This is a genomic window from Sporobacter termitidis DSM 10068, from assembly GCF_900130065.1.
GTDB classification, from domain to species: domain Bacteria; phylum Bacillota; class Clostridia; order Oscillospirales; family Oscillospiraceae; genus Sporobacter; species Sporobacter termitidis.
The window spans coordinates 56,084-250,213 of record NZ_FQXV01000006.1; the positions used below are offsets into that span (position 1 = coordinate 56,084).

At 55.9% G+C, this 194,130-nt stretch carries 170 protein-coding genes, 1 tRNA gene, 1 pseudogene and 3 riboswitches (1 of these 175 running past the window's edge); of the genes and pseudogenes, 58 read left to right on the plus strand and 114 right to left on the minus strand.

The window, feature by feature from the left end; all coding sequences use genetic code 11:
* A protein-coding gene (locus BUB60_RS09675; RefSeq protein WP_341444199.1) for an APC family permease crosses the window boundary here: on the plus strand, positions 1 to 710 show its 3' end. The gene continues 1,012 nt to the left of window position 1, outside the view; only the last 710 of its 1,722 coding nucleotides appear in the window; the start codon falls outside the window, past its left edge; the stop codon is at positions 708 to 710.
* Between the two features lie 105 nt (positions 711 to 815).
* On the opposite strand, the gene BUB60_RS09680 is transcribed toward BUB60_RS09675, so the two are convergent.
* The 10 genes from BUB60_RS09680 to BUB60_RS09730 all read right to left on the minus strand — a co-directional run bounded on the left by BUB60_RS09680 (position 816) and on the right by BUB60_RS09730 (position 12,250).
* Positions 816 to 1,370: a GNAT family N-acetyltransferase gene (locus tag BUB60_RS09680; protein WP_073078275.1), complete on the minus strand. Its 555-nt coding sequence runs from the start codon at positions 1,368 to 1,370 to the stop codon at positions 816 to 818.
* An 80-nt stretch (positions 1,371 to 1,450) separates the two neighbouring features.
* A complete protein-coding gene (locus BUB60_RS09685) occupies positions 1,451 to 2,464 on the minus strand; it encodes an ABC transporter ATP-binding protein (protein WP_073078278.1) in 1,014 nt (337 codons plus the stop codon).
* A 2-nt stretch (positions 2,465 to 2,466) separates the two neighbouring features.
* Positions 2,467 to 3,270 carry an ABC transporter permease gene (locus BUB60_RS09690; protein ID WP_073078280.1) on the minus strand — a complete coding sequence of 268 codons (804 nt, stop codon included), beginning with the start codon at positions 3,268 to 3,270 and terminating at the stop codon, positions 2,467 to 2,469.
* Complete coding sequence (locus BUB60_RS09695; RefSeq protein WP_084726409.1) at positions 3,267 to 4,028, minus strand: ABC transporter permease; 762 nt, start codon at positions 4,026 to 4,028, stop codon at positions 3,267 to 3,269. The genes BUB60_RS09690 and BUB60_RS09695 overlap by 4 nt, the downstream gene beginning before the upstream one ends.
* A gap of 229 nt (positions 4,029 to 4,257) precedes the next feature.
* A complete protein-coding gene (locus BUB60_RS09700) occupies positions 4,258 to 5,358 on the minus strand; it encodes an ABC transporter substrate-binding protein (RefSeq protein ID WP_073078284.1) in 1,101 nt (366 codons plus the stop codon).
* Positions 5,359 to 5,521: 163 nt separating this feature from the next.
* Positions 5,522 to 6,571, minus strand: a complete 1,050-nt coding sequence (locus BUB60_RS09705) for an FAD:protein FMN transferase (RefSeq protein ID WP_073078286.1) — start codon at positions 6,569 to 6,571, stop codon at positions 5,522 to 5,524.
* A 951-nt stretch (positions 6,572 to 7,522) separates the two neighbouring features.
* Complete coding sequence (locus BUB60_RS09715) at positions 7,523 to 8,617, minus strand: hypothetical protein (RefSeq protein ID WP_073078290.1); 1,095 nt, start codon at positions 8,615 to 8,617, stop codon at positions 7,523 to 7,525.
* 9 nt (positions 8,618 to 8,626) lie between these two features.
* A complete protein-coding gene (locus tag BUB60_RS09720) occupies positions 8,627 to 9,220 on the minus strand; it encodes a Gx transporter family protein (RefSeq protein WP_084726410.1) in 594 nt (197 codons plus the stop codon).
* Between the two features lie 62 nt (positions 9,221 to 9,282).
* Entirely contained in the window at positions 9,283 to 10,278 is a 996-nt protein-coding gene (locus BUB60_RS09725) for a polyprenyl synthetase family protein (protein ID WP_073078292.1), read from the minus strand.
* Complete coding sequence (locus BUB60_RS09730) at positions 10,271 to 12,250, minus strand: NAD(P)/FAD-dependent oxidoreductase (protein WP_073078294.1); 1,980 nt, start codon at positions 12,248 to 12,250, stop codon at positions 10,271 to 10,273. The genes BUB60_RS09725 and BUB60_RS09730 overlap by 8 nt, the downstream gene beginning before the upstream one ends.
* A gap of 253 nt (positions 12,251 to 12,503) precedes the next feature.
* Here BUB60_RS09730 and gap point away from each other — a divergent pair, with 253 nt between their 5' ends.
* Both gap and BUB60_RS09740 read left to right on the plus strand, forming a co-directional pair.
* A complete protein-coding gene (gene gap / locus BUB60_RS09735) occupies positions 12,504 to 13,556 on the plus strand; it encodes a type I glyceraldehyde-3-phosphate dehydrogenase (RefSeq protein ID WP_073078617.1) in 1,053 nt (350 codons plus the stop codon).
* Positions 13,557 to 14,254: 698 nt separating this feature from the next.
* The gene (locus tag BUB60_RS09740) at positions 14,255 to 15,346 is read left to right on the plus strand and encodes an S-layer homology domain-containing protein (protein ID WP_073078295.1); all 1,092 of its coding nucleotides are present in this window, start codon (positions 14,255 to 14,257) and stop codon (positions 15,344 to 15,346) included.
* A gap of 73 nt (positions 15,347 to 15,419) precedes the next feature.
* Here the strand turns inward: BUB60_RS09740 and BUB60_RS09745 are convergent, their stop codons facing one another.
* From BUB60_RS09745 to BUB60_RS09770, 6 genes are all read right to left on the minus strand, one after another.
* Complete coding sequence (locus tag BUB60_RS09745; RefSeq protein WP_073078297.1) at positions 15,420 to 15,653, minus strand: hypothetical protein; 234 nt, start codon at positions 15,651 to 15,653, stop codon at positions 15,420 to 15,422.
* 228 nt (positions 15,654 to 15,881) lie between these two features.
* On the minus strand, positions 15,882 to 17,393 hold the full coding sequence (locus BUB60_RS09750) for an HD domain-containing phosphohydrolase (protein ID WP_073078299.1): 1,512 nt from the start codon (positions 17,391 to 17,393) through the stop codon (positions 15,882 to 15,884).
* A gap of 13 nt (positions 17,394 to 17,406) precedes the next feature.
* Positions 17,407 to 19,227 carry a sensor histidine kinase gene (locus BUB60_RS09755; protein WP_073078302.1) on the minus strand — a complete coding sequence of 607 codons (1,821 nt, stop codon included), beginning with the start codon at positions 19,225 to 19,227 and terminating at the stop codon, positions 17,407 to 17,409.
* Between the two features lie 17 nt (positions 19,228 to 19,244).
* Positions 19,245 to 26,246, minus strand: a complete 7,002-nt coding sequence (locus BUB60_RS09760) for a non-ribosomal peptide synthetase (RefSeq protein WP_073078304.1) — start codon at positions 26,244 to 26,246, stop codon at positions 19,245 to 19,247.
* 33 nt (positions 26,247 to 26,279) lie between these two features.
* Positions 26,280 to 26,936 carry a 4'-phosphopantetheinyl transferase family protein gene (locus BUB60_RS09765; RefSeq protein ID WP_073078306.1) on the minus strand — a complete coding sequence of 219 codons (657 nt, stop codon included), beginning with the start codon at positions 26,934 to 26,936 and terminating at the stop codon, positions 26,280 to 26,282.
* 261 nt (positions 26,937 to 27,197) lie between these two features.
* On the minus strand, positions 27,198 to 27,458 hold the full coding sequence (locus BUB60_RS09770; RefSeq protein WP_073078308.1) for a thioredoxin family protein: 261 nt from the start codon (positions 27,456 to 27,458) through the stop codon (positions 27,198 to 27,200).
* Positions 27,459 to 27,649: 191 nt separating this feature from the next.
* Here BUB60_RS09770 and BUB60_RS09775 point away from each other — a divergent pair, with 191 nt between their 5' ends.
* The 7 genes from BUB60_RS09775 to BUB60_RS20800 all read left to right on the plus strand — a co-directional run bounded on the left by BUB60_RS09775 (position 27,650) and on the right by BUB60_RS20800 (position 33,587).
* Entirely contained in the window at positions 27,650 to 28,522 is an 873-nt protein-coding gene (locus tag BUB60_RS09775; protein WP_159435382.1) for a zinc ribbon domain-containing protein, read from the plus strand.
* A gap of 1 nt (position 28,523) precedes the next feature.
* Positions 28,524 to 28,946, plus strand: a complete 423-nt coding sequence (locus tag BUB60_RS09780) for a hypothetical protein (RefSeq protein ID WP_073078325.1) — start codon at positions 28,524 to 28,526, stop codon at positions 28,944 to 28,946.
* 71 nt (positions 28,947 to 29,017) lie between these two features.
* On the plus strand, positions 29,018 to 30,517 hold the full coding sequence (locus BUB60_RS09785; RefSeq protein WP_073078327.1) for a WG repeat-containing protein: 1,500 nt from the start codon (positions 29,018 to 29,020) through the stop codon (positions 30,515 to 30,517).
* A 181-nt stretch (positions 30,518 to 30,698) separates the two neighbouring features.
* Positions 30,699 to 30,833, plus strand: a complete 135-nt coding sequence (locus BUB60_RS20755; RefSeq protein ID WP_278277488.1) for a hypothetical protein — start codon at positions 30,699 to 30,701, stop codon at positions 30,831 to 30,833.
* A 119-nt stretch (positions 30,834 to 30,952) separates the two neighbouring features.
* On the plus strand, positions 30,953 to 31,375 hold the full coding sequence (locus BUB60_RS09795) for a CoA-binding protein (RefSeq protein ID WP_073078331.1): 423 nt from the start codon (positions 30,953 to 30,955) through the stop codon (positions 31,373 to 31,375).
* A 72-nt stretch (positions 31,376 to 31,447) separates the two neighbouring features.
* Positions 31,448 to 31,627: riboswitch (cobalamin riboswitch) on the plus strand.
* Between the two features lie 112 nt (positions 31,628 to 31,739).
* Complete coding sequence (locus BUB60_RS09800) at positions 31,740 to 32,600, plus strand: radical SAM protein (protein WP_073078333.1); 861 nt, start codon at positions 31,740 to 31,742, stop codon at positions 32,598 to 32,600.
* Positions 32,601 to 32,633: 33 nt separating this feature from the next.
* Positions 32,634 to 33,587 (plus strand): TIGR00730 family Rossman fold protein, encoded by a 954-nt coding sequence (locus BUB60_RS20800; RefSeq protein WP_073078335.1) that lies wholly within the window; start codon positions 32,634 to 32,636, stop codon positions 33,585 to 33,587.
* 71 nt (positions 33,588 to 33,658) lie between these two features.
* On the opposite strand, the gene BUB60_RS09810 is transcribed toward BUB60_RS20800, so the two are convergent.
* The 5 genes from BUB60_RS09810 to BUB60_RS09830 all read right to left on the minus strand — a co-directional run bounded on the left by BUB60_RS09810 (position 33,659) and on the right by BUB60_RS09830 (position 38,784).
* A complete protein-coding gene (locus BUB60_RS09810) occupies positions 33,659 to 34,246 on the minus strand; it encodes a histidine phosphatase family protein (protein WP_073078337.1) in 588 nt (195 codons plus the stop codon).
* A gap of 447 nt (positions 34,247 to 34,693) precedes the next feature.
* Complete coding sequence (locus BUB60_RS09815; RefSeq protein WP_207650767.1) at positions 34,694 to 35,770, minus strand: clostripain-related cysteine peptidase; 1,077 nt, start codon at positions 35,768 to 35,770, stop codon at positions 34,694 to 34,696.
* 241 nt (positions 35,771 to 36,011) lie between these two features.
* Complete coding sequence (locus BUB60_RS09820) at positions 36,012 to 36,665, minus strand: MBL fold metallo-hydrolase (protein ID WP_073078341.1); 654 nt, start codon at positions 36,663 to 36,665, stop codon at positions 36,012 to 36,014.
* Positions 36,655 to 37,878, minus strand: coding sequence for a multidrug efflux MFS transporter (locus BUB60_RS09825; protein ID WP_073078343.1), 1,224 nt, complete (start codon positions 37,876 to 37,878; stop codon positions 36,655 to 36,657). Before BUB60_RS09825 ends, BUB60_RS09820 begins: the two co-directional genes overlap by 11 nt.
* A gap of 81 nt (positions 37,879 to 37,959) precedes the next feature.
* Positions 37,960 to 38,784 (minus strand): helix-turn-helix transcriptional regulator, encoded by an 825-nt coding sequence (locus tag BUB60_RS09830; RefSeq protein ID WP_073078346.1) that lies wholly within the window; start codon positions 38,782 to 38,784, stop codon positions 37,960 to 37,962.
* 132 nt (positions 38,785 to 38,916) lie between these two features.
* Positions 38,917 to 39,033: riboswitch (FMN riboswitch) on the plus strand.
* A gap of 146 nt (positions 39,034 to 39,179) precedes the next feature.
* On the opposite strand from BUB60_RS09830, the gene ribD reads away from it, so the two are divergent.
* The 8 genes from ribD (at position 39,180) to BUB60_RS09870 (ending at position 47,929) form a co-directional block, all read left to right on the plus strand.
* Positions 39,180 to 40,265, plus strand: a complete 1,086-nt coding sequence (ribD, locus tag BUB60_RS09835; protein ID WP_143162315.1) for a bifunctional diaminohydroxyphosphoribosylaminopyrimidine deaminase/5-amino-6-(5-phosphoribosylamino)uracil reductase RibD — start codon at positions 39,180 to 39,182, stop codon at positions 40,263 to 40,265.
* 9 nt (positions 40,266 to 40,274) lie between these two features.
* Positions 40,275 to 40,925 carry a riboflavin synthase gene (locus tag BUB60_RS09840; RefSeq protein ID WP_073078348.1) on the plus strand — a complete coding sequence of 217 codons (651 nt, stop codon included), beginning with the start codon at positions 40,275 to 40,277 and terminating at the stop codon, positions 40,923 to 40,925.
* An 18-nt stretch (positions 40,926 to 40,943) separates the two neighbouring features.
* Positions 40,944 to 42,143, plus strand: coding sequence for a bifunctional 3,4-dihydroxy-2-butanone-4-phosphate synthase/GTP cyclohydrolase II (locus BUB60_RS09845; RefSeq protein WP_073078350.1), 1,200 nt, complete (start codon positions 40,944 to 40,946; stop codon positions 42,141 to 42,143).
* 19 nt (positions 42,144 to 42,162) lie between these two features.
* Positions 42,163 to 42,630, plus strand: coding sequence for a 6,7-dimethyl-8-ribityllumazine synthase (ribH, locus tag BUB60_RS09850; RefSeq protein WP_073078352.1), 468 nt, complete (start codon positions 42,163 to 42,165; stop codon positions 42,628 to 42,630).
* Positions 42,627 to 43,289, plus strand: coding sequence for an HAD family hydrolase (locus BUB60_RS09855; protein ID WP_073078355.1), 663 nt, complete (start codon positions 42,627 to 42,629; stop codon positions 43,287 to 43,289). Before ribH ends, BUB60_RS09855 begins: the two co-directional genes overlap by 4 nt.
* 549 nt (positions 43,290 to 43,838) lie before the next feature.
* On the plus strand, positions 43,839 to 44,330 hold the full coding sequence (locus BUB60_RS09860; RefSeq protein WP_084726385.1) for an NADH-quinone oxidoreductase subunit NuoE family protein: 492 nt from the start codon (positions 43,839 to 43,841) through the stop codon (positions 44,328 to 44,330).
* The gene (locus BUB60_RS09865; protein WP_278277489.1) at positions 44,323 to 46,212 is read left to right on the plus strand and encodes an NADH-ubiquinone oxidoreductase-F iron-sulfur binding region domain-containing protein; all 1,890 of its coding nucleotides are present in this window, start codon (positions 44,323 to 44,325) and stop codon (positions 46,210 to 46,212) included. The genes BUB60_RS09860 and BUB60_RS09865 overlap by 8 nt, the downstream gene beginning before the upstream one ends.
* A gap of 13 nt (positions 46,213 to 46,225) precedes the next feature.
* The gene (locus BUB60_RS09870) at positions 46,226 to 47,929 is read left to right on the plus strand and encodes a [FeFe] hydrogenase, group A (protein ID WP_073078359.1); all 1,704 of its coding nucleotides are present in this window, start codon (positions 46,226 to 46,228) and stop codon (positions 47,927 to 47,929) included.
* A 73-nt stretch (positions 47,930 to 48,002) separates the two neighbouring features.
* Here the strand turns inward: BUB60_RS09870 and BUB60_RS09875 are convergent, their stop codons facing one another.
* The 8 genes from BUB60_RS09875 to BUB60_RS09910 all read right to left on the minus strand — a co-directional run bounded on the left by BUB60_RS09875 (position 48,003) and on the right by BUB60_RS09910 (position 54,253).
* Entirely contained in the window at positions 48,003 to 49,013 is a 1,011-nt protein-coding gene (locus BUB60_RS09875) for an SDR family oxidoreductase (RefSeq protein ID WP_073078362.1), read from the minus strand.
* A 90-nt stretch (positions 49,014 to 49,103) separates the two neighbouring features.
* The gene (locus BUB60_RS09880; protein WP_073078365.1) at positions 49,104 to 49,886 is read right to left on the minus strand and encodes a type III pantothenate kinase; all 783 of its coding nucleotides are present in this window, start codon (positions 49,884 to 49,886) and stop codon (positions 49,104 to 49,106) included.
* 9 nt (positions 49,887 to 49,895) lie between these two features.
* Positions 49,896 to 50,426 (minus strand): flavoprotein, encoded by a 531-nt coding sequence (locus BUB60_RS09885; RefSeq protein WP_073078369.1) that lies wholly within the window; start codon positions 50,424 to 50,426, stop codon positions 49,896 to 49,898.
* Positions 50,423 to 51,253 (minus strand): phosphopantothenoylcysteine decarboxylase domain-containing protein, encoded by an 831-nt coding sequence (locus BUB60_RS09890; protein ID WP_073078372.1) that lies wholly within the window; start codon positions 51,251 to 51,253, stop codon positions 50,423 to 50,425. Before BUB60_RS09890 ends, BUB60_RS09885 begins: the two co-directional genes overlap by 4 nt.
* A gap of 12 nt (positions 51,254 to 51,265) precedes the next feature.
* Positions 51,266 to 51,649, minus strand: coding sequence for an aspartate 1-decarboxylase (panD, locus tag BUB60_RS09895; RefSeq protein WP_073078374.1), 384 nt, complete (start codon positions 51,647 to 51,649; stop codon positions 51,266 to 51,268).
* A 6-nt stretch (positions 51,650 to 51,655) separates the two neighbouring features.
* A complete protein-coding gene (gene panC / locus BUB60_RS09900; RefSeq protein ID WP_073078377.1) occupies positions 51,656 to 52,528 on the minus strand; it encodes a pantoate--beta-alanine ligase in 873 nt (290 codons plus the stop codon).
* A 17-nt stretch (positions 52,529 to 52,545) separates the two neighbouring features.
* The gene (gene panB, locus BUB60_RS09905; RefSeq protein WP_073078380.1) at positions 52,546 to 53,379 is read right to left on the minus strand and encodes a 3-methyl-2-oxobutanoate hydroxymethyltransferase; all 834 of its coding nucleotides are present in this window, start codon (positions 53,377 to 53,379) and stop codon (positions 52,546 to 52,548) included.
* Entirely contained in the window at positions 53,372 to 54,253 is an 882-nt protein-coding gene (locus tag BUB60_RS09910; RefSeq protein ID WP_073078382.1) for a Rossmann-like and DUF2520 domain-containing protein, read from the minus strand. Before BUB60_RS09910 ends, panB begins: the two co-directional genes overlap by 8 nt.
* A gap of 419 nt (positions 54,254 to 54,672) precedes the next feature.
* Between BUB60_RS09910 and BUB60_RS09915 the strand changes: the two genes are divergently transcribed.
* Positions 54,673 to 55,212 (plus strand): DUF2284 domain-containing protein, encoded by a 540-nt coding sequence (locus BUB60_RS09915; protein WP_073078386.1) that lies wholly within the window; start codon positions 54,673 to 54,675, stop codon positions 55,210 to 55,212.
* Positions 55,213 to 55,215: 3 nt separating this feature from the next.
* On the opposite strand, the gene BUB60_RS09920 is transcribed toward BUB60_RS09915, so the two are convergent.
* The gene (locus BUB60_RS09920; RefSeq protein WP_073078389.1) at positions 55,216 to 55,791 is read right to left on the minus strand and encodes a TetR/AcrR family transcriptional regulator; all 576 of its coding nucleotides are present in this window, start codon (positions 55,789 to 55,791) and stop codon (positions 55,216 to 55,218) included.
* A 211-nt stretch (positions 55,792 to 56,002) separates the two neighbouring features.
* Between BUB60_RS09920 and BUB60_RS09925 the strand changes: the two genes are divergently transcribed.
* The 3 genes from BUB60_RS09925 (at position 56,003) to BUB60_RS09935 (ending at position 59,045) form a co-directional block, all read left to right on the plus strand.
* Positions 56,003 to 57,196 (plus strand): aldo/keto reductase, encoded by a 1,194-nt coding sequence (locus tag BUB60_RS09925; protein ID WP_073078392.1) that lies wholly within the window; start codon positions 56,003 to 56,005, stop codon positions 57,194 to 57,196.
* Between the two features lie 200 nt (positions 57,197 to 57,396).
* A complete protein-coding gene (locus BUB60_RS09930) occupies positions 57,397 to 58,515 on the plus strand; it encodes a YhgE/Pip domain-containing protein (protein WP_073078395.1) in 1,119 nt (372 codons plus the stop codon).
* Between the two features lie 2 nt (positions 58,516 to 58,517).
* The gene (locus tag BUB60_RS09935) at positions 58,518 to 59,045 is read left to right on the plus strand and encodes a PadR family transcriptional regulator (protein WP_073078399.1); all 528 of its coding nucleotides are present in this window, start codon (positions 58,518 to 58,520) and stop codon (positions 59,043 to 59,045) included.
* Between the two features lie 98 nt (positions 59,046 to 59,143).
* Here the strand turns inward: BUB60_RS09935 and BUB60_RS20625 are convergent, their stop codons facing one another.
* The 6 genes from BUB60_RS20625 to BUB60_RS09965 all read right to left on the minus strand — a co-directional run bounded on the left by BUB60_RS20625 (position 59,144) and on the right by BUB60_RS09965 (position 65,991).
* Entirely contained in the window at positions 59,144 to 60,160 is a 1,017-nt protein-coding gene (locus BUB60_RS20625; protein ID WP_073078402.1) for an ABC transporter ATP-binding protein, read from the minus strand.
* Positions 60,161 to 61,135: an ABC transporter ATP-binding protein gene (locus BUB60_RS20630; protein WP_073078404.1), complete on the minus strand. Its 975-nt coding sequence runs from the start codon at positions 61,133 to 61,135 to the stop codon at positions 60,161 to 60,163.
* A 13-nt stretch (positions 61,136 to 61,148) separates the two neighbouring features.
* Complete coding sequence (locus tag BUB60_RS09950; RefSeq protein ID WP_084726389.1) at positions 61,149 to 62,075, minus strand: ABC transporter permease; 927 nt, start codon at positions 62,073 to 62,075, stop codon at positions 61,149 to 61,151.
* A gap of 14 nt (positions 62,076 to 62,089) precedes the next feature.
* On the minus strand, positions 62,090 to 63,052 hold the full coding sequence (locus BUB60_RS09955; RefSeq protein ID WP_073078406.1) for an ABC transporter permease: 963 nt from the start codon (positions 63,050 to 63,052) through the stop codon (positions 62,090 to 62,092).
* 141 nt (positions 63,053 to 63,193) lie between these two features.
* A complete protein-coding gene (locus tag BUB60_RS09960; protein ID WP_073078409.1) occupies positions 63,194 to 64,780 on the minus strand; it encodes an ABC transporter substrate-binding protein in 1,587 nt (528 codons plus the stop codon).
* 287 nt (positions 64,781 to 65,067) lie between these two features.
* Positions 65,068 to 65,991: a LysR family transcriptional regulator gene (locus BUB60_RS09965; RefSeq protein ID WP_073078411.1), complete on the minus strand. Its 924-nt coding sequence runs from the start codon at positions 65,989 to 65,991 to the stop codon at positions 65,068 to 65,070.
* Between the two features lie 163 nt (positions 65,992 to 66,154).
* On the opposite strand from BUB60_RS09965, the gene BUB60_RS09970 reads away from it, so the two are divergent.
* Genes BUB60_RS09970 through BUB60_RS09980 form a run of 3 tightly spaced genes read left to right on the plus strand, consistent with a single transcriptional unit; the run spans position 66,155 to position 68,995 of the window.
* Positions 66,155 to 66,592, plus strand: a complete 438-nt coding sequence (locus tag BUB60_RS09970; protein WP_073078413.1) for a MarR family winged helix-turn-helix transcriptional regulator — start codon at positions 66,155 to 66,157, stop codon at positions 66,590 to 66,592.
* Between the two features lie 29 nt (positions 66,593 to 66,621).
* Positions 66,622 to 68,016 carry an MFS transporter gene (locus BUB60_RS09975; RefSeq protein WP_073078415.1) on the plus strand — a complete coding sequence of 465 codons (1,395 nt, stop codon included), beginning with the start codon at positions 66,622 to 66,624 and terminating at the stop codon, positions 68,014 to 68,016.
* Between the two features lie 34 nt (positions 68,017 to 68,050).
* Entirely contained in the window at positions 68,051 to 68,995 is a 945-nt protein-coding gene (locus BUB60_RS09980; RefSeq protein WP_073078417.1) for an EFR1 family ferrodoxin, read from the plus strand.
* Between the two features lie 8 nt (positions 68,996 to 69,003).
* Here BUB60_RS09980 and BUB60_RS20855 read toward each other — a convergent pair.
* The 40 genes and pseudogenes from BUB60_RS20855 to BUB60_RS10175 form a co-directional block, all read right to left on the minus strand.
* A pseudogene (locus BUB60_RS20855) lies at positions 69,004 to 69,078 on the minus strand (hypothetical protein); the annotation flags it as partial.
* Between the two features lie 10 nt (positions 69,079 to 69,088).
* Positions 69,089 to 70,081: a uroporphyrinogen decarboxylase family protein gene (locus tag BUB60_RS09985; RefSeq protein ID WP_073078419.1), complete on the minus strand. Its 993-nt coding sequence runs from the start codon at positions 70,079 to 70,081 to the stop codon at positions 69,089 to 69,091.
* 188 nt (positions 70,082 to 70,269) lie between these two features.
* Positions 70,270 to 71,289, minus strand: a complete 1,020-nt coding sequence (locus BUB60_RS09990) for a DUF4179 domain-containing protein (protein WP_073078422.1) — start codon at positions 71,287 to 71,289, stop codon at positions 70,270 to 70,272.
* Complete coding sequence (locus tag BUB60_RS09995) at positions 71,282 to 71,782, minus strand: RNA polymerase sigma factor (protein ID WP_073078424.1); 501 nt, start codon at positions 71,780 to 71,782, stop codon at positions 71,282 to 71,284. Before BUB60_RS09995 ends, BUB60_RS09990 begins: the two co-directional genes overlap by 8 nt.
* 184 nt (positions 71,783 to 71,966) lie before the next feature.
* Positions 71,967 to 72,650 (minus strand): FadR/GntR family transcriptional regulator, encoded by a 684-nt coding sequence (locus BUB60_RS10000; protein WP_073078426.1) that lies wholly within the window; start codon positions 72,648 to 72,650, stop codon positions 71,967 to 71,969.
* Between the two features lie 133 nt (positions 72,651 to 72,783).
* Positions 72,784 to 74,181, minus strand: a complete 1,398-nt coding sequence (locus tag BUB60_RS10005; protein ID WP_073078429.1) for an MFS transporter — start codon at positions 74,179 to 74,181, stop codon at positions 72,784 to 72,786.
* A gap of 77 nt (positions 74,182 to 74,258) precedes the next feature.
* Positions 74,259 to 74,672 carry an aconitase X swivel domain-containing protein gene (locus BUB60_RS10010; RefSeq protein WP_073078431.1) on the minus strand — a complete coding sequence of 138 codons (414 nt, stop codon included), beginning with the start codon at positions 74,670 to 74,672 and terminating at the stop codon, positions 74,259 to 74,261.
* A complete protein-coding gene (locus BUB60_RS10015; RefSeq protein ID WP_073078434.1) occupies positions 74,669 to 75,940 on the minus strand; it encodes an aconitase X in 1,272 nt (423 codons plus the stop codon). Before BUB60_RS10015 ends, BUB60_RS10010 begins: the two co-directional genes overlap by 4 nt.
* 21 nt (positions 75,941 to 75,961) lie before the next feature.
* Positions 75,962 to 77,293: an FAD-dependent oxidoreductase gene (locus tag BUB60_RS10020; protein ID WP_073078436.1), complete on the minus strand. Its 1,332-nt coding sequence runs from the start codon at positions 77,291 to 77,293 to the stop codon at positions 75,962 to 75,964.
* A gap of 361 nt (positions 77,294 to 77,654) precedes the next feature.
* Positions 77,655 to 78,155, minus strand: coding sequence for an energy coupling factor transporter S component ThiW (thiW, locus tag BUB60_RS10025; protein WP_073078438.1), 501 nt, complete (start codon positions 78,153 to 78,155; stop codon positions 77,655 to 77,657).
* Positions 78,156 to 78,221: 66 nt separating this feature from the next.
* Positions 78,222 to 78,327, minus strand: a riboswitch (TPP riboswitch).
* A gap of 51 nt (positions 78,328 to 78,378) precedes the next feature.
* On the minus strand, positions 78,379 to 80,442 hold the full coding sequence (locus BUB60_RS10030; protein ID WP_073078441.1) for a Na+/H+ antiporter: 2,064 nt from the start codon (positions 80,440 to 80,442) through the stop codon (positions 78,379 to 78,381).
* A gap of 167 nt (positions 80,443 to 80,609) precedes the next feature.
* Positions 80,610 to 80,993, minus strand: coding sequence for a metal-dependent transcriptional regulator (locus BUB60_RS10035; protein ID WP_073078443.1), 384 nt, complete (start codon positions 80,991 to 80,993; stop codon positions 80,610 to 80,612).
* A gap of 58 nt (positions 80,994 to 81,051) precedes the next feature.
* Positions 81,052 to 81,720 (minus strand): ABC transporter ATP-binding protein, encoded by a 669-nt coding sequence (locus tag BUB60_RS10040; protein WP_341444211.1) that lies wholly within the window; start codon positions 81,718 to 81,720, stop codon positions 81,052 to 81,054.
* A complete protein-coding gene (locus BUB60_RS10045) occupies positions 81,717 to 82,928 on the minus strand; it encodes an ABC transporter permease (protein ID WP_073078448.1) in 1,212 nt (403 codons plus the stop codon). Before BUB60_RS10045 ends, BUB60_RS10040 begins: the two co-directional genes overlap by 4 nt.
* Positions 82,918 to 83,361 (minus strand): DUF4418 family protein, encoded by a 444-nt coding sequence (locus tag BUB60_RS10050; protein ID WP_073078451.1) that lies wholly within the window; start codon positions 83,359 to 83,361, stop codon positions 82,918 to 82,920. The genes BUB60_RS10045 and BUB60_RS10050 overlap by 11 nt, the downstream gene beginning before the upstream one ends.
* Before the next feature lie 42 nt (positions 83,362 to 83,403).
* Complete coding sequence (locus BUB60_RS10055; protein WP_073078454.1) at positions 83,404 to 83,835, minus strand: FMN-binding protein; 432 nt, start codon at positions 83,833 to 83,835, stop codon at positions 83,404 to 83,406.
* A gap of 16 nt (positions 83,836 to 83,851) precedes the next feature.
* Entirely contained in the window at positions 83,852 to 84,517 is a 666-nt protein-coding gene (locus BUB60_RS10060; RefSeq protein WP_073078457.1) for an ABC transporter ATP-binding protein, read from the minus strand.
* A gap of 15 nt (positions 84,518 to 84,532) precedes the next feature.
* Positions 84,533 to 85,669, minus strand: a complete 1,137-nt coding sequence (locus tag BUB60_RS10065) for an ABC transporter permease (RefSeq protein WP_073078460.1) — start codon at positions 85,667 to 85,669, stop codon at positions 84,533 to 84,535.
* 6 nt (positions 85,670 to 85,675) lie between these two features.
* Entirely contained in the window at positions 85,676 to 86,959 is a 1,284-nt protein-coding gene (locus BUB60_RS10070) for an ABC transporter permease (RefSeq protein ID WP_073078464.1), read from the minus strand.
* Between the two features lie 12 nt (positions 86,960 to 86,971).
* Positions 86,972 to 88,222 (minus strand): Fe-S-containing protein, encoded by a 1,251-nt coding sequence (locus BUB60_RS10075; RefSeq protein WP_084726390.1) that lies wholly within the window; start codon positions 88,220 to 88,222, stop codon positions 86,972 to 86,974.
* A 117-nt stretch (positions 88,223 to 88,339) separates the two neighbouring features.
* A complete protein-coding gene (locus BUB60_RS10080) occupies positions 88,340 to 89,002 on the minus strand; it encodes an iron transporter (protein WP_200796622.1) in 663 nt (220 codons plus the stop codon).
* 70 nt (positions 89,003 to 89,072) lie between these two features.
* Positions 89,073 to 90,326, minus strand: coding sequence for an FTR1 family iron permease (locus tag BUB60_RS10085; RefSeq protein WP_073078467.1), 1,254 nt, complete (start codon positions 90,324 to 90,326; stop codon positions 89,073 to 89,075).
* 221 nt (positions 90,327 to 90,547) lie between these two features.
* Positions 90,548 to 90,760: a FeoA family protein gene (locus BUB60_RS10090; RefSeq protein ID WP_073078470.1), complete on the minus strand. Its 213-nt coding sequence runs from the start codon at positions 90,758 to 90,760 to the stop codon at positions 90,548 to 90,550.
* 80 nt (positions 90,761 to 90,840) lie between these two features.
* Complete coding sequence (gene pdxR / locus BUB60_RS10095; protein WP_073078474.1) at positions 90,841 to 92,376, minus strand: MocR-like pyridoxine biosynthesis transcription factor PdxR; 1,536 nt, start codon at positions 92,374 to 92,376, stop codon at positions 90,841 to 90,843.
* A gap of 281 nt (positions 92,377 to 92,657) precedes the next feature.
* The gene (locus BUB60_RS10100) at positions 92,658 to 95,027 is read right to left on the minus strand and encodes a heavy metal translocating P-type ATPase (protein ID WP_073078478.1); all 2,370 of its coding nucleotides are present in this window, start codon (positions 95,025 to 95,027) and stop codon (positions 92,658 to 92,660) included.
* A 26-nt stretch (positions 95,028 to 95,053) separates the two neighbouring features.
* On the minus strand, positions 95,054 to 95,278 hold the full coding sequence (locus tag BUB60_RS10105; protein ID WP_073078481.1) for a heavy-metal-associated domain-containing protein: 225 nt from the start codon (positions 95,276 to 95,278) through the stop codon (positions 95,054 to 95,056).
* Positions 95,279 to 95,350: 72 nt separating this feature from the next.
* Positions 95,351 to 95,719, minus strand: coding sequence for an ArsR/SmtB family transcription factor (locus tag BUB60_RS10110; protein WP_073078484.1), 369 nt, complete (start codon positions 95,717 to 95,719; stop codon positions 95,351 to 95,353).
* Positions 95,720 to 95,864: 145 nt separating this feature from the next.
* Positions 95,865 to 96,203, minus strand: coding sequence for a YnfA family protein (locus BUB60_RS10115; protein ID WP_073078488.1), 339 nt, complete (start codon positions 96,201 to 96,203; stop codon positions 95,865 to 95,867).
* Between the two features lie 43 nt (positions 96,204 to 96,246).
* Positions 96,247 to 96,636, minus strand: coding sequence for a secondary thiamine-phosphate synthase enzyme YjbQ (locus tag BUB60_RS10120; RefSeq protein WP_073078492.1), 390 nt, complete (start codon positions 96,634 to 96,636; stop codon positions 96,247 to 96,249).
* 137 nt (positions 96,637 to 96,773) lie between these two features.
* Positions 96,774 to 97,139 (minus strand): MmcQ/YjbR family DNA-binding protein, encoded by a 366-nt coding sequence (locus BUB60_RS10125; RefSeq protein WP_073078494.1) that lies wholly within the window; start codon positions 97,137 to 97,139, stop codon positions 96,774 to 96,776.
* Between the two features lie 40 nt (positions 97,140 to 97,179).
* Positions 97,180 to 98,337 carry an iron-containing alcohol dehydrogenase gene (locus BUB60_RS10130; RefSeq protein WP_073078495.1) on the minus strand — a complete coding sequence of 386 codons (1,158 nt, stop codon included), beginning with the start codon at positions 98,335 to 98,337 and terminating at the stop codon, positions 97,180 to 97,182.
* 116 nt (positions 98,338 to 98,453) lie between these two features.
* A complete protein-coding gene (locus BUB60_RS10135; protein ID WP_073078496.1) occupies positions 98,454 to 99,218 on the minus strand; it encodes a helix-turn-helix domain-containing protein in 765 nt (254 codons plus the stop codon).
* 243 nt (positions 99,219 to 99,461) lie between these two features.
* On the minus strand, positions 99,462 to 99,662 hold the full coding sequence (locus BUB60_RS10140) for a DUF1858 domain-containing protein (RefSeq protein WP_073078497.1): 201 nt from the start codon (positions 99,660 to 99,662) through the stop codon (positions 99,462 to 99,464).
* 47 nt (positions 99,663 to 99,709) lie between these two features.
* On the minus strand, positions 99,710 to 102,088 hold the full coding sequence (gene lon / locus BUB60_RS10145) for an endopeptidase La (protein ID WP_073078499.1): 2,379 nt from the start codon (positions 102,086 to 102,088) through the stop codon (positions 99,710 to 99,712).
* Between the two features lie 117 nt (positions 102,089 to 102,205).
* A complete protein-coding gene (locus BUB60_RS10150) occupies positions 102,206 to 102,769 on the minus strand; it encodes a TetR/AcrR family transcriptional regulator (protein ID WP_073078501.1) in 564 nt (187 codons plus the stop codon).
* A 524-nt stretch (positions 102,770 to 103,293) separates the two neighbouring features.
* Positions 103,294 to 105,225, minus strand: a complete 1,932-nt coding sequence (locus tag BUB60_RS10155; RefSeq protein ID WP_073078503.1) for an FAD-dependent oxidoreductase — start codon at positions 105,223 to 105,225, stop codon at positions 103,294 to 103,296.
* A gap of 108 nt (positions 105,226 to 105,333) precedes the next feature.
* A complete protein-coding gene (locus BUB60_RS10160; protein ID WP_073078504.1) occupies positions 105,334 to 106,539 on the minus strand; it encodes a type 1 periplasmic-binding domain-containing protein in 1,206 nt (401 codons plus the stop codon).
* 290 nt (positions 106,540 to 106,829) lie between these two features.
* Positions 106,830 to 108,794 carry an NAD(P)/FAD-dependent oxidoreductase gene (locus BUB60_RS10165; RefSeq protein ID WP_073078505.1) on the minus strand — a complete coding sequence of 655 codons (1,965 nt, stop codon included), beginning with the start codon at positions 108,792 to 108,794 and terminating at the stop codon, positions 106,830 to 106,832.
* Positions 108,795 to 108,860: 66 nt separating this feature from the next.
* A complete protein-coding gene (locus tag BUB60_RS10170; RefSeq protein WP_073078506.1) occupies positions 108,861 to 110,012 on the minus strand; it encodes an aldo/keto reductase in 1,152 nt (383 codons plus the stop codon).
* Positions 110,013 to 110,044: 32 nt separating this feature from the next.
* Complete coding sequence (locus tag BUB60_RS10175; RefSeq protein WP_073078507.1) at positions 110,045 to 112,465, minus strand: glycyl radical protein; 2,421 nt, start codon at positions 112,463 to 112,465, stop codon at positions 110,045 to 110,047.
* A gap of 212 nt (positions 112,466 to 112,677) precedes the next feature.
* Between BUB60_RS10175 and BUB60_RS10180 the strand changes: the two genes are divergently transcribed.
* The 4 genes from BUB60_RS10180 (at position 112,678) to BUB60_RS10195 (ending at position 117,594) form a co-directional block, all read left to right on the plus strand.
* The gene (locus tag BUB60_RS10180) at positions 112,678 to 113,598 is read left to right on the plus strand and encodes a LysR family transcriptional regulator (RefSeq protein ID WP_073078508.1); all 921 of its coding nucleotides are present in this window, start codon (positions 112,678 to 112,680) and stop codon (positions 113,596 to 113,598) included.
* A 176-nt stretch (positions 113,599 to 113,774) separates the two neighbouring features.
* Complete coding sequence (locus BUB60_RS10185) at positions 113,775 to 114,959, plus strand: amidohydrolase family protein (protein WP_073078510.1); 1,185 nt, start codon at positions 113,775 to 113,777, stop codon at positions 114,957 to 114,959.
* A gap of 131 nt (positions 114,960 to 115,090) precedes the next feature.
* Entirely contained in the window at positions 115,091 to 116,116 is a 1,026-nt protein-coding gene (locus tag BUB60_RS10190) for a hypothetical protein (protein ID WP_073078513.1), read from the plus strand.
* A gap of 269 nt (positions 116,117 to 116,385) precedes the next feature.
* Positions 116,386 to 117,594, plus strand: a complete 1,209-nt coding sequence (locus BUB60_RS10195) for an amidohydrolase family protein (RefSeq protein WP_073078515.1) — start codon at positions 116,386 to 116,388, stop codon at positions 117,592 to 117,594.
* Between the two features lie 120 nt (positions 117,595 to 117,714).
* On the opposite strand, the gene BUB60_RS10200 is transcribed toward BUB60_RS10195, so the two are convergent.
* Positions 117,715 to 119,646 carry an oxidoreductase gene (locus BUB60_RS10200; protein ID WP_073078516.1) on the minus strand — a complete coding sequence of 644 codons (1,932 nt, stop codon included), beginning with the start codon at positions 119,644 to 119,646 and terminating at the stop codon, positions 117,715 to 117,717.
* Positions 119,647 to 119,854: 208 nt separating this feature from the next.
* On the opposite strand from BUB60_RS10200, the gene BUB60_RS10205 reads away from it, so the two are divergent.
* The 7 genes from BUB60_RS10205 to BUB60_RS10235 all read left to right on the plus strand — a co-directional run bounded on the left by BUB60_RS10205 (position 119,855) and on the right by BUB60_RS10235 (position 126,940).
* Positions 119,855 to 120,739 carry a LysR family transcriptional regulator gene (locus BUB60_RS10205; RefSeq protein WP_073078517.1) on the plus strand — a complete coding sequence of 295 codons (885 nt, stop codon included), beginning with the start codon at positions 119,855 to 119,857 and terminating at the stop codon, positions 120,737 to 120,739.
* Positions 120,740 to 121,039: 300 nt separating this feature from the next.
* Positions 121,040 to 122,545, plus strand: a complete 1,506-nt coding sequence (locus BUB60_RS10210) for an SLC13 family permease (RefSeq protein ID WP_073078518.1) — start codon at positions 121,040 to 121,042, stop codon at positions 122,543 to 122,545.
* Between the two features lie 76 nt (positions 122,546 to 122,621).
* Positions 122,622 to 123,197, plus strand: a complete 576-nt coding sequence (locus tag BUB60_RS10215; RefSeq protein ID WP_073078519.1) for a uroporphyrinogen decarboxylase/cobalamine-independent methonine synthase family protein — start codon at positions 122,622 to 122,624, stop codon at positions 123,195 to 123,197.
* Positions 123,198 to 123,241: 44 nt separating this feature from the next.
* On the plus strand, positions 123,242 to 123,865 hold the full coding sequence (locus BUB60_RS10220) for a uroporphyrinogen decarboxylase family protein (protein WP_341444222.1): 624 nt from the start codon (positions 123,242 to 123,244) through the stop codon (positions 123,863 to 123,865).
* 41 nt (positions 123,866 to 123,906) lie between these two features.
* Positions 123,907 to 124,902: a uroporphyrinogen decarboxylase family protein gene (locus BUB60_RS10225; RefSeq protein ID WP_073078521.1), complete on the plus strand. Its 996-nt coding sequence runs from the start codon at positions 123,907 to 123,909 to the stop codon at positions 124,900 to 124,902.
* A gap of 269 nt (positions 124,903 to 125,171) precedes the next feature.
* On the plus strand, positions 125,172 to 126,002 hold the full coding sequence (locus tag BUB60_RS10230; RefSeq protein ID WP_242941178.1) for a prenyltransferase: 831 nt from the start codon (positions 125,172 to 125,174) through the stop codon (positions 126,000 to 126,002).
* A gap of 53 nt (positions 126,003 to 126,055) precedes the next feature.
* Positions 126,056 to 126,940 (plus strand): DUF445 domain-containing protein, encoded by an 885-nt coding sequence (locus tag BUB60_RS10235; protein ID WP_073078523.1) that lies wholly within the window; start codon positions 126,056 to 126,058, stop codon positions 126,938 to 126,940.
* Between the two features lie 75 nt (positions 126,941 to 127,015).
* Here BUB60_RS10235 and BUB60_RS10240 read toward each other — a convergent pair whose 3' ends face one another.
* Both BUB60_RS10240 and BUB60_RS10245 read right to left on the minus strand, forming a co-directional pair.
* Positions 127,016 to 127,990 carry a uroporphyrinogen decarboxylase family protein gene (locus BUB60_RS10240; RefSeq protein WP_073078524.1) on the minus strand — a complete coding sequence of 325 codons (975 nt, stop codon included), beginning with the start codon at positions 127,988 to 127,990 and terminating at the stop codon, positions 127,016 to 127,018.
* Between the two features lie 135 nt (positions 127,991 to 128,125).
* Complete coding sequence (locus BUB60_RS10245; protein ID WP_073078525.1) at positions 128,126 to 129,325, minus strand: substrate-binding domain-containing protein; 1,200 nt, start codon at positions 129,323 to 129,325, stop codon at positions 128,126 to 128,128.
* A gap of 411 nt (positions 129,326 to 129,736) precedes the next feature.
* On the opposite strand from BUB60_RS10245, the gene BUB60_RS10250 reads away from it, so the two are divergent.
* The gene (locus BUB60_RS10250) at positions 129,737 to 131,377 is read left to right on the plus strand and encodes a PucR family transcriptional regulator (RefSeq protein WP_073078526.1); all 1,641 of its coding nucleotides are present in this window, start codon (positions 129,737 to 129,739) and stop codon (positions 131,375 to 131,377) included.
* Positions 131,378 to 131,463: 86 nt separating this feature from the next.
* Here the strand turns inward: BUB60_RS10250 and BUB60_RS10255 are convergent, their stop codons facing one another.
* The 9 genes from BUB60_RS10255 to BUB60_RS10295 form a co-directional block, all read right to left on the minus strand.
* Positions 131,464 to 132,465, minus strand: coding sequence for an electron transfer flavoprotein subunit alpha/FixB family protein (locus BUB60_RS10255; RefSeq protein WP_073078527.1), 1,002 nt, complete (start codon positions 132,463 to 132,465; stop codon positions 131,464 to 131,466).
* A gap of 11 nt (positions 132,466 to 132,476) precedes the next feature.
* On the minus strand, positions 132,477 to 133,280 hold the full coding sequence (locus BUB60_RS10260; RefSeq protein ID WP_073078528.1) for an electron transfer flavoprotein subunit beta/FixA family protein: 804 nt from the start codon (positions 133,278 to 133,280) through the stop codon (positions 132,477 to 132,479).
* A gap of 94 nt (positions 133,281 to 133,374) precedes the next feature.
* Complete coding sequence (locus tag BUB60_RS10265) at positions 133,375 to 133,614, minus strand: hypothetical protein (RefSeq protein WP_073078529.1); 240 nt, start codon at positions 133,612 to 133,614, stop codon at positions 133,375 to 133,377.
* A gap of 50 nt (positions 133,615 to 133,664) precedes the next feature.
* The gene (locus BUB60_RS10270) at positions 133,665 to 134,669 is read right to left on the minus strand and encodes a polyprenyl synthetase family protein (RefSeq protein WP_073078530.1); all 1,005 of its coding nucleotides are present in this window, start codon (positions 134,667 to 134,669) and stop codon (positions 133,665 to 133,667) included.
* Positions 134,666 to 135,067, minus strand: coding sequence for a hypothetical protein (locus BUB60_RS10275; protein WP_073078531.1), 402 nt, complete (start codon positions 135,065 to 135,067; stop codon positions 134,666 to 134,668). The genes BUB60_RS10270 and BUB60_RS10275 overlap by 4 nt, the downstream gene beginning before the upstream one ends.
* 15 nt (positions 135,068 to 135,082) lie before the next feature.
* Positions 135,083 to 135,928, minus strand: coding sequence for a 4Fe-4S dicluster domain-containing protein (locus BUB60_RS10280; RefSeq protein WP_073078532.1), 846 nt, complete (start codon positions 135,926 to 135,928; stop codon positions 135,083 to 135,085).
* Complete coding sequence (locus BUB60_RS10285; RefSeq protein ID WP_073078533.1) at positions 135,910 to 138,936, minus strand: molybdopterin-dependent oxidoreductase; 3,027 nt, start codon at positions 138,934 to 138,936, stop codon at positions 135,910 to 135,912. Before BUB60_RS10285 ends, BUB60_RS10280 begins: the two co-directional genes overlap by 19 nt.
* Positions 138,937 to 138,965: 29 nt before the next feature.
* Positions 138,966 to 139,250 carry a ferredoxin family protein gene (locus tag BUB60_RS10290; RefSeq protein WP_073078534.1) on the minus strand — a complete coding sequence of 95 codons (285 nt, stop codon included), beginning with the start codon at positions 139,248 to 139,250 and terminating at the stop codon, positions 138,966 to 138,968.
* A 38-nt stretch (positions 139,251 to 139,288) separates the two neighbouring features.
* A complete protein-coding gene (locus BUB60_RS10295) occupies positions 139,289 to 140,584 on the minus strand; it encodes an FAD-dependent oxidoreductase (RefSeq protein WP_073078535.1) in 1,296 nt (431 codons plus the stop codon).
* Positions 140,585 to 140,859: 275 nt separating this feature from the next.
* On the opposite strand from BUB60_RS10295, the gene BUB60_RS10300 reads away from it, so the two are divergent.
* From BUB60_RS10300 to BUB60_RS10310, 3 genes are read left to right on the plus strand one after another with little or no spacing between them, the layout of a single operon-like run.
* Positions 140,860 to 141,765: a LysR family transcriptional regulator gene (locus BUB60_RS10300; protein WP_073078536.1), complete on the plus strand. Its 906-nt coding sequence runs from the start codon at positions 140,860 to 140,862 to the stop codon at positions 141,763 to 141,765.
* Position 141,766: 1 nt separating this feature from the next.
* On the plus strand, positions 141,767 to 142,639 hold the full coding sequence (gene menA, locus BUB60_RS10305; protein WP_073078537.1) for a 1,4-dihydroxy-2-naphthoate octaprenyltransferase: 873 nt from the start codon (positions 141,767 to 141,769) through the stop codon (positions 142,637 to 142,639).
* Positions 142,640 to 142,649: 10 nt separating this feature from the next.
* Positions 142,650 to 143,267 (plus strand): CPBP family intramembrane glutamic endopeptidase, encoded by a 618-nt coding sequence (locus tag BUB60_RS10310; protein WP_073078539.1) that lies wholly within the window; start codon positions 142,650 to 142,652, stop codon positions 143,265 to 143,267.
* 273 nt (positions 143,268 to 143,540) lie between these two features.
* Here BUB60_RS10310 and BUB60_RS10315 read toward each other — a convergent pair whose 3' ends face one another.
* The 4 genes from BUB60_RS10315 to BUB60_RS10330 all read right to left on the minus strand — a co-directional run bounded on the left by BUB60_RS10315 (position 143,541) and on the right by BUB60_RS10330 (position 147,593).
* Positions 143,541 to 144,470, minus strand: a complete 930-nt coding sequence (locus BUB60_RS10315; protein ID WP_073078542.1) for a LysR family transcriptional regulator — start codon at positions 144,468 to 144,470, stop codon at positions 143,541 to 143,543.
* Positions 144,471 to 144,694: 224 nt separating this feature from the next.
* Positions 144,695 to 144,895 carry a hypothetical protein gene (locus tag BUB60_RS10320; protein ID WP_073078544.1) on the minus strand — a complete coding sequence of 67 codons (201 nt, stop codon included), beginning with the start codon at positions 144,893 to 144,895 and terminating at the stop codon, positions 144,695 to 144,697.
* A gap of 15 nt (positions 144,896 to 144,910) precedes the next feature.
* Positions 144,911 to 145,252 carry a 4Fe-4S dicluster domain-containing protein gene (locus tag BUB60_RS10325; protein WP_073078546.1) on the minus strand — a complete coding sequence of 114 codons (342 nt, stop codon included), beginning with the start codon at positions 145,250 to 145,252 and terminating at the stop codon, positions 144,911 to 144,913.
* 16 nt (positions 145,253 to 145,268) lie between these two features.
* Positions 145,269 to 147,593, minus strand: a complete 2,325-nt coding sequence (locus BUB60_RS10330) for a molybdopterin-containing oxidoreductase family protein (RefSeq protein ID WP_073078548.1) — start codon at positions 147,591 to 147,593, stop codon at positions 145,269 to 145,271.
* Between the two features lie 373 nt (positions 147,594 to 147,966).
* Between BUB60_RS10330 and BUB60_RS10335 the strand changes: the two genes are divergently transcribed.
* The 4 genes from BUB60_RS10335 (at position 147,967) to BUB60_RS10350 (ending at position 153,064) form a co-directional block, all read left to right on the plus strand.
* Positions 147,967 to 148,779, plus strand: coding sequence for a MerR family transcriptional regulator (locus BUB60_RS10335; RefSeq protein WP_073078549.1), 813 nt, complete (start codon positions 147,967 to 147,969; stop codon positions 148,777 to 148,779).
* A gap of 113 nt (positions 148,780 to 148,892) precedes the next feature.
* Positions 148,893 to 149,525, plus strand: a complete 633-nt coding sequence (locus BUB60_RS10340; protein WP_073078550.1) for a cyclase family protein — start codon at positions 148,893 to 148,895, stop codon at positions 149,523 to 149,525.
* Positions 149,526 to 149,552: 27 nt separating this feature from the next.
* Complete coding sequence (locus tag BUB60_RS10345) at positions 149,553 to 151,502, plus strand: oxidoreductase (protein ID WP_073078551.1); 1,950 nt, start codon at positions 149,553 to 149,555, stop codon at positions 151,500 to 151,502.
* 59 nt (positions 151,503 to 151,561) lie between these two features.
* Positions 151,562 to 153,064 (plus strand): SLC13 family permease, encoded by a 1,503-nt coding sequence (locus BUB60_RS10350; protein WP_073078552.1) that lies wholly within the window; start codon positions 151,562 to 151,564, stop codon positions 153,062 to 153,064.
* Positions 153,065 to 153,620: 556 nt separating this feature from the next.
* Here BUB60_RS10350 and glmS read toward each other — a convergent pair.
* The 9 genes from glmS to BUB60_RS10400 all read right to left on the minus strand — a co-directional run bounded on the left by glmS (position 153,621) and on the right by BUB60_RS10400 (position 163,701).
* A complete protein-coding gene (gene glmS / locus BUB60_RS10360) occupies positions 153,621 to 154,055 on the minus strand; it encodes a methylaspartate mutase subunit S (protein ID WP_073078553.1) in 435 nt (144 codons plus the stop codon).
* Between the two features lie 18 nt (positions 154,056 to 154,073).
* Positions 154,074 to 155,546 (minus strand): hypothetical protein, encoded by a 1,473-nt coding sequence (locus BUB60_RS10365; protein ID WP_073078554.1) that lies wholly within the window; start codon positions 155,544 to 155,546, stop codon positions 154,074 to 154,076.
* A gap of 62 nt (positions 155,547 to 155,608) precedes the next feature.
* Positions 155,609 to 157,024, minus strand: coding sequence for a methylaspartate mutase accessory protein GlmL (gene glmL / locus BUB60_RS10370; protein ID WP_073078555.1), 1,416 nt, complete (start codon positions 157,022 to 157,024; stop codon positions 155,609 to 155,611).
* Positions 157,025 to 157,167: 143 nt separating this feature from the next.
* A complete protein-coding gene (locus BUB60_RS19780; protein ID WP_073078557.1) occupies positions 157,168 to 158,070 on the minus strand; it encodes a DUF6282 family protein in 903 nt (300 codons plus the stop codon).
* Between the two features lie 83 nt (positions 158,071 to 158,153).
* On the minus strand, positions 158,154 to 159,170 hold the full coding sequence (locus BUB60_RS10380; protein WP_073078560.1) for an ABC transporter ATP-binding protein: 1,017 nt from the start codon (positions 159,168 to 159,170) through the stop codon (positions 158,154 to 158,156).
* A gap of 2 nt (positions 159,171 to 159,172) precedes the next feature.
* A complete protein-coding gene (locus BUB60_RS10385; protein WP_242941179.1) occupies positions 159,173 to 160,216 on the minus strand; it encodes an ABC transporter ATP-binding protein in 1,044 nt (347 codons plus the stop codon).
* On the minus strand, positions 160,192 to 161,100 hold the full coding sequence (locus tag BUB60_RS10390) for an ABC transporter permease (RefSeq protein ID WP_073078562.1): 909 nt from the start codon (positions 161,098 to 161,100) through the stop codon (positions 160,192 to 160,194). Before BUB60_RS10390 ends, BUB60_RS10385 begins: the two co-directional genes overlap by 25 nt.
* Positions 161,101 to 161,112: 12 nt before the next feature.
* The gene (locus BUB60_RS10395; RefSeq protein ID WP_073078565.1) at positions 161,113 to 162,036 is read right to left on the minus strand and encodes an ABC transporter permease; all 924 of its coding nucleotides are present in this window, start codon (positions 162,034 to 162,036) and stop codon (positions 161,113 to 161,115) included.
* 114 nt (positions 162,037 to 162,150) lie between these two features.
* Positions 162,151 to 163,701 (minus strand): ABC transporter substrate-binding protein, encoded by a 1,551-nt coding sequence (locus BUB60_RS10400; protein ID WP_073078567.1) that lies wholly within the window; start codon positions 163,699 to 163,701, stop codon positions 162,151 to 162,153.
* Positions 163,702 to 164,278: 577 nt separating this feature from the next.
* On the opposite strand from BUB60_RS10400, the gene BUB60_RS10405 reads away from it, so the two are divergent.
* The 5 genes from BUB60_RS10405 to BUB60_RS20865 all read left to right on the plus strand — a co-directional run bounded on the left by BUB60_RS10405 (position 164,279) and on the right by BUB60_RS20865 (position 168,181).
* On the plus strand, positions 164,279 to 165,277 hold the full coding sequence (locus tag BUB60_RS10405) for a dihydroxyacetone kinase subunit DhaK (protein ID WP_073078633.1): 999 nt from the start codon (positions 164,279 to 164,281) through the stop codon (positions 165,275 to 165,277).
* A gap of 82 nt (positions 165,278 to 165,359) precedes the next feature.
* Positions 165,360 to 165,989, plus strand: a complete 630-nt coding sequence (locus tag BUB60_RS10410) for a dihydroxyacetone kinase family protein (RefSeq protein WP_207650769.1) — start codon at positions 165,360 to 165,362, stop codon at positions 165,987 to 165,989.
* Between the two features lie 50 nt (positions 165,990 to 166,039).
* The gene (locus BUB60_RS10415) at positions 166,040 to 167,131 is read left to right on the plus strand and encodes a substrate-binding domain-containing protein (RefSeq protein WP_073078569.1); all 1,092 of its coding nucleotides are present in this window, start codon (positions 166,040 to 166,042) and stop codon (positions 167,129 to 167,131) included.
* Positions 167,132 to 167,474: 343 nt separating this feature from the next.
* On the plus strand, positions 167,475 to 167,897 hold the full coding sequence (locus BUB60_RS20860) for a replication-relaxation family protein (RefSeq protein WP_423242347.1): 423 nt from the start codon (positions 167,475 to 167,477) through the stop codon (positions 167,895 to 167,897).
* Positions 167,898 to 167,920: 23 nt separating this feature from the next.
* Positions 167,921 to 168,181: a recombinase family protein gene (locus tag BUB60_RS20865; RefSeq protein WP_073078574.1), complete on the plus strand. Its 261-nt coding sequence runs from the start codon at positions 167,921 to 167,923 to the stop codon at positions 168,179 to 168,181.
* 138 nt (positions 168,182 to 168,319) lie between these two features.
* Here the strand turns inward: BUB60_RS20865 and BUB60_RS10430 are convergent.
* From BUB60_RS10430 to BUB60_RS10475, 10 genes are all read right to left on the minus strand, one after another.
* Positions 168,320 to 168,395 (minus strand) — tRNA-Ala (locus BUB60_RS10430).
* 559 nt (positions 168,396 to 168,954) lie between these two features.
* Complete coding sequence (gene tsaD / locus BUB60_RS10435) at positions 168,955 to 169,980, minus strand: tRNA (adenosine(37)-N6)-threonylcarbamoyltransferase complex transferase subunit TsaD (RefSeq protein ID WP_073078576.1); 1,026 nt, start codon at positions 169,978 to 169,980, stop codon at positions 168,955 to 168,957.
* A 42-nt stretch (positions 169,981 to 170,022) separates the two neighbouring features.
* Positions 170,023 to 170,475, minus strand: coding sequence for a ribosomal protein S18-alanine N-acetyltransferase (gene rimI, locus BUB60_RS10440; RefSeq protein ID WP_073078578.1), 453 nt, complete (start codon positions 170,473 to 170,475; stop codon positions 170,023 to 170,025).
* The gene (gene polA, locus BUB60_RS10445) at positions 170,472 to 173,096 is read right to left on the minus strand and encodes a DNA polymerase I (protein WP_073078638.1); all 2,625 of its coding nucleotides are present in this window, start codon (positions 173,094 to 173,096) and stop codon (positions 170,472 to 170,474) included. The genes rimI and polA overlap by 4 nt, the downstream gene beginning before the upstream one ends.
* 262 nt (positions 173,097 to 173,358) lie before the next feature.
* Positions 173,359 to 174,768: a cysteine--tRNA ligase gene (cysS, locus tag BUB60_RS10450; RefSeq protein WP_073078580.1), complete on the minus strand. Its 1,410-nt coding sequence runs from the start codon at positions 174,766 to 174,768 to the stop codon at positions 173,359 to 173,361.
* Positions 174,769 to 174,824: 56 nt separating this feature from the next.
* On the minus strand, positions 174,825 to 175,484 hold the full coding sequence (gene epsC, locus BUB60_RS10455; RefSeq protein ID WP_073078582.1) for a serine O-acetyltransferase EpsC: 660 nt from the start codon (positions 175,482 to 175,484) through the stop codon (positions 174,825 to 174,827).
* 371 nt (positions 175,485 to 175,855) lie between these two features.
* On the minus strand, positions 175,856 to 176,980 hold the full coding sequence (locus tag BUB60_RS10460; RefSeq protein WP_073078585.1) for a polysaccharide deacetylase family protein: 1,125 nt from the start codon (positions 176,978 to 176,980) through the stop codon (positions 175,856 to 175,858).
* 169 nt (positions 176,981 to 177,149) lie between these two features.
* Positions 177,150 to 177,605: a DUF5067 domain-containing protein gene (locus BUB60_RS10465; protein WP_073078587.1), complete on the minus strand. Its 456-nt coding sequence runs from the start codon at positions 177,603 to 177,605 to the stop codon at positions 177,150 to 177,152.
* A 252-nt stretch (positions 177,606 to 177,857) separates the two neighbouring features.
* Entirely contained in the window at positions 177,858 to 178,691 is an 834-nt protein-coding gene (locus BUB60_RS10470; RefSeq protein ID WP_073078589.1) for a hypothetical protein, read from the minus strand.
* A 249-nt stretch (positions 178,692 to 178,940) separates the two neighbouring features.
* On the minus strand, positions 178,941 to 181,409 hold the full coding sequence (locus BUB60_RS10475; protein ID WP_073078592.1) for an S-layer homology domain-containing protein: 2,469 nt from the start codon (positions 181,407 to 181,409) through the stop codon (positions 178,941 to 178,943).
* Between the two features lie 714 nt (positions 181,410 to 182,123).
* Here BUB60_RS10475 and BUB60_RS10480 point away from each other — a divergent pair.
* From BUB60_RS10480 to BUB60_RS10520, 9 genes are all read left to right on the plus strand, one after another.
* A complete protein-coding gene (locus BUB60_RS10480) occupies positions 182,124 to 182,576 on the plus strand; it encodes a ribosome maturation factor RimP (RefSeq protein ID WP_073078641.1) in 453 nt (150 codons plus the stop codon).
* Positions 182,577 to 182,611: 35 nt separating this feature from the next.
* A complete protein-coding gene (gene nusA / locus BUB60_RS10485) occupies positions 182,612 to 183,664 on the plus strand; it encodes a transcription termination factor NusA (RefSeq protein WP_073078595.1) in 1,053 nt (350 codons plus the stop codon).
* A gap of 125 nt (positions 183,665 to 183,789) precedes the next feature.
* On the plus strand, positions 183,790 to 184,062 hold the full coding sequence (gene rnpM, locus BUB60_RS10490) for an RNase P modulator RnpM (RefSeq protein ID WP_073078598.1): 273 nt from the start codon (positions 183,790 to 183,792) through the stop codon (positions 184,060 to 184,062).
* On the plus strand, positions 184,052 to 184,474 hold the full coding sequence (locus BUB60_RS10495; protein WP_073078601.1) for a L7Ae/L30e/S12e/Gadd45 family ribosomal protein: 423 nt from the start codon (positions 184,052 to 184,054) through the stop codon (positions 184,472 to 184,474). Before rnpM ends, BUB60_RS10495 begins: the two co-directional genes overlap by 11 nt.
* Positions 184,474 to 186,876 (plus strand): translation initiation factor IF-2, encoded by a 2,403-nt coding sequence (gene infB / locus BUB60_RS10500; RefSeq protein ID WP_073078603.1) that lies wholly within the window; start codon positions 184,474 to 184,476, stop codon positions 186,874 to 186,876. The genes BUB60_RS10495 and infB overlap by 1 nt, the downstream gene beginning before the upstream one ends.
* A gap of 86 nt (positions 186,877 to 186,962) precedes the next feature.
* On the plus strand, positions 186,963 to 187,352 hold the full coding sequence (gene rbfA / locus BUB60_RS10505; RefSeq protein ID WP_073078605.1) for a 30S ribosome-binding factor RbfA: 390 nt from the start codon (positions 186,963 to 186,965) through the stop codon (positions 187,350 to 187,352).
* The gene (locus BUB60_RS10510) at positions 187,339 to 188,298 is read left to right on the plus strand and encodes a DHH family phosphoesterase (RefSeq protein WP_073078608.1); all 960 of its coding nucleotides are present in this window, start codon (positions 187,339 to 187,341) and stop codon (positions 188,296 to 188,298) included. The genes rbfA and BUB60_RS10510 overlap by 14 nt, the downstream gene beginning before the upstream one ends.
* The gene (gene truB, locus BUB60_RS10515) at positions 188,295 to 189,164 is read left to right on the plus strand and encodes a tRNA pseudouridine(55) synthase TruB (protein WP_073078609.1); all 870 of its coding nucleotides are present in this window, start codon (positions 188,295 to 188,297) and stop codon (positions 189,162 to 189,164) included. The genes BUB60_RS10510 and truB overlap by 4 nt, the downstream gene beginning before the upstream one ends.
* Positions 189,165 to 189,197: 33 nt before the next feature.
* Complete coding sequence (locus BUB60_RS10520; protein WP_073078610.1) at positions 189,198 to 190,106, plus strand: bifunctional riboflavin kinase/FAD synthetase; 909 nt, start codon at positions 189,198 to 189,200, stop codon at positions 190,104 to 190,106.
* A gap of 54 nt (positions 190,107 to 190,160) precedes the next feature.
* Here BUB60_RS10520 and BUB60_RS10525 read toward each other — a convergent pair whose 3' ends face one another.
* The 3 genes from BUB60_RS10525 to BUB60_RS10535 all read right to left on the minus strand — a co-directional run.
* Positions 190,161 to 191,699: a hypothetical protein gene (locus BUB60_RS10525; protein WP_143162321.1), complete on the minus strand. Its 1,539-nt coding sequence runs from the start codon at positions 191,697 to 191,699 to the stop codon at positions 190,161 to 190,163.
* 364 nt (positions 191,700 to 192,063) lie between these two features.
* Positions 192,064 to 193,065 carry an ABC transporter permease gene (locus BUB60_RS10530; protein WP_073078612.1) on the minus strand — a complete coding sequence of 334 codons (1,002 nt, stop codon included), beginning with the start codon at positions 193,063 to 193,065 and terminating at the stop codon, positions 192,064 to 192,066.
* Positions 193,066 to 193,077: 12 nt separating this feature from the next.
* Positions 193,078 to 194,130 (minus strand): sugar ABC transporter ATP-binding protein (locus BUB60_RS10535; protein ID WP_073081934.1); only part of this gene is annotated, 1,053 nt, incomplete at its 5' end.

A 194,130-nucleotide genomic window follows, 5' to 3' on the forward strand; every position in this document is an offset into this window, starting at 1 on the left:
ACGCCATCGGCGTGTTCATCTCCTTCACCCTGTCGCAGTCGGGGATGTTCGTCCACTGGGTCCGGTCCCATGAGCCCCGCTGGCGGCTGAAGGCGCTGGTAAACGGCTTCGGCGCGCTGGTGACGGCGGCCGTCGTCGTCATCATCGCTTTGACGAAGTTCCGCCAGGGTGCCTGGATCGTCGTCATTCTGGTCCCGATCCTCGTGCTGCTGATGCTGAAGGTCAAGAAGCATTACACCGAGGTCCACGACAAGCTGCGGCTGGAACCCGGCGACTACGAGAAAACGCTCAAGAGCGGCGCCATGAAGGTCCACGCCGTCGTGCCGCTGGACAGCGTCAACCGCGCCAGCGTCCGGGCGCTGCGCTACGCCAAGACCATCTCCGGCGACATCGTCGCCTTCAACGTGGCCTGCGACGAGGAAACGGCGCGGAAAACACGCCAGAAATACGCGCAGCTGGGGACGGACATTCCCCTCGTCACCCACCAGTCGAAGAACAGGGACATCGTCCGCTCCATCGTCGAGCTGATCGAGTCGGAGGAATATGCCCTGCCGAAGGAGGACATGGTGGCCGTCATCCTGCCGCAGTTCATCACCCGGGGCCCCCTGCAGAGGCTCCTCCACAACAGGACCCGCCAGCAGCTCCAGCGGCGGCTTTTGAAGCACCGGCAGGTGGTCATCTGCACGATCCCGCTGCAAATGAACACATAGCGCTGTAAGAGGCGAACACAGTTCGCCCCTACGGCGACGCATGCGTGGGGGCGAACTGTGTTCGCCTGTCGGTTTACGATATCCGCGGGGCACACCGCTCCGCCGTTACAGGTACAAATCCATCAGGTCGGCGTCGACAAACGCACCGCCGATGCGCATGGAGCGCTTCTCGTCGCCGATTTTCTGGAAGCCGTGCTTTTCGTAGAGGCGGATGGCCTTGTCGTTGCCGGAAACGACGCCCAGGTGGATGTTTATGATATCGCCGTGGGCCCTGGCATAATTGATGATGGCGCGGAGCATGGCGTCGCCGGCGCCGATGCCCCAGAATTTTTCCCGCACCGTGAGCGAGAAATCGGCGTTGTGCCTGTTGCGCAGGCGGCCCCGGCAATTGAGCGCGGAGACGCTGGCCAACTCCCCGCCGACGAAGCCGGCGAGCATGATGGAGCGGCCGTCCTTATGGAGGTCTGCGATAAACTCCGCTTCCTTTTCGGCGCTCATGTCGAACTCGCCGGCGCCGAACGTCAGGTTGTCGCTCTCGCCGCCGACGGCGCACATATATTCCACAATTGCCGCCGCGTCTTCCGGCACGGCGCTCCTGATGGCGAGCGTCCGCCCGTCTTTCAAAAGGGCTGTTTCAGATAGGGTATTGACTGCTTCCATTCCTGATCCCACCGTTATGTATTATTGGATATGTTTTTTATCGTACTTTAACGGCGGGCAGGTGTCAACAGTGAATATGCTTACGCAATGGACAGGCAGTTTTTCTTTTCAACCGACAGGTAAACCGTCTGCCCGGGCTCGAAGAGCAGGACGCTGCGGAACAAAACGTCCGCCTGCAGGTTCACGCTGCCGACACTCAATGTATAGCGGAGGATATTGCCGTGGGGCGTGAAGTCCTCGACGACGGCGGCGCTCCGGTAGGCGTCCTGCCGCTCCGGGAACGGCTGCGGCTGGACCTCCACGGTCTCGGGCCGGATGGCCACGTCACAGCCCCGGTTCTCGCCCGTAACGGCTTCAAACTGCGCGGGGCTCAAAATGTTGTAGTGGCCGATAAAGCCGGCGGCAAAGCGCGTTCTGGGCGCCGTATACATATCGATGGGCCGGCCGGACTGCTCGATCTTGCCGGTGGAGAACAGGTGGATGACGTCCGACATGAGCATGGCCTCATCCTGGTCGTGGGTGACGAAGATGGCGGTGATCCCCAGGCTCCGCTGTATCTCCTTGATGCGCAGTTGGAGCGCCTTTCTCAGCTTGGCGTCGATGGCCGACAGGGGCTCGTCAAACAGGAGGACCTTGGGCTCGGTGATGATGGACCGGGCCAGCGCCACGCGCTGCTGCTGGCCGCCGGAGAGCTGGGCGGGCAGCGATTTTTCCTTGCCGTGCAGCTCCACCATGTCGATCACACGGGCGATGCGCTCATTGATTTCTTCGGCCGGCAGCTTTTTCTGCATTTTCAGGCCGAAGGCGATATTCTCCCGGACCGTCATGTTCGGAAACAGGCTGTACTGCTGGAAGATCATGCCCACGTTGCGGCGCCGCGGGTCCTTGCCGGTGATATCCTCCCCGTCCAGGATGACGCGGCCGGAGTCGGGCGCCTCGAGGCCCGCCAGCGTTCTCAGGAGCGTCGACTTCCCGCAGCCGGACGGCCCCAGGAGCGTGACGAGCTGGCCCTTTTCTATCGTCAGGCTGATATCCCGCAGCACGTGATTCGCGCCGAAGCGCTTGTTGATTTTTTCAAACTGTATGTATGCCACCGTTAAACCTCCTCCCGGGCGTTTCGTTTCTTCGCCCGCCTGTTGTAGAGAAACAGCGCGCCGTTGGTCAGCAAAAGCGTTACGGCGAAGAGGATCACCACCACGGCGCTGCTCTTCTGGCCGGACTCGAACAGCTGCCTGTACAAAAATACCTGCGCCGTCTGATAATAGCTGCCGGCCACGATGTTGATGATTACGAAATCGCCGAACAGCAGCGAGATGGAAAGCATGACCGACACCGATATGCCGGAGACGATGTTCGGCACGATGATCCTGAAAAACGCCGTGAAGCTGCCGGCGCCCAGCAGCTGCGCCGCTTCCAGAAGCCGCGGGGCGTTGACGGTATTCAGGCTGTTTTTGATGCCCTGATACAGGTAGGGCAGCACCACGATGCAGTAGGTGAACACGAGCATGACGACCCTGTTGGACAAAAGACCCGGCAGGCCGGAATACAGCGACAGGACGCTGATGGCCAGAATGATCCCCTGGATGGCGTAGGGGATCGTGCAGACAAGCTGCATGACCCTGTCCAACCACGGCAGATGCACCACGACGACGTACATCGCCAGGAGGATGAATACAAGGCAAAGCGCCACGGGGGCGACGGAGATGATAAACGTCCTCAAAAACGGCAGGAGGAAGGATGAATCCGTCAAAAGCGCGGCGTAATACCGAAAGGTGACGCCGCCGGGCAGCACATGCTGCCACTCGGTGAAAATGGAGTAAAAAAAGGTCAGCACCAGCGGCAGGATCAGGTAGATGCAGATAACGACGATGACGGCCGAATTGAGCCGCGTCTTCTTCACGACCGCCCGCCTCCCCTCCGGCCCTTGAGGATCAGATTGCTGACGACGTTGGCCAGCACCATCAGCACCATCAAAACGACCGCCAGGGCCGAGCCGAATTCACGGTGCTGCGTCACCTCGCCGACAAACTGCTCGGAAATCCTTATCGGCAGCAGATTGAAGTTGTTCTGCAAAAGCGCGTAAGCCGTGGCGTAGGCGGCGATGGCGTTGGCGAACAGGATGCTGAGCGTGCCGAGAAGCGACGGCAGGAGATTCGGCACAGCCACGCGGAACCAGTACGTCAGGCTGCCGCCGCCCAGAAGGCTCACGGACTCCCGCCACTCCGGCCGGAGCCCGTCAAAGGCGGGAATCAGCAGCAGCGTCGCCAGCGGCACCTGAAAATAGACGTACGTCAGCAGCAGGCCGTTCAGCGAATAGAGATTGAAATCCGTCAGAAAGCCGATGCCCAGCTGTCTGCCCAGGATGACCAGCACGCCCACGTTTCCCATCAGGATGATAAACGAAAAGGCCAGGGGGATACCGGCAAAGTTGGAGCTCATGTTCAGCACGCTCATAAAGAAATTCCTGAGCGGCGTTTTTGCCCCGTGGGCCGCCTTCGCGCCCAGGAAGGCAATGACGATGCCGATCAGCGCGGAAAAGATGGAGACGAGCACGCTGTTCACCACGGCCTGCCGGTACAGCCGCTTGGTAAAGATATCGGCGAAGTTGTCAAGGGTCACGCCGCCGCCCGGCGCGGAAAAGCTCCGCAGGACCACCATTAGCAGCGGGACAAGCTCGTAAAACAAGACGAGCAGGAAAAACGGCAGCAGCGCCGCCAGATAAAGGCGCGGCCGGCGCCATTTTGCCGGTGTGAGGGCGGCGGCCGGCGGGTCTTTCAGCGCCAGGGCGCCGCCCGGGGTATGATTTTTCAGACAGATCAGCCTCCCGCATCTGCTAAATCAGGGGAGAGGACACGACGTTCCCCTCCCCGTTGAAGACGTTTCCGGCTCAGGACGCGTACGCGATGACGTCCTCCTGCCACTTGGCGCCGAGGCCTTCCACCGTTTTTGCCCAGGCGTTTTGGTCGCCGATCATTTTGGCGTTTTTGTACTGCTCGTTGGGGATCATCTTCGCGGCCACGTCGTCGGGCAGCGCGACGTCGCGCACGGGCTTGGCGTAGCCGCGGGCGAGGTTGATCTGGCCGGCGTCGCTGAAGATATATTCGCGGGTCAGCGCCGCAGCGTAGGGATGCTTGGCGTAGGGGTTGATGACCGTGCAGTAGCCGCTCTGGACGGACGCCTCGGACGGGACGCTGACGACGTAATCGGCGCTCGGGTTGTCCGCTTTGATCTGGTCGCGGTAGCCCAGGGCGTTATAGTCCCACAGAAAAGCCAGGGCGATCTCGCCCTTCTGGAGGCGGGCCAGCGAAAGCTCGCCCAGGTCCAGCCGGCCCTGCTTGGCGAGCTTCTGGAAATAATCGATGCCGGGCTGGATGTTGGTCTCGGAGCCGCCGTAAGCCATGGCGGCGGCCAGCACGGCGCACTGGGCCTGCGCGGCCTTGGTGACGTCGCCGACGGAGACTTTGTAGTCGCCGGCCAGAATATCGGCGAAGGAGGCGGGGACGGTCTTGACCAGGTCCTTGTTGACGACGACGGAGATCGTGCCGTAATAGGCGATGATCCAACTGCCGTCCTTATCCTTGGCCCAGTCGGGGATGCTGTCCCAGTACGTCGTTTTGTACGGCAGCGCCAGCCCCTGCGCCACGGCCGTCGGGCCGAAGGACTGCCCCACGTCGCCGATGTCCTTGGTGGCGTTGTTCTTCTCGGAGGCGAAAAGCGCCAGCTCTTCGGCGGAGGACATATCCACGTCGGTGTGCTTGATGCCGTATTTCTCGGTGATCTCGCTCCAGGTCTGACCCCAGTTGGCCCAGCTGTCGGGCATGCCGGCGGAATTGACCTCCCCGTCCTGCTTTGCTTTGGCGGTAAGCTCGTCCAGGGACAGGCTATTGAGATTGACGCTGCCGGCGGTGTTCGCCGTATTCGCGCAGCCGGCCAGCGCGATGGCCGCCGCCATCAGCAGGGCGGCGATTTTTGCCGTTCTGAGCTTCATATGTATCTCCTCTCGGTAAATGGATACTAAGAGGTTATAGGATTTTTATTAAAAGCGACATCAGAGGTTGGTAAAATATTCTTAAAGCGCGCCGGGGCTTTGTTAAATCCGGGAAAACAGCACTGTAGGGGCAATTCACGAATCGCCCGCCTGTATTCGTGCGTCATGCCGCGCGGTGGGCGTCAAAGCCGGAGGAGGTCACCAGCGTGCCGTCCTGGAGCACCCAGAGGGCCTCGACGCCGGCCAGGGAGTCGATGAGTGCCCGGCCTCTCGTGAGCGGCATGTTGAACACGGCGGTGGTGAGGCCGTCGGCAAAGCCGGAATCATGGCAGAGGATCGTCACGGCCTTAAAGCGCGCGGACGGCATCAGCGTTTCGGGATCGATGATGTGGTGGTACTGCCGGCCGCCCACGGTGAAGTAGCGCTCGTAGCCGCCGCTCGTCACCAGCGCCTCATTGGTGCAGCGGACGGACAAAAGCTCCGTTTGGCCGCTGTCCCTGTCGGGGTTGCGCACACCGACGACCCACGGAGTCTCGCGGTTATACTGGTCGAGCTTATTGCCGATGGCGCGGATGTTCCCGCCCACGCTGAGCAGCAGGCGCCGGACGCCCTTTTGTTCCAGGTACCGCGCCGTCTGCTCGGTGGCGTAGCCCTTGGCCACGGCGCCCACGTCCAGGCGCATCAGCGGGTCCCGGAGGAAGACGGAGGACGCGGCCCGGTCGATGACGACGCTGTTAATGTCCGTATGCCTTGCCGCCGCGCGGAGCGCGTCCATGTCCGGCAGGGCGGCGCTTTCGGGGTCCAGAATACCCGCCACGCGGCAGTCGTGCCAGAGCCGCAGCACCGAGCCCATGGCGATATTGACGGCGCCGTCCGTCAGCGCGTATTTCTCCCTGGCAAATTCGAGCAGGTCGATGATCCGGGCGTCCACCGCCACGGGCTTTATCCCCGCGTTGTCGTTGATGGTTTTGAGGTTATTGAGCCCGTCGTAATTATTGTAGACGTCGTACAGCCGGTGGTACTCCCAAAGCTTGGCCCGGACGTCCTCCGCCAGGGAAGTGAATTCCTCCTTGCTGCCGGCGTAGCCGACGACCGTGGTCACCGTGTCGAACAGGGAGAGGAACTCGGCCTGATAGCGCTTCGGCGCCGCCTCCGCGCTCCCCGACGTGAAGGTGATGAGCAGGCAGAGGAGCAATACGGTCAGTTTTTTCATCTGTTGCCCTCCGGTTTCAGCTTAAATGCCCGAATCGGCTTGCTTTTCACGAAAAATGCCTTGTATTCACCCGAAATGGCCTTGCATTTTCGCTTAAATATTACGAAAACATTAATTTTTTGGGGGCCTCGCGGGTGCCAAAGGCTTGCGGTTACTGGATAATCGATTTTTTAAAATCTCAATTTACGCTATATTATATATATTTTTTTGCCGCTGCCTTTTTTGTACGGATTTCCCGGATTCAGTATAGCATGGGCAGCCCTTATTTCGCGTTATACGACGACCCGCTGAACACCCTGCCGCGCGGACAGGTACGGACGGCCGACGGCCATCCGGAGCGACGACGGGGCGATGTGGGCATCGCCCCCTACGGGATAAACGCACTGTTGTCCTTTGCCGTATCATTCCAGCTCAGGCGGAAATGACAAACACGGCGCTTCCGTGGGGGCAGACCTTGTGTCCGCCCTGTAACGTTGCCGCGCTGCGCATCGGGGAGGGCAGACACGAGGTCTGCCCCTACGAGGGGGCGCGGGACGGCGGCCCGCGCGCAGAGCACGTCGGGGGGACGGGCCGAGGGCGTCGGCCCATCGTGGCGTGCCTTCGCCGGGTGGGACGGGCGATTGATAATCGCCCCTACAGGCATCGGCTTGGTTTTGCACCTTGGGAATGCCTCTATGCCATTCCTTTTCCCGCAGCACGGCGACGGAAACGAACGAAGCGTCAAGGGCCGCCGGCACCTCCGGCCCCCGCAATATACGCGGACACACCCCGTAGGGGCGATTATCAATCGCCCGACCCCCAATGTTGCAATATATCTGTTAGATATATATCTTATAGATATATCACACGCCATACCCTTCAGCCCTGTAACATTGCTGCACGGCGCATCGGGGAGGGCAGACACAAGGTCTGCCCCTACGAGGGGGAACGGCGGAAGACGCGGGTATGGCGTTATTCCGAGGAGGCGGCTTTGGTGACGGCTTCCTTGAAGTCGCCGATGCTGATGGTGACGGAGGACTTGATGTCCGAGGAGAGGGCGTAGCCCTTGTCGTCCACGGCGACGCCCCCGATTTCGGCGGCCGTTTTGCCGGTGCAGTATTTGGCGAAGGCCTGGGCCTCCTCTTTCCACTCTTTGCCGATGCCTGAGGCTTCCTTCATGCCGTAGGCCTCGCCGAGCTCGTTTTTCGTCTGGGGATTGACGGAGAGGTCGGTGGTGATTTTGCCGGCGCTGGTAAAGCTGATTTTGCTCTGGGTGCCGTCGATGACGCAGCTGGTGATCTTGCCGCCGGCGTCCCGGGTCAGGGCGAGGTAGGAGGAATCCACCTCCGCGAGCCCCGATTTGTCCGCCGTGGCGCTCGTCGAGCTGGCCATCTTCGTCACGACGCCGATACTCAGCTTGTCCGAGGCGGCGGTGCCGCCGTTCTGGGCGGACTTGACGGCCTTTTCGATCGCGTCCATAAAGCTGCCGACGGAGATGGTGACGGAGGCCTTGAGATCGGCCTGGGTGGGGTAATTGCTCTCGTCGACCTTGATGTTTTTGACCTCGTCGGCCGTCTTGCCCTCCACATATCTGGCAAAGGCCTGGGCCTGCTCGTACCATTCCTTGCCGATACCGGACGATTTCTTCATACCATAGGCGTCGCCGAGCTCGTTTTTCGTCTTGAACACGGTCGCCTCTGGCGTCAGGAGCGCGCCCTTAGCGTCAAAGTTGATCTTGGCCTGCACGGCGTCGATGATGCATTTCTGTATTTTGCCGTCCTTGTCGACGGTGACGGCCACCACCGTGGAATCCACCTCGGCAAGGCCGTCTTCCTTGCCGGCGTCCGCCGATTTGGACAGGGACGTCAGCACCGCCAGCCCCAGCTTGGCCGAGCCGGCCGACGAGGACGGCGAAGCGGAGGACGACGGCGAGGAAGAAGCGGAGGGAGAGGACGAGGACGACGGGGAGGACGACCCCGAAGGGGCGGGCACGGGGCTGGCCTTGCAGCCGGCCAGCAGCGCCGCGAGAAAAACGGCGGCTATAGCAAAGACCGATATTCTTTTCATACCAAACTCCTAATGTATTTTATTGATATTCAGCCGGGCGAGAGCCGGAAGGGAAAAACGAAGGAGCAGCGCGGTGGCGCAGCCCGCGGCGGCGCCGGAGAGCAGGAGCACCGGCAGATAGTACCACAGCGCCACGCCGAGGACGGCCGAGGCCACCGCCAGCTGCCCGAGATTGTGAAAAACGGCGCCGGCCACGCTGACCGGGAGCTGCTCGCTTTTCCGGCGGCACAGGAGGATAAAAAGCGTCATGACGCCGAGGGACGACAGCCCGCCCGCGAGGCTCAGGAGCCCGGCGACGGCGCCGCGGGTCAAAAGCACGAAGGCGGCCTTCAGCACCGCGATAACGAACGCGTCCCGCCGCCGGAGGAAGAACAGCGCGTACATGACGACAATGTTGGACAGCCCCAGGCGGACGCCGGGGAGCCCCGGCGGCACCGGAAGCGCCGATTCCACCAGCGCCAGGACGACGGACAGCGCGAAAAGCAGCGCCGTCAGCGCGAGGCCGCGGACGTCGGGGGTTTTTGGGGCGCGCGCTTTGCCGCCCGTAAATCGCGCCGGCCCGGGGTCCGGGCGGCGAAAAAGCTTTTTATTTTGCAGCCACATCGTAAAGTTTTCCTCTTTTGCCTGCTTTTTATGAAATAAGCGGAACAGGCGCCACGGTCCGGTCACGGCGCGGCGCCCCGCCCCGCCGCCTTGCCGAGGAGGGCGGAGAGCATGTCCTTTTTCTCCGGCGGCGACGGCAGGGCGGCGATGAAGTCCCTTGTCTTTTCAAAGTATTCGGCGATCCTATCGCGGGCATACTGAAGCCCGCCGGCCGAGGACACGGCTTTTTTCAGCGCCGCCGGCCCGAGGCCGGCTTTGATGCGCGCCAAAAGCCCGGCGTCCTTTTTCAGCGCGTAGATGAGCGGCAGCGTGACGACGCCCGTTTTGAAATCGGAAAGGACCGGCTTGCCCGCGGTCCGGTGCGAGGCCTCGTAGTCGGCGCAGTCGTCGGCCAGCTGAAAAATCAGACCGATATTCCGCCCGATTTCCTTAAAGCGCTCCCCGGCCTCGTCCGGCTCGTCCGACAAAAGGAAGCCGGCATAAAACGACGCCTCGAACATCGCCGCCGTTTTGCCGCCGATGATGGAAAAATACTGCCGCTCCGTCAGCGCGAAATTGCCGTTGTTCTGGTCCTGGCGCAGCTCTCCCAGCAGGATATCCGACATGTAATGCGACAGCGTCCTGTCGGCGGACACGCGGCGGTCTGCCGGGGGCTCCACGGCGGACGCCAGCTCCAGCGACAGGCAGAACAGGTAGTCCCCGCACAGGATGGCCGCCTTCTCGCCGAATTTTTTGTGGAGCGCCGCGATGCCCCGCCGCCTGGCGGCGCCGTCGATGACGTCGTCATGGACGAGGGTGGCCAGGTGCAGCAGCTCCACAGCGGCGGCAAGGCAGGCCGCGTCGCTGTGAATGAGGCCGTCGCGCCCCATCGCGCACGCCAGGAGCGATCTCGCGCGGATATTTTTACCGGCGGCCTTGGACAGGTGGACGGTCAGCCGCCGGATAATGGCGGGGGTGCCCTTGAGGCGGGCGTTCAGCTCCTCCGCCGTCCTGCCGGCGGCCGCGTCGAAGGACAATCTTTCCTTGCGCGGGGCGGGCGCGGCGCACGCGTCAGTCATGGTAGAGATACGACCGGCGCACCCAGCCGACGCGGCGCCAGTGCTTTTTGAGCAGCGGCGTGGTGTAGTAATCCAGGCCGAAAACCGAGCCCGCGCCCCAAAGGAAGGCGACCGCCGAGAACACCATCCAGAAATTCGTGAGGAACAGCCCCGTCGTGGTGGCGAACATGAACATCAATACAAGGGCAACGACGCTGGAGGGCGTTGTGAACAGGCCGCCCAGGAGCGACAGGCCGATGAGTATCTCCAGCAGCACGATCACGGTCTGCAGGAAAAGCTGCATGCCGTCGGACGACAGGACAAGCGAATTGACAAGCCAGCTCACGAAGGGGATGTCCAGCTTGAAGGCGTAGTCGGCAAAGGTGGCGTCCGCGGGCGGCTTGCCGCTGACAAAGAGCGCCCGGACAAGGCCGAGGATGTCGATATCGAACAGCACCCTGCCGGCGGCGGCGCCCGTGTCGGCAAGGCCGCCGGTGGCGCTGGTGACCGCGTCGCTGGCCGCCTGGGTGGGCTGGGGGCCGGCGCCGAGGATCGCGTTGAACCACTGGGTGGCGCTGCCGAAAAAGGCGCTCAGCTTGGGGGCGGAAAACCAGCCCTCCACGATCTTCATGATCCCCTCGAACAGCCAGGCAACGCCCAGCCAGAGCCGGAGCGGCACGGCGAGAAAGCTGGGCGTCCTGTTGGAAAAATGACCGCCGAGGAAGCTCCTTTTATTCCTTATGGTAAAGAACTCGTGCTTGAGATAGCTGGCGATCTTGTTCCAGCCGAGCACCTGGGCGAAATAGATGACATTGATGAAATGCTTGACGAACATCGCGAAAAAGGACGGGAGATTGACCATATGCCGGCGACCGCCCACCCGGGCCTGCCCGTACCGCCCGCCGACGCTGACCATGACGCCGTGGAACATGGGCTTGTACTCTTCCTGCTCCTCTTTGGCCTCCTCCCCGGTGACGTCGCACCAGATGTTGTGGGCGACCGTGTCGGCGCTCTGCTCGCAGTTTTCCACCATCTGGGGCACGGGGACCTTTTCTCCCTCGGGGACGTAGAAAATGTTGTCTCCGGCCACATAGACGGACGGGTCGTCCACGCTCCGGAGATATTTGTCGGTGACGAGGCGGCCCCGCTTCTGGCTCTCCAGGAGCGCGCCGGCCTGCTGGGTGATGGCGGACCCCTCGATGCCGGCGACCCAGATGACCGTGCCGGCGGTGTTTTTCGTCGTGACGCCGTCCCGCTCGTAGGAAATGGTGCCTTCGCCGACCTCGACGACCCTGGCGTTCAAAATCATGGTGACACCCATTTTTTCCAGCCGGCGCTGAATCTTTACCGACAGCTTTTCCGGCAGGTTCGGGACGACGCGGGAGAAGGAATCCACATTGCAGATCGTGACGAGCCTGGGGTCCAGCTCAAAGGTGCGGCAGAGAATGGGCGCGTACTCGGCCAGCTCCCCCACCATCTCAATGCCCGTAAAGCCGGCGCCGACGACGTAAAAGGTCAACAGACGCCGTTTCTCCTCCTCGTTCGTCTCCGAGGACGCCTTGCGGAAGCTGTTCTGGATGCGCTCCCGGAGGCTGATGGCGTCGTCGTAGGACCACAGGGGGCAGGCGTATTCCGCGGCGCCTGTGATGCCGAAAAACGTCGGGCGCGAGCCGGCGGCGATGACGAGGCAGTCGTACTCATAGTCGCCGTTTTTGCCGTACACCTTTTTTTCCTTGAAATCGCAGGACTCCGCCGTGTCGTGAATGAAATGAATCCGCCGGCCGGCAAAGACCTTTTTATAGCTGATGCGGACACTCTCCTCGTCCACGCGGCCGGCGGCGACCTCGTGGAGCTCCGTCAGCATCGTGTGAAACGGCTTTTTGTCGATGACGGAAACGGTGACGTCCGCCGGCCGCTTCCTGAATTTTTTGGCGAGCTTTTTCGCCGTCAGGATGCCCGCGTAGCCGCCGCCGATAATCACAATTTTTTTCATGTCCAACCTCTGATCATGGGAAATGGATCGTTTTGAATCTAAATAGTATATTTGAATAAATTTGACTAAATATACCTGACCGAGGCGCAAATTATCTTTCGGCGCGAAAACCGCGGCGAAAGCCGCCATCGCGGCTTTTGGACGCCGGCCGGCGCGCATTTATTGCCTTTCGAGGTTTTATTTAAATAATTCCGGCGGGTATTTCGGTTTTCATCGCGCGAAAAATATGAATGAGAAATTGGAGGGATTCAGCGTGACAATAAAAACTGGAATCAACGGCTTCGGACGAATCGGCAGGCTCGTGTTCAGGGCCGGTCTGGAACGCCGGGATATAGAATTTACCGCCATCAACGACCCGTTTATCGACAGCGACTATATGGCCTACATGCTGAGGCACGACTCGGCCCACGGCAACTTTGCCGGTCATGCCGAGTCCAGGGGCGGGCATCTGTACGTGGACGGGAAAAAATACCACGTTTTCGCCGAGAAGGAGCCGGGCAATATTCCCTGGTCCTCCGCCGGGGCGGAGTATATCGTCGAGTCCACGGGCGTCTTCACCCGGGCCGGCGCGGCGGAGCCGCACCTGAAGGGCGGCGTCAAAAAGGTCGTTATCACAGGGCCCTCGGTGGACGCGCCGATGTTCGTCATGGGCGTCAACCACCGGTCCTACAAAAGCGACATGGACATCGTTTCAAACGCTTCCTGCACCACGAACTGCCTGGCGCCGCTGGCCAAGGTCCTGAGCGACAAATACGGCATCGCCGAGGCGCTGATGACGACGATCCACGCCGCCACGGCCACGCAGAAGACCGTGGACGGTCCGTCGAAAAAGGACTGGCGGGCGGGGCGCTCCATCATCGGCAACATCATCCCCGCCACCACGGGCGCCGCCAAGGCCGTGGGCCAGGTCATCCCGGAGCTGAACGGGCTTCTCACCGGCATCTCCATGCGGGTGCCCATCATCGACGTCTCCGTTGTGGACCTGACGGCGCGGCTCAATTCGCCCGCCGGGTATGAGGATATCTGCGCGGAGCTCAAACGTGCTTCCACCGGCGAATACGAGGGCATCATCAAATACGTGGACGACGAGGTCGTGTCCACCGACTTTATCGGCGACACGCACACCTGCATCTTCGACGCCCGGGCGGGCCTGGCGCTCAACGACAGGTTCGTCAAACTCATCGCCTGGTACGACAACGAGATCGGCTATTCCAACAAGGTCCTGGACCTGATCACCCACATGTACAAGGCCGACCAGGACGGTGGGACAAAGCGCCGCGAGACGGCGGGCGCCATGGCGCAATAAATCTGGCATTTTAACGCAATGGTGGCGAATTCGCCACCATTTATTTTTCCCTTTATCGGTATCGCTCCGGGCGGATGGCCACTGGCCGTCCCTACGGTATGAATTGGTCTTCGTAGGGGCGAACTGTGTTCGCCCGCTCCTGTCGACGCGGCGGCACCCCGAGACAGAGGGACGGGGAACGTGGATTCCCGCCTTCGCGGGAATGACAAGGCTTTAGGATCATTGCAAGATACTTTGGGGGCATTGCAAGGCGGGGTTCCATCCGGCATGGCCGGGGTGATAACGGCGCGACAAAGGCGGGCGAACACAGTTCTCCCCTACGGTATGGATTGTCTTCATAGGGCGAACTGTGTTCGCCCGCTCCTGTCGGCGCGGCTGAGCCCCGAGACAGAGGGACGGGGAACGTGGATTCCCGCCTTCGCGGGAATGACAATGCTTTGGAGGCATCGCAAGATACTTTGGAGGCATTGCAAGGCGGGGTTCCATCCGGCATGGCCGGGGTGACAGCGGCAAGGGACAAAGGCGGGCGAACACAGTTCGCCCCTACGCAGATCATGCAAAACGCGCCGTAGGGACGATCTGTGTCATCCGCCCCCGTTTCGTTTTACATATTTTTCTTCAAATAAAGTCTATAACGCTGTAAAAAATATGAACGATATGTTGAATCAGGAATTCAGACCATAAAAAAGGAGATAGTTATGATGAAAAAGAAGATCGTTTCCGTACTCATTTGCGCGATACTGCTCATCTCCGCGGGCGGCCAGGCCCTGGCCGCTTTCTCGGACGTGCCGGATAATTACCCTTACAAGGCCGAGATCGATTTCTGCCAGTCGAAGGGCTTTCTCAAGGGGACAAGCGACACGACCTTTAACCCGGACGGTCATCTGACCCGCGCCCAGCTGGCCGTGGTATGGTGCCGTTTTCTGCAGCTCCGGGACGCGAACCCCGGCTTTACGGACATCACCGTTCTGAAAAACTACTATGACGCGGCGGCCATCGTCATGAACAGCCTGGGCATCCTGAGCGGCACCAGCGCCACGACGTTCTCTCCCGACGCGGAGATCACCCGGGAGCAGCTGGCGGTGATCGCGACGCGCACGTTTAATCTCGGCGTTGCGGACAGCGACGATTACAAAACGTACACGGACAGCGACGCGATATCGTCCTGGGCGAGGGACGGCGTTTCCGCGTGCGTCAACGCCAAGGTTTTCGAGGGCCTTTACGACGGCGGCAAGGCCTTCAGCCCGCAAACAGCCGTGACGCGGGGCGAGCTCAGCCGGCTGATCTACACGGTCTCGCTGCCCTCTTATACCGTGACGATCGGCCCGCTGTCCGGCGGCACGATCACGGCCATTCCGTCCGTGGCGCGCCAGGGAGCCATCGTCAATCTGCTTGTAAAGCCGGATACCGGCAAGCAGCTGAAGGCCGGCACGCTGATGTACAACGGCGGCCCCGTGACGGGCACCTCGTTTATCATGCCCGCCGCGGATGTGGTGGTAACGGCGGAATTCGAGGATGCCCCGGCGACGCTGTCTTCGATCGAGATCACCACGATGCCCTCCGTCACCTCGTATCTCGTGGGCGACACGCTGGACCTGACCGGCATGGTCGTGACGGCGATATACAGCGACAGCACGACGGCCGTCGTCGACACCTACACCACGACGCCGGAGGAGGGCACGCCCCTGGATGCGGAAGGCTCCCACACGGTCACGGTGAGCTATACGGAGGACGGCGTTACAAAGACGACAGACTTTAATATCCAGGTCAACGCCAATCCGAGCACTTAAAGGAAAAAATGACAAAGACGGCGGGCTGTGTTAAAGCCCGCCGTCTTTTATAGGCCGGTATCGTGGAAAGGGGTTAAGCGATATCTTCCTTCGGCTTGATAATGATGTTTTCCAGTTCTTTTGTCGTCAGGCCGGATTCCTTCAAAAGCTTGTTGAGGCTTTTCAATTCGGTCTGTTCCAGTTCGTCCTGCAGCGAAGACAGCTGCGCTTTCAGCGACTTTATCGCTGATTCGTGCTTTGCGATCTGCGCTTTGATGGATACGATTTCTTCAGGGATATTTCTTTCACGTTTAACTCCGCGCGGCATAGCCATACCTCCTTATCGTTGTAAGAAAGTATACCGCACAGTTATATAATTTCTTGTCGAAAGCTTGGTCCGGCGGGCTGTTAATAATAAATTTTGTGTTTTTATTTGAGCTCTGCCAGAAAGCCGGGGCCATGTTTCTCAGAGTCCGGGGATTCGCGGGCGGCAGGTCTTCTTCACGGCCTGCCCGATTGTCAGGCACATTCTCTTCTCCTTTGTCCCGAAGAACGGCTACGCCGGGCGCATAGTGCCGTCGAACTCTTCCATCACGGCCTGGAAATCGTCGACGATGACCTTTATGAAAACCTCGACGACCGATTCGTCAAACTGTGTGCCGGAACCCTTGATGAGCTGATCCTTGGCGTTGGCCAGGTTCAGCTTTGACCTGTAATGGCGGGTGGAGGTCATGGCGTCGAAAGCGTCGGCCACGGACAGTATCCGCCCCAGGAACGGAATCTCCTCGCCCTTCAGCCCGAAGGGGTAGCCAGAGCCGTCCACCCATTCATGGTGGCATTTGATGAGGGGCACGGCGTCCTCAAACATGGACATCGCCGCGAGGATATGCGCGCCCTTGAGCGGATGCTGCTTGATGATCTCGTACTCCGAACCGCTGAGCATATCGGCCTTTTGGAGGATTTCGTCCGACGTGCCGATCTTGCCGATGTCGTGGAAGATGCCGCCGATGCGCAGCGTTTCCAGATCATGCTCCGACAGGCGGAATGCCTTTCCTACCTTGCCGGCGAAGTACGCCACGCGGTCGGAGTGGCCGCGGGTATATTCGTCCTTGGCGTCCACGGTCAGGCGCAGGGCCTCCACCGTGTCGATATAGGTCTTGCGCAGCGCGTCGTACGTTTTGTTGAGCTCATCGTTTTTCGTATTCACCAGCGAGTGCAAAAACGCGTTGCTGATGGCCGACGCGGCCTGGGCGGCATAGATTTCCAGGAGCTTCTGCGCGTCCTCCGGCGTGTCGCTGTCGATATAGATGACGCCGATGGTCTGCTTGAACTCGTTGATGAGCGGCAGGATGATCCCGCTGTCGATGACGACGGTCTGCTGCGTCATCCTGGACGAACCGATGTGCTCCATCAGCGTGGGGTCCAGCATCGCCATGAAATCCTCGATCGTTTTGTTGTAGTCGCCCACGCCCCGGAAGATGCTTTTGTGGTCGCTGCTCAGGTCGTTGGTATTGTCCACGAGGACAAACGCGCTGGTGCCGCCCACCAGCGTCATCGCCTCGCTGAGAATCCCCTCGAGAATATAGCCGATGGGCTGGAGCTGATAAATCTTCGGCACGGCGTCAAGGATTTTGCTGAGGCCGTCCCGAAAGCGGGCGATCGTCTTTTTCTGGATGATGGACTTGATGGCGGATTCCACGAGCAGAATGAGCTGGTCGAACTTGTCGTTTTTCTCGCAGTAGCCCTGGATGTCCAGCGCCTTGATCGTCTCCAGGGGAGGCGCCATGTCCTTATGCCCGGTCAGCAGGAGGATATACAGCTCGCGGTCAAACTCGCGGATTCTCTCCACGACCTTGTCGCCGTTGATCGGCTGCATCATGTAATCGAGGATGAGCATGTCAAACCGGCCGGACCGTATAAGCTCAACCGCGTCGTTGGGCGACGTGACGCCCTCGAACCCGTAGCCGTTGCGCTTGAGCACAACGGAAAGCGAGTCCAGGATGCCGACCTCGTCGTCTAGGGCCAGAATGTTATACTCGGCAACGCTCTCAGATTTTCGTTTTCTCATTGCAGACCTCCAATTAAGCTGCCGGAATCATAATATAGAACGACGTTCCCATACCATGAACCGATCGGAACCACATCTTACCGCCGAAACGCCCGGTAATCGTGGAATAGGACATATACAAGCCGAGTCCGGTGCCGTTCTTGGCCTTTGTCGTGATCATCTCTTTGAACAGTTTTTCCTGGACCTCGTCGGTCATGCCGCTGCCGCTGTCCCTGACCTCGAACAGGACCATCTGAGAGTCCTGGCTGGTGCGGGATATGTTGAGCTCTATGACGCCCTCTTTCCCCTCGTAAGCCTCGATGGCGTTGATGATGAGGTTGTTGACCACCTGGATGAAGCTGTTGATCTCGCCCTTCATCAAAAAGTCCGGGTCCAGCGCGCAGCTGACATCCAGCCGGCAGCAATATCTCTTCAGCTCGTGGTTCATCAATATCTCCACACGCTTGATGAGCTCCCGGAGCGTGAAGCTGTCGGTGGTGGTCGAGGTCAGCTGGACCGCCTGGCCCTTGACCGCCGAGATGATATCCGACATGTAGGAGGCGTATTCCTTCATTTTGCGAATCCACACGCGCATGTCGCCGGCGATCTCATGGTGGTCCTCCGCCGTGATGCCGGGGTCTCCGACCGACTCGTCATATTCGTCGATGAGGTCCGTGAGCCCCTCGAGGCCGCCGGCAATGGACATGATCGGCGTTTTCAGGTTGTGCGCGATCCCGCCGACAAGCTGCCCCAGCGACGCCAGGTGCTCGCTCTCTATCAGGGCCACCTGGGTCCGCGCGATGAGCTCGGCGTCCCGCTTCTGCTCGGTGATATCCTTGAAGAGCACAATAGTGCAGATAACGGTCCCGCCCGACGCTACGGGCGTGATCTCTACAATGAAAAATTTATTGAATTTTTGTTCCTCAAAATGAACTTCGTAGCTTTCTAATTTTTGGTTTTTTATCGAATTATCTATTTTACATATAATTTCGGCAGATTTTTCCGAAAGTTTACCTTTGAACAGGGCGCCGAAGGGTTCTTTTCTCCGGATGGCCGTGACTGCGGAGAAGTTTTCGACAAACGTCCTGTTATAATCCGTTATCTCCATGCGTTCGTTCAGCACCAGATAGCTGTCCGAAATATGGTCGACAATCGTCTGCAGCGCCACGGGAACGATATTCAGGAAATCAAACCGGAATATCGCGATCGAGAAGCAGATGATGCCGAAGGAGAAGGAAATCGGCTCAAAGTAGATCGGCACCTTAAAGAGCCTGGCGACGATAACCACGTCGGCAAACACGGGGCCCAGCGTCCCGACGATGATGAGGATGGACTGCCTGGAAAAGAAACCGGAATTCTTAATGGTAAACGATACAAGAAAATACAGCCCCATGAGGACAACGGCGTAGCTGACAACCAGCTCCGCGTTAAAATACGGGCCCCTGATGATCTCGCTGCTGATTTCGGAGAACCTGGTAAAATACAGGTGATGGACGTTGTCGGTCCATATCATGGCGGCGTTGCAGACGGGAAATATGAACAGGGCATAATGCCTGGGCTTCAGGGTTTTATGCGAGTTTTTAAAAACAAAGCCAATGTAAAACAGGAAGAAAGAAACGAACCCCGCCGCCGAGAAATAGATGTTGGTCAAAAGCATCCCGGAGTAATTCAGCAGCGCCTTGGAATAAACCTGCAAAAGCGCGATGCCTGTCCAGACGAACGCGACGATGACGACGCCGATGAACAGATAATGCAGGGTCTTCTTATTCCGGATGGTCACGATATAAATCAGAAATACCAGTGTCGATAATACGGCGACATGCAGCAGGATAAACGGCAGATCATAAACAATCATCAGGGGCCTCTTTCACGCTAGACGCTCAGCAGATACTCCGCCAGCGCGTCGGCATGCGTGTTAATAAAGTAATGAAACGCGCCGGGAAGGACCGTCAGATCGACGCTTTCAAAAAACCTGCGCCACTGCCTGTATCTTTTTTGATAACGCCTCGTTGTGGTGTCCCTGTCGCCGACGATCAGATGCAAGGGAATCTCCAGCCGGCCGGCTTTCCCGGCAAGCCGCGCGTATATATAGCCTGTAAAGCACTTTGCGTCGTGCCGGAACGCCTTGATGATGTAATCGATATACGCGCTGTCCTCCAGGAGGTTTTGCGGCAGGCCGATTCTGTTCAGGTACCGGACGATATATTTATCGGAGCACAGGCTCCAGGGGTTCAGCACGCCGCCGTAAAGCCGGATAAGCTTCGGCACCAGCACGCCGCCGATAAAGGCGGCCCTGACCGGTACGCCGGCCTTTTGCAGCCCCGACGCCGTGGCCAGCAGCAGGGCGCTGCCCACGCAGTGCCCGTAAAGCACGATTTCCCCGGTCAGATTTTCCGATATCTCGCGGACCAGGTCGGCCGCGGTTTCTTCGATCGGCCGCAGCGCGAGGTCAACGCCGTAATCGTGGCCGGGCAGGTCGACCGCGTAGAGCTTCGCGTCGGGGTCCTTCTCCAGAATCGCGTTGCTGATATCTCTGTACGCCAGGGCGCTGCCGCCGCCGTACGGGAAGCAGACAATATTCCGGCCGGAATTGTTCCGCCTTCTTGTCATGTCCACCAAAAGGCCGCTGCCGGCATAGGCGCCGTTCAGCTTTTCCGTCAGCTGGCGGATCGTGGGATTGGTGTAGAAATCCACGATATTGATGCCGAGCTTCAGCATGGACACGACCCGGATGGCACTGAGGGAATCGCCGCCGAGCTCAAAGAAATTGTCGTTAACGCCGACCGTTTTCAGCTCAAGCACGTCGGCCCAGGCGTTTGCCATCAGCTCCTCCGTCACGCTGCGGGGCATGATGGTGTCGGCGCTGGAGATCAGCACCTCATTGGGCTTCGGCAGGGCCGGCCTGTCGATCTTGCCGTTGCGGTTGAGCGGGAAAGCCTCAAGCCTGATGAAATAGGACGGGATCATATACTCCGGCAGCACGCCCGACAAATAGGGCGCGAGCTCCTTTGCCGTGAGCTCGGTTTTCGACTTGAAATAGGCGCAGAGCCGCTTGTCTCCCCCGCCCGATTCATGCACGGTGACCACCGTCTCCTCGATATCGGGGTGACGCAGCAGCGCGCTCTCGAGCTCGCCCAGTTCGATCCTGTAGCCGCGGATCTTGACCTGGTCATCTATCCTGCCGAGATATTCGATGTCGCCGTTTTCCAAAAAGCGGCCCAGGTCGCCCGAGCGGTATATCCTGCCCGAGCCGCCGCCGAGCTCCACGAAGCGCTGCTCGGTCAGCGCCTTGTTATTGAGATATCCGCGCGCCACGCCGGCGCCGCCGACGCAGATCTCTCCCGGAACGCCCACGGGCAAAAGGTGCAGATGGCTGTCCAGCACGTAAACCTTCAGCGACGGGATCGGCGTGCCGACATTGCTGATATTCTTTTCCGTATCGGCCAGGGTTATTTCCTTGAACGTCACATGCACGGTGGTTTCGGTAATGCCGTACATGTTGACCAGCTTCGTTTGGGGGTATTTTTCCTTGAAGGTCCGCACCATCGGCGGCTTGAGCGCTTCGCCGCCGAAGATCACATACCGGAGGGCGGGGAGCTCCGACCCTGAAACGGCGTCCTCGCCGATGAGATTGTAGAACGCCGAGGGCGTCTGGTTCAAAACCGTGACCTTCCCGGCCTTCAGGATGCCGAGGAACCGCCTGGTGTCCACCGCGTCTTCCTTGGGAACGACGATCAGCCGGCCGCCGTAAAGCAGCGCGCCGTACATCTCCCAGACGGAAAAGTCAAAGCAGCAGGAGTGGAACAGGGTCCACGTGTCGTTTTTATCAAACGCAAACTGGAATTTGTCGTTGAACAGGAGGCGCACCACGTTGCGGTGCTCGATCATGACGCCCTTCGGCTTTCCGGTGGAGCCGGAGGTGTAAATGATATACGCCAGGTCCGAGGGCTTGCTGACGGAGACGAGGTTGGCGCCGTCGGGGGCGTAGAAGGCCTCGTCGTCAAGGCAGACGGTCATCCCCTCAAACGGCAGCTCCAGGCCTTTTTTCGTCAGCAGCACCTTCGCGCCGCTGTCCTTGAGCATATAGGCCTGCCGCTCGGCGGGGTACTCCGGGTCAATGGGCATATACGCGCCGCCGGCCTTCAGGATACCGAGAACGCCCACGACCATGTCCAGGGACCGGTCGGCCACAAGGCCGGCGATATCGTCCGGACCGACGCCGCGGGCCCGCAGCGTGCGGGCCAGGCGGTTCGCCCTCTCGTTGAGCGCGCCGTATGTCATCGCCTTGTCCCCCAGGACAAGCGCCGTGCTGCCGGGGGCCTCGGAGGCCCGCTCCTCGAAAATCCGGTGTATCGTCTTTTCCCGCGGGTATTCCGCATCCGTATCGTTAAACTCGCAGAGCAGCCGGTGCCGCTCGGCCTCGGACAGGATGCCGATATCGCAGAGCTTCTTGGAGGGGTCCTTGACAATATCGCCGAGCGTGTTGAGGAAATGGGACGACAGGCGCCGGATGGTGTCCTCGCCGAACAAATCGGTGCAGTACTCGATGCTGCACTCGATGATGCCGCCCATATCCGACGCTTCCAGCGACAGGTCGAACTTCGACGTGCCGTCGCCGAAGGCATAGGGCGCGGCGGTGAATTCCTCCGTGGACAGAACCGACAGGTCCATATTCTGCAGGATGAACGTCGTGTCGAACAGGGGGTTGCGGCTGGTGTCCCGCCGCGCAACCACCTTGCCCACCAGCTCTTCAAACGGATACTCCTGATTCTCGTAGGCGTTTAAGAGGTCCTCCTTGACCTCGCTGAGGAACGCCGTAAAGGTCTTGTGCCCCGCCGGCCTGCTGCGGATGGCCAGCGTATTGACAAACATTCCGACCAGCTCGCGCAGGTCGGCGTGCAGCCGGCCTTCCACCGGGGTCCCGACAACGATATCCTCCTGCCCGCTGTATTTTGACAGCAGCACATTATACGCCGACAGCAGCAGCATGAAAAGCGTCGTCCCCGTTTTTGCCATCAGTTTTTTCAGCTCCGCCGTCAGCGCCTCGTCAATGATGAAATACAGCTTGTTCCCGTGGAAGCTCTGGAACGACGGGCGCGCATAATCCAGCGGCAGGTTCAGCACCGGAACCTCCCCTGAAAACCGCTCCAGCCAGTAGGCCTCCTGCGCTATGAGCTTGTCGGACCGCAGCCGCGCGTTGTGCCAAGCCGCATAATCCCTGTACTGTATTTTCAGCTCGGGCAGCGTGCCGCCGGCGTACAGCGCCAGGAATTCCCTGATGATGATATTGATCGACGCGCCGTCGGAGACGATATGGTGCATATCGAACATGAGGACATGGCGGCTGTCCGCCAGCTTCACCAGCCGGACCCGGAGCAGCGGCGCGGCGCTCAGGTCAAACGGGCGGATAAAGCCTTCCATCAGCCTTTCGTAATCCGTCTCCGCCGTTTCGGCGTACTCCACGGCAAACGCCACGTCCTGATGGACGACCTGTACCGGCTCGCCGTCCCGCAGCTCAAAGCTCGTCCGCAGCGTTTCGTGGCGCGCAACGATTTTTTTGAAAACGTCATTGACCCTTCCGGCGTCTATTTTCCCCGTGATTTCCATGCCGCCCGGCAGGTTGTAGCTGACGCCGCCGTCGATACTGTTCAGGATGAACTGCCGCTTTTGCGCGGACGAGGCCGGATACCACGCGCTTTCGGCCACCCGGGGTATTTGGGCGGCTTCCGCTTTCCGGCCCTGCAGCGTTTCCAGGCGGGCGGCGAGCCTTTTGACCGTCTGGAGCTGGAATATGAGCTTTGGCGATATCTCCACGCCGAAGCTTTTGTGGATATCGGTGATAATCCTGATGGCCGTCAGCGAGTCGCCGCCCAGCACCGAATATTCGTCCGACACGCCGACCTGCCCGAGCCCCAGGGCCCGGGCCCATATATCGCACAGGGCGGATTCCGCCCCGTTTGACGGCGGCGTGTATTCGGCGGCCGCGACGTGGTGGTTCTCCGGCGCCGGCAGGGCGTTTCTGTCCGTCTTCCCGTTGTTGTTCAGCGGCATTTTATCCAGAAACACGACGCAGCCGGGGATCATGTATTCCGGCAGCGTCTCGGCCAGATACTGACGGATATCCTCGGCGCCCACGGCCTTGCCGGCAACGACATAGGCGGCCAGATAGACGCCGCCCTCGTCGCGGAACGATTTGACCGCCGCTTCGAGAATGTCGGGGTGGGTGAGCAGCCTGGCCTCAATTTCCCCGGTCTCGATCCGGAAGCCCTTGACCTTGACCTGAAAGTCCATCCTGCCCAGAAATTCGATGTCGCCCTTCGGGTACCATCTGGCCTTGTCGCCGGTCCGGTATATCTTTTCCCCGTGGACGAACGGATTTTCCACAAACCGTTCCGCCGTCAGCGCGGGATTGTTCAGATATCCCCGGGCGACCCCGACGCCGCCGATATAAATTTCTCCCGGGATACCGACCGGCAGCAGATTTCTGTTTTTGTCCAATATGTAAATGCTGAAATTGTCGATCCGCTGCCCGATAGGCACGGAGGTGAGCTCTTCGCCGGGGGAGCAGTCGAAGCAGGCGACCTCCACCGTCGCCTCCGTCGGCCCGTACATATTGTAAAGCCTGGTGCCGTTTTGCTTATATAGAAGCTGATTAAAATACTCCACGGTATTGAGGCTGATGGCCTCGCCGCAGGAGAAAACCTGGCGCAGCGACGCCAGCCTCCCGTCGGAAGCGGTCGTGTCCACATAATTGAGAAACAGCCCCATCATGGACGGGACGAAATGCATGACCGTCACCTGGTATCTTTCGATGGCGGAAATGATGGCCTCGGGGTCCTTTTCGTCGCCCGAATCGATCAGGCAGACCTTTCCCCCCAGCATGAGCCACCAGAATATCTCCCAGACGGACGGGTCAAAGGTGGGCGCCGTCTTCTGCAGGATCACGCTGTCGCTCTTCAGGCCGAACTTCTTCACGCCCCAGCAGAAGCTGTTGACGACGCCGGCGTGCCGGAGCATGACGCCCTTCGGCTTCCCTGTCGAGCCGGAGGTGTAAATGACATAGGCCAAATCGCCCGAGCTGCTGACCGGCGGGAGATTGCGCCCGTCGCCCGTATAGCTCGAGGCGTCGTCCAGGTCAAGGACCTCTCCGGTGAAACCGGCCGTGTCTATCAGCGCGCGCTTTGTCAGCAGCAACGCCGCGCCGCTGTCGGCAAACATAAATTTCCGGCGTTCCTTCGGGTACTCCGGGTCTATGGGCAGGTAGGCCCCGCCGGCCTTCAGGATGCCCAGGATGCCGACGATCAGCTCAAAGCCGCGATAGGCCATGATGCCGACGACTTTATCCGGGCCCACGCCCTTTTCCCGCAGGGTGGCGGCAAGCCGGTTGGCCTGCCGGTTGAGCTCGGAATAAGTCATTTCTTTATCGCGGAGCAGGAGCGCGGCGCTGTCCGGCGACCTGTCGGCCTGCTCCTCAAACATCTGGCCGATCGTCTTGTCCATGGGGAAGTCGGCGTATGTATTATTAAATTCCCGGAGGAGCTTATGCTTTTCCTTCTCCGAGATCATCTCGAGCTTCGAGATGCTTTTTGCGGGGTTGTCCAGGGCGTGCCACAAAAGGCTGATGATATGCTGGTGGATGAACTCGATCTCCTTGATGTCGAAAACATCGCAGAGGAAATCGTAGTCGATGACGAGATTCCCGCCGTCCTCGCGGTCGTTGACGCTGATGATAAGCGACTCCACCTGGCAGCCGGAGAAAAGCCATTTGCCGGTATAATCCTCGTCGGTTTCGTCCTTGTGGAACTTCGAGTTCTGATAGCTCAGGACGATGTCGAACAGCCGGCCACCCAGCTTGTGCTTTTTCTTGAGATCGCGGAGCAGGTAGTTATACGGGTATTTCTGATGTCGGAGGACATCGGTGCTTTCCTTCAGCATCGACGCGGCAAACGTCCTGAAATCCTTGGTGTCGTCCACGGTGATGCGCAGCGGCGCGGCGACGCTGACGAACATCCCCGGGGTCTCCTTGTCTTTGGCGTTCGTCCTGTTCAATATGGTCGTCCCCAGGACGATGTCCTCAATGCCGGTCACGCGGTTGATGTAGACGGCCAGGGCCGACATGAACAGCGTGAAAATCGACAGCTTGCTGGCGCTGCAGAATTCCCGGATCTTGTTGGACAGCTTAAGGGGCGTGATCAGCGTTTTCCGCTTTGCCAGGATCGAAACGCCGCTGGACTTCTGGGGCTTTAAAACCGACATTTCGGGGAGCGTTTCAAATTTATGGAGCCAATACGCCTTGTCATTTTCAAACCTGGCGGACCTTTCGTACTCGGCTTCGTTCACCAGATGCTGGACGAAGGAGGGATTCGGGAAGTCGTCCACGGGCAGGCCTTTTTTTATTTTTGAATAAAAATCGATCACCTGCCTCGTCACAAGGCCCATCGTCCAGGCGTCGGAAATCAGGTGATGCATCTTCATATAAAAGCCGCCCTCATTCTCGCCGACCTTGAAGGTCGCGCAGTAAAAGAGCTGCTCGCTGGTGATATCAAAGGGTGTTCTTGTGGTGCTCTCGTCCCAGGCAAAGAGATTTTTCAGTCCGTCGCCCTGGCTGAAATCAAAGAAATCCACCGGGAATTCTTCGTAATCGGTGACGTACTGCGCCGCCACGCCGTCCGATTCATGGATGCGGATGCGCATGGCGTCGCTTTTCCTGACGAACAGGTTCAGCGCCTTCTGAAGGGCCGGATAGCTGATCTCGCCCCGCAGGCGCAGCGTCCCGGCCACGATATTGATGCTTGTCCCGGGATACGCCTTCTCCAGATACCAGATGGATTTTTGTGATTCGGATAATTGATGGAATATTTTCTCGGAGCTCATTCTTCATCGTTCTCCAATCAGAAATATGATATTTTACGACGCGTAATCCCGCCACAAACCGATCAGGTCCGCTTCCTCTATTTTCTTAAGATCGCTTTCGTCGAATTTCATTTTTGAACAAACGGAAATCACACAGCCGCCGGCCCGGAACGTGGCGAGCTCCTCGCCGGGCAGCGCGGCGGCGGCGTCCAGCGCACGCAGGTCGCCGGTCAGGCCTGTGCCGCGGCATTTTACCAGGGCCTCTTTTCTGGTCCAGAGCTCGAAAAAGCGCAAAACCCGGTCGTCGGCGGCTTCCAGAAGGCGCAGCTCATTGGACGAAAACGCCCGCCGGGCGACGGCGTCGTCCAGCGCACGGAGCCGCTCGATATCAACGCCCACCGGCGCGTCCGCCAACGCTGCGGCGACGGCGTTTTTTGTATGCGATATATTGAATTGGCAAAGGGGCCGGCCAGCCAGATACGGCTTGCCCGACGCGCCCTTCCTGATGTCGATATCCCTGTACCTGACGCCGGCGCTTTTGCAGACGAGGCACCGGAGGAGCACGTCTGAATAGAGGCCGGCCAGCCTGTCGCTCTCCCGGCGGCAGCGCAACAGCCGCTGCCTTTTGTCAGGAGGCAGCGACAGAAGCATCTCGTCATGGACGCCTGAGCTTTGCTGCGGATCAAATTCCATAAAGTACAGCTGTTTCATTCGACATCCCGGATAATTTACATTTTTTAGATAAATATCTATTAATTACCGAAAATTCCGCTGAGTTCATTCTATCATTGATTTTTTTTGTTTTCAAGCACAAAAACCGGATTTTTGCAAAATAATACAACATATTGTAGTAATACCGGAATATTATGCGCATTATTAGTGCCGTCCGGCGCACGCCCGGCCGCCCCGCGAAACGGCAGGGACGGGGCCCCCGCCCCGTCCCTGCCGAACGTGTTCAATATTGGCCGCTGCTTATCCGACAGCCAACTCGAAAACCTTGCGGATATTGTCGATGGTGGCCGCGCCTTCATGCACTTTTTCGCCGTCCACATAAAAGGTCGGCACGCGATAGTAATCGAACGTGTCGGCGTATTTGCGCTCCTTGTCCTCGTCGATCGTGACGATTTCCACGTCCTTATACGCCTCTTTTTCCCCGCGGACCTCGTCGATCATGGAGAACGCCTTTTTGCAGTAGGGGCACCAGCTTGTCATAAACATCAAAACGTCTTTCATCGGTAAAAACCTCTTTATCGTAAAATTCCTTTGGTTTGCGCCATTTTCCTATGGCCTTATTATACCATTATAGTCTGTATTTTGTCAAAATATGTGACCGGGTCACCGGGACCGCCGGCAAGGTTGACCAATTGCTGGTTATATTATACAATAACATCGTTATCCCATACGACGAAGACAGGGGGATTTTGATGTTATGCACCCGCTGCGGCCGCCAACTTGACGACGGCGCCGCCCTGTGCCCGCACTGCGGCCAGCCTCAGGACGCCGGCGGCGGTGCCTCGCGTTCACCCGATGGAGACGCCGCCGAGAGGCAGCGCAAACGGCGCGGCTGCCTGACGGCCTTTATCCTCGTCCTCCTGGCGCTGCTGCTGGCGGCGACGGGGGTGTATTTCCTGGTGCCGCGCATCGTCAAGCCCGACAATCTGGGCGTCAGCTCCTCGCGGGCGGCCTACGACAGCGCCATAGCAAAGCTGGGCATCGCGGAAGACGACGCGCCCCAGAGCGGCGCTGCCGGAGATTATACGGTGAAATACGGCGCCCCCCACGACGTGGACACGGGCCTGACCAGCGAGGAGCTCACGGCGTTTTTCAACGAAAACCGTCCGCCTTACGATGCGGTTAAAAACGCCCAGGTGCGCGTCAACGGCGACGGGACCCTCGAGGCCTCCGCGAATCTCGATACCGGCTACGTGTTCAGCGAGGTCCTCAACGGCCGGTACACGAAGCAGGACGCCCAGAAGGAGCTGCCGATGCTGGGGCTCATCCCCGACAACGTGAACATCTACTTCAAGGTCCGCGCCGGGGTGGAGGACAACAAGCTGACGGACCTGCACATCGTCGCCGTGCAGGTGATGGGCGTTACCATCCCGCCGTCGGTCATCGACTCGGCAGACGACTTTATCACCGAAACGCTGGACGGTTATATCTCCAGGACGTGCGCCCGGGCGGGCGCGGCTATCCGGCACGCCGGCATCAGCAGCGGCACCTTTAATATACGGGGCAGCCTGCCCTCCTCCGTCACCCGGGCGCCCGTCCACCCGCCGCGCAGCACGGGGGCTTGATATGAAAAGGATGATCGCCGCCGTTTTCTTTTGCGTTATTTTGCTGGCCGGCTGCGCAGACACCGACAAGGTCTCTCTGGTGAGCTGGATGCAAAACCTGGATGCCGAACAGACAAAGGTATACTTTTGGTCTATGGATACGCAGGAAGAAGAAACCGGGGAAACAGAGCTGACGCCGGAAGAAAGGCGGAAGCTGATTTCTATTTTAAGCAATTTGTCGGAAGACGACATCACGTGGAACAGGCGCCTTGCGGGGATCACCCCCGAATACGGCTTTCACCTGGTAGCCGGAGACGGCGACCGCTATATCAATCAGGCGGGTGCTCCTCACGGCCAGACCGAGATCAGCTTTGAGAAAAAGCAGTGGTGGATCGAAAGCTCCGAGCTGTTTGAATTCATGAAATCATTTCTTGAGGCTTCTTAAGGGCGGCGGCCCTCCAAGCGCCAATTCTGATATGCCGGGGCCGGAAATAAAAGAACGGTAAGGAGCGCCATATGAAACGATATGTATGCCTGACAGCCGCAGTTGCGATAACGCTCGCCCTCTCGTCCTCGTGCGCCGGGGAAAATGCGCCGGCGCCGGCTGCTACCGACTGGAAATCCGGCGTCAGGACGGACTGGTCGCAGCTGACGGCTTATAAGGCGCCGGAGGAGATATATTCGCGGCTTTCGGCGGAGCGGATGCCGGAGCTTGTCCCGTCCGGGGATTACGGGCCGCTGCTGCCGTATATCGGGGAGCGCACTTACGGATATGACGACGGCAACCTGTTTGGGTTTGTCACCATGGACGGCAAAATAGTCACCGACGCGGCGTATCCCCTCATCGGCCTGGCGGACCAGGGGCCGAAGCCTGTTTACAGGCTGATAAAGTCCCCCGGCGGCGATACGGAGGACGGATGGCGCCGGGCGGATACCTATGGGGTATGCGCCTATGACGGCAGCTGGGCAACGGCGTACATATATCAGGGCGTGCTTTGCCTTGACGAGGTGATCCTGCTTGTCCGCGACCGTAAGACCAATGATGCCGACGTGCTGGATTACGACGGGCAGCATCTGTACAGCCTGAAGGATACGGCGTATTTCGACAGGCTTCTGCCCGGGATGTTCGAGGAATTCTTTTACGGCTACGGAGACGGGCTCCTGACCGTTCCGCTGGCCGACGGGGCGTCGGGGATGATCGACGAGCGCTCCGGAGCGCTCGTCGACACCGGTTTTGCGCAAACCGGCTGGTTTTCCGAGGGACTGGCTCCCGTAAGCAGCGGGGACGACGGGACAGGGCCCTTCGGCTATATCGACAGGAGCTTCAAGGTGGTCATAGAGCCCCGCTTTTACGAACCGCAGGAATTTTTGGACGGGAAGGCGGTCGTCCGCGACAAAGACGGCGATTATCTGATCATCGACAGGACGGGCGCGGAGCTTTTACGCGCCAAGGGCCCGGTCACACGGTATGGCGCCGGTGTATTCCTCGTTGCGGACGGAAACGGCGAGCGCTGGCTGGACGGGGACTTGAAGGCGCTGGCTCTCAGGCCGGGCTTCAGCGGAGAGGTGCACGCGCTGGACAGCTGGTATTGGTATAACGACGCCGAAGAGACCATCCTGTCCGACGGCAGACATGAATACGCGCTGCCAGGCGCCGTCCGGGTCATATCCGTCACGGGGGCGTTTGTCGAATACCGCAGCAGCGACAATTGCGACGGGGTAATGACGCTGGACGGAACGGATATCGTCAAAGCGGACGATCGGTACACGGGTATCTGGACGGTGGAGACAAAAAGCGGCGATATCTTCTTTGCGACAAATCGTTCCGACAATTATTCGCGGGAGTACGCGCTTTTAGACACGGAAGGCCGCACCGTCACGAAGGGCCGGGGCAGTATCTGGTATGACGGGCGGGCCGGGCTCTTCCAGATTTCCGCCGACGACTTCTTCGGCTACTGCGACGGGACAGGCCGCTTCGTGTTCAGGATATCGCTGATGAAATGGATGCCGGACTGACGCACGCTAACGCCCCTGTTCCCATGGTCACCCCCCACCGCGGCGCCGATGGCCGCGCGCTGCCGCCAGGCACCGAAAAATCGCCGGAAAAATGCCCTAATGCGGCATAAACAGCGGCGCTCCGGGAAAAATGCTGATGCGGACATTTCAGCATCAGCTTGCGGGCGAAGGGGAAAGCGCGATGAAAAAAACGACGGCGCCAAAAAAGAACAGGAAAATTATCGGTATCCTGCTGATCATTCTGGGCATTATCGGCATACTCGTCCCGATCATGCCGGGCTGGATATTTATACTGGCGGGCATTTCCATGCTGTAGCCGGGTTTTCTCTTGACTCCGGGTGAAATTGGGCTATGATAATAATTGTCATCGTTCCGGCGGGACGCGCACGGCGCCCGGCCGGCGCGCAATTATGTCGAACAGACGGAGGTATGATAATGGCCAAGCTCACGAAAGATTTTTTCACCGACGGCGAGGTTTTGATCCTCGGCTATCCGCTGAAGGACGACCCTTCCATGAAAATGATCCTGCAGGCTTTCCAGCGCGGCAGCATTGCGGTTTACGCCATGAACCCGAACGCCGAGGGCGACCGGGAGGTCAAAATCTACAAGAGTTTTGCCGAGCTGCCCAAGGTGCCGAGATGCGCTTATATCTATCTTGAGAAGGAAGAAATCACGCCGTGGATCTCCCAGATGAAGGAAAACGGCGTGCAGCGGGTCCTCTTCCACAGCAAAAAGGACGTGGAGCCCTCCGACGTGGACGCCTGCCGGAAGACCGGGCTGGAAACGGCCATCGCCTGCCCGCTGATGCTGCTGGGCGGCGGCATACATAAGTTCCACAAGCTCCTGGCCGGCGTTTGACCGGGCGCGGCAGGGCCAAAGGCTCAAAAATCGCCTGTTGAAATTTTAAAAGAATTGTGCTAGATTAGCAGCAGTTGAATATCGGCGTCAGGTGCCCCCGCTTGGGGGAGAATAGGGAATCGGAGCATAACCGAGCGGTCCCGCCACTGTATCCGGAGAGCAGTTCTCGTTATCCACTGGCCTTGCGGCCGGGAAGGAGAGACTCTGCGTTGATCCGTTAGCCAGGAGACCTGCCTGACGCCACGATCACTTATTCCGGCTGAGAATAGGGTGTAGAGGACCATGGTAAAATCCTTGAAGCGAAAGCTTCGGGGATTTTTTGTTTTCTCCCCTGTGCCGGCCGGAAAACATGACGGAGGCACGCATGAAAATTCTCAATCAGATCGCCGGCGGCGACGGCGCGGCAAAGTTCCTCCTGGGGCTGGAGGATGCGCATACCGTGGAAACGCTGTATATGCACGACAAGGAGCTGTCCCTGACATATCACTCAACGGTCTGCGTCTCGTCGCAGGTGGGGTGCGCCGTGGGCTGCCGCTTCTGCGCCACCGGCGCGCAGGGCTTTATCCGCGATTTGAGCGCGGAGGAAATCTTCGGCCAGGTGGCGGTCTGCGACCGGTACAGGGCCGGCGCCGGCTGTCCGCCCATCGACGCCGTCGTTTTCGCCGGCATGGGCGAGCCGCTTTTCAACGACGGCAATGTGACGCGCGCCATCGAAAAAATCGCCGGCGAGACGGACATCCGGGGCTTTGAGCTGGCAACGGCCGGCATTGTGCCGAAAATCCGCGGGCTGACCGGCTTTGTCCGCGAAAAAAATATCCGCCTGCGGCTGAATCTTTCGCTGCACGCCACCACGGACGAACAGCGCGCCCTGTTGATCCCGATGACAAAAAAATACGGCGTAAAGGCCATTCTCGACGCAGCCTCGGACTTTGCCGAGGCGACCGGGACGACGGCGCGCGTCCGCTATATGCTGATCAAAGGCGTCAACGATTCCGACGCGGATATCGGCCGTTTGACCGGGCTTTTGAAGGGCCGGCCGCTGAAGCTGATTATTTCCTCGTACAATGACAACAATATGAATGGCCTCTCGCCCGTGGGCCCACTTGATGTTTTGGAATTTTATAGTAAAATAAGAGATAACGTCGACTGCGACATCTTCCACAACTTCGGCGGCGAGGTCCTGGGCGGCTGCGGCCAGCTCAGGCAGGCGAGAAAGATATCGTAGATATCGGCAAAAATTTTTCCGGGAGTCATCGCGATGAATAAAGTGATATGCGTCTACAGTTCCTCCAGCAACACCATCGACCCATCGTATTTCGGCGCGGCGGCCGAGCTGGGAAGGGAGATCGGCCGGCGGGGCCACGCCTTTCTCTACGGCGGCGGGCTGACGGGCCTCATGGGCGAAAGCGCCCGGGCCGCCCATGAAAACGGCGGCAGGGTCATCGGCGTCATCCCCGAGGCCCTCAACGAAAAGGGGATCGTTTACGAATCGTGCGACGAGCTCGTCGTCACGGAGAGCATGCGCGAGCGGAAGGCGAGGATGGACGCCCGGTCCGACGCGTTCATCGCGCTGCCCGGCGGCTTTGGGACCATCGAGGAGATCATGGAGATCATCACCCTCAAGCAGCTGCGCTATCACAACAAGCCCATCGTCATCTTAAACGTGAACGGCTACTACAGCCATCTTTTGAAGCAGATCGACGCCGTGGTCGACCAGCAGTTTGCCAAGCCCGCCTGCTTTGACCTCTATCTCGTCACCGAAAGCGTCACCGAGGCGCTGGAGTACATCGAGCGCTACGTCCCCACAGGCTATGAGGAGCGCTGGCTGACCGACGTGGAGCCGGCGGTGGAAACGGAAAGCCGCCCCAAAGGCGGCGGGCCGGCGGACTTTGAATACTGCAAAATCGAGGTCTATATCCCCAAAACCCATCTGGCGCTCTTAAAGGACGCTCTCAGAAGCGCGGACGCCGGGCATATCGGCAATTACGACTGCTGCCTGTCCTACAGCGATTCCACCGGCTGCTGGCGGGCGCTCCCCGGCAGCAGCCCGTATCAGGGCGACTTCAACGTCATCTGCGAGGCGGACGAGTACCGGGTGGAGGCCATCTGCCTGACAAGCAAGGTGGAGGAGACCATCCGGGCCGTTAAGGAAATCCACCCGTACGAGCAGCCCGTTATCAACGCTATACCTCTGTACAGAACGGGGTTTTAACATTCAAAATAAACGGGCGGCAAAGCCGCCCCGTGGGGGACGCCGTTCTCGGCGTCCTATTTTTATTGACGTTACCGCCCGCCCAGCCTTGTAAACTCCTCCGGGGTCAGGTTGTAGAATTCGACGGCGAAGGAATCTCCGGCACAGCGGAGCTTGCTGATGCAGACGTTTTTGAGGACTGTCTGCCCCGTGCCGAGCTCGCCGCCCGACAGCACCGATAAAAGCGCGTTGATGGACGCGCCGTGAGAGACCAGAAGGATGTTTTCAGCGCCGCCGCACGCCTTATAAGCGTTCAAAACCCGCAGGAGCCTGTCCGTGAGGACATCGAAGGGCTCCATGCCGGGGTCCTCCCCGCTGGCCAGGAGCGCCTCCCGCTCCGGGAGCGTGATGCCGGAGAGCCTGCCGAAATCGCGCTCGGTCAGCCCCTCCTCCACGATCACGGGCGGGCCGCCCGTATATTCGGAGATGATCTCCGCCGTCTTTACCGCCCGCTTCAAGGGGCTCGACAGGATGCGGCCGGCCTTGACGCCGCGCAGGGCCCTGGCACACTCGGCGGACTGGCGGATGCCCGTTTCGTTGAGCTCGATATCCTCGATCCCCTGCAGCCTGTTCTGCCTGTTCCAGTCCGTCTCGCCGTGTCTGATGAGGTAAAAGGTCATGAAGCAATATCCCCTGCGTTGTGTTTATTCTTGTATGAAAAGTATATCATACTCGGCGCGCAAGAAAAAGGGCTTCGATTTCCTCTATCGGACATAAGAGCGCGTCCTGGAACTTTAATCCGGCAGCCTGTCAAAAAAACTGCATACAAAGGGGAACGCCTCGCAGAGTTTGCCGCCGGAGCGGCAAATAAATTCAAAATTGTCACGCAGGAGGACATGCGCCTCCGGAGTGACACTTCTCATGCAGCGCGCGGCTGAGCGCGCTGTATGCAGCCCCTTGTCAATAAAGCCCGAAGGGCTTTATCGACAGCTTGAAGCGGCGCTGAACGTCTGTTCAGCGCCGCTTCCGGAAAAGGAGAAAAACTGAATGGGAATACAAGATATGCGCCGGGCGGGTGTCTTTTTTTGTCGAACGGGGGAATTTTTGCGCGATTGGCGCGCCGGGCTTCAGTGATCCGCCGAAGCGCCGGGCATATAGTCGCGCAGGCCGCCGTAGACGGCGGGTATCTCGCGGAGGGCGACGACGGACAGCGTCGCGTCCTTCCCGCTCCCGGGCGGGGCGTTCGGCGCCGGGAAGCTGTCGACGATGACTTTACCGAGCTCGACGGTGTCGATGGAGGTATTTGTGCCCAGGGCGCTGAGCCACGCGGTGTAATCCCAGCCGTACGCCGGCGCCATCTCCTCCGAGCCGATCAGGTAATCGGCGTATGGCTCCAGCATGTATGCCGTTTCGACGGAGCTCGTGAGGCAGGCGTCAAAGCCGACAAAATCGAATTTCATGCCGCTGTCCATGAGCGCGCGGGCGATATCCGGCAGGAAAAGGACGGTGTCCGGGTACAGCTCGTCGGCGCCGTAGCCGTAGAGCGAACCGCCGCTGTGGTCCCAGAAGACGAGCGCATACCGGTTGGCCGGGTAGCTCGCCGCGGCAAAGCTGATGAAATCGCCCAGCTGATCCGGGCTGAGCATGGCCGTGGAGCCCAGGTCGGACAGCTCCCGAAGGCGGCCGTCCTCGATCGACCAGCGCTGGACGGTGCCGCCGGAGATGGCCCCGGTGCTCCAGGACGTGCTGCCGCCCGTTTCGAGGACGACATTGACGTTGTCGCCCAGGTCGGCCTCAAGCATCTCCCTGATGTCCAGCGTGGCATAGCCGCCGCCAGACTCCAGGTCGGACCCGCAGACGTAGATCATAACGGTGGCCTTATCCCTGCCGCCGCCCAGAAGCTGCGTGTAATTCTTGCGGAACCCGTCCGCGGCCGTTCCGGCGGCGCCGGACGCGGACGCTCCGGCCGTTTGGCCGGCGCTGACGCCCAGAACCGGGCCTTCGTCCTTTGTGTCGTTAACCAGGGCCAACAGGATAACAGGCACGAGGACGGCGGCAAGCGCCAAAAGCAGAATCGCGGCGGTGCGGCCGGTATTCTTTTTTCCCGCCGGTATATCGCCGGCGTCCGGCGCCAGGTAAGCGCCGCAATTTTGGCAGAACATTGCTTCATCGGGGGTTATGCTGCCGCATCGAGCACAGTACATAAAGACCTCCAAAGCGCCGTGGCGCAGTTGCCGTAAATTTACTTTTAATAACATTTTACATGTTGTTTCGCCCGAATTCAAGCCTGGCGGCACACATTTGGTATCTTTTTGGCCGCTTCCCCCGGCATGGAGAAATCCCATTATATTATATTCGGCAAAATTATTTTTGTGCCTGCCCCGGCGGCCCTGACGGGCACCGGGGCAGGCACAGGCAGATCATGTCCATTGGACACCATTTACGTCAATCGTACCGGAGAACGGCGACGCCGGCATGCTCCCGGAGGTTTGACGGGCCGACATCGAGAATGTCGTACTTTGTTGCTTCCATGCCCGACGCCGCAATGAAATCGCCGACCTTGCCGAAAGCGAGCCCCAGGGGGCCCATCGCCTTTGTCCTGTAATGCATCGGCACGACCACCGCGGGGCGGAGCTGGCGCATGACCTCGGCGGCCCTGCGGGCGTCCAGCGTGAGCGCGCGCCCGCCGCCGACGGGCACCATCAGGATATCCGCTTTCCCGACCGCGGCAAGCTGTTCGGGGCTCAGAAGATGCCCCAGGTCGCCGCAGTGGCAGACGCGCAGGCCGTCGATGGTCAGGTTGTAGACAATATTCTTTCCCCGCTTCGCGCCCGAGACATTATCGTGAAAGGTCTCCACGCCGGTGAGCTCTATGCCGGCGGCAGTGAAATGCCCCGGGTCCCTGATGTGCTCGAAATCGCCGCACACCGCGCCGACGTGGTTGTGGTCCCGGTGATTGTGACTGGTGGTGACGAGCTCCGCCTCCAGCGGCACCGGCAGCTTGTAGCCGAGCATGTTCTCATAGGGGTCCGTCACGATTCTGGTGCCGTTTTCGGCCGTGATCAGAAAGCAGGACTGTCCGAACCATTTAATTTTCATGTACCTCGTCCTTTCGGATGATTTCATTGCCGCCGAGCCGGCGGTAAACCTTAAAATATACCCATACCGCGTTTAAAAGCAGCAGCGCGCTCGTCACAAAAAATACGTACCGGATGCCGAACCAGCCGGCGATCTGCCCGCCCAGGACGGCGCCGCCGAACACGCCCAGATACCCCGCCGAAATGGTGAACCCGAACACCCGGCCGGTGAGGGCGCCTGGCGTTATTTTCTTGACCAGGGTGTTGACGGAGGGGTTGAGCCCGCCCAGCGTCAGGCCCAGAAGAAAGCGGAGCGCCATGAGCTGCCAGGGGCTGGTGACGAACGCCTGCGGGATATAGAAGATGCCCGCGGCGATCAGCGCGAACAGCATGACCTTGTGCGCCCCGACCTTATCCGACAGCCGCCCCAGCTGCGGCGCGGCAATGATGTTGGCAAGCCCCGAGGCCGAGAACGCCAGCCCCGCGATCAGCGCCACGTGGCTGGCGTCCCGCGTGAGCTGGGCGACGTAGACGGTGATGATCGGCTCGATCGTATAAAGGCCCAGCGTGATGATAAGAAACGTCACCGACAGGGTCACTGTCAGGCTTTTTTCGGGGACGCTCCGCCAAACCTCCCGCATGCTCATCGCCTTTTTGTCCTCACGGACGAACGACTCCTTGACGAAAAGCAGCGTTGTGACAAAGGCCACGAACACCAGCGCGCCCGTGATGTAAAATACGGCCCGCAGGCCGCCCTGATCCTCGATAAGGCCGCCGATCGTGGGCCCCAGGAGAGACCCGGCGACGCTGGCTGTAGAAAGCGTGCCCAGGGCAAAGCCGGCATGCTCCTTGTCTGTCTGGGTGGCGATGAGCGTGGTGCAGGCGGTGGAGTAGCCGGTGATGGCGCCCTGCAGCAGGCGCAGCACGATGAGAACGTAGACGTTGGCCGCAAAGCCCATGCAAAAAATGACGACGGACATGCCGAGACTGGCCCGGAGCAGCATGGGCTTTCTCCCGATTCTGTCGGCCGCGTGGCCCCAGATGGGCGAGAAAACGGCGGAGACGATGTAGGTGATGCCGAACGCCAGGCCCGAAAGCTGCGCGACCAGCGAGGTACTGTCCACGCCGAGATGCTCTATGTACAGCGGCAGCACCGGCGCAATCTGGCTGAGCCCCACGCCGGTGACGAACATCCCGAACCAGCAGACGAATAAGTTGCGCTTCCAAAGCGGCATAAAAAAAGACCTCCTGCCGAAGACATGAATCATATTCCACGACATCATAGTCCATCGGCAGACCGTTTTCCATGCAAAATCTTATACTTCATGAACGATCCTGCTGTAAAATTCAGAAGGGCTCACCCCGACGAGTCTTTTGAACGTCCTGCTGAAATAAAACTCGTCGGCGAAGCCCAGAAGCTGCGATACCTCCCTGACCTTTTTGCCGCCCTCGGGAAGCAGCTCCTTGGCCTTGTCGATCTTCAGCTTCGTAAAATATTCGATGACGGTGCAGCCCGTGGCTTTCCGGAACACTCTGGACAGATACGCCGGCGACAGCTGCACGAGGCGGGACAGCCCATCCAGCGTCACCTTGCCGCCGAGGTTCTCCAGCATAAACGCGATGACCTTTTCCACCTTGCGCGCGGCGGCGTAATTCGGGCTTTCCTCCGTCTCGTTTTGCGTGATCTTTATCAGCAGCTGCTGGAGCTGCGTCTTGGCCTCAAACTCATACCGGGGCAGCTTGGCGTACCAGCCGTCCACCAGCTTTTTAAAAAGCTCTTCCACCCCGCGGGCGTCGCTCAGCGCCCGGGCGGGAGACAGCGGCAGCGCCCGCGCCTCATCCCGAACGTCCCACTTCCCGTCGCTGAGGCGCACACGCGCGCAGGAGAAATGGACGGTCAGGAGGCCGGCGGGCGCGTCGGCCCGCATCTCCAGCGCATGCGGCACATTCGGCGCGATATACAAAAGCATCCCGCTTTGAAACGGGTGCCTTTTCCCCCGGACCGTTATACTCCCCGTCCCGGCGGTGACGAGCAGAAGCTCGTGGTGGGACAGCATTTTCATCATGGTGGGCCGAAACTCCCCAGGCTCGCGCTTTCCACCGTTGCAGTAATGGATATGAAAAAACAGATCATTGACCATGGCTTTCTCCCGAATAAAGCTTTTTGAAAATATCGTAGCACAACGGTTCACCCTTATGCAACGGGCGGCGGCGACGAAAATTGCTGTTGCAATTTCCGGCAGCCTGCGTTATGATATTATTATAAGTTCATATTGTGTCTTCAGGGCAGGGTGTGATTCCCTACCGGTGGTATAGCCCACGAGCGCCAAGGCGCAGATTCGGTGAAATTCCGAGGCCGACAGTTATAGTCTGGATGAAAGAAGATGACATGCGCGCGATTTGCCGTGCCTTTGATTGCTCTGGAATGTAAATTCCGGAGTTTTTTTGTTTAAAGCATTTTCGCAGCGCTGCGCATAATAAACGCCATGAAGATTTTCATGGCGTTTTTTTGTTTGTTTAGAAAGGAGGCGCGCCATTGACACATGAGACGTATATGGCCCTGGCGCTGGAGGAGGCGGAAAAGGGCTGCGGCTGGGTGAATCCGAACCCGATGGTGGGCGCGGTGATCGTCCTGGACGGCGAGATCATCGGCAAGGGGCACCATGAAAGATACGGCGGGCCGCACGCCGAGCGCAACGCGCTGGCCGGCTGCAGCCGCGACCCGGCCGGCGGAACGCTTTATGTGACGCTGGAGCCCTGCTGCCATCACGGCAAGACGCCGCCCTGCACGGACGCGGTGACCGCCAGCGGCATCAAAACCGTCGTCATCGGCGCGTCCGACCCCAACCCCTGCGTGGCGGGGGGCGGCATACGGCTGCTGGAACAGCACGGGATCGAGGTGATAAGCGGCGTGCTGGAGGATGCGTGCTCAAGGCTCAACGACGTATTTTTCCACTACATCACGGAAGGCACGCCCTTCGTCGTGATGAAATACGCCATGACGCTGGACGGCAAAACAGCCACCGTGTCGGGCAAGTCGCGGTGGATCACCGGGGAGGCGGCCCGGGCCCACGTGCACCGGTCACGCCACCGGTACTCCGCCATCATGGCCGGCGTGGGCACGGTGCTGGCCGACGACCCGCTGCTCACCTGCCGCCTGCCGGGGTGCAAGAATCCGGTGCGGGTTATCTGCGATACGAATTTGAGGATTCCGGTCAGCTCTAAAATCGCGGAGACGGCCGGGGCGGTGCGGACAATCGCGGCGACGGCGGCGGCGGAGAGCGATAAATCGGCCGCGCTGCGGGAAAAGGGCGTGGAAATCCTCCCGGTCCCCCTGATGGGAGCGCACATCGATCTGGCGGCGCTGATGGGGGCGCTGGGGGAGATGAAAATCGACAGCGTCCTTTTGGAGGGCGGCGCCACGCTGAACGCGGCGGCGCTCCAAAGCGGCATTGTCCACAAGGTGCAGGCCTATATCGCGCCGAAGCTTTTCGGCGGCACGGCGGCGAAGTCCCCCGTCGGGGGCCCCGGCGCGGACAGCCCGGACGACGCCGTTTTGCTGAGGGACCGGCAGGTTAGAATTCTGGGCGAGGACATTTTACTGGAATACAGGCTGAAATGAGGCGAGAGCATGTTTACGGGGATCATTGAGGAAATCGGGGCGGTGATGTCCGTCCAAAAGGGCGCGAAATCAGCCAGGCTCGCCATCCGGGGCGCGCTGATCTTCGGCGATCTGAAGGTCGGCGACAGCGTGGCGGTAAACGGCGTGTGCCTGACGGCCACCGGCGTCGGGGACCGGACATTTACCGCCGACGTGATGGCCGAGACGCTCCGGCGCAGCAATCTGGGCGGGCTGGCGGCGGGCAGCAGGGTCAACCTGGAGCGGGCGATGGCGGCGGACGGCCGGTTCGGCGGGCACATCGTCTCGGGGCACATCGACGGCACGGGCCGCATCGTCCATACGGCGCGGGACGACAACGCCGTGTGGGTGACGGTGTCGGCGCCGCCGGACATTATGAGGCTCATCGTGGAGAAGGGCTCCGTGGCCATCGACGGCATCAGCCTGACGGTGGCGCGGGTGGACGGGGACAGCTTTGCCGTCTCCCTCATTCCGCACACGGGCGCGGCGACGACGCTGCTCGACAAGGCCGCCGGCGGCACCGTGAACCTGGAAAACGACATTATTGGCAAATACATTGAGCGGCTGGCCGGATTCGGCGGGCAGAAAGAGCGGGCAAAAAACACTATCACAATGGAATTCCTGGCAAACGCGGGATTCTAGAATACTGAGGTGAAGCAAATGTTTGAGTTCAGCACAATCGAAGAGGCTCTGGACGAGCTGAAAAAGGGAAAAATCATTCTCGTCACCGACGACGAGGACCGGGAGAACGAGGGCGACCTGATCTGCGCGGCGCAGTTTGCCACGACGGAAAACGTCAACTTTATGGCGACTCACGGCCGGGGCCTCATCTGCATGCCCATGGGAGAGAGCCTGGTGCACAGGCTGCGCATCCCGCAGATGGTGTCTCAGAATACGGACAGCCACGAGACGGCCTTTACGGTATCGATCGACCACGTGGACACGACGACGGGCATTTCCGCCTCCGAGCGCTCCCTGACGGCGCTCAAAGCTGTCAGCGATGAGGCAAGGCCCGAGGATTTCAGAAGGCCGGGCCACATGTTCCCGCTGCTTTCGCGGAAAAACGGCGTTTTGGAGCGGGCCGGACACACGGAGGCCACGGTGGACCTGATGCGTCTCAGCGGCCTGAAGGAATGCGGCCTGTGCTGCGAGATCATGCGGGAGGACGGCACGATGATGCGGACGCCGGAGCTTATGGCGCTGGCGCGGAAATTCAATCTGAAATTCATCACCATCAGCGCCCTGCAGGATTTTCGCAAGAAGCACGACAGGCTCGTGGAATGCGCGGCCGTGACGAAGATGCCGACGAAGTACGGCGAATTCAAAGCCCACGGCTACGTCAACCTGCTCAACGGCGAGCACCATGTGGCGCTCGTGAAGGGCGAGATCGGCGACGGACGGGATATCCTGTGCCGGGTCCACTCGGAATGTCTGACCGGCGACGCCTTCGGCTCCTGCCGGTGCGACTGCGGGGAGCAGTTTGCCGCGGCGATGACGCAGATCAATCGCGAAGGCCGGGGCGTTCTCCTCTACATGCGCCAGGAGGGCCGGGGCATCGGCCTCCTTAACAAGCTCCGGGCCTACGCGCTGCAGGACCAGGGGCTGGACACCGTCCAGGCAAATCTCGCCCTGGGCTTCCCCGAGGACCAGCGGGAGTATTTTATCGGCGCGCAGATACTGCGGGACCTGGGGGTCAAAACGCTGCGGCTGCTCACCAACAACCCGCAGAAGGTGTACGGCCTGACCGGCTTCGGCCTGGAGATCATCGAGCGCCTGCCCATCCAGATGGACGCCACGGAATACGACGCGTTCTACCTGAAAACGAAGCAGGAAAAGATGGGGCACATCCTGAGCTATTAATTTTAAAGGGGTTACAAATATGAAAGTCTACGAGGGAAAGCTTGTTTCGGAAAACATAAAGGTCGGCATCGTTGCCGCCCGATTCAATGAATTTATCGTGTCAAAGCTGCTGTCCGGCGCCCTGGACGCGCTGAGGCGCCACGACGTAAAGGACGACGACATTGAGGTGGCCTGGGTCCCCGGCGCGTTTGAGATCCCGCTCATCGCCTCAAAGATGGCGCACAGCGGAAAATACGACGCGGTGATCTGCCTGGGGGCGGTTATCCGGGGCTCCACATCCCACTACGAGCTGGTGTGCAGCGAGGTTTCAAAGGGGATCGCCAATGTGGCGCTGAAATCCGATATCCCCGTCATGTTCGGCGTTGTGACGACGGAAAGCATCGAGCAGGCCATCGAGCGCGCCGGCACGAAGGCCGGCAACAAGGGCTTTGACGCCGCGCTGGGGGCCGTGGAGATGGTCAACCTCATCCGTGAGCTGGGCCGGTGACAAATCTCCTCTTCGACTTTGACGGCACGCTCCACGACACGCTGCGCATCTATGCTCCGGCCTTTCGGGCGGCGTACACGTACCTGACCGGCAAAGGGCTGGCGGCGCCCCGCGCCTTCAGGGACGAGGCGCTCGGCGCCTGGCTGGGCTATAGCAGCCGGGATATGTGGAACACGTTTATGCCCGGGCTGCCGGACGCGGAAAAGGGGCATTGCAGCCGCCTGATCGGCGCGGAGATGCTGTCAGCGCTGCGCGCCGGCAAAGGGCGGCTCTACGACGGGGCGGAGGACGCGCTCCGGGCGCTGAAAAGCGACGGCTATAACCTCATATTTCTCAGCAACTGCAAGCTAAGCTATATGCAGGAAAGTATCCGGCAGTTTTCGCTGGCGCAGTATTTCACCTCGTTTTACTGTACGGAGCAATATGATTTCGCGCCCAAGCACGAGATTTTCCGGGACATCGCCGGAATAAACGCCGGGGACTTTATCGCCATCGGGGACCGCCTGTTCGACATTCAGCTGGCGCGGCAAAACGGCTTTCCGTCCATCGGCTGCCGATACGGCTACGGACAGGCGGACGAGCTGGCGGACGCCGACGCCGCCGTCGATTCCCCCCGCGATATCGCGGCCGCGGTGCGCCGGCTCAGCGCCGAAGCATAGCTTTCCGCCGGCAAGGCCCGCTGTTTCCTTTCGAAACGGCGGGCCTTCAGACTGTCGATAAAGCCCTTTGGGCTTTATCGACAAGAAGATGCATGCAGCCCGCTCAGCCGCGCGCTGCATGAGAAGTGTCACTCCGGAGGCGCATGTCCTCCTGCGTGACGTTTTTTTTGGATTTATTTGCCGCTCCGGCGGCAAACTCTGCGAGGCTTCCCCCTGAGGGTTGCTTAAATTGTTAATTTTTAAACTTCCCTCTGTTTCCCGATTTGCAGCAAACTTATATCAAATTATTCACAATATACTAAATGTAATTTTTGAATAATGTATCAGTTGTCTTTCAATGGCATATCAAATGATTTTTTAGAAATATATACATATTTTGAAATCATACGCCTTTAAACCTTGGCGATTAGAGATAAAATTATAATAAAATAAGATTTTACAAAAAGTATAATACAATTAATATACACACGGCAATCGTTATACTATAGTGGTCTCAGTAATAATATTTCCATTTATCGAAATATAGGGAACATGTATTGGAGGTTTTTTATGAGTACCACTGCAACAACGCTCAAGCCTGTCCATGTCATATTGGACAGGTATGACCGCAACCCAAGCAAGCTCATACCGATCCTGCAGGATATCCAGGCGGAATATCAGTATCTCCCCGAGGAAATCATGAGCCTGGTCGCCGCGGAGCTGGACATCTCTCCGTCGACGGTTTACGGCGTCTCGACCTTTTACTCGCACTTCACGCTGGAGCGGAAGGGCAAGCATATTTTAAAGGTCTGCGACGGGACGGCCTGCCACGTTAAAAAGTCGGAGGGCATCCTGAAGCTGCTGGAAAAGGAGCTGGGACTCGGCAAGGACGTCAAAACGACGGCGGACCGGCTCTTCACGCTGGAGACAGTGGCGTGCCTGGGCGCCTGCGGCCTGGCCCCGGTGGTCGTCGTCGACGACAAGGTGCACGGCCTCATGACGCCCGAGAAAACGCAGGAGCTCCTTGACAACATCAGGAAAGAGGAGACGGCAAATGGCTGAGCATATGACGCTGGAAGAGAGAAAGAAAGCATTTGACGACTGTATGGCGCAGTATAAGGCCAGAATCATCATCTGCGCCGGCACCGGCTGCATGGCCAACGGCTCCCTTGACGTCTACGACAGGTTTGTCGAGTACATAGAGAAAAAGGGCCTGTCCATCGCCGTCACGCTCCGAAAGGAAAAGGCGGACTACATCATCTCCCAGAGCGGCTGCCAGGGCTTTTGCCAGATGGGGCCGCTGGTGACGCTGTACCCCCAGGGCATCCTGTACACGAAGGTAACGCCCGGGGACGTCGAGGAGATCATCGACGAAACGCTGCTGAAAGGCCGGCCGATCACCCGGCTGCTCTATCACTCCCCGGTGACCGACGCGCCCGCCACCGACATCGCGCACATTCCCTTTTACAGCAAGCAGAACAGGACCGTTTTAAAGCTGTGCGGCTATATCGACGCGCAGGATATCGACGAATATATCGCCAACGACGGCTACGCGATGGCCAAGAAGGTTTTCCTTGAGATGACCGATGAGGACGTGTGCAGCGAGATGCTCAGGGCCGGCCTGCGCGGGCGCGGCGGCGCGGGCTTCCCCACGGGGCGCAAATGGGACCTGACGCGGATACAGAAAGCCGACGTGAAATACATCGTCTGCAACGGCGACGAGGGCGACCCAGGCGCCTTCATGGACCGCTGCGTCATGGAGGGCAATCCCCACAGCGTTCTGGAGGGCATGCTCATCGCGGCCAAAGCCGTCGGCGCGACGGAGGGGTATATTTACGTCAGGACGGAGTATCCCCTGGCCGTGGAGCGGCTGAAAATCGCCATTGCGGACGCGCGGCGCGCCGGCGTCCTGGGCGGCAACATCTTTGGCAGCGGAAAGAGCTTTGATATCCACGTGATGGAGGGCGCGGGCGCCTTCGTCTGCGGCGAGGAGACGGCGCTGCTGGCGTCCATCGAGGGCAAGCGCGGCATGCCCACCCCGAAGCCGCCCTTCCCGGCGGAATCGGGCCTCTTCGGCAAGCCGACGGTCATCAACAACGTGGAGACGCTGGCGTCCGTGCCCATCGTCATGAAGCTGGGCGCCGACGCCTACGCCGCCATCGGCACGGAAAAATCCAAGGGCACCAAAACCTTTGCCCTCACGGGGCACGTGGCCAACACCGGCCTTATCGAGGTCCCCTTCGGCGCCACCCTGCGGCAGATCGTGGGCGAGATCGGCGGCGGGGCGGTGAATGACGACGGCACGATCTGCGGCGTCGACTTCAAGGCCGTCCAGATCGGCGGCCCCTCCGGCGGCTGCCTGACGAAAGAGCACCTGGATATGCCGCTGGATTACGAAAACCTGGCTGCCGTGGGCGCCATGGTCGGCTCGGGCGGCCTCGTGGTCATGAACAACCAGACCTGCATCGTACAGATCGCCCGGTTTTTCATGCAGTTCACGCAGAACGAGTCCTGCGGCAAATGCGTCCCCTGCCGCGAGGGCACAAAGCAGATGCTGGCCCTTCTGGACGACATCATCGAGGGCCGGGCCACCGCCGAGACGCTGGAGCTTTTAGAGCAGCTGGCGCAGACCGTCAAGGTCGGCTCCCTCTGCGGCCTGGGCAAGACGGCGCCGAACCCCGTTTTATCCACGCTGCGGTATTTCCGCGACGAGTATAACGCCCACGTCTTTGAAAAGCGATGTCCCGCGGACCGGTGCGAGGCTTTCAAGAAGTATTCCATCGCCCCGGACAAGTGCAAGAGCTGCGGCGCCTGCGCACGCAAGTGCCCGATGGGCGCCATCACGGGCGAAAAAGCTGTGCCGTACGTGATCGATAAGGACAAATGCATCAAATGCGGCGCTTGTGTCGAGACCTGCAAATTCGGCGCAATCTCCATTCAATAACGAGGTGACTGGAATGACAAAACAGCAATATGCCGTTATAGATAATATCGAGGTCCAGATCGAGGGCGAGCGCAACCTGCTGGAGCTGATCCGGAAAGCGCACATCGAGCTGCCGACCTTCTGCTACCACTCGGAAATCAGCGTTTACGGCGCCTGCCGCATGTGCATGGTGGAGGTCCAGGGACGGGGCATCGTTCCGGCCTGCTCCACGCCCGCCAGCGACGGGATGGTGGTCAGCACCAGCACGAAGCAGATCCGCGACATGCGCAAGATCATTGTGGAGCTGATGCTGGCCAACCACGACCAGAGCTGCACCACCTGCCCCAAGAGCGGAGACTGCCGGCTGCAGAAAATCGCGCACCAGATGGGGATAAAAACCGTCCGGTTCAAAAAGCGCGAGCAGTTCCCCCCGCAGGACCTCTCCTCCGTCGCCATTTCCCGCGACCCGGCCAAATGCGTCCTGTGCGGGGACTGCGTACGCGTCTGCAAGGAAATCCAGTCCGTCGGCGTTCTGGACTTCGCGGGCCGCGGCGCCAAGGCCATCGTCACGCCGTTCTACAAAAAGGGGATCGGGGAGGTGGACTGCGTCAACTGCGGCCAGTGCGTTAAAATCTGCCCTGTGGGCGCCCTGACGCCGAACAACCAGGTAAGCGAGGCCTGGGACGCCATCCACGACAAGAGCAAGACGGTCGTCGTCCAGATCGCCCCGGCCGTCCGCGTGGCCATCGGCGAAAACTTCGGCTATCAGCCCGGCGAGGTCACTATCGGCCAGCTGGTGACGGCCCTGCGCATGATGGGCTTTGACAAAATCTACGACACGAGCTTTGCGGCCGACTTCACCGTCATCGAGGAGGGCAACGAATTCCTGGCCCGCCTCGAAAAGGGCGAGAAGCTCCCGCAGTTCACCTCCTGCTGTCCGGCCTGGGTCAAGTTTGCCGAGCAGTATTATCCGGAGCTTTTGCCGAACATCTCCACCTGCCGCTCCCCCCAGCAGATGTTTGGCGCGCTGTGCAAGGAAAAGCTCACGAAGGAGCTGAATATCTCCCGGGAGGACCTTGTGGTCGTATCCATCATGCCCTGCACCGCCAAAAAGTTCGAGGCCAGCAGGCCCGAATTCGCGGCGGACGGAAGCCGGGACGTCGATATCGTGCTGACGACGCAGGAGCTGGCCCTGATGATCAAAGAGCGCGGCATCGATTTCGGCCAGCTGGACGTGGGCGCCTTCGATATGCCCTTCGGCTTTAAATCCGGCGCCGCCGTCATCTTCGGCACGTCCGGCGGCGTCAGCGAGGCGGTGCTTCGGTACGCCTCGGACACCATCAACAAGGAGAAATTCACGGCGTACAAGGAGCTGCGCGTGGACGCCGGCCTGAAAATCGCCGAGGTCGCCGTCGGCGGGAAAACCCTGCGCCTGGCCATCGTCAGCGGCCTGGGCAACGCCAGGGAGCTGATCAAAAAGATACGCAGCGGCGAGGAGCACTTTGACCTGGTGGAGGTCATGGCCTGCTGCGGCGGCTGCGTCAACGGCGGCGGCCAGCCCCTGAACAACGAGCACATCACCGTACAGGCGCGCGCCAAGGGGCTTTACGACAACGACGTCATGCTCCAGGTGCACTCTTCCGAGGAAAATCCATACCTTCAGAAAATGTACAGCGACGATCTCGACGCGCACAAAGCCCACAAGCTTCTGCACACGCACTACACAAGCCGAAAATGACATAGCCGTTTTTGCTACGAAAAACTGGGCTGTCCTGTATCGGACAGCCCAGTTTGCATGTTATCTGCTGTAATTATTTGTTGAATTTCTTGCTGGAGTCGACCCAGTCGAGGTCCTTCTTGGCCTTGCCGAAGCCGACGTCAATGGAGGGGCCGGAGGAGCCAAGGGGCCGGGCGGTGACGTCGTAGCCCTCGCGCTCGGACATCATCTTGACCTCTTCCTCCGTGGGGGGCTGCTTCGCCTTCTCTTCCAGGCGCTTCATGCCCTCGGGGCTGGCGTAGTCGGCAAAGCGCTCCAGCGCCAGCTGCACCATGCGCGGTCCGCTGGGATACGGCGCAACGAGGAACTGCTCGTTTTCGACGCCCTTCTTGAGCCAGTCGGCCAGAACGCGCGGGTCCATGCCGTTGGCGTGGATGGAGGCCAGGAGCTTCTGTGTGTCCTCGGTGACGTTGTAGCCGGTGTTTTTGAACTGCTCGGGACGGCCCTGGATGGCCGCTTCATAGATTTTGGACCTGATGTTTGCCGGGCAGAGTGCCGTGACGCCGATGCCGTACGGCTTGAGGGCCACAAAATAGCTCTCCAGGAGGTTGAGGACGCCCGCCTTGGCGGCGGAATACGGGGCCGTCATCGGGCCGGCGCCGAAAGCGCCCCAGGAGACGGTGGAAGCGATGTGGCCGCCCTTGCCCTTTTTGATCATGCGCGGCACGAAAGTGACAAGGCCGTTGACGACGCCGCCGAAGCAGACGCCCACAACCCAATCGTAGTCGTCATATGTAGACGCTTCTGCCGGGCCGAACACATTGACGCCGGCTGTCAGCACGAGAAGGTCCGGCGTCTCACCGAAAACTTTCTCCACCTCGTCGGCCGCCGCGGCATACTGCTCGCGGTTCGTCACGTCCAGCTTGATGGCGTGCGCCGGGGCGCCCTTCTGCTTAAAATATGCCATGGCCTCGTCCAGGTGGTCCTGGCGGACGTCGGCGATAACGACCTTCATGCCGGCCTCGGAAAAGATCTGAGCCTGTCCGAATCCGGCGCCGGACGCGCCGCCCGTAATGAACGCGATTTTACCTGCAAAGTCTTTCATATTCATCGCTCCTTGAAGAATAAATTTTTCCTGGAGACAGAATACCACCTTCGGACGCCCCACGCAAGAGATTTTCGCGATTTTCGGTAATCAGCTACTTATTGTCGCGCCTGTCTGCTGCCTGTGCATCATACTGATATAATTCAGGCCCTTCAGCGTCAAATCCGGGTCAAAAACGTCGATCTCTGTCGTGGCTCCTTCAAAAAGGCGCGAAAGGCCGCCCGTGGCCACGACCTTAAAATCCGCCTCCAATTCCGCCTTCAGGCGGCGGATAAAATATTCAAGCTGACCCAGATAGCCGTAAAAAATGCCGGATTTCATGCTGCTTACCGTATTTGTTCCCAGGACGCTGCCGGGTTTTTCGACGGCGACCTTCGGGAGCTTTGCCGTCTTCTCCCACAGGGCCTCGGCGCAGATACCGACCCCAGGCGCGATGACGCCGCCCAAAAGCTCGCCTTTTTCCGTCACCACGTCGTAGGTGGTCGCCGTGCCGAAATCGACGGCAAGGACGGGGCCGCCGTAGTAATGGAACGCTGCCGCGGCGTTCACCAGCCGGTCGGCGCCGAGCTCGGCGGGGACGTCCGTTTTGATCCGAATCCCGGTTTTTGTGTCGCTGGTGACGACGAGCGGCGGGGCGATCCGCAGGTCCCGCGCGCTTTCCAGAAACGCTTGCCCGGCTTTGGGCACCACGGCGGAGACAGCGGCGGCGCCGATATCGCCGGGGCTTATTTTTTTCTCATGAAGAAAGCTTAAAAGCTCCCGCGTGAGCCCGCCCGGCGCGCCTGTCATGAGGCGGGCCGAGGCGAGCAGCCGCTCCCGCTCAAAAAGGCCGAGCTTTATATTCGTATTGCCCGCGTCGGCGACAAGTACCATGTCTGTACCCTACTCCTCCTTCAGTATGCTGTCGACGATCTGCTCCCAGGGCAGCAGCTTGCCCGCGCCGGTGTCCCCGCAGGCCAGGCGGCCCGAGGCCGTGCCCAGCACCTCGTAGCCGCAGTCCCGGAGCTTTTGCAGATTGTCCCGGACGACGGGGTTTTCCCACATGGCGGTGTTCATGGCGGGGGCGATGATTTTGCGGCATCTGGCGGCCATGATCGTCGTGGTCAGCATGTCGTCGGCAATGCCGGCGGCGATCTTCCCGATGACGTTTGCGGTGGCGGGCACGACGGCAAAAACGTCGGCCTTCCTGGCCAGGGAGACGTGCCTGACGTCCCAGTCGTCCACCGGCTCGAACATGCCGGTGATCACTCTGTTTTGGGACAGGGTCTGGAACGTCAGGGGCGTTACGAATTTCTGGGCGTTTTCGGTCATGATGACGTCCACATGGTGGCCCTTTTTGACCAGCGCGCCGACAACCTCCGCCGCCTTATAGCAGGCGATGCCGCCGGTAACTCCGAGCACAATCGATTTCATTGTCCGCCTCCCGTTTCTCCGCCGGCGTCGCTGCCGCCGAGCATGTGCCCGGCGATGCCCGCGGCGATCTCTTTTTTTGTACCGTAGCTGCCGACCACGCGGCGGCCTTTCAGCAGCAGGCCTTCGTGCCGGTCCGCCCCGATCCTGTCCATGTCGTTGGCCAGAACGAGGTCGCAGCCGCTTTTTTCCGACAGTCCGGCGGCGACGCGGACGAGCGCCTCCTCATCAACGCCCTTCAGCAGCTTGAAGCCCACCAGAAAGGACCCGGGACTCCACTGCTTTATCTTTTCGATCAGCTTCGGCGTCCTGACGAGGGAGAGCATCAGGTCCTCGGCGGACCGGACCTTTGACGGGCCGTCCAGCCGGCAGGCCGGACGCTCGAGAACGCCCCGGACGAGCGCCCGGAGCTTTTCGCCGGACATGCCTCCGCGGTCCCGGGACAGGGCCTCTTCCAGCGTCTCAGAAAGCTCTTCGGCCAGGGCCTCCCGCCCGGCCAGATAGCCTTTTGTAAAATCCGACACCGCCATGGCGTGGATCACATAGTCGGCTTTATATCCGGTAAGCAGCTGTTCAAGGACCGCTTCGACGCTTTTGACATCCGTGACGGGGTAAAACGTGACCGGCAGGTTCTCTTTGATTTCGGGCCGCGCCGCCGTTTCCGATACCACGTAGTGCACCGTGAACGCGCCGCTTTTATGCGCCGCGAGATGCTCGGACAATGCCTCGTAGATGCAGGCGGCGAGGCTCCCCGTGCTGGTATTGCCGATCCGCCGGACGCCGTCGATGGCCTCCGAGGTGCCGCCGGCCGTTATCACAATATGTTTCATGCCGTCCACGTCCTATTCCGTCGTGCCGTGGCGCTCTTCGCGCTTGAGCCGGACGGGCCTGTTGTTATCGTCCAGGACGAGCACCTTCGGCCGAAATGTCCTCGCCTCGTTTTCGTCCATCAGGGCGTAGGCGATGATGATGACCTTATCCCCCACCTGCACGAGCCTGGCGGCGGCGCCGTTTAAACAGACGATGCCGCTGCCGGCCGCGCCGACAATGGTATACGTCTCAAAGCGCTGGCCGTTGCTGACATTGACGATCTGCACCTTTTCCCCCGGCAGGATGCCGGACTTTTCGAGCAGCTCGCGGTCGATCGTCACGCTGCCGACGTAATTGATGTCGGCCTGCGTGACGGTGGCGCGGTGCAGCTTGCTTTTGAACATCGATAAAAGCATTGTCTTTCACCTCCGGCCGACCGGCAGCACCCTGTTGTCGACCAGTCTCGTCTTTCCGAATTTCACGGCCACGGCGGCCAGAGCCTTTTGCCCGGGAGCGATGGCGGCAATGTCCGCCAGCGTCTCGCTGTCCAGAACGCGGACGTAGTCGATGACGGCAAGGCTCCGGCTGTTGATGTGGCTTTCCATAATCTCCGTCAGCCTTGCCGCGCTGGTGCTGCTGGCCGCGCCGGAGGCGGCGTACTCCTCCGCCTTTCCGAGCGCCTCATTAAGGCATACGGCCTGCCGGCGCTCCTCGGGGCTCAGATAGACGTTTCTGGAGCTCATCGCCAGGCCGTCCGCCTCCCGGACGATGGGGCAGACGACCACCTCCACCGGCATGTGGAGGTCCCGGACCATTTTCTTGACGATCAGCGCCTGCTGGGCGTCCTTCTGGCCGAAATACGCCCTGTCCGGCCGGATCAGGTTGAACAGGATATTGACGACGGTGGTGACGCCTTTAAAATGCGTGGGCCGGGACGCGCCGCAGAGCTTTTTGGTGATCTCGCCCGTCACCTCCACGGCCGTGGAGGCGCCGGGGATGTAGATTTCCGCCGCCCGGGGATTGAAAACGGCGTCGGCGCCGGCCTCCCGGGCCAGCGCATAGTCGCGGCCGATATCCCGGGGGTAGTTTTCATAGTCCTCGCCGGGGGCAAACTGCGTCGGGTTGACGAAGACGCTCGCCACCACGAGGTCGTTTTGGGCCCTGGCCGCTTTGATAAGGGAAAGATGCCCCGCGTGCAGGCAGCCCATCGTCGGGACGAAGCCCAGCGTCCTGCCGTGGCGGCCCATCGTATCCAGCCAGGCCTCCAACTCGGGAATTGTTTTGATGAGGCTCATTTTTCACCCTCCCCCGATCAATAAAGTTTTTCCAGAACCTCGTCGCTCATCGAAAAGGTGTGCTGTTTTTCGGGGAACTTCTGCGCGCGGACGTCGCCGATGTAGCCGCCCACCGCCTCGGCGATGGTGCTTTTTAAATTGGCGTAGCGCCTGGCAAATTTCGGGGTGAAATCGGCGTACATGCCCAAAAGATCGTTGACCACCAGCACCTGGCCGTCGCAGTAGCGGCCCGCCCCGATGCCGATGGTCGGTATCTGCACCTTCTCGGTGATGAGGCGCGCCAGGGGCTCGGGCACGGCCTCCAGCACGACGGCGAAGGCGCCCGCTTCCTCCAGGGCCTGGGCGTCCTCGACCAAAGCTCTTGCCGCCCGCTCCTCCTTGCCCTGCACCTTAAAGCCGCCGAAGACGTTGACGGACTGGGGCGTCAGGCCGATATGGCCCATGACGGGGATCTGGGCCCGGACGATGGCCCGCACCGTGTCCGCCATGCTCCGGCCGCCCTCCAGCTTGACGGCGTTCATTTTCGCCTCCTGGATGAACCGCCCGGCGTTCCGGACAGCCTCCTCGGCGCTGACGTGATAGGTCAGAAAGGGCATGTCGCCCACCAGCAGGGCGTTTTTCGCGCCGCGCGCCACGCACTTGCAGTGGTAGAGCATTTCCTCGATGGTGACCTCCACCGTGGAGTCTTTGCCCTGCACCACCATGCCCAGCGAGTCGCCCACCAGGATAGCGTCGATGCCGCAGCCGTCCAGTATCTGGGCCATGGAATAGTCGTAGCCGGTGAGCATGGTGATTTTCCTGTTATTTTTCTTCGCGTCTAAAAACGACTGTGTTGTAAATTTATCAGACATGTGCTGTCTCCTCCAAAATCTGTCGGAATTTTTCGGTCTGGGCGCCCGTCAATCTGCTGCCCTCCAGAATTTCCGCCGTTTTCAGGGCCAGGGCTTTATAAAAGTCCAGCTCCGAGGGCAGCCGCGCCTCGATCGCTTTGAGATGGACGCCGACCGTGTTGTAATCCCCCCGGACGATGGGTCCGGTCAAGGCCTCGACCGGGCCCTTTTCCCGGATATTGGCCAGCGTGGCGTCAACGAGGGGCCCGATGGCCCGGAAAACGTCCTGCCGGTCCATGCCCGCCGCCTCAAAAAACCGGGCGCCGCTCTCCAGGAGCGTCACCAGAAAGTTGGAGACGACGCACGCGCCCGCGTGATAGACGGCCTTGCCGCCGGCCTCCATGAGGCTGTACCTCCCGCCCGTCTCGTCCAGAATCGCCCGGGCGGCGCGGACAGCCTCGTCCGTGCCCTCCAGCGTGAACCAGGCGCCGTTTAGGCGTCCGGCGCTGTCCTCCGGCGTGCCGAAGCTTAAAAGCGGGTGCATGCTGCCCACCGCGCCGCCGGCGGCCTTGATGCCCGCGAGGCAGTCCGACGGGTGCGCGCCGCTGAGATGCAGCCAGACCTTCCCGCCGCCGATGCGCCCGGCGCGCAGCAGGGCCGCGGCTTCGGCGTCGAGCTCCTCCAGCGCGTGGTCCGGGACGGCGATGAACACCACGCCGGCGGGCCCGGCCGCCTCCTCGACGGTACCAAAGGCCGCCGAGGCCGTCAGCGCCGCCGCCTCCCGCGCCGATTGGGCCGTTTTGCTGTAATAGCCCGACACCGTCAGGCCGTGGCTTTTGAAATAAAGCCCCAACGCTTTCCCGGCTTTACCGGCGCCAATGAATCCAATTTCCAAAGACATCACCTCTGTTATTATGTGCAGTTCCCGGCGCCGTACAAGCGTTTCGGACGTCTGAAGCCCGGCGCGCGGCGCGCCGGAAATATCCCGAAAAATGCAAAAAAGTCCCTTTCACCTGTGTGGCCGCTCATGGAAGAGCCGGCCTTCCTCGACAGACGAAAAAGACATCGTTTAAAAACAGAATATAACTGTCTCTGTCACTAAGGATCAAAGCAGGTTTTTTACATGCCGGAATAAGCCTCTTGCCGCGTGCAGCTCATAAAGATACCGCCGCTTGTACGGTTCGTAAAGATACCGCCACCATGGATTATACGTCACGGGTCGGTAAATTACAACATTTTATTGGTCTTGCCAAAGTCGTGTATATACACTATAATTATAATATATGATAATGACAGCAGCCGGGAGGCAGGAAAATGAGCGAAACGGAAAACAGGATCATACGGGAAATAGCGGGCCTTGGCGTGTACGACTATGCCTTTATCAAATCGGACCAAGTCGTTTTTACGGACGTCTTCCGGCGGCTCTGTGAGGAAAACTCGTGCGGGATGTACAACAAGTCCTGGGCCTGCCCACCCGCTGTCGGCACCGTGGAGGCATGCAAAGGTAAGTGTCTGGCGTTTGAAAACGCCTTTGTTTTCACTTCGGTGAGCGAGCTGGAGGACGTGTACGACGTGGAGGAGTGGCTGAAATTCCGCGTCATCCACGAGGCGATGACCGAAAAAGTCGTCGGAGTTTTCCGCAGGGAATTCGAAAATGTCCTGCCGCTCTCCACGGAGGGCTGCACCGTCTGCAAAACCTGCGCCTATCCCGATAAGCCGTGCCGTTTCCCAGACCGGATGTTCCCGGCCGTGGAGGGCTACGGCATCGCGGTCACGCAGCTGGCCAAGGCGGGCGGGCTGTCGTACAACAACGGCCCGGGCACCCTGACCTATTTCAGCGCCATATTTTTCTGAGTCTTATGTGAGCACGCCTTTCAAAAATATCCGGAAAGCCAGTACCAGCTGATCTCCCAGGCTGTCGTTTTCATCTCCGGTGCTCCAGCTGAGCAGGGTGCCGAGATATATCTGCAGCGCGGTCCGGGCCATGACGGCCGGCGGGACCCCGGGCGCAAATTCGCCCGATTGCTGTCCTCTTTCAAACAGCGGGATCATTGACTCCGCCTTCGCCATCAGGCCGTGCCCGCCCGGCGCCCCGGCACTCGTCGCCAGAAACCGCTGCAGCGCCAGCCGCATCTGAACGCGGTCATCGTTCATCGAATCGCCGAGCTCTTTGACGAGGTCCAGTATGCGCGGCGCGTACGGCCCCGGCTGGTCGTTAAGAATCCGGATTTCATTGAAAAACAGCGCCTTTTGAAATTTGACCAAAAGCTCTTCCTTGGCTTTAAAATAATTGAAAAACGTCCCCTTTGCCACGCCGGCCGCTTCCGTAATCTCCGCGACGGTGGTGGCCTCATACCCCTTCTCAGAAAAGAGGCGAAGCGCGGCGTCTATGATCCGGTTGACGGTCTCCCGCTTTTTTTCCTCTCTTTTCACCGTTCGTGCCCCCCCCCTCATCCATAATAGCCATATGTGCGCTCTCAAGCGATATAATGAATTCTTGGAATTCATTATATCATAGCTTTGCTGCATTTAGGAATTATAGAGGCGCAAATTATGACCATGGGTATAATATTTTATTGACCGGCGGTCATATTTGTATTATAATAGGCTCAAATGCAGGATATAACAACCAGGAGGAGCCGCCATGCAATACCGTTCAGATCCGAAATCGGGAAATGCGCTGTCCATCCTCGGCTTTGGCTGTATGCGCTTTCCGAGGAACCTGAGCCAGATAGATATGAACAAAACGGAAAAGCTCGTTTTGAAGGCCATTGAAAACGGCGTCAATTATTTTGACACCGCCTACATCTATGGCGGAAGCGAGGAAGCCCTCGGGACGATAGTACATAAAAACAACGTGCGCGACAGGATTTTCATCGCGACCAAGCTGCCGCATGCAAAATGCCAGCGCTACGAGGATTTTGACGCGCTGTTCAAAACGCAGCTTGAGCGGCTCCGGACCGATTATATAGACTATTACCTGATTCATAATCTGTCCGATACAAAGAGCTGGCAGCGGCTCCGGGAACTGGGCATAGAAAAATGGATCGCCGACAATAAGGCGTCCGGCAAAATCCGGCAGATCGGCTTTTCGTTTCACGGGATGTACGACGAGTTTTTGTCGCTGCTGGACGCGTACGACTGGGATTTCTGCCAGATACAATACAACTACGTCAATACCCATTACCAGGCCGGGACCGCCGGCCTGCAGAAGGCCGCGGAAAAGGGCATCCCCGTTATGATCATGGAGCCTCTTTTGGGCGGGAAGCTCGCCAACGGACTGCCGCAAAAGGCGATAAACCAGTTTAAGGCCGCAAATACCGCGCTTTCTCCCGCGGCGTGGGCGTTTCGATGGCTGTGGGATCAGAGAGAGGTTTTTGTCGTCTTATCCGGCATGAACGACGACGCGCAGCTCAGCGAGAACCTCGAGCTGGCCGACAGGTCCGTGTCAGGCATGCTGTCGGATGAGGAGCACAGGCTGTTCGAGTCGGTCACCGAGGCGTTCCGCGCCTCCTATAAAATTCCGTGCACCGGCTGCAATTACTGCATGCCGTGTCCCCAGGGCATCAACATTCCCGCGTGCTTTTCGGCGTATAACATGTCTTACACCGTGGGTTTTCTGTCGGGGCTCCAGCAGTACATCACAAGCACGGGCGCTTCAAACCCCAACGCCAATCACTCCCCAGGCCACTGCATCAAATGCGGCAAATGCGAAAAGCACTGCCCGCAGCATATTCAGATCAGGGCTTCGCTGACCGCCGTGACGAAGCGCATGGAACCCTTCTGGTTCAATCCCGCCATGAAGCTCTTTGTGCGCGTCAGGGAGAAAAGCAAATAGCCGCCTCTTTATGGCGGGACGTATAAAGTCACAAGGGCAAGCCCCGGTATGCAAATCGATGCATCCGGGGCTTTTCTTTCTTCGCCGCCTGCCGGGCCGGCGACGGATAGCTCATCCGTTATTGACTACTATATATTATAGTAGTAAAATAACTAGCGCTATACTATATAGTCCAATACTTTAACCGGGGAGCAATGTACATGTCGTTTAAGCAATTTGTTTTCAACAAGGGCACGCGCTTTGCCGTGATCATGGCGCTGTGTTATCAGGTTTTTATGCTGGGGATTTATTTTTACGGGTATCACGCGATCCCCGGCAACGTCAGCGCGCTGACTGTGGCGTTTTACAACGGCGACGGCGCGCAGGGGGAACCCTTGCTGGGCAGTCTGGCCGGGAGCCTGCCTTATCGCGTTACCTATGCCGATTCGCTGGACGAGGCAAAAGAGGAGCTGAACACGCGAAAAATCGCCATGATCATCGAGCTGCCGGAGGGCTTTTTTGAGGGCGGCGCCGTCAATTTTTATATCAACAAATCAAACCCCCAGATCACCGTTATGTCGATGCAGCAAACGGCCGAGTCGATCGTTTCGGCGCTGAACGAAAGGGCAAACCCGTCCTCGGCCGAAAAAATCAGGACAAACTATGTATTTTCAAATCCGATGCCGCAGCCGATGAGCGACCAGATGGCGCCGATGTTTTTGACCCTGGCGCTTTACTCCGGCGCGATGATCGCGTCGATCTCGATCGCCTCGGTATTCAAGTCCGCGTGCCAGAAGATGAATAAATGGCGCGCGTTTGCCTATTTTGAGGCGCTGGGCCTGATGATCTCCGTCATCGCGCCGCTCATCAACGTGGGCATGGCCTCTCTGTTCGTCCATCCGGCGTTTTCTCTCGTTCTGAAATTATTTGCGCAGGGCGTCCTGTTTCAGTTCTGCGCTTTTCAGCTCACGGCCATTTTTTCGCTGCTGCTGGGCAGCTACGGCTCGCTTGTCAACACGCCGCTTTTAATGGCGCAGGTCCTGGCCAGCGGCGCCACGATGAGCTACGCCATCATGCCGGTACCATTCAAGGCGCTGGCGACCATTTCTCCTATTTATTCAAATACGCAAATATGCTATAATATTTTATACGGCGGGGGCGGTACCGGCCGCCACGAGCTCCGGCTGGTTCTGGCGGGGATTGCCGCGGCGATGATCGATATGCTTATCGTTTACCTCATGCATAAAAAGAAAAATGAAAAAATCGATTTGGACAGGATCTCCGAGGAATCCGCCATGGCTGCCGCCGCGGGGACCGCTGTCGCAGAATCGGAGATTTAATAATGAAAGACACCATGCTGATCCGGCTGTATATTTTAAGCAGAATGCTCGACGCGCCAACGAATCCTTACCGCATCTTTAAGGAATATCAGGGCAGCCAGACGGGCAGGTTCCAGCCCATCGAGGAAGCGAAATTTTACTACAACATCGACCTGCTGCACAAACAGGATTACATCTCGCAGACGTCGATCGTGCCGGGCGACAACGCGCCCAGCAAAAAAATGTACGCCGTCACGCCAAAGGGCCGGGAATTCTTTGAGGACGCACTTTATAAACGATTCGCCGGCGCCTGTAGCGTGGACGATCTCTATTTGATCTTCCCCTTTCTCGAGTTCGTGGACACGGAAAAAGCCCGGAACATTCTTGGAAAAAGAATTGCGGAGCTGGAACGCGAGCTGGAAAACATTCTGCAGGCGGTATGCGAGAGCTTTATTGTGGAGTATGCCATTGAAAAAAGGCGGTTCCACCTGAAATATCTCAAAAAAGCGCAGGAATTTATAGGTCAGGCCCAAGGCGGGAAAAATAAGTAAGCAACGCGAAACAACGCGAAAGCCGGTAAACTCAGGTTTACCGGCTTTCTCTTATTGAGAAAAATCCGCCTTGGGGACCGGCGATGCGGGAGAACGGTTTAGACGCAGTGGCAGGCGACCAGGTGGTCGCCGCCGACGTCGCGCAGCTCCGGCCTGCTCTCGGCGCATGACTTTTTGGCCATGGGGCAGCGCGGATGGAAGGCGCAGCCGGACGGGGGGTTGAGCGGCGTGGGGACATCGCCCGTCAGGATGATCCTGCTGCGCCGCTCCTCCGCGGCAGGGTCCGGCAGCGGCTGGGCGGATAAAAGCGCCCGCGAATACGGATGCAGCGTATTTGAATACAGCTCCTGAGACGTCGAAAGCTCCACGATCCGCCCCAGATACATCACCGCCACCCTCTGGCTGATATACTGCACCGCCAGGAGGTCGTGGGAGATAAAAAGATAGCTCAGGCGGTCATTTTTGCTTTGCAGCTCCTGCAAAAGGTTCAGTATCTGGGCCTGCATCGACACGTCCAGCGCCGATATCGGCTCGTCGCACACGATCATGGACGGGGCTCCCGCCAGGGCGCGGGCGATGGACAGGCGCTGCCGCTGCCCGCCCGAATACTCGTGAGGGAACCGGTCCATCATGTCGGGCCTGAGCCCCGTCATCGTAAACAGCTCTGCCACCCTGTCCCTGTACTCGCCCCGGCTCCCGGCAAGGCCGTGGATTTTAAGCGGCTCCCCGACGATATCGCAGGAATTCATGCGCGGGTCCAGGGAGCTGTAAGGGTCCTGGAACACCAGCGCCATCCGCCGCCGGAACTGGCGCAGGTCCGACTCCGAAACCTTTGAAATGTCCGTCCCCTCGAACAGCAGGACGCCCTTTGTCGGCTTGTACAGCCGCAGGATGCACCGGCCCACCGTCGTCTTCCCGCAGCCGCTCTCGCCGACCAGCCCCAGCGTCTCGCCGGGCTTTATGGAAAACGACACGTCGTCCAGCGCCTTCACGTCCGCCACCTTTCTCTTCAGGAGGCCGCGCAGCACGGGAAAGTACATCTTTAAATTCACGACGTCGACCGTGTTCCCTTTTTCGACCTTTTCGGTTATGACTGCCTCAGCTCGTCCGCCCATTTAACGCTCCTCCAATCTTCTGTTGCAGGCCGTGGCGTGCTGCCCGCCCACATACGTCAGCTCCGCCGCCGGCTCCTTGAAGCACGCCGCCGTGCGAAACCGGCACCGGGGCAAAAACGGGCACGTGGCCGGCCGGTTAATCAGCGAGGGCGGCATCCCCTTGATCGGCTCCAGCTTCTCGCCGAGCTTCGGCACGCAGCTTAAAAGCCCCTCTGTGTACGGATGCAGCGGATCGGCCCAGATTTCCTTTACGGTCCCCGTTTCGATGATGCGCCCGGCATACATGACGTTGACGCGGTCCGCGTAGCGGGCCACGATCCCCAGATTATGCGTGACCATCACCAGGGCGGTGTGATACCTGCCGACCAGGTCGTACATCAGCTCCAGCAGCTGCGCCTGGATGGTGGCGTCCAGGGCCGTGGTCGCCTCGTCGGCGATGATCAGCTTCGGGCTGCACAGCATCGCCATCGCCACCATCACGCGCTGGCGCATCCCGCCGGAGAGCTGATGGGGATAATCGTCCGCGCGCTTGCCCGGATCGGGGATGCCCACCTGGGCCAGCATATCCGTCGACCGCTCCCGCGCCTCTTTCTTGTCGAGGTTCAAATGCAGCGTCAGGACCTCGGACATCTGCCGGGCAATCGTCATGGCCGGGTTCAGAGACGTCATCGGCTCCTGGAATATCATCGAAATCCTGTTTCCCCGGATGGCGCAGAGCTCCCTGCTCCGGCGGGTATATTTAAGCAAATCCACCCCCTCGAACTCGGCCGAGCCCGCCACGACCCGCCCGGGCGGATTCGGTATCAGCTGCATCAGCGACAGCTGGCTGACCGATTTCCCGCAGCCGCTCTCGCCGACGAGCCCGACAATCTCCCCCTCGTCGATGTTATACGATACGTTGTTGACGGCCCGGACGACGCCGCGCTCCGTTCTGAACTCGGTAGAAAGGCCGTTCACTGTCAATAAGCGTCCCATATATCCGCCCCCTTCATTTGAGCGCGCCACGCAGCTTTGGGTCCAGGGCGTCGCGCAGCCCGTCGCCCACCATATTGAACGCGAAAACCAGTATCATGATGGCAAGGCCGGGCGCGATGGACAGCAGCGGGCGCGTCATCAGGTACTGATATCCGTCGCGGCACATGCTCCCCCAGGCCGCCGCCGGCGGCAGTATGCCGAGGCCAAGAAAGCTCAGCCCCGCCTCGGCCATGATCGACATGCCCATCATGATCGTCATCATGACAATCAGCGGGGAAACGACGTTTCTGACCACGTGCCGCACGATGATTCTCGATTTTTTCGCGCCCATGGAGCGGCTGGCGCTGATGTAGTCGTTCTGCTTGACCGACAGCACCTGCCCGTTGATGAGGCGGATGTACGCCGGAAACAGCGTCAGGCCGATGGCAATCACGACCCCTGTAACGCCGGAGTTCAGCGCGCTGGCGATCAGCAGCTGCAGCACCAGCGACGGAACGGATATCAGGATATCCGTTATCCGCATGATCAGGGAATTCAGCCGGCTGTCCGAAAAGCCGGCGATGAGCCCGATGACCGTCCCGATGGATGCCGACACGAGCACCGTGCAGACCCCGACGGCGAGCGCGATCCGCGAACCGTGGATAATCCGGCTGAGCAGGTCCCGGCCCAGCGCGTCCGTCCCCAGCGGGTGCGACGGGCCGGGCGCCGCGAGCACCTGGTACAGGTCCTGCTCATAGGGATCGTAGGGCGCGATGACATCCGCCAGCGCCGCCGTCAGCAGGACCACGACCACAAGGATGAAGCCCACAACGACAATCTTCCGCCGGAAAAAGGCCCGGACAAAGCGCTTAAGCTCGTTGACGCCGGACAGCTGTTCTTCCTCCAGCACTTCAAATTCGTCGTCCGGTATCTGTTCCCGGACGATTTTAGTCCCATCCATATCGCAGCCCTCCTTTATTCGTACTGGATTCTCGGGTCGATCCACCCGTACAGCAGATCGACGATGAGATTGGCGATCACGACGACCACCGTCAAAATCAGCGTCACGGCCTGAATCGTCGGGTAGTCGTGAGACAGCATCGCGTCGATCATCAGCTTGCCCATCCCGGGGATGACGAAGATGGTCTCGACAATGAAAGACCCGCCGAAAATCTGCCGGATCATCTGGCCCTGCAGCGTGACCACGGGCATCAGGGAATTCTTCAAAGCGTGCCTGAAGATGACCTGCCGCTCGTTTAGCCCCTTGGCCCACGCGGTACGGATATAGTCCTCGCCCAGAACCTCCAGCATACTTGAGCGCGTCTGCCGCGCGGTGGAGGCGATAGGCCCCAGCGCCATGACAAACACGGGCATGATGCCCTGCCGCAGGCTGAGGCCGAAGTCCTTCCACGGCAGCGTGTACCCGTAAAGCGGCAGCCAGTGCAGGACGTATCCGAACAGGTACACGAGGAGGATGGCCACCCAGAAGGTCGGCGCCGTGATGCCGATATTGGCGATAAACGTGACAATATTGTCAATCAGCTTTCCCCGCCGGATCGCGCTGATGATGCCGAGCAGCGGCCCGATAATATTGCTCACAACAAAGGCCGTCAGGCCGAGCGTGATGGTGATGACCATGCGCTCGCCCATGCTCTGCATGATGTCGTCTCCCTTGATAATCGACTTTCCGAAATCGCCCTGGACCACCTTGGCAAACCAGTTGACGAACTGGATGGGGATGGGCTTGTCAAGGCCGAGCTCGTGCCGGAGCTCCTCGAAATACTCCGGGTCCGCCTGGGCATCCGCCAGCTCGGTGCGCGATACCAGTATCTCGATCGGGTCGCCGGGCAGCGCCCTGATAAGCCCGAAGACGAGCATGCTCACGCAGATGACGATCAGCACCGCGTAAAATAATCGCCGTATGATATAATTCACCATTTTTTTCACACCGCACTTTCAAACGATTCTTATCCAAAACACGTCCGGGGAGAGCGGCGCGGGCGGCGCCGGTTTCTCCCCGTGCATTTTTGCGTTCAGCCCTGCGGGAATCGGGTCGGAAAGCGGCCGCCGGCAGAAAGCTTACTTCTGTGACAGCCAGATTTCGAACAGGTTGCCCGAGCTTGAGCCGGTGTTTTTGAAATTCTGCACCGTCGGCTTATAAATATAGGTGTCATATGTAAAATACAGGGGTACAAACAGTGCGTTGTCCAGGATGTACTTCTGCAGGTCAAGCAGCTCGGCGTCGTTTTGGCCGAGTTTATTCGTGGCCTTTTCCACCAGCTCCTGCAGCTCCTGCGGATGCTGTATGGACTTGAAGTAATTGCGCTTATTATCGTAGAGCAGGGTGTACACCGTCTCCATAACGGGCAGGTTGCGGTTGGACTGAACAAGGATGCCGTCCCAGCCGTTTCCGCGCAAATCGGAATAGCCGCCCGAGTCGGGGAAGCTGACCTCCGCGGTAATGCCCACCGCGGCCAGCATGCTCTGCATTGCCACGACGGCGTCCTTATCCGCCATGCCAGGCTGTCCATACAGCGTTGTTTTAAAGCCGTCGGGATAGCCGGCCTGCGCAAGCAGCGCCTTCGCCTTCACAGGGTCATAGCGCGGCACGCCGAAGGCGGGGTCCTCGGAGTGGCCGCCATAGCCTTCCGCGTTGATCTGATAGGCCGGCTTCCACACGCCGAAGCCGCGGGCGTTGCAAATGGCGTCCCTGTCGATGGCGTAGGACAGCGCCTGGCGCACCTCGGGCTTGGCAAACGGGGAGGACGGATCGTCGCTGCTGGGGAGAAAGCCGATGGGCCCCAAGGGGATCGACTGGACCGCGAAGCCCTGATTTGTCAGGTTTTGAATCTGATCGCCGTTATTCGTGTTTAAAATGTCGATGCTCTGGTCCCCGGTGGATTGCAGGGCAATGTTCTGCGTCATGACGTCCTTGATCATGACCAGCTCCACGCTGTCCAGGTACGGATACTCCTTCTGCCAATAGCCGTCGAATTTCTCGCCCTTGACAGAGGCGCCCTTGACATACTCGATAAATTTAAACGGTCCGGTGCCGACAGGGTGCTCCGCCGTCCATTCCTCGCCGTTTTTCTTATAGGCCTCCATCGAAATCATGACGGAGCCGGTGGTGGCCCAGCCCGCCGAGGAGGAATTGTTGATGCCGTCCGGATAATGTATGGAAACCTCGTACGGGCTGACAACGGTGACATTGTCGTATGTGGGCTTGGAGGCCGAGTTGTCGTGGATCATATCGATATTCCACTTGGCGACCTCCGCGTTAAAGTCCGAGCCGTCATGGAACTTGACGCCCTGACGCAGCTTGAAGGTGATCGTATTGCCGGCGGTGTCGATGTCATAGGATTCCGCGAGCAGGGGCGTGCACGTGCCGTCCAGCTGCTGCTTGAGGAGCGTTTCCAGGAAGGGCCATGTCAGCCAGACATCGGACGGCGCGATCTTCCAGGGCAGTCCGATCGGGGCGGCGCCCTCCGCCGGCGTCACCATTCTCAGGGTCCCGCCGTACTGCGGCGCCGCCGGGACGGGTGTCTGGGCGCCGCCGGCGCTTGCGGAGGGCGAGGATTCGCCCGCGGCCGTATTCGTTTTCTGTCCGCAGGCAAGGAGCGAAAATGCCAGAGTCAACGCTAAGAGAATCGATACTGCTTTTTTCACCTTTCTACCTCCAAATTGTTTTTCGCCGGAACGCGGATATGACGTCTTTCCGGCAACATGGACTAAATTGCCCGGCGTTTTTAATGAATCGCTGTTAAATTTATACAGTCCACAGGCAAAACTCTACCGCAGCCCATACGAGAAATCAATACGCCCAGATTTGATATAAATTCGGCTGTTATGACATGCGCGGCAACCCTGAGCAAATCTCCCCATAACACCCGGGACCCGTCTTTCGACGGGTCCCGGGTGTTATGTTCAATGTTTGTCCGGCGGGTATGCCGGCGTCAGAGCTGGTCCTGCGCCAGGCCGCGGAGTATGCACAGGAAATCCCGCTTCTCGGCGGTGGTACGGTCGGGCAGCCACGCGGCCATGATATGGCTCTCGACAAAGCCCGGGTACTTTGGAATCGGATAATAGCGGATCGACACGTCGTACGCCGCGCTGTCGATCCGCCCGGATATCGACACGCCCTTGCCTATGCCGATGGTGCGAATAAGCGAGAGCATGTTCGGCACGAACCGCACGGCCTTTGGGGTAAAGCCCAGATTGGCGCAGACCTTGAACACATGCTTTTCCACAGCGTCTGAGCTGCCGATCAGGACCTCATAAAAGGTCAGGTCAGCCAATCTTTTCACATCCAGCGCATCCGCCTGCGCCAGGGGATGATTCGCGGAGACGGTAAAATACGCTTCAAGCAGGGCCAGCTTCATAGTGGAAGCGTCCTTGAGGTCGCGAATGACGAAGGACGGCCCGACCACAAGATCGACATCCGAAAAAATGAGCGCCGCCTTGAGCTGCTCGTGCTCATAGATCGTCTCGCTGACCTCCACATTGGGATACCGCTCCATAAAATTCGAAATCGCCATTTTGACGATATTGTATACGGGATTGCAGTTGTAGGTGTCGGGACAGCCGATACGGAGGCGCTGCCTGGGCTGCCGGTACATATCCTGGACCTCGCCGAAGGCGTTGACCACGACGTCAAAGGGCCTTCTCAGCCTGTCGTACAAATACTGACCTTCCTTCGTCAGCGCCACGCCGCGGTTTCCCCGCTCGAACAGCCTGACGCCGACGGCGCCTTCAAACCTCGTAATAGTTTTGCTGAGCGCCGACTGGGAGCTGTAAAGCATGTTCGCCGTATCGGCAATATTGAGATGTTCGGCAACAGCCAAAAACGCATCCACTTGCTGAAATGTGACATTGATCATCCTTAACCCGCACCTTTTTCTATATTATGGTATCTTATACATTAATTGTATTTCATTCGAGCCGCATATGTCAAGCGCGTTTACGTCCATGACACCCGATTGACAAGGCGGCCGTCTTTGTGTATATTAGTTTCAAAGGAAACTATAAAGGAGGGGCTATCCGATGGAAAGCATCGGCAGATACAGCGCCGCAATTTACAGGCTCACGCAAAGTATATTTACCAACAAGCTGAAGGCGCTGGACATCGGCAGCGGACAATACGACTTTTTTCTCATCATCGCCAAAAACGAGGGCATCAGCCAGAAGGAAATCTGCGATATGCTGTATGTGGAAAAGTCTACCACCGCCAAGGCCGTCAAATACCTGCTGTCCAGGGGCTATATCGTCAACAGGCAGGTCGAAAGCGACAAGCGGTATTCTTCTTTATATCTCACTGAGAAGGGGCGGGAGGCCTGGACCGCGGTCGAGGCGGTCTTTTCCGAAATGCTGGGCATTTTTTCAAAAAACATTCCGGAAAGCGCCATCGACGAGACGATCGCCGTATTGAAAAAAGTGATCGGCAACCTGCAGGAGGAGAAAAGCAGGTACGCCGGGGAATAATTTTTAAGGAGATCAGGAGGGACGTTATTATGGAGCGCAGCGACAGTCAGACAAAAATCACACTGGTGATCGTCATGATCACCTCGTTTATCACGCCGTTTATGAGCAACGCCATCAATCTGGCCATTCCTTCCATCGGCAAGGAATTCGGCGGCGGACAAAGCCTTTTGAACTGGGTCGTTTCCGGTTTCCTGCTTTCGTCGGCCGCGTTTTTGCTGCCCTTCGGCCGCTTTGCGGACCAGTTCGGGCGGAAAAGAATATTTTTGATCGGGATGATCCTGCTGGCCGTTTCATCCCTGGCCTGCGCCTTGGCATGGTCGCTCGTGTCCCTGGTGTGCTTCCGGGTGGTGCAGGGCTTTGCCAGCGCGATGATCTTTGGCAACTCCATGGCCATTTTAACGTCGGTCGTTCCGCCGCAGTCCAGAGGCAGGGCGCTGGGATTCAATTCCGCGGCCACGTATATCGGCCTGTCGTGCGGGCCTGTGCTGGGCGGCCTCATCTGCAGCGTGAGCAGTTGGCGCGGCGTGTTCTATTTTAACCTGCTGCTGGCATTGATTGTTATAGTCATCACCGTGTGGAAGCTCAAGGGTGAATGGACCGGCGCCGCGGCGAAGTTCGACAGCTGGGGCATCGTCCTGTGCATCCTGTCTCAGGCCCTGCTGCTGTTCGGGCTGACCAATCTGGCCGACGGCCTTCTCTATCAGATCAGCTTTGCCGCGGGGGTTTTCCTGCTGGTCGTATTTTTCCTCTATGAAAAGCGGCATGCCGACCCGCTCATTCCCATCGGGAGCATCGTCAGGAACAGGCCGTTTGCCTTTTCCAATCTGGCCACGCTCATCAACTACAGCGCGACCTTTGCCTTAAGCTATGCGCTGTCGCTGTACCTGCAGACCGCGCTGAACATCGACTCGGCCGCTTCAGGTCTTATTCTGCTGATACAGCCGGTCATGATGGCCGTACTTTCCCCTGTCACGGGCGCGTTGTCGGACAGGATGCGGCCTGCCGTCCTCGCTTCTGTGGGAATGGGTATTCTGGCGCTGGGGCTGTTCTTCTTCATCTTCCTCACCACGGAGACGCCCATCGCGCTGGTCATCCTCAATCTGGCGTTTATCGGCCTGGGCTTTGCCCTGTTCGCCTCGCCGAATACGAACGCCGTCATGAGCGCGGTGGACAGGACGCTGTACGGCGTGGCGTCCTCGGTCATGGGCAACATGCGGCTTTTGGGGCAGTCGATCAGTATGGCGATCGTCTCGCTCATCACCTCGGTTTTGATAGGAAACGTACCAATCGGCGCGCCGGGATATGTCGACAGGCTCATGCCCAGCCTGAGAACGGCGTTTATCATATTCGCCGTACTTTGCGTCCTCGGGGTATTTGCCTCGCTGGTCCGGGGCAGGACCGGCGGCGGGGCCGAGGAGAACTGAGCGCGCGTCGTCTGGCTGCTGTGAAAGGTTTTTTATGAAGAAGGCCATCATTTATGTTTTCACCGGGACGGGAAACACGCGCCGCGCCGCGGATTTTATCGCGCAAGCGCTGTCCGGGTTCCAAATCGACGCCGCCGTTTGGGAGGCGCGTGTCCCGCTGAATACGGCGCCGGACCCCAACGGCTTTGACTGCGCATTATTCGGCTATCCGATCCACGCGTTCAACACCCCGCGCTTTTTCCTCCAGTTTGTAAAGACGCTGCCGAGCGTCCGCCGCCTACCGGCGTTCATTTTCAGGACCTCCGGGGAGCCCTTTGGCGCCAACAGCGCCTCCAGCCGGTCCCTTGTCCGCATACTGAGGAAAAAAGGCTTTATTCCCATGCTGGACCGGCAGCTGCTCATGCCGTACAACATCGTTTTCCGCTATAACGACGCGCTGGCAAAGCAGATGTATCTGCACACGAGGGACATGGCGCTCGTCATCGCATACCGGATCGCCGCCGGGAAAAAGCAGGCGCTCCGTTACGCGCCCTGGGCTGTTTTGCTGACGTATCTGTTCCGGCTGCAGTGGCTGGGCGCCTGGATCAACGGGCCGCTCATCCACGCCGACAAGGGGTCCTGCATCGGCTGCGGCCATTGCGCGGCCATGTGCCCGCTGCAGAACATCCGTCTCACCGGCGGCTATCCGTGCTTTTCGCATCGCTGCGCGATGTGCATGGGCTGCGCGTTCCGCTGCCCGAAGGACGCCGTCCGCCTGGGTCTGCTGGACGGCTGGCGGGTCAACGGGGAATATCCGTTTGAAAAGCTGGCGGCGGACGACGGCGTCCCGCCAACGTACATCGACGAAAACACTGCCGGTTATTTTCGCCTCTTCCGGCCGTATTACGAGCGCACGTATCGGGAGATCGCCGCCGTAAAGACCGAGCTGGCAAAGGCGGCTCCCGCGGCCGCGGGACGCCGGACAGAAGCCCCGCGGTGAAGGCCGCTTTTTCCCCGAACGCACGATACCCCGGGATACGCGCCGCAGAAGCGGCACGGTATCCCGGGGTATGATTTATGTATGACAAATACCTTATTTGAACATGACCTTGCTCATATTGTCGATCTCTTTTGAAAGCGCCTCGTAGACGCCGGGATAGTTGCTCATGGGCAGGCCCTGGGACGCGCTGGGGATGAAGTTCAGCTTGCCGCACTCCTCGCAGGCGCGCCTGACCTCCCGGGCGACGATCTCCTGGGTCCAGCCGTTGAAATCGACGTCGGCGCTGTTGATGCCGCCCATAAAGGTGATCTGGTTTTTATACTTTTTAAGCAGCTCGGGGATATTGTTCGCCTTCATCACGCCCTGCCAGATGTCGATGCCCATATCGATCATGAACGGGACGAGCGTGGCGGCGTACGAGTCGGAGTGGTGCATGATGACCTTGACGCCGTGGGACTTATAATAGCCGTACAGCTTTTTATAGGAGGGCAGCAGGAATTCCTCGAACATGTCGGGGGAAATAAAGGTGGATATCTGGGTACCCCAGTCGTCGTGATGGAAGAACGCGTCCGGCTTGAGGTATTTGCACACCTGCTCGGCGTAGCGCAGCTCGAACTCCGTGATATAGTCGATGAGCTCCTGCATGGCCTCCGGCTCTTCATAAAATGCCACGAGGCATCTGGAAATCTCCATCAGGTAATGGGTCTCCTCAAAGATACCCGGCGCGTAAAACAGCGTGGCAAAATACTCGTTCCGGTCGATCTTCTCCATAGCGGCGATGCTCTGCTCCCACTCGGACGCGGGGAAATCCACCTTGGGCGCCTTGACGTAATCGCGCCATTTGGCAACATCCTTGACGACGATATGCGCCTCGTCGTGCACGGGGAACGCACCGGGGGTGCCTTCCGGCCAGGAGCGGGTGACGCCCCACGCGTCCAGCACATCGCGCTGCCCGTATGCCGGCATCAGGCTCTGCCGCGTGACCGGCGTATCGTACATGATCGCGAAGGGCTCGTACTGGTTGACGAAGCGGTCGGGCTTTCCCCCGGTGATCGTCTCCAGCAGGTTTTGTCTTTTTGTCAGCATAAACAACTTCCTTTCAAGGTATACGGCAGGCATGGCCCTCATTCCGCGGCTCTGCCATCGAGCTGCAGCGCTCTCCTGCCGATCTGTAATTAAGTTGATTATACCTCTGTTTCTCCCGTCCGCGCAACCTCGATTTCCCGGCGGGAAGTACCATAACGCGCTTGGCCGCCGCGTCCCTGTTTCACTGTTTAAACGGGTATTGTTACATCGCCTATTGTGACGCTCTCAACATCCTCCAGATTGATAATGCTCTTGAAGCGGTAAAAAAGCTGGTTTTCGTAAATCATGTTATCTTCATCTATCAGGTAATAACCGAACGACTTATTTCCCAATCCGACATCATCATACGTCAGTTGGCTGCCGTCTTTAAAGTTTACGACAGGCCGGGCACTCCCCACGATATCGTCGCCTCTGACAAGCACGCACAACGACATCGGCGATATCACAAGCCTTGTAACGGTGTCTTTGCTGCCGTTGATGCTCAAAGGCTTGTTCACTTCAATCGTTTTACTTGTATCTGCAAAGTTGAATTCCCATTTCAGATCCCATTTGCCTTCCACAAGCGGTACGAATTTTGTCCTTATTGTCCCGACGTTTTCTGTTGGCGGCTGGATGTCCGGATAATAGCCTAAATTTAAAAATTCAAGTTCAAGATATCCGTTTTCAGAAGGCGCTGTCCTCTGGAGATAAATCAGCGCCGTCCTTTTATTTGCGGTTTGCTCCAGAATTTCCGTTGACTGGGTACCAAAAGTATAACCCTTGTCCGGCTTCACCATTGGCGCATCAAGGTGGCTAAACTCCCATGTGACGCCGTCGTTCAATGTCATGTCCTTGGGGACGGTCATTTCATATAAGACATAGATACCGTAGCTGTCCGCCAGCGTCTGCTTAACCGTTATGGTTACGCTGTTCTTGGTAAGCGTTGCCTCCGGTGTGCCCACGGCGCCGCTGAGCGTCTCCATTTGTTTTTCGCTCGGCTTAAGATATTCGATGAGTTTTTCGTCCCATCCAAGGCTTATGGCAAGCGCAGTCGTCGCGGTGAGAACGCATACGGCGATAACTGCGGCTATTAAGGCGAATCTCTTGGTTGTGCGTTTTACAGGTGCTATTCTTTTTCTGCTTTCCAGGATTATCTTCAGCATTTTTTGCTTTTGTGCCTGGTTCGGAGTTATTTTATCAGCGCTGCTTTTTAAATCATTCTTATCCATTTTCAATATCCTCCTCAAGCAAAAGCTTCAATTTTTTTCTTGCCGTCCGCAAACGTGTCCGCAGCGTGGCATGGTTGACTTTGAGCATCTCAGCAATTTCATCCGTCTTATACCCTTCATAATAATGAAGATATATCGGCAATTTATATTTTTCCTCCAATGCAGTGATTCTGTCCCAAATATCATTTCCAAGGGCATCCGGCAAACAGGTCTGCTCTATAACAATTTCAGAATCCACTCGTTTTGAACGCCACCACCCTTTGAGCAAATTCCTGCAGGTGTTCTGTGCGGTCACGATAAGCCATGCCCTCATATGCTCCTCGCTCTCGAATTCAGAGCCGGAAGTCATCAGCTTGATAAAAACCGTCTGCGCCGCGTCCTCCGCTTCCGGAACATTTTTTAGTGTCATTAAAGCAATCCGGTAGACGGTGTCGATATATTTATTGTAGATATCCGTCATTTCTTCATCCGTACGCAACAAAGAAACGCTCATTCACTCACCTCCCAAATTGCTTGTTCAATAATAATACAATTTACGACGCTAAAATGTTTTGCCCGCATTGAAATATTATCATATTTCCGTAAAACAATAGACCACAGGGCGGCGCCCTGTGGTCTATTGTTCCGCCGGCTTCTCCGGCGGGAGGTTTTCAATTTTTCGTCTGCCCTCAGTACGCTTACATAAAAAACTGTTTTCCCTCATTCAAATGCAGCCTCATGTACTCCCTGGCTTTATCCGGCTGCTTATTGACGATGGCGGCGACAAGATCGTCCTGATACTTGCTCAAATACCGCGTCAGCAAAGACGCGTTCCAGTAGTAGGAATCAAGCAGGCCCTCGATAATCAGGGGTTCAAAGCGGGACAGGGTGTTGTTGTCGCAGCATTGGGCGATGGCCAGGTGAAAATCCGACGCGCTTTGAATCAGCTGGATGATCCCGATCAGTCCCTTATTGTAATCTTCAATCGACGCCGCCAGGTTTTTTGACGCATCTTTCAGTTTGGAAAGCAATACGGGGATCGCTTTCTCCGCGGCCAGCGCGGCGATCTCCGGCTCAAAAAGCAGACACATTTCATATAAGTCCCTGACCAGCTTGTGCTTGTCTAAAAAACGGTATCCCATCGGGTCTTTGATCATACCGGGGTTGCCGCAGACAAACGTACCGTTGCCGCGGCGTATTTCGACCACGTTAATCGCACAGAGCAATTTTATAGCTTCTCTGATCGTCGTCCTGCTGACCTGCAGGCTTTTAGCCAGCTCCATCTCGTTGGGTATCTTGTCACCGGCGCGGTATTCGCTGTTTATGATTTTTAAAATTTCATCAGCAGTTTGTTCAGATAAAGCTCTTTTAACGGTACTCATACAAAGATGTATTTACCTTTCTTTTTTTCTGGCGAACCAACCGCGTCTCCGTGCATTGAATTGCCGGCGTAATTTTCATCATTATAACCGAATTGCACCGGCAATTCAATTCATTCGTCCACCGTCAACAATTCTATGAATGCGGCGCCTCGGACGGCGTTTGTTCGCCGGAGGAATACAATTTGGAAAAATGCCTGTCGTACTGTACGCCGAGGACATAGCTGAAAACCGCGCAGAATATAAACGGGATTGAAACGAAATAGAATAATTTTGACATGGATATGCCGGTGGAGATGAGGATGCCGCCGATGACGGGGCCGATAATAGAGCCGATTTTTGCCAGGGCATTCGATATGCCGGAGCCCTTCGCCCTGATCCTGACCGGATACATGTTCGGAACGATGGAGGTGATCGACGTGTGCTCGCCGTTCATAAAGAAGGAATTGATGCACATCCAGACAAGTAAAATGCCGCCGGTCGCCCCGCCTGTCAGGGCGGTGAACAGTATCGCCAGGAGCGGCCATATGAAGCCCCACCTGAAGCCCATTTTATCCAGCCATACGCCGATGAGCGCGGTGCCGAGTATTCCGAACAGGCCGCTCGTGCCCATCAGGGAAGACGCGTGCGCGGCGGTCAGGCCTTTTAAAACAAGCACCTGAGGCATCCAGTTGCCGATAAAGAAAACAGCCAGCGAGCTGATGATGTAGTAGAGCCAGAGCATCGGAGACACCCACGCCAGCTTGCCGGCGAAGAGCTCCTTCGGGGAATATTTCTCTTTTTTCTTTTCGGTTTTTATGGCGACGAACTGCGTCGTGTCATCAATTTGAAGGTCCGGAGATATCCGTTTGACGATACGAATCAATGTCTCTCTTCTCTGGGGGGTATTCAAATTCAGCGACAGCCATCTCGCCGATTCCGGCAGGAAAATCGCCAGGCAGACGATAACGGGAATCGGAATAATGAACCCGAGCAGGAAGATGGAACGCCAGCCGTAGGCCGGCATCATGCCCGCGGCGATATACGAGCCCAGCGTACTGCCGACCATAAAGCCTGAAAACATGATCGACACAAATTTGGCCTTGGAATTTTGCGGGGCGTATTCACTTGTCATCGTCATGGCGACCGGTACGGCGCCGCCGACGCCAAAGCCGGTGATCAGGCGGATGATGACGAGCTGCGACAAGGTTCTGGAAAAATAAAGGCAGAGGGAAAGCACCGTAAAAATGGCCGCGCCGATAAGCAGGGTTCCTTTCCTGCCGATTCTGTCGGAGATGGCGCCGAACACCACCGCGCCGATCATCCAGCCGAAGGTCGCCACGGAGAACACGGGGCCGAACATGGCGGCCTCAATATTCCATTCTTTCATGATCAGCGGCGAGGCGTTGGAGATGATGCCGTAATCGTATCCATCCATCAAAAGAATGCAGAAGCACAAAATCATGACGATGACAGAGACCTTGCTGATTTTCGAGCCGAGAATATCTTCAATATTAAGGGCAGACGAACCGGGAGAATTTCCAGCTGTATTCATCGAATAACCTCCTAAAATTTAATATCTCTCGTACAAAGACGCAATACGGCGTACAAGCTTTTCAAGTCCCGGTAAAATTAATCCTTGCTTGTGATTTCAACAACGCCCTTGTCGGCATCCACCCTGACCCAATCTCCCGTTTTGATCAGCTGAAGCGGGTCCCGGTCGAAATCGGTCATTGCCGGGGCATGGACGACAACGGCGCCCACCGCGATCTTCGAATTCATGACGTTAAAGAGCATCGCCTTCGGGGCGCTGCCGTTCAATCTGGTCGACTGAAAAACGCCCGACCAGCCCGAGGAGCCCTTTGCCCCCGGAAAAACGAGCACCTTATCCTTAAAGCTCTGGCCGTGCAATTCATGCCGGAGCTCTATGACCGTTCCCGTCGCGGGGTCGACCCCGCCCCAGCCGGAAATCATCTCCGAGGTGACCAGGGCCTCTCCCTCGGCGCATCCGCCGACGACCATCCTGCCATGCAAAATCGTTTTCATTTCAACGCACCCTCCCAACGGCCGGTAACGGCGGCATTTACACATTCCTCCGTCGTGCCGTACCAGGACTCAATCCCCATCATCGACGGCAGATAGTGCGCCTGCTTGGCCGAGTTCGTGGCCAGGACGCGCGTCCCCTTCGGCATCAGATGGCCAAGCGCCGGGCATGTATCGCTCATCAAAACGCCGCCGGCGGACTCGATGACCTTGTCGTACCCGTTGCGCTTTGCCAAATCCTTGATCGCCCTTGGCACAAGGACCCACAGGCTCGAACCGCCCTTTATACGCTTGCCTTCCAGCAGGTCGCAGATCTCCTGAACCTGCTGAATGGAATTATGCGGACAGCCGAACATGACAAAATCGACGTCTGTGTTCTTCCCGATCATGTTTAACTGCTCGTAGGCGTATTTCCGCTCCTCGGGCCCGTATTTCAGGGTGAACGCGGGCGTCCTGCCGCCAAACGCTTCTTCCACCGTGTGGGCGTCCGCCGTTATCCCGGGGATGTGGTACATCTCCACGCCGCCGGAGGACGCGGTGGCAGCGCCGAACTGCTTCAATTCGTCCCGCGAGGGGACAATTTTTATGCCGTCCAGAACGGGCACCTTTTCACCCACCATTTTCCCTATGTAGTAGCCCAGCAGCCCCCATTCCATGAGCCCCTCGACCTTGAGCTCCACATTCACCAGATGCGAGCCGAGCCGGTGCTCGTCGGTATGGAAGCCCCAATATGGGATTTTGCCGGTCAGCATCGCGGCCGTCGTGCTGGTGTTGCCCTCGCAGTTTGTGCGGGCGCCCAGCACCGAATTGATATAGACGACGGCGGAGGATTCCATCCAGGCGCAGTGCTCTCCCTTGACGGGCACATTCCCCACCAGATACGGCGTGCACGTGCACATGAGCTGAACGCCTATTTTTGAAAGCCATTCCTCATTGGCTTTAAACCGCCTGTAATCCTCCTCGTCCTTCCCCTCAATATCACAGTACTCCGGGTCCATGTCCGTTTCAAACTGGCAGGAGAACGCCTTGACCTTTGGGAATTCGAGCGTCTCCTCGCTGTCGAGTCCGGTGAGCGAAAAGAGTGCGTCGAAGCTGCCGAATTTCCTGTAGCTGGCTCTGTCCGCGATCATATACCCGCCGACATTGTTGGTGTTGACGAGCCTTTCGGCGCCCAGCGCCGTGCCGTACTTGACAAGGAATTCAATTGCCTTTTGGCGTGTCTTTCCTTCCTTTCCGTCGAGCATCGCCTTTTCGTCGTCTGTTAAGATCATGAAATCAACCCCCTCAAAAATTTATGGCTTCGCCGCCTGGTCAATGTGGTCGGCACGATTGAGATTGTCCGACAAACGGTTCTCCAATTCTTCAATGCTGATGTCGTGGACACTGCCCTTGCCGGCAATATCCAGGGCGTTTGCGGCGGCCTTTCCCGTGGCGATGCAGGGCCCCATAACGCGGACGCTGGACAGGGCGGCCACGTCGCCGTCAATGCAGCGCCCAACCGCAAGCAGGTTATCCATATCCGGCGGGGTCATGCTGCCGTAGGGAATATAGTGCACATGGTCGCCGGGGAAGACCTCCCATACATAACCGCCCGGATGATCGTGCAGCTCGATCGGCCAGCTGGAGCGGGCCACCGCGTCGGGAAAACGTGTCCCGGCGCAGATATCGTCCACCGTGAGCTGCCGGCTGCCCATAATCCAGCGGGTCTGGCGGATGCCCAACAGCCCGTATTTTTGGACGACGGCGTCACCGAATTCTTTCGGAAATTCATTTTTGAGAAGCTCCACCACCCTGTCGGCCTGATCCTTCCCCTCCATGATTTTCGTCGACGCGCCAAGCGGATCGAGCGGCGTTTCTATGTGCGTCATGTTGACGAAGGCGACGCCTTCCTCCATGACGACCGGGAAGCTTAAAAATCCCGATTTTCGCATGAGGCCATACTGCGGCGCTTTTTCTTCCAGACACTTTGAGGTTTCCGCCTCCAGCTTTGCCTGATCGTCCCCCCGGTGGATATGCACGTTTGTGAGATACATCAGCTGCGAGCCGTAAAGCATGCCGACGTCGGATTCCCTGCAGGGCAGGCCCGCGTTCCAGGCGACCGCGGCATCGCCGCTGGCATCTATAAACCCATCGGCTTCCACGACGACGCTGCCGTACCGGGAGGTAAATTCGATGGACGTTATCCGCCTGCCGCTGACATTGACGCGGTGTATGTAAGAATTGAGGATGACGGTTATTCCGGCTTCCCTGACCTTGTTCTCGATCCAGCGCAAGAGCGCCACTTCATCGTAGACCGCGATCGGAGGCTTCAGGTACAGCCTGCCCGCCGCGCCAAGGTCCCGGAGTATTTCGCTTGCCACGCCGTAAGTCAGCTGAAAGGGCACGACGCCATGAGAAAAGAAGCCGCAGAAAAGGCCCATTGCCCCATTGGCCGCGTTCCCCCCGAGGTTCGGCAGTCCGTCGAGGAGCACCACCTTGTGGCCCAGCCGCGCCGCTTCAATTGCCGCAGAGACGCCGGCGATGCCGGCGCCGACGACGCAAATATCCGCTTTTACCTGCTGGTAAGGCGGCGCCTCACCTTTTTTTACAATCTTTGTCGCTCTGTTGACATGAATTGTTTTCATTGAATAATCACTCCCATTCTCGTCCGATAGACATCATACGTCTCGCCTAGGATTATATTACTATTTTATATAATGTCAATATAAAATAGCTGACATTATCAAGATATTATGTATTATATGATATATAAATATAGTTTTTATCATCATACGTATAATGTTTTGCAACTCAGTGATATTCCGCCGTCTTCAAGTAAATCTATTCTTCATTTGCCGGCCTGAGATAAAAAAACAGGTGCACTTTCTCTGTTAAAAGTACACCCGTTATTTTAAAAATAAGGTCAGATGGCTGGGCTAATTTTTATTCCGGGTCCAACCATTTCTGAACCCGCATGGTTCAGGTCCTTTTGCTTCCGCTCCGTCATTACCTTGTATACGCCTTTAATCTGTCCAATACTTTTGCCCGGCGCATGAGGGTGATCAACAGCACCGAAATGGCCGCGCCGCCGACCGCGCTGATGATAAAAGGGATAACATAAGTAAACAGCGCGGCTTGTTTTGCCAGGATCAGCGTAACAATCGGATACGCCGCGAGCGCACCCAGAATACCGGTGCCTATGACCTCGCCAAGACAGGCGGGAAGAAGCTTATGAGAATATTTATAAAGAAGCGCGCAGCATAACGCGCCGATCATGCTCCCCGGGTAGGCCAGGAGGCTCCCCGTGCCGAGCAGTATCCGCAGGGTTGACGTGACAAAGGCAATCCCCACCGCGTAAACCGGCCCAAGCATAACGCCCGCGATAATATTGACCATCGACTGGACCGGGAAACATTTTGCCGCGCCGACCGGGATGTAAAACGTGGAGGTGACGACGCCCAGCGCCGTCAGCAGTCCCGAAATCGCTATTTTTCTGGTCATTTGCATGGTGCTCTCTCCTTAATAAAATTGCAAAATAAAGCGGGATATGCCAATAAGGGCATATCCCGCGAAAATTCGTTCGTCTGCACTCCCTACGTTGGCATTATCCAAATCAGGTGAACGGGTCGAAGTTAAAAACTCCCTCTCAGCCTATCCATAAGCTCCCCGATGCGATATTAAATTGTCTAGACTATAGCACCTGCCAGCGATATTGTCAACACCTGGCTTCTTAATGAAATTCGCCGGCCACGTTTTCTTCCTCCAGGGTGTCCGCTTCGATCTGATTCATAAAGTGGCGGAGCTTTACGGCGTCCTGCCTGGACACCTGGCCGCTTTCGTAAAATGACTGGATGATATCGCGCCCTGTCTGTACGGCCTTGTATTGGACCATCCTCTTTTCTTTTTCCATATGCGCGATGGCCCTGGTGCTCCGGTCATAAAGCTTGAGCCTGTCGATCAATTCGGTATAGTGGACGATAACAGCGTAATAGCTGTCCTTATTTTCCTCGCTGACGCCGCCGCTCAGCGCCGCGATGGCCGCTTGGGAGGTTTGTATCTTGATATTTTTCATGGTTTGCAATTGGTTATGATTTGCAGTGAATTTGGGCTTTCCTCTCTTTTTGAAAAAATGACGCCGGGCGGCGGGACTTAATTTAGAAAAGAAAGCCATAACGGAAAATATAATACGCAATTTCAGCCGATTGGTGAGCAGCGCCTCCGTGTGGTCCAGCATTTCGCAGGCGCGGGCGGCAATATCGGCGGGGATTTCCCCCTGGTCCATTAAGCTCTGGAGCTTTTCCTTCTCGGCCCGGAGGCCCAGAAGACGGGCTTCCGATTCCGCCCGATAGGCGTTTTTGCCCGCGTTATGGTTATTGGAGAAATCCGTCGTCGTCATTAACAGGCGCCGATAGTCGGAAAGGACGGACATGGTAGCCTCCCTGTTCTCGTCCGTCTGTTCGTCCTTGACGGTATGAATGATGGCTTTGATCAATTTTGCCTTTAGTTCCTGCTCGGCGGCGGTATGATCGGCACTGATTTCGGCCGCTTTTTTCTCCCCGATAAACGGCAGCACAAAGCTTGCTATCAAGAGGGTCAGGAAAATGACACCGGCCGCGAGAAAAATTATGAGATCCCGTTCGGGAAAAGGGCTGCCGTTTTGGAGAACAAGCGGAATGGACAAAGCGCCGGCCAGCGTGACCGCACCGCGGACGCCGGCCAGGGATATCTGAGCGCAGGACCGCAGCGAAGGGTCAAAAACCTTTTTGTGTTTAAACAGTCGCTGGCCTTTCGAGAGGAGAAAAATCCAAGCAAACCGCAGGACGATCAGCGCCAGGGTGATCAAAACGATATATGTGATGACCTGGGCATTATTAAACTGCGCGTCCTTCCAGATGACTTTTATCACGTCCGGAATTTCGAACCCCAGCAGGACAAAGACCAGGCCGTTGAGTATATAAATGACCACCGACCAGGTGCTGTCGGAAACGATGCGCATGCGGGTGGAAAAAGCGGATTCCACATGCCGGCGCTCGATGGCCTGCACAATACCGGCCGCCACCACGGCCAAGATCCCCGACACTTCGAAGTGCTCGGCAATGAAATAGATGGCAAACGGCGTCAGCAGCTGCAGGAGCATGTGCATCGTAACGTCCTCCATGCCCAGCCGGCGAAGAAAAAGCTGAAACCAGATGACGGCAAAGGCCAGCACCGCGCCAAGCGCAAGACCGCCGAGCGCGATGACCAGAAAGCTGACGGATGCCTCGCCCAGAGAGAAGGTGCCTGTAACGGCGGCGGCAATGGCAAACTTAAAGGCGACGAGTCCGGAGGCATCATTCAGCAGGGCCTCCCCCTCCAGGAGATTGAGAACCGTTTTTGGCAAATGGACGCGCCCCGCGATGGAGCAGACGGCTACCGCGTCCGTCGGCGACAGGATTGCCGCGAGCGCGAAAGCGGCCGGCAGCGGGATGGAGGGGATCATCCAGTTGATCGCGTAGCCCAGACAAAGCACCGTAGCGAAAACAAGCCCCATGGCCAAGAGCAGCACCGGCCCGCGCAGCCGCCACAAGCTTTTCTTGGAGATCCGCTTCCCGTCGTTAAACAAAAGCGGCGCGATGAACAGCAGGAAAAACAGCTTTGGGTCCAGTACGATATGCAGGTGAGGGTACAGAACGGCGGCCAGAATCCCCAGCGCAATCTGAATCAGAGGAACGGGTATAAAAGGGAGAAAGTGATTGACGATATTGGAGATGCCAATCAAAATAAGGAGAACGAGTACAAGAAGCAGAGTTTCCATGAAGCGCCCTTTCCGTCTTTCCCGAATTTACGCTGATTTACCATAATTATGACACAGGAAAGGCGAGAAATCAATAAAACGTCGGTATTACATAGTTTATTGACGTGACGCTCAAATATCCGGCGTATAGCTGCCGATCTCAATTAGATTCTTTATGTAATGGACCTTTATTTGTTCTCTTTGCTTTTTTGGAGATAGCTGTGCATTGACTGGAGGCTTTCAAGGCTGATGCTGTGTTCAAAGCTGCAGGCGTCCCTCTCGGCAACAGCTGGGTCGATGTTCAGGACTTCGTTCAGAAACATTTGAATAATGTCGTACTTGTTGGATATAAGCGCGGCTTGCTCCAACCCCTCGTCCGTCAGAGAAATGCCGTCAAGCTTGCTTTTGGAAACCAGGCCTTTGTCTGCCAGCAAATCGGTTGCGCGGCAAACGCTCGCCTTGCTTAATTTCATATGCGCGGCGATATCACTCACACGCGTGGCAGGATTGTGACGGCTTAAGTTATAGATCGTCTTAAGATAGTTCTCCATGGCGGCAGAAAGCTTTTCCATTTACTCCATCACCCCTTATCAACACACCGCCTCCGTTCTTTAATTTTGTCTGCTATGGTCATTCTTCGGTCAACCGCCCCGCCGCCATGGTCAGCACCCTGTTCCCAAATTTCAGCGTGTCGAGCTCGTGCGTCACAAGCAGAACGGTCGTACCGTTTTTATTGATCCGGGCGAGGAGCTCCATGATTTCGCCCGTCGTCTCGATATCAAGGTCCGACGTGGGCTCATCCGCGATCAGGATATCCGGCTCGTTCATCAGCGCCCTCGCGATCAGCACACGGCGCAGCTCGCCGCCGGAAAGCTGGGAGGGCAGCATGCCGGCCAGGGGCGATATGCCCACCTCATCCAGCAGGAACGACGCCCGCCCAGATGCGTCCCCCTGCCGCCTGGAAAGAAAATACGGCAGCCTGATATTATCAAAAACGGTCAGGTTGGAGAGCGCGCCGGCTCCCTGCGGTATATACCCCAGCCGCGCGTTTCGCAGCGCCGAGATTTCTTTGTCCTTCAGGGCATAGAGGTCCGCGCCTTCCAGCTTGATGCTGCCCGAGGTGGGCGGCAGAAACCCGGCGATCATATTGAGCAGCGTGCTCTTGCCGCTCCCCGAGCGCCCGATGATGCTGACGAAATCGCCGCGGCCGACGGAGAGCTCCGCCCGCTCCACCGCCGGAAACGTTTTCCCGCCGCGGGTATATTCCTTGGTTAACCCTTCGATTTCCAGCAGCATCATTCGCCCTCCTTTATGGTGGAATAGATTTCAGAGCGCCCTATTTTAACCGCGGCATAGATGGACGCGAGCGGACCGACGGCAAAGGATATCAGGAGGCTCAGCCCCGCCACAGCGGACAAGGTCCCGTATGAGGGCTGCAAATAGGGCAGTCCCAGCAGCGCGCTGATGTATGTACTGAACGGAAAGATGACAAGGGCCGCCGCCAACATTCCGGCGACGGTGCCGATAATGCTGATCAGGCAGGACTCGCAAAGGATCAGCCTGACCAGCTTGCTCTTTGTGGCCCCCAGGACCCTGAATATGCTGAACTCTCTTTTCCGCCCGTTTAAGGCGACGGAGAAGACGATAATGAGCACGCCGACCGCCAGGGCCCATAAAACGCCCGCCAGTATGAAAATATAAGTTGTAAGCCCGCGCAGGTTGCCGGAGATATCGCTGATCATGTTTTTGGCGACCACCACATGCACGCCGTCCTTGGCGTATGCCTGAAGGATGCTGTTTGCCACGTCCTTGACATCATAGCCGTTTTTGATTTTGACCATGACGGATGAAATCAGGTCGGCATTTTCCGCCACGGGATGGGCTTTGAGCCTTTCGGATTCCCTCGCCACCTGTTTTGCCGTGGCGAGGTTCATGAATACGGAGGTATCGAAGCCCATGCCTGTTTTGTCCAGCTGCGCAGTTACTGAAAAGGTCTGATTGAAGAATATGAGCTTTTGCCCCACCTTGGCGCTGATGCTGCTGCCGATCACAATTTCTCCGTCGGCAAGGGGGTGATCCAGCGCGTTCAGCATCCACGGCTGAATGACAAAATCGGTTTCAGGGTCAAAGCCGATGAGCTGGAGTGGATAGGAGCAGCACCCGGCGCTGAGTGTCGCGATATAGAGCTGCGGCGACACATCCTCCACGCCTTCGACGCCCGCGACCTTCTCCGTCACACCGGCGTCAAAATAAAAGGTGCTGGGTTCTCCCCGGAGCATGGCGCTTTGGATATCCGCCTCATAGCCGTACGGCACGGCAAGAATATCGGCGCCCAGTCTTTTCGACAGGCTGTTCATGCCGTCTTCCAAACTCTTTGAAAGCACCGTGCCGCCGAAAAGCGTAAAGGCAAGCAGTGCCACAAGGACAATCAGGCCCGTTGTCCGAAAGGGCTTGCGCCGCAGGGTTTGAAAAGAAATGTTAACGGTGGTCAGCGGTTTAGCGTCCATCAGTCTTCACCGGCAGGTTTTTATTCTGCCGCCAGAGATAATGCGCGTTGGCGGCGCAGGCGGCGACTGTTAAAATGCTTAAAACGACAGCCGCGGGGAAGGTCGTCATCCTGCAGGCCATGGTGCTCATCTCGCATCCGCCGATCAAAAGCGTGGGGACGAGAAGCCCCAGGACGCCGGCCAGGGCAGTCATAACGCTGACACCGATCCTTGTCAGCGGCGATTTAAACACAATAAGCAGCACCCCGCCGCACAGGATGAGAAGACCCACGCCGATTTCAGCCTGGCCGGACCAAAAGCATTTCATCGGCACCGTGCCGCCCGCCGCGGTTTCAATGACCTTTGCGCAGGCTGGAAAAATACAGACAGGCACAAGCGCAAGCAAAAGTCCGAAAACGGCAACGGCGATGCCGGATAAAAGTCTGTTTTTCATAAGAGCTGCCTCCCTATAAATGTCTCGTATGTATGCGAGAACTCATTTTTTCGCCTCGTCCAGGGCGCTGTTCACGGCCTCTTTAAATTGGTTGTAGGAGATCGTGGCGCCGGATACGGCGTCCACATCCGCCGCCTTCTGGACCTCCACGAGCTTTTGGGCGTACTGCTGCATGGCTTCCACGGCGCGCTGCGCCTTGTCATAATAGTCCTGATTGGAAATCTCGCCGTTGACCTTCCCGTAATTTTCGTCCTTGACGGTCCCGTCCTTCTGCCAGGTAACATACTTGCAGTCTGTGATCTTATTGCCTTCGATGATGATCGTCGCCTCGCCGTAAGCGCCCTTGTCGTCCTCGCTGCTTTTGCCGGTATAGGTGCCGTCCTTGTATGCGGCATTGCCTGAACCGCCGCAGCCCGTCAGCAGCGGCAGGGCAAGCAGCAGGACAAGAAGGATGGAGAAAGCCTTTCTTTTCATGGAACACACCCCTTGTTCATTTTTCATTTTCCACGATTCTCGCGATCCGCCCATGCTCCAGCACAACGGTACGCTGGGCCTCCTCGGCAACCTCGGGGTCATGCGTGACAACAACGATCGTGCTGCCGTCCTTGTGGAGCTGCTTGAAAATATCGAGCACGATGCCCTCGTTCGCCTCGTCCAGGTTCCCGGTGGGCTCGTCGGCCAGGATCAGCATGGGGTAGTTGATCAGCGCGCGCGCGATGCAGACTCTTTGCTGTTCGCCGCCCGAGAGCTGACTGGGCAGGTGGCGGGCTCTGTCTCCCAGGCCGACGCGCTCCAGGGCCTGCAAGGCCTCCTTTTCGTCCGGCATGCTGTGATAATACTGCGCGACCATCACGTTTTCCAGGGCGGTCAGGTAGCTGATCAGATGGAATTGCTGAAAGATCAGCCCGATCTTGTCGCGCCGGATGCCGGTCAGGCTTTTCGCGCTTTCCTTTGAGATGTTCGTGCCGTCCAGGATAACGGCGCCGTTTGACGGCTTATCCATGCACCCGATGATATTCATCATCGTCGTTTTCCCGGAGCCGGACGGGCCCATGATCGCCAGCCATTCCCCCTGCCGGACGGTAAGGTCTATATTCTGCAGCGCCTTGACGTTGCCGTATATCTTTGATATATCCTGAAGTTCCAATAGATTCATTCTGTTTTTCCTCCTTTATTCACCGCGCAGAACGATTGCCGGGTCAACGTCCGTCGCGCTCCTGACGGGCAGCAGGCACGCCAGTCCGGTAATCGCGACCGAAACGATGAGTGTCGCCGGTATCAGCAGCGGCTGAAAGGATATGGAGCGGGCAAAAACATTGATGCTGACCGTTTGCGCAAACGCAAATCCAAGCGCCACGCCCAGCAAGCCGCCCAGCCCGCCCAAGAGCAGGCCCTCGCCCAGAAATTCCTTGATAATGCTTTTGTTGGCCGCCCCCAGCGCTTTCTTCAGGCCGATTTCGCGGCGCCGTTCCGCCACGACCGCCATCATCGTTGTTGCGACACAGATCATGGTGAGCAGCAACACCACGACCGTGACAAGATAAACAAGAGCCTGGAGCTTGGTTAAAACGGTCCCCTCGGACTGGGTGACGCGTTTGACGAGGCGGGGCGTGACGTCATCGACGTTCTCGCCGACCTGCCCGGCGATATCATTCAGTACCTGCTGCGTCGCGGAAATGCTGCATTCGACAACGTCCAGCACGCCGCTGTTCCCCATCAGGCCTTCCAAATCCGACAGGGGCATGAAGATAAACGCTTCCTCCGTGCCTCCGGTTTGAACGATGCCGGATACGGTAAAATCATGGCTGAAGCTCTTGCCGCCAATGTCCGTGCCCGACAGCGTAAAGGTGTCGCCCGGTGAAAGGCGGATGCGCTCCACCACCTCCTGCCCGATGAGTACCGACCCGCTGCCGGCGGGCCACTGTCCCGAGACAAACCAGTAGGGGCTGGTCTTTTTCACTTCATTCAAATCCGTCCCGGCCGCCATAAACGGCTGTTCGTTGATCTTGACCGTCTCATACCGGTAAGGAGCAATGCCGACAATATCCTCCGCCGGAATAAAGCCGGTTGCCTTTTTAACCTCGTCCGCGTTCAGCGCCGAATCGCCGCCGCCGGGAACAAATATGAGGTTTGCGCCGTAGGAGCGGAATTCCTCGCCCATCTGCCGGGGGATGTCGTAATAAATCGTGACGAGGCCGGACAGGATCGTCGCGCCGATGGCCACCGCCAAGAGCGCCACAAGCATTCTGGAACGGCGCCGGATGAGCGAGCTTGTGATCATTCTGAAATACATCGTTTGCCTTTTCATATACGATCACCTCCCATGTAAGACTTCCGCCGGCCGAAGCGACAGCAGAAGCCGGATAGACGGGATGCTCCCCGCCAGGGTGACCAGCGCGACCAGGACGGCTACAAGGGGAATGACCATCGGTTTGATGTCGATGGCGGAGCCGAAGACGGAATGCCCGATGATCTGGGCAAAACCGAGCCCGGCGAAGTATCCCACGACGCCGCCGACAACGGCGGTAATAAGGATCTCCGTTAAAACAAGCCATGTAATCGGGGAATTGCGGGCCCCGACCGCCTTTAGCAGCCCGATCTCGCGGCTGCGCTCCATCACGCTGGCCGTCACAAGATTGGAGATACCCAAGGCCGAGCCGACGAGGCTCAAAATAGTGATGAGCAGCATGAGAAGCTGCGTTTTTTCCAGGATCGCGCCCTCCGATTCCGCCACCTGGCGAATTGGCTTGGCGACGGCATCGGTGATGACTTCCTCGATCTGATAGCAGATTGAGCTGACATAGGCCGTACAGTACCATGTCTCCTGTTCTTTGATCGACAGGCTGTTGGGGTTCTGCGCCGCCCGGCGGGCGAGCTCGTTATCGGGCGTCGTCAACGCGCTGACCTCCACGCTGCTGACGAGCCCCGCCCGGTCCGCCAGCTCCTGCGCGGTCGGCAAGGGGACATAAATTTGTTCATCCTCGTCGCTTCCGGCATTAAAAATGCCCTTGACGGTGAGCTTTTTCGTTCGTTCTCCGCTCTCAAGGGTGATGGTATCCCCGACCTGAATATTGTTCCTGCCCGCGACAAGGCTGCCTACCATGGCGGAATTTTCGTCCTGATCGGCCAGCCACTGCCCGGAGACGTCCCACCAGCTTTTCATGCTTTCCATGCCCGTATCCAGAGATTCCCCCGTGGGAAGATCCAGGTGGTGGCTGAACCATGTTCCCACAAGCTTCACTTCGCTGTCCTGGGCGGCCAGCTTGACCTTTGCATTCAGGTAAGGCGTGAAATCCACGATATTATGAGCCCAGAAAATTGTCTTCATATTGCCGAGCTCCGACTCTTTCAAATATTGGTCCGACACGCCGGAGCCCTCCCCGACGCCGTAAAGGTCGTCAAGCAGGGACGCGCCCTTGGGCAGGACGTTTATATTGGCGCCGTATGTCTTCAGCTCCTGATTTACTTTATCTCCCACGTCCAGCATCACATTGAGCATGGCCGCGGCAAGGGAGGCTCCCAAGGCGATCGTAAACGCGATCATGAGCATTTTCCCTTTTTGCCGCAAAAACGCGCCCTTTACCATTCTCCAGAACATTCAGCCACCTCCCTATTCAAACCTTTTCTTTTCATTTTCCAGATTTTGCGTCTGTATCACCATATTGCCGCCGCTCAGAGTATAGGCCAGGGGCACAGGATTGCATCCGCCCTTGAAGCCTATGGTGGACGTGTTCATAACGACGTCGCACAGCTTGCAGACAACCTCATTGTTGCCGCGCTCATAGTACCCTGTCGGGCCGCAGATATCGCAGGCATCCAGCCCGACCCCATAAGCGTTCGACGCGTTCTTTTTGATGACGATAAACCGGACCTCGGTACCGTTTGAGGCTGTATAGATGAAGCGGTGCAAATGCCCGTCGCCGACGTTTTCAAGAGGTATCACGATCTCACTGCCGACAATATTCATCGGCTCGGCGGGGGAAAGAACAGCCTCCCGCTCATCGTAGGCCCTGACCACCGTCAGGCATAAAACCGAGAGGATGTATCCCACCAGAACAACAGTGCACCAGCGCCTCTGCCGGCGAGACGCCGCGCGGATTTTCCGGTGCTGCGCGGCGTTGGAAAACGCCTCTTTGGGGTGCAGGCTTTTTATCCATAACACGACCGGCAGAAGGAGTGTGGCCGCCATAATAACGTACAGAAAATAGTCGTTGTAGTTCACGGACAGCTTAATAAAGTCAAACAGCCCTTTTGACATGGGGATAATGCGCCTTGCCAGCAGGAACTGCGCAATGGTTGCAATCTGCTTTACCATATTGACGGCAAGCCCCGCGGTCAGCAAAATGCGTACCAGCTTAAACGGCAGGCCCATTCCGGCCTTGTACAGGGCAAGCCCCGAAAGCCCCACGACCAGCAGGCCGCCCAGATATCCGATCGCCCGGAAAAGAAAATCCGTACTGAAGACGCTTTCACCCGCCGTAAGAAAATCGGTAGGATACAGGAATATATCGGGTAGCGCGTAGAGCAGCAGCGCGGCTGCTGAAACGGCATAAACGGCGCTCCATATCCTTTCGTGAAAATTGGGCGCTTTCTTTTGCAGAACGCCCCAGGAAAATATATAGAACAGAATTTCCGCAAGGATCGCAACAGATAATATACCGATGTTAAAGTACTCTCTGTTGATCAGGACGGTTGTGGATTTGAGGACCGCCAGGGCGAGGGCGGACGCGGCGCCCGCGATAAATCCCCAGAACAGCCATTTTTTCTGTTTACCGCCGGGCCGCGCAAGCGCGAACAGCATCGCCAGGAGAATACCGGTGGTAAGCGAATTCTGCACAACCTGTATGAGATATTTCAGCACGATGTGATCCTCTCCCTGTGAGTATAAATGAACCGCGCCATGACAGCCTCGCGCCTACACGCGAACTGACCATGGCGCGTATCATCGTATCCCCGGATACTTAATTAATTGTGTGAATTACCAAACCCGAGGGACATAATCAAAATCCCATTGCGCTACAAGCGGCTCGGTCCAATAACGCCCGCTGACGCCCGTTTCTTTATCCACGTGCAGAAGGAAGCCCTGGGCCTCCGGATTTTCAATGGTGAACTTGACCTTATACGTTCCGGCCGGACCGAGCTTGATATTCGCGCCGTAATGGGGGCCGTCGCTGGCGTTCATGGGCATAAAGGTCCCTTCCACCTTCGTTTGTCCGTCCTCGCTGGTGATTTCATATTTCACCGTCAGCCAGGGTACAAAGTCGCCCACGCCATAGCCGAGGTCATTCTTCAGCGCGGAGATGTCCGCCTCGATATGCATGTCGGCCTCGGAAGCCGGAATACCCGCCCTGTCGGCCGGTTCCATATCCACCGGCTGGAAGTAAACGGCGCCGACGTTCAGCGGCCCAAGCTCCTGATCGTCGCCGATGGGGAATTCCTCGAAACCGGCGGCCTCGCCGGGCGCGGCCGCCTCGCCGCCGTCGTCACTCGCGTCATCGCTCGGGCTGGCACTCGGGCTATCCGAAGGCGTGCCGGAAGCGGTACCACCGGAAGAATTGCTGCTCGTCGAGCAACCGGCAAGCGCAAGCGACAGAATCATCGCCAGCGCGAGAACGAGAACCGATGCCTTTTTAAATTTCACTTTTTATTCCTCCCAGAAATATGTTATTTTTGCGCCATAAGCTTATAGATTTTATGGCTGCCAAATTTGATTACCTGGACTTATCCTCTTTCTGCTCCAAAACGGCCGGTCCGTCTGCGGAAGACGCCTTCAGCGCCCGCACTTTTCTCATCTTCCTGATCTGGAGCACAAACGTGAGGACTGTCAGCGCAAGCAGAAGAACCTGCGGGAGCAGCGTTTCCAGCGTGGGGTAAATACCCAGGATGTCAACCGAGCTGATCCCGGGGATCGGCGTGACTCCAACGAGATTTCCTTCCTGCAGCTCCTTGACGCCGGAACCCACAAAGGTGATGGACATAACAAACAGCAGGATGCTGGTGCCGAGGAAGAACGGCTTCAGCGGCAGCTTAATGCTCATAAAGCGGATCAGCAGATAGATGACCACAAGCGCCACACAGCCTATACCGAGGCCGAGCCAGACCATGTTGAAATACGTCTTTGTCCCGTCCAGCAGCGCCTGATAGAACAGGATTGTCTCGGCGCCTTCCCGGAAAACGGCGAGGAAAGCGGCGAACGCGAGGGAAAACACGCTCCCTTTCGTCACCGAGCTTTGAACCTTTCCTTCGATGTAACTCGTCCACGCCGCGGCCTCCGATTTGGAAACCATCCAGTTGCTGACATAAAACAGCACGGCAACGGCAACGAGCATGGTGAGCCCCTCGGTAATTTCCTGATTGGCACCGCTGGCGCCGGACAGGCTGTTTAAAATAAACGCCATCACAACGCTTGCGCCCAAGGCGATGAGCGCGCCCCAATAGACCGCCCGGGTTTTATCCTTATTGCCGCTTTTCACGAGATAAGCAATGATCGCGCCGACGACGATGATCGCCTCAAAGCCCTCTCTTGTGATGATCAGGAGCGCGGAAAGGAAAACGCCAACGGCGCTCTCTTTTTTTCCATCCAGCTGATCGGCATCCTCCCTGAGCAGCTTAATCAGCTCGTCCAGCGAGGCTCTGACTTCCTCCTTCGGTTTTCCGGCATTTATGGCCTTTTTTGCAGCGCTGAACTGATACTCCACCGTGGCCGCCCGGTTGCCCGAAATATGCGCCATTACCGTCTTTTCAAAGCCTAACTTCTCATAATACGAATAATAGGCCACATCAACCTGTTCCTTAGCGGCTTTCGCCTCTCCGGCTGTATATGTATCGTAAGACTCATCCAAAATGGATTCCATCTCGTCTACGACATCATTCCAGGTTTCATGCGCGGCGGCGGCAGACGCCGTAACAGAGAGCATACTGATGAAAACCAGCACCAGCGCAATCACAGCAAACAATTTACGCACCTTTTATACCTCCCTTCTCTCATTGATCGACAAGCTCCGGCGCATACCGCCTATGCCTACCGGTTTCGTAAAGCACCATACACATGTTAGAGGCTTCTAACCCGGATCACAAGGGCCAGTTTTGGAAATCCGGATGGCTCCAGACGCGATGGCTCCCCGAATAAAAAGATACCGGCCGCAGCCATTGCGAAGCTTCTGCTTTCAATGGCTGCGGCCGGTATTTATACTATGATTTTGCGCGCCAGCGCTCCGCTAATGGCGATGCGCTTATCCTTAACGCGGACAATAAGGCTGTCCTCACATGGCCTTAATACCACAACAAGCTCGCAATCGACGGTAATTCCGGCCTCTTCGAGGGCATTTTTTACTTTATCCCCGGCCCAAATTGCCTTGACCTGATGTACGTCACCAAGCGGCGCCAATGATAAAAGCATCACAGCCAATTCCTGATATGTTATTTGGCCGTCAGCGGCGAAAGGCCGCCATGCCGTCCATAAGCATATTTTAGAATTGTCTAACTCAAAGCAAAAGAACCAGTATCGACGTCTTTTATGGCTCCATGCTTATTTTCATGCCATGCCTCGTAAAGGCGTTCGACCGCATCGGGGATATCCTGATGCGCAATTCCCCCGTAGTTCAACAGCACCGTTCCGCTCCGGCCCCTATCGGGGCGGCTCCAATACCGGGACGTTGGATACACCCCGACGCCGGCCTCCCGGGCCCGGCCGACCAGTTCTTCCTCTTTTACAGGCCACTTGGCCTGAACGAGAAGATGCAGCCCGGCATGAAAGCCCGAAATATATATGCTGCTTCCGAATCTGTTCCTCAGCGCATTTACAAGCGTCTCACATTTCGCCTTATGGATTTTTCTCATTTTCCTCAAGTGGCTTTCCCAACGGCCTTCTTTCATAAAAAGCTCCAATGGTTTTTGCGTCAGAAACGATACGAAGGGCGCGTGGTTATCCAACCGCCTGTGTAATCTGTCCAGCATCGTCTGAGGAACGACCATGTACGAGACGCCGGCGCACGGAAACAGCAGGTCAGAAAAGCTGCCTATATAAAAAACCCTGTCCGCACAGAGGGACTGAACCGCGGGAAGCGGCCTGACACCATGCTGGAAATGACAGTTGCAATCATCCTCGATAATAAAGGCGTCCCTGTGTTCGGCCCACGCCGCAAATTCCTTCCGTCTGGACGCGGGCATGACGACCCCTGTGGGGAACTGATGGGAGGGGGTGACGTATGCCGCTGCTGTATTTGCCGCCGCGAGCGATTTTATATCGGCGCCGTGACGGTCAAGCGCCATGGGGCATATACGCAGGCCGTTATTCTGGAACGTCGTGCGCGACCGATCGTCGCCCGGCTCTTCCATGGCGATGGCCTGTCCCTTATCCGCCGATTTCAGAAGCTGACAGGCAATATCGAGGCAAAATTGCGTGCCTGTTGTCACCACGATCTGTTCAGGGGTGCAATTGACGTCCCGATAATTATGGATAAATTTCTGTATTTCTGTACGAAGCCCCGCTTCGCCGAAAACCGACTCCTGGTGGGCCAGGTCCTCTCTGTAGTCCTGAAAACACCTGCAGATCAGTCTTTGCCACTGACCGCAGGGAAGCTCGGAGGGAAGAATCCTGCCGCGCCGGAAATCGTAAGTAATATCCTCCCGCGCCGGCTCTTCGCCGGGCTTCTCGCAATTACATGTCTCACAGGTGCACACACCGGAACAATTGCAGACGCCGGAACAAACGCAGTCGCCGGAGCAATTACAGGTGTCAGCGCAATTACAGGCATCACATTGCCGAAACATTTCCATGTCCGAGGTTTCCACATAATAGCCTTTTCGCTGCACGCTTGTTATGAAGCCTTCGGCAAATAATTGGCCGTAAGCCAACTCGACCGTATTCCTGCTGATATGCAGCTCCATGGATACCGCCCGGCTCGACTTGAGCTTTGCCCCGGGCTTGAGCGTTCCGCTGAGTATGTCTGCCTTAAGCCTCTCGTACAATTGGGTATATAGCGGTACTTTGCTTTCCTCGTCAATCATCACCATATGCCCGCCCCTTTCTGCCTGCGCTTTATTGCGCAAAATAAGTTAGTCTATTCTAACTCTTGCGTATGATTTTACGACTGCCTTTACGCATGCCGGCCTGGTCCTTCTTTCTTGAATATACCCCTATGGGTATATCGTGTCAATGGCTATTTCAAATGCCAGGGGGCAGGCGATTAGTTAGGGGGCTCTAACTGTGATCCCGGACAAAGCAGCGCCGGGCCGCGCTGCTTGTCGCCGTATCATCGCCTGGGGGTATGTATTACCTTTTTATTTCCCGATCTTCACCGAGCGGAAATACCGGACGGCATCACCCGAAGGGCCCTCATAGCGTTTAAAATCGCTATGACCGCCACGCCGACGTCTCCAAATACCGCCGCCCACATCGTGGCTATCCCAGCGGCACCAAGGATAAGAATGACCGCTTTGACGCCAAGGGCGAAAATAATATTCTGCCAGACGATGCTGCGCGTCTTTTTCGCAATGCGGACTGCCGTGACGATCTTCGACGGTTCGTCTGTCATCAGGACCACGTCGGCGGCCTCGATGGCCGCGTCGGAACCCACGCCGCCCATGGCGATGCCCACGTCGGCCCTCGCCAGCACAGGCGCGTCGTTGATGCCGTCGCCGACGAAGACGAGCTTTCCTTTCGTCGTCTTGCCCTTCTCCAGCAGCTCCAGCTGCTCGACCTTTTGATGGGGCAGCAGCTCGGCGTATACGGTGTCGAGTCCGATTTCACGCCCGATCTGCTCGCCGACGATTCTGCTGTCGCCCGTCAGCATGGCGATGTTCCTGACCCCGGCGGCTTTCAGGTCTTTCACCGCCTTTTGGCTATCCGCTTTCACCTCGTCGGAAATCACGACGCAGCCCGCGTATAGACCGTCGACGGCCAGATAGACGACGGTGCCGATCGTATCGGGTTTGACAAAGTCGACCTGCCTCGAGTCCAGGAGCTTGCCGTTGCCGGCCAGCACCTCCCTGCCGTCCAGCCTGATGCGGACGCCCTGCCCCGCAATCTCCTCGTATTCCGAGATCCTGGAGGCGTTTATATCCTGCCCATAGGCTTTTATGACGGAAACGGCGATGGGATGGCTGGAATTGCTCTCGGCGTGGGCGGCGAAGGTAAGCAGCTCGTCTTCCGTCCAGTCGTTCACAGCCTCCACCCTGCTCACCTTGAAGATTCCCTTTGTCAATGTCCCGGTTTTATCAAATATCACTGTATCGACGTTGTTGAGGGCCTCCAGGTAGTTGCTCCCCTTGATCAGGATACCGTTTTTCGAGGCGCCGCCGATGCCGCCGAAAAAGCTCAGCGGGATGGAGATCACCAATGCGCAGGGGCAGGATACGACCAGGAATACCAGCGCGCGGCCCAGCCAATCGGCAAACAGCGCCCCCGGCACGATAAGCGGCGGAAGGAGGGCCAGTGCGACTGCCGCGAATACCACAACGGGTGTATAATACCGGGCAAATTTTGTGACGAAGTTCTCCATCGGGGATTTTTTGGAGCTGGCGTTCTGCACCAGGTCCAATATTTTCGAAACGGTGGATTCGCCGAATTCCTTGGACACCTCCACTGTCAACAGTCCGTTTTTATTGATCGAGCCGGAGAGTATCTCGCTGCCGGGCTCAACGTCCCTCGGCAGGGCCTCGCCGGTCAGCGCGGAGGTATCCAGGGCCGAGCGGCCTTCAACCACAACGCCGTCCAGCGGCACCTTTTCGCCGGGCCTTACAATGATATAATCCCCGGCGCCGACCTCTTCCGGCGATACCCGCTGTATCTCGTCCCCGACCTTCAGGTTGGCGAAGTCGGGCCGGATGTCCATCAGCGCCGATATGGATTTGCGGGAACGGTTGACGGCAAGGCGCTGGAACGCTTCGCCGATCTGGTAAAACAGCATGACCGCCACGCCCTCGGGATACTCGCCGATCACAAACGCGCCGATGGTCGCGATGCTCATCAGGAAATTTTCATCAAACACCTGCCCCCTGGAGATGTTCCTGGCGGCCCTGAAAACGACCTCTCCGCCTACCAGAAGGTAACTGACAAGGAACAGCGCCAGCCTTGCCGGCTGGGACAGAGGCAGGATTATTCCGACGGCGAAAAGCGCCGCGCCGGCACAGAGCCCTATGCGCAATAACCGCTGTCTTGAGAAAAACACTTCCTCTTTTTTATCCTGCTTTTCGGTGAAAGACACCTGAATTGCGGGCTCGACTTCCAGCGCGATTTTTGACGCCTGACGGATGATGGCCGGCAGCCTTGTTTTGTCCTCCGCCTCTATCAGCAGCTTCTGCGCGGCGAAGTCAACGCTTGCCGCCTTGACGCCTTCGAGCCGGGCGACACGGGCTTCTATCTTTCCAGCGCAGCTGGCGCAGCACAGGCCCAGGAGATAAATCGTCCTTTTACCGGGCGTGACGGCCGCGACCTCGGATATCTCGATCTCCGGCTCGTACTGCCTGACGATCCTGCTTGTCTGCTCCAGGATGCCGCCCAGCATATTGTCGCCGTACACCTCCATCGTGAGCTTCTGCGACGAAAAATCGATCGCGGCGCTGGTCACTCCTTCCAGCTTGAGGATGCGCTTCTGCATTTTTTCGGTGCACGTCGGGCAGCAGAGGCCGTTTAGTATATATTCCTTTCTGACGACAGCTTCCATATGATCCACGCTTTCTATCTATCTGGCTATACGGCCTTTACCACAATATCCTCATCGATCTCAGTGGAAATATCGGTTACAGCTTTTAAAATTCCGCTCTCGTCGCCGTCAAACTCAACGGTGATGGAGGTCGTCTCAAAATCCACCGCCGCTTTTTTGATCCCCGCAGCCTGGCCGACCTCCCGCTCGATGGCGGCGGCGCAGTTGGTGCAGCAAAGACCTTCAAGAATGTACTTTTTTGTTGTGGACATGATGTATCGCTCCTTTTTATTTTATGATTGAACAGTTGACAATGCGTTCAACTAACGCAGCAAATAAAATACTCAGCTTTCGCAGACATGCTCAAGTCCCTGCTGAAAAATGTTGCCCACGTGCTCGTCATCCAGAGAATAATACACAATTTTCCCATCCCGGCGATATTTGACCAGTCTGGTCTGGCGGAGGGCCCGAAGCTGATGCGAAATCGCGGATTTTGACATGCCCAGCAGCGCCGCAATATCGCACACGCACATTTCAGATTTCAATAACGCGCAAACGATCTTGACCCGGGTAGAATCACTGAATACTTTGAACAGATCAGCCAGATTCAGCAATATCTCATCCTCCGGCATCTGCGTCCGGACCTCGGCGACCACTTCTTCATGGATGATATTGCAGTCGCATCTATCAAAGTCGGCGGTATAGGCACACATCGCAAAGCCTCCACGATTGAACAGTTGAATATCCGTACAACTATTATGGTACGTATGGACGATGGAATTGTCAATAGACGTTTAAGTTAATTTTTCATAAATATTTCGTTCATTTTTTGAAGCTTAAACACAAATATCCGGCTTGCTAATGCCCTCTCGGCGCATACATGATAATGGCCGCACCGACAAGGGCTACAGCGCCGCCGATTAAGTCAAACTTGTCCGGTACAGCGTGGTCAACCTGCCAGCCCCAAAGAATGGACAGAATAATAAATATCCCGCCGTAAGCGGCGTACACCCTGCCAAAATTTGCGCCGGAGGGCTGCAGCGTTGGAATTATCCCATACAAAATCAGGACAACGGCCCCAATGACCCCGAACAATATACTCTTCTTTTCACGCAGCCAAAGCCAGACGAAATAGCCGCCGCCTATTTCAAATATTCCCGCCAGCACAAAATAAAAGATCGATTTCAAGGTTTCCATCTGTTGACTCCCATAGTTTCGGTTTTGAGGCTTTCCGAGCAGTTCAAACTATTTTTACATAGAACTTCCGTTTCCTCGGCGGGTCGAACTCACAGAAATATATGCCTTGCCAGGTGCCGAGGACGAGCTTGCCGTTTTCTATAATCACCGTCGCGCTCGAACCGATGCAGCTGGCCTTAAGATGCGCGGCGCTGTTCCCTTCAGCGTGGCGGAATTCTTCTCGGTCTGGAAACGTCTTGTCGAGCGCGAAAAGCAAGTCATGCACCACGTCCGGGTCGGCGTTCTCGTTTATCGTTATCCCCGCCGTAGTATGCGGGCAGTAAACCACGGCAATCCCCTCGGCGGCGGCGCTTTTGGCAACGGCTTCCCGGACTTGCGGCGTGATATTGTAAAAGCTCTGCTTCGGCGCTTCCAGATTAAATTCAAAGAGCATGGCTTTCTCCATTTCTCACGCTGAACGCGCCGTTGTAGGCGTACATTGTCTGTTCATCCTGAAGTATTGCGGCCAGCGCCGGGAAATCCTCTTGTGTCATCTCGCGCAGGATAAGGTGAGGGGTTGCGAGTCTGAACTCAGCCGTCATTTCTTCTTGCCCTCGTTTTCGGCTTAATAAGATCGTAACTGCGTTCCGTCAAAAGCTGCAGTTCCCCGTCCGGTACGTCGCCCTCAAGGATAACGGTGTTCCAGTGTACCTTGTTCATATGATAAGCAGGCGTGATATCCTGAAACGCCTGCCGCAGAAAATCGGCTTCAAGCGGCTCGCATTTGAGATTGACGCACAGTTTACCATTCCGCTCGTAAATCAGCGCAAAGCTCTTTTTATTGGCGCGGTGGCGCATGACCGTCCATGCCGAGGCGTCGGCGGCATCATCAAACGGATAGTCCTCATAAGCAAGCGGGAACGTCAGGCAGTATTCGATAAGCTCACGGCGCGTCATTTCTTCTACTTCCTCATATCGCTCTATACTCTGAGATTCTCTACTGATAATTGTCATATATTTGCTGGATAAGCACCTTTAAAGCCGGGGGATCGATGGGCTTCAGCGCACAATTGATAAAGGGGTTGTGCGCAATGGCACCTTCCGCGCAGTTCATGGCGGCTTCCAGTGATATTCCCTGCTCCTTCAGGGACTTGATTTCGAGCATTTTCATAAGGCTGCGCACTTTAGCAGCGGCAAGCTCACCCACCTCGGCTGCCGTTGCGGCAGCGGGGAAATCCACCCCGAGGGCTTTAGCGATCTTCTTTGTTCTTTCCGGCGCCACATCCGAAGAGAATCTGATCACTTCCGGAACGGTCAGCGCGCAGGCCATACCGTGGGGCATATGAAAGACGACCCCGAATTCATGGGCAATCGCATGGCCGAAATGCAAAAAAGCATCGTTAAACGCCATGCCGGCCAAATTACTGGCCAGACTCAGATTTGTTCGTGCTTCAAGATCGCCGCCGTTGTCACAGGCTCTGGCCAGATTATTCATAACAAGACGCATTACTTCAAGTGTCAATATATCCGCCTTGGGATTCGTGCAGTTTGTGGTATAAGCCTCGATCGCATGGGACAAGGCGTCAAAGCCGGTCATCGCTGTAATCCTTTTGGGGACTGTAAGCGTAAGCTCCGGGTCAACGATAGCCAAATCCGCCGCCCGTAAAACGGAGTCTTTCATGTGGGTTTCTTCATCATGTATAACTGCCATGATGGAAACCTCAGAACCGGTGCCCGAGGTCGTCGGAATCAGAATGAGCGGCATCGTTGTCTTAAATTTGCCGCCTTTGCTGACAAAATACTGTTTGATGGGCAGCGGGTTTTCCATCAGCACAGAAGCTGCCTTTGCCGTGTCAAGCGAGCTGCCGCCGCCGATACCGATAACGATATCGGCCTTCTCTTCCTGGGCCAGCTTCCCGGCGCGGTCGACCATTTTATCCGGGGCGTCCGGCAATACTTCATCGAAGGTAGCGACTGCGATCCCGGCATCGTATAAGGCTTTTGTGATCCTGTCTGAGATTCCGGCAGCTTTCACCCCATCATCAAAAATACATAAGGCTTTTGTGCCGGATAATTCCTTGACCTTATCGGCAAGCCGGCTGACTGCACCTGCCCCAAAAATTACCGGGCACAATTGGCTGTATGTACTGATCATCGTTTTCCTCCGCATCGATTGATAAATAGAAAATAACATACGCATCATAGCACATATTTTGCAATGAATCCACATCCCGATATTTTCTGTGCTGCACAAGACGTACAAGCCAAAGACTATTCATAGCGTTTTCCAGCAATCATCATTGGTATAAAAAAGCCAAGACAGGCAATCAAAACAAATGCTAATTCTCCCACCTCCCAGACCGCAGGGAAAAACCATCGAACCACAAAATACAACAGCGGAAACACAATAGGAACTATCAACAACCATGTGCGGCCCGCACGGAGAATATGCGGCCAGTTGCTGTTATTAAAGCGGATTCCCGCCATATTCATACGGAATATCCCATCACTGTAAGTACTGACTTTATTCTCATCATAATAGGTGGGCAAAGTTTCTTTGACAAACAGGCAGAACCACCCACCGAATCCAAGACACATTCCTTCGACCAGTGCAATATCCTGCCATACTTCGTCAAATGAAAATCCAAGAGCTACTAATCCTATAAATTCCAGTGCAGCTATGGCTACACAAGCAATATAAATCCATATCCTTCTCTTACGCCGTTGGTTTCGTTGCTGCTGTTCCTTTGCCGAAAGCTGAATTGTCCCGGCCACCAGTTTTTCAACTTCCTGTATGTTCAGAAGTTCAGGTTCATTGATACGCTGACCACTCAACAGTTCTGTTGTAGTTACGCCGAGCAGCTCGGCCAGCGGCATAAGCAATGCAATGTCCGGCATGCTTAATCCGCGCTCCCACTTGCTGACAGCCTTATCGGAAACAAATAACCTTTCTGCCAATTCCCTTTGCGTAAAGCCCTGCTGTTTTCGCAATTGGGCTAAAAAAGTACCCACTCTCTCGTTTTCAATCTCATACATAACATATAGCCTCCTGTTAAAAGTATAAGGTAAATGACGGATTGAAACAACCGACCAACAGTAGAGTCGGGTATTTACTTAGGTTTGACATCATTAATTTACCGTGAGCGGTAAGACAGCCCTGAACTCGCCGAAGCAATTCTCAAAAAAACAGAATCGCAAAACTTGCGTTCTGCGATTCTGCACATAGTCAGCTGCAAAAAGTGCGCGCTGCTCTATTCGATGTATTTCCGGGCTTCGCTGTTATGCCAGATGGTCATTTAGTTTGCTGATGAGCTCCTGCACGGGGACGCCGTGCACCATGCAGGCCTCTTCGAGACTTTCGCCGCTCGAGGAGGGGCAACCCAGGCAATGCATGCCCATATCGAGAAAGTACGGGGCGGTGGTCGGGTCGGCGTTTAAAACCTCGCCGATCAACGTGTCTTTTGTTACTGCAAGCTTCATTACAAATGCACTCTTTTCTATGAAATATTTTATTTATCAGACGCCTTTTATGACTCGAGAACCCGTTCGCCCACCCCCTTTTGCAGAAATACGTGCTCGATTCTCGGCAGGGAAATCCCGAGGGTCTCCCGCAGGACGTCTTCCACCGTTTCCACGGGGGTAACCGTCAGCTGGTTTTTCACCTCAAGCGGCACGTCCTTCAGGTCGGTGACGTTGTCCTTCGGGATGAGCACCCTGGTGATGCCGGCGCGCTGGGCCCCCAGCAGCTTTTCCTTCAAACCGCCGATGGGCAGGACGGCGCCTCTCAGCGTGATCTCGCCCGTCATGGCGATTTGCGGATTCACCTTGATCCCCGTGACCAGCGACGCCAACGCCGTAAACAGCGCGATGCCGGCGGAGGGCCCGTCCTTGGACACCGCCCCGGAGGGGACGTGGATATGCAGGTCCCGCTCCTTAAAATTCACCGTATTGAGCGGGAGCCTCGACTTTAAAAGGCTCAGGGAGATTCTGGCCGATTCCTTCATGACGTCGCCCAGCTTTCCCGTGAGCGTGACCTCGCCGCTCCCCGGCATATCGGTCGCCTCGATGAAGAGGATCTCTCCGCCGACGGGCGTCCAGGCAAGGCCCGTCACGACGCCGGGCGGATTGTCCTGCTGGGCCTTGTCATGCCGCGAAACCTGGCGCCCAAGCAGCTCCTCCAGCTCGTCGATTTTGACGGTATAGGGCAGCACCGTTTTATTGGAGACGATTTTCTCGGAGGTCACTCTGGCCAGCGTGGCCAGCTGCTTTTTAAGCCCGCGGACGCCGGCCTCCAGCGTATAATCGCCGATGATTTTCCGCAGCACGTCGTCCTCGATGATCAGCTGCTCCGCCGTCAGGCCGTGCTCCTGCAAAACCGACGGGATGAGATGCGTTTTGCCGATATGGAACTTTTCATCCGTTGTGTAGCTGGATATCTGGATGACCTCCATCCTGTCCAGCAGCGGGCCCGGAATCGTTTCCACCGAGTTGGCGGTGGCGATAAAGAACACGTCCGACAGATCGTAAGGCAGGTCGAGATAGTGGTCGGTAAAGCTGTTGTTCTGCTCGGGGTCTAGCACCTCCAAAAGCGCGCTGGCGGGGTCCCCGCTGTAACCGCCCGTCATCAGCTTGTCCACCTCATCGAGGACCATGACGGGATTCGTCGTCCCCGCTTTTTTAATGCTCTGGAGGATTCTCCCCGGCATTGCTCCCACGTATGTCCTTCTGTGCCCTCTGATCTCGGCCTCGTCCCTGATGCCGCCCAGGCTCAGCCGGATGTACTTCCTGTCCAGCGCCTCGGCGATGCTTTTGCCCAGGCTCGTCTTTCCCGTACCGGGCGGCCCCACCAGCAGCAGGATAGAGCCCTTTTTGTCATTTTTCAGCTGCATGACCGCCAGGTGCTGGATGATCCGCTCCTTGACCTTTTCAAGGCCATAGTGCTGCGCGTTCAGGATTCGCCGCGCCGCGTCCAGATCGACGGGTCTGGCCTCGGCCTTCTTCCACGGCAGCTGGACCAGGAGGTCCAGATAATTGCGGATGACATTCTGCTCGGAGCCGCCGGGGCCCTGGGCCTCCAGCTTGTCCAGCTCCTCGAGGGCGGCGTTTTTGATATCCTCCGGCATCTGGGCTTCTTCGATTTTGGTCAGGTAATCCCTGTCCTTTTTCGCGCCCTCGCGCTTGCCCTCATTCAGCTCCTCCTGAATGACTCTCAGCTGCTCCCGAAGCATCTGTTCCCTGTAGAATTTGTTGGCCTTTTCGGAAAACTTCTCGGATATCTGCATGTTCAGCTCTATGGATTCCTTCTGCTTGAGCAGGCAGTCCATAAAGCGCAGGCTCCGCTCCTTCAGGGAATCCATTTTGAGGAATTCATACTTCTCCTCGTTTGACAGCGGCATGAACTGGCTCAGATACGTGATCAGCGTGTTGACGTCCTTGAACTCGTCGACGATTTTGCTGTATTGTTCCCCGCCCTGGAATTTCCCGCTGATGTCACGGACGATCTTTTTCAGATAGCCCAGCATTTCCTCCCGGCTCTTCTCGTCCAAATCCACCGCATCCGGCAGCAGCGTATATTCGGCGTGCACCGCGCTGCTTTCAATGCGGAGCTCCCGGATCTCGACCCTGTCCGTAATCTTGATCGTCAGATGAACGCCCTTGTCGGTTTTCTCCACGCCGCTGACAAGAAAGGATACGCCGATCTTGAAAAAATCCTCTTCCGTTAACCCTTGCTGGCCGAAATTCTGCTTCAGCGGCAGGGCGATGTTTGCGGTATTCCCGCTTTCCAGATACCGCATCTGCAAATCGTCGGGCGCTGCCAAATGAATCATGGTAACCACGCCCGGCAATAAAACCGTATTTGATACGGGAATGACGATTCCCCTTTGAATGTTGTCTAAGTTTGCCATATTTGCATCCTTTCTGTGTACATCATTATAAGTGAATGTTCGTTTAATCAATTTTGAAATGATGGCGAGATTCCTCTGCGAAATTACTTTCACAAAATTATCCCGCTTGCAGCATCGTTATAGGAGCACCGCGTCCTGTATGATCCTGACCAGCTCCCCCAGCAGCTCCGCCCGCTCGGCCTCGCTTTTATGCGTATCGGCGGCGATGGCCTTGACCGGGTAGAAAATGATCGCCAGCAAATTGTCATTGTTGTAATTTTTTATGATCCGGTTCTGCTTCAGCTCCCCGATCAGGCTGTGAACGTTACAGATGCCCTTTTTCCCCGAACAGCTGTTGGCCAGGGACGGACAGTTTGAAAACTGCTCGACAAAACTGAAAACTTCTTTATGCTCCAGTATATAGTCATAATAGCTTCTGATGAGCACCTCGATCAGCTGAGGCCCTCCCATGCACCTGCTTACCTTACTTAATAAGTAATCAAAAATTTCCTCCGAATATTCGCTGTAGATGTCCTGCAGCATGTTCTCCTTGTTTTCAAAGTATATATAGACCGTTGCCGGCGAGACCCCCGCCATCTTGGCAATTTTTGAGATAGAGGCCCCGTGGAATCCCTCTTGAAGGATGAGCTTTATAACGGCTTCTTTGATACACCGCTCTTTTTCATCGTCTTTTCTTCTCATAAGGACACCTCATGGTTCTATAATAAACGATCATTCGCTTATTGTCAATGTGGTATTTATTGTTTGAATACATCGAAGCCGACGTATTAACGAGAAATTGTAGCTTCAGATTCATCTTCAATGAGCTTCACATCGACGCCGCAATCCTTATAGCTTCTCAAATACTTTTATCGCTAATGTATCCAATACTTGTTATATGCTTATATAATAGCATCAGCCGCTAAAGCGTACAGGGAAAACAGCGGTATACAAGAGCGCGAAAAAACAGCCCGTACCCATTACAGATACAGGCTGTTTTTGAAGTGGAGACGAAGAGGATCCAACTCTCGACCTTACGGATGCGGACCGTACGCTCGCGCGTACTGTGCGCTGCACGGGCCCTTAATTTCTCCGATGTGACTACTCCTTCCCGCGCCATCATTGTTCCTCTGTTTTATTGCCCCAATGGAAACGGGAACATCGCCAGCAGCCTTACCGCAGTTGACGCAGGAAAGTGGGATTAACATCCACCGCTATCCGGTTTATCAGGCATAGTATCCGGCTTTGCATCCGGATGCGGACGCCTCCAGCGCATTCCTTGCCTTTACGGCATCCCCTATAGTCACTAGTCGGTCTCCCAAAAACGCCAATTCATCCTTCAAGCTATTATTTGAATGATAGCCCTTGGCGATAACGACGCAGTCACACGGAAGAAGTCTTGTTTCTCCGCCCTTTTCAAGCAGCACGCCGTTTTCACATATTTCAACAAGATTTGTATTTGTAATAAACTCGATACCTCTGGTGGCCGCCATTTTCAGCGCCTCAACCCGTTTAACGCCATTAAGCTCCTTGGCGACCTTTTCAAGGCTTGTAACAACGCTGATGTCGCCCCGCTCGGACGCGGCCAAATACAAGGCGGTTTCCAGGCCGGTTTCCCCTCCGCCGGCGATAACAATACGGCCTTCCACAGTTTTTATACCAAGGAGGACTTGCTCGGCATAAACCACATTCGCCCTGTTAACGCCCGGCAATTTCGGTTCGTTCGGGACGGCGCCGGTGGCCAGGAGCACGCTGTCGGGACCGAACGCTTTGATGCTTTCCTCGGTAGCCTCCTTATTAAATTCAACACACACACCGGTCTCTTTTACATAATAATTCAGGCACCCGATATATGTAGCGAATTCACCCTTTCCGGGCGGATATGACGCAGAAATAAACTGGCCGCCGAGCCGGTCGCTTTTTTCCCATAAGGTGACCTTATGCCCACGGCGGGCCGCCGCTATGGCGGCTTCCATGCCGGCAACGCCGCCGCCGATGACGAGTACTTTTTTAGGCGTGACTTCGGCCGAGTAATCATACTCGAACTCATGACCGCACTCCGGGTTCACAAGGCACCGGCAGGGCGAGCCTGTGATGAGCGAGCCGACGCAGCCCTGCAGGCATCCGATGCAGGTGCGGATTGACTGAAACTGACCGTGCAATGCTTTCTGCGGTAAAAAAGGGTCTGCCAGCGAAGCCCGCGCCATCCCCACGAAATCACAGTAGCCCATAGACAGGAACTGATCGGCCATCAGCGGGTCTGTGATCCGATTGACGCCGAGTACCGGAATATTGACGACTTTTTTCAGTTCCGCCGCGTTTTTGATCGTCCAGCCGTGCGGCATATACATCGTTGAAATCTGGCTCAGGTTATAAGAGCCGTAAACGCCGTTGGAGCAGTTGATCATATCGACGCCCATCTCCTCAAGAAGCGCCGCAACCATACGCGCTTCGGCGAGATCGCGTCCGCCAAGCTCATGCTCTTCCGCAGCAAAGCGCACGGATACGGGAAAAACCGAGCCGACCCTCGATCGTACCTCCTCCAGAACTTCTCTCAGAAACCGCATCCTGTTTGTAAAACATCCGCCGTATTCATCCGTTCGCCTGTTTTCATAGCTGGACATAAAGCCGGCAATCAGGTAGCCGTTGCCGGCGTGCAGCTCCAGACCATCGAAGCCGGCTTTTTTGACGCGCTCCGCAGCGGTGCCAAAATCCGTGACCAGACCGTGGATTTCGTGGGTGGTGAGCTCCCGTGGCATTTCGCGGTTGACGGGACAGGCGATCGGCGATGGCGCGACAGGCTGGACGCCGCCGTTCACCAGTGAAAAGGTCTGTCTCCCGGCATGATAAAGCTGGCAGAAGATTTTAGTATTATAGCGATGGATTCGCTCCGTAAGCTGGCGGTGGCTGGCAACCTGCTCGTCGTTCCACATGCCCCCGATCCCCTGAAAAGCCATCGCGTGCTCATTCACAGCATAATTTTCGGTGATGATAAGGCCCCAGCCGCCTTTGGCCCGCTCTTCATGATACCTGATGTAACGCTCTGTGGCGAGCCCCTGATTGGTACAATAATTTGTCGCCATTGCCGTAACGACAAGACGGTTTGGGATTTCACACTTGCCGATTTTATAGGGCGTGAAGAGGTATTTAAAATTCATGGCATACTCCTTGTATTGCGGTTTTATTATGTTAACATTCTATCCGCGTCACTTAAAGGCCGCGGATAGAATGTTAACCCGGTATGATATGTATTTACTGTTGAGGAACTATTGTTGACCAACCTTATAGGGCGCGTACTTATCGACCTCGGCCAGATAAGCCTTATAGTTGTCCTTTGTCAGGACCTCAGTCAGGACCTTATTTTCGGCGTATTTGTTTCCTGCGGCCACATATTCAGGCCAGAGCGTCTCGGCCGTCACCCCGCCGTCCATCATCGATACAAGCGCGTTGATGATCGGGCCTGTAAACATCTTCATCGGAGAGCATACGGCCGCGACCCAGCAGCCGTCGTATCCTGTATCCCACGAAGTATAAAGAGAGTCGCCGTTGATGCTGATGGTTATCGCATTTTTGCTTGTATAGCCGAGCGCCTCTTGCGCACGGGCCGCTCCGGTACCGTACAGCTCATTATCCGCGGCGATCATCCAATACTTGATCTCGGAATGCGAGGACATGATCGGCGACACCTTGTTGTATGCCGCGTCTGCGGTAAACTGCTCACCCGCGAGGTCGGCGACAAAGAAATTACCGGGATAGATATCTTTGAAGAGCTCTTTGAATTTATTCTCCGCACCCACCTCGGACTCATGAAGGTTGGGTATCACGGAATAGTCCACATAGATATAGCCGAGCTGCTTGGTATCGATTTCTCCGAAGTATTCCGTATAATTATTATACAGCCATTGTGTCTGCTTTTCTCCGATAGCCTCGCTGTCCAGGGTAACGGCGGGCCACATCATGGTGCCGTCGTCATTTTTAAGCGCCGACGTTGCCGTCATCCAGTTTTTAATACCGAGCTCCTTTGTGAGATCAAGCGTCCGCGAGCCGGTTGTCGGGTCTCCGTCCAGAATATATCCGTCATAGCCCTGATCGGCGTATACCTGCAGTTGATTATAGAAATCGTCCATCGTCTGTGCGTCCATATGGGCATAGTCAAGATTGAGCAGCGTCGACCAGCCCTTAAAATTGTCGTCGATCGTTTGACCAAACGCGCCGGCCTGGTAGGAAAGGTAAACGACCTTATACGGTTCCCTTGAGCTATAGTCTTTGTCCGGGTCATAGATACCGATCGAGTCAGTCGGCGCGGAGGGCGTGGGACTTGCTGCCGATGCGCTCGGAGACGCCGCGCTTGGGGATGTGCTCGGAGAGGTCGGACTCGGCGACCCGGTATTGTCGCCAGCCACTTTGCCGGAGCATGCAAACAACGAGAAAATCAGAAGGATCGCAAAACACGCTGAAATAACCTTTTTCATTCTTTACCTCCTAAATGACTTTAATATATACTTCGCAACAGCCAAGCCGGGGCGGTAAGGGACGGCTGAGCAAAGCAACATCTCTATGTTGCCGGGTTGACATCCTGTGAATATTGACAGTTCGCGCTCTCATTTAGCGCTTTCGCTTAACCATCTTGACTAATATCATATAGGACTCGCAGCATTTAAGTCCAGAGTTATGTGCTCATCCTCTTATAGAAAAAACGAATCAACTTATAACTAATACTTACTTGGGAACGATTATGGAATTCACATGCCGAACGATGCGCCTAATAGCGGCCCAAATATGTTGCCGCGAAATAAGCGCTGCGCGTGGCCTCGGCAATATTCTTCGGCGTGATACAATCGCCGATCTGGCAGAATTCCGGGGCGCAGAAACGCAGGGCTTCCGCTTCCTGCAGCAACGGCTTCATCCCGACGGCGCAAACGACGGTGTCCGCTTCATAAAGCTTCCGCCCATCGGCGTTTTCCGCCAGCACACCGCTGTTATTGATCTCAACGGCTCTCGTGCTGAGCGCCAATCCGACACCAAGTTTTTTTAATTCAATGTCGATAGCCTGGCCCTGAAGAATATTCCCGCCGTCATTCAGTTTTGAGGACATTTCCATAATGGCGACGTCATGCCCTCTGTTTGCCATGAAGATCGCAAGCTCGCTGCCGACAAGCCCGCCGCCTAAAATGACGAGCTTTTTCCCGGCTTTTTCGGGCCGGCGGTACAGCTCCTCGGCATACAGGACATGGGGCATTTCTATCCCCGGGATTTTGAGCGTAAGAGGCCGCGCTCCCAAGGCCGCAATTAAAGCATCAGGCTCCCAGCGCTTAACGAGCTCAGGTGTCACCGCGGTCTCCAAATAAACTTTGATATCGCCGCGTTTGATCATTCGGGCCTGGTGCTCCAGATATTCGTGAAGATATTTCTTGAACGGGACTTTCTCCTCACAAAGCAAAACGCCCCCCAGCCTGTCTGTTTTCTCGCAGAGTATGACGCGATGGCCGCGGTCCGCCGCCGTCAGCGCCGCCTGCATGCCGGCGATGCCGCCCCCGGCAATTAAAACCGTTTTCTTTTCCGGTACGGAGCGCTCAAATTTGATTTCGGTCTCATTACTGATCTCAGGGTTCAGGGCACAGATCACATGGCCGTTTGTCATGAGATTGGAAAAGCAGGTAAAACATCGCATGCATTTGACGATCTCACCGTCTTTCCCAAGCCGGGCCTTGACAGGCAGATCGGGGTCGCAAATGAGCCCTCTTGCCAGCTCGACCACGTCCGCTTTGCCCGAGGCGATGATCTCCTCCAGCAAAGCCGGGTCGGAAAGAGCCCCGACTGTCGCGACCTTCGATTGTAAAACATGCTTCTTGATCTCAGCAGCGTATCCGACATTGACGCCGTCCTCCAGGAACATGCTCGGATGTGTTACGGTAAATACCCGCGGGTCTTCGTGACTGCCCGCCGAAACATGTATGAGGTCAACTTTGCCGTCCAGCGCTTTCGCAATCTCAATACCGTAATCGATACCGTATCCGCCCTCGGAGCATTCGGAGCCGCTGATGCGAATTTCGACAGGAAAACCCGGGCCGACCGCCTTGCGCACCGCGTCGATAACCTCGAGCGGGAAACGCATGCGGTTTTCAAAGCATCCCCCGTATGCATCGTCCCGGGTGTTTTGGGTTGGGGACATGAACTGATGCAGAAGCCATCCGTGCCCGCCGTGGAGCGTCACCATTCCGAAGCCGCAGCGCTTGGCAAACGCCGCGGCTCCGGCAAATTTTCTGATCGTCCGCGCCATGATTTCCAGGGGCATCTCATATGCGTGAATCCGCTCTCCCATATTGCCGGCCGTATCGCTCTCAACGGGGCCGTATATCTTATTTCCTCCGGAATAAGAGATACGGGCCGCGTTACCGCCGTGGGACAGCTCCATCGACGCCACGGCGCCATGCCTTGTTATGGCGTCGGATAACTTCGTCAAATGCGGCCGGACCCCCGGGTCATCCAGCAAAAGATGATTTCCGTTGGCAAGCGCCAGATCGGAATCTATCATGGCGTCGCCGATGCAGACGGACGCCGCCCCTCCTATGGCTTTCCGCTCGTAATAGGCAATGCCCTCCGTGATCGGGCGGTTTTTTGACGTTGTGTACTGCAAGCCGGTGGGTGAAGCGAAAAGTCTGCTTTTAAAAAGCCTGTTGCCGATAAAGATGGATGAGAATAAATTAGGGTATTTACATGAATACATTTTACAGTGCGTGGTTTTCCACGGCTCTCCTTTCGTCTGCAGCGATTTTCGGGTACAGCCTGTTGGTCATAGCGGCACAAACAGTTCAGCCGCCTTTGCGATAAGGTCAGTTAAGGGGAATTTCTTTGGGCAATTGCTCTGGCATATGCCGCAGCCGGTGCATTTCGACTTCTGATGGCCTTCGAGCCGGTAGACGAACCGCGGTATTTCGTGATTGTCGTACATCATCGCGTCGTTGTACAGCTCTATGATCCGGGGAGCGTCAATTCCGATAGGACAAGGCATACAGCATCTGCAGGCGGTACATTGTATGGCACGCCTGGAATTATAAAGGTCACGGAGCTTGCCTGCCCGGAGCAGTTCAAAGACGTCCAGCATATCGGGCGCGCAGTTTTCAGCAATGGATAAAAGCTGGCAAACCCGCTCCGGTGTGTCAAGCTCAAAGTTCACCGTGGATAGCCCGGCATGGTTATAAATCCAGCGCAGCGACCACTCCGCTGGGGTTCTCTTCTCATTCGCCTCATCCCAAACGGTTTGAACACTATCGGGGATATGCTGCAGAAGACGTCCGTCTTTTAAGCCGCCGGATATGATAACGCCAAGGCCGTTCTTTGCGGCTGTCTCGAGGCCGCTGATACCGGGATGATGCCTATAATCCACCATGCTGTACTCGAATTGGACGAATGTCCAGTTATTAAAGTCGTCAATGATTTGTTGAAGAATCTGACAGTCGTCATGAAACGAAAAGCCGACATACCGCGCCTTATTTAAGCCGAGTACCTTCTCAAGCCACGCTCTGATACCAAGTCTCCTCAGTTTTTCCCAGGTCAGGCGGTTTACGCCGTCGAGCATGAGAAACTCCGAATCAGGCAACCCATACCATTCAAGCTGATTTGCCAGATACCTGTCCAGCTCTTCTGTTTTGTCTACCCCGCAAACAGGGATACTGATTGCAGTCCTGATCCTTTCCCGATATCCGTCCGTCAGCGCTTCAGCGATATATGCGCAGCGTCCGGCCGGATTTTCCTGCAGGTACGGAAAGCCAAGGCCGATGAAATTTACACCGTGATCTATGGCGCTGCGAATGGCGGCAATGCGCCGCTTCGCATCATCTGCATCAATTGTCCCCGTTTGCGCTGTCAGCGCCGGTATTTGCATGGCGCCGAGACTGACGGCGGAGATTTCCCAGTCAAGGCGACCGAATTTTTGATATTTCATCTCTGTGTACCGCTGTCGTGTTTGCCGTTCATTTATATTGACAGCTCCGTCCTCCGTATCAAATCCTCCTGGCTGCCCGGCACGAGCTCTACAAAATACGCCGAAAAGCCGGCGACACGGACGACCAGATTCTTATACTTATCCGGTGCCTTCTGGGCATCGCGGAGAATCTCGCTGCTGATGACATTGATCTGCATTTCCATCCCGCCCATGTCAAAATATGTCTCTATCAGCGCCTTTAGCTTCTGTTTGCTATCCTCGGCGCTTAAGGCCGTGGGGTGGAATTTCATATTCAGAAGCGTACCGTCGGGATATTTGCTCTGGTCAAGCCGGGAGACTGAGGCCAATATTGCCGTCGGGCCGTTTTTGTCCATCTGCTGCATCGGGGAGATACCGTCCGACAGCGGTTCCCCGAGCTTGCGTCCGTCGGGTGTTGCCGCCGTGGACAAGCCGTACAGGACATTGAACGCCACCGGGAAGAGCCCCGCGCTGAAGCGGCCCCGCGGCCCGTATGCGGCATTCACAAATTCGGCGAACGTGTCGCCGACCCACGTCAGATATTTGTCGTTGTAGTCATTGGCATTGCCGTAGCGCGGCGCTTCATTGAGTATGTACTGTCGGAGCGCCTCCTTCCCGTCCCAGTTTGTCATCAACGCGTCGTACAGCTCTCGTGCCGTACAAATCTTACGGTCATAAACCAGATATTTGGTTACGGCCAGGCAGTCCACCAGATTACCTATGGCAATCCCGGGGAAACCTGTTGAGTTGTATCTCGCCCCGCCGTCCATGACGTCTTTTCCGGATTCCATACATCCGTCCATTGCCGCCGAGACAAGAGGCAGCGGGAGCTCTCTGTCCGTGATATATTCCTGAATATTGGTCATGCTGACCTGCCAGTCGACAAAGAACCTCATCTGCCTGCGGACGGCCTCAAGGACCTGATCGAAGGATTCCATTTCATAAAGATATCCCGTGGGCAGGCCTGTCTGCCGGGGTGCCGATCCATCCGGATTTGGGAATGGATTGTAACCGTTGTTGATGGCCTGGAGAAAGCAGTTGGCCATATTCCAGTACCCCTCCCAGCCGGAGGCGCCGCACATGGACCAGTGATCGCCGCAGCCGGCAGGCTCGACGCAGCCGATAAGGCAGTAGTTCCGGGCGCTTTCCAGCGATAAGCCGCGCCCCTGAAGTCCGGGGATGATGATCTCGTCATATTCAAACGTGGGGACACCGCCGGCAATCATTGTCGTGGCGATTGCGGCCTCCCAAAGTGCGTCGGGGGTCCCCCGATGAATCCGCAATGCCTGCGGGGGATCGTGCAGGACAAGCCGCCCCGCCGACTGGAGCATCATATATGTCACGTCGTTTGTCGCGTCATTGCCGTTCTTGTCAACGCCGCCGAGCGTCATCAGCATACCGCTCGTGTATCCGGATACGCCGCGCGCCGAGGTGGAGGGGCCCATTTTATTCATTTCCGCGACTTTCAGATAAAACAGATCGAGAATCTCCTGGCCCTCCTCGGGCGTCATGACGCCCGAGGCAAGGTCCGCCTTATAATAATCGCCCAGGTATTGATCGACGCGCCCGAAGCTGATGCCGTGCTGCTGGCCGTCCAGGCACATGCCGATGTGGTATAAATACAGGCACTGGACGGCGTCATGAAAATTGCGGCAGGGCTTTTCCATGATCCAGTCCAGGCTGTCAGCCATTTTTTTGAGCTCTTTTCTTCTTACAGGATCATTTTCAATCCGGGCCATATCCATGCATGCCGCCGCATACCGCTTGGATAATGTGATCATCGACTCGCTGACAATCACGACGGAGCGGTAAAAGGTATATTTTGCGGCGTCTTCTCCATAAAGACGGCCTTCTATCGACGCCATTTTAAAGCGCGCTTCATCTCTGATTGTACCGAACCCCCGGCGGATGACCTTGTCATAGTTTGAGCAGAAATGACCGATCGGCATGATGCATATTTTTTCGCCGAAGGCCGTCACGCCATTCCCGACACTTTTTAAATATCCCTCCGGAACGTATTCGCTCAATTTCGCGCTGTTATTTTCCTTTTCCCAGAAATCCACGACGCTGAGGACATAGTCGATATCCTCCTGATCGATCAGATAATTATCCGTCGGCCTGTTGAGCAGCGTGCCGTTCTCCCAGTCCCGCCTGAACCAGGCGATGCCTCCGAACTCTGGGTTCAGCGAGGAACCCCGGTACGTCGTTGCCTGGCTGCCCACGATAAGCTCATCCTCGTTGATGTGGATCGGCAGCTTTTCGCACAGGATTCTGAAGTTCTTCGCCCGCTTCAAAATACCTGTCAGCTGTGTGTTCTCCTGGTAAAACTCCGTAACTATCTTTAACCGAGCGGTGCAGAGCTTCGGCGTTGTGGAACGGTACCGCTCGCGAACGCGTTTGACACGATCGGTCATAGGCTTTAGCGTGTACATCATTGAAGGCCTCCCAGTTGCTTTTTATGTTGTCAATTGTACAGAAGGACGCCTCAATTGAGAAATAGCAATAACTTTGCTTCATATAAACAATTTCGATAAGCGTTAATGAAAAAAGCCTTCGGATGACGTAATAATCCATCTCTGTGTTGCTTTTTGGGCTTCAATTATAGTTTAATAATACTAAATACCGGATTTAAGGAGGATCACTTTTCGTGGATAACAACAAGCTTGAGTATTTTGTTTCAGCCGCCCAGTCCCTTAATTTCTCTGAAGTTGCGCGCACGCACTATATCTCCCAGCCCGCAGTCAGCCATCAGATCAATCTGCTTGAAGAGGAATTGGGGGTCCAGCTGTTTGTCCGCGTTGGGCGGCAGCTTTTACTGACAAGCGAAGGCGAGCTGTTTCTTCCCCACGCGATCCAGATCCTCCAGAATATGCACGAAACGGTACAGCTTGTACAGCGAAACAAGCAGGGAAAGTCGGGCAAGGTGTCGATCGTCGTCGCCAACACAAACAGCGCGACCTATAAAAAATGCCTTGCCATGTTTTCAAAGCGCTATCCGAACATACTTGTCGACACAACGATCGCCCTGGGCTATGAACAGACAAACGAGATATCGAAGGGAAACTTCGACTTTTGCTTTATTGCCGAGTACATGGTCGCGGACAATGCAAGCCTGGACTATACTGTAACCCAGCAGGACAGAATGTGCCTGGTGCTGCCAAAATCATTTCCGCCCGTTGCCGATTTGAACGACTTCTCTCAGCTGGAGGATTACCCGTTTATCGGCATCAGCTACGAAAGCTCGCCGCTTCTCAAGGAAGAGATACAGAACATCTGCCGGCAGAGAAGCTACACGCCCAAGGTCGTTCATCAGTACAACAGGACAGAGGCCGTTCTCTGGTCCGTTGACGCCGGCGTGGGCATCTCAATTGTCCCGATCTCCCTGATTTCACTTTACGCCACCGAGAACATCACCTGCATCCCCATCCCGGGAGACGACTGCGTCGTCAACTGTGTCGCAGGCTGGCAACGGGTGTCAAAAAACACCGCGGCCCTGAAGTTCAAAGAAGTGGTGCTGGAGCTATATCCGAAGGAGCCGGCCAACACGATGCCTGCAGACGGCGTTTAATACAAGGCTCAGACGGAATCCCGCAAAACCGTCTGAGCTTATTTCTTATCGAATTCTTTTATATGCAGATAAGCATTTTCTATCAGTGGAATAACGGTTATTTTATTGCTTTCACGAACAAATAACCCTACAATTGTCCTGCTGGATACGAAATCTTTTACGAGGGTTGGGCGGCCATGATCATACTTAAAAACGCGTTTCTTATCGACGGACTGCGCCGGGAGCCTGCTGCCGGTGCGGACGTGGTCATCGGCGGAAAGCATATTCTGCAGGTCGGCCGCGGCCTGCCCGTCCACCGGGACGACGCGGTTATCGATCTTCACGGGCTGACGCTCATGCCGGGTCTGGCCGACGCGCATCTCCATCTTGGCGGTCCCTTTCGTTTTGACGAGCCCCCGCTGCTCGGCGGCGAAGCCACCGACTGGTACGCGGACAAAAGAAAGCTGCTGCTGGATTACGGCATTACGAATGTCCGAAGCGGCGGCGATTTTGAGGCCGACATGCTTCGGCTTAGGGGCATGACCGACGCCGGAAACCTGGACGGGCCGAGAATATGGACATGCGGCAGGGCTTTTCAACCTGTGGGAGGTCATCCGGCCTACACGGTGTGGCAGTCGGCAGCGGACATCCTGGAAAAAGCCGTTGCATCGCCCGCATCTCCCATGGACGCCGCTGCCGAAGTCCGGCGCCAGGTCGCGGCCGGCGTAAATCATATCAAGTGTTTTCTGGCCGACGACAACTACATGGCCCCCGGGCATAAAGCGCCACGATTGGACCCGGCGATACTGCGGGCCGTCATGGCGGAAGCGCATCGATGCGGCCGCAGGACGATGGTCCACTGTCAGGACCCGGGGTTCGCGCTGGAAGCCCTGAACGCCGGCGCCGATTCCGTTGAGCATCTGGCCTGCAGCGGCCATGAGGGCAAGGCGCTGCCGGGCGGTCTCATCGGATCGTTTCTTAAACGAAACGCGTTTTGTGTGCCGACGATGTCCGCGGCTTTTTACTACGGGTACAGTCCAGATGCCCAGGCCGGGTTGTCTGGCCTTGTCAAAACGCTTTTTGACAACGGCGTCAATATCGCCGCCGGCACTGATGCCGGGACGCCGAATATACCCTTCGGGGAATCGGTACATAAAGAAATGGAACTGTTTGTCGAAGCCGGAATCCCTCCCATGGACGCGATTATTTCCGCGACGTGTCAAGGCGCCGCTGTTGTCGGGAGCGATGCTTTCGGCACAGTGCTGCCGGAAAAGCTGGCGGACCTGGTTGCCGTTGAAGGGAACCCGCTTGATGACATCACATGTACAAGAAATATCAGACTCGTTATGAAAGAAGGAAGAATACTCAGGCGGGCAATCTAAGCCCTAATAAATTTTTTGATTATAAGTCAATTCGTTTTTTCTATGGACGAGAACGCTTTTTACCGTAGACTTTCAGCTTTCTTCTCCCTTATGATAAATACAGAGCCAGATTTAACGAGGAGGAATATTTCATGGGGCAGAAATCCCGTATCCATCAGCATCTGGAAAAACCGCTCATCTGGCGGGACGGTCCGGAGGGGCTTTACCCGTTTCCGCTGTTCTGGATGGAAGGCAAAAAGGATCTGGAAGGATTCAGCGGCAGCTTATGTTTAACCTTCGTCAAAGAACCCTGTCAGTTTCATCCGGTAGAAGGCATGCTCATACATCCCTATGATGAGGTCCTTGTGTTCGCGTCGGCAAATGTCAAGGATATGCTCGATCTCGGCGCCGACGTCAGTATTGAAATCGGCGAGGAGCGGGAAACGTACACCTTCAGCGAAACTCAGGTCGTCTGTATACCCAGAGGGACGCCGCACGGACCCGTGAAGGTGAGCAATGTCAGGAAACCGTTTCTGCATTATGTCATTTCGCTCGACCCCGTATACGCTGCCGAGCAGATACCGGCGGACGCACTGAAGGCTCCGGTGTTGGGAAGTCAGAAATATAAGGATTACTGCCGTGTTTTCAAATGGGTCGTCGACCCTGTCACCGGGCTGCGCATCCAGGACAAATACGCGAATCCGGAAGAAAGTCTTGCAGTTCAAAAAAGCAATCTGGACGCGCGCGGCGTGTCCCATCCGAGGAATAAGGGCGACAAGGGCCCCGGCAACGCGGAAAACATCGTCTGGCTTTTCGGCTCGGAAATGCTCGGCTTTGAGCTGAACACCTTATGGGGCCATTATACGGACCCCGGCATATGGCACCGTGCCGGAGAATCGCACAGCCATCCGACCGAAGAGGTTCTCGTTTACATCGGGCTTGACGCGGAGGACCCGTTAAATCTGGGCGCCTGCTGCGAGACGGCGCTGGGTGAAGAGGATGAGCGGTATGTCTGTACGACGCCAACCGCTTATGTACAGCCCAAGGGATTTTCTCACCTTCCGCAGATAACGCGCTGGGTAGACCGGCCGTTCGGATTTTTAGTTATCGATCTCGACAGTACGCATGATTCCCCCTGGAAAGACCGGAATGGGTCAAAAACCCTTTATGAAAGCTGACAGACTGCCGTTTGATATAAACAGCCTATTTTCTCTTCCGCTTGCGGACCAGTTCCTATAACCTCCTTTGCTTCGGCGGCATAAGGCCTTGCAGCATTGCCCTGCAGGGCTTTATGTCTGTTTAAGCTTTTTCCGTTATTGATGAAATATATTTATCGCGTTCAAAGAGATTTGAATTTCCCAATAAGAAGTTTTCGAGATATAATATTTGCACAAAAATCAATGCAGGTCAGCGAACTTTTTTACACAAAAAAGCGAGGTAATCTCTTATGTTGGCTTTTATAAATGCAAAAGTTATTGACGGCACGGGTAATTTGCCAATCGAAAAGGCAACGGTCATCGTAAACGGAACGCAAATAGACGCTGTAAGCGCCGGCACAGCCGCTCCCGATGGCGCCACGGTGGTTGATCTTCAGGGGAAAACGCTGCTGCCGGCTTTTTCAGAGGCGCATACGCATTTCGGGGGAAGCGACCTTTTGACGCGCCCTGGTCTGGGCGGCCGGGATATGACATACGACTATGCGCTGAACGGCGCCGTGAATCTGCAGTGGGGCGTGACCACCGTTCGCTCCGCCGGCGACTGGATGCCCGACATTGTCTCCTACCGGGACGATGTCGCAAGCAAGCGGCTCCACGCCCCCCGCATCTTAACGGCGGGGCGCATGTTCGTTGCCGCAGGCGGCCATCCCCTGAATACCGTTTATGCCGGCAACGAGGCAATACGCGACAGCGCCTGCGTCGTTTGCGATGAAACGACGGACATCGATGCCGAGGTGAAGGCACTGGCTGACGCGGGCGTCGACTGGATCAAAGCCTTCCTCTCCACGATAAACAAGATGAATTATCCTCACCCCGTTCCGCGATTGTCCCATAAGACCCTTAAAAAAATAACAGGCGCCGCCCACAAATACGGCAAGCCCATGATGCTTCACATTGAAAACCCGTCCGAGCTCGAGGAAGCTCTGGACATCGGCGTAGACAGCATCGAGCACACCATTGGCGTGGGCAATACATATTTCGAAATCTCCGACGCTTTATTGCACAGGCTGAGCGACGGCAAAACATTCGTCGTGCCGACATTATCGGGCATTAAGGCCCACGACGGCACGCTGCAGGGCGCCGAGCCTGTCTATCCCCACCTGGAGAAGGCCGTGAAAAAGATGGCCGCCGCCGGCGTCAGGCTGGGCGTGGGATGCGATTCCGGCATTCCCTTCCTCCCTTACGGGGAATGTGTCCATACGGAGATGGCGCTTCTCGTGGCGGCGGGATTATCGCCAATGGATGCCATCTGCGCCGCTACCAGAGGCAACGCCGAGCTGTTCCGACTGCAGGATAAGCTGGGTACGATCCAGGCCGGGAAGCTCGCCGACCTTGTCGTCCTGGACGCAGACCCGCTGGCAGATATCCGGAATACACGACAGATAAAGCTCGTCATGAAGGAAGGCCGCATCATGGTCGACCGCCTGTTGGCCGGCTGAAATCGCTGCATTCAGGCGAACATCATAAAGAGAGTCGGCAGTGGTTTTAGCCTGCTGCCGACTCTATACATTAAAGCTTATCGTTTGGTCCGACGCCGCGTTATCGCCTTGCCTTATATATCACGCGTAATATCCCGCTCTGAAGCCTGCGGTCCCGGCCTCCATGGCATTGGTACACGCCTCGGCATCTCCCGCGATGACCAGCTTGTCACCCAGGAAGGAAAGCTCATCCTTCAGCCCGTTATTCGGATGATAGCCCATGGAGACGACGATCGCGTCACACGGCAGCAGCGTCTTTTGACCTTCCTGTTCGACAAGAACGCCGCTCTCACAAATCTCCAGGACTTTTGTGTTCATCATGGTTCTGACGTCTCTCTCCTTCATGAACCTGACCATCGCGACGACCTTCGTGCCGTCGGCTTTGGCGGAGAGCTTATCCGCCATCTCGATCACCGTGATCTGGCCGCGTTCGGCGTCCGCCAGGTACATGGCCGTTTCAACACCCACCTCGCCGCCGCCGGCGACGATAATCCGGCCTTCGGCCTGCGCTTTTCCAAGCAGGATATCCTCCGCGAAAACCACGTTCGGGCGGTCGATGCCGGGAATGCGGGGCTTGTTCGGCAGTCCGCCCGTGGCGAGAATCATCTTATCCCCGCCAAACGCCCTGACGTTTTCCGCCGTGGCTTTCTTGTTCAGCTCCACTGTGACGCCCAGCTTTTTGATCTGGCTGATCAGGTAGCAGGTAAAGGTTATAAAATCGCCTTTCCCGGGAGGATAAGCCGCGGCGACGAACTGGCCGCCCAGCTTATCGCCGGCTTCCCAGAGCGTGACCTTGTGCCCCATACGCGAGGCCGCAATGGCGGCTTCCATACCGGCGACCCCGCCCCCGACGATCAGCACCTTCTTCGGCGAGGGCTTATTTTCATAGGTATACTCGTATTCGCGGTTCAGTTCGGGGTTGACACAGCAGCGGATCGGGACCTGCAGATATGTACCGGACACGCAGCCCTGCATACAGCGGATACAGGGCCGGATTTCCTCAAAGCGGCCCTCTTTGGCCTTGTTGGGCATTTCGGGGTCGGCCAGGGAGCACCGGGACATCCCGACGATATCGCAAAAGCCCGATTCCAGAAGGCTCTCCGCCATGAGCGGATCATCGATACTGTTGACGCCCAGGACCGGGATTTTCACGACCTTTTTCAGCGCGGCCGCGTTATCGATCGTCCACGCATGAGGCTGATACGACGGGGCAACCTGGCCGGGATTATAGGTGCCGTAGACGCCGTTGGAGCAGTTGATCAAATCGACGCCCCACTCCTCCAAAAGCCTTGCCACCATGCGGGACTCGGCAATGCCGCGCCCCGACAGCGTGTGCTCGTCGGCGGAATACCGTACCGATACCGGGAAGTCCGGGCCCACTGCCCCGCGGACCGCATCGTAAACCTCGCGGAGCAGGCGCATACGGTTGTTAAAGCAACCGCCGTATTCATCGGTACGCTTGTTTTCGTAAAACGACATGAATCCGGCGATAAGATATCCGTTGCCGGCGTGAATCTCAACGCCGTCAAAACCGGCCTGTTTCACCCGGGCAGCCGTTGAACCGAACTGCCGGACAAGCTCCTGTATTTCTTCCACGGAGAGCTCCCGGGCCATTTCCCTGTTCCACGGGCAGGACATCGGTGAGCAGGCAACAGGCTGCATTCCTCCGTTGACAAGGGAATTGGACTGGCGGCCCGCGTGATAAATCTGGCAAAAGATCTTGGCGCCATGCTGATGCACGGCATCGGTCAATTTGCGATGCCCCTCTATCTGCGCGTCATCGAACAGGCCCGCGACATATTTGTAACCTTTGGCGTTTGGATTGATGCCGTAGTCCTCAGTTATAATCAGGCCGAAGCCGCCTTTTGCTTTAGCTTCGTGATATTTGATATATTGCTCGGTTGCGTATCCGTCTTCCGTACACATATTGGTGACCATCGCCGTCACGGCGAAACGGTTTGGGATCGTACAATCGGCGATTTTCAGAGGCGTAAACAGGCTCTGATATTCCATTGAGTTATGCTCCTTTCGACTTGTAAAAGCAGGACGCCATTGCGGGCTGCTTGTTCATTAAGAAGAAGAATCGCGGAGTTTTATGATGTCGGGACAGCGTTAATGATATCATAAGATTTTTAACATTTAAAATTCATATTTATTTCTTTACAATAAAATTAATCTATCATAAAGTAATGTAAAACATTTCATTCTTGGGGGCTAAGCAATGGACATAAAGCAGCTGGAATACTTCGTAACGATTGCGCAGACCCTGAATTTCACCCAGGCAGCCAAAGCCCATTACATTACCCAGCCCGCCATAAGCCACCGGATAACCGACCTGGAAACTGAATTGGGCATACAGCTCTTCGTGCGAAGCAAGCATCGGGTTTTTTTGACATCCGCCGGAGAGGCTTTTTTAAATTACGCGGCAAGTATGCTGGATACGGCCGACGCCGCGCTCAACAGAGCGAAAAACATTGCGATGGGCAGGGAGGGGCACTTACGTATTTCAGTGGTTCCGACGTGCAGTAAAACACTCACGGAAATATTGATCGAGTTCAGGAAAAAATATCCGGATGTTGATGTGCAGGTCGATTTTTCAACAGGGCGGGAACAGATCATCGCCATTAATAAAGATGAATATGACTTTTATTTTTCTTTTTCTTCACTGATCCAGGCATGCGAAAATCTGCAGTGCCTTGAAACAGACCAAGACCGCTTCGGCATCTTTTTGCCTAAGAAATACGCCAATCGCGTAGATCCTCGCAATCCTTCCACATTAAAAGAACTCAATCTGGCGGCAGAATTGAGGGCCGCGGGTCCATTTCTTGTCGATCAGATGTTTTCCATATGTACAGCGCGTGATATCGACACGTCCAAAATCGTCGGCTGCAGGAACCATATGTCTGTATTTCTTTTGGTAAATGCAGAAATGGCGTTTACAATGTTTCCTCTCGGGATGAGGGATTGCGTCTCAACCGAGCGAATTATCACCTACCCTCTTGGCGGCGACGATGCCCTTGTGACAAACGCCGTCGGCTGGAATCCTTCAAACAGCAATAATACCGCGGAAGTGTTTATGAATCTCCTCTTTGAAAAGTATAAATAGAAGACAGAACCTTATAAAATAAAAGCTGAAAAAGACGTCTTGCAAAAAGACGTCTTTATTCTTTTCTTGATAGAAATTCGTTATCGTATAGTTAAAGAAATCGATTTCCATTATGATTCTCACTATGTTAATTTGTGAACAAGAAGAAGCGTATTCTTAACGGAGTTTTATACATTTATAACAATGCGGGATAAGGGAAATGGGGGATATGCACAACTATTATTATCAATGCAGGACAAAAGCTGCTCGAGAGGGATTCTTTGCTGCGATCAACGCGTAACAAAAAATGGAGGAGTAATAATGGAAACTCAAATGGCAGCCCCGAAAAAGACACGCGACGCATTGTACTTTGTCAAGAGCATCATCGGTTTGGCTATTATGATTTTCTTTCAATATATCCCGGCGCCGGCGCCGATCACGCCCACAGGCATGGCAGTCATCGGGATGCTGCTTGGTCTGATCTTTCTTTGGACGTTTGTGGATATCGTCTGGCCCACATTCGCCGGTATTTTAATTTTTGGTTTTCACGCATTTGCGATATATCCCAAATCGATTTCTTTGGCCGGTATTTACGAAGCCGGCGCCCAATCCTTCGGCAACTGGTGCGTTGTATTTATCATCGGCTGCCTGCTTTTGACGCTGGCTCTTGAAGAAGCGGGGACGATCCGAAGAATTACGATGTGGTTTCTTTCGCGCAAATTTGCGCGAAAGAGCCCGTGGGCTTTTACAACCATGTTTCTCGGGGCCGCACTGCTGGTCGGACTGTTTCTCGACGTTTCGGCGGCTCAGTTCTTCATGCTGGGTATCGCGCATCAGATGTTCGAGCTTCTCGGCTTTAAAAAAGGTGAAAAATGGCCCACGCTGATGATCATTGGGTTGACCTTCACCACCATCATCGCCTTTGCGGCCACGCCTATCTGCCACGCCGTCCCCATCATGTTCATGGGTATCTATTCCTCCATTACGGGACAGCCTGTCAATATGCTGTCCTATATTCTTGTGGGTGTTCCTATCGGTCTTGTCCTCTGGGGTCTGATGCTCCTCTGGTTCCGATATGTAGGAAAGCCCGACGTGTCCCAATTGGAGAACATTGATTACAACGTCATTGAAAGCATGAAGCCCGGGCCGATGGACAAAAAGGAAAAAATCGTCGTGACGGTCTCCCTGTTTGTCGTCGTATGCTGGCTGCTGCCCGGCTTTATGTCCTTCCTCGCACCGAATTCGCCCGTTTTGGCATGGTTCAACGCCGCCACAGCCACAGCGCCGATGTTTGCGGCCATTCCGCTGCTGGCGATCATCCGTATAGACGGCAAGCCGATCCTCAACGTTATGGACGCATTGCAGAAGCTGCCCTGGTATGTCATCGCATTTTTGGCGGGCATCATGATGATCGCCAGCGCGGTGGGCGAGCAGAGCACCGGCATTCCCGCCTTTATGGCGGCCAATCTGGCCCCGATTACAAACGGCCTGAGCCCATTCGTCTTCGTTACCCTTATCGCGGTTCTGAGCTGCGTGCTCGCAAACTTCTTAAACCACGTCCCGGTTGGCATTATCTTTGTATCTGTCAGCGTGCCTGCCGCAATTGCCGTCGGCATTAATCCGCTTGTAATGTTTATCGCGGCCTGCCTGGGCGCCAACCTGGGATTTGCAATCCCCCCCGCCATGGTCCCAATCGGCGTTGCCTGCGCGGACGAGTGGGGCAGCTACAAAACCACGATCAAAAACGGCTTCTTCATGCTGATCTGCACCTGTGTTGTACTGGCGATTCTCGTTTATCCCCTCAGCAGCCTTGTTTTTGGCCGTTAAGTAAAACTGCCTGCGCGAAGGGACAGGCAAATGGCCCGTCCCCGCGCGCAGAGTACGAACACTTTGGAGAAAAGCTATGGAAGAAGCTCAAAAAGCGGCGGCATTTACCGAGCGCCTTCAGCGTGTCAATAATGCGATTGCGCTGAAGGAAAGCGACAAAATGCCCATTGTTCCTCTTTTCAATTCTGTGATACAGCGCCTCTACGGTTCCAGTTATAAAGACCTCTACTACAACCACAGGCAGGCCGGGGACGCCGTGCTGAAGTTTTACGCGCAGTACCCGCAATGCGACGCCCATTTTTTTGAAGGCTTTAAAAGCGGCGTGGCCAACGAGCTGGCCGGCTCCAGAATGATCGACTGGCCGGGACGCCCGGGTACGGCCGTATCGGATTTCAGCTCCCATCAGGTCATCGAGCACGAGTTCCTTCTGCCGGAGGAATATCCGGAGCTCCTCAACGACTTCACCGGCTTTATGCTCAAGAAATATATTCCGAGGGCTTATGCCAATCTGCAGGGCTTTGGCAGCCTGGCACTCTATCCGGCCGTTATCCTCGGCACCAGTCTTTTAAACTCCGTCACGACGCCGGGCCTGCTGGAGTCCTACGGCAGGCTGGCTGAAATCGCAAGGCCGATGCCGAAGCCTCGGCGCTGACAAACGCGTATTGGGCGAAGCTGTCCGACATTGGTTTTCCCACGCTGGCCACAGGCACCTCCCAAGCGCCGTTTGATATCCTGGGCGACTTTTTCAGGGGCGCGGTCGGCATGCTGGAGGATCAGCTTGAGTATGAGGACGAAATCGCGGCCGTCTGCGATATGTTTGCCGATCAGCAGATCCAGGCCCTTCAGTATTTTCAGTACGCACCGCTGCCGGTCAAACGCGTGTTCTTTCCGCTCCACAAGGGCATGGACGGCTTTATCAGCCCGAAGCAATATGAAAAGCTCTATTGGAAACCGTTAAAGAAAGTCATGCTGGCGCTCATTGATATGGGCGTGACGCCGTTTATCTACACGGAGGGCCGGTACGAGACCCGCCTCGAGCAGCTGGCCGACGTGCCAAAGGGGAAGGTCCTATACCACTTTGAAACCGTCGACATGAAGGAGGCCAAGCGGATTCTCGGCAACGTCGCGTGTATCTCCGGCAATCTCCCCATCGCTCTCATGGAATTCGGCAAAAAGGCGCAGGTCGTCGCTTACTGCAAATATCTTATCGATACATGCGCTCCCGGCGGCGGATATATCTTTGATTTCAGCGGCAGCCTGGAAAACACGAAACAGGAGAACCTGGACGCGATGTTCGACACCCTGGATACTTATAAATAGCAGACCGGCTCAAAATCCAAAACTGAAAAGGTTGAGATGCAATGAATCCTAAAGAACAATTTCTCTCCGCTTTAAAAAACGAAAAACCGCCCAAATGGATGGGCTACGCGTTTAACGCCTATGCCTCAAACGGCTTTCCCGTCATCTGGGACCCGGTGACTATGCTGGACGCCGCGTTTTCCGGCGAATCCTACATAGACCTCTGGGGCGCCACATGGCGCCATCTGCCGACGGACCCCGGCGCCATCCCGATGGTTAACCAGGAAAACAAGGTCATCAAGGACCTCACCCACTGGCGCGACTATGTCAGGTTCCCGTCGCTGGATAACCTTGACTGGTCCGCCGCGATGGGCATGCTGTCCGTTGTCGACAGGGATACGACGCTTGTCATGGTTCCCAGCTTTTATGGCCCGTTCGAGCGCGCGCACGCGCTGATGCCCTTTGACGAAGTCCTATGCGCGTTATACGAGGAGCCGGACGCCACATACGATCTGTTCGGCGCCCTGACGGATTGGAAAATCAAAGCGCTTGGCCTGGTGATCGACCATATCAAGCCCGACATCATTCACTCGCATGACGACTGGGGTTCAAAAACGAGCCTGTTCATGTCCCCCGAAATCTTCCGAAAGCTGCTGAAGCCCCATTATACGCGGCTTTACAGCTATATCAAGAGCCGCGGCGTCCTGGTGCAGCATCATGCCGACTGCTACTGTCAAGGGCTGGAGTGCGACATGGTGGATATGGGAATCGACATGTGGCAGGGCGTCATCCCGGCCAACGATATCCCGCTCATCCAGAGAAACACCCGGGGCAGGCTCCTTCTGCTGGGCGGTATAGACCAGACGGTCATCGATCACGCCGACGCGACAGAAGAAAGCATCCGGGCCGAAGTCCGGAGGGCGATCGATACATACGCGCCCGGCGGTGCTTTCCTGCCGTGCATCGCCAGCATTCTGTGCATCAACGAAGGCGTCGGCGACATTGTCATTGACGAGTGCAATAAATACGGCGCCGAATGGCTGAAAAAGAACAGCTGACCTCGCTCCTCTCTTCTTAAGAAAAGGCCGTCCCTTCGCCCGGGACGGTCCTTTCCTTGAAAATCAGAATATGATAGTGCCTGCCTTTTCTGTCCGACGCTTTAAAATGAGCTACATAAAGAATTGGAGCTGACGTCAATGAAAGATACTGTTATAATTATAATAAATTTTCTATTGATTTTTCAGACTGCCAGGAAATTCATATGAGTATCAAAAAAATTCTCAAGCTTATCGATGTCAAAACCTTTACGGCAGGTCTCCTGCCGGTTATGCTCGGCTCCGTCTATTCTTTATATTTCTTTCACAGGCTCAGCCTGTGCCTCATGATTATTCTTGCGATTGCAATGATGCTCATACAAGGGTCGACCAATATGCTGAATGATTATTTTGATTACAAACGCGGGGCCGACAGCTTGGACAAAGCCGACGAAAAGGCGCTTGCCAGCGGTGAGGTAACTCCAAAACAGGTTCTGACACTTATCGCTGTCTTTGCATCGGCGGCGCTGGTTATCGGTATCATCATTTCGAATAGTGCCGGTTGGGGCGTCATGCTGGTAGCGGCGGTCGGCGCTGCCGTGGCGCTTCTGTATTCTTCCGGCCCAAAGCCTATTTCACACACGCCGTTCGGCGAGGCTGCCGCCGGTATTACAATGGGTCTTGGAATAACGTCAACGGTCGCGTTTATCCAATCCGGCGCGTTTTCCTGGCATTATATTGTTATGGCGGTACCTGAGGTCATATTCATCGCCTATATCATGTTCACCAATAATTTGTGCGATCTTGAAAAAGACCAAAGCGCCGGCAGAAGGACGCTGCCGGGAATGCTCGGTTTCCAGGCCGCAAAATCTATATGGCTGCTTTGCTGTCTTCTGCTTGTTTCTATAACGGTCATTCTCATCATTATAGGCGCCTATCCGGCATGGGACCTCTTAGCAATAGCACTGCTTTTTAATTACCGTACCATGATTAAATTCCGGTCATACGGGCAGGGGCAGTTTGATAAAGGCCGGATGATGGGCATCATCGGCAGATTAGGTATACAATATCACGTCCTGATGGTACTCGGGCTCGTTATTGCTTATTTAGGACAGTTTGAGTAATATATATTTATACGCGATTCATTTCTATACTTTAAAGTACAGGGAGTTTTATTTTGAACCTGCTTCGTATTATCTCAGCGCTGACCGTTGGCGGCGTCGTCGGTTATATAACGAACTGGATTGCCATAAAAATGCTGTTCCGTCCGCTGAAGCCAATTATGATCGGCAGATTCCGTGTGCCTTTTACCCCCGGCATAGTCCCGAAGAGGAAAGACGCCCTCGCCGAAATTCTCGGGGGAGCTATCGTCGATAAATTTTTCAACGCGGATGACCTTGAAATCGTCTTCAAGTCCGATACATTTGCCGACGCATTTGCGGATAGTGTTGTTTCGATGCTCTCCGACGAGAGCTTCAGACTTAAGTCTATCCAAATCAGCAGCGGGACGGCTGACAGCCAGCTGTACGCACGGTTCAGAGATGAGCTCTGCATACGAATACAGGCCGCACTGCTGAGAGCCGATATTACGAAGCTGATTTCAGAGGAAGTCGTCAGGATAATGGAGGCCCGTTCCGCAAATTCTCTTGTCGGGAACATTCTTCACGCCGAGCTACCAGGGCTTATCACCGAATCGCTTTCAGATAAACTGGAGAATTATATCCTGAACGAAAGCCGGTCAGTTATCCTGCACATTATTGACGATGAGTTGAACGAACTCAGGACCGCGCCGATTGCTGAAATTACAAACAATTTATTCCCCGACCCAGAGGAGCTCCACGACATCGTTTTCAAGCTGCACGGGCGGTTTATGCGCAGATATGTGCGTCATATTGTCGAAAGCATCGACGTTGGCGGCATGATCACGGAAAAAGTCAAGCAGATGTCCGCAGGAGAAGTCGAAGGACTTGTTCTTGACGTCGTCAACCGGGAGCTTCGTTATGTGGTTCTCCTGGGCGCTGCCTTGGGGATGCTGATAGGGGCAATCAACATATTCGTATAGAAAAATCGCTTTAACAGTCTATAAACCGCTAAAAAAGCCTGTATGGTCATGGAAAATACCATACGGGCTTTCTTATTAGTATATCCTGCTTATTTCCGGCCATATTCTTATGATTTCATCCAACCTTGGATCACCGACAACGGATGAATTTCCTCTCTCGTTCATGATTGTCGGCTGCAGAATAAAACCGCCGTTCGGGCCATATTCCTCAATACACCGTTTTGCCTCGGCTATCGCCACTTCCACAGTCGCTTCGTTATAGCTGCACGGACCGGAAGTATCCCAGCCGCCTTCAATGACCAGGCGCCCATAAAACTCCTTTTTGATTCTTTGAAGATCGTTCATAATCTGTGCGGAGCTCCAGATCTGTATGCCTAATTCAACAAAATCTTCAAGGATATCTTCGCACTTGCCGCAAATATGCTGTGCGAATACAACACCTTTGGCCGTCACACAGTCAACGATCTTTCTATGGTACGGCTTGATGACCGAACGATAAACCTCCGGCGACATAAATAAGCCCCTTGCCGTCGCAAGATCGTCAAAGTAAGTAATGACATCCGGACGATAAGCGTCAATTACCCCGCTCAGGCACCGCGTAAAATAGTCTGTCAACGCCGAAAAGAATTCACCGCATTCATCGGGATCTTCAAACAGCGCGCACAGCGCGTTTTCAAATCCCATAAATGCAACGAGCCGTTCAAAAAGTCCGGTTGCACTGATCACATTAATCAATCTTTCTGATTTGTCGATATTTTTCAGGTCAGACTTTGCACATGATTCAAAGCCATATTGATTGGGGTCAGGAAAAACAACTTTTTTTCTCCAATCGGATATCTCAGTAAACAAGAATTTATTGGGTTCAGGTATGGCGCCGTCCCGTGTCAAAATCCAATTCACGCCGAACACATCCCGACCCGTTTCATAGGGATGGTTCATTAGAGCCGATGCCGATCTGAAATAATGATATACCTCCGAAGTCAAAGGGACGTATTCGGGCTTACCCCAATTTATGACTTCGAGCCCGTTCTCTCTAGGTGTCAGCGCCATTTATTAATTCCTCCTGATACAATAACTATAGTAGCCAATCTCCAGAGCTCTTTTGAGTCGGCATGTATCGCTTTTTTAAAGGCGGCCAAGCACGTCGATATGTACCTGGCCGCCGCGCTGATTTCAGTTTAATTTTTACGCGATGCCGGCATCCTTCTTCACCTGTTCAAAGAACGCCTTGTAGGTATCCTTTGTGACCATCTGGGGAGGGATGGCGTAGAATGTGACCTTGTCCCCCGGGGCTCTTTTGGTACTCCACAGGGTGTCGGCCGTTGCTTTGCCGTCCATGATCGCAATCAGGCCGCAGAGGGGCGGGATCACGTACTGGTAATCATCAATAGCCATAGCGGCAACCCAGGCGCCGGTGTACCCGTTGTCCCACTCCTTGGCCAACTGATCGCTGCCGACGTCTATGATCAGGGCGTTTTTATTCAGATTCAGCGCTTCCACGGCTCGGGCGGCGCCTGAGGCAAACTGCTCTTGGCACGAGGTGATAAACCAGTATTTTATTTCCGAATGCGCCGTGAGGGTCGCCGTCGCCAGGTCATAGCCGGTCTGCTCATCAATGTTCCCCGTAACGGCGTCTACCTCGAAAATTTTCGAAGCGTTGCCGGGAAGCAGCCTCTCGAACTGCTCCTTGGCCCCATCAAAGCGGTCCTGGAAGTCCTGGTTCACTGAATAATTGAAATTCAGAAGGCCGATTTGCGACGCGTCGATATCGCCCCAGTAGGTTTTATAGTTGTCATAGAGCCATTGCAGTACGGCGTCGCCGGCTGTCTTGCCATCGATACCAGCCACGGGGACTATTTCACTGCCGCTGTCGTCGCGTACGGAGTTCAGAACGCCGACCACGGGGATCTTCGACTCGTCCAGGACTTCCTTGAAGCGCATACGCGTTGCCGGATCGAAGATCATCAGGAACCCGTCGACCTTCTGATCGATAAAGATCTGGATATTCTGCAGATAAGCGTCCATGTCATTGTTGGCGCAGTAGGTCGTCACTTTATAGTTGAATTTTGTCTCAAGCTCCTTTAAGCGATCTGCAATATTCTGCATTGTCGTATTTTGCCTGGGATAAGCCCAAACAATGTTATACGTTCTTCTTGACGCCGGGTCGACACCGTCGTCGAAATAACCGACAGAGTTCGCGCTCGCCGAGACGTCACCGTTCGCGCTGGGGGTGGCCGAAACCGAAGCGCCGGCTGCCGGAGTTGCCGAGGAACCGGGGGTAAGGGCACTGCTGTCAGCGCCGGGAGACGTTGCCGTCTGCGTGCCGCACGCGAAGAGGGTCAGAACCAAGAGAAACGCAAGGACTGCCGAGAGTGCTTTTTTCATTTAAGTTCCTCCTTGTTTTATTTCGAATTATTTGTTTCCAAATAAATTCTTACGTACAATTCGTGCCCCGTTACTTGACCCGTTTCAATACCGATGACAATCAACCCATTCGGATACCATGTATGCAATATTACTATAATATCAACTCTTTTTCATGAATATTTGTGACAATTATTCAATATGTAATTTGACGTTTCGTATACGCAGAGAAAAGCCTGGCTAATTTTCGTTTAAAATATTGGTACTTATTCGAATTTAAATGAAGGTATTTTGCAAATTCAGATTTCAAAACAACATTCATTTTACTAATTATAAGTAATCATGCTGTAAAATTGACTTTTTGACAGCATTGTGCTAATATTTTTAAGTATTATCAGAATTTTTTGGTCTCGCCGAAAAGGATATGAAGACATGAATTTTACTACAAACATGGTCTACGGCGCATTGAACGCATATCGGGTCTCCAAATTCATTCAGAAAGATAATACGCGTGAATACAGATGGATCTCACTGCTGCCCGAAAATTCGCATGATATGGAACGCGACATTTTATACGTTTGTCTCATGACAGAGGCCCTCAAACGGAATAAGGAAAATCAAGGATTTCATTATTTATGTATCTGTGATCGTTACTGGGATAATGACCAAGCATCAGAATTTTCCAGCGGCATGATCGTGATAAACGAGAACAAGGATGTGGCCTGGCTGCTCAATCTTGTCCAACAGCGCTTTCTCCGGCTTTCCGAATGGGAAACGAATATGCAGCTGGCGATTATAGATAATTGCAGTTATCAAAGACTACTGGACCTCTGCGAACCCATATTGTGTAACTTTGTCTCTGTTCTTGATTCAACTTACAAACTATTAGCGCACACCACACATCAAAAAAGTGACGATCCGATCAATGTTTCTCTGCTTGAAAAGGGGTATCATACAGAGGAAACGATTCGTAAATTTCAGTCGCAGAGGCGTCTGAAGCTGTATGCGGAGGAACACGGACTTATTTTTGGCCATGCCGGCGAAATATCAATATATGATACCGTATGCAAATGGTGCCATTACGGCGGGGAGAACCTTTTGCAGACTGTAATGGTCTGCAGTAACACGCCACTGTCTGACGAATTGACTGAGCTATTTGATGTTCTGATGAAATATATCGATATCTGCTTCCAACGCGAGCAAAGGCAACTATTGACGCCGAGCAAAATATACAGCTCCTTAATGCACGATATAATTTATGAAAATCTCAGCAATCCATATCGAATTGCCGATCAGGCCAAGCGCTCCGGAATACCTTACATAAGTAATTTCGATTTTTATAAAATTGTTTTTGAAGATATCGCAATCGTACCGATTGGCCGCTTTATTCAGGAACTGTCGTCATATCTTCCGTTTTCAAAGATAATTTCCCAGGACTTTGAAATCTGTGTCCTAAATATCTACGACTCACCTAAAATTACAGAGTATTCGCATAAAAATATCGAAAAGATTATGCCCCTTTTGGAAAAATACAAGGGTATCTGTGGTGTAAGCGAGAGCTTTTCATGCCTTGCTGAGTTGAAAATGTTCGCCCATCAAGCGACATGTGCATTTAATATTGGAATAAAATTATACAATCTAGGAAACCATTGGAGCCTTGTCGAAAACATCTTCGAATCGGTTATGCAAAAACTTGAAAGCAGGGTGTTCTATTACAACGATATTTATGTTTTCCATATACTGCAGTGTTCAGAAATCGGCTCTGCTGATTTGTTTACGAATTCACCTTATACTAAATCGCTCAAGACTCTAATGGAATATGATAAAGAGCATGACGGCAATCTTATCGAGATACTGTATTGCTACCTACTGTGTGAACGCAGACCAACGGCTGTCGGAAACATACTTCATATGCATCGAAATACCGTTCTTTATCATATTGGACGAATTATTGAAATCATAGGTACCGACCTCGACGATTATTGGGTACGGTTAAAATTAATGCTTGCGTTTCATTATCTCGAACTGCAGGCTGCAAACATTAAAAGTAACGAAGTGCACTCTGGGAAATAGCTGTCTATCAAACAGCCATTCGCCCTCTTAAACAGTCAGCGCGCCGGGATAGAATCCCGGCGCGCTGTGTCAAATCAATATTCACTTTACGCTTTGTACTTTTTGATGGCCTCGGTGAGGGCGGGGAGAACTTCCTTGACGTCGCCCACGATACCGTAATCGGCAACGTCAAAGATCGGCGCGTCGGGGTCGCGGTTGATGGCGATGATGACATCCGACCCGGACATACCGGCCAGGTGCTGGATCGCGCCGGAAATGCCGCAGGCGATGTACAGCTTCGGGCCGACGGTCTTGCCGGTCTGTCCCACCTGATGCGCGTGGGATATCCAGCCGGAGTCCACAGCTGCGCGGGAAGCGCCCACGACGCCGCCCAGAACGTCGGCCAGGTCCTTTACCAGCGCAAAATTTTCCGGCTTGCCCAACCCGCGGCCGCCGGAGACGATGATGTCCGCCTCCTCCAGCTTCACGGCCGCCTCGGCTGCTTCTGCGATCTTCTCTACCAATGTTGTCCGGACGGTCCCTGCCGGCACGGGAATGTCTTCCCTGATGATCTCGGCGGTCCGCGCCGCGTCGGGCATGCCGCGCTTGAACACGCCGGGGCGCACCGTACCGATCTGGGGGCGGGTATTCGGACACTCGATCGTTGCCATGAGATTCCCGCCGAAGGCGGGGCGCGTCCACTGCACGTTGCCGGTCACGGTGTCGATCTCAAGACCCGTACAGTCCGCCGTCAAGCCGGTCTTCAGCCCGCAGGACAAACGCGGACCCATATCGCGGCCCTGGCTCGTTGCGCCGATGAGTATCGTTGAGGGCTTGTACTTATGAGTCAGCTGCGCCATCGCGTATTCGTAGGCCTCGGAGCTGTAATCGGCATAATCGGCCCCTTCCGCTACGATGATCTGATCCGCGCCATAGGCTGCGGCCGACTTTACCGCTTCGTCCACACCGCTGCCGATGACCACGGCGGCCAGCTTTTCGCCCACGGCGTCCGTCATCCTGCGGCCTGGGCCTAAAAGCTCCAGACCTACGCTCTTTGCCGAACCGTTCAAAACTTCAATATATACCCAGAGATTCTTATATTCGCTCATGTTGGGCCCCCTTATATGACGCCGGCGTCACTGAGGAACGCCGTCAGCTTTTCCGCGGCCAGAACGCCGGTTTCTTCCTGAAGCTTTACGCCGCCCTTTTTTCGCTGGGGCACGAAGGTCTTCTTCACCTTCGTGGGCGAGCCCTTCAGGCCGGTGCGCTCCGTATCGATAGCAAAATCGGCTGCGGTCAGTACCGTGATCACCGCGCGGTTGGCCGCCATCTTCGATTTGACGGAGGCGTAGCGCGGTTCATAGGCTGTTTTCGTTACAGTAACCACCACGGGCAGCGACGCTTCCAAGACCTCGTAGCCGTCCTCGGTCTCGCGGCGCGCACGAATCTTGCCGCCCTCCGGCGTAACCTCCAACGCATTGGTGATTTGCGGGTAGTCCAAATGCTTGGCCAGCTCCGGGCCTACCTGGCCGGTGTCGCCGTCGATGGCCTGCTTGCCGCAGAAGATCAGGTCAAAGGGCGCGCCCTCGCGCTTCTCCAGCTCCTTCACCACGCAGGAAAGCACATAGCTCGTCGCCAGCGTGTCGGAGCCGCCGAAGGCGCGGTCGCTGGCCAGATACGCCTTGTCCGCGCCAACGGACAGGCAGGTTTTCAAGGCTTCCTTGGCCTGCTCGGGACCCATGGTCGCCACGACGATTTTCGCTCCTGGGTCGGCGTCCTTGATTTTGACCGCCGTCTCCAGCGCGTAAGTGTCAAAGGTGTTGACGATGCTCGGAACGCCCGCCCGGATCAGCGTGTTCGTATTGGGATCGATCCTGATCTCCGTGGTATCCGGCACCTGCTTGATGCATACCAGTATGTTCATCCGAAGTTCTCCTTTGCTGTTTATCTCATGCGATTGCCGCAATGACCGCCGCTTTAAGCGCATGACATCACGGTACATTTTGTGCGCGCTCTTTTTATTTTATGATGCGCTTCGCCGCCTTCAGAATCCGCGCCGTGAAATCTTCGCCTTCATGCGCCTGGGCGTCGTAAGTGCTTTCGCCCTGAGCCTCCGAAAGGCTTTTCTGCTTTTTATCCTTTTTCAGATTCTTATACCCCACGTAGGCGCCCGCGCCCACGAGGGCCACCGCCGCCAATTTTCCGAGGACGCCCGAACCCGTCTTCCTCTGAACCAGTTCCAAACTATAGCTTTTCATATTATTTGTCCTCCATTCGTAATATTGATGCAATATGGGTTAACAGTATCTCAAACATGCCTGCCGGAAAGCCTGACCGCAAGCTCTTTCAATGCGGCTTTTTCTTTGCTTTGCGGGAAATCGCGCAGCGCGTCGACAGCCTCGGCGGTCTTTTGGCGTATCACCATTTTCGTATAGTCCAGGGCTTTTGACGCTCTGACATAATCGATGAGCCACCTGATATCGCCGTCGTCTTTGTCTTTTGCCCTGAATCTGGTCTTCACAGCTGCCGGGACCTCTTCCTCCAGAAGATATAACACCGGCAGCGTGAAAATGCCGTTTTGGAGATCCTGTCCGGGCTTTTTGCCGAACTCCTGTTTCTCGGAAAAGTCGAGCAGGTCGTCACAAAGCTGAAAAGCGACGCCAAGCTTTTCTCCATAAACCCTCAGCATATTCGCCTTGGATTCCGGAAGTCCGCCGGCGACCGCCCCGGTAAAGCAGCTGGCCGCAATCAGGCTGGCCGTTTTTCTGTATATCTGAAAAAAATACTCTTCGCGCGTCTGATAATCCGATTCATAACGGGCAATGAGCTGGCGAAGCTCACCCAGGCACATCTCCGTCGAGGCCTGAACGAGCGCCTCATTGATGCCGGTACCCTTGTAGAAATGGAGGTACCCCATTGCTTCCGCCAGCAAAAAGTCCCCCGACTGAACAGCCGCGTCCACCCCGCTCGTCGCATTGATCGTCGCGCATCCCCGCCGGAGCACCGCGTTATCCACCACATCGTCATGGATAAGAGACGCCGTGTGCATGAGCTCCAGCATGCACATTAAAGGCTGGATGGGATATCTATCATCACTACCCATTCTATAGCAAAGGTAGGCCAGAACGGGGCGTAGCCTTTTGCCTCCGGAAGCGATGATGCGCTCCAGGTCCGATTGCATCGGAGCACAGGGAATATCCATATGGAGCAGCATTTGCCGCATACGCTCAAGCTCTGCTTGAATGTCCTCAAGAAGCTCTTTGTTTTTCGATATTTTCACAGCTTTTTGAATCGTCTCCGTCACCGCCTTCATCCGAGCACCGCCGGCAGCCTGCGGATGAAGGCTATGTAGTCGTCAACGCCTCCCGACAATTGTATATCGGTCTTGAGATAAGCCGAAAAAGCATCCGTCAGGGAAACACTGTCCAGCGGAATGAGATTTTTCGAAAATTGGCTGAAAAAATAATCGCCAAGCAGCGTTGCCCAGGCGGGGTAATCCAGAACCAGCCCGTGGAGCCTGCGAAAGTACAGGAAGCACTGACAGGCCGCAGCAAGCTCTGCAATATTGGGACCGCCGTACACAAGCACAAGCGCGTCGGCAGCAATGTACCGCTCCGATACCGGAGGAAGCTGAATCCTGCTCTCGTTCCACAGGCAGTACCCCTCCGCGAGCATATTGTCCACAGTGTCTCTCAGGTCCGATGCTGTCAAACGACTATCTCCTTCTCAGCTTGCTTCAAAATACATGACGTTCAGACATGGGCTTTCATCTTTTACTGTGACTTCGCAGCAAACGGGACGATAACCCGGCATCAGTCCTTCGATTTCAAACGTTCCGCTGTTCTTGGGAATGCGGTCGATCTTGAATTCGCCGAAGAAATCCGTGTGCACTTCCTTCAGTATCTCGCCGTCCAGCTTCAACCGCACGGCCGCGTCGGCCGCCGCCTTTTCAACGCCATCCTTCTTATAGGCCAGCGCCCCGGAAATGAAGCAGGTCGTATATCTGTACAGGTTCCTGTAGAGCACGCGCGGCTGGTGATTTCCGTCGTATAACGGCTTCAGCTTCTGATCCTCAACAAGCTTATCGAATTCCGAATCCTCGCAGCGCACGATGCTGAGGGCACGCAGCGGGCAGGCCTGAACGCATCTCGGCTCTTTCCAGCCCGCATCCAGAAGATGCGCGCACATCGTGCACTTCTGCGCGGTTTCGAGTTCCTCGTTCCATGAGATCATCCCGAACGGACAGGCTTTGACGAGCTCCGGGTTGCCCTTTGCTTTTTCCGGGTCCAGCAGGACGATACCGTCCGGCCTGCGGTGCACAGCGTCCGGGCATGTCTTTTCACACGGCGCCTCCGCACAGTGCTGGCACATTTCAGTGACATAACACAGATCGGTAAACGGCGGTGTTCCGCGTTCATGTTTCACCGGATTGATCCATTTTTCCTCGTGCTTCTGCTGTTTTTCCGTATATGGCAGCCAACTGTTGCCCACATGCTCGTCCTTGCAGGCAACCATGCAGTTAAAGCAGCCGACGCATTTATTGAGATCGACGACTAAATGCACTTTTTCCATTTCAGGCACTCCCCTTCCCATTTTCTGACCTCGACAAGGCAGGAGTTGACCGCCAGACCGTGGGCATTTTTTGTGATGAATCTCTTTGGTGTGAGTATATTGATGCACCCATTTTGCTCGGGCGACTTGCCAGGCTCACCGACCGGACGATAATCCGAGCAGGATTCGTAGGAATGGACGATCCCCATCGGCAGCCTTTCCGTCAGGTCCAGGCCGCACAGGACGCTGCCGCGGTCGTTGTACACCTCCACAATGTCGCCCTGCTTTAATCCCCTGGCCGACGCGTCCTTTGGGTTCATACGGAATATCCAGTAAAAATACCCGTCGATCAGCATCCTGTGCTGCTCGATATCGTTGATGAAGGAGTCTTTCCCATCGCCCATCGTGTGAAAGCTGAACTTGGAATGCGGGGAAATGAGCTGCAGCTTGTATTTCTCATAGGGCTCGGAGCCGACGCCCTCCCACGAGGGTATATAAGTGCAGATCGGGAGGCGCTCCTTATCGTCCGGATCAAAGCGCTTGAGCGACTGCGCCTCAAATTCGAATTTGCCCGACGGTGTCTGCAGGCCCTCGCCGTATCTGCCGTAATACTCCGACGGGAGCGGCGTCAGCTCCGGCGTATCCTTCTTGACGCCGCGCGCAAACCAGTTGAGCGCCAGCGGGTCCCTTCTGTTTTCAGGCAGTGGGGGAACGACGTAATAGCCTTTTTTCAGAAATTGACGCCATGAGATCACCTTAGACATGTCGGTGGCGGCAAAGCACCGCCGCACCCAGTCGTACTCGGTGTTTCCCTCGCTGAAGACCTGCCAGAGCCCGAGCCTGTTGGCGATGGCCTGAAAGATATCAAAATCCGATTTTGACTGTCCCAGCGGCTCGATGCACTTATGCTGCATGAAGACGACACGATGATTGTTCTGCAGGTAAGATTTTTCGATATATCCGCCGCAGTTGGCAAATTCTCCGATATCCCAGCGCTCAAAGGTGGTGCAGGCCGGCAGGATGATATCCGCGAAGCGCGCCTCGCCCTCCATCCAGACGGATTGGTTCACGACGCATTCCAGCTTGTCGCTCCTGTACATGTCCGCGTAACGGTTCGATTCCGGCTGCGTGCCGAAATACGAGCCGCCGTATTTGTAAAAGAGCTTGACAGGGGAATGGCCGGGCGCCGGATAACGCACTTTCCTGAACTGCCCATGAATGGTGGAGTTATCCATGTCAAACGCTTCCGCGTGGCCTTCCAGGATGGCCTCCGGAATGCGAAGGCGCGGGATTCTCTGGTACTCGGAGTTGACAGACGGCGATTGCGGCATACGGTTGTACATCTGAACGCCCGAGGCGTTGCCCATATAGTCCCCGGAAAAGCCGCCCTCGGCGTAGCCCGGGAACCAGAAGTGCGTATCCAGCGGCGTGCCATACTGCAGCCCCCCGAAGTTGACGCCCTCCTTGCCCATGCCCTGCATCGCCACCAGACACACCATCGCGCGCGCCCACTCCGTACCGTATGCGGTGCGGCAGGCGCTGCCAAAGGAATGGAGTCCGCCGCAGGCGAGATATGTTTTCCGCTTGCCCCATTCCTCCGCCAGGGCGCGGACCACCCGGGCCTCAACGCCGGTAATCGGTGCCTGCCATTCCGGTGTCTTGGGAATGCCGTCCGTTTCGCCGTTGATATACTCGGCCCACTTCTCCAGGCCCTGTGTGCGCTTGGCCACATAATCCTTGTCGTAGGTGCCGTTTTGCAGCCATACGTACGCGATTGCCAGCGCCATGGCCGTATCGGTGGCGGGCCTGGGGGCGATCCAGCGCCCGCCCATAAAGGACGCCGTACTGTTCAGGTAAGGGTCGATGTGGACAACCGGAATATTCAGCTGCTTCACCCAGTCCCGCCGGATCGTCCCCTCCTGAGCACCGTACACGCCCGATGTCGACTCCGGGTCCGAGGACCAGAAGACGATCATCTCCGCGTTCTTCATACAGTCCTCAACGGTGGAATAGGGCTCGGCGCCGCCTCTTCTGACAGTGTTGCCGTAGTGGTGAACGGCGCCCCACGCAAACCCCTCCCAGCTGTCGGGATTGGCCGCCATGCCGGTTGCCCCGATGCAGTTGAAAAACCGGTTCGATGCGCTCGTAAAGTACCCGACGGTGCCCCAGTTGTGATGCGACCCCCGTGAGTGGTACACGGCGCCGGGCCCGTACGTCTGCCGGACCCGCGCGATCTCCCCGCCCACGATATCCAGCGCCTCGTCCCAGGAAATGCGCTCATAGCCCGAGACGCCCCGGTTCTCCGGGTGCCGGTCGCCATTCACGTCGAAATCGACGCGCTTCATCGGATACAGAAGGCGGTCAGGCGAATAAACGAGCGATTTCCAACCCATCCCGTAAGCCGTCGCCGTCGTTCTTTTGGGCGGCGTGAACTTTTTGCCATGGGCCGTGATCGTCCAGGGATCGGCGTCCTCCTCATCGAATTCGATTGGGGTGACACGCACGATTTTGCCGTCCTTCACATACACAAACAGCGGCCCCCCGTTCGTCCCGGTCACATAGCGCTTCTCCCCGTTTTCCATCGTCACACCATAGTTGCCAAGATAAAGGACGTCAAAAGCAAAGACCTTTAAAAGCAGCGACGAAAACCACATGGCCTTGTCGTCCGGGCCGTTTAACACCAGCGATGTGTTTTTTGCGGCGTTTACGAAATCGACGGTGTCGCCGAGCATCTGACCCATCATGACCTTGCGGGCGATGTTCTCGTCCTCAAAGATCATCTCGACCTCGGCGGTATCAAAAACCCCGGTTTTACCGGTCACCTCACCATTCCTGAAAGTCAGGAACCGTCCTTGACTGTTGTCCCGGATCTTTAGCTGAACCGTCGTATCCTGCGCTTCGAGCTCCTTTTTAAAGGCCGGAGCTGCTTTAGCCAAAGTATTCAGGAGCTTGTCGAGCGTGAACAATGTCCCTTTCAGAAATGTCTTATCAAAAAACTCAACAGCCGCCTCTGTAATCTTGTTTACCATTTATGTACTTCCCTTCCCGCAACGCATGCTTATCCCTGCGTAAATTCAATACCCTTGCCGCCTACCGGATAGCTCCAGCTCTTCACGACCCTGCCTTTGGACAGGACGCGGCATGTGCCGCACTCCAGGCAGCCCTCATGGTTGAAGGAGAGCTTTCCGTTTTCATATTGATAGAGCCCGGCGGGACAGGCCATAACAAGCAAATTGATTTTTTCCTTGTTGTCATAGCCGTCGTTTATCGTGATGTGGGGATTATGCTGATCGATATTGAAGCGGTCGAGCCCCAGCTTGTTGTCCAAACTCATTTTTCCCATCAGTGATCATTCCTTTTCGTGTCGTTCAAATACCGGAGCTACATGGCCCCTACTGCCTTAATCCCCAGCTTGCCGGCTTCAATAAAGCCTCCGATTTTATTGATAGCAGGGACGATGGTTTTGATCAGCTTTACCGGCGTCTTGCCATCCACGACAAAAAGCCCGCGCATAAGCGCGTCGGCCACGGCAGGCAGCTCGTTGAAAAGCTGCGGCGTGCTCATCAGGGACGGCATGTTCTGGTAGTGCCTCAAATCCCGCATGATAAAGCTGTTTTCCAGCAGCGTCAGATAAGCGGACAACCCGTTCATGGAGAAGTCGCCCTTCTCTTTTGCCTTCAGAATGGCCTCGGCGGCCAGCCGCCCGGACTCGATGGCCAGATCCATCCCGCGGATCGTATAGCCCAGGTTCATGACAAAACCGGCGGCATCACCGGCGATCAGCACGCCGTTCCACACAAGCTCCGGAATCATCTTATAGCCTGCCTCCGGCACAAGATGCGCCGAGTATTCCAGGAGCTTGCCGCCCTCGATCAGCGGCGCGATGACGGGATTTGATTTAAACCGCTCCACCATGTCTGGCACTTTGATATTCCCGCCGCTCCCGATATCGCTCAAGGTGACGACCGTGCCGATCGATACGCTCTCCTTGTCGGTATAAAGAAAGCCGCCGCCAACGGCGCCGCCCGTGGGGTCCCCCGCAACCAGCCAGGCGGCGCCCTCGCCCGGCAGGACGCCGAACCGGTCGGAGACTGTCTTTTCGTCGAGACCGATGACCTCTTTGACGCCGACCGCCACCTGGTGCGGCGACAGTTCCTTTTTCATCCCTATCTGCTGCGCGAGAATCGAATTGACGCCATCGGCCAATAAGACGACGTCCGAATAAAGCTCGTCGCCGGCGGCAAGCACGCCGCAGACTCTTCCGTCCTTCTGCAGCAGCTTATCCACCCGGATACCGGTGACGTACATGGCGCCCTGCGCTTCGCCCTGTTCGGCAAACCACTTATCAAACTTCGAGCGCAGGACGGAATAGGACGCGCAGGAGGGGTCTTTTAATTTATTTGAACCGTATTCTATCGTCATAGCTCCCGTCCCGGTCGCCATGGTGACGCGCTCTTTGATGATCTTTCTTTCGACGGGCGCCGTCTCGGCGAAATTGGGGATCATTTTTTCCAGGCTGTGCCCATAAAGCCGGCCGCCGGTCATATTCTTGGCGCCGCAATAATTGCCCCGCTCAATAACGAGCACCTCGAGCCCCGCTTTGGCCAGAGTATAGGCTGCCGCCGATCCCGCAAGGCCGCCGCCCACGATGATGACATCAAATTTTTCTTCGCTCATTAATAACCACTTCTCTCCCATAAACAAGGTTCTTCCGGCATCCTTCTATAATCCCACCGGCTTTTAAGTCCTGGTTCCGGACTTCATTTGGTTGTAACCGTTATTCAATTTAGTTGTGACGTTATTATTATATAACTCGTTTTGATATAATGGAAATCAAATATTTTTGTCGCGGCTATAAAATATATTTATTTAAGTCGTTGTTTATTTTTTTATATCATAAGCTATTGCAATAAACATATTTTATTGCTATCCTGAGCAAAAGGAGTGGTCGCATGGATACGATACAGCTTGAGATTTTCTCTTCAATAGCACGGACAATGAATTTTTCACGCTCTGCAGAGCAGTTTTATATCACGCAGCCAGCCGTCAGCCATCATATCAAAATGCTCGAAAACTCTCTGGGCGTAAAGCTCATCAGCCGCTCCAGCCACGGCGTCACCTTAACAGCGGAAGGCCGGGAGTTTCTGCCGTACGTCAAGCAAATCCTTGAAATATCCGCGGTTGCCGAAAACCGTATTCAGAACATGGCGCAGGGGCGCTGGGGTCATATACGGATCGCGGCCTTATCGTCGACGACCAACCAGCTCAGCGACTGTCTTGTCCAGCTTTATAAGCAATATCCGTCAATTCAGGTCGACGTCGACCTGCTCGAAGGCAGCGAAATGATCGGCGCGCTTCAGAAAGGCGATTATGACTTTTATCTTTCTGTAGAGCACATGGTGACCGATACGAAGGACCTTGACTATACCGTGATCTATAGAGATCACCTCAAGCTTTTCGTCAATAAGGATGTCGCGGATACAATCGATCTCGAGGACTGGTCCACCGTCGAGCGGCAGCCTTTTGTCTCCGTGCCGCAGTCCGACGCCCGGCTTTCCAACCAGGTTCGATTGATCTGCAAAAACCGCGGCATCAAGCCGCATATCATCAACTATTACAACAGAGCCGAATCGGTCGTCCTCTCCGTCAACGTGGGAATCGGAATCGCCATATTGCCTGGAGAGCTGGGCAGGCTCTATCAGCGGCAGAACGTCGTCACACTGCCTATTGAGGGCAACGATGCCGACCTGGTCTCGGTTTTTGCATGGAAAACAGGAGAAACAACAACAGCCTGCAGCATCTTTAAAGAAATCGTTCTGTCCATATTCTCGGCCGACGCCGATAACAAAGGTGATTGACATGAAGAGCAATTTGTCAAGCTGGATCAGCGCCGCCAGAGTACCCACACTGACAGCCTCGGTGATACCGGTGGTTCTCGGCGGTATTCTTGCATATAACCCGGACACATTTCATCTGAGCAGGGTTCTGCTCGCGGTCGTCTCGATGACCTTTTTTCAGATCACCTCGAACCTCATCAACGATGTCGATGACTTTAACAACAAGGTTGATACAAAGGAATCCTTCGGCTCGAGCAGAGTCGTTGTCGACGGGCTCCTGACCCAGAAGCAGGTCCTCACGGCGGCCTGGATTTTCTTCGGCATTGCGATAGCGATAGGCATCTATCTATCAGTCATCGGTGGGCTCGTTATTCTAATACTGGGCCTATTGGGCGCCGCCGGCACATATTTCTACACGCGCGAACCCTTTTCTTTCAAATACAGAGGGCTCGGAATACCGGTCATATTTGTGATGTTCGGGCCGCTGCCGGTTTTAGGTTCCTATTATCTTTCTGCCGGAGTACTCAGTTTCAAGGCGGCACTCCTGTCGATTCCCGTCGGCTTGTTAACGACGGCGATACTCCACGCCAATGATCTGCGTGATATTGAGCATGACGCTAAAGCGGGCGTCAAATCGCTCGCCATCATATTAGGCAACAAAAAGGCCGGAACTTTTTATCTGTTTTTAATCATTGCAGCCTTTGTATCCACTGTCATTTTCATTTTTTCAGGACTGCTGACGTATTGGAGCATGCTCGTTCTGCTGGCGGGGCCCCTTGCAATCATGTTGATACGTACTTCAAATACTTCCGATAAAATCAAAGTCCTTGACCGCAAAACGGCGGCCCTCCAGATGACGTTTGGCGTGCTGCTTTTGATATCTGTCACCTTCTGAGAGGCCCGGCATGAACAGACAATACATAAAAATAACCATCACCGTGGTTTTCGCGGCAGTCTTGTGGTATGTGATATTTGTCGTCAAACCCATGAACTTCTGGCTTTCGATGTGCTGCGGAATTTTACTGCTTCTGCTGGCGGCCGGATTGTCCGATCGAACGATTTTCAAAATTGGGCCGTTTAAATTGAAGTATGCCGTGCTTGGGATCATCTCGGCGGCTGTACTGTATGCCATTTTTTATATCGGCAACGACCTGTCTTCACTTATCCTCCCAATGAAGGACAGCCAGATCGCAAATGTCTATATGAACCGAAACGGCACCAGTATTTATGTTATTAGTGCCTTGCTCTTGCTCATCATCGGTCCCGGCGAGGCGATTTTCTGGAACGGATTTGTACAGAAAGCCTTAATGGAGAAACACGGCATCAAATCTGTCGTCATCGCGGCCGCCTTATACACCGTCGTTCACATCGTTACTTTGAATTTCATGCTCATTCTGGCGGCCTTGGTCTGCGGGCTTTTTTGGGGAGCGCTTTATTTCAGAACCAGGAACCTGTATCCCGTTATCATTTCACACGCTTTATGGGACATGACGGTATTTGTCCTGTTACCTTTTCAAAGATAGAGCAGCGTTACCATAACCTTTTTAGGATCAAGATGCTCTTGCGCGGATAATTTCACCTGCTTTACTAGAGCTCCAGTTATAAATATTTTTTATAATAAATACGATAATAATTGATTTCATTTATCATTTTAAATGATTTATAATTTGCCTTGAGCTATTTGCTCAGTTGCTACTCTTCTTCCTTAATACAAGATGCCGCAGTTCACCTTCTCTGCGGCATCTTGTATTAGGAAATTAAAAAGCTGTGAGTTGAATAACTCACAGCCAGTGCACTCATTCCCACCTATATGTTTTTAAAAATCGTTCAGTCAGCGCACTATATTCACGTCTTAATTGTTTTGCATACTGCTCAATGTAGAATGTTGAGTTACTGGTACGCCAAACGCAAAAAAGCCCTTCCAGAACATCTGTGTCGAAGCGTGCCAGGGACCCGTTTTGAATAGTTTGCGACATTGAGCTGCTGAGAAAGATGCCCCGACCAAGTTCGGCCTCGGTGTATATTGAGTCTCTGTTTGGCAAAACGATAATTTCTTTAGGTTCAAATTTATATGGGGCCAATTCATTTCCGGCTCGTGCTACAGTAGCAATTTGATTCTCGCCTTCAAAAGCATCAATTAACAGAGGGCGAGATTCGAATATATGATAATCGCCGTTGAACCCAATACATAACGGATCCCGCCGTGATATGACGACCTGCATTGGTGTTTTAATCAACAGGAGCCTTCGCAGCTCGCTGTTTATTGGGATAAAACGTTCGTGTATCAATATCATATCGAGTTTGGCGCTTTCCAGCAGCGTTATAAGCGCGACAGGTGAATGGCGCTCTCCGAGCAGATGAAGGTCCGGCGTGCTTTCACGCAATACAGCCATCGCCGAGCCGAGCGCGGGGCCGAATTCCAGCCAGTTCTGATAACCAATTCGGATATTTTTCGTCTGGATCGCATACTCCCCTGCAAGCTCTGCCAATAGAAGCTGAAGCCGCGAGCCTGTCTCCCTGAAAAACTGAAAGAACCTCACGCCGGCTTCAGTCAGCTCCACGGAATTACGGGACCGTTCAAACAATCGAATGCCTAAATCCTGTTCCAAACCGGCAATATGCCTGCTGACCGCCTGTTGGGATATAAATAGCCTCCTGCCGGCCTCCGTAAAGCTCAGCGTTTCCGCAAGACACATAAAGCACTTGACTTTAAGCTCATTGACCACGTTACCACCTTCTATACAAACATGTATTCGGCATCAAACATAAAAATCATGGATTATTTGTTTTGTGATGACTATAGAATTAATAAACGAGTTTGTCAACCGATAAATAATTTGCAAAATGATATACTCTCTGCACCTGGATAGCAGAGAGTATATCATTAATTGGACGGTCTTCATCACTCCGAAGGCTATCCAGCTCAAAACTCAAAGCATATGAACCGAGCCTACCATATTCTCAGCTGGTCCTGCGCATATTTACTCAGATCTGCGACGGCTTTTTCAACGGATTTACAAAGGGCATTCAAGAGCTGCCTGGTCTCGTCGTCAGCGTTGGATTTCTCCACGAGGGTAGCCAGTTCTTTCTTCAATTGAATCGGAATGCGGTCATATTCGCTTCTCAGGAATGAAAATGTATATTGTGCCATCAAGAGCCTTCCTTTCTACTTTGGGGAATAAAGGATGCTGCGGGGCATATTCGGCATTTTTTTCGCCAGCTCCTCTATATCCCCGTAGTGCAGGCTGGCCGTGCCGCAGTGCCTGACGCAGGCCGGTACCGTGTCCTCGCCGGAAGCAAGACGCGCGGCGCAGAGATTACAGTGCTTGGAGAAATAAGGGACATAGTCAAAGTTGACACGGGAAGTATTGCCGTCTTCCATGATTATTTCGGTTATCTTGATGCCTCCGATACCAACGGGATACTGGTTTTCCTGCTTGCAGGCAACCTCGCAGGCGTGGCATCCTGTGCAGTAATGCATGTCGGCTAAAATTGCTTTTTTGGACATTCAGGTCACTCCTTCCTCACTTGCCCCACACACCGACAGGGGGGTTGCAGGGTGTGCCCGTCTCGCTCCCGCCCATTTTGACGAGGCGGACGAGCGTCGTCTTATACCCATTTCCGCCGTAGCCCGTCCGGGCCTGCAACCCGATGGGGATCAGATTGTTGACACCTACGTCAAATGCGCCAAACAGATTTGGGGAACGTCCGTCCGTCTCCGGCAGCCACCAGCCGTGCATACAGGATACGGTCTTCGGATGGATTCCGGCATTGATCTTGACCTTGCGCCGTATGCGGCCGCGGTCATTTTCGACCCAGACCCATTCGCCTTCCTCGACCTTGAGGTCCCGGGCGACGGATGGATGAATCTCAACATCCGGCCATGGATCGCATTCGCGCAGCCAAGGGATATTGCGATGCTCCGAATGGAAAAACACGGGACTGCGCCGGCCTGTGATCATCACGAGCGGATATTTCTTAAAGACTTCCGGTGTTGCAAGCTCGCTTTCGGCCGGTTCCTGATAATGCGGGAGCGGATCGACAATCGTGGCGCCGGTGGAGCCCCAATCTGCATTCTGCGTCGAAAAAAGCTCCACTTTACCGGACGGCGTTCGGAACCCGGGCTTGCCGTCGGCGCGCAAGGCGCCGGTTTTATACCGGTAATAGGGCAGCCAGGGTACCTTTGATTCGAGCTCGCCGGGGTCCTCCGCCCATTTCCATCCGCCTTTATCGATGAGGCTCTGATACGTTTCACCGGCCGGTTCAAGGCGCCAGTTCATATAATCGGCAAAACCATTGGGGAAACGCCTTCTGAAATCCGGATTAAACCGGGCGGCCATCTCGCAGGCGATGTCCCAGTCATTTTTGCACTCGCCTACCTGGACCGCGGGCTGGATGACCTGTACCGGCTCGAACCAGGAGCGGAAGCCTGTCCGCTCGGCAAACGTGGCCGCTGGGAGAATGATATCGGCCACCGACATCGTCGTCGGGTTGTGGAACAGGTCGACAACAACATTGAAATCCATGGCTTTTAGTGCTTCGTAATGAAGCTTCTGGTCAGCGGCGTTTGCAACGGGATTGGCCGTCTGAATCCATGTGGCGCGGATAGGGTAGGGGCGCTGTGTCAGCATCTGCTGAACGGCAACGTCGGGCTGTATGTAGCAGCGCCATTTCCGGAGCCAGCCGTATTCCTCGCTGCCGATGCGTTTTTGCACCACCTGCTCGACAAAGTCGTCCCCGAACATGTCGGCCAATTGATAGTTGTCAAACGGATAGGCGGAAACATGGTACCCGTTGCGGGCGATGACCTGGCCGCCGGGAACATCGAGGTTTCCGGTGATGGCCCAGATATCATTGATCGCCTGAGCGACATGGACACCGTCCGGAGCCTGATCGATCGGCAGCCCCCACTGGATGGCGCAGCCGGGCGAGCTTGTGGCATAGGCCTTTGTCGCTTCATATAGAATTTCTTTGGGGACCCACGTCACCGCCTCAACCTTTTCAGGAGTCCATTCCTTCACGCGGTCGGACAATTCTTCAAAGCCTGAGCACCAGTTCTCAACAAATTCCTTGTCGTACCATTTATGCGTTATGATCAGGTTGAGCATGCCCATTGCGACGGCGCCGTCGGTACCGGGCCGCAGCTGAACGTGATGTTCGGCGCGGGACGTCAGGAAATTCTGTCGCGGGTCGATGACGATCAATTTGCTGCCGCGCTTCACGCAGTCGATGATCCAGTTGCCGTAAAAACCATCAGGGCAGCCGCGCGTGGGGTCCTGCGCCCAGATCATGATATACTTCGGGATCTTATAGCGCGGGTCATCGTATCGTTTCTCAAGAAATTGTGAGCAGTCTGCAATGGCGTTGTCTCCCTGAACGGCGGACATCGCGCCAAGGCGAGGGCCGTAACACGCCTGGCCGCCCAGGCCGAGCTGCGACCAGTTGGCGCTGCCATAATTGTACGCGACAATCGACATTGGGCCGCCGATGTCACGGCCGGTGCCTTGGATAAAAATCACGGCGTTGGCGCCGTAATCCTGTTTTATTTCATTAAACTTTTTTTCAATGGTGTCGTACGCTTCATCCCAGGTGATCCTCTCAAATCGGCCGTCTCCACGCGGCCCCACACGCTTTAATGGATAAAGTATGCGGTCTTTATGATACATGAATTGCGTCATGGCCAATAATCTCGAGCAGCCGCGCCCCTGATTCCACGGATGGCACTCATCGCCTTCCACCTTGACCACTTTATCGCCCTTAACATATAATTTAGCGCCGCAGCCGCCATGGCATCCGGGCCCGGGCGACCATGTTGTTGTTTTCACAATGCGGTCATATTCAACACTCATTTTTATCCCTCCTCATTGACATTGTAACAATGCTAGCACGTTATTTTTCAGGAGTGAAACATCAAAAATTTCAGCTAACAACATAAAAGTTGTAAGTCTTGTTTAAAATTTAACAGGCTTGCTATAGACACAACTCTCATGTTACTCCATGATAAATACAAGTCTTTTTTTTGTTGAATTCTCCAAACCATATATACAGGTTGTTGCTCTGCTGTCCTCTAATTTAGTTTATATGGGCAAATCACATGAACCTTCAGGCTCCAAATAGTCTGAAGTCATTTCAGAGTTTTCTGCGGATATTGCATGCAATATGCCGTGACCGCACCCTTTACACGAATGAAAAAAATGTTATAATGCAGCCGAGGTGAGGAGTTTGGAAAAGTATAAAATCGGTGCTGTCGCGCGGCTGTTGGATTTACCTATCGAAACTCTCCGTTATTACGAAGGCCGCGGAATCGTTACCCCTCAAAAAGATGAGGAAAACGGATACCGTTACTATGACGCCTGGGACCTGAACTACCTGCTGGACAGCATCTGTTATCGAAGCTACGATTTTTCTTTGAACGATATTACAAGAATGATCAATGAGGACGATCAGCCCTCTCTTGTAGACCGGTTTTTCAAGAGAGAAGCCGAGCTCCTTCATACGATTTACATCTATCGGCAGAAGCTGGACGCTCTCGTGAAATTACGGCAGCGCATCTCCCAGGCTCCGAAAAAGCTTGGTACCTTTGAAATATGCGAAAATCCGGCAATGATATATCAGCGCCACAGAATCAAAAATGAGTTTATCTTTGACGATGACGCCCTGAAGCTGACGAAAAAATGGCTTGATTTGATGCCTTTTGTAAACCATACATTTTTGATCCCCAACTATTCCGCAACGGACCTGGATGCTTTCAGCGAATATTGGTGGGGGTTTTCACAGTCGCCCGACGAAGCTATACGTAACGGCATCGATATATCTCCGCCGGTGGAATACATCCCCACTGTCAAATGCATTTATACTGTTTTCACGGCGGGCGGGCCAAATACGTTCACCAATTCTTTAAAGCATCATGTTATTTCCGAGGTTTTCAAAAAAGGCTATAAAATTGTGGGGCCGCCCGTCGGCCATTTGATCGTCCGAATTCACGAGGACGGTGCTTTTACAAGATATTTTGAGATATGGGTCCCAATAGAATAACGCAAAATACTTTAGGCAGCTTCAACAAAATGAAGCTGCCATTTTTTTATCTTGACTATAAAGTGACTAAAGGGTTTAGCTTCACATCAGGAATTTTAAAGGGAGGCTGCGCAATGATCCACGATCTGACAATAACCCTTGATGAAAATACCCTGCCGTTTCCGGACAGCGGCGACCCGCGTATGCGGTGGCAGCACCTGGTCGATCATACGGCTTATAAGTGCCAGGTCAGCCTTTTTTCCCTGGTGACACACCTCGGCACGCACGCGGACGCGCCTTTGCATTTCGTGAAGAACGGGAAGACAACGGCTGCGATAGATCTTGGCCGCTACTCCGGCCAGGCGGTATGTCTGGAGGTGCCGGATATCCCGACGGATAAGCACCTGGATATCTCAGATGTGCTTGAAAAAAACAGTGCGTTCATCAGGCCGGGAGACATCATCATACTGTCCACAGGGTGGGAGGACAAGGTGGGGACGCCCGAGTACTTTAATTTCCCCGAGTTTGACCCCGGCGTCGGCGCCGTTCTGGAGCATTACGAGGCGCACGGAATCGGCTTTGACCTGCCGTCCATCGATAGGAAAGGCGACGCGCATCAAAGTGTGCTTACCCGCGACATGGGCATCATCGAGTCTCTCATCAATCTGAAGCCGCTCATCGGCAAGCGCTTCTATTTCAGTGCCGTACCATTGAAATTCAGCGATGGCGACGGCAGCCCGGTCCGCGCCTACGCCGTTACTGATTAATAACAAAAAAGACAAAGGAAGTAATCTATGAAAACAACTTTGGAAAAGACGTTTACGCCCTTTAGAATTGGAAACTGCGAAATTCCGAACAGGCTTGTCGTGTCACCGATGGTCGCCAACATGAATCCTGAAAAGGATGGGATCAAGGGACTTGCCTCCGAGCAGTACATCCGTTATCACGAGGAAAAAGCCAAGGGAGGCTGGGGACTGATTATCACGGAAGATTATCTGATCAACCCTCACGCCGGCGGCTATCCTCATATCGCCGCTCTCTATGACGAGGCCCAGATCGCCAGCCATAAAAAGCTGACGGACACGATTCATAAATACGGCAGCAAAATCTTCTGCCAGATCTATCATGCCGGCCGTCAGGCCAACCATTTCGTCAACGGCGGTGTGCAGCCCGTCTCCTCTTCCCCGATAGCCTGTGCCTGGAACAAGGAAGTACCACATCAGCTTGCTGCCGAAGAAATTCATCAGATTGTCAGGGATTTTGGTATCACAGCGGCGAACGTGGTCGAGGCCGGTTTCGATGGGCTCGAAATCCACGCCGCCCACGGCTATCTGATCCATCAATTCCTGTCTCCGAACTCCAACAAACGCATCGACGATTACGGCGGTACATACGAGAACCGTACGCGCTTCCTGCGAGAGGTCATGCAGGAGGTCCGGCGCGCCGTCGGTTCGGATTTCCCGATGCAGGTACGTTTTTCTGCGCAGGAGTTCTGCGAGGGCGGGCGGACGATGTTTGAGTCCCGTCAGATCATCCGCGATATCGAGGAATGGGGCGCGGACGCGCTGCATTTGTCTTCAAGCATGTACGGCACGCGCTCGTCTCAGGGGATCGTCCCTTCGTTCTTCCAAAATCACGGCTGGATTGTCAAATTCGCTGAGGAAGCCAAAACGCTTGTAAAGATACCCGTCATCACTGTCGGCCGGATTTCCGACCCGCTCATGGTTGAAGACATCCTCGACAGCGGAAAGGCCGACGCCGTGGCGATGGGCCGGGCTTCGCTGTGTGACCCGCACTGGCCGGAGAAAGCCAAAAGCGGCGACTTCAACGACATCCGCACCTGCATCGGCTGCCTGCAGGGCTGCACTGCTTCCACATATCAGGGCGTTCCGCTTTATTGCCTTGTCAATCCCGAGCTTGGCCACGAATATGAAACGGACTATTCAAAAGCGGCTAAGCAGAAATTCGTCATTGTTGCCGGAGGCGGCGTCGGCGGTATGGAGGCGGCCCGCGCCGCAGCGACGAAGGGCCATAAGGTCCATCTTTTTGAAGCATCAAACGAGCTTGGCGGTCAGTTTGTTACGGCAGCTTTTCCGCCCAACAAAGGTGAATTTGCCACATATCCGGCATGGCTCCTTCGGCAGTTGAAAAAGCTGAATGTCGAAATTCACCTGCATACGCCCGTAACTGCCGAGGTGGTTAAGACCCTTAACCCAGACAAGGTTATCATCGCAACCGGTGCAAAGCCTATTATCCCCAACCTGCCCGGTATCGATCTGCCCAATGTTGTCACTGCCGAAGATATCCTGCGCGGGCGCGTAGATACCGGTATGAACGTTCTTGTGGCCGGCGGCGGTATGATCGGGTCGGAGACCGCGGCTTATCTATGCGTACAGTGCAAATCGAAAGTGACTGTGATAGAGATGCTCCCGGACATCGGTCTGGAGATGGAGGCCGGAATCCGAGACGATCTGAAGACGCTGCTGCTCAAATACTTCGTCGACATCAAAACGGGTACAAAGCTCGCCGGCGTCACCGCCGAAGGGGCTCTCATCCAGCAGGGCGATACGATGACCCTGTTTTCGTGCGATACGATCGTTCTAGCCATCGGCACCCGCGCGTACAACCCGTTGGAAGAGGAGCTGAAGGGCCTTTGCGATGTTGTTGTCGTCGGTGACGCCGTCAAGGCGAGAAAAGCCATCCAAGCATCCCGCGAAGGCTTCCTTGCCGGTATTCAGGCATAGCAGCATCCTCTCCCGCGTTGATCCGCATGTCGATAAAAAATACATCAAGGAGGATCACTATGGAACCAGGCAGCAGTTTAAAAACACGTGGCAGAGTCAATGGGCTCAGCATTCACATCATCGTCGGTATCGTGATTATGTTCGGCTTTGGTTTTATACCGGCCGCACCGCCTTTAACGCCGGTCGGTATGCGGGTGATCGGCATTTTCATTGGCCTTATTTACCTTTGGTCCTTCGTCCAGCTGGACTGGCCCAGCCTCCTCGGGCTGGCGGCGGTCTCCTTCCTTATCGGTCAGATCTATCCGGATTACGCCAATCCCGGCATTTTCAAGGTCACCGAGCTTTCGTTTGGCCACTGGATCATCATTTTCATCCTGACGAGCCTCTTACTGACAAACACTCTCAACGAAATCGGCTTTACAAAACGCATTGCCCTCTGGTTTATGACCAGAAAGCTCGCGAAGAAAAGTCCTTGGGCATTTACCACGCTGTTTCTCATTGCCGTTCTGTTTATCGGCATGTTTCTCGACCTGATGCCGATCCTCCTGTTTGCCATGGCGATTGCCTATGAGATGTTTGACAAGCTCGGCTGCAAGAAGGGCGATTCCTACCCGGTCATGCTCATGATCGCCATAGCGTTCACTGCCAACATTGCCTTCGGCATGACGCCGATCTCTCATACCGTCGTTGTGATTGGCATGAGCATTTTCTCCGAGATTACGAAGCACTCCATCAACCTGATCGAATATATGGCCATCGGTATTCCCGTAGGGATCGTCGCTTTTGCACTGATGATCCTCTTTATGCGGTTTGTCGTCAAGCCGGACATGAGCGCTTTCAAGAATATCGACATCGATAAGCTCTGCGGTGAGCGCCCCGGTCCCATGGACTTGCGCGAAAAGCTCACCGCCGGCATTTTCGGTCTTGTCGTTCTTTTCTGGCTCGTCCCGGGCCTTCTGTCGATCTTTGCGCCGGCAGCCGGCATCACTGCTTTCCTCAACAGTTGGACGATCGTCATTCCGCCGATCCTTGGCGTTGTTGTCATGTGTATCGTCAAGGTTGACAATAAACCGCTCCTCGACTTTGAGGACGGCTTTAAAAAGTCCATCCATTGGGGCGTCATTTTTCTTGTTGCCGGCGCCATGCTCATCGGTACCGTATTGACCGAAAAAACAACGGGTGTGACCGACTTTCTCGTCAGCGTCCTCTCTCCTTACCTTCATATGGGCTTGTCCACCTTCGCCGTCGTCACGATCATCATTCTCTTGACGGTGCTCATTGTCAACTTTGCAAATCACCTGCCGCTGACCATTTTGATGCTGTCTGTCTGTCTGCCGCTTGTTGCCGCCATCGGCATCGACGATAAGGTTCTCGCCATCGTCGTTATACTAGCCGCACAATTTGGCTTTTGCGTTCCATCCTCCCTCGCCTCAATTGCCGTCATCTACGGCGACCCCTGGGTCAAGCCTAAAAAAGTTTTCCTGTACGGTCTGGCAATGATGGTCGTCTCCATGCTCGTTATGACCGTTGTCGGGTATCCATTGGCGACGCTGATTGCCTAAGGAATACCATTATCTCCTGTTGGCCGGAAGCAGGATACCATAGTTAAGGCGCGATTATTAGCGGTCATCTTTCAGAACTCGGAGGTAAAAATCACCTATTATTTGGTGAAATAATAGCAAAAGGTTCGCAAAACAACCCGTTTGCGAACCTTTTGATGTGGTGGAGACGAAGAGGATCGAACTCTCGACCTTACGGATGCGAACCGTACGCTCTCGCGGGTTATGCGCTGCGCGGGCCCTGTTTTAGCCTAGGCGAATCTGTTGCAATGCGTTTGCTTGATCATCGCTATTCGAACCTCGGACCCCTTCTGTCTTATATTTCCTCTTTTATAAGAATAGAATTCGAGGAAAAGCAAAGATTGGAAAGCTTCGCTAATTAGTTCAAAAAAGCTAAAGCCAGCAATCCCATTGAGTTTACTGGCTTTTAGAAAGTTAGGTAAAAAAGATTGCCTTCGTTCAATTATTGCGAACGCTCACTTCTCCCCTTGAACGGCAGTGTAATTTATTTGAGATCCCCGGCGCGCATTCGTGAGTATACCGGTATCCGGATGTAAGACTATTCAACGCCGAGATCAGCCTTCAATGTTGTGACGCTCTCCTTGGCGGTGCAGGTGTTCTTGAAGGCTCGGTTGAAGCCCATTTCGCGAAAACGTCTTTCGACCTCCGGCCAATTCCGCTCAAGCTCCAGAGGCGCGGCGATCGTCCCGCCCACGTAGAGGATGATATCGCCGAGGCCGGCCTCGATGCATTTGTCGCGCATACCCTCGCAGTCGATGAGCCCCATGCCGTAGGAGGAGGAGACCAGGATCGCATCCGCGTCCACCTCGATGGCGGCGTTGATGAATTCCTGATGAGACACCATCGCGCCGAGGAATGCCACCTTAAAGCCCGCGTCCTCGTAGGCGTGCTTGAGGACCCAGCCGCCGATGATATGCGCATCGGAACCGATTGTGCCGATAACGACACTTTTGTTCACATTACGTCTTGTCATACTATTATGCACCTGTCCTTATTTCTGAATAATGGGAAGGCGGGACGCGTACTGCAGGTCGCTGACCACCATGTCAAAATCAAGAGGGCGGCCTTCCTTGGCGGCCCGGCTCTTCAGCTTATCCAGATGATATTGCTTGACTTCATTTGGAAGCGGCATGTCGCCGCAGTTAAAGTAGCGCATGGCATTTTCCGCGTCGCGCATTAAAAGGACGTTGCCTCTGTTGTACTTCCAGGGCGAGATCATGGTCTGCACCCATCCGGCGTCCACGCCGAGGCAGATGCCCAGGGCAATGTCGCCGTCACCGGCCTCCAGGCACTTTTCCATCATCGCGCGGACCTCCAGCTCCAGCATGTGCTCCTCCTCGCGAAGCGCCGCGTTGTCCGGCAGGCGCAGCGCGCCCAGAAGCGTATCCAGGTGGCGCGCCATCCGGACGGAGGCGGCCATCCCTTCCTTGGTCGGCGTGGCGAAAGCCTCATCCTGGCATTTGAGGACGAGCGCGGTACTGCCGCCCATGATACCGATCATGACGGCCAGGTTCATCATGGCGCTGGCCTCCTCAAGCCGGGGCGGAAACGCCCCCTGGAACATATTGTTGTTGACAATGAACCGGACGTCCGTATAGCCGAAGCGCTGGCAGTACTCCTCGCAGAGTTTCTTCGTCACGCGCATCATGGCGGCGTCCTGCACCATATTCATATTAATGCCGAACTCCAGATAAAACTGCTTGATGCCCTGCTCGGACCCGAGGAGGGCCTGGACCACCATAATGAAGGATTTAAAGCCGCAGCTGTCATAGCCCGTGAGGTTACATGAAATATGCGGGCTTTGAGGCACGCCCCGCTCGTGGTAAATGGCGGCAAGCCGGCTCTCATACTGGTTGATGTGGATCTCCTCGTCCAGCCGGATGTTCTTGCAATGGGCCATGCACTCGGTGATGGACCGGCAGTTGCAGGCGTTCCATCCGGCGGCGAGAGCCGTCTCGGAGGCCAGGCGTCCGTCCTCATCCGTCGAGTTGAGTGTCATCGGCGACTTGACGGCGCGTTTGATTTTCCTGGCTTCCTCGACGCCGAAATTGACGATGGGCCAGCCGTTGAGCATGGTGGTGCCTTCCTGAATGCTGCGCTCGATTCCGACGGCCGCCATCTTGTAATTGTTTTTGCGGGTATACGAGTCCGAAAAAACATTCCACAGGCCCGCGGGAACAAGAGGAGATTCGTCCTCGACATAACACATGCCGTCGATCATATATTCCGTCAGGGCACGCCCGAACTGCGGCTGGAGGAGATGTATTCCCTGTTCGTTGGCGTCGCGGAGCGTGATTGCGTAGTTCCTCCCCAGCCCGACGGAAAGCTCATGTGCCGCCGAGATGCACTCGTCCATATTTTCCAGGTCGCGGCCCGTTTCCCACTGAGGGAGGACTTCCTCTTTCCGGATACGGAAGAATTCCTCGTCCGTCAGGCGCTTGTTTCTGATTTCATATTTGGCCATGCTGCGTACTCCTTTCGGTCTGCTACAGTCTGTATGCGGCCCCTTCCGCCGGCATCGTATGCCTATTCCACGGTGGCGGGCCTTAAGTATTTTTTGGCCATACGGAGGGCCGCCTCCGGGTAATCGCCGGACAGGAGCCCGATTCCGTACAGGATATATCCGCTGTCCAGGAAAAAACGGGGCGATCTGGGTTTCAGGCTCCAGGGGTTCGCGTCGCTGGACGCGGCGGCTTTCAAAATCTGTTCCGGCCTCAGGCCATATTTGAAGATGCCGCCCGTGCCGATGACGTTTTTCACGTTCAGCAGGTTTTTACCGTGCTGGACAAATATTTCTCCGTTCGCTCCGTACTCCCTGCTAAGGGCGCCCGCATGCCGCTCCACGGCGATCCCCGCGGCGCATTTGCCGAGGGTGACATCCATGTTATATTCAAGCTCGCCCGTTGGGGTATGCCCGACGTTTGCACACAGCATATCGGTATACGCCTTGAAATCCGCGCCGCCCGGCGCATCGGGCGCGCAGCTTAAAAGCAGGTCCGCGAGCTTTTGCTGTCCCGCCAGCTCATAGATTGTATGCGCGTTCCACCGGATGCCCAGGTCTCCCTCCACCGTCCGCTTGAGCCGGCTCTCGGGCAGGCCGCGCACGACGGTCAGCGGCGTAACGGGCTCCACGTCCGCCACGGAGTGAACATTGATCGTCGCGCCGCCGATCTCGACGACGAGCAGGCTTCCGATGCCCGGCTCCGATGCCGTGCCGTCGGCCAGAAGAGACGCGGCCAGCAGGGATGCCTTCGGCGTCGGTACGATTTCGCTGCCCACAAAGTCCCGCGCCTTTTCAAGACCCTTTGCCTTGACGATATGGCGAATAAAGATTTCCCGTATGAGGGACTGGGCGGGCTCTGTATCCAGGGTGTCCAGCGCCGGCAAGACGTTTTTTGTGACATAAACCTGCTTGCCCGCGGCCTCAAGGATGCCGCGCAGCGCACCGGAGACGGCGCTGTTTCCCGCCACAAGGATAGGGCAGCTCAGGCCGGATTGCGCGAGCGCTTTGGCGTTGTGCAGGATCACGTCCCGGTTGCCGCCGTCCGTGCCGCCGCAGAGCAGGACGATATCGCATTTTTTACTTTCAATATCGGCCACAGCCTCTTGGTCCAGCTCGAAGCCCCTGGCGGAGATAACCTTTGCCCCGGCGCCCAGCGCAGCCCGACTGGCCGCCTCCAGCGTGAGGGACGGGGTCAGCCCGATGGCGGCCAGCTTCAGTCCGCCCGCGGCGCTGCTGCAGGCGTATATTCCCCGGGCCTCGTCCGGATCTGCGCCGCAGGACAGCCTCAGCTGATGCAGGGCCTTGTTCAGGCCGAACATAATATCGGTGTCGATCGTCGTTTCCGACTGGGCGCAGCCCAATACGGTTTCGTCGTCCAGATCGACGGCGGTAATTTTCGTATATGTACTTCCGAAATCAATCAATAAAAATAGACGCACGCGTATCCAACCTCCAAGGTCAACACTTCTGCCTTCGATCACAGCGTTCGGCCAACAGGCAAGGAAATGCAAAAAAGAAGAGCTCCGGTCCCCGCGCGAGGCCGTTTCTTTGCCCAGTCCCGGGGACACCGGACGCCAGCGGGCTAATTGCCGTAAAGCCTGTCCGCGTTCGTTTTGACCATTCGCGCGATCTCGTCCTCCGTGAATTTGTCCGCCAGCAGGCTGGCGATCATCATGCGCATGCCCTGAACTGAGGAGGGCCAGAATTTTAAGCCGAAATCGGTGCCCAGCACAACCTTGTCCACGCCGACCTGCCGGATCAGCTTGCCCAGACCGTTCAGGGGCTCGGATGCCGTTCCGGGCTTCGGCATGTGGTTTTCGAAGCAATACATGATGACAGCGCCCATCTCCGCCAGTTCCTTTTGCAGTTCTACGGGATAAGGCGTCGCCGCCCATTGGTTGGCGTGGGTGACCACGATTTTTTCAAATCCCTGCTTTTTACTCTCTTTTATCACGGCAACCACCTCCTGCGGGGAAAGATGGCTGGTTTCCATAACGCAGTCGTACTGCTTGCACAGAGAAATGATCTCGCGCGCCTCATCCTTCAGGTCTTCCGTCCCCTTATGGAAAACGCTGTAGCCGCCCAGCTCCGTTTTTACGCCAAGGCTTCGGTAATGCTCAATCGGGAAAGGATTACCGGGGGCAAGTATCTGCTTTACTGAATACGCGGAGTCAAGCGCGAACATCCAGACGACCTTGCCGCCTATCCTGAACGTCGCTTCCACCGCCCACGGATTAAGGCCGCCCACGCCGGCGCCGAGCGTCACGCCGCCAATGACGTTTACCTCCGGTATCAGCGCCGAGACGATGGCGGCCTGCGGCGCGGTGGAGAAATGGAGGTCCTTGTACACGAGTCCCTTCATGCCGTACGATTTTGCCTCCTCGGCAATTTCCACGATTGTGTCTCTGCACGGCGTCACGCCGGGCATCGCGTGCAAATGCACGTCGTAGGCCCCCTCCATGAGCCGCAGAACCTGATCCTTCATGGCAAGTTTCCCTCCAGCAATTAATTTATTTGGAAAATTTTATATTAATGTGATAAGATACATACGCCTTTATAACGGAGCGCTCAGTCCAGACTGTAAGTCTGGGCGGCCTTTGCCCTTTCCCGGGCCTCGGCGGCAAACCTGCAAAATACAAAATGACCGGGCGCGGTCTCGACCAGCTCCTGGTTTTCAGCCGCGCAGGCCGGACGGGACATCCAGCAGCGCGGCGCGAACCGGCAGCCGGGCTTGGGATTCACCGGGCTGGGCACGTCGCCCTTCAGGACGATGCGGGCAACCTTGGAGCCGGTGTTCACCCGGGGGACGGCCGAAAGCAGCGCGATGGAGTAGGGGTGCATGGCGTTGGTGAATATCTCGTCCGTGTCGGCCATTTCCACGATCTGCCCCAGGTACATAATGGCGATGCGGTTGGAGATGTGACGCACCACACTCAGGTCGTGAGAGATGAACAGATACGACAGATTGAGCCTTTTTTGAAGATCCATCAGCAGGTTGATGATCCTGGCCTGGACCGAGACGTCCAGCGAGGACACCGGCTCGTCGCAGATGATGAGGTCCGAGTCCAGCGACAGCGCGCGCGCGATGCCCACCACCTGCCGCATTCCGCCGTCCAGCTCGTGGGGGAAGCGGCTGAGAATGTTATGGGGAAGCTCGACGCGGTCGCAAAGCTCGCGGACCGCTTTTGCAATCGCGTCCCCGCCGCCGTATTTATGGATGAAATACGGCTCACTGAGGATTTTGTCAACGGTCTTGCGGGGGTTCAGGGAGGAATACGGATCCTGGAATATGATCTGCATTTTTTTACTGATCTCCAGCTTGTCGGGCCACTCGGTAAAAACGTCTTTCCCACGATAAAGGAGCTGTCCGTCCGTTTTGGGCAGCAGGCGCATCATGACGTTGCCCACCGTGCTTTTCCCGCAGCCACTCTCCCCCACCAGTCCCAGTGTTTCGCCGGGATACACGTTAAAGCTCAGATCGTCTACGGCGTGCAGCACGCCCTTACGGGGGAGCTTGAAGTACTTTTTGAGATGCCTGGCCTCAACCAGCGGCTCACGCCCCGTGTAATCGATACTGTTTGACATTTCTACTCCTTCCCGTGGTTAAAGCACGCGACAAAGTGTCCGTTTCCAACGTGCATCATTGACGGCTGCCGTGTTTTGCATTCCTCGCAGCATTGCGCGCAGCGCGGATGGAACGCGCAGCCATCGGGCAAATTCGACGCGTCCGCGATGACCCCGGGGATAGCGGTCAGCCGATGACGCGGGCCCTCCAGCGACGGCAGCGCGCCCAGCAGCCCCTGCGTGTAGGGGTGCCGGGGCGACGCGAGCACATCCTTTGCCGAGCCGTATTCGATTATCCTGCCGGCGTACATGACGGCCAGCTGCTGGCACAGCTCCGAAATTATCCCAAGGTTGTGCGTTATCATTAAAAGCGAGGTGTCGTACTTTGTCTGCAGGCCTCTCATCAGCTCAAGTATCTGCGCCTGAATGGTGACGTCAAGGGCTGTGGTAGGCTCGTCCGCGATGAGCAGCTGCGGGTTGCAGGCCAGCGCGGCGGCGATGCCCACGCGCTGACGCATGCCTCCGCTGAACTGCGAGGGATAATCCTTGATGCGGCTGCCCGCGATGCCCACCATTTCCAGCAACTCCCCGGCGCGTTTGAGCGCATCCTTGTCATTCATCTTCTGATGCACGCGCAGAACCATGCCGATCTGCTCGCCGACAGTGAACACCGGGTTGAGCGCCGTCAGCGGATTCTGGAACACCATGGACACCTTGCCGCCGCGAAGGGTACGGAGCTCCTTTTCCGACATATCAAAGACCGATTTGCCGTCGAATACGATGGAGGAGCCGTCCTTTGTATCGGCAATATCCCGCCGCAGCAGGTTCAGTATGGAAAGAGCCGTGGTGGTTTTGCCGGCGCCGGTCTCGCCCACCAGCCCCAGAGATTCGCCCTTGCGTATCAGAAGGTCCACGCCGTTGAGCGCTTTTATCAGAGCGCGCTCGGTTTGAAAGTGCACCTGAAGATCGGTAACCTTCAGCAAAGCGTCGGACTCCATCAGCTCCTGCCATTCCCGGGTCTTCACGAATTCGTCCTGCGCGCTCACAGGGGCTGTCTGATTTTCCATGGCTTCCTCCGATTTTTTTTCTTGCTGAAGAACGACTGCCGTTTGGGGTCAAAAACATCTCTCAGGCCGTCGCCCAGGAAGTTGAACGCGAGGATGGTGAGCATCAACGCGATACCGGGGGCGATGGCGAGCCAGGGGTAGGTCGTCAGGTAGCCGCGGCCCACATTGATCATGTTGCCCCATGAGGGAGCGGGCGGCTGGATGCCCAGGTTCAAAAAGCCGAGCGCGGCTTCCATCAGCAGAACCGTGCCGAAGCTCTGGCTGCCGATAATCAGCAGATTGGTGGTGATGTTGGGAAAAATCTGCTTGAACATGATATGGAAGTCACTTCCGCCAAACACTCTGGAGGCCGAGACGAACTCCTTGTTCTTGTAGATTCTGACGTCGTTGCGTATGACCTTGCACAGATAGACCCACATGGTGAGGGTCATGACCAGTATAAGGTTGAATATGCTGGCCCCGATAACGGCGATGACCGCGATTGCAACCAGCATGGCGGGGATCGCCAGGAACACGTCACAGATGCGCATGACGACGGAGTCGACGGCGCCCCCGAAATAGCCCGTCACAATGCCGAGGACGACGCCGATGACATTCTGAAGGACTACGGCGATCAGCGCGATAATGAGCGAGGACCTCCCGCCGATCAGCAGGCGCATAAGCACGTCGCGCCCGAGCTGGTCGGTACCGAGTATATGCCCCTTAAATCCCTCCGAAAATCCTTGCGGCGCCATAAATCGATCAGCCAGGGACTGACGGATCGGGTCCCAATGGAGCAGCATCGGCACGAACACGACGGCAAGTACAATGACAACAGCGCAAATGAATCCCGTCAAAAAGAAAGGATTACGCCGCAACCGTCTGAAAACAAGCTTTTTATCCATAATCGTTAACCTTTACTCAAGAGACATTCTGGGGTCGATCCTTGCATTAATCAAATCGACGATCAGATTGATGAATGTAATGAAAAACGCGGAAACCAGCAGGAGCGACTGAACCATGGCGTAATCGCGGGTGTTGACCGCATCGCACAGCAGAAATCCTATACCCGCCATGCCGAAAACCGTTTCCACGATAACGGCGCCCGCCAGGAACGAGCCCAGATTGATGCCCGCGGTGGTGACAACGGGAATCATGGCGTTTTTAAAGGCGTATTTCCAGTTCACCACGCTTCTGCGGATGCCTTTGGCGTAAGTGGCGGTAATATAGTCCTCGCTGAGGGTGCTGGCCATGCCCGAGCGCGCTATGCGCGTGATACCCGCCGCCACGGTGACGACACCCGTCAGCACCGGAAGAATGAAATACTTAAGGCCGCTGCCGGTTCCAATGGCGGGCAGTATTTTCAGCTTAATGCCGAATATATAGACGAGGAGCACAGCCAGCCAGGGGGTCGCCAGAGACTGTCCGATCAGGGCGAAGAACACGGCGAAAAAGTCCACGGGCTTGCCCCTGTTCGCTCCGGCGATCACTCCCAGAAGAATGGCGATCAGGCATCCGAAGAAAACCGTGCCGAAGGCGATTTTGGCGGTAACCGGCAGCCGCTGCAGAATAATGGGAAGCACTGGCTGATGGTAGGACGTAGACGTACCGAAATCTCCTTTGAAGATACCGGTGATGTAAACCCAGTACTGGACAGGCAGGGGCTTGTCAAGGCCCAGCTTGGTCTCCATCATGGCTACCTGCTCGTCCGTGGCCGTCTGGGGAAGCATCAGGCGCGCCGGGTTGCCCGGCGCGATGCGCACGAGCAGGAAAGCGCATACCGACACAAAGAAGAGAACGATCAGCGTCTGCAAAAGACGCCGGACTATATACCTTACCAATTATTTCTCCTCCTTCATTGCGGCGGATACGTATGCGGTCACAGGACGCGCATACGTATCCACCGACTCAATGCTTTGGTTTTCACCGCTTAAATCGGTGTGTTGCCACTATTTTTATTTTGCGAGAGAGGGATCCCAGCTGATGTGGGTCAGGGATTCGTAGCCGTCGGGATAGAGATTGATACCTGTCGTGCCCTTGGTGACGGCATAAATTCCCTTGACGTTGGCCAGAGCGAGCGCCGGACCATGGAAGTCCTTATTCCATTTGCTGATTTGTTTCGCGAGATCTTCACGCACGGCGGCATCCGGTTCGACGTTGAATTTCTTCACAAGGCCGATCAGCTCGTCATTCTTGAAGTTCGAATGCATAAAGTCCGTGACGAAGCGGGAGTTAAAGTAGAGGAACGGATCGCCGTTGATGCACTGATTGGTCGCGTACATCAGGTCCCACTTGCCCATGGCCATCTCATTGTTGAAAGTCGCGAGATCCTCGACATTGAGGTTGATTTTAAAGCCGACGTCCTGAAGCATGGAGGTTATGGCTTCCATGGAATCCTGGGATTTGAGGAAGGCGCTGGAGCCCAGGAACGTTAACTCCTGCCCCTGGTAGGAGCTTTGAGCCAGCAGCTCTTTCGCCTTGTCCGGATTGTACTCATAGGGCGCCATGGTAGAGTCATAGCCGACATCGCCCGGCACCAGGATGCTCAGGGGGACGCCGCCGCCCTGGAAAATCTGGTCCGCGATGGACTGCCGGTCTATGGCAAGGTCGATAGCCTCTCGGACTTTCTCGTCATTGAGCGGACTGCCCTCGGGGAAACCCATACGCAAATCGGCGTACATGTTCATATCATTCATAACGACTTGAATTTTGTCCTCAGTGCCCTTATACAGGGGCACGACGTCGCTGTTGATGCCACCAAAGGAGATATAGGCGTCGGCGTCGCCTGAAATCTGGGCGCCGGCCGCGGAGGAGGGCTCGCTCACGAAGTGGATATACCCGTCATCGAAGTAGGAGTTGTACTCGTCCTTGTCCCAGTAGTCGGGGTTCTTCTTAAAGTGCGCGTACTGCCCGCTGACCCACTCGTCGAAGATCCAGGGACCGGTGCCGATTTGCTTCATATCGGTAAACATCTGGTCACCCATCTCCTTATTGGCTTCCATCGGGATCATAACGAATTGATGTAAGTAGTTTAAAGCAAAGGGGTAGGGATTATCAAAGATCATCTTGGCGGTGTAATCGTCGATCTTCTCTGCGCCGACTAACGGCGAAAAGTAATTTATCGCAACCGCGAAATCATCTTTGTGACTGATCAGCCTCTGGAAGTTGTAAACGGCTACGTCGGCGTTCCAGGGCTCACCGTTTAAGAACTTAACGCCCTGGCGCAGATGGAAAGTCAACTCGGTAGCGTCCGTGTTAAACTCCCAGCTTGTGGCGAGGTTGCCGACGAATTTGCCCTTGTGGTCGGTGTCCAGCAAGCTATCGTAGGACATTTTCATGACATACTCGTCGGCGGGTGTCGTGATGTTATGCGGGTCAAGCTGAACAAGGCTGTCGCTGGTGACGATATTGAAGGTCTTGCTGTGCGCGGATTCGCCGCCCGCAGGCGCGGTGCCCTGTGCCGCGCCTGCCGCAGGGCCGGATGCGGGTGCACAGCCAAATAGCATGGCCGCTACCGAAATGAGGGCTACTAGTAAAACGAGTCGCTTTTGCATTTTTCGTGACCTACCTTTTCTTCATTTTATTCACGTCATTTTGTCCATTTCGTAAAATATGCCTGTGTTCAAAATGACATTTTAGTAAATTATTCAGAAAACTGGTTTCAGTATAATGCCGTTTTTTGAAATTGCAACAATTATTTCTAAATCTTAAGTAAAATAATTTAGTAATTATTTAGTCATAATTTATAATTATTTCGTTTAGTCAGGCGGGCGCGGGCATTAAAGCACAGTGTATTCCCAGGATGACCGGCAGCTAAAATGTTGTGGAAGTGTATCTTTATAGGATTTAAGCGCTCTATATCATTTAAAATAGTAACCGGTACTTATAGTGCCTGCGTTGCGAAATGCCTGTCGATTTCTTTTAGCTCGCACAATAATTTAGTATATTTTATTAAAATATTGACAATTACCCGGGGCAGTGTTACTATTAACGCAAATTCATGGCAAATTGCCCTTTATTACGCGGCTCCTGAAGCCCGTCGTTTTTGCAAGCACCTATTATTTCTTGAAAGGACATAAACAGATGAAAAAGATCATTGATTCGCCGAAGAACTTTGTAAATGACATGCTGCGCGGCATCTATCTTGCTCATCCCGACAAGCTGACTTATGTTGATGACGACATGCACGCCATGGTGAAAAAGGACATCACCCCCGGCAAGGTCGGCATCGCCACCGGCGGCGGCAGCGGACACCTGCCGCTGTTTCTCGGTTATATCGGGAATGGTATGCTCGACGGCTGCAGTGTCGGCGAGGTCTTTCAGTCGTCCAGCGCGCAGCAGATGCTCTCCGTCACAAAGGCCGTCGATTCGGGCGCGGGAGTGCTCTACATCTTTGGCAACTATGGCGGCGATAAGCTCAATTTTGAGCTTTCCGCTGAAATGGCCGACATGGAGAATTCGATCCGAGTCACCTCTGTTATCGGCAAGGATGACGTGGCAACCGATAATCCCGAGAACCGCCGCGGCGTCGCCGGCATTTTTTTCGTCTATAAGTGTGCCGGCGCCGCCGCCGCCGAAATGCTGGATCTGGACGAAGTAACCCGCATCGCCCAGAAAGCTGCCGACAATGTCCGCACGATGGGCGTGGCCCTGACGCCCTGCACGATTCCGCGCGTCGGGCACCCCAGCTTTGAAATTGGGGAAGACGAGATGGAGCTCGGCATGGGCATTCACGGCGAGCCCGGCGTCCGCCGCGGGCAGCTCACCACCGCAAGCGAAATCGTCACCGAGATGATGGAGCCTATCCTCAAGGATATGCAGCTGTCCGAGGGCACCGAGGTGGCCGTCCTTGTGAACGGCCTGGGCAGCACGCCTCTCGAGGAACAGTACCTCGCTTATGGCCATATCCACGATATTTTGAGTGCCTGCGGTTTGAAGGTCTTCCATGTCTATGTCGGCGAGTTCGCGACCGCCATGGAGATGGCCGGCTTCTCCATATCCGTCTTCAAACTGGACGACGAGCTGAAGCGGCTGCTGGCAAAACCCGCCGCCACGCCTTTTTTTATCCAACCCCAGCTCTGAGTTCCCCCATAGAAGCGTATCGGCGGCCGGCGAGGCTATACGTTTCATAAATTTCGCTTTCGCCGGAGAAACGGAGAAGAACGTGCAGCTGACAGCAAATGATTTTGTTCGACTTTTTCAAGCCTGGACTGAAATAATTAACAACAATAAAGATTATCTTATTAAGCTTGATGCCATTGCCGGCGACGGCGACCTCGGGCTTGCATTGACGGACGGTTTCAACGCCGTCATGGCCAGCCTGGAAAAGGCGGAAACCGACGATATCGGCATGCTGTTCTTTCAGGCGGGCAAAACGATGTCGGTCTATGCACCTTCGAGCCTGGGTACGCTCATCGCTTTCGGCCTCATGGACGCCGGAAAGTCGATGAAGGGCAATAAAGTCATAAGCGGATGCGACCTCTCAGTATTGCTTGAAGAGTTTGAAAGCGCTATTATGAAAAGAGGCAAGGCGAAGCCCGGCGAGAAGACCTTTTTAGACGGTTTCGATCCGGCGGTATGCGTGCTGAAAGCGGCAACGTCCGAGGATGAGATACCCGCGGCGCTGCGCAGCGCCGCCATGGAAGCGCATCACGGCGCAATGAGCACCGTCGGGATGCTTGCCAAATACGGCAGGATAGCCGTTCGCGGGGAGGATTCACGCCAGATACTTGATCCGGGCGCCGTTGTGGCCTCCTTGATGATCACCGCCCTTGCGGAGACGTTTGCCCACTAAAAAACGGTTCTGTGACGAAGCTTGAAGGAACGAAATGTGAGGCCCCTTTTATGAATGAGAATGCTTTGTCTTTAAAAGAGATTGCCCAGACGCTCGGCGTATCCACGTCCACGGTATCCATAGTTCTGCATGGCCGTTCCGGTGTCAGCGTCGCTACGCGCGAGCGTGTTTCTCAGTTGCTGAAAACGCACGGATACCTGGACAGACCCGCCGTGTCGCGAAGCAACGGCCTGTATCTTTTTCGTTATTCCACAATCGGCTACGGATCGGATAAAAACGACGGCTTTGTTACTTCAATTATAGACGCGATCGGCCGCGAGGCGCGGGAGAAGGATTACAGCGTTTCAATTACCGCCTGCCACGAGGGGGAGTTCCTCAAGGAACTCAATATGCTGGATGAAAACCCCATGGAGGGGATCATTCTTCTGGGCTCGGAGCTGCCCCTGGTCTACGAAAACTACTTCGCGGACCGCAGCACCCCCGTCGTCATTGTCGACAGTCAGATGCCGTATTGCCCCATTGACAGCGTAGCGCTCAACAATGAGTATTGTGTGTTCCTCGCGCTGAAGCATCTCCATTCTCTGGGGCATCGCCGTGTCGGTCTTATCCACAGCTGTCTCGAAACAGCCAATTCCCGCGAACGGTTCCAGGGATTTCGTAATAGCGTGGAGAAAACAGGTCTTTCGGCGGATCCCAATTTGATTTTTACGGTAGGCCCGTCCATGGACGACTGCTCGCAGGATATCGGGACTTATATCTCTATCGGGCGGCCTCTGCCCACCGCCTTTCTGGCCGAAAGCGACGCGCTCGCCATTGGCTGCATGAAGGCTCTCAGGGCGTACGGCTACCGCGTTCCCGAGGATATCTCCATCATCGGGTTTGACGACATCCCCTTTTCCCGTATGGTCGACCCCATGCTGACGACGATACGCGTCCCTGCCGAGCACATGGGAAAATGCGCGGTAAATCTGCTCTATAATCGTATTAAGGACCCTTCGACGCCCTTAACCCGTCAACTCGTCTGCGGCGAATTGATACTGCGCGGCAGCACCGTTCCGGTCTCAGCCAAAGCGTTGGTCAGCTCCAGTGTGTGCCCCAGCGCCGCATTAGCCTTGACAGAAGCTGCGGCGCCCTCCATATAACCAGAAGGGCAGCGCTGTTACACCGCCTCTTCTTTCCACCCATAAGAAAACTCAAAAAGAGAGAGCTTTATGTACTATCTACATACAGCTCTTTTGTGCATCTTTCGGCGGAAACTCACCCGTAGGCTTGACGATAAGATCGGGCTGGAACCGTTTTGGGCGGGCTATGACGCCACGAGCGCAGCCGAACGTGCTTAGGTCATTGCGCCGGTACTGAATAAACTGCGTCAGTTTTTGTTGCGACCGGGTCTGATGAACATCTTAGGTCAAACCAAACCGAAGTTTTCTCTGTCCGATCTGTTTTACGAGCGAAAAATTATGCTGGTGCCGCTTAATAGGCCTGATCGGCACCGCGGGAGCACGGCTGCTCTGCCTAACCGACGACTCTTCGGCACACCCCAAGCGCAAGCGCCTGATCGAGCCGTCCTTGAGCTTTTTAAAACATACACTGGCCGTGGCGGAAACCCATGTCCAATTGGTCTCAATTTCGGATCGGCATGAAGATATCGAGCTGCTCAAAGCCGACGTCGAGCCAAGCTGTTGGCGGTCATACGTCGGCGACAGCGGCGCGGCTGCATACGTGAAGCCCGATCTCTATATCGAAACAGCCACGTCGGAATATGCTTATCACTGGTTCTTCGAGATTGACCTGGACAGCGAGTCGCCGTCACGAATTGTACGTAAATGCGAACAATACTGCCGTTATTATAGAAGCGAAACCAAACAACGAAACCCTCGCTGGAGGAAGCCTTATTCGGTAGTCTGAAACCGAAAGCCGCCATTTCCTATTTGCGGGTTTCGACCCGCGATCAGACCGAGCGCGGCGGCGGGGCTGATGAAGGTTTCTCCATTCCGGCTCAGCGGGAGGCCAACAAAAAGAAAGCCGCCTCGCCGGGAGCTATCATCATCAAGGAGTTTGCTAATCGCGGTGCCTCTGCCCGCTCGATTGACCGGCCACAACTACAGGAAATGCTCAATACATTGAGGAGAATAAGGGCCGCATCGACTATGTCATTGTCCATAAAGCCGACCGGCTGGACGGTAATATAACGTCGGAATTTAAGAGTCGTTTAAAATACTCTTGAGTCTTGAAGATTCTAAGATAGAATTCCGTAACTCAGGCGGTTTTTCTGAAAAAAGAGCCAACCCTGATCACATTTTTTGATCAGGGTTGGACTAACAGATTAATGGTGGAGACGAAGAGGATCGAACTCTCGACCTTACGGATGCGAACCGTACGCTCTCCCAGCTGAGCTACGCCCCCATATTCTTTTTTCGGAGCGTTGCCCATTATAGCAGATTTTATTTGGGCTGTAAAGACTTAATTTAATATTGGGGACAGCTTCCAGAACTTTCTGTCGGGAGCAGACTTTGCGGCCTTGTCAAGTTGATAATACACGCTGTATAAAGCCGCGAAGGTCTGTCGGGAACGCCGAAACAATATTCGGCCGGGCGATGAATATGCATTTTCAGTTCATGACTTCGACTATATTAGTCCGTTAAGTTTCTGTAAAATCGACGATTTTTTCCTTGTTCTCACACATAATTGATTTCGTTAGAGTTTACGTAAATTGAGAAATAACGCCGCTTTACAGAGAGTTATTCACATTCTCCACAGGTTTATCCACCACGCTTATTTTTTACAGCGGCAGCGCTTTGATAGAATTTTACCAATAGATGGAAACCTTGGCTCGCGCTGTTTAAGTCATTTTGCAAACATCTTTTTTCATTAACATAATACTGTATTCCTTGATTTCCGATTTTTAAGAAATTATCAGGTTTTTGGTTAAAGTTTTAAGAAATTATAGCGATAACAGCTTTTTTTATTGCATTTGAAGCCGCGGATCGTCCACATCCATCGTCGCGTAGGCATTCAGCTCCATGCCGGCGCGCCGGCCGGCGCAGAACTCGTAGTACCCCTGACAGCCGATCATGGCCCCGTTATCGCCGCACAGCCTGAGGGGCGGGATAAAGAGCGTCCTGCCTTTTTCCGCCGCAGCTTTGACGAAATCGGCGCGGATGCGGGAATTGGCGGCCACGCCGCCGGCGATGGCGATCTTTTCATAGCCGAGCCCCCCAGCCGCCGCCATCGTCCGCGGTACCAGCGTGTCGCTGACCGCCGCGGCAAACGAGGCTGCCAGCGAGGGTCGGTCGAGTACCTCTCCCTTTTGCTCAGCATTGTGCACGATGTTCACAACCGCCGTCTTGAGACCGGAAAAGGACATGTCATACGGGCAGCCGTCAATCTTCGCCCGCGGCAGCTTGAACGCGGTGTCGTCGCCGCCCTGGGACAGGTCGTCCAGCGGCTTTCCGCCGGGGTATGGCAGGCCGAGCACGCGGGCCACCTTGTCAAAGCACTCTCCCGCCGCGTCGTCACGGGAGGCACCGACGATGCGGATGTCGGTATAGCCGCGTACATCGGCAATGAGACTGTTGCCGCCGGAGACGACGAGCGCCAGAAAAGGCGGTTCAAGCTCGGGGTAGGCAATATAGTTGGCGGCGATGTGGCCGCGGATGTGATGGACCGGGACAAGCGGCACGCCCAGCGACAGGGCCAGCCCCTTGGCGAAATTCACGCCGACAAGGAGGGCGCCGATGAGACCGGGAGCATAGGTGACGGCGACAGCGTCAATATCCTTTTTCGTGATGCCGGCATTTTGAAGCGCCATATCGGCCAGGCGGCCGATGACGGCGATATGATTGCGGGAGGCGATCTCCGGCACGACGCCGCCGTACAGGGCGTGCATATCCGCCTGAGAATATATCTCGTCGGCCAGCACCGTGCGCCCGTCTCTCGTCACGGCCACGGCCGTCTCGTCGCAGGAAGTTTCAACGGATAATATGAGCATAGGGATACCTCACAGTTTTGTCATTCTGAGCATGACAGCATCTTAAATCGGGAGGGACATGATAACCGCGTCCTCTACGGGGCTGCTGTAATAATTTTTACGGCGGCCTTCATTTTTAAAGCCGTATTTCTTGTAGAGCCGAATCGCCGCGTCGTTGGACCGGCGTACCTCAAGGTAGACTGAAACGACGCGATGCAAGCGGCAGTATTCAAGTGCCGCGCCCAGCAGCGCACCGCCCACGCCGCGCCGGCGGCAGTCGTCCCGGACGGCGATCTGATACAGCTCGGCTTCGTCGGCGGCGCGCCGCAGGATGCAAAAGCCGGCGATATCGTTGTCCGCGGCGGCGCTCTCTTCCAAGGCGAGGAGAAACAGGCCGTCCTCGCGGCCGATCTCATTTAACAGGGCGCCTTCCGACCATGGGGGCGAGATGGCCTCTCGTTCTATGCCGAGCACCTGGGGGAGCAGCTCTTCCCGCGCGTCAATCAGCCGAATCATTTCGCGTCAGACCAGCTCTTTCCCACGTGTGCCTCCGCCGTCAGGGGGACGGAAAGGCACACGGCATTCTCCATCTCCTCCGTCAGTATCCTTTGCACCTGCCCGGCCTCGCAAGCCGGGCACTCGGCGATCAGCTCGTCGTGCACCTGCAGAATCAGTTGTGCCGACAGACCCGCCGTCTTGAGCCTCTTATAGGTGCCCACCATCGCCAGCTTCATGACGTCGGCCGCCGTGCCCTGAATGGGGGTGTTCATCGCCGCCCGCTCGCCGAAGGACCGCATATTGAAGTTGGAGGATTTGAGCTCCGGCAGGTACCGCCGCCGCCCGAAGAGTGTTGTGACATAGCCGTCCCGCTTTGCTTTTTCCACGGTGTCCTTCATATAGGCGCGCACGCCGCTGTACTTTTCAAAATAACTGTCGATGTAGAGCTTCGCCTCCGCCACCGATACGCCGATGTCCTGGGACAGGGAGAAGGCAGAGATGCCGTAGACAATGCCGAAATTGACGGCCTTGGCGCGGCTCCTCTGCAGCGGCGTGACGTGGGCAAGAGGCGTCATAAAGACCTGGGAGGCCGTGACGGCATGGATATCCTCGCCGTTCTTAAACGCATCCTGCATGGCCTTGTCGTCGGCGATATGCGCCAGAATCCGCAGCTCGATCTGAGAATAGTCCGCGTCGACGAGCACGTTCCCCTCGCCGGCGACGAACATCTTGCGCAGCTCGCCACCCAGCTCCTTCCGGATAGGGATGTTCTGCAGGTTCGGCTCCGTGGAGGACAGCCTGCCGGTAGCCGCGACCGTCATTTGGAAATTCGTATGAATCCGCCCGTCGGACGATATGACCTTCATGAGCCCGTCGACGTAGGTGCTCTTCAGCTTTGTCAGCTCCCTGAAATCCATCAGCAGCCGGATGATCGGGTGCTTGCCGGCCAAGTGCTCCAGCACCTCGATGTTTGTCGAGTAGCCGGTCTTCGTCCTTTTCGGCGCGGGGAGCATCAGCTTGTCAAAAAGGATCGTCCCCAGCTGCTTTGGGGAGTTGATGTTGAACTGCTCTCCGGCGAGCTCGTAAATCGCCGCCTCCAGCGCGGCGATTTTTTCCGACAGCATGTCGCCGTACTCGCGGAGCGCGTTTTTGTCGATGTAGAATCCTCTGTGCTCCATCTTCGCCAGCACGCGGCAGAGCGGCAGCTCGATGGTGTCGAAGAGGCTGTCCATGCCGAGCTCGCACAGTCTCGGCGCCAGCGTGTCCCTGAGACGCGCGATCGCCGCCGTCTCCGACAGGAGCCGCTGGAGCTCCTCATCGCCGCCGTCCAGCATGAGCTGCCCGTTTTGATCCTCCGGCGCGCCGATGGTGAGGTCGGCATACCGCTCGGCGAGCTTTTTCAGCTCATAGGAGCTGTCCGTCGGGGACAGGAGATATCCGGCCAGTGCCGCGTCGAAAATCCAGCCGCCGGACTCAATGCCCATATCCAGGAGCCGGCGCTGGGTATCCTTGATGTCGTGGCCGGCCTTTTTGATCCCATCCGCCATGACGCGGCGCAGCGCGTCCTCAAAGACGCCCGTCCCGCTTTGACGCAGAATATAAGCCGTGTTCCCGGCGTCGTCGAGAACGGCGGCGGTATAAAAGCCCGGGTCGAAATGCACAGCGACCCAGGCGGCGCCTGAAAGCGCCCGCTCCATGGCGGACATGTCCTCCGGGGTTTCCACCGCTATGCTGCGGCACTCGGCTACAAAGGCCGTGGCGACCATGGCGTCCGACGGCGGCTTGAGACCGAACTTGTCCGTCAGGCGCGTAAACTCGAGCCTTTGGAAGAGCGCGTACAGCACGTCGTTGTCGGCGGGCTGGCGGATGTTGTCTTCGGGTGTGAATTCCATCGGCACATCCCGGCAGATGGTGGCGAGGGTGTAGGACATCGCGGCGGCGTCCCGTCCCTCCACAAGCTTTTTCCGCACGCCGTCCTTGACGTCCAGCGTGTCGAGGCTCTCGTAGATGTTCTGAACGCTGCCAAAGCGGCGCACCAGCTCCAGCGCCGTCTTCTCGCCGATGCCGGCAACGCCCGGAATATTGTCCGAGGCGTCCCCCATCAGCGCCTTCAGGTCGATCATTTTTATCGGCTCGAAGCCGTATTCTTCCGTAAAGGACACCGGTGTATATTCGGTCGTCTCCGTCTGGCCCATGCGCGACTTCACGTGCCGGACGTGTGTTTTATCGGAAACGAGCTGAAAACTGTCCTTGTCTCCCGTGACAATGACGCAGTCCCAGCCGGCGTCCTCGCATTTTTTTGAAATGGTGCCGATGAGGTCGTCGGCCTCCCAGCCGGCCAGCTCGTACCGCGGCAGCCTCAAGGCATCCAGAACGTCCTTCAGGACCGGCATTTGGACGGCGAGCTCGTCCGGCATGCCCTTTCGCTGCGCCTTATACGCCTCGAACTGTTCGTGGCGGAACGTGGGCGCGGGCAGGTCGAACGTGACGCAGACGGCGTCCGGGGTCTCGTCGGTCAGGAGCTTTTGCAGGATCATCAGGAAACCGTAAACGCCGTTTGTGGGCGTGCCGTCCCTCGTCGTCAAAAGCCGGATGCCATAAAACGCCCTGTTGACGATGCTGTTGCCGTCAAGCACCATGAGTTTCAATGCGCTTCATCCTCTCAATTGCAATATTCTCAGTATACAATACCCGCCGGGTTTATCCAACTGTTTTTTGCCCTGGGCCCGAATACCGGCGCGTGTCCGGCGCATTTATAAAATCGCCCAATCCAAAGATAATAATACTATTATCGCCGAGGCGAACGCCTTGTATAAAGCTTATCCGGCTACGGATTAAAATCAAAAGACACGGACTGCCCTTGAGGCAGCCTGTGTCTTTTTGCGGCATAACAGAACCGGTTTATTTCTTCGCCAGGGACCATTTGACGCCCTGGGGGGTATCCTCCAGAATGATGCCCATTTCCTTGATCCTGTCGCGGATGCGGTCGGCCTCGGCCCAGTTTTTCTCCTTGCGGGCGGCCTGACGCGCGGCGATGAGCGCTTCCACCTCGACAGCGAGGCTTTGGTCCTCTTCCTCGCCGTACAAAAGGCCGAGGACGCCCGACAGCTCCTCAAACAGCTTAAACGCCGCATCGGCCAGCGCCTTCGACGGGTCCTTGTCGGCGGCGGTCATGACGTTCAGATCGCGCACCAGCTCGAAGATGACGGCGATGGCGTCGGCGGTGTTGAAGTCGTCGTCGAGGGCGGCGATATAGCGGTCGCGGTAAGCAGGCAGCGTGGCGATGAAGTCCTTCTCAGTGTCCTTAAGCCCGTCGCCGCCGTTTTCCCTCAGGAATTTCAGGTTGTCCCGGAACGTGGTGAGCCGCTCCAGGGCGCCCTTTGCCTGGAGCAGTATCTCGCCCGAGTAATTCAGCGGGCTCCTGTAGTGGCTCATCAGCATGAACATGCGGATATTTTCATACCCATAAGCCGCCGCCGCGTCCCGGACGGTGAAAAAGTTGCCCAGGGACTTGGACATTTTTTTATTGTCGATGCTGATGAAGCCGTTGTGCAGCCAGTAGCGCACGAACTGGACGCCGTTGGCGCCCTCGGACTGGGCGATCTCGTTTTCATGGTGCGGGAAGGTGAGGTCCTGGCCGCCGCAGTGAATGTCGATCGTCTTGCCCAGATACTTGTTGGACATGGCCGAGCACTCGATGTGCCAGCCCGGCCGGCCTGCGCCCCATGGGGAGTCCCAGGAGGGCTCGCCCGGCTTTGCCGACTTCCAGAGCGCGAAATCCATCGGGCTCTCCTTGACCTCGCTGACGTCGATGCGCGCTCCCGCCTGGAGCTCCTCCAGCGGCTGATGGGACAGCTTGCCGTAATCCCCGAACCTTTCCGTCCTGTAATAGACGTCGCCGCCGGAGGCGTAGGCGTAGCCCTTGTCGATGAGCGTTTTGATGATGCCGATGATTTCGGGGATGTTTTCCGTCGCCCTGGGGTGTATCGTCGCGTCGCGTACGCCGAGGGCGTGCGCGTCCACATAATATTCCCGGATATATTTTTCGGCGACCTCCCGGCTGGAGATGCCCTCCTCGTTGGCGCGATTGATGATCTTGTCGTCAACGTCGGTGAAATTCTGGACAAAGGTGACGTCATAGCCGCGGTATTCAAAATAACGGCGCAGCACGTCGAACATAATGATCGGCCGGGCGTTGCCCACGTGGATATAGTTGTAGACCGTGGGGCCGCAGGCGTACATGCGCACCTCGCCCGCCGTTACCGGCACGAACTCCTCTTTTTTCATCGTCATTGTATTATACAGCTTCATGACATCGCTCCATCCCGGCGCCCGGCGCCGCCATTCTTATAATGTTATGCCTGATTTTATTTTTCTGTAATCCGATCCTGTACCCGGTCATTCAGCAGCCGCTCCAGCTGCTTGACCCGCGCGCCCAGATCGCTGAACTCGGCGGCCACCGGGTCGGTGACGCTGATCTGATCCACCGCCTCCGCGAAGCTGACCCTGACCCCGGCGATCCGGACGATCCTGGCCGGCACGCCCACCGCCGTGGAGTCCGGCGGCACTTCCTTCAACACGACGGCGTTGGCCGCGATGCGGGCATTGTCGCCCACCTTGAAGGGCCCCAGCACCTTTGCGCCGGAGCCGAGCAGGACATTGTTGCCGATCGTCGGGTGCCGCTTTCCCTTATCCTTGCCCGTTCCGCCCAGCGTTACGCCCTGATACATGAGCACGTCGTCCCCGATCTCGGCGGTTTCCCCGATGACGATACCCATGCCGTGGTCAATGACGAACCGCCGGCCGATTTGCGCGCCCGGATGTATTTCGATACCCGTCCACAACCGGGCGCACTGCGATATGACCCGGGCTATAAAAAGCAGCCGATGCCTGTAAAACCAGTGGGCAAGCCTGTGCATGACGGTGGCGTGCAGCCCCGGATACAGGAGCAGCACCTCTATCGGGCGGCGCGCGGCGGGGTCGCGCGCCTGATACGCTCTTATCGTTTCGCGCAGACGCTTAAACATATTATATCATTCCTCCGGCCGGGGATGCCATAAATTTTAACTGACGGAGCGGCGAATAAAACAAAAACCGCCTCCTGCATACACAAGAGGCGGATGACTCCGCGGTTCCACTCTCATTCGCGCCCCGGCGTTCGCCGGGATGCCTTGACGGCTTTAACGCAGCCTTACGGGAGCCGTTACAGCCCCCCGCTCCCGGACGCACCTTCAAGCACCGTTGTCAAAGCCCGCTTTCAGCCGCTGACGGGCCCTCTCTGATGACGTCTGACGCTTTACTCTTTCCGTTCATCGCGGATATATAGGCAGTATATTACCATGGCGGTGTGAGTGTGTCAAGGGCGGCAAAGCTTCATAATGCCGCGCCCTGAGTGAGCTCAGCTGATGTAATATGTCGGGACGGTGGTCTCCGTCAGGCGCCTGACGGTAAACTTCTGTTCCGCCAGGTACCCCAAAAGAGATTTCGTCAGGGTGACCATTTTGTCCGTGCAGGAAATGTTGACGCTGTACCGGCTGCTGTCAAGCGCGCTCAGCTGGCCCGTCAAGCTGCCAAGAGTCGTCTTGTCGGACTCGCCAAGACTTTTTATAGGCCTCCAGAAAATGAGCCCGTCCGACTTGGCGGCCGCCCTTGCCGTTTTCCCGGCGTCGCCCCCGGCCGATACCAGAATCGTCCTGATTTTCGCAGCCTCAAAGAGCAGGGCGGAAGCATTTTGATACTCCTCAAGGGTCCCGTCCCTGAGCCAGATGCCGATGGTATGTCCGGCGGCGGCCGCCCGCCTGAGCAGGTCGGCATTGGAAACGATCTCATCGGCGGCGACGAAAAAGCAGCTTTTGTAACGGTACGCATCCAAGCTGTCCAGAACCGCCCCAAAATTCTTCGGCGTCAGATTATAAAAACTGAGATACACGGTAACGCTCTCAGAAGTCGGCGCCCCGGAAACCGTCGGCGGCGCGGAGGAAGCCGGCGACGCGCCCGGATCGGAACCCTTGCCAACATAAGCGTCGTAAGACGTCTGCATTTGATTCTTATTCAAGCTGACAAACGTCATATTATTGATAAAACCAGTACCCCGGTAAAAGCGGATAACGGGCGCCGGGTCGCTCAGGACATAATCGTAAGTCAACCCGAATAAATCGCATACATCATCCACAGAAACATAGTTGAGCCCATTCTTTTTCACGGCTGAAATGTTTTGCCGATTATTATACTGATCAGCGGCTATGCCCCGCTCGGTATCAAAAAGCAATCGTTTTGTTGAACTATAGAGCATGAACTGGCTGCCGCCGGGTATATAGTAGACGCCAAGCTCGTCGGACGTAAAGAAGTTGCACGGAATATAGAGCCGGCTCCCGATCATGGCCGGCATCGTATTGTTATCCAAAAGCCGCAGCGTGTTGTTTGCCGCCGTAAAATATATATCATCTGCGGCCTCGGCGGGATGCGCGGCGAACAGTATTGTCAGGCAAAGCGCAAGGACGATAACCGTAACTTTCCGTTTCAACTCTATATTCTCCATTTGCCGGTTAAAAGGCCGGCACTTATTCTGTTGGCACCATATTAGCATGCGGGCCATAGGGTGTCAAGAAAGCCCCAGGCGTATATCATCCCGGCCCTATAAACGGATTATTCCATTGTTTAAAGGTCGTATTATTCTGCTCCCTTAATAAGCCTTAGGCGATATCAAAAGTCTGTGTTACCTTTGGCGCGTCAGCGTTTGTATTTGCCGCTTCCGTCACCTCAACGTCAAGAGGCGTTTTGGTATCCTGCAGCACATAGGCCAACTGCACTTTTTGTATCTCGCCTCTCTTGATACTTTTTAAGGCGTCGGAACCATGATAAATCGTATCATCGGTGATAATTGCGCTCTTACATTCGGCGCCGTTTTGATATACTTTAGCAGATATAACATAAAAGAACCCGGCCTTTTTGCCGTTATTTCCCCACTCATAATTAATAATAACCGCATCTTTGCCATACGCGTCTTTAGTCAATTCGTAACTATCTATCTTAACTATATAATTACCTACCGTCCCACTTCCCGGGCCGGTAATGCTATCGGTTTTACTACATGACGCAAGCAATGCCAGCGTAAATACTGCAATTAGAATATAGCGGACTTTTTTCATTTGGGATACTCCAATCTTACCAGAATTCTCTTATTTAAGCCTCTAATCAAGTCTTTATGAGTTTAATCCAAATCTTAATATATATCAAGACATCGGCAGATATTTCGTAACGTAAAAAAATGGTTATAAGCATCGGACAGGAAAAATGTCAAGCCACCTTGCAAAGATATAAGCAGAGCCCCTCAGATAAATCCGGGGGGCCGACTGCTATCAGAATTTTTTCATACTAACATGGCTTGATGTTGGACGGTCTTACCACTTTATATCAATGGTCTGATTCAAGCCTACTATATAGCAAGTCAGGTTCTTTCCGTCGACCTGAATTTCTTTCCTGCCTTCATCCTTGCTGTCAGCAAGCGCTTTTATAACCGCATCGGAATCCCCGACAAAAACATTAACTATATTTTTCAGAAGTGTATAATCATTTTCGCTTGAGATATTGCTCGCTGCAACTGAATAATACGTATTATTATATCTCGTGATTGTTATATAGCCCGTGTCCGTTAAATACGTATGGATAGTTTCGTTTGCTTCATCATAATAGGCATCCGGCAAAATTTCAAGCAGCGCGGGCATGTAATATTCCTCGTAGGTATCCACATTAATTGTATCCGTTTTTGAATCGTAGGCCACGCTGAAATTCATCGCTCCGCCGATATCCCGTAATTTGAAATAATTATACCCGCCGATCGTATAGGCCGCCAGCTTGATCTGTTTTCCATTGAGATAAACGCTCGAGGTTGTTGCCGTCGCATCCACCACGGATGTTTCTCCGGAGACTGTCATTTCGTCGCCCAGCGGCGCGTAATACCCAGGCGCCAGCATATAAATGGAATTATTGCTGCCATCCCAACTCACTGAAAATTTTACATTGGTGCCCGATAGGATCATAGCCAGATCGCGCAGCTTAAAATAATTGTTCCCATCAATGGTATAGGCCTGAAAAGCGTAAGGATAATTATTTATTTTTACGGTTGACGCCGTTGGCGTCGCCTTTACCCCGGCGGCATACGATGTCGTTACAAGTGCGCTGACCAATAATGCAGCTGTAAGCAGCATAGAAAAGGTTTTTTTGATCAGTCTCATTTCATCAGCTCCTTTATCAAAGTATGACTTTAGTATACTTTGAATTATCGGCGGGTGTCAACAATCTATTTGTTAATAACAGTAAGTTGTATTAATTTAAAAATAAAACGACAAGAACTTTTTCAGTTATCAACTAATACTCTGGGCACATAAAGGAAGCCCCCGCCAATTGGCGGGGGCTTCCGATGCTGATTTACTAAATCGCGAGACGACCTACCGTAACACGAAATGGTGGCTCTCGCAGGAATCTTACGGGTTCGCCACGACCTGGATGTAAATGTAGGAGAGCAGGTCGGCCGAGTCGACGACGGAGGCGGTGAACTGGGCGACAATCTTATCGTTGGCGCCGGTATCGGCGGTAATCGCCGACGGTGTCGTCTGCGTCACGACGCCAGTCGTGCTGATGTAGAACACGACCGTGCTGTCGTTGTAGGAGAATGCATTGCTACCGTCTGTCGTAAACAGACCACCGTTGGCAGCCGTGCTCGTACCTGCCGTACCGGCGAAAGCGTCAGCAGGAATACTCTGAAGGGCGCCTGACGTGATGGCATCCACCGAATTGATAACGTTGTTCCCGTCATAGGTGACCTTAATGAGGTTCGCGGTGGCTACGGCCGTAGTGACATTGGCTTGTGCAGTGGCGTTCATCACAACGTCCTTCTGAGCACCGTCGACAATCGCCTTATAGGTGTAGTTGACAACACCGGCGGAAGGATACGATGTGGAGTAGCTGTTAGGATTAATCAGGTAGACGTACTCCGGCGTACCGGCGGACGCGCCGCTCGTGATGAAGACAATCCTGGCAGGGCCGCCAGCCGCTGTCAATGCACCAGAGTAGTCCGCAGTTGAGATGCTGGCCGGCAGATTGGAAACGCCGGTGACAACTCTGTACGTACCCGCAGCACCGCCGAATACAGTGTTAGCAACAACAAACACCGTATTGGCATTGGCCTTATCTGTGCCGCTGAATGTTACCGTGTTGGCAATCGTAGCACCAGTATCTGAGATCTGGTTCGCAGCTGCCGTGAGGTTATACTCGTTGTTTGAACCGACGGTGTACGAATAAACTGTGCCGTCAACCGGGAATGCAGTCGGGCTGACGCCAACTAAGCCGACCGTAACGATAGCGGTTGTGCCGTCGGCCTTGACAACCTTCGCAGCCCTGGACACGGGATCTGTGCTGTGAGTCGACACAAGCAGGTAATTGGAAGCGCTCACAGCGCCATCCGTAGAAATTGAAATAATGTTGCCGTTATCGTCAAGCCACGCTGTGACAGCGACGTTAAAGTTACCGGAAGTTTCAGCAAACGTTGCAAAGTCGCTTGTAGTCATGGGGCCCGCAAGGCCAGTCAAGCCATGCTTGACGTCGGCAATCGTAAGCGTATAGGTATTAGGTGTACCAGCTGTAACAAGATTCGCGGCAGTTACCGTACCGGTGAGCTTTGTGGCCTTCTGAACGTTAACCACGCCGCCCTCGCCAGTATAATAGAGAACCACGTCGCCCTTGGCAAGGTCAGCGGGATATTTGACCAGGTCGGGGGAAATGCTGCTGACAGCGGAAACACCGGGAATCGTTACCTCACCGTTGAGAACGACAGGAGCCGCACTAACGGTGGCAATTGACTTCTCAATGATGGAAACGACCTCAGCCTTGCTGTCGGTGTTGGTAGAAAGGAAATTAACAATAACACCCGAAGCAAAAGCGGGAGCAGCCGATACTGCGGAAAGAATGGTAGCACTGGTTTCAGTACCCGTAAGCGCAGTACCGCCAACCTCATAAAGGGTATTGCCGATAACAATGAGGGTGTTGGCGGCGTTCGTCGCTCCAGCAGCCCACACAGGCACCAGCGTACCGTTGTAATAGTAGTCAACGGTTGAAGCGAGCGTGGCCTTGTAGTCTGTGTTTCCAACGGTGGTATACGCGGCAATCGTCTTGCCGTTCGTACCCGTTGCGATAACTTTCTCGTTGCCATAGAAGCCGATTCTATCGCCGTTTAAAACCCAGTAGTAGCCGGACACGCCATTAGAGACGCTTTCTTCCTGGCTAAGGCCGAGCTTATCGCACAGGAACGAGGGAGTCGCGGTGTTTATATACTCGTCCGTGGTCTTATCGTAGACCTGGAGTCTCATGGGCAGAGCATTGAGCGCATACTGCGCGACCTGCTCACGGGTAGCGGTGGCGGTGTAATCAACGTTGAGCGTGAGAATTCCACGGCTGACGGCATCCGTCAGAACATTGATTTCCCAGTTGGCGCCAATATACTCGCCGTTGCGGCCGAGGCCGAGAGAGGTGAGCAGGAGCTTGGCGAACTGAGTGCCGCTGATAGCAGCTTCGGGATTGAAGTTACCGGTGCCGTCGCCGTTGATAACGCCTCTGGAAGCGCAGTACTGTATGTACGGAGCGCTCCAACGGGTCGCTGCAACGTCGGCGAAGCTGCTGCCGGTCGCCTTCAGCTTGTCGCCGGCTTCAGCGCCGACGAGGATGTAGGTGATGACCTTTGCGGCCTGCTCACGGGTGAAGGTGCCTGTCGGGTTGAAAGCACCGGTATCGGTACCCGCCAGGACGCCGGCAGCGGTGAGGATGGTGACGGCTTCTTTTTGCGTAATGCTCGAAGCGTCAGAATAGTCCGAGATGGACTTCGCGCTGGCAACAGCCATGAGGCTGAACGCCATAGCGACGACCAGAACCACTGCGAAGACTTTTTTAAGGTTCTTCATGTATTTCCTCCTATAAAATTTGCGTGTTTACACGCATTATTTTGCCTTATTCGGAATTTGTCCCGCGATTCGGTCAAGCCCTGGAACGCCCAAGCCGGTTTTCCGGCGTGGTGAATGTGACGCTTGAGAGCCTGGGGAAGCGAAGGATTCCGAAGTTCGGCGATTTGATATGTACCACATCCGCTTCGGTTCGGCTATACCTCTGCGGATGAAAGCACCGGGAGCATCAGGGCCGGCGGCATATGCGCCGTGGTCCGGCTTGAAGGAGGCAGGGGGCGGCGCGGCTCGCCGCTCCCCATCATACATTCAACCTCCAAGCCCGGTCTGACGCGGCACACCACACACCGTTTTCAGCCCTGCTTGCGTATGGCGGCAAAAAGAGCCATACGTTCTCTTCACATGCAAGATTATAGTGGGCTGGAAACGGATTGTCAATTCTAAGTGCCCACTTTTTATATTACAGTTATGTTACAAGGCACCATTTTCCACAAAACGCGCAGGATTCGCCCGGATTTTCCGTTGGCTTTTATAATAAAATAGGTATTGAGCAAAACTAAATACGGAAAACACTTGCAATTCATTTATCCCAATGGTATAATTCCAACGTTAGACATGCAGGATTTGACGTGAGTGGGTTTTTCCCACTCTTTTTCTTGCACAAAGGCGCTTGTCATTCTGGCAGAGCTGCGCTCGGAATGGCAGAAAGGGCGGGCTATGAAAAAAATCACCGAGATCGTCGCGGCGCTGGCCGAGCCGATCGTTAAAAAGCACGGCTGCGAGCTGTGGGACGTGGAATACGCCAAAGAAGCGGGCGGCTGGTATCTGCGGATTTACATCGACCGCGAGGACGGCGTTTCGCTGGACCACTGCGAGGCCATCAGCCGCGAGCTCGACCCCATCCTGGATGAGCGCGACCCGATACCGGACAGCTACACCTTTGAGGTTTCCAGCGCCGGGGCCGAGCGCGCCTTAAAGCGCCCGTCCGATTTTCAGAGATTCATGGGCCACCTGGTCGAGGTAAAGCTGTACCAGGCCAGGGACGGCCGCAAGGAATATATAGGCACCCTGACGGGGAGCGGCGACGACGCTCTTGAAATAACCATCGCCGGCACGGCGCGTCAATTTAAAAAAAGCGATGTCGCAAACGTCCGTCTGCGCATCGGATAATCCAGTCAAGTAAAGATTATTGGAGGATCACGTCAATGAATGCTGAATTCTTCTCAGCGATCGCTGATATTGAAAAGGAAAAGGGCATCCCGCAGTCCTACATGCTTGAAAAAATCGAACAGGCGCTCCTGGCGGCCCTCAAAAAGGATTCTCCCGCGTCTCAGGACTGCGCCCGCGTCGTTTTAGACCCGGATAAGAAAACAGTCCATATGTACCTGTCCAAAACGGTTGCCGACCCGGTTACCGACACGGGCATAGAAATGTCCCTGGAGCAGGCGCGCAAGATACACGCCACGGCCGAGGTGGGCGACGTGGTGAGCGAGACGGTCGACGCGAAAAAATTCGGGCGCATCGCGGCCCAGGCGGCAAAGCAGGTCATCATCCAGGGCATCCGCGAGGCCGAGCGCGGCATCGTTTACGACGAGTTCACCTCCAAGGAGCACGAGATACTGACGGGCATCGTCTCGCGCGTGGAGCCGAGAAACGGCAGCGTGACGATACAGATCAGCTCAAACGCCGAATATACCGAGGCCATGCTGTCGGCCAGCGAGCGCATCCCCACGGAGACGCTCAAGGAGGGCGACAGGATCAAGGTCTACGTCGTGGAGGTCCGCAAATCGTCCCGCGGGCCCCAGATTTTAATATCGCGCACCCACCCCGGTCTCGTCAAGCGGCTGTTTGAGCTGGAGGTGCCGGAAATCTTCGACGGCGTGGTCGAGATCAAGAGCATCGCCCGCGAGGCGGGCAGCCGCACGAAAATCGCCGTCATGTCCACGGACCCGGAGGTGGACCCCATCGGCGCCTGCGTCGGCCCCAAGGGCGGGCGCGTCTCCTCCATCGTGGATGAGCTCCACGGGGAGAAAATCGACATCGTCAAATACTCGGACGTCGTTGAGGAATACATCGCGTCGGCGCTGGCGCCGTCCGAGGTTATCAGCGTGACGGTGCTCGACGAGGGCAAAAGCTGCCGCGTCGTGGTGCCCGACAACCAACTCTCCCTGGCCATCGGCAAGGAAGGGCAAAACGTCCGCCTCGCCGCGCGCCTGACAGGCTTTAAGATCGACATCAAGCCCGAATCACAGGGGTAAACGATGGGCGATCACAGATCGCCCCTACGGCATAAGCATATAACATTATAATATTATCACCGCGTACCACGTCGGTCGCGCCGACCTACAAAAAACCACAATCAACATGAAAGGCGGTCCATGCAATGCAGAAGAAAATACCGATGCGGCAGTGCCTGGGCTGCCGGGAGATGAAGCCGAAGCGCGAGCTTATCCGCGCCGTCCGGTCGCCGGAAGGCGTCATCTCTCTCGATTTCAAAGGCAAGAATCCGGGCCGCGGCGCTTATGTGTGCAGAAACGCCGACTGCCTGAAAAAAGCGATCCGGTCAAAGGCGCTGGAACGGGCGCTCGAATCGCCGATTCCGGAGGAAGTTATAAACGCGCTGCACAAACAGATGGAGGAAAGCGATGGACAATAGGCTGCTTGGCATCGCCAAGAAGGCCGGGCTCCTGGAGATTGGAGACGAATCCGTCGGCCATGCCGCCCGGGTCAGAAAAGCAAAGGTAATATTGTCGGCCAGCGACGCCTCGGACGGTTCAAAACGGCGGGCGCGCGGCTATGCGGAGCAGTACGGCGCGATCCATCTGGTTTTGCCGTCCTCAAAGGAAGAGCTCAGCGCCATCATCGGCCGGGGCTCTCCGGGCATGCTGGCTATACTGGACACCGGCATCGCCTCAAAATACGTGGCCCTGCTGGCCCAGGAAGACAATGCGCAATACGGCGAAGCCGCCGGTCTGCTCGCCGAAAAAGCCGAACGCATGCGGGGGCGCCGCGCCGAGGCCAGGGCGCATTTACGAAACAAACGAACCGGTAAGAGGAGGACGATATAATGAGTACAATGTTTAAATACAGGGTTCATGAGGTGGCAAAGGATTTTAAGGTGCCCACTAAGGTCATCACCGAGGTCCTGACCGAATATGCCGCCACGCCGAAAAACCACATGCAGGTTTTGACGACGGAGGAGCTTGACCTCATTTTTGAGTACCTCACGCAGCATCATCAGGTCGCCAGCATTGAGGAAATCTTTGCTGTGGCGTCACCCTCCGCGTCCGAGCCCGCCGAGAAACCGGCGGCAAAAGAGACGCCCGCCGGCAGGCCGGCGCCGGGTCAGAGACCTGACGAGCAGAAAAAGCCGGCCCCTTCCGCACCGGCGCACACCGAGCGCCAGACCGCGCCCGCGCCGCGGCCGGAAAACCAGCAGCAACAGCAGCAGCCGGTTAAAAAGCCGGATAAGCCCTTTGTCCCGCGCCAGGCGCCGCAAAAGCGCGTTATCGACACCTCCGGCGCCACGATCAACATCGACAAATACGACGAGCGCCTGGACAATCTCGTCCCCGAGCGCGCCGAGCGCATTAAAAGCGGCAAGGAAAAATTCACCAACAAGAAAAATCAGAGCCGCGGGCAGACGATGGCGTCCGGCGCCAAGCGCCGTCAGGAGGAGCGCGAGCGGATGCAGCGCCTCCAGTTTGAAGTGGCCAAGAAAGCACAGCTCAAGGTTTCCATCCCGGATGAAATCGGCGTGGGCGAGCTGGCCTCCCGCATGAAGAAGACGGGTGCAGAGGTCGTCAAGCAGCTAATCAAGCTGGGCGTCATGGCGTCCCTGTCCGACATTATTGATTACGATACGGCGGCGCTCGTGGCCATCGAGCTCGGCTGCAAGGTGGAGCACGAGGTTGTCGTCACCATCGAGGAGCGCCTCATTGACGACCACGCCGACAAGGAAGAGGACCTCGTTTCGAGAGCCCCCATCGTCGTCGTCATGGGCCACGTCGACCACGGCAAGACCTCGCTGCTGGATAAAATCCGCGAGGCCAACGTCGTCGCCGGCGAGGCCGGCGGCATCACGCAGCATATCGGCGCCTACCGCGTGGCGGTAAACGGCAGCCCGATCACCTTCCTCGACACACCGGGCCACGAGGCCTTTACCTCCATGCGCGCCCGCGGCGCCATGGTAACGGATATCGCGATCCTCGTCGTGGCCGCGGACGACGGCATCATGCCGCAGACCGTAGAGTCCATTAACCACGCCAAGGCCGCGAAGATTCCGATCATCGTCGCCATCAACAAAATGGACGTTCCCGGCGCCAACCCCGACAGGATCAAGCAGCAGCTCACCGAATACGAGCTGGTCAGCGACGAGTGGGGCGGCGATACGGTCGTTGTGCCGATCTCGGCAAAAACGGGGATGGGCATCGACCGTCTGCTTGAAATGGTCGTCCTCACCGCCGAAATGCAGGAGCTCCGCGCCAATCCGGACCGCGCGGCCCGCGGCACCGTTATCGAGGCGCGCCTGGACAAGGGCCGCGGCCCGATCATGACCGTCCTCGTCCAGAACGGCACGCTGAAGCTCAACGACATTATCATCGCCGGCACGGCCGTGGGCCACGTCCGCGTCATGACGAACGACCGCGGCGAGCGCGTCAGCGAAGCTGGCCCGTCCGTCCCGGTGGAGATTTCCGGCATGTCCGAGGTTCCGGACGCCGGCGACACCTTTAACGCCGTGGCCGACGAGCGCATGGCCAGAGAGCTTGTCGAGCAGCGCAAGGCGGAGAAGAAAAACGCCTCCGCCACAAGCGTCAAGGTCTCGCTGGAGGACCTGTTCTCCCGCATCCAGCAGGGCGAGCTCAAGGACCTGAATATCATCGTCAAAGCCGATGTCCAGGGCTCGGCCGAGGCCATCAAATCCTCGCTTGTAAAGCTCTCCAACGACGAGGTCCGCGTCCGCGTGATCCATTCCGGCGTCGGCGCCATCAGCGAATCCGACGTCATGCTGGCGGCCACCAGCGGCGCCATCGTCGTCGGCTTTAACGTCCGGCCCGACAACGCCGCCCGCGACAGCGCCGTACGGAGCAACGTGGACATCCGGATGTACCGCGTCATTTACGACGCCATCAACGAGATCGAAGCCGCCATGAAGGGCATGCTGGCCCCGAAGTTCAAGGAAGTTGTCCTCGGTCACGCCGAGGTACGCCAGATTTTCAAGGCCTCCAACATCGGCACCATCTGCGGCAGCTATGTGACGGACGGCAAAATCATCCGGAACTGCAAGGTCCGCGTCATCCGTGACCACATCGTCATCCACGAGGGCGAGCTGGCGTCTCTGCGCCGGTTCAAGGATGACGTCAAGGAAGTTGCGACAAACTATGAATGCGGCCTGTCGATCGAAAAATTCAACGATGTTAAAGAGGGCGACGTTATCGAAGCCTTCATTATGGAACAGATCAAGGATTAGTGTGGAGTGTGGAGCTTGGAGAGTGACGTTGGAAGGATAACTCCACTCTCAACCCTCAACTCTCAACACTGTTACGGAGTAACATTATGGCATCCAACAAAATAGGCAGAATCAACGAGGATATCCAGCGCGTCATGTCCTCGCTTTTGCGGAACGTCAAGGACCCGCGCGTCAACCAGGGCATGACGAGTATCACGGCCGTGGACACGACCGGCGACCTGCGCTACTGCAAAATTTATCTGAGCGTCATGGGGCTCCAGTCCGAAAAGGAACTGATGAAGGGGCTTAAATCCGCTGCGGGCTACCTGCGCCGCGAGCTGGGCAATTCCCTGCAGCTGCGCTACACGCCGGAGCTCATCTTCCAGCTGGACAGATCGATCGAGCACGGCGCCAATATTTCAAAGATACTGAACAAGCTTGAGGATGCGCCGCCGGCGCAGGACGAAGGGACCGGAGAAAGCCATGACCATCAGTGAAACGGCGCGCTGGCTTATGGAGCGCAACAATTTTCTTGTTCTGACACACAAGAGACCGGACGGGGATACGCTGGGCAGCGCCGCGGGGCTCGTCCGGGGCCTCAACCGGGCCGGGAAAACGGCCTATATCCTCTTTAACCCCGAGGCCACGGCGCGCTACACGACGTATGTCGAAAAGCACTGGGCGCCGGACGGCTTCGTCCCCTCCTGCATCGTGGCGGTGGATACCGCCTCCAAGGAGCTTTTCCCGGCCACCGGAACGGATTATCACAACAGGGTGGACCTGTGCATCGACCACCATCCCTCCAATACAAATTACGCCGGCCTGACGTGTCTGGATACCGGCAAATCGTCCTGCGGGGAAATCATCTACGCGCTCCTTCTGGCGCTCAACGGGGGGCTGGACGCGGAAGCGGCGACCTCTCTTTACGTGGCCGTCTCCACGGATACCGGCTGCTTTGCCTTTGCCAATACGACCGCCGATACGCTCCGCACAGCCGCCGCGCTTGTCGACGCCGGGGCGCCCATCGGCGAGCTCAACAGGGAGCTGTTCCGTAAAAAGGCCAAAAGCCGCGTTCTCCTGGAGGCCATGATCACCGCGAGCATGGAGTTTTATTTCGACGGGGCGGTGGCCATTGCCGTGATCACGCGCGGCATGCTCGACAAAACGGGCGCCGGAGAAAATGAACTGGATGATGTGGCCTCGATACCGGGCGCCATCGAGGAGGTCGTCGCCGGCATCACCATCCGCGAGCTCGCTGGAGGCGAAGTCAAGGTCTCCGTCCGGACGACGCCGCTTGTCAACGCCAACGACCTGTGCGCCAGGTTCGGCGGCGGGGGCCACGCCATGGCGGCCGGTTTTTCACTGTACGCGCCGGTGGACGAGGTCAAAAAGCGGCTGCTGGACGCGCTGTCCGGCATCTTCCCTCTCAGCGCTGCGCAATGAACGGCGTCGTCATCATCGACAAGGGGGAGGGGTGGACGTCTCACGACGTCGTCGCCAAGCTCCGGGGCCTTTTAAGGGAAAAACGCATCGGCCACGGCGGCACGCTGGACCCGATGGCAACGGGCGTTCTGCCCGTTTTTGTCGGCCGGGCCACGCGGGCCGTCGAATTTTGTGAATCCTTCGATAAGGAGTACATCGCCGGCCTCCGTCTCGGTCTCGTCACCGACACGCAGGATACCACCGGTACCATCCTCTCAACGTCGCCGGTCTCCGCCGCGCGGCAGGATGTGGAGGATATCCTCCGGCGCTTTACCGGCGCACAGGAGCAGATACCGCCCATGTATTCCGCCGTAAAGATCGGCGGCAAAAGGCTCTACGAGCTGGCCCGCCGCGGCATCGAGACAGCGCGGGCGCCCAGACCCGTCACCATCAGCACACTGGAGCTCCTGGAGATGAGCGGCAGCGATATCCTGCTGCGTGTGGTTTGCTCCAAGGGGACGTATATCCGTACGCTCTGCCACGATATTGGACAGGCCCTGGGCTGCGGCGGGGCGATGTTTTCCCTGCGGCGGACCCGTGCCGGCTCCTTTCAGCTTCAGGACGCCGTGACGCTTGCCGATATCGAGGCGCTGGCGTCCGCCGGAAAGCTGCAGGAGCTCTTAAAGCCGGTCGACGCGCTCTTTGACGCTTATCCCACCGTCGTGATCGACGCGCGCCAAAAGGCGAAATGCCTGAACGGCGCCGAATTCTCCGTCAGCGCCGCAGACGGGCTGTACAGGGTCTACGACGAAAATCATGTCTTCCTTATGCTCGGCCGGGCAGGCAACGGCGTTATGCGCACTGTCAAGAGCTTTTTTGAGGTCTAGCGCATACTCCATCCCGGCGAAAGGACACAAACCATGACAGAGAAAAAACGCGTCATCGCCCTCGGATTTTTCGACGGACTGCATATCGGCCATTCGGCACTGATGGAACGCGTCCTGAAAATAGCGAAGGAAAAGGACCTCCTGCCTTCCGTCATCACCTTTGACAACCATCCGGCGAGCATGGTTGCCGGCCAGCCGATCCCCCTGATCAATTCCTGCGAGGACAGGGCGGGGCTCATCCACCGGATTTTCGGCATCAACAACGTCATTATCCTTCATTTTGACAAAGATCTGATGCGCATGCCCTGGACAGAATTCGTCGAGCGCTTGTCCAACGAATTTAACGCCGCCTACCTCGTCGCCGGCCATGACTTCACGTTCGGCCACAAGGGCGAAGGCACGGCTGAAAAGCTCGCCCAAAAGAGCCGCGAGCTGGGCATCGGCTGCGATATCATCCCCGCCGTCACCTACAAGGGCGTCGTCAGCAGCTCCACCTACATCCGGAAGCTGATTGCGGAGGGCGACATAGAACAGGCCAATGAGTTTCTGGGCCACCCCCATGTTCTGACCGATATCGTGCACTATGGCTACCGCCTCGGCCGAACGCTGGGCACGCCCACGATCAACATGTGCTTTCAGGCGGGGGTTATCATCCCGGCCTACGGCGTTTACGCCACGCGTGTATACCTCGAGGACGGGAGCGAGCACATCGGCGTCACAAACGTCGGCATCCGGCCGACGGTCAATCATACGGAGACTGTCACCGCCGAGACATACATTCTCGATTATTCCGGGAACCTTTACGGCAAAATGGTACGCGTTGAATTTTACAAACGCCTGCGGCCCGAGATCAAATTCAGCGGCATCGACGCGCTGAAGGCTCAGATCCACGCGGACGCTGAGAGCGCACGGAATTATTTTACCAGGCTGTACAGCAAATAGAAACATATAAATAGGAAAGGCGGGGGCAAGCCCCCGCCTTTCCTATTTATAAAATTATTCGTTTGCCGGGGCGGGCGGCGTGGTCCTGTTGACTTCCTCCAGGACCTTCATGATCTGTTTGCTGACATATTCCTTGTTTTTGCAGATGTACGGCGTCGTGTTCCAGAGCTCCTCAAAATAGCTGTAGATCGCCGTTACGACGGTGAGCTCCTTCGTCACAAGGACGCGGGGCCGATCCCCCACCGTTGAGGAAAAATGTATCCTGGTGTTTTCCTTGGCGATAATCTCCGTATCGGCCAGCCGCCTCAGGAGGTCGGTGGAGGCCAAGCACATCTTTATTTTGTCGCTCTCGCTGACGACCTTCAGCACCTCCGTCATCAGGCGCATAAACATGCGGTGCGGTATAGAGACCGTCCGACCGCAGGTGAAGGACATTTCGTTGAGCACGATGGCGTCTTTTTTCAGCCACTCCCGCAGCCGGTCCAGATCGACGAAAAAGCAGTGCTGCGATTTATTGCCCAGCTCGCTGATCAGGTTCAGCTTCTCGTAATACTGCTCGAACTCCTCGCCGGTAAAGCCGTTCTCGGTGAGGATATCGCGGAGCAGGCCGTCGGACAGGCCGCAGATAGGAAAGGTCAGGCTCCAGTGATACTCATTGGTGTCCTTTTCCATAATGGCAATCAGATAATTGATATATTCATCCTTTGTCTCATATCCGAAATGCTCAAAAACGCGGGTACTCTCGCCGAGATGGCTCTGGAGCATCACCTCAATATCCTTGACGAACTGCGGCTCGTGGGTAATGTAGGTGTTCATTTCGCGGGAGGGCTGCCGGGTCGACCAGTTGTACAGCGCCAGGTGATCCTTGATGAGAAAGTAGGTGTAGACAAGCTCCTCATCCTTATATTTGGGGATGAAATATGCCGTCGTCCGGCCGGTCATATGCAAAGGCATCCACGTGATCATGGAGGTGGCCAGGCTTTCGTAAGAGCTCGAAAGGGGATGGATCACCTTGATTCTGTTCTCCTCGCCCAGCAGGGACATATTCCGCATACACCATTCGTTGAGAAATTCGCTGTTTTCAAAAAACCATTTGGAATTCTCCGTGGTATAGCACCACATCTCAACGCCCGGAGAGAGGGACTGGGCGTATTTCAGAAAAAACTGCACGGCCTGCCGCCTGCCGTTCAGGCCGGACAGCGTATACGTGGTTAGCAGGGACGTGCTGCGCAGGTTTTTGATTTCATCAAAATAGTCGCGGGTGTTTTCGCTGATCTCCTTGGCGGAGGTCAGCCAGTCCTTGAGGAACAGGGTGATCTCCTGCTCAGAGCATTTGAAAATGTTCATGTAATCCTGAGACAGCATGAGCCGGATCTTTGCATACTGGTTGTTGCTGTCGAGCGCCATCACATGCTTGATGATCTGCATCGTATAGACGGAATTGGGCTTGAGATTTCGCTTTCCGCTGCGCCACTTACTGACAAGCGAACTGTCAATATGCAAAAGACCTGCCAAATCCTTGCCGGAAATCGCGAAATTATCCATCAGAATGCTCAGCCGGCTCTCCAATAAAAGCACCTCTGTCGACACCATCGGAATGGTACGTTTTTTTAAGTTTGTATTATATCACAAATATTCTTCCATGTCGATAGGGCTTTCTGACGCAATAACAACAGGGTCCGGTATGAGCATACCGGACCCTGTTTCAGCTGTCAATAAAGCCCTTTGGGCTTTATTGACACAAGGCTGCATGCAGCACGCTCAGCCGCGCCCTGTATGAGAAGAGTCACTCCGGAGGCGCATGTCCTCCTGCGTGACAAATGATGAACTTATTTGCCGCCCCGGCGGCGAACTCTGCGAGGCTTTCCCCCTTGTATGTAGGCTTTTTGACAAGCTGAAACAGGGTCCGGTATGGGCATACCGGACCCTGTTTGAATTTATAAAAACGAGATGAGATTTACGCGCCGATGCTTTTCGGAGCCTTTTTAACCTTCGTGGCATTCCGCGTGCCGATATAGTCCAGCGTCAGGGCGAAGAGGAGGAGGACGCCGGAAGCGACGTTCTGCCAGTAGGGCGTGACGCCGAGAACTGTCAGGCCGTTGTTAAAGCCATTCATAATGACAAGGCCCAGGAAGCAGCCCAGCATGCCGCCGGAACCGCCGCCGAAGGAAATGCCGCCCAGGATGGCCGCGGTGATGGCCGGGAACGCATAGGTGTTTGTGCCGTTGAGGTTACCGACCTTCAGACGTCCGGCGTAGAGGATGCCGGCCAGCGCGCCCAGCGCGCCGCTGTTGGCGAAAAGGATGTAGGAGAGCTTTCTCGGATTGAGGCCGGCCAGTCTGGCCGCCTGCTTGTTGCCGCCGCAGAGATAGATGCTGCGGCCGAATTTCGTCTTGGCAAGAATGATGCCATAGATCAGGATTGCCACCAGTGAGATGATGATCGTAAACGGGATGAAATCGCCGATTTTCCCGGTGCCGATCCAGACGATAGCCTCGTCCTTGATGTTAATGGTTTTACCGCCGACCATGATGTATGCGAGGCCTCTGGCAATAAATGAACCGGTGGCCAGCGTGGCAATAAAGCCCTGGAAGCCGAGCTCATTGATGAGCAGGGCGTTGGCGATACCAAACGCTATGCCGAGCAGCAGGCACAGTATAAGAACGATGAACCAGGGGATACCGGTGCCAGCGAGCAGCGCGGCCATCAGGACGCCGGCGGCCGTACCGACATACCCAGGGGAGAGGTCGATCTCACCAAAGATGATCAGCATACCTTCGGCGACGGCGAACAGCGTATAAAGAACCATCGAGTTCAGGATGTTTTTAATATTGCTGGGCTTCAGGAAAGAGTGGTTCGGCGAAAAAGCCCAGAAAAATATAACAATAACTGCGAGCAGAATTAATAACGTAAATAATTTTGATTTTAAAAACTTTGATGCCTTACTTGTGGTTTCCATGGCTTCCTCCTCCTAATCGTGCATAGCGAGTTCAAGAACGCGCTCTTCTGTTGCTTCTTGCCTGGTCACTTTGCCCGTGATGTGCCCGTTATGCATGACAATGATATTGTCGCTTACGTTCAATACTTCGGTCAGCTCGGACGATATAAAGATGACCCCGATACCCTGCTTGGCAAAGTCGCATACCATCTGGTAGACCTCCGCCTTCGTCCCGACGTCGATGCCCTTCGTCGGCTCGTCCAGGATCAGTATCCGCGTCACCATCTTTTCGGACGTCCAGCGGCCCAGAATGATCTTCTGCTGGTTCCCGCCCGAAAGCTCCATCACCAGCTTCTCGATCGTCGGCGTCTTGATCGAGTACTTCTTGACCGCCTCGAACGCCAGCTCGTTCTCCGTCTTTTCGTCCAGGAACATACCCTTCTTGACCTTTTCAAGCACCGGCATGCTCACGTTGTCCCGGATCGAGCGGCCCAACACCAGCCCCTGCTCCTTCCGGTCCTCGGGGCACAGCGCTATCCCGTGCTCGATCGCGTCTTTCGGCGACCTGAAGTTTACTGCCTCGCCGTCCATCCTGATCTCGCCCGACAGGATCGGGTCCGCCCCGAATATCGCCCGCATAACCTCCGTACGGCCGGCTCCCACAAGTCCCGCAAAGCCCAGTACCTCGCCCTTTCGAAGCTGGAAGCTTACGTCGTGCACGTCGTCCGTTACCAGATTATTTACTTCAAGCAGAACGTCGCCTATCTTGTCGTTCCGCTTCAGATTCGCATATGTATCGCCGATGTCGCGCCCGACCATCGCCTTCACGAGCTCTTTCTCGTTCGTCTCCGCCGTATTGAACGTCTTCACCAGCCGCCCGTCCTTCAATACAACGATCTCGTCCGACGTCTGGAAGATTTCCGCCATTCGGTGCGACACGTACAGGATGATCTTCCCCTGCTCCTTCAGCTGTCTGATCAGCCGGAACAAAATCGTCACCTCCGTGTCCGTCAGGCACGCCGTCGGCTCGTCAAACGCGATGATCTTTGAGTCACGCCGGTACGACTTCATGATCTCCACCATCTG

What these genes read in the sequence shown, in the direction of transcription:
- BUB60_RS09975 (WP_073078415.1), top strand. Translation starts at nt 66,622, where the DNA reads ATGGAGCGCAGCGACAGTCAGACAAAAATCACACTGGTGATCGTCATG.
- BUB60_RS10130 (WP_073078495.1), bottom strand. Translation starts at nt 98,337, where the DNA reads ATGATCAGTACATACAGCCAATTGTGCCCGGTAATTTTTGGGGCAGGT.
- BUB60_RS09775 (WP_159435382.1), top strand. Translation starts at nt 27,650, where the DNA reads ATGTTATGCACCCGCTGCGGCCGCCAACTTGACGACGGCGCCGCCCTG.
- BUB60_RS09825 (WP_073078343.1), bottom strand. Translation starts at nt 37,878, where the DNA reads ATGCCGCTTTGGAAGCGCAACTTATTCGTCTGCTGGTTCGGGATGTTC.
- BUB60_RS10055 (WP_073078454.1), bottom strand. Translation starts at nt 83,835, where the DNA reads ATGAAAAGAAAGGCTTTCTCCATCCTTCTTGTCCTGCTGCTTGCCCTG.
- BUB60_RS09930 (WP_073078395.1), top strand. Translation starts at nt 57,397, where the DNA reads ATGTCGTTTAAGCAATTTGTTTTCAACAAGGGCACGCGCTTTGCCGTG.
- BUB60_RS20630 (WP_073078404.1), bottom strand. Translation starts at nt 61,135, where the DNA reads ATGGGACGCTTATTGACAGTGAACGGCCTTTCTACCGAGTTCAGAACG.
- BUB60_RS10005 (WP_073078429.1), bottom strand. Translation starts at nt 74,181, where the DNA reads ATGAATACAGCTGGAAATTCTCCCGGTTCGTCTGCCCTTAATATTGAA.
- BUB60_RS09890 (WP_073078372.1), bottom strand. Translation starts at nt 51,253, where the DNA reads ATGAAACATATTGTGATAACGGCCGGCGGCACCTCGGAGGCCATCGAC.
- BUB60_RS10270 (WP_073078530.1), bottom strand. Translation starts at nt 134,669, where the DNA reads ATGAAGGCGGTGACGGAGACGATTCAAAAAGCTGTGAAAATATCGAAA.
- rbfA (WP_073078605.1), top strand. Translation starts at nt 186,963, where the DNA reads ATGGCATCCAACAAAATAGGCAGAATCAACGAGGATATCCAGCGCGTC.
- nusA (WP_073078595.1), top strand. Translation starts at nt 182,612, where the DNA reads ATGAATGCTGAATTCTTCTCAGCGATCGCTGATATTGAAAAGGAAAAG.
- BUB60_RS10165 (WP_073078505.1), bottom strand. Translation starts at nt 108,794, where the DNA reads ATGTATTCATGTAAATACCCTAATTTATTCTCATCCATCTTTATCGGC.
- BUB60_RS10510 (WP_073078608.1), top strand. Translation starts at nt 187,339, where the DNA reads ATGACCATCAGTGAAACGGCGCGCTGGCTTATGGAGCGCAACAATTTT.
- BUB60_RS10100 (WP_073078478.1), bottom strand. Translation starts at nt 95,027, where the DNA reads ATGGAAGCTGTCGTCAGAAAGGAATATATACTAAACGGCCTCTGCTGC.
- BUB60_RS10195 (WP_073078515.1), top strand. Translation starts at nt 116,386, where the DNA reads ATGTTGGCTTTTATAAATGCAAAAGTTATTGACGGCACGGGTAATTTG.
- BUB60_RS09800 (WP_073078333.1), top strand. Translation starts at nt 31,740, where the DNA reads ATGAAAATTCTCAATCAGATCGCCGGCGGCGACGGCGCGGCAAAGTTC.
- BUB60_RS09955 (WP_073078406.1), bottom strand. Translation starts at nt 63,052, where the DNA reads ATGGTGAATTATATCATACGGCGATTATTTTACGCGGTGCTGATCGTC.
- BUB60_RS10255 (WP_073078527.1), bottom strand. Translation starts at nt 132,465, where the DNA reads ATGAGCGAATATAAGAATCTCTGGGTATATATTGAAGTTTTGAACGGT.
- BUB60_RS10225 (WP_073078521.1), top strand. Translation starts at nt 123,907, where the DNA reads ATGAATCCTAAAGAACAATTTCTCTCCGCTTTAAAAAACGAAAAACCG.
- BUB60_RS09795 (WP_073078331.1), top strand. Translation starts at nt 30,953, where the DNA reads ATGGCCAAGCTCACGAAAGATTTTTTCACCGACGGCGAGGTTTTGATC.
- BUB60_RS10135 (WP_073078496.1), bottom strand. Translation starts at nt 99,218, where the DNA reads ATGTATGAGATTGAAAACGAGAGAGTGGGTACTTTTTTAGCCCAATTG.
- BUB60_RS10260 (WP_073078528.1), bottom strand. Translation starts at nt 133,280, where the DNA reads ATGAACATACTGGTATGCATCAAGCAGGTGCCGGATACCACGGAGATC.
- BUB60_RS10030 (WP_073078441.1), bottom strand. Translation starts at nt 80,442, where the DNA reads ATGGAAACTCTGCTTCTTGTACTCGTTCTCCTTATTTTGATTGGCATC.
- pdxR (WP_073078474.1), bottom strand. Translation starts at nt 92,376, where the DNA reads ATGGTGATGATTGACGAGGAAAGCAAAGTACCGCTATATACCCAATTG.
- BUB60_RS10190 (WP_073078513.1), top strand. Translation starts at nt 115,091, where the DNA reads ATGGGGCAGAAATCCCGTATCCATCAGCATCTGGAAAAACCGCTCATC.
- BUB60_RS09845 (WP_073078350.1), top strand. Translation starts at nt 40,944, where the DNA reads ATGTTTGAGTTCAGCACAATCGAAGAGGCTCTGGACGAGCTGAAAAAG.
- BUB60_RS10385 (WP_242941179.1), bottom strand. Translation starts at nt 160,216, where the DNA reads ATGGAAAATCAGACAGCCCCTGTGAGCGCGCAGGACGAATTCGTGAAG.
- BUB60_RS09765 (WP_073078306.1), bottom strand. Translation starts at nt 26,936, where the DNA reads ATGAAACAGCTGTACTTTATGGAATTTGATCCGCAGCAAAGCTCAGGC.
- BUB60_RS09840 (WP_073078348.1), top strand. Translation starts at nt 40,275, where the DNA reads ATGTTTACGGGGATCATTGAGGAAATCGGGGCGGTGATGTCCGTCCAA.
- BUB60_RS10290 (WP_073078534.1), bottom strand. Translation starts at nt 139,250, where the DNA reads ATGGGAAAAATGAGTTTGGACAACAAGCTGGGGCTCGACCGCTTCAAT.
- BUB60_RS10065 (WP_073078460.1), bottom strand. Translation starts at nt 85,669, where the DNA reads ATGAAAAGGCAAACGATGTATTTCAGAATGATCACAAGCTCGCTCATC.
- BUB60_RS10110 (WP_073078484.1), bottom strand. Translation starts at nt 95,719, where the DNA reads ATGTGTGCCTATACCGCCGACTTTGATAGATGCGACTGCAATATCATC.
- BUB60_RS10175 (WP_073078507.1), bottom strand. Translation starts at nt 112,465, where the DNA reads ATGATGTACACGCTAAAGCCTATGACCGATCGTGTCAAACGCGTTCGC.
- BUB60_RS09995 (WP_073078424.1), bottom strand. Translation starts at nt 71,782, where the DNA reads ATGAGCGTTTCTTTGTTGCGTACGGATGAAGAAATGACGGATATCTAC.
- BUB60_RS09820 (WP_073078341.1), bottom strand. Translation starts at nt 36,665, where the DNA reads ATGAAAATTAAATGGTTCGGACAGTCCTGCTTTCTGATCACGGCCGAA.
- BUB60_RS09760 (WP_073078304.1), bottom strand. Translation starts at nt 26,246, where the DNA reads ATGAGCTCCGAGAAAATATTCCATCAATTATCCGAATCACAAAAATCC.
- BUB60_RS09935 (WP_073078399.1), top strand. Translation starts at nt 58,518, where the DNA reads ATGAAAGACACCATGCTGATCCGGCTGTATATTTTAAGCAGAATGCTC.
- BUB60_RS10245 (WP_073078525.1), bottom strand. Translation starts at nt 129,325, where the DNA reads ATGAAAAAAGCACTCTCGGCAGTCCTTGCGTTTCTCTTGGTTCTGACC.
- infB (WP_073078603.1), top strand. Translation starts at nt 184,474, where the DNA reads ATGAGTACAATGTTTAAATACAGGGTTCATGAGGTGGCAAAGGATTTT.
- BUB60_RS10320 (WP_073078544.1), bottom strand. Translation starts at nt 144,895, where the DNA reads ATGGCACAATATACATTTTCATTCCTGAGAAGCGAATATGACCGCATT.
- BUB60_RS10060 (WP_073078457.1), bottom strand. Translation starts at nt 84,517, where the DNA reads ATGAATCTATTGGAACTTCAGGATATATCAAAGATATACGGCAACGTC.
- BUB60_RS20625 (WP_073078402.1), bottom strand. Translation starts at nt 60,160, where the DNA reads ATGGGCGGACGAGCTGAGGCAGTCATAACCGAAAAGGTCGAAAAAGGG.
- BUB60_RS10525 (WP_143162321.1), bottom strand. Translation starts at nt 191,699, where the DNA reads ATGGTGTCGACAGAGGTGCTTTTATTGGAGAGCCGGCTGAGCATTCTG.
- BUB60_RS20755 (WP_278277488.1), top strand. Translation starts at nt 30,699, where the DNA reads ATGAAAAAAACGACGGCGCCAAAAAAGAACAGGAAAATTATCGGTATC.
- BUB60_RS10160 (WP_073078504.1), bottom strand. Translation starts at nt 106,539, where the DNA reads ATGAAAAAGGTTATTTCAGCGTGTTTTGCGATCCTTCTGATTTTCTCG.
- BUB60_RS09875 (WP_073078362.1), bottom strand. Translation starts at nt 49,013, where the DNA reads ATGAAAGACTTTGCAGGTAAAATCGCGTTCATTACGGGCGGCGCGTCC.
- BUB60_RS09715 (WP_073078290.1), bottom strand. Translation starts at nt 8,617, where the DNA reads ATGAAAAGAATATCGGTCTTTGCTATAGCCGCCGTTTTTCTCGCGGCG.
- BUB60_RS10200 (WP_073078516.1), bottom strand. Translation starts at nt 119,646, where the DNA reads ATGGAATATCAGAGCCTGTTTACGCCTCTGAAAATCGCCGATTGTACG.
- BUB60_RS10230 (WP_242941178.1), top strand. Translation starts at nt 125,172, where the DNA reads ATGCTCGGCTCCGTCTATTCTTTATATTTCTTTCACAGGCTCAGCCTG.
- BUB60_RS10330 (WP_073078548.1), bottom strand. Translation starts at nt 147,593, where the DNA reads ATGAGTGTTGAATATGACCGCATTGTGAAAACAACAACATGGTCGCCC.
- BUB60_RS10250 (WP_073078526.1), top strand. Translation starts at nt 129,737, where the DNA reads ATGAATTTTACTACAAACATGGTCTACGGCGCATTGAACGCATATCGG.
- BUB60_RS20800 (WP_073078335.1), top strand. Translation starts at nt 32,634, where the DNA reads ATGAATAAAGTGATATGCGTCTACAGTTCCTCCAGCAACACCATCGAC.
- BUB60_RS10470 (WP_073078589.1), bottom strand. Translation starts at nt 178,691, where the DNA reads ATGAGACTGATCAAAAAAACCTTTTCTATGCTGCTTACAGCTGCATTA.
- BUB60_RS09755 (WP_073078302.1), bottom strand. Translation starts at nt 19,227, where the DNA reads ATGATTGTTTATGATCTGCCGTTTATCCTGCTGCATGTCGCCGTATTA.
- BUB60_RS10105 (WP_073078481.1), bottom strand. Translation starts at nt 95,278, where the DNA reads ATGTCCACAACAAAAAAGTACATTCTTGAAGGTCTTTGCTGCACCAAC.
- BUB60_RS10380 (WP_073078560.1), bottom strand. Translation starts at nt 159,170, where the DNA reads ATGTCAAACAGTATCGATTACACGGGGCGTGAGCCGCTGGTTGAGGCC.
- BUB60_RS09740 (WP_073078295.1), top strand. Translation starts at nt 14,255, where the DNA reads ATGATGAAAAAGAAGATCGTTTCCGTACTCATTTGCGCGATACTGCTC.
- BUB60_RS09870 (WP_073078359.1), top strand. Translation starts at nt 46,226, where the DNA reads ATGACAAAACAGCAATATGCCGTTATAGATAATATCGAGGTCCAGATC.
- BUB60_RS10170 (WP_073078506.1), bottom strand. Translation starts at nt 110,012, where the DNA reads ATGAAATATCAAAAATTCGGTCGCCTTGACTGGGAAATCTCCGCCGTC.
- BUB60_RS10035 (WP_073078443.1), bottom strand. Translation starts at nt 80,993, where the DNA reads ATGGAAAAGCTTTCTGCCGCCATGGAGAACTATCTTAAGACGATCTAT.
- BUB60_RS09965 (WP_073078411.1), bottom strand. Translation starts at nt 65,991, where the DNA reads ATGATCAATGTCACATTTCAGCAAGTGGATGCGTTTTTGGCTGTTGCC.
- BUB60_RS09695 (WP_084726409.1), bottom strand. Translation starts at nt 4,028, where the DNA reads ATGGTGGTCCTGCGGAGCTTTTCCGCGCCGGGCGGCGGCGTGACCCTT.
- menA (WP_073078537.1), top strand. Translation starts at nt 141,767, where the DNA reads ATGAAGAGCAATTTGTCAAGCTGGATCAGCGCCGCCAGAGTACCCACA.
- BUB60_RS09810 (WP_073078337.1), bottom strand. Translation starts at nt 34,246, where the DNA reads ATGACCTTTTACCTCATCAGACACGGCGAGACGGACTGGAACAGGCAG.
- BUB60_RS10070 (WP_073078464.1), bottom strand. Translation starts at nt 86,959, where the DNA reads ATGTTCTGGAGAATGGTAAAGGGCGCGTTTTTGCGGCAAAAAGGGAAA.
- thiW (WP_073078438.1), bottom strand. Translation starts at nt 78,155, where the DNA reads ATGCAAATGACCAGAAAAATAGCGATTTCGGGACTGCTGACGGCGCTG.
- BUB60_RS09925 (WP_073078392.1), top strand. Translation starts at nt 56,003, where the DNA reads ATGCAATACCGTTCAGATCCGAAATCGGGAAATGCGCTGTCCATCCTC.
- BUB60_RS10205 (WP_073078517.1), top strand. Translation starts at nt 119,855, where the DNA reads ATGGACATAAAGCAGCTGGAATACTTCGTAACGATTGCGCAGACCCTG.
- truB (WP_073078609.1), top strand. Translation starts at nt 188,295, where the DNA reads ATGAACGGCGTCGTCATCATCGACAAGGGGGAGGGGTGGACGTCTCAC.
- panC (WP_073078377.1), bottom strand. Translation starts at nt 52,528, where the DNA reads ATGAGCCTCATCAAAACAATTCCCGAGTTGGAGGCCTGGCTGGATACG.
- BUB60_RS09915 (WP_073078386.1), top strand. Translation starts at nt 54,673, where the DNA reads ATGAGCGAAACGGAAAACAGGATCATACGGGAAATAGCGGGCCTTGGC.
- cysS (WP_073078580.1), bottom strand. Translation starts at nt 174,768, where the DNA reads ATGAAGCTGTATAATACAATGACGATGAAAAAAGAGGAGTTCGTGCCG.
- BUB60_RS09770 (WP_073078308.1), bottom strand. Translation starts at nt 27,458, where the DNA reads ATGAAAGACGTTTTGATGTTTATGACAAGCTGGTGCCCCTACTGCAAA.
- BUB60_RS10125 (WP_073078494.1), bottom strand. Translation starts at nt 97,139, where the DNA reads ATGACGCGCCGTGAGCTTATCGAATACTGCCTGACGTTCCCGCTTGCT.
- BUB60_RS10530 (WP_073078612.1), bottom strand. Translation starts at nt 193,065, where the DNA reads ATGGAAACCACAAGTAAGGCATCAAAGTTTTTAAAATCAAAATTATTT.
- glmS (WP_073078553.1), bottom strand. Translation starts at nt 154,055, where the DNA reads ATGACAAGACGTAATGTGAACAAAAGTGTCGTTATCGGCACAATCGGT.
- BUB60_RS10295 (WP_073078535.1), bottom strand. Translation starts at nt 140,584, where the DNA reads ATGAGCGAAGAAAAATTTGATGTCATCATCGTGGGCGGCGGCCTTGCG.
- BUB60_RS10480 (WP_073078641.1), top strand. Translation starts at nt 182,124, where the DNA reads ATGAAAAAAATCACCGAGATCGTCGCGGCGCTGGCCGAGCCGATCGTT.
- BUB60_RS10390 (WP_073078562.1), bottom strand. Translation starts at nt 161,100, where the DNA reads ATGGATAAAAAGCTTGTTTTCAGACGGTTGCGGCGTAATCCTTTCTTT.
- BUB60_RS10285 (WP_073078533.1), bottom strand. Translation starts at nt 138,936, where the DNA reads ATGGTAAACAAGATTACAGAGGCGGCTGTTGAGTTTTTTGATAAGACA.
- BUB60_RS09950 (WP_084726389.1), bottom strand. Translation starts at nt 62,075, where the DNA reads ATGGATGGGACTAAAATCGTCCGGGAACAGATACCGGACGACGAATTT.
- BUB60_RS10340 (WP_073078550.1), top strand. Translation starts at nt 148,893, where the DNA reads ATGATCCACGATCTGACAATAACCCTTGATGAAAATACCCTGCCGTTT.
- tsaD (WP_073078576.1), bottom strand. Translation starts at nt 169,980, where the DNA reads ATGCTCATATTATCCGTTGAAACTTCCTGCGACGAGACGGCCGTGGCC.
- BUB60_RS10050 (WP_073078451.1), bottom strand. Translation starts at nt 83,361, where the DNA reads ATGAAAAACAGACTTTTATCCGGCATCGCCGTTGCCGTTTTCGGACTT.
- epsC (WP_073078582.1), bottom strand. Translation starts at nt 175,484, where the DNA reads ATGTTTAAGCGTCTGCGCGAAACGATAAGAGCGTATCAGGCGCGCGAC.
- BUB60_RS10495 (WP_073078601.1), top strand. Translation starts at nt 184,052, where the DNA reads ATGGACAATAGGCTGCTTGGCATCGCCAAGAAGGCCGGGCTCCTGGAG.
- BUB60_RS10010 (WP_073078431.1), bottom strand. Translation starts at nt 74,672, where the DNA reads ATGAAAACGATTTTGCATGGCAGGATGGTCGTCGGCGGATGCGCCGAG.
- BUB60_RS10185 (WP_073078510.1), top strand. Translation starts at nt 113,775, where the DNA reads ATGATCATACTTAAAAACGCGTTTCTTATCGACGGACTGCGCCGGGAG.
- BUB60_RS09680 (WP_073078275.1), bottom strand. Translation starts at nt 1,370, where the DNA reads ATGGAAGCAGTCAATACCCTATCTGAAACAGCCCTTTTGAAAGACGGG.
- BUB60_RS09750 (WP_073078299.1), bottom strand. Translation starts at nt 17,393, where the DNA reads ATGAGAAAACGAAAATCTGAGAGCGTTGCCGAGTATAACATTCTGGCC.
- BUB60_RS10015 (WP_073078434.1), bottom strand. Translation starts at nt 75,940, where the DNA reads ATGATCTTAACAGACGACGAAAAGGCGATGCTCGACGGAAAGGAAGGA.
- BUB60_RS09725 (WP_073078292.1), bottom strand. Translation starts at nt 10,278, where the DNA reads ATGACTGACGCGTGCGCCGCGCCCGCCCCGCGCAAGGAAAGATTGTCC.
- BUB60_RS09980 (WP_073078417.1), top strand. Translation starts at nt 68,051, where the DNA reads ATGAAGAAGGCCATCATTTATGTTTTCACCGGGACGGGAAACACGCGC.
- BUB60_RS10120 (WP_073078492.1), bottom strand. Translation starts at nt 96,636, where the DNA reads ATGCTCTTTGAATTTAATCTGGAAGCGCCGAAGCAGAGCTTTTACAAT.
- rimI (WP_073078578.1), bottom strand. Translation starts at nt 170,475, where the DNA reads ATGATTCGGCTGATTGACGCGCGGGAAGAGCTGCTCCCCCAGGTGCTC.
- BUB60_RS09985 (WP_073078419.1), bottom strand. Translation starts at nt 70,081, where the DNA reads ATGCTGACAAAAAGACAAAACCTGCTGGAGACGATCACCGGGGGAAAG.
- BUB60_RS09785 (WP_073078327.1), top strand. Translation starts at nt 29,018, where the DNA reads ATGAAACGATATGTATGCCTGACAGCCGCAGTTGCGATAACGCTCGCC.
- lon (WP_073078499.1), bottom strand. Translation starts at nt 102,088, where the DNA reads ATGGCAAACTTAGACAACATTCAAAGGGGAATCGTCATTCCCGTATCA.
- BUB60_RS10280 (WP_073078532.1), bottom strand. Translation starts at nt 135,928, where the DNA reads ATGGAAAAAGTGCATTTAGTCGTCGATCTCAATAAATGCGTCGGCTGC.
- BUB60_RS09830 (WP_073078346.1), bottom strand. Translation starts at nt 38,784, where the DNA reads ATGGTCAATGATCTGTTTTTTCATATCCATTACTGCAACGGTGGAAAG.
- BUB60_RS10265 (WP_073078529.1), bottom strand. Translation starts at nt 133,614, where the DNA reads ATGAAAAGCTATAGTTTGGAACTGGTTCAGAGGAAGACGGGTTCGGGC.
- BUB60_RS10415 (WP_073078569.1), top strand. Translation starts at nt 166,040, where the DNA reads ATGAATGAGAATGCTTTGTCTTTAAAAGAGATTGCCCAGACGCTCGGC.
- BUB60_RS10000 (WP_073078426.1), bottom strand. Translation starts at nt 72,650, where the DNA reads ATGAGTACCGTTAAAAGAGCTTTATCTGAACAAACTGCTGATGAAATT.
- ribH (WP_073078352.1), top strand. Translation starts at nt 42,163, where the DNA reads ATGAAAGTCTACGAGGGAAAGCTTGTTTCGGAAAACATAAAGGTCGGC.
- BUB60_RS10405 (WP_073078633.1), top strand. Translation starts at nt 164,279, where the DNA reads ATGAAAAAGATCATTGATTCGCCGAAGAACTTTGTAAATGACATGCTG.
- polA (WP_073078638.1), bottom strand. Translation starts at nt 173,096, where the DNA reads ATGGTGCTTGACGGCAACAGCATCGTCAACAGGGCGTTTTATGGCATC.
- rnpM (WP_073078598.1), top strand. Translation starts at nt 183,790, where the DNA reads ATGCAGAAGAAAATACCGATGCGGCAGTGCCTGGGCTGCCGGGAGATG.
- panD (WP_073078374.1), bottom strand. Translation starts at nt 51,649, where the DNA reads ATGCTTTTATCGATGTTCAAAAGCAAGCTGCACCGCGCCACCGTCACG.
- BUB60_RS10210 (WP_073078518.1), top strand. Translation starts at nt 121,040, where the DNA reads ATGGAAACTCAAATGGCAGCCCCGAAAAAGACACGCGACGCATTGTAC.
- BUB60_RS09780 (WP_073078325.1), top strand. Translation starts at nt 28,524, where the DNA reads ATGAAAAGGATGATCGCCGCCGTTTTCTTTTGCGTTATTTTGCTGGCC.
- BUB60_RS09700 (WP_073078284.1), bottom strand. Translation starts at nt 5,358, where the DNA reads ATGAAGCTCAGAACGGCAAAAATCGCCGCCCTGCTGATGGCGGCGGCC.
- BUB60_RS10090 (WP_073078470.1), bottom strand. Translation starts at nt 90,760, where the DNA reads ATGCTTTTATCATTGGCGCCGCTTGGTGACGTACATCAGGTCAAGGCA.
- panB (WP_073078380.1), bottom strand. Translation starts at nt 53,379, where the DNA reads ATGTCTGATAAATTTACAACACAGTCGTTTTTAGACGCGAAGAAAAAT.
- BUB60_RS10150 (WP_073078501.1), bottom strand. Translation starts at nt 102,769, where the DNA reads ATGAGAAGAAAAGACGATGAAAAAGAGCGGTGTATCAAAGAAGCCGTT.
- BUB60_RS09705 (WP_073078286.1), bottom strand. Translation starts at nt 6,571, where the DNA reads ATGAAAAAACTGACCGTATTGCTCCTCTGCCTGCTCATCACCTTCACG.
- BUB60_RS10325 (WP_073078546.1), bottom strand. Translation starts at nt 145,252, where the DNA reads ATGTCCAAAAAAGCAATTTTAGCCGACATGCATTACTGCACAGGATGC.
- BUB60_RS09880 (WP_073078365.1), bottom strand. Translation starts at nt 49,886, where the DNA reads ATGGTACTTGTCGCCGACGCGGGCAATACGAATATAAAGCTCGGCCTT.
- BUB60_RS10345 (WP_073078551.1), top strand. Translation starts at nt 149,553, where the DNA reads ATGAAAACAACTTTGGAAAAGACGTTTACGCCCTTTAGAATTGGAAAC.
- BUB60_RS09730 (WP_073078294.1), bottom strand. Translation starts at nt 12,250, where the DNA reads ATGAAAAAAATTGTGATTATCGGCGGCGGCTACGCGGGCATCCTGACG.
- BUB60_RS09815 (WP_207650767.1), bottom strand. Translation starts at nt 35,770, where the DNA reads ATGTACTGTGCTCGATGCGGCAGCATAACCCCCGATGAAGCAATGTTC.
- BUB60_RS09990 (WP_073078422.1), bottom strand. Translation starts at nt 71,289, where the DNA reads ATGGATAAGAATGATTTAAAAAGCAGCGCTGATAAAATAACTCCGAAC.
- BUB60_RS10140 (WP_073078497.1), bottom strand. Translation starts at nt 99,662, where the DNA reads ATGAAGCTTGCAGTAACAAAAGACACGTTGATCGGCGAGGTTTTAAAC.
- BUB60_RS10020 (WP_073078436.1), bottom strand. Translation starts at nt 77,293, where the DNA reads ATGAAAACAATTCATGTCAACAGAGCGACAAAGATTGTAAAAAAAGGT.
- BUB60_RS10300 (WP_073078536.1), top strand. Translation starts at nt 140,860, where the DNA reads ATGGATACGATACAGCTTGAGATTTTCTCTTCAATAGCACGGACAATG.
- BUB60_RS10520 (WP_073078610.1), top strand. Translation starts at nt 189,198, where the DNA reads ATGACAGAGAAAAAACGCGTCATCGCCCTCGGATTTTTCGACGGACTG.
- BUB60_RS09970 (WP_073078413.1), top strand. Translation starts at nt 66,155, where the DNA reads ATGGAAAGCATCGGCAGATACAGCGCCGCAATTTACAGGCTCACGCAA.
- BUB60_RS09720 (WP_084726410.1), bottom strand. Translation starts at nt 9,220, where the DNA reads ATGTGGCTGCAAAATAAAAAGCTTTTTCGCCGCCCGGACCCCGGGCCG.
- BUB60_RS10045 (WP_073078448.1), bottom strand. Translation starts at nt 82,928, where the DNA reads ATGGACGCTAAACCGCTGACCACCGTTAACATTTCTTTTCAAACCCTG.
- BUB60_RS09860 (WP_084726385.1), top strand. Translation starts at nt 43,839, where the DNA reads ATGAGTACCACTGCAACAACGCTCAAGCCTGTCCATGTCATATTGGAC.
- BUB60_RS09885 (WP_073078369.1), bottom strand. Translation starts at nt 50,426, where the DNA reads ATGAAATCGATTGTGCTCGGAGTTACCGGCGGCATCGCCTGCTATAAG.
- BUB60_RS10475 (WP_073078592.1), bottom strand. Translation starts at nt 181,409, where the DNA reads ATGAAGAACCTTAAAAAAGTCTTCGCAGTGGTTCTGGTCGTCGCTATG.
- BUB60_RS10465 (WP_073078587.1), bottom strand. Translation starts at nt 177,605, where the DNA reads ATGAAAAAAGTCCGCTATATTCTAATTGCAGTATTTACGCTGGCATTG.
- BUB60_RS10215 (WP_073078519.1), top strand. Translation starts at nt 122,622, where the DNA reads ATGGAAGAAGCTCAAAAAGCGGCGGCATTTACCGAGCGCCTTCAGCGT.
- BUB60_RS10365 (WP_073078554.1), bottom strand. Translation starts at nt 155,546, where the DNA reads ATGGCCAAATATGAAATCAGAAACAAGCGCCTGACGGACGAGGAATTC.
- BUB60_RS10240 (WP_073078524.1), bottom strand. Translation starts at nt 127,990, where the DNA reads ATGGCGCTGACACCTAGAGAGAACGGGCTCGAAGTCATAAATTGGGGT.
- BUB60_RS09745 (WP_073078297.1), bottom strand. Translation starts at nt 15,653, where the DNA reads ATGCCGCGCGGAGTTAAACGTGAAAGAAATATCCCTGAAGAAATCGTA.
- BUB60_RS19780 (WP_073078557.1), bottom strand. Translation starts at nt 158,070, where the DNA reads ATGAAGGATCAGGTTCTGCGGCTCATGGAGGGGGCCTACGACGTGCAT.
- BUB60_RS10155 (WP_073078503.1), bottom strand. Translation starts at nt 105,225, where the DNA reads ATGAATTTTAAATACCTCTTCACGCCCTATAAAATCGGCAAGTGTGAA.
- BUB60_RS09865 (WP_278277489.1), top strand. Translation starts at nt 44,323, where the DNA reads ATGGCTGAGCATATGACGCTGGAAGAGAGAAAGAAAGCATTTGACGAC.
- BUB60_RS10115 (WP_073078488.1), bottom strand. Translation starts at nt 96,203, where the DNA reads ATGGAAACCTTGAAATCGATCTTTTATTTTGTGCTGGCGGGAATATTT.
- BUB60_RS10040 (WP_341444211.1), bottom strand. Translation starts at nt 81,720, where the DNA reads ATGATGCTGCTGGAAATCGAAGGGTTAACCAAGGAATATACCCGCGGC.
- BUB60_RS10400 (WP_073078567.1), bottom strand. Translation starts at nt 163,701, where the DNA reads ATGCTATTTGGCTGTGCACCCGCATCCGGCCCTGCGGCAGGCGCGGCA.
- BUB60_RS10310 (WP_073078539.1), top strand. Translation starts at nt 142,650, where the DNA reads ATGAACAGACAATACATAAAAATAACCATCACCGTGGTTTTCGCGGCA.
- BUB60_RS10350 (WP_073078552.1), top strand. Translation starts at nt 151,562, where the DNA reads ATGGAACCAGGCAGCAGTTTAAAAACACGTGGCAGAGTCAATGGGCTC.